General features: G+C 41.4%; 249 protein-coding genes, 1 other RNA gene, 1 pseudogene and 1 riboswitch (1 of these 252 cut by a window edge). Of the genes and pseudogenes, 202 read left to right on the top strand and 49 right to left on the bottom strand.

Features of this window, described 5'->3' with window-relative positions; all coding sequences use genetic code 11:
- Nucleotides 1-6: 6 nt before the first annotated feature.
- From accB to spo0A, 14 genes are all read left to right on the top strand, one after another.
- Nucleotides 7-516 (top strand): acetyl-CoA carboxylase biotin carboxyl carrier protein, encoded by a 510-nt coding sequence (gene accB, locus KHA99_RS25195; protein WP_213120234.1) that lies wholly within the window; start codon nucleotides 7-9, stop codon nucleotides 514-516.
- 13 nt (nucleotides 517-529) lie between these two features.
- Nucleotides 530-1885 (top strand): acetyl-CoA carboxylase biotin carboxylase subunit, encoded by a 1356-nt coding sequence (gene accC, locus KHA99_RS25200; RefSeq protein ID WP_213120235.1) that lies wholly within the window; start codon nucleotides 530-532, stop codon nucleotides 1883-1885.
- Between the two features lie 18 nt (nucleotides 1886-1903).
- Nucleotides 1904-2311 (top strand): Asp23/Gls24 family envelope stress response protein, encoded by a 408-nt coding sequence (locus KHA99_RS25205; RefSeq protein ID WP_213120236.1) that lies wholly within the window; start codon nucleotides 1904-1906, stop codon nucleotides 2309-2311.
- A 299-nt stretch (nucleotides 2312-2610) separates the two neighbouring features.
- Nucleotides 2611-3009, top strand: coding sequence for a transcription antitermination factor NusB (nusB, locus tag KHA99_RS25210; RefSeq protein WP_213120237.1), 399 nt, complete (start codon nucleotides 2611-2613; stop codon nucleotides 3007-3009).
- A 31-nt stretch (nucleotides 3010-3040) separates the two neighbouring features.
- Nucleotides 3041-3898 carry a bifunctional methylenetetrahydrofolate dehydrogenase/methenyltetrahydrofolate cyclohydrolase FolD gene (folD, locus tag KHA99_RS25215; RefSeq protein ID WP_213120238.1) on the top strand — a complete coding sequence of 286 codons (858 nt, stop codon included), beginning with the start codon at nucleotides 3041-3043 and terminating at the stop codon, nucleotides 3896-3898.
- Between the two features lie 122 nt (nucleotides 3899-4020).
- The gene (gene xseA, locus KHA99_RS25220) at nucleotides 4021-5376 is read left to right on the top strand and encodes an exodeoxyribonuclease VII large subunit (RefSeq protein ID WP_213120239.1); all 1356 of its coding nucleotides are present in this window, start codon (nucleotides 4021-4023) and stop codon (nucleotides 5374-5376) included.
- Nucleotides 5366-5599 carry an exodeoxyribonuclease VII small subunit gene (locus KHA99_RS25225; RefSeq protein WP_213120240.1) on the top strand — a complete coding sequence of 78 codons (234 nt, stop codon included), beginning with the start codon at nucleotides 5366-5368 and terminating at the stop codon, nucleotides 5597-5599. Before xseA ends, KHA99_RS25225 begins: the two co-directional genes overlap by 11 nt.
- 2 nt (nucleotides 5600-5601) lie before the next feature.
- On the top strand, nucleotides 5602-6495 hold the full coding sequence (locus tag KHA99_RS25230) for a polyprenyl synthetase family protein (RefSeq protein WP_307852175.1): 894 nt from the start codon (nucleotides 5602-5604) through the stop codon (nucleotides 6493-6495).
- Nucleotides 6496-6653: 158 nt separating this feature from the next.
- Complete coding sequence (dxs, locus tag KHA99_RS25235; RefSeq protein WP_213120241.1) at nucleotides 6654-8549, top strand: 1-deoxy-D-xylulose-5-phosphate synthase; 1896 nt, start codon at nucleotides 6654-6656, stop codon at nucleotides 8547-8549.
- Nucleotides 8550-8552: 3 nt separating this feature from the next.
- On the top strand, nucleotides 8553-9383 hold the full coding sequence (locus KHA99_RS25240; RefSeq protein ID WP_213120242.1) for a TlyA family RNA methyltransferase: 831 nt from the start codon (nucleotides 8553-8555) through the stop codon (nucleotides 9381-9383).
- 141 nt (nucleotides 9384-9524) lie between these two features.
- Nucleotides 9525-9974 carry a transcriptional regulator AhrC/ArgR gene (ahrC, locus tag KHA99_RS25245; protein WP_213120243.1) on the top strand — a complete coding sequence of 150 codons (450 nt, stop codon included), beginning with the start codon at nucleotides 9525-9527 and terminating at the stop codon, nucleotides 9972-9974.
- Nucleotides 9975-9990: 16 nt separating this feature from the next.
- Nucleotides 9991-11679 carry a DNA repair protein RecN gene (gene recN, locus KHA99_RS25250; protein ID WP_213120244.1) on the top strand — a complete coding sequence of 563 codons (1689 nt, stop codon included), beginning with the start codon at nucleotides 9991-9993 and terminating at the stop codon, nucleotides 11677-11679.
- 122 nt (nucleotides 11680-11801) lie between these two features.
- The gene (gene spoIVB / locus KHA99_RS25255; protein ID WP_213120245.1) at nucleotides 11802-13091 is read left to right on the top strand and encodes a SpoIVB peptidase; all 1290 of its coding nucleotides are present in this window, start codon (nucleotides 11802-11804) and stop codon (nucleotides 13089-13091) included.
- 271 nt (nucleotides 13092-13362) lie between these two features.
- Nucleotides 13363-14157 (top strand): sporulation transcription factor Spo0A, encoded by a 795-nt coding sequence (spo0A, locus tag KHA99_RS25260; RefSeq protein WP_213120246.1) that lies wholly within the window; start codon nucleotides 13363-13365, stop codon nucleotides 14155-14157.
- Nucleotides 14158-14289: 132 nt separating this feature from the next.
- Here the strand turns inward: spo0A and KHA99_RS25265 are convergent, their stop codons facing one another.
- Complete coding sequence (locus KHA99_RS25265) at nucleotides 14290-14430, bottom strand: YycC family protein (protein WP_213120247.1); 141 nt, start codon at nucleotides 14428-14430, stop codon at nucleotides 14290-14292.
- Nucleotides 14431-14466: 36 nt separating this feature from the next.
- Here KHA99_RS25265 and KHA99_RS25270 point away from each other — a divergent pair, with 36 nt between their 5' ends.
- The gene (locus KHA99_RS25270; RefSeq protein WP_213120248.1) at nucleotides 14467-15195 is read left to right on the top strand and encodes a glycerophosphodiester phosphodiesterase; all 729 of its coding nucleotides are present in this window, start codon (nucleotides 14467-14469) and stop codon (nucleotides 15193-15195) included.
- A 12-nt stretch (nucleotides 15196-15207) separates the two neighbouring features.
- Here the strand turns inward: KHA99_RS25270 and KHA99_RS25275 are convergent, their stop codons facing one another.
- A complete protein-coding gene (locus KHA99_RS25275; RefSeq protein ID WP_213120249.1) occupies nucleotides 15208-15456 on the bottom strand; it encodes a DUF2627 domain-containing protein in 249 nt (82 codons plus the stop codon).
- 169 nt (nucleotides 15457-15625) lie between these two features.
- On the opposite strand from KHA99_RS25275, the gene KHA99_RS25280 reads away from it, so the two are divergent.
- The 17 genes from KHA99_RS25280 (at nucleotide 15626) to KHA99_RS25360 (ending at nucleotide 36606) form a co-directional block, all read left to right on the top strand.
- Entirely contained in the window at nucleotides 15626-17701 is a 2076-nt protein-coding gene (locus KHA99_RS25280; protein ID WP_213120250.1) for a sigma-54 interaction domain-containing protein, read from the top strand.
- Between the two features lie 131 nt (nucleotides 17702-17832).
- The gene (gene yqiS / locus KHA99_RS25285) at nucleotides 17833-18732 is read left to right on the top strand and encodes a phosphate butyryltransferase (RefSeq protein ID WP_213120251.1); all 900 of its coding nucleotides are present in this window, start codon (nucleotides 17833-17835) and stop codon (nucleotides 18730-18732) included.
- Nucleotides 18733-18767: 35 nt separating this feature from the next.
- The gene (gene bcd / locus KHA99_RS25290) at nucleotides 18768-19871 is read left to right on the top strand and encodes a branched-chain amino acid dehydrogenase (protein WP_213120252.1); all 1104 of its coding nucleotides are present in this window, start codon (nucleotides 18768-18770) and stop codon (nucleotides 19869-19871) included.
- 105 nt (nucleotides 19872-19976) lie between these two features.
- Complete coding sequence (gene buk / locus KHA99_RS25295) at nucleotides 19977-21080, top strand: butyrate kinase (RefSeq protein ID WP_213120253.1); 1104 nt, start codon at nucleotides 19977-19979, stop codon at nucleotides 21078-21080.
- Nucleotides 21081-21101: 21 nt separating this feature from the next.
- Nucleotides 21102-22523 (top strand): dihydrolipoyl dehydrogenase, encoded by a 1422-nt coding sequence (lpdA, locus tag KHA99_RS25300; protein WP_213120254.1) that lies wholly within the window; start codon nucleotides 21102-21104, stop codon nucleotides 22521-22523.
- Nucleotides 22524-22565: 42 nt separating this feature from the next.
- Nucleotides 22566-23570, top strand: a complete 1005-nt coding sequence (locus tag KHA99_RS25305) for a thiamine pyrophosphate-dependent dehydrogenase E1 component subunit alpha (RefSeq protein ID WP_261363828.1) — start codon at nucleotides 22566-22568, stop codon at nucleotides 23568-23570.
- Nucleotides 23571-23581: 11 nt separating this feature from the next.
- Nucleotides 23582-24565 carry an alpha-ketoacid dehydrogenase subunit beta gene (locus KHA99_RS25310; protein WP_213120256.1) on the top strand — a complete coding sequence of 328 codons (984 nt, stop codon included), beginning with the start codon at nucleotides 23582-23584 and terminating at the stop codon, nucleotides 24563-24565.
- An 18-nt stretch (nucleotides 24566-24583) separates the two neighbouring features.
- Nucleotides 24584-25888, top strand: coding sequence for a dihydrolipoamide acetyltransferase family protein (locus KHA99_RS25315; RefSeq protein WP_213120257.1), 1305 nt, complete (start codon nucleotides 24584-24586; stop codon nucleotides 25886-25888).
- A gap of 559 nt (nucleotides 25889-26447) precedes the next feature.
- Entirely contained in the window at nucleotides 26448-28304 is a 1857-nt protein-coding gene (locus tag KHA99_RS25320) for a methylmalonyl-CoA mutase subunit beta (protein WP_213120258.1), read from the top strand.
- Nucleotides 28305-28341: 37 nt separating this feature from the next.
- On the top strand, nucleotides 28342-30483 hold the full coding sequence (gene scpA, locus KHA99_RS25325; RefSeq protein WP_372447639.1) for a methylmalonyl-CoA mutase: 2142 nt from the start codon (nucleotides 28342-28344) through the stop codon (nucleotides 30481-30483).
- Complete coding sequence (gene meaB, locus KHA99_RS25330) at nucleotides 30484-31608, top strand: methylmalonyl Co-A mutase-associated GTPase MeaB (RefSeq protein WP_213120260.1); 1125 nt, start codon at nucleotides 30484-30486, stop codon at nucleotides 31606-31608.
- A gap of 108 nt (nucleotides 31609-31716) precedes the next feature.
- A complete protein-coding gene (locus KHA99_RS25335; RefSeq protein WP_213120261.1) occupies nucleotides 31717-32154 on the top strand; it encodes a BrxA/BrxB family bacilliredoxin in 438 nt (145 codons plus the stop codon).
- A gap of 188 nt (nucleotides 32155-32342) precedes the next feature.
- On the top strand, nucleotides 32343-33128 hold the full coding sequence (locus tag KHA99_RS25340) for a transporter substrate-binding domain-containing protein (protein ID WP_213120262.1): 786 nt from the start codon (nucleotides 32343-32345) through the stop codon (nucleotides 33126-33128).
- Nucleotides 33129-33212: 84 nt separating this feature from the next.
- Entirely contained in the window at nucleotides 33213-33872 is a 660-nt protein-coding gene (locus KHA99_RS25345; RefSeq protein ID WP_213120263.1) for an amino acid ABC transporter permease, read from the top strand.
- Nucleotides 33865-34587 carry an amino acid ABC transporter ATP-binding protein gene (locus tag KHA99_RS25350; protein ID WP_213120264.1) on the top strand — a complete coding sequence of 241 codons (723 nt, stop codon included), beginning with the start codon at nucleotides 33865-33867 and terminating at the stop codon, nucleotides 34585-34587. Before KHA99_RS25345 ends, KHA99_RS25350 begins: the two co-directional genes overlap by 8 nt.
- Nucleotides 34588-34650: 63 nt before the next feature.
- Nucleotides 34651-35160, top strand: coding sequence for a L,D-transpeptidase (locus KHA99_RS25355; protein WP_372447640.1), 510 nt, complete (start codon nucleotides 34651-34653; stop codon nucleotides 35158-35160).
- Between the two features lie 183 nt (nucleotides 35161-35343).
- On the top strand, nucleotides 35344-36606 hold the full coding sequence (locus KHA99_RS25360; protein ID WP_213120266.1) for an RNA-guided endonuclease InsQ/TnpB family protein: 1263 nt from the start codon (nucleotides 35344-35346) through the stop codon (nucleotides 36604-36606).
- A gap of 139 nt (nucleotides 36607-36745) precedes the next feature.
- Here KHA99_RS25360 and prli42 read toward each other — a convergent pair whose 3' ends face one another.
- Nucleotides 36746-36844: a stressosome-associated protein Prli42 gene (gene prli42, locus KHA99_RS25365; RefSeq protein ID WP_213120267.1), complete on the bottom strand. Its 99-nt coding sequence runs from the start codon at nucleotides 36842-36844 to the stop codon at nucleotides 36746-36748.
- A 159-nt stretch (nucleotides 36845-37003) separates the two neighbouring features.
- On the opposite strand from prli42, the gene mce reads away from it, so the two are divergent.
- From mce to KHA99_RS25380, 3 genes are all read left to right on the top strand, one after another.
- The gene (gene mce / locus KHA99_RS25370; RefSeq protein WP_213120268.1) at nucleotides 37004-37417 is read left to right on the top strand and encodes a methylmalonyl-CoA epimerase; all 414 of its coding nucleotides are present in this window, start codon (nucleotides 37004-37006) and stop codon (nucleotides 37415-37417) included.
- Nucleotides 37418-37421: 4 nt separating this feature from the next.
- Nucleotides 37422-38969: an acyl-CoA carboxylase subunit beta gene (locus tag KHA99_RS25375; RefSeq protein WP_213120269.1), complete on the top strand. Its 1548-nt coding sequence runs from the start codon at nucleotides 37422-37424 to the stop codon at nucleotides 38967-38969.
- A 100-nt stretch (nucleotides 38970-39069) separates the two neighbouring features.
- Nucleotides 39070-40191, top strand: a complete 1122-nt coding sequence (locus KHA99_RS25380; RefSeq protein ID WP_213120270.1) for a tripeptidase T — start codon at nucleotides 39070-39072, stop codon at nucleotides 40189-40191.
- Nucleotides 40192-40578: 387 nt separating this feature from the next.
- Here the strand turns inward: KHA99_RS25380 and KHA99_RS25385 are convergent, their stop codons facing one another.
- Complete coding sequence (locus KHA99_RS25385; protein WP_213120271.1) at nucleotides 40579-40806, bottom strand: hypothetical protein; 228 nt, start codon at nucleotides 40804-40806, stop codon at nucleotides 40579-40581.
- A gap of 114 nt (nucleotides 40807-40920) precedes the next feature.
- On the opposite strand from KHA99_RS25385, the gene KHA99_RS25390 reads away from it, so the two are divergent.
- Nucleotides 40921-42189: a DNA polymerase IV gene (locus KHA99_RS25390; protein ID WP_213120272.1), complete on the top strand. Its 1269-nt coding sequence runs from the start codon at nucleotides 40921-40923 to the stop codon at nucleotides 42187-42189.
- A gap of 31 nt (nucleotides 42190-42220) precedes the next feature.
- Here KHA99_RS25390 and zwf read toward each other — a convergent pair whose 3' ends face one another.
- The gene (gene zwf, locus KHA99_RS25395) at nucleotides 42221-43714 is read right to left on the bottom strand and encodes a glucose-6-phosphate dehydrogenase (RefSeq protein WP_213120273.1); all 1494 of its coding nucleotides are present in this window, start codon (nucleotides 43712-43714) and stop codon (nucleotides 42221-42223) included.
- A gap of 168 nt (nucleotides 43715-43882) precedes the next feature.
- On the opposite strand from zwf, the gene rnz reads away from it, so the two are divergent.
- Nucleotides 43883-44824, top strand: a complete 942-nt coding sequence (gene rnz, locus KHA99_RS25400; protein ID WP_213120274.1) for a ribonuclease Z — start codon at nucleotides 43883-43885, stop codon at nucleotides 44822-44824.
- A 231-nt stretch (nucleotides 44825-45055) separates the two neighbouring features.
- On the opposite strand, the gene namA is transcribed toward rnz, so the two are convergent.
- The 3 genes from namA to proC all read right to left on the bottom strand — a co-directional run bounded on the left by namA (nucleotide 45056) and on the right by proC (nucleotide 48201).
- A complete protein-coding gene (namA, locus tag KHA99_RS25405) occupies nucleotides 45056-46075 on the bottom strand; it encodes an NADPH dehydrogenase NamA (RefSeq protein WP_213120275.1) in 1020 nt (339 codons plus the stop codon).
- A gap of 75 nt (nucleotides 46076-46150) precedes the next feature.
- Nucleotides 46151-47299, bottom strand: a complete 1149-nt coding sequence (locus tag KHA99_RS25410) for a glycosyltransferase family 2 protein (protein ID WP_213120276.1) — start codon at nucleotides 47297-47299, stop codon at nucleotides 46151-46153.
- A gap of 62 nt (nucleotides 47300-47361) precedes the next feature.
- Entirely contained in the window at nucleotides 47362-48201 is an 840-nt protein-coding gene (proC, locus tag KHA99_RS25415; RefSeq protein WP_213120277.1) for a pyrroline-5-carboxylate reductase, read from the bottom strand.
- Nucleotides 48202-48689: 488 nt separating this feature from the next.
- On the opposite strand from proC, the gene KHA99_RS25420 reads away from it, so the two are divergent.
- Both KHA99_RS25420 and KHA99_RS25425 read left to right on the top strand, forming a co-directional pair.
- Nucleotides 48690-49652 carry an MBL fold metallo-hydrolase gene (locus KHA99_RS25420; protein ID WP_213120278.1) on the top strand — a complete coding sequence of 321 codons (963 nt, stop codon included), beginning with the start codon at nucleotides 48690-48692 and terminating at the stop codon, nucleotides 49650-49652.
- Nucleotides 49653-49687: 35 nt separating this feature from the next.
- On the top strand, nucleotides 49688-50482 hold the full coding sequence (locus tag KHA99_RS25425) for an SDR family NAD(P)-dependent oxidoreductase (protein WP_213120279.1): 795 nt from the start codon (nucleotides 49688-49690) through the stop codon (nucleotides 50480-50482).
- A gap of 39 nt (nucleotides 50483-50521) precedes the next feature.
- On the opposite strand, the gene KHA99_RS25430 is transcribed toward KHA99_RS25425, so the two are convergent.
- A complete protein-coding gene (locus KHA99_RS25430) occupies nucleotides 50522-50713 on the bottom strand; it encodes a YqzH family protein (RefSeq protein WP_213120280.1) in 192 nt (63 codons plus the stop codon).
- Nucleotides 50714-50872: 159 nt separating this feature from the next.
- On the opposite strand from KHA99_RS25430, the gene KHA99_RS25435 reads away from it, so the two are divergent.
- Both KHA99_RS25435 and KHA99_RS25440 read left to right on the top strand, forming a co-directional pair.
- Nucleotides 50873-52132, top strand: a complete 1260-nt coding sequence (locus KHA99_RS25435) for a Y-family DNA polymerase (protein WP_213120281.1) — start codon at nucleotides 50873-50875, stop codon at nucleotides 52130-52132.
- Nucleotides 52133-52298: 166 nt separating this feature from the next.
- A complete protein-coding gene (locus KHA99_RS25440) occupies nucleotides 52299-52634 on the top strand; it encodes a YolD-like family protein (RefSeq protein ID WP_213120282.1) in 336 nt (111 codons plus the stop codon).
- A gap of 42 nt (nucleotides 52635-52676) precedes the next feature.
- On the opposite strand, the gene KHA99_RS25445 is transcribed toward KHA99_RS25440, so the two are convergent.
- On the bottom strand, nucleotides 52677-52883 hold the full coding sequence (locus KHA99_RS25445; protein ID WP_213120283.1) for a CDGSH iron-sulfur domain-containing protein: 207 nt from the start codon (nucleotides 52881-52883) through the stop codon (nucleotides 52677-52679).
- 274 nt (nucleotides 52884-53157) lie between these two features.
- On the opposite strand from KHA99_RS25445, the pseudogene KHA99_RS31445 reads away from it, so the two are divergent.
- Nucleotides 53158-53364, top strand: a pseudogene (locus KHA99_RS31445) (iron-sulfur cluster biosynthesis family protein); the annotation flags it as partial.
- Between the two features lie 21 nt (nucleotides 53365-53385).
- On the opposite strand, the gene KHA99_RS25455 reads toward KHA99_RS31445, so the two are convergent.
- The 3 genes from KHA99_RS25455 to KHA99_RS25465 form a co-directional block, all read right to left on the bottom strand.
- Nucleotides 53386-54306 carry an alpha/beta hydrolase gene (locus tag KHA99_RS25455; RefSeq protein ID WP_213120284.1) on the bottom strand — a complete coding sequence of 307 codons (921 nt, stop codon included), beginning with the start codon at nucleotides 54304-54306 and terminating at the stop codon, nucleotides 53386-53388.
- A gap of 88 nt (nucleotides 54307-54394) precedes the next feature.
- Entirely contained in the window at nucleotides 54395-54535 is a 141-nt protein-coding gene (locus KHA99_RS25460) for a hypothetical protein (RefSeq protein WP_213120285.1), read from the bottom strand.
- Nucleotides 54536-54596: 61 nt separating this feature from the next.
- Entirely contained in the window at nucleotides 54597-55502 is a 906-nt protein-coding gene (locus KHA99_RS25465) for a hydroxymethylglutaryl-CoA lyase (RefSeq protein WP_213120286.1), read from the bottom strand.
- A gap of 127 nt (nucleotides 55503-55629) precedes the next feature.
- On the opposite strand from KHA99_RS25465, the gene KHA99_RS25470 reads away from it, so the two are divergent.
- Together KHA99_RS25470 and KHA99_RS25475 are read left to right on the top strand one after the other, a co-directional pair.
- Nucleotides 55630-56811 carry an acetyl-CoA C-acetyltransferase gene (locus tag KHA99_RS25470; RefSeq protein WP_213120287.1) on the top strand — a complete coding sequence of 394 codons (1182 nt, stop codon included), beginning with the start codon at nucleotides 55630-55632 and terminating at the stop codon, nucleotides 56809-56811.
- Nucleotides 56812-56917: 106 nt separating this feature from the next.
- Nucleotides 56918-57169: a YqkE family protein gene (locus KHA99_RS25475; protein WP_213120288.1), complete on the top strand. Its 252-nt coding sequence runs from the start codon at nucleotides 56918-56920 to the stop codon at nucleotides 57167-57169.
- A gap of 26 nt (nucleotides 57170-57195) precedes the next feature.
- Here KHA99_RS25475 and KHA99_RS25480 read toward each other — a convergent pair whose 3' ends face one another.
- Together KHA99_RS25480 and mciZ are read right to left on the bottom strand one after the other, a co-directional pair.
- Nucleotides 57196-58107 carry an aldo/keto reductase gene (locus tag KHA99_RS25480; protein WP_213120289.1) on the bottom strand — a complete coding sequence of 304 codons (912 nt, stop codon included), beginning with the start codon at nucleotides 58105-58107 and terminating at the stop codon, nucleotides 57196-57198.
- 65 nt (nucleotides 58108-58172) lie between these two features.
- On the bottom strand, nucleotides 58173-58304 hold the full coding sequence (mciZ, locus tag KHA99_RS25485; protein WP_213120290.1) for a Z-ring formation inhibitor MciZ: 132 nt from the start codon (nucleotides 58302-58304) through the stop codon (nucleotides 58173-58175).
- 74 nt (nucleotides 58305-58378) lie between these two features.
- On the opposite strand from mciZ, the gene KHA99_RS25490 reads away from it, so the two are divergent.
- From KHA99_RS25490 to lysA, 18 genes are all read left to right on the top strand, one after another.
- A complete protein-coding gene (locus KHA99_RS25490; RefSeq protein WP_213120291.1) occupies nucleotides 58379-58930 on the top strand; it encodes an NUDIX hydrolase in 552 nt (183 codons plus the stop codon).
- On the top strand, nucleotides 58930-60096 hold the full coding sequence (locus KHA99_RS25495) for an endonuclease Q family protein (protein WP_213120292.1): 1167 nt from the start codon (nucleotides 58930-58932) through the stop codon (nucleotides 60094-60096). The genes KHA99_RS25490 and KHA99_RS25495 overlap by 1 nt, the downstream gene beginning before the upstream one ends.
- 124 nt (nucleotides 60097-60220) lie before the next feature.
- The gene (gene spoIIM, locus KHA99_RS25500) at nucleotides 60221-60862 is read left to right on the top strand and encodes a stage II sporulation protein M (protein ID WP_213120293.1); all 642 of its coding nucleotides are present in this window, start codon (nucleotides 60221-60223) and stop codon (nucleotides 60860-60862) included.
- Between the two features lie 111 nt (nucleotides 60863-60973).
- On the top strand, nucleotides 60974-61465 hold the full coding sequence (fur, locus tag KHA99_RS25505) for a ferric iron uptake transcriptional regulator (RefSeq protein WP_213120294.1): 492 nt from the start codon (nucleotides 60974-60976) through the stop codon (nucleotides 61463-61465).
- 223 nt (nucleotides 61466-61688) lie between these two features.
- Nucleotides 61689-61916 (top strand): YqzK family protein, encoded by a 228-nt coding sequence (locus tag KHA99_RS25510; RefSeq protein WP_213120295.1) that lies wholly within the window; start codon nucleotides 61689-61691, stop codon nucleotides 61914-61916.
- Nucleotides 61917-61920: 4 nt separating this feature from the next.
- A complete protein-coding gene (xerD, locus tag KHA99_RS25515; RefSeq protein WP_213120296.1) occupies nucleotides 61921-62814 on the top strand; it encodes a site-specific tyrosine recombinase XerD in 894 nt (297 codons plus the stop codon).
- Nucleotides 62815-63078: 264 nt separating this feature from the next.
- Complete coding sequence (gene deoB / locus KHA99_RS25520; protein WP_213120661.1) at nucleotides 63079-64263, top strand: phosphopentomutase; 1185 nt, start codon at nucleotides 63079-63081, stop codon at nucleotides 64261-64263.
- Between the two features lie 33 nt (nucleotides 64264-64296).
- Nucleotides 64297-65115: a purine-nucleoside phosphorylase gene (locus KHA99_RS25525; RefSeq protein WP_213120297.1), complete on the top strand. Its 819-nt coding sequence runs from the start codon at nucleotides 64297-64299 to the stop codon at nucleotides 65113-65115.
- 26 nt (nucleotides 65116-65141) lie between these two features.
- Nucleotides 65142-66446, top strand: coding sequence for a pyrimidine-nucleoside phosphorylase (locus KHA99_RS25530; protein WP_213120298.1), 1305 nt, complete (start codon nucleotides 65142-65144; stop codon nucleotides 66444-66446).
- Between the two features lie 122 nt (nucleotides 66447-66568).
- Nucleotides 66569-67759 (top strand): D-alanyl-D-alanine carboxypeptidase family protein, encoded by a 1191-nt coding sequence (locus tag KHA99_RS25535; protein ID WP_213120299.1) that lies wholly within the window; start codon nucleotides 66569-66571, stop codon nucleotides 67757-67759.
- A 130-nt stretch (nucleotides 67760-67889) separates the two neighbouring features.
- Nucleotides 67890-68240, top strand: a complete 351-nt coding sequence (gene spoIIAA, locus KHA99_RS25540; protein WP_213120300.1) for an anti-sigma F factor antagonist — start codon at nucleotides 67890-67892, stop codon at nucleotides 68238-68240.
- A 1-nt stretch (nucleotide 68241) separates the two neighbouring features.
- Complete coding sequence (gene spoIIAB / locus KHA99_RS25545) at nucleotides 68242-68682, top strand: anti-sigma F factor (RefSeq protein WP_213120301.1); 441 nt, start codon at nucleotides 68242-68244, stop codon at nucleotides 68680-68682.
- 12 nt (nucleotides 68683-68694) lie between these two features.
- Nucleotides 68695-69453 (top strand): RNA polymerase sporulation sigma factor SigF, encoded by a 759-nt coding sequence (gene sigF, locus KHA99_RS25550; protein ID WP_213120302.1) that lies wholly within the window; start codon nucleotides 68695-68697, stop codon nucleotides 69451-69453.
- 220 nt (nucleotides 69454-69673) lie between these two features.
- Nucleotides 69674-70294, top strand: a complete 621-nt coding sequence (locus KHA99_RS25555) for a stage V sporulation protein AA (RefSeq protein WP_213120303.1) — start codon at nucleotides 69674-69676, stop codon at nucleotides 70292-70294.
- The gene (locus KHA99_RS25560; protein WP_213120304.1) at nucleotides 70284-70706 is read left to right on the top strand and encodes a stage V sporulation protein AB; all 423 of its coding nucleotides are present in this window, start codon (nucleotides 70284-70286) and stop codon (nucleotides 70704-70706) included. The genes KHA99_RS25555 and KHA99_RS25560 overlap by 11 nt, the downstream gene beginning before the upstream one ends.
- Nucleotides 70707-70733: 27 nt before the next feature.
- Nucleotides 70734-71336: a stage V sporulation protein SpoVABEA gene (spoVAEA, locus tag KHA99_RS25565; protein WP_213120305.1), complete on the top strand. Its 603-nt coding sequence runs from the start codon at nucleotides 70734-70736 to the stop codon at nucleotides 71334-71336.
- A complete protein-coding gene (locus KHA99_RS25570; RefSeq protein WP_213120306.1) occupies nucleotides 71296-72780 on the top strand; it encodes a spore germination protein in 1485 nt (494 codons plus the stop codon). Before spoVAEA ends, KHA99_RS25570 begins: the two co-directional genes overlap by 41 nt.
- 174 nt (nucleotides 72781-72954) lie before the next feature.
- Nucleotides 72955-74259: a diaminopimelate decarboxylase gene (gene lysA / locus KHA99_RS25575; protein WP_213120307.1), complete on the top strand. Its 1305-nt coding sequence runs from the start codon at nucleotides 72955-72957 to the stop codon at nucleotides 74257-74259.
- Nucleotides 74260-74302: 43 nt separating this feature from the next.
- On the opposite strand, the gene KHA99_RS25580 is transcribed toward lysA, so the two are convergent.
- The gene (locus KHA99_RS25580) at nucleotides 74303-75169 is read right to left on the bottom strand and encodes a DUF1002 domain-containing protein (protein ID WP_213120662.1); all 867 of its coding nucleotides are present in this window, start codon (nucleotides 75167-75169) and stop codon (nucleotides 74303-74305) included.
- A 472-nt stretch (nucleotides 75170-75641) separates the two neighbouring features.
- On the opposite strand from KHA99_RS25580, the gene KHA99_RS25585 reads away from it, so the two are divergent.
- Nucleotides 75642-75992, top strand: a complete 351-nt coding sequence (locus tag KHA99_RS25585) for a GNAT family N-acetyltransferase (protein ID WP_213120308.1) — start codon at nucleotides 75642-75644, stop codon at nucleotides 75990-75992.
- A gap of 21 nt (nucleotides 75993-76013) precedes the next feature.
- Here KHA99_RS25585 and KHA99_RS25590 read toward each other — a convergent pair whose 3' ends face one another.
- Nucleotides 76014-76535, bottom strand: a complete 522-nt coding sequence (locus tag KHA99_RS25590; protein ID WP_213120309.1) for a DUF309 domain-containing protein — start codon at nucleotides 76533-76535, stop codon at nucleotides 76014-76016.
- 125 nt (nucleotides 76536-76660) lie between these two features.
- Nucleotides 76661-76762, bottom strand: a complete 102-nt coding sequence (locus KHA99_RS25595; protein ID WP_213120310.1) for a YjcZ family sporulation protein — start codon at nucleotides 76760-76762, stop codon at nucleotides 76661-76663.
- 196 nt (nucleotides 76763-76958) lie between these two features.
- Between KHA99_RS25595 and KHA99_RS25600 the strand changes: the two genes are divergently transcribed.
- The 18 genes from KHA99_RS25600 (at nucleotide 76959) to KHA99_RS25685 (ending at nucleotide 94346) form a co-directional block, all read left to right on the top strand.
- The gene (locus tag KHA99_RS25600; RefSeq protein WP_213120311.1) at nucleotides 76959-77732 is read left to right on the top strand and encodes a segregation/condensation protein A; all 774 of its coding nucleotides are present in this window, start codon (nucleotides 76959-76961) and stop codon (nucleotides 77730-77732) included.
- Nucleotides 77719-78306, top strand: coding sequence for an SMC-Scp complex subunit ScpB (scpB, locus tag KHA99_RS25605; RefSeq protein ID WP_307852180.1), 588 nt, complete (start codon nucleotides 77719-77721; stop codon nucleotides 78304-78306). The genes KHA99_RS25600 and scpB overlap by 14 nt, the downstream gene beginning before the upstream one ends.
- Nucleotides 78307-78399: 93 nt before the next feature.
- The gene (locus KHA99_RS25610) at nucleotides 78400-78819 is read left to right on the top strand and encodes a hypothetical protein (protein ID WP_213120313.1); all 420 of its coding nucleotides are present in this window, start codon (nucleotides 78400-78402) and stop codon (nucleotides 78817-78819) included.
- Nucleotides 78820-78836: 17 nt separating this feature from the next.
- Nucleotides 78837-79325, top strand: a complete 489-nt coding sequence (locus tag KHA99_RS25615) for a YpuI family protein (RefSeq protein ID WP_213120314.1) — start codon at nucleotides 78837-78839, stop codon at nucleotides 79323-79325.
- Nucleotides 79326-79436: 111 nt separating this feature from the next.
- On the top strand, nucleotides 79437-80333 hold the full coding sequence (locus KHA99_RS25620; protein ID WP_213120315.1) for a superoxide dismutase: 897 nt from the start codon (nucleotides 79437-79439) through the stop codon (nucleotides 80331-80333).
- A 218-nt stretch (nucleotides 80334-80551) separates the two neighbouring features.
- Nucleotides 80552-81697 (top strand): D-alanyl-D-alanine carboxypeptidase family protein, encoded by a 1146-nt coding sequence (locus tag KHA99_RS25625; RefSeq protein WP_213120316.1) that lies wholly within the window; start codon nucleotides 80552-80554, stop codon nucleotides 81695-81697.
- Nucleotides 81690-82277, top strand: a complete 588-nt coding sequence (locus KHA99_RS25630) for a nucleoside recognition domain-containing protein (RefSeq protein ID WP_213120317.1) — start codon at nucleotides 81690-81692, stop codon at nucleotides 82275-82277. The genes KHA99_RS25625 and KHA99_RS25630 overlap by 8 nt, the downstream gene beginning before the upstream one ends.
- 6 nt (nucleotides 82278-82283) lie before the next feature.
- Nucleotides 82284-82820 carry a spore maturation protein gene (locus KHA99_RS25635; RefSeq protein ID WP_213120318.1) on the top strand — a complete coding sequence of 179 codons (537 nt, stop codon included), beginning with the start codon at nucleotides 82284-82286 and terminating at the stop codon, nucleotides 82818-82820.
- Between the two features lie 850 nt (nucleotides 82821-83670).
- Complete coding sequence (rluB, locus tag KHA99_RS25640; protein ID WP_213120319.1) at nucleotides 83671-84414, top strand: 23S rRNA pseudouridine(2605) synthase RluB; 744 nt, start codon at nucleotides 83671-83673, stop codon at nucleotides 84412-84414.
- Between the two features lie 98 nt (nucleotides 84415-84512).
- The gene (gene resA / locus KHA99_RS25645) at nucleotides 84513-85037 is read left to right on the top strand and encodes a thiol-disulfide oxidoreductase ResA (RefSeq protein WP_213120320.1); all 525 of its coding nucleotides are present in this window, start codon (nucleotides 84513-84515) and stop codon (nucleotides 85035-85037) included.
- A gap of 22 nt (nucleotides 85038-85059) precedes the next feature.
- Entirely contained in the window at nucleotides 85060-86679 is a 1620-nt protein-coding gene (gene resB / locus KHA99_RS25650; RefSeq protein WP_213120321.1) for a cytochrome c biogenesis protein ResB, read from the top strand.
- Complete coding sequence (ccsB, locus tag KHA99_RS25655; protein ID WP_213120322.1) at nucleotides 86680-87867, top strand: c-type cytochrome biogenesis protein CcsB; 1188 nt, start codon at nucleotides 86680-86682, stop codon at nucleotides 87865-87867. It abuts the gene before it with no gap.
- A gap of 180 nt (nucleotides 87868-88047) precedes the next feature.
- Nucleotides 88048-88764: a response regulator transcription factor gene (locus KHA99_RS25660; protein WP_213120323.1), complete on the top strand. Its 717-nt coding sequence runs from the start codon at nucleotides 88048-88050 to the stop codon at nucleotides 88762-88764.
- Complete coding sequence (locus KHA99_RS25665; RefSeq protein WP_213120324.1) at nucleotides 88761-90542, top strand: ATP-binding protein; 1782 nt, start codon at nucleotides 88761-88763, stop codon at nucleotides 90540-90542. Before KHA99_RS25660 ends, KHA99_RS25665 begins: the two co-directional genes overlap by 4 nt.
- A gap of 191 nt (nucleotides 90543-90733) precedes the next feature.
- On the top strand, nucleotides 90734-91285 hold the full coding sequence (sigX, locus tag KHA99_RS25670; protein WP_213120325.1) for an RNA polymerase sigma factor SigX: 552 nt from the start codon (nucleotides 90734-90736) through the stop codon (nucleotides 91283-91285).
- Entirely contained in the window at nucleotides 91260-92438 is a 1179-nt protein-coding gene (locus KHA99_RS25675; RefSeq protein ID WP_213120326.1) for an RsiX family anti-sigma factor, read from the top strand. Before sigX ends, KHA99_RS25675 begins: the two co-directional genes overlap by 26 nt.
- A 169-nt stretch (nucleotides 92439-92607) precedes the next feature.
- Nucleotides 92608-93357 (top strand): peptidoglycan DD-metalloendopeptidase family protein, encoded by a 750-nt coding sequence (locus tag KHA99_RS25680; RefSeq protein ID WP_213120327.1) that lies wholly within the window; start codon nucleotides 92608-92610, stop codon nucleotides 93355-93357.
- 125 nt (nucleotides 93358-93482) lie between these two features.
- Nucleotides 93483-93615, top strand: a riboswitch (FMN riboswitch).
- Nucleotides 93616-93782: 167 nt separating this feature from the next.
- Complete coding sequence (locus KHA99_RS25685; protein ID WP_213120663.1) at nucleotides 93783-94346, top strand: ECF transporter S component; 564 nt, start codon at nucleotides 93783-93785, stop codon at nucleotides 94344-94346.
- Between the two features lie 109 nt (nucleotides 94347-94455).
- On the opposite strand, the gene KHA99_RS25690 is transcribed toward KHA99_RS25685, so the two are convergent.
- The gene (locus tag KHA99_RS25690; RefSeq protein ID WP_042355233.1) at nucleotides 94456-94704 is read right to left on the bottom strand and encodes a ferredoxin; all 249 of its coding nucleotides are present in this window, start codon (nucleotides 94702-94704) and stop codon (nucleotides 94456-94458) included.
- A gap of 247 nt (nucleotides 94705-94951) precedes the next feature.
- Here KHA99_RS25690 and KHA99_RS25695 point away from each other — a divergent pair, with 247 nt between their 5' ends.
- From KHA99_RS25695 to KHA99_RS25715, 5 genes are all read left to right on the top strand, one after another.
- Nucleotides 94952-95998 (top strand): YpbB family protein, encoded by a 1047-nt coding sequence (locus KHA99_RS25695; protein WP_213120328.1) that lies wholly within the window; start codon nucleotides 94952-94954, stop codon nucleotides 95996-95998.
- Nucleotides 95989-97497: a RecQ family ATP-dependent DNA helicase gene (locus KHA99_RS25700; RefSeq protein WP_213120329.1), complete on the top strand. Its 1509-nt coding sequence runs from the start codon at nucleotides 95989-95991 to the stop codon at nucleotides 97495-97497. The genes KHA99_RS25695 and KHA99_RS25700 overlap by 10 nt, the downstream gene beginning before the upstream one ends.
- Nucleotides 97494-98105: a CPBP family intramembrane glutamic endopeptidase gene (locus tag KHA99_RS25705; protein ID WP_213120330.1), complete on the top strand. Its 612-nt coding sequence runs from the start codon at nucleotides 97494-97496 to the stop codon at nucleotides 98103-98105. Before KHA99_RS25700 ends, KHA99_RS25705 begins: the two co-directional genes overlap by 4 nt.
- Nucleotides 98098-98823: a LysM peptidoglycan-binding domain-containing protein gene (locus tag KHA99_RS25710; protein ID WP_213120331.1), complete on the top strand. Its 726-nt coding sequence runs from the start codon at nucleotides 98098-98100 to the stop codon at nucleotides 98821-98823. Before KHA99_RS25705 ends, KHA99_RS25710 begins: the two co-directional genes overlap by 8 nt.
- An 89-nt stretch (nucleotides 98824-98912) precedes the next feature.
- Nucleotides 98913-99368 (top strand): DUF2663 family protein, encoded by a 456-nt coding sequence (locus KHA99_RS25715; RefSeq protein WP_213120332.1) that lies wholly within the window; start codon nucleotides 98913-98915, stop codon nucleotides 99366-99368.
- Between the two features lie 27 nt (nucleotides 99369-99395).
- Here the strand turns inward: KHA99_RS25715 and KHA99_RS25720 are convergent, their stop codons facing one another.
- From KHA99_RS25720 to KHA99_RS25730, 3 genes are all read right to left on the bottom strand, one after another.
- The gene (locus tag KHA99_RS25720; protein ID WP_213120333.1) at nucleotides 99396-99965 is read right to left on the bottom strand and encodes a manganese catalase family protein; all 570 of its coding nucleotides are present in this window, start codon (nucleotides 99963-99965) and stop codon (nucleotides 99396-99398) included.
- A 173-nt stretch (nucleotides 99966-100138) separates the two neighbouring features.
- Nucleotides 100139-100399: a spore coat protein CotJB gene (locus KHA99_RS25725; protein WP_213120334.1), complete on the bottom strand. Its 261-nt coding sequence runs from the start codon at nucleotides 100397-100399 to the stop codon at nucleotides 100139-100141.
- Nucleotides 100396-100626: a spore coat associated protein CotJA gene (locus tag KHA99_RS25730; RefSeq protein ID WP_213120335.1), complete on the bottom strand. Its 231-nt coding sequence runs from the start codon at nucleotides 100624-100626 to the stop codon at nucleotides 100396-100398. The genes KHA99_RS25725 and KHA99_RS25730 overlap by 4 nt, the downstream gene beginning before the upstream one ends.
- Nucleotides 100627-100772: 146 nt before the next feature.
- On the opposite strand from KHA99_RS25730, the gene KHA99_RS25735 reads away from it, so the two are divergent.
- The 16 genes from KHA99_RS25735 (at nucleotide 100773) to fni (ending at nucleotide 116563) form a co-directional block, all read left to right on the top strand.
- The gene (locus tag KHA99_RS25735; RefSeq protein WP_213120336.1) at nucleotides 100773-101405 is read left to right on the top strand and encodes a CBS domain-containing protein; all 633 of its coding nucleotides are present in this window, start codon (nucleotides 100773-100775) and stop codon (nucleotides 101403-101405) included.
- Between the two features lie 64 nt (nucleotides 101406-101469).
- The gene (locus KHA99_RS25740; RefSeq protein ID WP_213120337.1) at nucleotides 101470-101829 is read left to right on the top strand and encodes a hypothetical protein; all 360 of its coding nucleotides are present in this window, start codon (nucleotides 101470-101472) and stop codon (nucleotides 101827-101829) included.
- A 27-nt stretch (nucleotides 101830-101856) separates the two neighbouring features.
- Nucleotides 101857-102639 carry a metallophosphoesterase gene (locus KHA99_RS25745; protein WP_213120664.1) on the top strand — a complete coding sequence of 261 codons (783 nt, stop codon included), beginning with the start codon at nucleotides 101857-101859 and terminating at the stop codon, nucleotides 102637-102639.
- 152 nt (nucleotides 102640-102791) lie between these two features.
- A complete protein-coding gene (locus KHA99_RS25750) occupies nucleotides 102792-103373 on the top strand; it encodes an adaptor protein MecA (protein WP_213120338.1) in 582 nt (193 codons plus the stop codon).
- A 226-nt stretch (nucleotides 103374-103599) separates the two neighbouring features.
- Nucleotides 103600-104877 carry a Glu/Leu/Phe/Val family dehydrogenase gene (locus KHA99_RS25755; protein ID WP_213120339.1) on the top strand — a complete coding sequence of 426 codons (1278 nt, stop codon included), beginning with the start codon at nucleotides 103600-103602 and terminating at the stop codon, nucleotides 104875-104877.
- 104 nt (nucleotides 104878-104981) lie between these two features.
- Complete coding sequence (locus tag KHA99_RS25760; protein ID WP_213120340.1) at nucleotides 104982-105953, top strand: YpdA family putative bacillithiol disulfide reductase; 972 nt, start codon at nucleotides 104982-104984, stop codon at nucleotides 105951-105953.
- 7 nt (nucleotides 105954-105960) lie between these two features.
- The gene (locus tag KHA99_RS25765) at nucleotides 105961-106917 is read left to right on the top strand and encodes an asparaginase (protein ID WP_213120341.1); all 957 of its coding nucleotides are present in this window, start codon (nucleotides 105961-105963) and stop codon (nucleotides 106915-106917) included.
- Between the two features lie 82 nt (nucleotides 106918-106999).
- On the top strand, nucleotides 107000-107689 hold the full coding sequence (gene prsW / locus KHA99_RS25770) for a glutamic-type intramembrane protease PrsW (protein ID WP_213120342.1): 690 nt from the start codon (nucleotides 107000-107002) through the stop codon (nucleotides 107687-107689).
- A 204-nt stretch (nucleotides 107690-107893) separates the two neighbouring features.
- Entirely contained in the window at nucleotides 107894-108649 is a 756-nt protein-coding gene (gene sleB / locus KHA99_RS25775; RefSeq protein ID WP_213120343.1) for a spore cortex-lytic enzyme, read from the top strand.
- A gap of 12 nt (nucleotides 108650-108661) precedes the next feature.
- A complete protein-coding gene (gene ypeB / locus KHA99_RS25780) occupies nucleotides 108662-110011 on the top strand; it encodes a germination protein YpeB (protein WP_213120344.1) in 1350 nt (449 codons plus the stop codon).
- Between the two features lie 562 nt (nucleotides 110012-110573).
- Nucleotides 110574-111875: a group II intron reverse transcriptase/maturase gene (ltrA, locus tag KHA99_RS25785; RefSeq protein WP_213116059.1), complete on the top strand. Its 1302-nt coding sequence runs from the start codon at nucleotides 110574-110576 to the stop codon at nucleotides 111873-111875.
- 209 nt (nucleotides 111876-112084) lie between these two features.
- Nucleotides 112085-112264 (top strand): DUF5359 family protein, encoded by a 180-nt coding sequence (locus KHA99_RS25790; RefSeq protein WP_213120345.1) that lies wholly within the window; start codon nucleotides 112085-112087, stop codon nucleotides 112262-112264.
- A 715-nt stretch (nucleotides 112265-112979) separates the two neighbouring features.
- Nucleotides 112980-113654, top strand: coding sequence for a (d)CMP kinase (cmk, locus tag KHA99_RS25795; RefSeq protein WP_213120346.1), 675 nt, complete (start codon nucleotides 112980-112982; stop codon nucleotides 113652-113654).
- A 1-nt stretch (nucleotide 113655) separates the two neighbouring features.
- Nucleotides 113656-114237 carry a lysophospholipid acyltransferase family protein gene (locus KHA99_RS25800; protein ID WP_213120347.1) on the top strand — a complete coding sequence of 194 codons (582 nt, stop codon included), beginning with the start codon at nucleotides 113656-113658 and terminating at the stop codon, nucleotides 114235-114237.
- 121 nt (nucleotides 114238-114358) lie between these two features.
- The gene (gene rpsA / locus KHA99_RS25805; RefSeq protein WP_213120348.1) at nucleotides 114359-115498 is read left to right on the top strand and encodes a 30S ribosomal protein S1; all 1140 of its coding nucleotides are present in this window, start codon (nucleotides 114359-114361) and stop codon (nucleotides 115496-115498) included.
- 12 nt (nucleotides 115499-115510) lie between these two features.
- On the top strand, nucleotides 115511-116563 hold the full coding sequence (gene fni, locus KHA99_RS25810) for a type 2 isopentenyl-diphosphate Delta-isomerase (RefSeq protein WP_213120349.1): 1053 nt from the start codon (nucleotides 115511-115513) through the stop codon (nucleotides 116561-116563).
- 96 nt (nucleotides 116564-116659) lie between these two features.
- On the opposite strand, the gene KHA99_RS25815 is transcribed toward fni, so the two are convergent.
- A complete protein-coding gene (locus tag KHA99_RS25815; RefSeq protein WP_213120350.1) occupies nucleotides 116660-116806 on the bottom strand; it encodes a YpzI family protein in 147 nt (48 codons plus the stop codon).
- Between the two features lie 107 nt (nucleotides 116807-116913).
- Here KHA99_RS25815 and KHA99_RS25820 point away from each other — a divergent pair, with 107 nt between their 5' ends.
- From KHA99_RS25820 to KHA99_RS25960, 29 genes are all read left to right on the top strand, one after another.
- Entirely contained in the window at nucleotides 116914-117522 is a 609-nt protein-coding gene (locus KHA99_RS25820) for a YphA family membrane protein (RefSeq protein WP_213120351.1), read from the top strand.
- Nucleotides 117523-117683: 161 nt separating this feature from the next.
- Nucleotides 117684-118994, top strand: a complete 1311-nt coding sequence (gene der, locus KHA99_RS25825) for a ribosome biogenesis GTPase Der (protein WP_213120352.1) — start codon at nucleotides 117684-117686, stop codon at nucleotides 118992-118994.
- A 19-nt stretch (nucleotides 118995-119013) separates the two neighbouring features.
- A complete protein-coding gene (locus KHA99_RS25830; protein ID WP_213120353.1) occupies nucleotides 119014-120063 on the top strand; it encodes an NAD(P)H-dependent glycerol-3-phosphate dehydrogenase in 1050 nt (349 codons plus the stop codon).
- 211 nt (nucleotides 120064-120274) lie between these two features.
- Nucleotides 120275-120460 carry a DUF2768 domain-containing protein gene (locus tag KHA99_RS25835; RefSeq protein WP_213120354.1) on the top strand — a complete coding sequence of 62 codons (186 nt, stop codon included), beginning with the start codon at nucleotides 120275-120277 and terminating at the stop codon, nucleotides 120458-120460.
- Between the two features lie 28 nt (nucleotides 120461-120488).
- Nucleotides 120489-121196: a YphF family lipoprotein gene (locus KHA99_RS25840; RefSeq protein ID WP_213120355.1), complete on the top strand. Its 708-nt coding sequence runs from the start codon at nucleotides 120489-120491 to the stop codon at nucleotides 121194-121196.
- 307 nt (nucleotides 121197-121503) lie between these two features.
- On the top strand, nucleotides 121504-122982 hold the full coding sequence (gene spoIVA, locus KHA99_RS25845; protein WP_213120356.1) for a stage IV sporulation protein A: 1479 nt from the start codon (nucleotides 121504-121506) through the stop codon (nucleotides 122980-122982).
- Between the two features lie 343 nt (nucleotides 122983-123325).
- A complete protein-coding gene (gene hbs, locus KHA99_RS25850) occupies nucleotides 123326-123598 on the top strand; it encodes a non-specific DNA-binding protein Hbs (protein WP_213120357.1) in 273 nt (90 codons plus the stop codon).
- Nucleotides 123599-123751: 153 nt separating this feature from the next.
- Complete coding sequence (gene folE / locus KHA99_RS25855; RefSeq protein ID WP_213120358.1) at nucleotides 123752-124318, top strand: GTP cyclohydrolase I FolE; 567 nt, start codon at nucleotides 123752-123754, stop codon at nucleotides 124316-124318.
- Nucleotides 124319-124346: 28 nt separating this feature from the next.
- Nucleotides 124347-124583, top strand: a complete 237-nt coding sequence (gene mtrB / locus KHA99_RS25860; protein WP_213120359.1) for a trp RNA-binding attenuation protein MtrB — start codon at nucleotides 124347-124349, stop codon at nucleotides 124581-124583.
- Between the two features lie 224 nt (nucleotides 124584-124807).
- On the top strand, nucleotides 124808-125614 hold the full coding sequence (locus KHA99_RS25865) for a heptaprenyl diphosphate synthase component 1 (protein WP_213120360.1): 807 nt from the start codon (nucleotides 124808-124810) through the stop codon (nucleotides 125612-125614).
- Between the two features lie 3 nt (nucleotides 125615-125617).
- Nucleotides 125618-126322, top strand: coding sequence for a demethylmenaquinone methyltransferase (locus tag KHA99_RS25870; RefSeq protein ID WP_213120361.1), 705 nt, complete (start codon nucleotides 125618-125620; stop codon nucleotides 126320-126322).
- Nucleotides 126323-126361: 39 nt separating this feature from the next.
- Nucleotides 126362-127324: a heptaprenyl diphosphate synthase component II gene (gene hepT, locus KHA99_RS25875; RefSeq protein WP_213120362.1), complete on the top strand. Its 963-nt coding sequence runs from the start codon at nucleotides 126362-126364 to the stop codon at nucleotides 127322-127324.
- 98 nt (nucleotides 127325-127422) lie between these two features.
- Nucleotides 127423-127869, top strand: coding sequence for a nucleoside-diphosphate kinase (gene ndk, locus KHA99_RS25880; RefSeq protein ID WP_213120363.1), 447 nt, complete (start codon nucleotides 127423-127425; stop codon nucleotides 127867-127869).
- Between the two features lie 164 nt (nucleotides 127870-128033).
- Entirely contained in the window at nucleotides 128034-129206 is a 1173-nt protein-coding gene (gene aroC / locus KHA99_RS25885) for a chorismate synthase (protein ID WP_213120665.1), read from the top strand.
- Nucleotides 129206-130282: a 3-dehydroquinate synthase gene (aroB, locus tag KHA99_RS25890; RefSeq protein WP_213120364.1), complete on the top strand. Its 1077-nt coding sequence runs from the start codon at nucleotides 129206-129208 to the stop codon at nucleotides 130280-130282. Before aroC ends, aroB begins: the two co-directional genes overlap by 1 nt.
- Nucleotides 130283-130297: 15 nt before the next feature.
- Nucleotides 130298-130672, top strand: coding sequence for a chorismate mutase (gene aroH, locus KHA99_RS25895; RefSeq protein ID WP_213120365.1), 375 nt, complete (start codon nucleotides 130298-130300; stop codon nucleotides 130670-130672).
- A 44-nt stretch (nucleotides 130673-130716) separates the two neighbouring features.
- Entirely contained in the window at nucleotides 130717-131805 is a 1089-nt protein-coding gene (gene hisC / locus KHA99_RS25900) for a histidinol-phosphate transaminase (RefSeq protein WP_213120366.1), read from the top strand.
- A gap of 83 nt (nucleotides 131806-131888) precedes the next feature.
- Nucleotides 131889-132995: a prephenate dehydrogenase gene (locus KHA99_RS25905; RefSeq protein ID WP_213120367.1), complete on the top strand. Its 1107-nt coding sequence runs from the start codon at nucleotides 131889-131891 to the stop codon at nucleotides 132993-132995.
- Nucleotides 132996-133021: 26 nt separating this feature from the next.
- Complete coding sequence (aroA, locus tag KHA99_RS25910; RefSeq protein WP_213120368.1) at nucleotides 133022-134311, top strand: 3-phosphoshikimate 1-carboxyvinyltransferase; 1290 nt, start codon at nucleotides 133022-133024, stop codon at nucleotides 134309-134311.
- Nucleotides 134312-134415: 104 nt separating this feature from the next.
- Nucleotides 134416-135315: a hypothetical protein gene (locus tag KHA99_RS25915; protein ID WP_213120369.1), complete on the top strand. Its 900-nt coding sequence runs from the start codon at nucleotides 134416-134418 to the stop codon at nucleotides 135313-135315.
- 23 nt (nucleotides 135316-135338) lie between these two features.
- The gene (locus tag KHA99_RS25920) at nucleotides 135339-136604 is read left to right on the top strand and encodes a tetratricopeptide repeat protein (RefSeq protein WP_213120370.1); all 1266 of its coding nucleotides are present in this window, start codon (nucleotides 135339-135341) and stop codon (nucleotides 136602-136604) included.
- Between the two features lie 42 nt (nucleotides 136605-136646).
- The gene (locus KHA99_RS25925) at nucleotides 136647-137213 is read left to right on the top strand and encodes a ReoY family proteolytic degradation factor (protein WP_213120371.1); all 567 of its coding nucleotides are present in this window, start codon (nucleotides 136647-136649) and stop codon (nucleotides 137211-137213) included.
- 396 nt (nucleotides 137214-137609) lie between these two features.
- Entirely contained in the window at nucleotides 137610-138074 is a 465-nt protein-coding gene (locus KHA99_RS25930; RefSeq protein WP_213120372.1) for a YpiF family protein, read from the top strand.
- Between the two features lie 141 nt (nucleotides 138075-138215).
- Nucleotides 138216-138719 (top strand): QcrA and Rieske domain-containing protein, encoded by a 504-nt coding sequence (locus KHA99_RS25935; protein WP_213120373.1) that lies wholly within the window; start codon nucleotides 138216-138218, stop codon nucleotides 138717-138719.
- A gap of 3 nt (nucleotides 138720-138722) precedes the next feature.
- Nucleotides 138723-139397, top strand: coding sequence for a menaquinol-cytochrome c reductase cytochrome b subunit (gene qcrB / locus KHA99_RS25940; RefSeq protein ID WP_213120374.1), 675 nt, complete (start codon nucleotides 138723-138725; stop codon nucleotides 139395-139397).
- A gap of 60 nt (nucleotides 139398-139457) precedes the next feature.
- Nucleotides 139458-140234, top strand: coding sequence for a menaquinol-cytochrome c reductase cytochrome b/c subunit (locus tag KHA99_RS25945; RefSeq protein ID WP_213120375.1), 777 nt, complete (start codon nucleotides 139458-139460; stop codon nucleotides 140232-140234).
- An 88-nt stretch (nucleotides 140235-140322) separates the two neighbouring features.
- Nucleotides 140323-140916 carry a lipoprotein heptaprenylglyceryl N-acetyltransferase LhaT gene (gene lhaT, locus KHA99_RS25950; protein ID WP_213120376.1) on the top strand — a complete coding sequence of 198 codons (594 nt, stop codon included), beginning with the start codon at nucleotides 140323-140325 and terminating at the stop codon, nucleotides 140914-140916.
- Between the two features lie 78 nt (nucleotides 140917-140994).
- Entirely contained in the window at nucleotides 140995-141789 is a 795-nt protein-coding gene (ypjB, locus tag KHA99_RS25955; RefSeq protein WP_284035984.1) for a sporulation protein YpjB, read from the top strand.
- A gap of 61 nt (nucleotides 141790-141850) precedes the next feature.
- Nucleotides 141851-142528, top strand: coding sequence for a zinc metallopeptidase (locus KHA99_RS25960; RefSeq protein ID WP_213120377.1), 678 nt, complete (start codon nucleotides 141851-141853; stop codon nucleotides 142526-142528).
- Between the two features lie 34 nt (nucleotides 142529-142562).
- Here KHA99_RS25960 and KHA99_RS25965 read toward each other — a convergent pair whose 3' ends face one another.
- Nucleotides 142563-143435: a YitT family protein gene (locus KHA99_RS25965; RefSeq protein WP_213120378.1), complete on the bottom strand. Its 873-nt coding sequence runs from the start codon at nucleotides 143433-143435 to the stop codon at nucleotides 142563-142565.
- Between the two features lie 218 nt (nucleotides 143436-143653).
- On the opposite strand from KHA99_RS25965, the gene KHA99_RS25970 reads away from it, so the two are divergent.
- The 16 genes from KHA99_RS25970 (at nucleotide 143654) to KHA99_RS26045 (ending at nucleotide 159365) form a co-directional block, all read left to right on the top strand.
- Nucleotides 143654-143980 carry a nucleotide pyrophosphohydrolase gene (locus KHA99_RS25970; RefSeq protein ID WP_213120667.1) on the top strand — a complete coding sequence of 109 codons (327 nt, stop codon included), beginning with the start codon at nucleotides 143654-143656 and terminating at the stop codon, nucleotides 143978-143980.
- 5 nt (nucleotides 143981-143985) lie between these two features.
- Entirely contained in the window at nucleotides 143986-144789 is an 804-nt protein-coding gene (dapB, locus tag KHA99_RS25975) for a 4-hydroxy-tetrahydrodipicolinate reductase (RefSeq protein ID WP_213120379.1), read from the top strand.
- Nucleotides 144790-144813: 24 nt separating this feature from the next.
- Nucleotides 144814-145521 (top strand): bacillithiol biosynthesis deacetylase BshB1, encoded by a 708-nt coding sequence (gene bshB1 / locus KHA99_RS25980; RefSeq protein ID WP_213120380.1) that lies wholly within the window; start codon nucleotides 144814-144816, stop codon nucleotides 145519-145521.
- 3 nt (nucleotides 145522-145524) lie between these two features.
- The gene (gene bshA / locus KHA99_RS25985; protein WP_213120381.1) at nucleotides 145525-146652 is read left to right on the top strand and encodes an N-acetyl-alpha-D-glucosaminyl L-malate synthase BshA; all 1128 of its coding nucleotides are present in this window, start codon (nucleotides 145525-145527) and stop codon (nucleotides 146650-146652) included.
- 12 nt (nucleotides 146653-146664) lie between these two features.
- Entirely contained in the window at nucleotides 146665-147879 is a 1215-nt protein-coding gene (locus KHA99_RS25990) for a CCA tRNA nucleotidyltransferase (RefSeq protein WP_213120382.1), read from the top strand.
- Entirely contained in the window at nucleotides 147849-148826 is a 978-nt protein-coding gene (locus KHA99_RS25995) for a biotin--[acetyl-CoA-carboxylase] ligase (protein ID WP_213120383.1), read from the top strand. Before KHA99_RS25990 ends, KHA99_RS25995 begins: the two co-directional genes overlap by 31 nt.
- 250 nt (nucleotides 148827-149076) lie before the next feature.
- On the top strand, nucleotides 149077-149913 hold the full coding sequence (gene panB / locus KHA99_RS26000) for a 3-methyl-2-oxobutanoate hydroxymethyltransferase (RefSeq protein ID WP_213120384.1): 837 nt from the start codon (nucleotides 149077-149079) through the stop codon (nucleotides 149911-149913).
- A complete protein-coding gene (gene panC, locus KHA99_RS26005; RefSeq protein WP_213120385.1) occupies nucleotides 149910-150758 on the top strand; it encodes a pantoate--beta-alanine ligase in 849 nt (282 codons plus the stop codon). The genes panB and panC overlap by 4 nt, the downstream gene beginning before the upstream one ends.
- Nucleotides 150759-150787: 29 nt before the next feature.
- Nucleotides 150788-151171, top strand: a complete 384-nt coding sequence (panD, locus tag KHA99_RS26010) for an aspartate 1-decarboxylase (protein WP_213120386.1) — start codon at nucleotides 150788-150790, stop codon at nucleotides 151169-151171.
- A 764-nt stretch (nucleotides 151172-151935) separates the two neighbouring features.
- Nucleotides 151936-154734 carry an ATP-dependent DNA helicase DinG gene (dinG, locus tag KHA99_RS26015; protein ID WP_213120387.1) on the top strand — a complete coding sequence of 933 codons (2799 nt, stop codon included), beginning with the start codon at nucleotides 151936-151938 and terminating at the stop codon, nucleotides 154732-154734.
- Nucleotides 154735-154782: 48 nt separating this feature from the next.
- On the top strand, nucleotides 154783-155631 hold the full coding sequence (locus tag KHA99_RS26020) for a ComEC/Rec2 family competence protein (RefSeq protein ID WP_213120388.1): 849 nt from the start codon (nucleotides 154783-154785) through the stop codon (nucleotides 155629-155631).
- Between the two features lie 139 nt (nucleotides 155632-155770).
- The gene (locus tag KHA99_RS26025) at nucleotides 155771-156247 is read left to right on the top strand and encodes a cell wall elongation regulator TseB-like domain-containing protein (protein WP_213120389.1); all 477 of its coding nucleotides are present in this window, start codon (nucleotides 155771-155773) and stop codon (nucleotides 156245-156247) included.
- Between the two features lie 29 nt (nucleotides 156248-156276).
- Nucleotides 156277-157464 (top strand): pyridoxal phosphate-dependent aminotransferase, encoded by a 1188-nt coding sequence (locus tag KHA99_RS26030; protein ID WP_213120668.1) that lies wholly within the window; start codon nucleotides 156277-156279, stop codon nucleotides 157462-157464.
- A 123-nt stretch (nucleotides 157465-157587) separates the two neighbouring features.
- The gene (locus tag KHA99_RS26035) at nucleotides 157588-158286 is read left to right on the top strand and encodes a DnaD domain-containing protein (protein WP_213120390.1); all 699 of its coding nucleotides are present in this window, start codon (nucleotides 157588-157590) and stop codon (nucleotides 158284-158286) included.
- Between the two features lie 67 nt (nucleotides 158287-158353).
- Nucleotides 158354-159016, top strand: coding sequence for an endonuclease III (gene nth, locus KHA99_RS26040; protein ID WP_213120391.1), 663 nt, complete (start codon nucleotides 158354-158356; stop codon nucleotides 159014-159016).
- Nucleotides 159009-159365 carry a YpoC family protein gene (locus KHA99_RS26045; RefSeq protein WP_213120392.1) on the top strand — a complete coding sequence of 119 codons (357 nt, stop codon included), beginning with the start codon at nucleotides 159009-159011 and terminating at the stop codon, nucleotides 159363-159365. The genes nth and KHA99_RS26045 overlap by 8 nt, the downstream gene beginning before the upstream one ends.
- 93 nt (nucleotides 159366-159458) lie before the next feature.
- On the opposite strand, the gene KHA99_RS26050 is transcribed toward KHA99_RS26045, so the two are convergent.
- Nucleotides 159459-162029, bottom strand: coding sequence for a transglycosylase domain-containing protein (locus KHA99_RS26050; RefSeq protein WP_213120393.1), 2571 nt, complete (start codon nucleotides 162027-162029; stop codon nucleotides 159459-159461).
- Nucleotides 162030-162065: 36 nt separating this feature from the next.
- Complete coding sequence (gene recU, locus KHA99_RS26055) at nucleotides 162066-162680, bottom strand: Holliday junction resolvase RecU (RefSeq protein ID WP_213120394.1); 615 nt, start codon at nucleotides 162678-162680, stop codon at nucleotides 162066-162068.
- A 190-nt stretch (nucleotides 162681-162870) separates the two neighbouring features.
- On the opposite strand from recU, the gene KHA99_RS26060 reads away from it, so the two are divergent.
- The 3 genes from KHA99_RS26060 to KHA99_RS26070 all read left to right on the top strand — a co-directional run bounded on the left by KHA99_RS26060 (nucleotide 162871) and on the right by KHA99_RS26070 (nucleotide 165031).
- Nucleotides 162871-163848 carry a DUF2515 domain-containing protein gene (locus KHA99_RS26060; protein WP_213120395.1) on the top strand — a complete coding sequence of 326 codons (978 nt, stop codon included), beginning with the start codon at nucleotides 162871-162873 and terminating at the stop codon, nucleotides 163846-163848.
- A gap of 343 nt (nucleotides 163849-164191) precedes the next feature.
- Nucleotides 164192-164464, top strand: coding sequence for a hypothetical protein (locus tag KHA99_RS26065; protein WP_213120396.1), 273 nt, complete (start codon nucleotides 164192-164194; stop codon nucleotides 164462-164464).
- Nucleotides 164465-164656: 192 nt separating this feature from the next.
- On the top strand, nucleotides 164657-165031 hold the full coding sequence (locus KHA99_RS26070) for a DUF1798 family protein (protein ID WP_213120397.1): 375 nt from the start codon (nucleotides 164657-164659) through the stop codon (nucleotides 165029-165031).
- Between the two features lie 16 nt (nucleotides 165032-165047).
- Here KHA99_RS26070 and yppF read toward each other — a convergent pair whose 3' ends face one another.
- Nucleotides 165048-165260: a YppF family protein gene (gene yppF, locus KHA99_RS26075; RefSeq protein WP_213120398.1), complete on the bottom strand. Its 213-nt coding sequence runs from the start codon at nucleotides 165258-165260 to the stop codon at nucleotides 165048-165050.
- A 119-nt stretch (nucleotides 165261-165379) separates the two neighbouring features.
- Nucleotides 165380-165559, bottom strand: a complete 180-nt coding sequence (locus tag KHA99_RS26080) for a hypothetical protein (protein ID WP_213120678.1) — start codon at nucleotides 165557-165559, stop codon at nucleotides 165380-165382.
- Nucleotides 165560-165624: 65 nt separating this feature from the next.
- On the opposite strand from KHA99_RS26080, the gene KHA99_RS26085 reads away from it, so the two are divergent.
- Nucleotides 165625-165987, top strand: a complete 363-nt coding sequence (locus tag KHA99_RS26085) for a YppG family protein (RefSeq protein WP_249366895.1) — start codon at nucleotides 165625-165627, stop codon at nucleotides 165985-165987.
- 50 nt (nucleotides 165988-166037) lie between these two features.
- On the opposite strand, the gene KHA99_RS26090 is transcribed toward KHA99_RS26085, so the two are convergent.
- Together KHA99_RS26090 and KHA99_RS26095 are read right to left on the bottom strand one after the other, a co-directional pair.
- On the bottom strand, nucleotides 166038-166532 hold the full coding sequence (locus KHA99_RS26090; RefSeq protein ID WP_213120399.1) for an Hsp20/alpha crystallin family protein: 495 nt from the start codon (nucleotides 166530-166532) through the stop codon (nucleotides 166038-166040).
- A 223-nt stretch (nucleotides 166533-166755) separates the two neighbouring features.
- Entirely contained in the window at nucleotides 166756-167454 is a 699-nt protein-coding gene (locus KHA99_RS26095; protein WP_213120400.1) for a Crp/Fnr family transcriptional regulator, read from the bottom strand.
- Between the two features lie 140 nt (nucleotides 167455-167594).
- On the opposite strand from KHA99_RS26095, the gene KHA99_RS26100 reads away from it, so the two are divergent.
- From KHA99_RS26100 to KHA99_RS26135, 8 genes are all read left to right on the top strand, one after another.
- Nucleotides 167595-169874 (top strand): DEAD/DEAH box helicase, encoded by a 2280-nt coding sequence (locus KHA99_RS26100; protein ID WP_213120401.1) that lies wholly within the window; start codon nucleotides 167595-167597, stop codon nucleotides 169872-169874.
- Between the two features lie 14 nt (nucleotides 169875-169888).
- A complete protein-coding gene (locus KHA99_RS26105; protein ID WP_213120402.1) occupies nucleotides 169889-171157 on the top strand; it encodes a ribonuclease H-like domain-containing protein in 1269 nt (422 codons plus the stop codon).
- Between the two features lie 376 nt (nucleotides 171158-171533).
- Nucleotides 171534-171899 (top strand): CotD family spore coat protein, encoded by a 366-nt coding sequence (locus KHA99_RS26110; RefSeq protein WP_213120403.1) that lies wholly within the window; start codon nucleotides 171534-171536, stop codon nucleotides 171897-171899.
- 115 nt (nucleotides 171900-172014) lie between these two features.
- Entirely contained in the window at nucleotides 172015-172581 is a 567-nt protein-coding gene (locus KHA99_RS26115) for an SLOG family protein (protein WP_307852185.1), read from the top strand.
- A 137-nt stretch (nucleotides 172582-172718) separates the two neighbouring features.
- Nucleotides 172719-173021: a cell division regulator GpsB gene (gene gpsB / locus KHA99_RS26120; RefSeq protein ID WP_213120405.1), complete on the top strand. Its 303-nt coding sequence runs from the start codon at nucleotides 172719-172721 to the stop codon at nucleotides 173019-173021.
- 80 nt (nucleotides 173022-173101) lie between these two features.
- An RNA gene (gene rnpB / locus KHA99_RS26125) (RNase P RNA component class B) lies at nucleotides 173102-173494 on the top strand.
- Between the two features lie 157 nt (nucleotides 173495-173651).
- Entirely contained in the window at nucleotides 173652-174797 is a 1146-nt protein-coding gene (locus tag KHA99_RS26130; protein ID WP_213120406.1) for a THUMP domain-containing class I SAM-dependent RNA methyltransferase, read from the top strand.
- Between the two features lie 46 nt (nucleotides 174798-174843).
- Nucleotides 174844-176769, top strand: coding sequence for an ATP-dependent DNA helicase (locus KHA99_RS26135; RefSeq protein WP_213120407.1), 1926 nt, complete (start codon nucleotides 174844-174846; stop codon nucleotides 176767-176769).
- 44 nt (nucleotides 176770-176813) lie between these two features.
- Here KHA99_RS26135 and KHA99_RS26140 read toward each other — a convergent pair whose 3' ends face one another.
- From KHA99_RS26140 to KHA99_RS26160, 5 genes are all read right to left on the bottom strand, one after another.
- Nucleotides 176814-177113, bottom strand: a complete 300-nt coding sequence (locus tag KHA99_RS26140; protein WP_213120408.1) for a metal-sulfur cluster assembly factor — start codon at nucleotides 177111-177113, stop codon at nucleotides 176814-176816.
- 14 nt (nucleotides 177114-177127) lie between these two features.
- On the bottom strand, nucleotides 177128-178372 hold the full coding sequence (locus tag KHA99_RS26145) for a hypothetical protein (protein ID WP_213120409.1): 1245 nt from the start codon (nucleotides 178370-178372) through the stop codon (nucleotides 177128-177130).
- A 13-nt stretch (nucleotides 178373-178385) separates the two neighbouring features.
- Nucleotides 178386-178592, bottom strand: a complete 207-nt coding sequence (locus KHA99_RS26150; RefSeq protein WP_213120410.1) for a DUF2249 domain-containing protein — start codon at nucleotides 178590-178592, stop codon at nucleotides 178386-178388.
- 24 nt (nucleotides 178593-178616) lie between these two features.
- Entirely contained in the window at nucleotides 178617-178853 is a 237-nt protein-coding gene (locus tag KHA99_RS26155) for a DUF2249 domain-containing protein (RefSeq protein WP_213120411.1), read from the bottom strand.
- Between the two features lie 254 nt (nucleotides 178854-179107).
- The gene (locus tag KHA99_RS26160) at nucleotides 179108-179257 is read right to left on the bottom strand and encodes a hypothetical protein (protein WP_213120412.1); all 150 of its coding nucleotides are present in this window, start codon (nucleotides 179255-179257) and stop codon (nucleotides 179108-179110) included.
- 118 nt (nucleotides 179258-179375) lie between these two features.
- On the opposite strand from KHA99_RS26160, the gene KHA99_RS26165 reads away from it, so the two are divergent.
- The 3 genes from KHA99_RS26165 (at nucleotide 179376) to KHA99_RS26175 (ending at nucleotide 182199) form a co-directional block, all read left to right on the top strand.
- On the top strand, nucleotides 179376-179609 hold the full coding sequence (locus tag KHA99_RS26165) for a DUF2249 domain-containing protein (protein ID WP_213120413.1): 234 nt from the start codon (nucleotides 179376-179378) through the stop codon (nucleotides 179607-179609).
- Nucleotides 179610-179803: 194 nt separating this feature from the next.
- Nucleotides 179804-181306 (top strand): carboxypeptidase M32, encoded by a 1503-nt coding sequence (locus KHA99_RS26170; protein ID WP_213120414.1) that lies wholly within the window; start codon nucleotides 179804-179806, stop codon nucleotides 181304-181306.
- The gene (locus KHA99_RS26175) at nucleotides 181303-182199 is read left to right on the top strand and encodes a DMT family transporter (protein WP_249366898.1); all 897 of its coding nucleotides are present in this window, start codon (nucleotides 181303-181305) and stop codon (nucleotides 182197-182199) included. The genes KHA99_RS26170 and KHA99_RS26175 overlap by 4 nt, the downstream gene beginning before the upstream one ends.
- Before the next feature lie 197 nt (nucleotides 182200-182396).
- Here the strand turns inward: KHA99_RS26175 and KHA99_RS31045 are convergent, their stop codons facing one another.
- From KHA99_RS31045 to KHA99_RS26195, 4 genes are all read right to left on the bottom strand, one after another.
- A complete protein-coding gene (locus KHA99_RS31045) occupies nucleotides 182397-182657 on the bottom strand; it encodes a hypothetical protein (protein WP_249366982.1) in 261 nt (86 codons plus the stop codon).
- A 326-nt stretch (nucleotides 182658-182983) separates the two neighbouring features.
- Nucleotides 182984-184639: a b(o/a)3-type cytochrome-c oxidase subunit 1 gene (locus tag KHA99_RS26185; RefSeq protein ID WP_213120415.1), complete on the bottom strand. Its 1656-nt coding sequence runs from the start codon at nucleotides 184637-184639 to the stop codon at nucleotides 182984-182986.
- A complete protein-coding gene (locus KHA99_RS26190) occupies nucleotides 184639-185115 on the bottom strand; it encodes a cytochrome c oxidase subunit II (RefSeq protein WP_213120416.1) in 477 nt (158 codons plus the stop codon). Before KHA99_RS26190 ends, KHA99_RS26185 begins: the two co-directional genes overlap by 1 nt.
- A 22-nt stretch (nucleotides 185116-185137) precedes the next feature.
- Nucleotides 185138-185287: a cytochrome c oxidase subunit 2A gene (locus KHA99_RS26195; protein WP_213120417.1), complete on the bottom strand. Its 150-nt coding sequence runs from the start codon at nucleotides 185285-185287 to the stop codon at nucleotides 185138-185140.
- Nucleotides 185288-185943: 656 nt separating this feature from the next.
- On the opposite strand from KHA99_RS26195, the gene KHA99_RS26200 reads away from it, so the two are divergent.
- The 7 genes from KHA99_RS26200 to KHA99_RS26230 all read left to right on the top strand — a co-directional run bounded on the left by KHA99_RS26200 (nucleotide 185944) and on the right by KHA99_RS26230 (nucleotide 194275).
- On the top strand, nucleotides 185944-187035 hold the full coding sequence (locus KHA99_RS26200) for a type III polyketide synthase (protein WP_213120418.1): 1092 nt from the start codon (nucleotides 185944-185946) through the stop codon (nucleotides 187033-187035).
- Nucleotides 187032-187601: an isoprenylcysteine carboxyl methyltransferase family protein gene (locus tag KHA99_RS26205; RefSeq protein ID WP_213120419.1), complete on the top strand. Its 570-nt coding sequence runs from the start codon at nucleotides 187032-187034 to the stop codon at nucleotides 187599-187601. The genes KHA99_RS26200 and KHA99_RS26205 overlap by 4 nt, the downstream gene beginning before the upstream one ends.
- Before the next feature lie 325 nt (nucleotides 187602-187926).
- Nucleotides 187927-191604 (top strand): dynamin family protein, encoded by a 3678-nt coding sequence (locus tag KHA99_RS26210; RefSeq protein ID WP_213120420.1) that lies wholly within the window; start codon nucleotides 187927-187929, stop codon nucleotides 191602-191604.
- Nucleotides 191605-191625: 21 nt separating this feature from the next.
- Entirely contained in the window at nucleotides 191626-192453 is an 828-nt protein-coding gene (locus KHA99_RS26215) for a sulfurtransferase (RefSeq protein ID WP_213120421.1), read from the top strand.
- A 69-nt stretch (nucleotides 192454-192522) separates the two neighbouring features.
- Entirely contained in the window at nucleotides 192523-193416 is an 894-nt protein-coding gene (locus tag KHA99_RS26220) for a 5'-3' exonuclease (RefSeq protein WP_213120422.1), read from the top strand.
- On the top strand, nucleotides 193416-193706 hold the full coding sequence (locus KHA99_RS26225) for a hypothetical protein (protein WP_213120423.1): 291 nt from the start codon (nucleotides 193416-193418) through the stop codon (nucleotides 193704-193706). The genes KHA99_RS26220 and KHA99_RS26225 overlap by 1 nt, the downstream gene beginning before the upstream one ends.
- Nucleotides 193667-194275: a hypothetical protein gene (locus KHA99_RS26230; protein WP_213120424.1), complete on the top strand. Its 609-nt coding sequence runs from the start codon at nucleotides 193667-193669 to the stop codon at nucleotides 194273-194275. Before KHA99_RS26225 ends, KHA99_RS26230 begins: the two co-directional genes overlap by 40 nt.
- Nucleotides 194276-194318: 43 nt before the next feature.
- On the opposite strand, the gene sspL is transcribed toward KHA99_RS26230, so the two are convergent.
- Nucleotides 194319-194459 (bottom strand): small, acid-soluble spore protein L, encoded by a 141-nt coding sequence (gene sspL, locus KHA99_RS26235; RefSeq protein WP_213120425.1) that lies wholly within the window; start codon nucleotides 194457-194459, stop codon nucleotides 194319-194321.
- Between the two features lie 82 nt (nucleotides 194460-194541).
- On the opposite strand from sspL, the gene KHA99_RS26240 reads away from it, so the two are divergent.
- Both KHA99_RS26240 and KHA99_RS26245 read left to right on the top strand, forming a co-directional pair.
- A complete protein-coding gene (locus KHA99_RS26240) occupies nucleotides 194542-195033 on the top strand; it encodes a divergent PAP2 family protein (protein WP_213120426.1) in 492 nt (163 codons plus the stop codon).
- 41 nt (nucleotides 195034-195074) lie between these two features.
- Nucleotides 195075-195344 (top strand): DUF6123 family protein, encoded by a 270-nt coding sequence (locus tag KHA99_RS26245; RefSeq protein WP_213120427.1) that lies wholly within the window; start codon nucleotides 195075-195077, stop codon nucleotides 195342-195344.
- Nucleotides 195345-195455: 111 nt separating this feature from the next.
- Here the strand turns inward: KHA99_RS26245 and KHA99_RS26250 are convergent, their stop codons facing one another.
- Nucleotides 195456-196376, bottom strand: a complete 921-nt coding sequence (locus KHA99_RS26250; protein ID WP_213120428.1) for a DMT family transporter — start codon at nucleotides 196374-196376, stop codon at nucleotides 195456-195458.
- A 178-nt stretch (nucleotides 196377-196554) separates the two neighbouring features.
- Between KHA99_RS26250 and KHA99_RS26255 the strand changes: the two genes are divergently transcribed.
- Together KHA99_RS26255 and KHA99_RS31280 are read left to right on the top strand one after the other, a co-directional pair.
- Nucleotides 196555-197211 (top strand): reverse transcriptase-like protein, encoded by a 657-nt coding sequence (locus tag KHA99_RS26255; RefSeq protein ID WP_213120429.1) that lies wholly within the window; start codon nucleotides 196555-196557, stop codon nucleotides 197209-197211.
- Entirely contained in the window at nucleotides 197132-197419 is a 288-nt protein-coding gene (locus KHA99_RS31280; RefSeq protein ID WP_213120430.1) for a zinc-finger domain-containing protein, read from the top strand. The genes KHA99_RS26255 and KHA99_RS31280 overlap by 80 nt, the downstream gene beginning before the upstream one ends.
- 43 nt (nucleotides 197420-197462) lie before the next feature.
- Here the strand turns inward: KHA99_RS31280 and cspD are convergent, their stop codons facing one another.
- On the bottom strand, nucleotides 197463-197663 hold the full coding sequence (gene cspD / locus KHA99_RS26265; RefSeq protein WP_023627628.1) for a cold-shock protein CspD: 201 nt from the start codon (nucleotides 197661-197663) through the stop codon (nucleotides 197463-197465).
- Between the two features lie 288 nt (nucleotides 197664-197951).
- On the opposite strand from cspD, the gene KHA99_RS26270 reads away from it, so the two are divergent.
- A complete protein-coding gene (locus tag KHA99_RS26270) occupies nucleotides 197952-198239 on the top strand; it encodes a hypothetical protein (protein ID WP_213120431.1) in 288 nt (95 codons plus the stop codon).
- Between the two features lie 68 nt (nucleotides 198240-198307).
- On the opposite strand, the gene KHA99_RS26275 is transcribed toward KHA99_RS26270, so the two are convergent.
- Both KHA99_RS26275 and KHA99_RS26280 read right to left on the bottom strand, forming a co-directional pair.
- The gene (locus tag KHA99_RS26275; RefSeq protein ID WP_213120432.1) at nucleotides 198308-199357 is read right to left on the bottom strand and encodes a hypothetical protein; all 1050 of its coding nucleotides are present in this window, start codon (nucleotides 199355-199357) and stop codon (nucleotides 198308-198310) included.
- Between the two features lie 33 nt (nucleotides 199358-199390).
- Nucleotides 199391-201289 carry an HAD family hydrolase gene (locus KHA99_RS26280; RefSeq protein WP_213120433.1) on the bottom strand — a complete coding sequence of 633 codons (1899 nt, stop codon included), beginning with the start codon at nucleotides 201287-201289 and terminating at the stop codon, nucleotides 199391-199393.
- A gap of 387 nt (nucleotides 201290-201676) precedes the next feature.
- Between KHA99_RS26280 and KHA99_RS26285 the strand changes: the two genes are divergently transcribed.
- Both KHA99_RS26285 and mntR read left to right on the top strand, forming a co-directional pair.
- The gene (locus tag KHA99_RS26285) at nucleotides 201677-203848 is read left to right on the top strand and encodes a DNA topoisomerase III (RefSeq protein ID WP_213120434.1); all 2172 of its coding nucleotides are present in this window, start codon (nucleotides 201677-201679) and stop codon (nucleotides 203846-203848) included.
- A gap of 82 nt (nucleotides 203849-203930) precedes the next feature.
- Complete coding sequence (mntR, locus tag KHA99_RS26290; protein WP_213120435.1) at nucleotides 203931-204353, top strand: transcriptional regulator MntR; 423 nt, start codon at nucleotides 203931-203933, stop codon at nucleotides 204351-204353.
- Between the two features lie 108 nt (nucleotides 204354-204461).
- Here mntR and KHA99_RS26295 read toward each other — a convergent pair whose 3' ends face one another.
- Both KHA99_RS26295 and metA read right to left on the bottom strand, forming a co-directional pair.
- Complete coding sequence (locus KHA99_RS26295) at nucleotides 204462-204710, bottom strand: hypothetical protein (RefSeq protein ID WP_213120670.1); 249 nt, start codon at nucleotides 204708-204710, stop codon at nucleotides 204462-204464.
- Between the two features lie 37 nt (nucleotides 204711-204747).
- Nucleotides 204748-205656, bottom strand: coding sequence for a homoserine O-acetyltransferase MetA (metA, locus tag KHA99_RS26300; RefSeq protein WP_213120436.1), 909 nt, complete (start codon nucleotides 205654-205656; stop codon nucleotides 204748-204750).
- 228 nt (nucleotides 205657-205884) lie between these two features.
- Between metA and KHA99_RS26305 the strand changes: the two genes are divergently transcribed.
- From KHA99_RS26305 to KHA99_RS26380, 16 genes are all read left to right on the top strand, one after another.
- Nucleotides 205885-207567, top strand: a complete 1683-nt coding sequence (locus KHA99_RS26305) for a formate--tetrahydrofolate ligase (RefSeq protein ID WP_213120437.1) — start codon at nucleotides 205885-205887, stop codon at nucleotides 207565-207567.
- Between the two features lie 17 nt (nucleotides 207568-207584).
- Nucleotides 207585-208118 carry a hypothetical protein gene (locus tag KHA99_RS26310; RefSeq protein WP_213120438.1) on the top strand — a complete coding sequence of 178 codons (534 nt, stop codon included), beginning with the start codon at nucleotides 207585-207587 and terminating at the stop codon, nucleotides 208116-208118.
- A gap of 14 nt (nucleotides 208119-208132) precedes the next feature.
- Nucleotides 208133-208612: a glutathione peroxidase gene (locus tag KHA99_RS26315; RefSeq protein ID WP_213120439.1), complete on the top strand. Its 480-nt coding sequence runs from the start codon at nucleotides 208133-208135 to the stop codon at nucleotides 208610-208612.
- Between the two features lie 110 nt (nucleotides 208613-208722).
- Nucleotides 208723-209577, top strand: a complete 855-nt coding sequence (locus KHA99_RS26320) for a DegV family protein (protein ID WP_249366899.1) — start codon at nucleotides 208723-208725, stop codon at nucleotides 209575-209577.
- Between the two features lie 88 nt (nucleotides 209578-209665).
- A complete protein-coding gene (locus tag KHA99_RS26325) occupies nucleotides 209666-210316 on the top strand; it encodes an HD domain-containing protein (protein ID WP_213120441.1) in 651 nt (216 codons plus the stop codon).
- Nucleotides 210313-212205 carry an ABC-F family ATP-binding cassette domain-containing protein gene (locus tag KHA99_RS26330; protein ID WP_213120442.1) on the top strand — a complete coding sequence of 631 codons (1893 nt, stop codon included), beginning with the start codon at nucleotides 210313-210315 and terminating at the stop codon, nucleotides 212203-212205. Before KHA99_RS26325 ends, KHA99_RS26330 begins: the two co-directional genes overlap by 4 nt.
- A 268-nt stretch (nucleotides 212206-212473) precedes the next feature.
- The gene (locus tag KHA99_RS26335; RefSeq protein WP_213120443.1) at nucleotides 212474-213610 is read left to right on the top strand and encodes a conserved virulence factor C family protein; all 1137 of its coding nucleotides are present in this window, start codon (nucleotides 212474-212476) and stop codon (nucleotides 213608-213610) included.
- Nucleotides 213611-213646: 36 nt separating this feature from the next.
- Nucleotides 213647-214081 (top strand): BrxA/BrxB family bacilliredoxin, encoded by a 435-nt coding sequence (locus tag KHA99_RS26340; protein ID WP_213120444.1) that lies wholly within the window; start codon nucleotides 213647-213649, stop codon nucleotides 214079-214081.
- 67 nt (nucleotides 214082-214148) lie between these two features.
- Nucleotides 214149-214922: a class I SAM-dependent methyltransferase gene (locus tag KHA99_RS26345; protein WP_213120445.1), complete on the top strand. Its 774-nt coding sequence runs from the start codon at nucleotides 214149-214151 to the stop codon at nucleotides 214920-214922.
- Between the two features lie 83 nt (nucleotides 214923-215005).
- Nucleotides 215006-215593 (top strand): YpjP family protein, encoded by a 588-nt coding sequence (locus KHA99_RS26350; RefSeq protein ID WP_213120446.1) that lies wholly within the window; start codon nucleotides 215006-215008, stop codon nucleotides 215591-215593.
- 86 nt (nucleotides 215594-215679) lie between these two features.
- Nucleotides 215680-216261 (top strand): TerD family protein, encoded by a 582-nt coding sequence (locus tag KHA99_RS26355; RefSeq protein ID WP_213120447.1) that lies wholly within the window; start codon nucleotides 215680-215682, stop codon nucleotides 216259-216261.
- A gap of 80 nt (nucleotides 216262-216341) precedes the next feature.
- Nucleotides 216342-217115 carry a TerC family protein gene (locus KHA99_RS26360; RefSeq protein ID WP_213120448.1) on the top strand — a complete coding sequence of 258 codons (774 nt, stop codon included), beginning with the start codon at nucleotides 216342-216344 and terminating at the stop codon, nucleotides 217113-217115.
- A 77-nt stretch (nucleotides 217116-217192) separates the two neighbouring features.
- Nucleotides 217193-218389, top strand: coding sequence for an HpcH/HpaI aldolase/citrate lyase family protein (locus KHA99_RS26365; protein ID WP_213120449.1), 1197 nt, complete (start codon nucleotides 217193-217195; stop codon nucleotides 218387-218389).
- Nucleotides 218331-219695: a phosphoribosyltransferase family protein gene (locus KHA99_RS26370; protein ID WP_213120450.1), complete on the top strand. Its 1365-nt coding sequence runs from the start codon at nucleotides 218331-218333 to the stop codon at nucleotides 219693-219695. Before KHA99_RS26365 ends, KHA99_RS26370 begins: the two co-directional genes overlap by 59 nt.
- Nucleotides 219676-220797: a cysteine protease StiP family protein gene (locus KHA99_RS26375; protein ID WP_213120451.1), complete on the top strand. Its 1122-nt coding sequence runs from the start codon at nucleotides 219676-219678 to the stop codon at nucleotides 220795-220797. Before KHA99_RS26370 ends, KHA99_RS26375 begins: the two co-directional genes overlap by 20 nt.
- Nucleotides 220794-221588, top strand: coding sequence for an HAD family hydrolase (locus KHA99_RS26380; RefSeq protein ID WP_213120452.1), 795 nt, complete (start codon nucleotides 220794-220796; stop codon nucleotides 221586-221588). The genes KHA99_RS26375 and KHA99_RS26380 overlap by 4 nt, the downstream gene beginning before the upstream one ends.
- Here the strand turns inward: KHA99_RS26380 and KHA99_RS26385 are convergent.
- Nucleotides 221585-221833 carry a hypothetical protein gene (locus KHA99_RS26385; protein ID WP_213120453.1) on the bottom strand — a complete coding sequence of 83 codons (249 nt, stop codon included), beginning with the start codon at nucleotides 221831-221833 and terminating at the stop codon, nucleotides 221585-221587. The two genes, KHA99_RS26380 and KHA99_RS26385, sit on opposite strands and share 4 nt — an antisense overlap.
- Before the next feature lie 216 nt (nucleotides 221834-222049).
- Between KHA99_RS26385 and KHA99_RS26390 the strand changes: the two genes are divergently transcribed.
- The 7 genes from KHA99_RS26390 to KHA99_RS26420 all read left to right on the top strand — a co-directional run bounded on the left by KHA99_RS26390 (nucleotide 222050) and on the right by KHA99_RS26420 (nucleotide 228189).
- The gene (locus KHA99_RS26390) at nucleotides 222050-223687 is read left to right on the top strand and encodes a YceG family protein (protein ID WP_213120454.1); all 1638 of its coding nucleotides are present in this window, start codon (nucleotides 222050-222052) and stop codon (nucleotides 223685-223687) included.
- A gap of 3 nt (nucleotides 223688-223690) precedes the next feature.
- Nucleotides 223691-224797 carry a toxic anion resistance protein gene (locus tag KHA99_RS26395; protein ID WP_213120455.1) on the top strand — a complete coding sequence of 369 codons (1107 nt, stop codon included), beginning with the start codon at nucleotides 223691-223693 and terminating at the stop codon, nucleotides 224795-224797.
- Nucleotides 224798-224818: 21 nt separating this feature from the next.
- The gene (locus KHA99_RS26400; protein ID WP_213120456.1) at nucleotides 224819-225433 is read left to right on the top strand and encodes a TerD family protein; all 615 of its coding nucleotides are present in this window, start codon (nucleotides 224819-224821) and stop codon (nucleotides 225431-225433) included.
- 31 nt (nucleotides 225434-225464) lie between these two features.
- Nucleotides 225465-226043: a TerD family protein gene (locus KHA99_RS26405; RefSeq protein WP_213120457.1), complete on the top strand. Its 579-nt coding sequence runs from the start codon at nucleotides 225465-225467 to the stop codon at nucleotides 226041-226043.
- A gap of 123 nt (nucleotides 226044-226166) precedes the next feature.
- Entirely contained in the window at nucleotides 226167-226865 is a 699-nt protein-coding gene (locus KHA99_RS26410; RefSeq protein WP_213120458.1) for an anthrax toxin lethal factor-related metalloendopeptidase, read from the top strand.
- Nucleotides 226866-226906: 41 nt separating this feature from the next.
- Nucleotides 226907-227701, top strand: coding sequence for a thymidylate synthase (locus KHA99_RS26415; protein WP_213120459.1), 795 nt, complete (start codon nucleotides 226907-226909; stop codon nucleotides 227699-227701).
- Complete coding sequence (locus KHA99_RS26420; RefSeq protein ID WP_213120460.1) at nucleotides 227698-228189, top strand: dihydrofolate reductase; 492 nt, start codon at nucleotides 227698-227700, stop codon at nucleotides 228187-228189. The genes KHA99_RS26415 and KHA99_RS26420 overlap by 4 nt, the downstream gene beginning before the upstream one ends.
- A 33-nt stretch (nucleotides 228190-228222) precedes the next feature.
- Here the strand turns inward: KHA99_RS26420 and KHA99_RS26425 are convergent, their stop codons facing one another.
- On the bottom strand, nucleotides 228223-228456 hold the full coding sequence (locus KHA99_RS26425) for a hypothetical protein (protein ID WP_213120461.1): 234 nt from the start codon (nucleotides 228454-228456) through the stop codon (nucleotides 228223-228225).
- Nucleotides 228457-228775: 319 nt separating this feature from the next.
- Between KHA99_RS26425 and tatA the strand changes: the two genes are divergently transcribed.
- Together tatA and tatC are read left to right on the top strand one after the other, a co-directional pair.
- On the top strand, nucleotides 228776-228970 hold the full coding sequence (gene tatA / locus KHA99_RS26430; protein WP_213120462.1) for a twin-arginine translocase TatA/TatE family subunit: 195 nt from the start codon (nucleotides 228776-228778) through the stop codon (nucleotides 228968-228970).
- A gap of 109 nt (nucleotides 228971-229079) precedes the next feature.
- The gene (gene tatC, locus KHA99_RS26435; RefSeq protein ID WP_213120463.1) at nucleotides 229080-229814 is read left to right on the top strand and encodes a twin-arginine translocase subunit TatC; all 735 of its coding nucleotides are present in this window, start codon (nucleotides 229080-229082) and stop codon (nucleotides 229812-229814) included.
- A 48-nt stretch (nucleotides 229815-229862) separates the two neighbouring features.
- Here tatC and KHA99_RS26440 read toward each other — a convergent pair whose 3' ends face one another.
- A complete protein-coding gene (locus KHA99_RS26440; RefSeq protein ID WP_213120464.1) occupies nucleotides 229863-230207 on the bottom strand; it encodes a helix-turn-helix domain-containing protein in 345 nt (114 codons plus the stop codon).
- A gap of 243 nt (nucleotides 230208-230450) precedes the next feature.
- On the opposite strand from KHA99_RS26440, the gene tapA reads away from it, so the two are divergent.
- Nucleotides 230451-230686, top strand: the start of a protein-coding gene (gene tapA / locus KHA99_RS26445; protein WP_213120465.1) for an amyloid fiber anchoring/assembly protein TapA. The gene runs 562 nt beyond the window's last position; the window shows 236 of its 798 coding nt (coding positions 1-236); its start codon is at nucleotides 230451-230453; the stop codon falls past the right edge of the window.

Below are 230686 nucleotides of genomic sequence, written 5' to 3' on the forward strand. Positions count from 1 at the left end.
TATTCAATGTTAAAGGTTCAAGAAATTCGCGAATTGATTAAACTTGTTGACCAATCCAGTATTGAAGAATTTGTATATGAAAACGAAGGCTCTAAAATTCAAATGAAAAAGAATAATGGTGTAACTGTTGTTCAGCCTGCTGCACAACCGGCAGCTGTTGCAGCTCCTGTGGCCGTTCAAGCAGCCCCAGTGCCGGCCCCGGCCCCGCAGGCACCTGTTCAAGCAGTTAAACAGGAAGCACCAAAGGCTGCATCTGTTGAAACAGAGGATACGAATTTACATAAAATTACTTCACCAATGGTAGGAACATTCTATGCTTCCCCAAGTCCAGATGCGGAGGCTTATGTAAAAGCGGGTTCAAAAATAACGAAGGATTCCATCGTTTGTATTGTGGAAGCAATGAAGCTATTTAATGAAATTGAGGCAGAAGTAACCGGAGAAATTGTCGAAGTGCTAGTTAAAGATGGCCAATTAGTCGAGTACGGACAGCCGTTATTTTTAGTAAAGCCAGAATAAGGAGCGTAACGGAATGATAAAAAAACTGTTAATTGCAAACAGAGGAGAAATTGCAGTTCGGATAATCCGCGCCTGCCGCGAAATGGGGATTGAATCGGTTGCGGTATTTTCTGAAGCGGACCGTGAAGCATTGCATGTCCAGCTGGCTGATGAAGCTTACTGTATTGGACCAACGTCATCAAAAGACAGTTACTTAAATGTTACCAATATTATAAGTGTCGCAAAATTAACAGGCTGTGATGCGATTCATCCTGGTTATGGATTTTTGGCAGAAAATGCCGACTTTGCCGAGCTTTGTCGTGAATGTAATATTACCTTTGTAGGCCCAAGTCCTGAAGCGATTACAAAAATGGGAACCAAGGACATCGCAAGGGAAACCATGCGGGAAGCAGGGGTTCCAATTGTTCCTGGATCGAAGGGGATTATTAATGATATTGACGAAGCACTTGAGCTTGTCAAAAAAATCGAGTATCCGGTGATTATTAAAGCAACTGCCGGCGGTGGCGGTAAAGGAATCCGCGTAGCCAGAAACGAGCAGGAATTAATCAAAGGCATCAATATCACACAGCAGGAAGCGGCGACAGCCTTCGGAAATCCAGGCGTTTATATCGAAAAGTTCATTGAAGATTTCCGCCATGTCGAAATTCAGGTCCTTGGTGATAATTATGGGAATACCATTCATTTAGGTGAAAGGGATTGCTCGATTCAGCGCAGACTTCAAAAGCTTCTTGAGGAGACTCCTTCTCCTGCTCTTGATGGAGAGATTCGTGCAGAAATGGGAGATGCTGCTGTAAAAGCTGCAAAAGCGGTTGATTATTCAGGTGCTGGAACGGTAGAATTTATATATGACTACCGCAATCGGAAGTTTTATTTCATGGAGATGAACACAAGGATTCAGGTAGAGCATCCTGTAACTGAAATGGTCACTGGAATTGACCTTATTAAAGAAATGATTCACGTGGCAAATGGTGAAAAACTATCGTTAACCCAAGCGGATGTGACCTTCAATGGCTGGGCGATTGAGTGCCGTATCAATGCCGAAAATCCGGAGAAGAATTTTCTTCCTTCAGCTGGAAAAATTAATATGTACTTACCGCCTGGCGGGTTGGGAGTTCGGATTGATTCAGCTGCCTATCCGGGATACACCATTCCACCTTACTACGATTCCATGATTGCAAAGGTAATTGCATACGGCAGCACTAGGGAGGAAGCAATCGCAAGAATGAAACGTGCCTTAAGCGAATTTGTTGTGGAAGGAATTCACACAACCATTCCATTTCATTTAAAGCTTCTTGAGCACGAGAAATTCGTCGAAGGCCAGTTTAATACGAAATTCCTGGAGCTGTATGATGTGATGAAGTCAGTATAAATCTGGAGGGATCGCACGATGAGCGAATTTAGCATTTTGGAAATGGAACATGAGAACAATGGCCTGGGGAAAATTGAAATTGCTCCTGAAGTGATTGAAGTGATTGCTGGTATTGCCGCTTCTGAGGTTGAAGGTGTAGCCGGAATGCGCGGAAACTTTGCAACAGGTGTGGTGGAGCGTCTAGGCAAGAAAAATCACGGAAAAGGCGTAAAGGTAGAACTGACAGAGACAGGAATCAAAATTGATGTATACTGTTTAATGAAATTTGGAATTTCCATTCCTTCAGTGGCAGGGAAAATTCAAGAAAATATCCGCCAAGCACTACTTAACATGACCGCACTCGAAGCGGAAGAGGTAAACATCCACGTAGTCGGTGTCCAATTCGAAACCCAGAAAGTAGAACCAATTGTGGATGAAGAAGTATAAAAAACAAAAACCAAAGGATTCGCTCCTTTGGTTTTTTGTTTTCTGGGCTAATAAGAAAGAATAAAATTTTCCCAAATTTTATTCTTTCTTAACGCATAAGTGCAACTACGCCTCTGTCTTCGCCCTTACAGGCTCGCCAATCAGCGAGTTTTCTTTATGAAATCAATTTCAAAGTGCGAATCAATTTTAATTATGCTATTATCAATTTATGTCTAAGGTTTCGACATTATTTTAATACTATAATATGGATGAAAAATAGTCATAAATTACTTAAAATCCCTAAAGGAGTTAACGGTATAATGAAAAGAAGAACTGCAAGAGAAAAGGCTTTACAAGCACTCTTTCAAATTGATGTCTCACAGAGCGAGCCATCCACTGCAATTGAACACGTATTAGAGGGGGAGGCAGGCGACGATTATCTATCCAGGCTTGTTTTCGGAGTAGTCGAGCATAAAGAAGAAATTGACAAGCTAATCATCGAAAACTTAGAAAAATGGTCCATTGATCGTTTGGCAGCAGTTGACAGAAATATTTTAAGAGTAGCTACCTATGAATTGAAATTTATGCAGCCGGATGTCCCTAAAAATGTAATTTTAGATGAAGCAATTGAGATTGCCAAAATATTTGGAGATGACCAATCAAGCAAGTTTATTAATGCTATTCTTTCAAAAGTAAAACAAAAGCTTGTAATGGAATAACCACTGGATAAAGGGAAGGGAGAAAAGGGAAATGACAGCTGTTATTATCAATGGAAGAGATGTCGCAGACAAAAAAAAGCATGAAATTGCCCAAGAGGTTTCTAGTCTGAAAGGTCAGGGGGTAACCCCGGGCTTAGTGGTTATCCTTGTCGGCAATAATCATGCATCCCGTACCTACGTTACCAATAAAGAGAAAACGTGTAAAGAACTTGGCATGAATTCATTACTAATTGAAATGCCAGAAGAAACATCAGAGGCGGAACTTCTTGCAAAGATTGAAGAGCTGAATAATGATGCTGCGATCCATGGCATTTTAGTCCAGCTTCCACTGCCAAAGCATATTGATGAGACAAAGGTCATCGAAACGATTTCTCCTTTAAAAGATGTTGACGGCTTTCATCCCATTAACATAGGCCGAATGATGACTGGACAAAACACGTTTTTGCCATGTACACCATTTGGAATTATGGTATTGCTCGAAGAATATGGAATTTCTGTTGCCGGTAAACATGCAGTTGTCGTCGGCAGAAGCAACATAGTCGGGAAGCCGGTTGGCCAATTACTGCTTAATCAGCATGCTACTGTCACCTATTGCCATTCAAGAACGAAGGATTTAGCCGAGCAAACAAGACAGGCAGATATTCTGGTTGCAGCCGTTGGAATTCCAAACTTTATTACTGCTGAACATGTTAAAGAGGGGGCAGTGGTTATTGATGTTGGAATTAACCGAAATGAGGCAGGAAAGCTTTGCGGCGATGTGGCATTTGCTGAAGTTAGCGAAAAAGCTGGATACATAACTCCTGTTCCAAAGGGTGTGGGTCCGATGACAATTACAATGCTTATGTATAATACCTTACAGTCTGCGAAGGAAAGTATAAACCGCAAATAAGTCTAAGAAATTGTCCTTATCTATGATGATTAGCCCTTGTGTTCTTTTTGCGGACAAACTGGGGGCTTATTATATAATGGATAAGGACAGTTTTTATCTTGTGGACTTAAAAAGGAGAACTTATGCAGGAACAAAGATATTTATCTGTGAATGCTTTAACCAAATACATAAAAAGAAAATTTGATGCCGACCCGCATTTAAGGGATCTTCATGTGCGCGGGGAAATTTCGAATTTTAAGCAGCATTCAAGCGGACATATGTACTTTACGCTAAAGGACGAAAAGGCGCGAATTCTAGCTGTTATGTTCTCAAGCCACTCCAGGGCAATGAGATTTCAGCCGGAAAATGGGATGAAAGTCATTGTCAAAGGCGACATCACCGTTTATGAACCGAGTGGACAGTATCAAATTTATATTAAAGACATGCAGCCTGATGGAATTGGCGAATTATTTCTCGCTTATGAACAATTAAAACAAAGGCTTGAAGCAGAAGGCTTGTTTGCACCGGAGAGAAAAAAGCCACTGCCTCTGTTTCCGAAAACAGTGGGCGTCATAACCTCACCAACTGGTGCTGCGATCCGTGATATTATCACAACGATTAAAAGGCGATTTCCGATCGTCAATATTCTGGTGTTTCCTGCCCTTGTGCAGGGGGATAACGCAGCTCCTTCTATTGCAAAGGCCATTGAAAAAGCCAATAATAAAGACATTGATGTATTAATAGTCGGCCGCGGCGGCGGTTCGATTGAGGAGCTTTGGGCATTTAACGAGGAACTTGTGGCTAGGGCCATCTACCAATCAGCCATTCCGATAATCTCTGCTGTTGGACATGAAACGGATTTTACCATTGCCGATTTCGTTGCTGATTTAAGGGCACCTACTCCGACCGGTGCCGCAGAACTTGCTGTTCCTCATATAGAGGAATTGCTGGATCGAACCCTGCAGCGGCAAACACGACTTATTCGCGCTATGCAGGAAAAATTCCGCTATGAGAAAGAACGATTAAATCGCGTACAAAAATCTTATGCTTTTCGTTATCCGCAGCGCCTTTATGAACAAAAGCTTGAACAGGTTGATAAAGAGACAGAAAGACTTGTGCGCGGCATATCGCGATTATTTTCATTAAAAAATGAGCAGTTAACGAATTTGGATAAATCACTCGAGCGAAATCACCCAAGAGAGGCATTGCAGGAAGCAGGAAAACATTTCGAACGTACCCATAAAGAATTGAACCGGGCATTAAAGCAAATCCTGACAAAAAAACAAACTGATTTTGACCATATGCTTTCGACTTTGCAGGCGCTTAGCCCTCTGAAAATCATGGAGCGGGGCTACAGCTTGTCTTATACAGAGGATAACCGGCTTGTTAAAAGCGTCAATCAAGTGAGTGTGTCTGATCAGGTCCAAATTCAGCTGACTGATGGCAGTCTATTCTGTAAAGTGGAAGGGATAAAGGAGAGGGATAAAAGTGACAAATGAACAAAAGTTAACCTTTGAAGAGGCAATGAACAAGCTCGAACAGATTGTCGGGAAGCTTGAGGAAGGAGATGTCCCTTTAGAGGAAGCGATTATTTATTATAAAGAGGGCATGGAGTTATCTAAGCTTTGCCATGATAAATTGAAAAGTGTTGAGGAACAATTAACGCAAATTATTACGGAGGATGGACGTACGGAGAATTTCTCCGTAGTTGAGGAGGAATAGATTTGGAAACCGGACAGTTAGAGGCATTTGCAAAACAATATAAGCAGCTGCTTGAAAGCAATCTGCGTTCTCTGGTTGGAAAGCTGGATGCGCCGGCTATAATAAAAGAATCTATGATCTATTCCCTTGAAGCAGGCGGTAAGAGGATTCGACCTCTCTTAGTTTTTGCTACAATAGATGCATTTGGAATGGATCCGAAAAAGGGGCTTTCTGCAGCAGCAGCGATTGAAATGATCCACACTTATTCTTTAATTCATGATGATTTGCCAAGCATGGATAATGATGATCTTAGACGAGGAAAGCCGACAAACCATAAAGTTTTCGGTGATGCTGTTGCAACTCTGGCCGGGGATGCTCTGTTAACCTACAGCTTTGAGGTGCTTGGAAATATTCCAAATGACTCTATTACTGCTGAAACAAGACTAAAACTAATCGTAGAAATGGCTAAGGCAGCCGGCACGGAAGGAATGGTTGGCGGCCAGGTGGCGGATATGGAGGGAGAAGGAAAATCCCTTACCCTTCAGGAACTTGAATATATTCACATCCATAAAACTGGGAAGCTGTTAGGATTTAGTGTTTTAGCTGGTGCATTGATTGCCGGAGCGAATCAAAGTCAAATAGAGAGTCTGTCTGCATTTGCCCATCACTTGGGACTTGCCTTTCAAATTCAGGATGATATTTTGGATGTAGTTGGAAATGAGCAGGAAATCGGAAAACGGGTAGGAAGTGACACAACCAATTCAAAAAGCACCTATCCAAAATTGCTATCACTTGATGGCGCGAAGGCGGCCCTCCGTGAGCAGACTCATCGAGCCAAAGCAAATCTGGCGAAAACCGGTTTAAATACGACATTATTAATGGAAATTACCGATTTGGTCGCTTCCCGAAACCATTGAAAAACAGTGATTTGAGGCAATAGATTAAGTATGTTATAATTGTTTCCATGTGGAAAACGTTGTCATTCTGCCGTTATCACTATTGTGTTAGCGGCTATTTTATCATTATCTGTAAAGACACCTTAGAACGAAAAAGTATGAAAGTGAGTGGTCCATAAATGGATCTATTAACAATAAAAGACCCATCCTTTTTGAAAGGGATGTCCAATAAAGAACTGGAGGCTTTAAGTCAAGAAATTCGCCAATTCTTGATTGAGAAGCTGTCTGCCACTGGTGGGCATATCGGTCCAAATCTTGGGGTTGTTGAATTAACCATTGCTTTACATAAATGCTTTGACAGCCCAAAGGACAAAATTCTTTGGGATGTCGGTCACCAATCCTATGTCCACAAAATTCTAACTGGAAGAGCCTGTGAATTTGATACGTTAAGACAATTTAAGGGCTTATGCGGCTTTCCGAAACGGATTGAAAGCGAGCATGACGTGTGGGAGACGGGACATAGCTCTACATCTCTTTCGGCGGCTATGGGAATGGCAATTGCAAGGGACTTAAAAAAGGAAAAGAACTTTGTCTTACCGGTGATTGGCGATGGAGCCTTAACAGGAGGAATGGCGCTCGAGGCATTGAATCATATCGGCCATGAAAAAAAGGATATGATCGTTATTTTAAATGATAATGAGATGTCCATCGCCCCAAATGTCGGCGCGCTTCATAACATCCTTAGTCAATTGCGGACAGCAGGCAAATATCAATGGGTCAAGGATGAGCTTGAAGTCCTTTTGAAGAAGGTGCCTGCAGTCGGCGGAGTATTGGCTGCTACTGCGGAACGCATTAAGGACAGCCTAAAATATTTACTGGTTTCCGGTATGTTTTTTGAAGAGCTGGGCTTTACGTATCTTGGTCCGATTGATGGCCATAATTTCGAAGATTTATTTGAAAACTTCAGCTACGCCAAAAAGACCGAAGGACCTGTACTTCTTCACGTAATCACAAAGAAGGGGAAAGGCTTTAAACCGGCAGAGACCGATAAAACTGGGACATGGCATGGGACCGGCCCATATAAAATGGATACCGGCGATTTTGTTAAACCGAATAAAAAACAACCACCAGCCTGGAGCAGTCTCGTCAGTGAAACTGTGCGCAGGATGGCACGAAGCGATGAAAGGATTGTCGCGATTACTCCGGCCATGCCTGTTGGCTCAAAGCTTGAAGGTTTTGCAAAGGAATTTCCAGATCGAATGTATGATGTCGGAATTGCCGAACAGCATGCGGCAACTGTCGCTGCAGGCTTGGCAACCCAGAATATGAAGCCGTTCTTGGCGATTTACTCGACCTTCCTGCAGCGGGCTTATGACCAGGTGGTCCATGATATTGCACGGCAGAATTTAAATGTTTTTATCGGTATTGACCGGGCGGGACTAGTCGGTGCAGATGGCGAAACCCATCAAGGTGTGTTTGATATTGCCTTCCTAAGACATGTTCCAAACATAGTGTTAATGATGCCAAAGGACGAAAATGAAGGCCAGCACATGGTTTATACGGCATTGACCTATGATGACGGTCCGATTGCCATGAGGTTCCCACGCGGCAATGGTTTAGGGGTTCCGATGGACGAGGAATTGCGGAGCCTTCCGATCGGGTCCTGGGAGGTTTTAAAAGAGGGCGATGATGCTGCTATTTTGACTTTTGGCACGACTGTTCCAATGGCCATGGAAGCGGCTGAAATTCTTGGAAAGCAAGGAATTTCAGTTAAAGTAGTTAATGCTCGTTTCATTAAACCAATGGATGAAAAAATGCTAAGCGGCATCTTGCACGAAAATATCCCTATTCTCACCATTGAAGAGGCGATTTTACAGGGCGGGTTTGGCAGCGCGGTTCTTGAATATGCACACGATAAGGGATTTTATTATTCGCAAATTGACAGAATGGGCATCCCTGACCAATTTATTGAACATGGGGATGTCGGCTCCCTTCTTGAAGAAATTGGGTTAACAACTGAAGAAGCTGTGAAACGGGTTTCCATATTGGCCAGGAAAAAACAACAAAGGGCATAAACAATGAAAAATAAAGAGCGTTTAGATGTATTATTGGTGGAAAAAGGTTTATTTGAAACCCGTGAAAAAGCCAAACGGGCCATTATGGCAGGGCTCGTTTATGGAAATGAAGAGAGGCTTGATAAGCCGGGTGAAAAAGTAAAAATTGATATTTCACTAAGCGTAAAGGGAAATGTGCTCCCATATGTTAGCCGAGGCGGGCTGAAGCTTGAAAAAGCCCTCAAGGTTTTTGATGTAAGTGTCACGGATAAGGTTCTGATCGATATCGGTGCATCAACTGGGGGATTTACTGATTGTGCACTGCAAAATGGCGCCAAGAAGTCATATGCCTTGGATGTCGGTTATAATCAGTTGGCGTGGAAGCTGCGTCAAGATGAGCGGGTGGTAGTGATGGAAAGAACGAATTTCCGCTATGTCACACCTGCTGATTTAAGCGGGGAAATGCCCAATTTTGCCGTAATCGACGTATCTTTTATATCTCTAACCTTAATTTTGCCTGTACTGAAAACACTTTTAGTTCCGGACAGCGACATTATTGCGTTAATTAAACCTCAGTTTGAGGCGGGCCGTGAACAGGTAGGCAAAAAAGGAATCGTACGTGATGAAAAAGTCCATTTGCAAGTTATTGACAAAATTATTGATTTTTCGATAACTCAAGGCTATACGGCAGCCAATCTATCCTTCTCTCCGATTACTGGCGGGGATGGAAACATTGAATTTCTTCTTCACCTTAAATGGGAAGGCGAACGGGAGGCAGGCGTTTACTCCCTACCTGCAGAACCTGACACAATAGTCAAAGAAGCACATAAAGAATTTCATACAAAACAACAATAAAAGGATGGGCGAATGCCTATCCTTTTTCGTTTGATTTTTGTATATTAGTGTATTTTTATTAAGAAAAAATGTACAAGTTTTCAAAAATGGGCTAACATATGAGTAGAAGTGCTCATTTTGTATTTAAACAGGAGTGGAAGAATGAATAAAGGCCAACGTCACATTAAAATAAGAGAAATTATTGCGGGAAATGATATTGAAACTCAGGATGAGTTAGTCGAGGAACTAAGAAGTGCCGGTTATAACGTAACTCAGGCGACAGTATCTCGTGACATAAAAGAATTGCATTTGGTTAAAGTTCCGTTAAGCGACGGACGTTATAAATACAGCCTGCCTGCAGACCAAAGGTTTAATCCGCAGCAAAAATTGAAACGTGCTTTAATGGATGCCTTTGTCCGTATTGATTCGGCAGGCCATATGCTCGTGATGAAGTGTCTTCCCGGCAACGCAATGGCAATTGGCGCGCTGATTGATCACCTTGATTGGGATGAAATTCTTGGAACCATCTGCGGTGACGATACGATGCTGATTATTTGCCGGACACCGGAGGATACAGAAGTTATTACAAAGCGGTTCTTAGATATGCTTTAATTTGGGGGAGAGTCTCTTGTTGTCAGAACTATCGATAAAAAATTTCGCGATTATCGAAGCCTTAACGATTTCTTTTGAAAAAGGTTTAACTGTTTTAACGGGGGAAACGGGCGCGGGAAAATCGATTATTATTGATGCCATTCATTTGCTAGCAGGAGGTAGAGGGTCGGCTGAATTTGTCAGACATGGCGAAGATAAGGCAGAAATTGAAGGTTTGTTTCAAATTGACGAACCTCAGCACCCGGTCTACTTAAAGGCGCTTGAATTTGGTATTGATATAGAGGAAGGTATGGTCATATTGCGGCGGGATATTTCCCGCTCCGGCAAAAGCGTCTGCCGTGTAAACGGGAAGCTCGTAACCATTTCAACACTAAGGGAAATCGGTTCCGCTCTTGTTGATATCCATGGCCAGCATGAACATCAGGAACTGATGGATGAAACAAGGCATCTGCCGCTTCTCGACCAATTTGGCGCCGAAGAAATCGCAGCTTCTTTAGAAGAGTATCGGGAGGTTTTTGCACGCTTTGAGAAGACGCGCCAGAAACTTAAAGCGTTAAGTGAAAACGACCAGCAGATGGCCCATCGTCTAGATTTGATTCTTTTTCAGTTAAACGAAATTCAAAAAGCCGATTTAAAGCTCCATGAAGATGAAGAATTAGCTGAGGAAAAAAGGAAATTGGCGAATTTTGAGAAGGTCTATGAGGCTTTTCAATTAAGTTATTCCGCATTAAATGGCGAGCAAAAAGGACTGGACTGGATTGGCATGGCCATGGGCCATCTCGAGGATGCCGGTTCCCTTGATAGCAGCTATAAAGAATTATATGAACTAGTTTCCAATTGCTATTATCAGCTGGAAGATGCGGCCCGTTCCTTAAGAAATGAAATGGATGACATGGAATTTGATCCGCAAAGATTACATGAAATCGAAGACCGCCTGAATGAAATCAACCAATTAAAACGAAAATACGGCAGAAGCATTAAGGAAATATTAGAATATGCGGCAAAAATAGAAGAAGAAATTGAAACACTGCAAAATAAAGAAACGCATATCAGTGAATTGGAAAAAGAATTGGCCTCCATCAATAAGGATTTAATTCTTGAGGCAAGGGAATTATCTGCCCTTAGGCAAAAGTGGGCTAAGAACCTCACTGGTCTTATACATACAGAGCTAAAGGAATTGTATATGGAAAAAACTGTTTTTGAAATACGAATCGAAACAGAGCCCCAGCATTTTTCAAAAACAGGAATAGACCATGTTCAGTTTTATATTTCCACCAACCCTGGCGAACCGCTAAAGCCATTGTCAAAAGTGGCATCCGGCGGGGAACTATCACGTATCATGCTGGCGTTAAAAAGTATCTTTTCCAAACATCAGGGAGTTACTTCGATTATCTTTGATGAAGTTGATACGGGTGTAAGCGGAAGGGTTGCCCAAGCGATTGCTGAAAAGATTTATAAAGTATCAGTAAATTCACAGGTATTATGTATTTCTCACCTGCCGCAGGTTGCAGCGATGGCGGATACTCACCTATATATATCGAAACTGATAAAGGGTGGAAGAACGACGACCTCGGTTAAGCCACTAAATGAACAAGAAAAAATAAAAGAGGTTGGCCGCATGATTTCGGGGACCGAAATTACGGAGTTAACGAAGCAACATGCGAAAGAATTATTGCAAATGGCAGAAGAAAATAAAAAAATTTGAAATGCTATCCAACTTGGGTAGCTTTTTTATATAGAACAAAGTTATAAATGATTGTCAAGGAGGCAAAATTAAAGATGTAGCCATTTCAACAGCAGAAAAAGAAGCGAGGAGAGTGAAAAGATTTGAAATTAGAAATCGTTAGAAAAATAATTGGTGGAATTCTCCTTGTTTCATTATTCAGCCTTATTTTTTTTCAGCCTATGCGTGAGTATTTAAGTGTTCCGAAGGATATTACCCTTTTTGAGGGGCAGGATTTTAGCTTTAAAAAGGCTGCATTTGTTTCAGCTTCGGTCCAAACACCCAATTCTAATATCACACTTGATCAGGAAAGCCATTCAGTCGCTGTAAAAGCATCGGAAAACGGTAAGAACGAAATGTTATTAGAGTTTGCAGGTATCCCCATTAAAAAGGTCGATGTAAATGTCTTAAAGGATTTTCGAGTGATTCCTGGCGGACAGTCGATTGGTGTAAAATTAAATACAGTTGGCGTATTAGTGGTTGGTCACCACCAAGTCAATACTGAAAACGGAAAGAAATCTCCAGGCGAAATTGCAGGAATAAAAGTTGGCGATATCATTACAGAAATTAATGGAAATAAGATTGAAAAAATGGCTGATGTCGCGCCATTCGTTCAAAGTGCTGGGCAGGATGGAAAACCGCTTGAAATGGCAATCAGCCGTGAAAGCGGTAAATTTACAACAAAATTGACTCCTTTGAAGGATAAAGGAGAAAACAGCTATAAACTTGGTTTGTATATTAGGGATTCGGCAGCGGGCATCGGAACGATGACATTTATTCACCCGCAATCAAAGAAATATGGTGCGCTTGGTCATGTTATCTCGGATATGGATACAAAGCAGCCAATTGTCGTAGAAGATGGACAAATTGTCCGCTCTACGGTGACTTCCATTGAAAAGGGAAGCAACGGTGACCCCGGTGAAAAACTGGCCCGTTTCTCATCAGATCGTGAAATTGTAGGAAATATTAAAAAGAATAGTCCTTTTGGAATTTTTGGTGAATTGAACAAAGAATTAAAAAACGGAGTATTAGATAAACCACTGCCAATTGCCTTATCCCATCAAGTAAAAGAAGGCCCAGCTAAGATTTTGACAGTGGTCGATGATGACAAAGTAGAAGAATTTAACGTAGAAATTGTTAGTACAATTCCGCAAAAGTTTCCGGCGACAAAAGGCATGGTCATCAAAGTGACCGACCCGAAACTGCTTGAAAAAACAGGTGGAATCGTCCAAGGGATGAGCGGCAGCCCAATAATTCAAGATGGAAAATTAATCGGCGCTGTCACCCATGTGTTTGTGAATGATCCGACCTCCGGTTACGGGGTACACATTGAATGGATGTTAAATGAAGCCGGAATTAACATATACGAAATGCCGAAAAATAAAGCAAGTTAAATGATAAGCAAAATAGGATAATTTACCTATTTTGCTTTTTCTTTGGTATAGATTTTTCGACAAAATTTAGTTATAATTTGGAAAAATAGCGTTTTTCGTCGAATTAACGAGAAAAATTAAGAAAAGCTAAGATTTTATCACTATTTTAAGAAATATTAAAAAAATGAGAGGATTTTTTGTTGCATTGTCGAATTTCTAATTTAGAATAGAATTAGAGGATTTTTGACATTTACAAAATAGAGAATTGTGATAAGTTGAGGAGGAACCGGAGTTGAAGAAGATAAAAGTATGTGTCGTAGATGACAATAGAGAACTTGTAGGGTTATTGGAGGATTACATTTCTTCTCAAGATGACATGGAAGTGGCAGGAGTTGCCCATAATGGCCAGGAATGCCTGGATATGTTAAACACGATTGACCCAGATGTACTTGTTCTTGATATTATCATGCCTCATCTTGACGGGTTGGCAGTACTGGAGCGCCTTCGCGAGTTGAAAAAGGGAGTATTGCCAAATGTCATTATGTTAACAGCTTTTGGCCAGGAAGATGTTACGAAAAAAGCCGTGGAGCTTGGTGCCTCCTATTTTATCCTAAAGCCTTTTGATATGGAGAATTTAGGCAGCCACATTCGTCAGGTCAGCGGCAGCAGAAGCTCATTCTCCGCACGGAAGGTTTCCGCCTCCACCTATCGAACACAGTCAGATGCAAAACCCAAGAATCTCGATGCCAGCATTACAAGCATTATCCATGAAATTGGTGTACCTGCTCACATTAAAGGGTACTTATATTTGCGCGAAGCCATTGCGATGGTATTTAATGATATTGAACTGCTCGGCTCGATTACAAAAGTGTTATATCCTGATATTGCCAAAAAATATAATACAACCGCTAGCCGCGTGGAACGGGCCATCCGCCATGCCATTGAAGTAGCGTGGAGCCGCGGAAATATCGATTCCATTTCATCCCTATTTGGCTATACCGTCAGCATGTCTAAAGCAAAGCCGACCAATTCGGAATTCATCGCGATGGTGGCTGACAAGCTTCGTTTGGAGCATAAGGCCTCTTGAAAGGAATAATAATAAAAAAGCCTCATAGGTTTGAGGCTTTTTATTGTGCAATTTTTTAGCTAATAGGAAAGCATAAATTCAACTACGCCTCTTTCTTCGTCCTATCGGACTTGCCAATCGGCGAGTTTTCGTTTACTTTGTATTTTCTTTTTCCAATTCCATTAATTTTTGAATGAGAATATGCTGTGGCATATGCATAATCTGTTCTAGTGGAACTTTTAGTTTTTCGGCCAGTTTGACTGCAGTTTCAGGTGTTATTTGTAAAGGTTTCATACAAGACCCTCCAATCTAGTTTAAGGAAGTGAAAAAATGACACAAATATTTGCTCACCGCGGTTTTTCCTCATCTTATGCTGAAAATACGATGAGTTCTTTTATAGCAGCAGAAAAAGCGGGTGCCGACGGGTTAGAGCTTGATGTCCAATTAACAAATGATGGCGAAATCGTTGTCATTCATGATGAAAAAATTGATCGGACTACAAACGGGAATGGCTTTGTGAAAGACTTTTCATACAGAGAAATCAGGAAATTTAACGCCAATAACAAGGGGTTTAAAAAAGAACCAATTCCAGCTCTGGAAGAAGTTCTGGAATGGATGAAAACAAACAAGCTCTTATGCAATATTGAGTTTAAAAATGGTCTCATTCCATATGAAGGAATGGAACAAAAGGTGATAGAAATGGTAAGTAAATATAATCTGTCGGATCGGATTATCATTTCTTCTTTCAATCATTATAGCATTGTTAACAGTTATCGTTTAGCGCCGGAAATTGAAACAGCACCGCTTTTTATCGAAAGCATATACATGCCGTGGGTTTATTCGCAATCAATAAAGGCAAGTGGGATTCATCCAAAGCATTCCACGATACCAGACCAAATTGTCAAAACGACAATGGAAAATGGTATCGCTGTACGGCCGTATACGGTTAATCGCGAAGCGGATATGCATCGCCTGTTTAATGTGAATTGTACCGCAATTATCACAGATAACCCGGTTAAGGCCAGAAAGGTTCGAAAACAATATGAAAAGAGACCGTGACCACGGCCTCTTTTATTTTTTGGTCCTCGTTTCCTTAAATCGAGCCTGTACCTTATTTCTTTTACGGTCGCGATAAAGGATAAATCCGGCTACAAATCCTAAACCGCCTAAAAGTAAGAGTAATCCGACGATAAATTGAAGCCATAATTTCGGAAATGGTGCTTGCAGAACCCCAAAGGTCATATCACGCATTAATTTAATTCCAACCGCTGCCAAAAATCCAGGGATGACTAAAATGATGAGGGCAATAATCCGCTTCATAAAAATATCCTTCCGCTTTTTATTTAAGCATATCACATAAAAATAATAGTACATGGTTTTAATTTGTCAAGATGCGGGTTACGGTTTACAATTAATCTGAAAAAAATTGCATAATAAACAATCTAGAATAGAAAAATTTTGCGTACTTTTATACATAGGGGCGGATTTTATGCAAAATATCATGATAGTCGGGGCCGGAAAAGGCGGAAGTGCCATTTTAAAAATTTTAAAAGAATCGGAAGTGCTTAACGTCTCTGTCGTAATTGACCGGAACTTAGATGCCCCCGGTATCCTTTTAGCCCAAAAGGAAGGAATCAAAACCGGAACGGATTGGCAACCCTTTTTAACCGAAAACCTTGACATCATCATTGAAGTAACAGGCGATGAACATGTTTTTCAAAAATTACGAAACGAAAAAAATCAAAAAACGATTTTAATCCCAGGTAGTGTCGCCTTTCTTGTCTCTAAATTAATGGAAGAAAAAGAAGAGTTAATTGAAAAGCATCAATATGAATCCTATCTTCAGGAGCTTATTTTTAATTCGACCAATGATGGAATGGTGGTTATTGACCATCAAGGATATATCTTTCTTTTTAATCGAAGAGCCGAAGAAATGATGGGGGTAGACAAAGAGGAGACAATCGGTCAATATGTCACAGAGATCATTCCTCATAGCCGGCTGCCGATTATTTTGCAAACTAGAAGAATCGAAACAAATCAGGAAATGGTCTTGGGGAATGGCCGCAAGATTATCACAACTAGGATTCCTATTGTTGAGGAGAATGGAACTTTAATCGGTGCTCTTGCCGTTTTTAAGGATATAACCGAAGTGGTAAAGCTTGCTGAGGAAATCACCGATTTAAAAGAGATTCAGACAATGCTCCAAGCGATTATTCATTCTAGTGACGATGCCATTTCAGTCGTGGATGAAGAGGGCCGGGGAATCCTTATTAATCCCGCCTATACAAGATTAACAGGGCTCACGAAGGAGGAAGTAATCGGAAAACCTGCAACAGCTGATATTTCCGAAGGTGAAAGTATGCACATGAAGGTGCTGCAAACTAGAAGGGCTGTGAGAGGTGTACCAATGCGGGTAGGACCCCACAAACGGGAAGTCATCGTTAATGTGGCACCGATCATCGTAACCGGGAAATTGAAAGGCAGCGTTGGGGTCATTCATGATATGTCAGAAATGAAATCGCTAAGCAGGGAATTAAACAGGGCCAGACAGTTAATTCGTAAGCTTGAAGCAAAATATACATTTGAGGATATTATCGGAAAATCGGATGAAATGATGCTTGCCATTGAGCAGGCCAAATTGGGAGCAAAAACCCCGGCGACAGTTCTTCTGCGCGGTGAATCAGGTACAGGTAAAGAATTGTTTGCCCATGCGATCCATAATGCGAGCGACCGAAAATATAACAAGTTTATCCGAGTGAATTGTGCAGCTATATCCGAATCGCTGCTTGAAAGTGAACTGTTTGGCTATGAAGAGGGGGCGTTTTCAGGAGCGATAAGGGGAGGAAAGCGAGGTCTGTTTGAGGAAGCTAATAACGGAAGTATTTTTCTTGATGAAATAGGCGAGCTGTCCGCAAATACCCAGGCGAAGCTCCTTCGAGTTCTGCAGGAAAATGAAATTATCCGTGTAGGTGGAACTAAACCAATGACTATCAATGTACGAATCATTGCAGCTACTAATGTCAATTTAGAAAAGGGTATTGCGAAGGGAAGCTTTAGGGAAGACTTATACTATCGTTTGAATCGTATGCCTATCCACATTCCCCCATTGAGAAAACGGAAAGAGGAGATCCCCTCGTTATCAGAACGGCTGATTCAAAAAATTAACCGTGACTACGGCCGGAACGTAGAAGGGATTACGCAGGCTGCTTTACATTTTTTGATGGAATATGACTGGCCAGGGAATGTCAGAGAACTGGAGAATATACTTGGCAGAGCGATTATTTTTATGAACTATTCCGAAACGCTCATTGATGTCCCTCATTTGCCGCAACTAACAAGTAATAAGCTACATAATGATCATTCCGATGATCAGATACAGGATTCAATCTCTTTAGAGGGCACATTATCAGAAATGATAGAAAAGCATGAGGCAAAGATTATCCAGCAAACATTGGCCCGCCTCAACGGAAATAAAACACAAACCGCCAAAGCCCTTGGACTTTCGGTGAGAAACTTATATTATAAGCTGGAAAAATACAATCTTGAAAATAATAGCATGCAATAAACTTCAAGGTGTGAAATTTATTGCATGTTTGCAATCTGTAAAATAAAGCGTTTTCATAAAAGGAACTTTGGCATGATTATTGCAAGTTAAATATATGGAGTTGCAGGAAAGGTGAAAGGGTTGATGATAGCTTGCTGCTTGAAACATTGATTGACAAAGCAACCCAAAATGATGCTAAAACAGTTGCAGTCGCGGCTGCAGAAGACGAGGAAGTGATTGAAGCAGTCCTTGATGCGCTAAATCGTAACCTGGCTCATTTTTTACTATTTGGTGATCAAGAAAAAATCAAACCCATCCTTCAATTGAAAGGGATAGATGCAAATAGCGAGAATCGTCTTACGATTATCCATACTGCCTCATTAGCCGAAGCGGCAGATTTCGCTGTTAAAGCTGTCTCAAGCAAAGAGGCTCATGTGTTAATGAAGGGGAATCTTCCTACTAATATTATTTTAAAATCTGTTTTAAATAAGGAATTTGGCTTACGGACAGGGAATGTACTATCCCACACGGCAGTATTCGAAGTACCAGGATTTGAACGCTTTATTATCGTAACGGACGCAGCTATGAATATTGCTCCGGATTTACAGCAAAAGGTTCAAATCACCAACAATGCCGTCTCTTTGGCAAAGGCTATTGGGATTGAAACCCCAAAGATCGCGCCGATTGCGGCTGTCGAAGAAGTAAACCCTGCCATGCAGGCAACCCTGGATGCTGCTGCGTTAACCATGATGAACAGAAGGGGACAAATAAAAGGCTGCCTTATTGATGGCCCGCTTGCATTGGATAACGCCATCTCGGCGCTTGCTGCCGAGCACAAAGGGATTCAGAGCGAGGTTGCAGGGGAAGCTGACATTCTATTAGTACCTGCGATTGAAGTTGGAAATGCCTTATATAAATCATTAATTTATTTTGCAAATGCCAAAGTGGGTGCCGTCATCTCAGGAGCAAAAGCACCGATCGTCTTGACTTCAAGAGCCGATTCGGCTGAGAGCAAGCTATATTCGCTGGCATTGGCATTGTGTTCTGTATAGTACTAGTACGCTTATTTTTCAGAGGAGGAATTAACATGGAAATATTTAAGTACCTAGAGCAATATGATTATGAGCAGGTAGTGTTCTGCCAAGATAAACAATCCGGATTAAAAGCGATTATCGCCATTCATGATACAACCTTGGGACCGGCACTTGGCGGTACACGGATGTGGACATATGAATCAGAAGAAGCGGCAATCGAAGATGCGTTAAGACTGGCTAAAGGGATGACATACAAAAATGCGGCAGCAGGATTAAATCTTGGCGGCGGTAAAACGGTTATCATCGGCGATCCGCGCAAGGATAAAAACGAAGAAATGTTCCGTGCTTTCGGTCGATATGTTCAAGGCTTAAATGGACGCTATATTACAGCGGAAGACGTTGGAACAACTGTTGCGGACATGGACTTGATTCATGAAGAAACTGACTATGTTACTGGTATTTCTCCCGCATTCGGTTCATCAGGAAATCCTTCTCCGGTAACGGCATACGGTGTATACCGTGGAATGAAAGCCGCAGCGAAGGCGGCATTTGGTTCTGATTCCCTTGAAGGAAAGGTAGTCGCAATCCAAGGGGTTGGAAATGTAGCTTATAGTCTTTGCCGTCATTTACATGAAGAAGGTGCCCAGTTAATCGTTACAGATATAAATAGGGAAGCCGTTAACCGTGCAGTAGAAGAATTTGGCGCCCGTGCAGTGGACCCAAATGAAATCTATGGAGTAGAGTGTGAAATTTATGCTCCATGTGCTCTAGGTGCAACGGTTAATGACGATACGATCCCACAATTGAAAGCAAAAGTAATTGCTGGTTCTGCTAATAACCAATTAAAAGAAACCCGTCATGGTGACCTCATTCATGAAATGGGAATCGTATATGCACCTGATTACGTCATAAATGCGGGCGGAGTCATCAATGTTGCGGATGAATTATATGGCTATAACTATGAGCGCGCTATGAAAAAAGTAGAAACCATCTACAACAGCATTGAAAAAGTGATTGAAATTTCTAAGCGGGATGGCATTCCAACCTACGTGGCGGCAGACCGCATGGCAGAGGAACGGATTGAGAGAATGCGCAATTCCAGAAGCCAATTCCTGCAAAATGGCCACAATATTTTAAGCAGAAGAAGAACTAGATAGAAACAACTGAAATACTTTGGAAAAGCGCTGAATGGGAAAATTCAGCGTCTTTGCCTTTAATATTCGAAAGCCAAGTGTTTCAGAAGTAAATTGGAGGTTTATCCGTTGCCAAATAAAGAATATCGAATTCTCGTCATAAACCCCGGTTCCACCTCCACAAAAATTGGAATATTCGATAATGAAATTTCCATTTTTGAAAAAAACCTTCGACATGACATAGAGATTCTTAATACTTTTGCTAATATTATTGACCAGTATGAATTCAGAAAGAATATGATTTTGGAGACACTGGATCATGCAGGAATCAATCTTTCGAAATTAAACGCTGTCTGTGGGCGTGGCGGCTTGCTGCGTCCAATCGAGGGCGGAACATATGCAGTTAACAGCCAAATGCTAGAAGACCTTAAGAAAGGTTATTCAGGTCAGCATGCATCTAATCTCGGCGGTATCATTGCCTTTGAAATCGGTTTGGGACTTAATATTCCTTCATATATTGTAGACCCGGTTGTTGTCGATGAGCTTGACCCCATCGCCAGAATCTCAGGCTTTTCATTAATCGAAAGAAAAAGCATTTTTCATGCGTTAAATCAAAAAGCTGTCGCCAGACGGGCTGCCAAAGAGCTTGGAAAAAAATACAGCGAATTAAATTTGATTGTTACCCATATGGGGGGCGGAATTACCATCGGAGTACATAAACAGGGCAGGGTCGTCGATGTCAATAATGGCCTCAATGGCGATGGTCCCTTCAGTCCGGAGCGTGCCGGAACGGTTCCGGCTGGTGATTTAGTAGCTTTATGCTATTCAGGTGAATATTTCAGGGAAGAAATTATGAAAAAGCTGGTCGGCCAAGGCGGGCTTGTCGGGTACCTTGGTACAAATGATGCACTGCAGGTTGAGCAACGAATCGCGGTTGGAGATCAGGAGGCAAAGCTAATCTATGAGGCAATGGCGTACCAGGTGGCAAAAGAAATTGGCTCTGCCAGCGCTGTTCTGTCCGGAAAAGTAGATGCTATTTGTTTAACAGGCGGCTTGGCATATGGTAAAGAATTTGTTAAATCAATTATTGATCGGATAAACTGGATTGCAGACGTAATTGTCCACCCGGGTGAAAATGAGCTGCAGGCGTTAGCAGAAGGGGCACTTCGTGTCTTACTCGGAGAAGAAGAGGTTAAGGATTACCCAGGGAAATTTAAAACAGTGAAAATTTAGGGGAATTTGGGAGGGAACCAAATGGCACAAGAATATGATTTGGTCATACTTGGCGGAGGGACCGGCGGCTATGTAGCGGCGATCCGCGCCTCACAGCTTGGTTTGAAAACAGCAATTGTTGAAAAAGGCAAACTTGGAGGTACCTGTCTTCATAAAGGCTGTATTCCAAGTAAGGCACTGCTCAGAAGTGCGGAAGTGTTTGCAACGGCAAAGCGTAGCGATGAATTCGGTGTGATCACTGGAGATGTTTCGGTTAATTTTGGCAAGGTTCAAGAACGAAAAAACAAAATTATTGACCAGTTGCATAAAGGTGTCCAGCATCTAATGAAGCAGGGGAAAATCGATGTTTTTGAAGGAATTGGCCGGATATTGGGACCTTCGATTTTTTCGCCGATGCCAGGGACCATTTCCGTTGAAATGAACAATGGTTCTGAAAATGAAATGCTCATACCGAAGAATGTCATTATCGCGACCGGGTCAAGACCCCGGACATTGCCAGGTCTTGACATTGACGGCGAATACATCATGTCCTCTGATGAAGCCCTTCAGCTTGAAGCCCTTCCCAGCTCGATCATTATTGTAGGCGGTGGAGTAATTGGAATTGAGTGGGCCTCGATGCTTTCCGATTTTGGTGTAGAGGTGACGGTTCTTGAGTACGCGGACCGAATCATACCGACGGAGGATCACGAGATTTCGAAAGAAATGCAGCGTTTGATGAAGAAGCGGAAGATTAATATTATTACAAGCGCAAAAGTTCTTCCTGAAACATTGGTGAAAGATAATGGAGTGGCCATCTCGGCAGAAGTAAAGGGTTCAGTGAAAGAGTTCAAAGCGGAAAAGCTGCTTGTTTCGGTAGGGCGGCAGGCCAATACAGAGGGCATTGGACTTGATAATACAGAGATTCAAATTGAAAAAGGTTTTATTGTAACGAATGAGGTTTTCCAAACAAAAGAATCCCATATATATGCCATTGGTGATGTGATAGGCGGGCTGCAGCTTGCCCATGTTGCCTCGCATGAAGGGATTATTGCTGTCGAGCATATTGCTGCTGAAAAAACGTCACCGCTTAATTATGACCTAGTTTCCAGATGCATTTACAGCAGTCCGGAGGTTTCCAGTGTCGGCATTACCGAGAATCAAGCAAAGGAAAATGGGCATAAAGTAAAGGTGGGGAAATTTTCTTTCCGAGCAATTGGGAAAGCCCTTGTATTCGGTGAAGCAGATGGATTTGTTAAAATTATTGCCGATGAGGAGACCGATGATATTTTAGGGGTGCATATGATTGGTCCTCATGTTACTGATATGATTTCGGAAGCCGGCCTTGCGATGGTGCTAGATGCTGTACCATGGGAAATTGCCCACACCATCCATCCTCATCCAACCCTTTCGGAAGCAATTGGCGAGGCGGCATTGGCTGTTGATGGGAAGGCCATACATGGATAGGTTTTTGGAAGAGAAATGATTTAAAGCGAACAAACGGGAGGAATGAAGTTAATGGTGGAAAAGCGTCATGAAGCTTTAGGCTTAAGCGATGAAAAAGTGCTGGAAATGTTTGAAACGATGCTTTTGGCCCGCCGTATCGATGAGCGGATGTGGCTGTTGAACCGTGCAGGTAAAATACCATTTGTAATATCCTGCCAAGGGCAGGAGGCTGCACAGGTAGGTGCTGCCTTTGCCCTAGACCGGGAAAAAGACTATGTATTGCCCTATTACCGTGATATGGGTGTTGTATTAACGTTTGGGATGACGCCAAAAGAGTTGATGCTGTCAGGTTTCGCCAAAGCAGAGGACCCTAACTCCGGAGGACGGCAGATGCCGGGACATTTTGGGCAAAAGAAGAATCGGATCGTCACCGGTTCATCGCCGGTAACTACGCAAGTTCCTCATGCGGTGGGGATTTCTCTTGCTGGTAAAATGGAGAAGAAGGACTTTGTTTCCTTTGTTACGTTCGGGGAAGGATCCTCGAATCAGGGGGATTTCCATGAGGGTGCCAACTTTGCTGGTGTTCATAAACTCCCGGTTATTTTTATGTGTGAAAATAATAAATATGCGATATCTGTGCCAATTGAAAAACAATTGGGGTGTGAGAAGGTTTCTGACCGTGCCATCGGTTATGGCATGCCCGGCTATACAGTAGACGGCAATGACCCGTTAGAGGTTTATAAAGTTGTTAAGGAAGCGGCCGAGCGCGGGCGCCGCGGCGAGGGCCCGACTTTAGTTGAAACTGTTTCTTATCGTTTAACTCCGCATTCTTCTGACGATGATGACCGCTCATACCGGGCGCCTGACGAGGTAGCAAAGGCAAAATCGCAGGATCCAATCATCACCTTTGGTGCATATCTGAAGGAAACCGGCGTGTTGAATGATGTATTGGAGCAGGAAATCAATGACCGCGTCATGCAAATCGTCAATGAAGCCACTGACTATGCAGAAAATGCGCCTTATGCAGCGCCAGTGGATGCATTGAAATATGTATACGGGGATCGTTAGGGGGAGGAAATATGGCAGTTATTTCATATATTGATGCAGTTACTATGGCTATTCGCGAGGAAATGGAGAGAGACTCACGAGTTTTTGTTCTTGGTGAAGATGTGGGGCGAAAAGGCGGCGTTTTTAAGGCTACACAAGGACTGTATGAACAATTTGGTGAAGAGCGCGTAATTGATACGCCGCTGGCGGAATCAGCGATAGCTGGTGTCGGAATCGGGGCCGCCATGTACGGAATGCGGCCAATTGCGGAAATGCAGTTCGCTGATTTTATTATGCCCGCAGTAAACCAAATTATTTCCGAGGCGGCAAAGATCCGCTATCGTTCTAATAACGATTGGAGCTGTCCGATTGTGATCCGCGCCCCATATGGCGGCGGCGTTCATGGAGCTTTGTATCATTCACAATCAGTTGAGGCCGTATTTGCAAATCAGCCAGGCTTAAAAATTGTGATGCCATCCACCCCATATGATGTAAAGGGACTTTTAAAAGCTGCCATTCGCGATAATGACCCGGTGTTATTTTTCGAGCATAAACGGGCCTACCGCTTAATTAAAGGTGAAGTGCCTACCGAAGATTATACCCTGCCAATTGGTAAAGCAGATGTAAAGCGTGAAGGAGAGGACATCACCGTTATCACTTACGGGCTTTGCGTGCATTTTGCCCTGCAAGCGGCAGAGAAATTAGCCAAAGATGGCATATCTGCGCAAATTTTGGATTTGCGTACTGTTTATCCGCTAGATAAAGAAGCGATTATCGAAGCAGCATCGAAAACAGGCAAGGTACTGCTTGTCACAGAGGACAATAAAGAAGGCAGCATTATGAGTGAGGTTGCCGCCATTATTGCCGAGCATTGCCTGTTTGAACTGGACGCTCCGATAAAAAGGTTAGCTGGTCCGGATGTTCCAGCAATGCCATATGCGCCAACAATGGAAAAATTCTTTATGGTGAATCCTGATAAGGTCGAAAAAGCAATGCGCGAGCTTGCGGAGTTTTAGTTTTAGGAGGATGAAATAGTGGCAACTGAACAAATTAAAATGCCGCAGTTAGGCGAAAGTGTAACGGAAGGTACGATCAGCAAATGGTTAGTCTCTGTTGGAGATAAGGTAAATAAATACGACCCTCTGGCAGAGGTGATGACAGATAAGGTTAACGCGGAAGTTCCTTCTTCTTTTTCAGGTGTGATTAAGGAACTCATTGCTGTAGAAGGCGATACAATGGCTGTTGGGGAGATTATCTGTACGATTGAAACGGAAGGCGGCGCTCCTGCTCCGGAGGCAGCTGTTTCCGCACCTGAACAAAAACCGGTTGGAGGGAACGGAATTGCCACTCCTGTGGATCAGGGGAATCGGGCCAGGTATTCGCCTGCTGTTCTTAAGTTGTCTCAGGAGCATGGCATTGATTTAACGCAGGTTTTAGGTACCGGTGCTGGGGGCAGGATAACCCGTAAGGATTTATTGCAAATCATTGAGTCTGGTAATATTCCAGCAGCAGGACAAAAAGCGGAGGCACCAGTGCAAGCAGCTAGTAAACTGCCTGTTCAGGAGGCAGCGGCTCCAAGTCAGCCTGCTCCAGCAGCTATTGCGCCGGCACCTGCCGTATCGGTTCCGGTGTTAGCGGGAGATATCGAAATTCCAGTTACTGGCGTTCGCAAAGCGATTGCCACGAACATGCTGCGCAGCAAGCATGAAATACCGCATGCCTGGACAATGGTGGAAGTCGATGCCACCAACCTTGTTGACTACCGCAATTCCATAAAAGATGAATTCAAGAAAAAAGAAGGCTTCAATCTAACGTTCTTTGCTTTCTTTGTTAAAGCCGTTTCTCAAGCTCTAAAAGAATTCCCGCAGATTAATTCGATGTGGGCCGGCGACAAGATTATTCAAAAGAAGGATATCAATATTTCGATTGCAGTCGCCACAGATGACGCGTTATTCGTGCCTGTCATCAAAAATGCCGATGAGAAAACAATTAAAGGTATTGCCCGTGAAATCTCTGATCTTGCCGTGAAGGTGCGGTCCGGAAAGCTTCGTTCGGAGGATATGCAAGGTGGAACGATTACCGTCAACAATACGGGCTCATTCGGTTCTGTTCAATCTATGGGCATCATCAACTATCCGCAGGCCGCAATCCTACAGGTCGAATCGATTGTGAAACGCCCTGTTGTCATGAATAACGGGATGATTGCTGTTCGTGATATGGTTAATCTTTGTATGTCTTTAGATCACCGTGTTCTTGACGGGCTTGTTTGCGGCCGGTTCCTAGCTAGGGTGAAAGGGATTATTGAAAATATGTCTAAAGATAATACAACTATTTATTAATAATCATACTGATAATGCCGCCAATTTTTTAATTGGCGGCTTGATTAGTTCTTAAAGACAAAATTGTTCTTAAGAAGGGGAAAGTCCTTCATAAGGTGAATGAAGGACAAAATCCACTGAGGAAAGCATGAAAATGTCCTTCATAAGGCGGATGAAGGACAAAATCCACTGAGGAAAGCATGAAAATGTCCTTCATAAGGCGGATGAAGGACAAAATCCACTGAGGAAAGCATGAAAATGTCCTTCATAAGGTGGATGAAGGACAAAATCCACTGAGGAAAGCATGAAAATGTCCTTCATAAGGCGGATGAAGGACAAAATCCACTGAGGAAAGCATGAAAATGTCCTTCATAAGGTGAATGAAGGACAAAATCCACTGAGGAAAGCATGAAAATGTCCTTCATAACCAAATCAAGTACAAAACCCCTTAATATGCCAGGAAAATTCCCAATAAAAACGGAAACACCAAAATCCCCTCAATTATAACGGTTGCCTGAATCGAGGTTGTACCCTAAAATAGAATTAATTGAATATTAGTTCAATAAAATGCAGAAGGGGGATGAGGAGTTTGGAAAATATACGTAATCAGTCTTTCCCTGTAAAAACAATAGATGATTGGAAGGAACAGGCCGAGAAATCATTAAAAGGGAAAAAGGCTGAATTATTACAAAGTACCACCTATGAGGACATTGTTTTGAAACCGCTTTATACCGAGCAGGACGAACAACAGGTACCTGACTATCCTGGAGGATCTGATTTTAGAAGGGGAATTGCCCCATTAGGATATGTAACAGACGAATGGAAAGTTGCCCAGAAAATATCTTATCAAACACCCGAGGAACTTAAACAAAAGCTTCAAATGGCAATTGAAAAGGGACAAACTGCGCTTTCCTTTGAAGTTTCGAAAAACAATAGTTTTCCAGATTTATTGGCGGGTTTAGAGAAAAAATACCCATTTGCTATCAACGCCAGATGGGAACAGAATGACATTTTAAAAAATCTTGCCGGCCAGTATAGTGATGGAACAAACCTTACAGGCTACATAGGCAATGACCCTGTTTCCCTATTTGCAGAAGTTGGATCAATCCAAGAGGAATTACTTAAAGAACGGACAAGTCAAATCCTGCAAGCAGATGGAAAGTTTCCTGATTTACGTACTGTTCTTGTTGACACCACTTCGTACCATAATGGCGGAGCTAACGCTGTTCAAGAGCTCGGGATCGCTGCAGCCACAGGAGTCTATTACTTACAGGAGCTTCTTGATAATGGCATGAACATTGAAAAAGCTCTATCAAAAATGATTTTCCAATTTTCCATCGGCAGCAACTTTTTTATGGAACTCTCCAAGCTTAGAGCAGCCCGCGTACTCTGGATGCGGATTGCGGAACTTTACGGTGCCGAAGCGGAAGCAAGGGGTATGCAGATTGCTGCCACAACCTCATCTTTTACAAAAACTGTTTTTGACCATCATGTCAATATCCTTCGGTCCGCCAACGAGGCATTTGCCGCCGTTTTAGGGGGCGCCCAATATTTGCATGTGGATCCGTTTAATGAATTGACCGGGCCTACTTCTTTCTCTGAGAGGATTGCCCGCAATATCCAGCTAATTTTAAAAGAAGAAGCACACTTGCAGAAGGTGGTTGACCCCGCAGGCGGCTCTTGGTATGTGGAGACGCTGACCAATCAGTTAGCGGAAAGTGCATGGGAATTTTTCAAGGAAATTGAGGCTGAGGGAGGCATTTTGGAGACATTAAAGTCAAACTGGCTTCAGCAGCAAATTGCTACTGTTTATGAAAAAAAGAACCTCGATATTCAAACAAGAAAGCAAAGTATCGTCGGGACTAATGTTTATGCAAAATTGGATGAAGCGGTACCTAGCCAAAACCAGCCAATAAAAATTGCCGCAGCCACCAAAGACTTTGAGGCCATCCCTCAGCGCAGATTAGCAGGACCCTATGAGGAGCTTCGCTTCAAGGCAAACCTATTACAGGAAAAAACAGGTGCTGCACCTTCAGTCGGCATGCTATGTCTTGGCGAACTAAAGCAGTATAAACCAAGACTTGATTTCATGAAGGGCTTCCTTGCAGCTGGAGGAATCCATCCTGCAGAAAGCAAGCCGGTCCACACGATAGAGGATGCAAGACAATTTATCATAGACTTAAAAACTAACTTTGTCTGCATTTGCGGAACAAATGAACAGTACGAACAAACCGGACATGATATGCTGACAGCGTTAAAATCTGAGTTTCCAAACCTAATCTTCCTTCTAGCTGGACTTCCTGAAAAAGAACTGCAGGCCCAGTGGTACGAAGAGGGAGTAAAGCAGTTTATTCATGTAAAAAGCAATTGCTGTGAAACCATCGATGAAATCCTATCTGACATGGAGGTGAACTCTCTTGAACAAACAAAAGCCTGATTTTCAAAACGCAATACTGTTTGAGAACCAGAATTTTATCACGGAAGAAGCATGGCGGGAAAAAGTGGATAGAGAGATTGCATCCTCTCTTGATGATTTACTGTTCGAAACCAATGAACAAATAAAGCTAAAACCGATTTATACAAAGGAAGACCGAGAAGGGACAGAACAGCTCGGCAGCCTGCCGGGGCTTCCTCCATATACAAGGGGACCATATCCGACCATGTATGTGAACCGTCCTTGGACAGTCAGGCAGTATGCCGGCTTCTCCACTGCCGAAGAGAGTAACGCCTTTTACCGCCGCAATCTGGCGATGGGGCAAAAAGGCTTATCGGTGGCATTTGACCTGGCCACTCACCGCGGCTATGACTCTGACCATCCAAGGGTAGTTGGTGACGTTGGCAAAGCTGGGGTGGCAATTGATTCAGTGCTCGATATGAAAACCCTCTTTGACGGGATTCCGCTCGATCAAATGTCCGTTTCCATGACGATGAATGGCGCCGTTCTTCCGGTACTGGCTTTTTACATCGTAACGGCCGAAGAACAGGGAGTCAGCCAGGAAAAACTGTCCGGAACGATTCAAAATGATATTCTAAAAGAGTACATGGTCAGGAATACGTATATTTATCCGCCAGAAATGTCGATGAAGATCATTGCCGATATCTTCGAATATACGTCCAAATACATGCCTAAGTTTAATAGCATTAGTATTTCTGGCTATCATATGCAGGAGGCCGGAGCACCTGCCGATATCGAACTCGCTTATACGTTAGCGGACGGCTTGGAGTATGTAAGAACCGGACTTAAAGCCGGAATCGAAATTGATTCATTTGCCCCAAGACTGTCCTTTTTCTGGGCCATCGGTATGAACTACTTCATGGAAGTGGCCAAAATGCGGGCTGCAAGATATATCTGGGCAAAAATGATGAAATCCTTCCATCCGAAAAACGAAAAATCAATGGCACTCCGTACCCATTCGCAAACATCAGGCTGGAGTTTGACCGAGCAGGATCCGTTTAATAATGTAACCCGGACGCTGATTGAAGCGCATGCGGCGGCAATGGGCCACACACAATCTCTTCACACAAATGCGTTGGATGAAGCGATTGCCCTGCCGACAGACTTTTCAGCAAGGATTGCTCGTAATACGCAGTTATTTTTACAAGAAGAAACGGGCATAACCAAGGTTATCGACCCGTGGGCAGGCTCCTACTATGTGGAAAAACTGACCGATGAATTAATCAAGCGGGCTTGGACACATATCGAGGAGATTGAAAATCTCGGCGGAATGGCGAAGGCTATTGAAACCGGGCTGCCAAAGATGAAAATTGAAGAGGCGGCCGCAAGGAGACAGGCACAAATCGACTCTGCGAAAGAAACGATTATTGGGGTCAATCGCTACCGGCTTGAAAAAGAAGAGCCAATTGATATTTTGGACATTGACAATACAGCTGTCCGTTTAAAACAAATCGAAAAACTAAATTCCTTAAAAGCAAATCGGGATGCACAGAAAGTGCAAGAGGCTTTAATAACTTTAGCCAATGCGGCTGCTTCTGGCGAAGGAAATCTATTAGAACTTGCTGTCAAGGCGGCACGCGAAAGAGCGACGCTAGGCGAAATTTCCGATGCGATAGAAAAAGCGGCGGGGCGTCATAAAGCTATCATCCGTTCCATCAGCGGCGTCTACAGCACTTCTTTTACAAACGAGGAAGAAATTGCCGAAGTCCAAAGAATGACAGAGGAATTCCTAGAAAATGAAGGCAGACGTCCGCGGATTCTGATTGCGAAAATGGGGCAGGACGGCCATGATCGCGGGGCGAAGGTCATTTCCACGGCATTTGCCGATCTTGGATTTGATGTCGATATCGGCCCGCTCTTCCAAACACCGGAGGAAACAGCCCTGCAAGCTGTGGAAAATGACGTTCACGTGATCGGAATGAGTTCACTGGCTGCTGGTCATAAGACGCTCCTTCCACAGCTTATTGCTGAATTGAAAAAAATCGGCCGTGAGGATATTTTGGTTGTTGTCGGCGGCGTTATCCCCGCTCAGGATTATCAATTCTTATATGACAATGGTGCGGCTGCCATCTTTGGTCCTGGTACAATTATTCCAGTAGCTGCACAAAAGGTAATCAAGGAGATATATAGACAGCTTGGTTACGAGGAAGTGGCAAATTAGATGACGGGTGAACAAAGACCGGAATGGGCAAACCCGGATGAGCCGGATAAATTTTCTACTGTCATTAGGAAAGGGCAGGAGCAGATTACAGGTGAAGTCACTTTTCAAAAAAATGTCCGTTTTCAGAAACGCGGGTCGACTGAGCCCTCGCTAGACGAATTGTATGAAGGAGTCTTAAAAGGTGATCGAAGCCTGCTAGCCCGGGCGATTACCCTTGTGGAAAGCAATGCCGAACAGCATTTTCAAAAAGCGCAAGCGCTCCTGCAAAAACTGCTTGGGCACTCCGGAAAGTCGATTCGCATCGGCATTACCGGGGTGCCGGGGGCCGGAAAAAGCACATTTATAGAGGCGTTTGGAACCTATCTATGTGAACTCGGCTTAAAAGTTGCTGTGTTGGCAATTGACCCTAGCTCAAAGATTAGCGGTGGCAGTATCCTGGGTGATAAAACACGAATGGAAAAATTAGCCCGGAATCCAAAAGCATTTATTCGTCCATCGCCAACGGCGGGGAAGCTTGGCGGGGTTCACCGGAAAACAAGGGAAGCAATGCTGATTTGTGAAGCGGCTGGCTTTGATGTCATATTAATAGAAACGGTCGGTGTAGGCCAAAGTGAAGTTATCATTCGTGATATGGTCGACTTTTTCATGCTTCTTGTCCTGACCGGTGCTGGTGACGAATTGCAGGGAATGAAAAAAGGCATTATGGAACTGGCCGATTGCCTCATCGTCCACAAGGCGGACGGGGCAAATAAGCAAAATGCCGAGAAAACGAGAAAAGAATATAACCGTATCCTGCATTTTCTCCAGCCGGCCACAAAGGGATGGGGAACAAAAGCCTATACCTGTTCGTCTTTAACCGACGAGGGAATCGCAGATATCTGGAAGGTCATCCAAACCTTCGAAACGACTGTGAAAGCCTCAGGCGTTTTCGACGAAAGAAGAAAATTTCAATCCAGAGAATGGCTGTATTCGATGATCACTGATCAGCTTCACTATCATTTCTTTCATCACCCTGGTGTGAAGAATTTGCTTCCCAAGTATGAAAACGAAGTCATCACAGGGGACGTAACTGTGGCCACAGCCGTGGAAAAGCTTTATGAGACATTTATAAACTCTAATCAATAGCTGCCGATTCATCGGCAGCTTTTCTTTTTCAGATCAGGAATAATCATTTGAAAAAAACATATTTTAACTGTTATGATGTAGGTATGTAAGACATAAGGAGTGAATTCAATGAGCATGGATTTTAATATTTTTATGAATGATGTTGTCCGCCAGGCGCGTCAGGAAATCTCCACTGCCGGATACCAAGAGCTTAAGACAGCCGATGAGGTTGAAGAGGCTTTAAACCAAAAGGGTACAACTCTAGTCATGATTAATTCTGTTTGCGGCTGCGCCGGCGGTATTGCCCGTCCAGCGGCAGCTTACTCCGTTCATTATGATAAGCGCCCAGATCATCTAGTAACGGTTTTTGCCGGTCAGGATAAAGAAGCGACAGAAAAGGCAAGAAGCTATTTCACAGGCTATCCGCCATCCTCTCCTTCCTTCGCCTTATTAAAGGACGGAAAGATTTGTTCCATGATTGAAAGACATCAGATTGAAGGCTTTGACCCAGCAACAGTGGTTGCCAAGCTTCAGCAGGAATTTGATAAATATTGCGAAGAAATTTAATTCATGTAAGCCAATCTCTATAAATGAGGTTGGCTTTTTCTATGGAAAAAATTACTTTAGGAAAATATTTATTTATTTTTAAAAATATATTTGCATAATTATTTATATGTGTTAAAATTCATTACGTTGAATAATTATTAATTACACAAACTACTATTTTAATAAAATACTTCAGGGGGAGAGCAAACATGAAAAAAGCAATCATCTTAGCTTTATCATTGATGCTGACAGTTGGAATGCTGGCAGCATGCGGTACAGAGGAAAAGGCAAGCAAAGCGAGCGAAGGTAAAAAAGTTCTGGTAATGGGAACTTCTGCTGACTATGCTCCATTTGAATATGTTGATTCAAAGAAAAGCGATGACATTATCGGGTTTGATGTAGATTTAGCAAAAGCGATCACTAGCAAGCTTGGTTATAAATTGGAAGTTAAGGATATGGACTTCAACGGTTTAATCCAGGCTCTTAAATCAGGTCAAGCAGACTTTGTTTTAGCAGGCATGACACCAACTGAAAAAAGAAAGAAAAACGTAGATTTCAGTGATATTTATTATACTGCCGGTTTCATGATTGTTTCAAATAAAGACAGCGGGATTACTAAACTTGAGGATTTAAAAGGAAAAACAGTTGGGGTCCAATTGGGTTCCATTCAAGAAGGACAAGCTAAAGAGATTGCGAAGACAGTAGATATTAAAATTGAAAATCGCAATCGTGTTCCTGACTTAATTCAAGAAATTAAAGCAGGCCGATTTGATGCAGCGATTATCGAAGATACAGTAGCAAAAGGGTATTTTGCAAAGGAAAAGGATCTTAAAGGCTTTATTTACAATAATGATGAATCAGAAGACACAGGTTCTGCCATTGCATTTCCAAAGAATAGCGACTTAACAGAAAAGTTTAATAAAGAGTTAAAGAAAATGAAGGAAAGCGGCGAACTGGATAAACTTATTGTGAAATGGTTCGGCGGCGAGGAATAATTCCTCAAATTTAGGAGACGCTTTTGAAGAAGTATTTTCTTCTAAGCGTCTCTACTATTTTTACTAGGAAAGGAAAGTCACAGAATGAACTTAGATTTTACTCAATTCATTCCTTCCATGCCCTATATTTTAAAAGGAATAATTGTTACGTTAAAAATTGTTATTCTAGCAGGGATATTAGGGTTTATCTTCGGAATTATTCTCTCATTATTTAAAATCAGCAAATTTAAAGTACTCGGCTGGATTGCCGATGTTTATACATCCATCTTTCGCGGGACCCCGCTTGTTTTACAGTTAATGTTAATTTATTTTGGTTCGCCGCAGATATTTGGCTTTCAGATAGAGGCGTACACAGCGGCCGTGTTATCCTTTGCCCTAAATTCAGGAGCTTATATTTCCGAAATTATCCGTGCCGGCATTCTCGCAGTTGATAAGGGCCAGCAGGAAGCTGCAATGGCGTTAGGTGTACCTTACCGAAAAATGATGTGGGATATTATCTTGCCGCAGGCCCTTAAGAACATTCTGCCTGCATTAATGAACGAATTTATCACTCTGACGAAGGAGTCTGCGATTGTGACCACCATTGGGGTTCTGGACATTATGCGCCGTTCCTATCAAGTGGGTGCAGAATACTACTCATATTTTGAACCATTGTTAATCGCCGGCTTAATCTATTACTTAATGGTTATCACCTTGACCTTCCTAGGAAAAGCGGTTGAAAGGAGAATGAGACGCAGTGATTAAGGTAGAAGATTTGCATAAGAGCTATGGGAAATTAGAAGTGTTAAAGGGCATTACGACGACTATTCATTCCGGTGAAGTCGTGGCCATCATTGGCCCGTCAGGATCGGGAAAATCTACCTTTTTACGCTGCATGAACCTGCTCGAAGAACCGACTGGCGGTAGGGTCTGGGTAGGGGACCAAGATGTTACTGATAAAAAAAACAATATCATGAAGATTCGCCAAAATGTCGGAATGGTGTTTCAGCATTTTCACCTATTCCCACACAAAACGGTTTTACAAAATCTCACCTATGCCCCGATGAAAGTAAAAGGATTAGCAAAAGCGGAGGCGGAAAAAATCGCTTTTGAATTACTTGAAAAAGTAGGCTTATCGGAAAAAGCGAATGAATATCCAACCAGATTATCCGGCGGTCAAAAGCAGCGTGTGGCCATCGCAAGAGCGTTAGCGATGCAGCCTGAGGTAATGCTGTTTGATGAGCCAACCTCAGCACTTGATCCGGAAATGGTCAAGGAAGTGCTCGAGGTAATGAAATACCTAGCCCACACAGGAATGACAATGGCAATTGTTACCCATGAAATGGGCTTTGCCAGAGAAGTCGCGGACCGTGTTCTGTTTCTTGACGGCGGAGTACTTGTCGAGGATACCGCCCCAGACGAATTTTTCACGAATCCTAAGAGCAAAAGGGCACAGGAATTCTTAGAAAAAATGTTATAACGACGTGCATGAACGACAGAAAAATGTACAAACTAGGGGGAAAACGGCAGGAGGATGATTATGATCAAAATCTTTTCGTCAATCCTGATGGCACTTTCCCTATCCCCAATTTGGCCATTGGGGTCGAACCCATTGCCAGGTGACCCATTTGTAATTGTTAACAAGAGTAATAATGAACTTGCCTTTATTAGTGAGAATAGAGTCCAAACCGTGGTCAGTGTCGGCACGGGAAAGACAGAGGATTTAACACCGGAGGGCCTGTTTACGATTACGGTAAAAGCAGAGAATCCATACTATCGCCGCAGCGACATTCCAGGGGGTGACCCGAAGAATCCGCTGGGTTCTAGGTGGATTGGTTTTGACGCAAGGGAAACGGATGGCAGAATCTACGGCATTCATGGCACCAATCAGCCGGCATCTGTTGGAAAATATGTATCTCAAGGATGCATCCGGGCGCAAAATGAGGTGATTACCTCATTATTTCCATTGATTCCGCTTGGGACAAAAATTTTAGTAACATCATCCAAAAAATCATTTGAAGCACTGGCGGAGGAAGCTGGTGCTATCAAATAAGTGAAAGGGACTGTTCGGATTCGAACAGTCCCTTAATTATTTATCAAAATGAGGCGTAAAACCCTATATTTTTACGAGGATATAAGCCTCATTTTTGTGGGATTTTGCGAATGGTTGCTCACTGTTTTCGATTGCAAACATATGTTCTGTATGGTAAAATTTAACATAGGGTAGGTGAAGAAAATGAGTCTGAAAAAGCAGAAGAAAAAAGAGGCGTCTGGAGACATTCTAATTAGAAAATTTCCATTGCGTTTAACTGAATGTGAAAGAGAATTGGTTGACAGATTAAGAATAGAATCTGCCAGACTTTGGAATGACATTTTGGATCTTCATTGGTGGCTCTATGATGTTTACAAACTTTGGACGAATGCATCAGATAAGAAAAAATGGTTTAATGCTAAATCTCACACTCTTCATTCTCAAACCATCCAAGCTATCATCGAATTACATGAAGAAACTTGTGAACGTACAAAAAAACAACGGGACGATGGAAATAAAAATTGGAAGTATCCATGGAAGTACAAGCGTTTCTTCTCTGTAAAATACAAAAAATCAGCCATAAGTTTAGAATCAAATGGGTACTTAAAATTTAGTAATGGCGGAAAAGAAAAACCGCTGTATGTTAAAAAACCGAAGCATATTGATTTCGGTTCGATTAAGAATGCAGAGATCGTTTGGCACCGAAATGAATATTGGCTTCACTTGGGCGTGGAATTGACAAAAAGAGATAAAGTGGCAGGTGAAAACAATGCTGGCGGAGATTTAGGTATCATTCACGCCATTACGCTTTCTAATGGTAAAAATCACTTCATCATTTCTGGAAAAGAGCTTCGTTCTTTGCACCGATTAAGAAATAAAACTTTAGCAAAACTCCAAAAGAAAATTAGTAAAAAACAAAAAGGTTCCAATGCTCGTTATAAATTGATTCTTCGCAAACGCCGTTTTTTAGAAAAAATGGAACGAAAAATCGAATACATCGAACATTGTATCTCTAAGCAAGTAGTGAATTGGTGCGAAGAGAACCAAATTAAGACGCTTTTCATAGGTACACCTGAGGGTGTTCAAAGAGGAACGAAGAAAAAGAGAAAAACCAGAAATGAACAAAGGCAACAACTATCCAATTGGAGTTTCGGAAGGCTGACAAGATTAATCACCTATAAACTGAAATTGATCGGGACTGAGGTTATAATGCAAGAAGAGAGTTACACTTCAGGGACCTGCCCGAAATGTGGAACGTACTCTAAACAGAGTAGTCGTAATTTTAACTGTCCGTGTGGAGAAATAGGCCATCGTGATGTAGTGGGTGCTATAAACATATTGGACAAAGGGTTGAATAGGGGAATAACCAAAGGAAGAACCCTTCCTAAAATCGAAAATACAAAGTATCGTCGAGTGAATCTTGTACCGATTGTCAAAAGCAAGAAGTACAAGCTAACAGTGGCGTAGTGCCTATGATTGGGCTGCGGTATGTGGTTTTAACCACATGTCGTAATGAACTGGAGAGGCCGTAAGACCCGGAGGCTCCGGCCGAAAGGCAACCTTGATGAAGGTTTGAAAAAGAATCCCCTGCATTTATGAGGAGAAGTCAAGATAAGAACTGGGCAATTCCAATTAGAAGAGTGGAAGCCAGCATAGCAAAGAGCATTAAATAAACAATAATTTTTCTGGATTTTTTATTTTTCAAAAGAAATGCCTCCCTTAATTAAAGGTTTTATCTATATTGTACTTGTAAAAGCCCAAATGGACAACGGAACAACTCAGCAATTCAGGAAGGATTTATGAACTTTTTCACGAATAATGTTATTGTCGAATTTATGTTAAAATTGAAAAAAGGGGATTAGTAATGATTAAAAAAATCGATCATATTGGAATTGCTGTAAAGTCTCTGGAGGCGACCCTTCCCTTTTATACGGAAGTGTTAAAGCTCCCGCTGTTAAAGATTGAAGAAGTGGCCAGCCAAAAGGTAAAGGTGGCATTTTTGCAGGCCGGCGAGACTAAGCTTGAGCTTCTCGAGCCAACTTCAGAGGAGAGTACGATTGCCAGCTTTATTGAAAAACGCGGCGAGGGCATTCACCATGTGGCTCTAGGGGTGGAATCGATTGAAGCAAGAATTGCCGAAATGAAAGAGCAAGGCATTCGAATGATTGATGAGGTGCCGAGGCCCGGAGCAGGCGGGGCAGATATTGCCTTCATGCATCCAAAGTCGGCATCGGGCGTTTTATTTGAGCTTTGTGAAAAGAAACAGACAAAGGGGTAACAAAATGGATATCTATGAAGTGTTAAACGAGCTGTATGACAAGCGCAGGGAGGTAGAACTCGGCGGCGGTGATGAACGGATTGAAAAGCAGCATGAAAAAGGGAAGCTAACAGCCCGCGAGCGAATTGACCTGTTAGTGGATAAGGGGACGTTTGTGGAACTAAATCCATTTATTGAGCACCGCACAAACGATTTTGGGATGGAAGACCAAAAGGGGCCTGGAGATGGCGTTGTTACTGGCTATGGAAAAGTGAATGGACGCCCGATCTATTTGTTTTCACAGGATTTTACTGTTTTTGGCGGCGCTTTGGGGGAAATGCATGCCAAAAAGATTGCTAATGTAATGGATTTGGCTGCCAAAAATGGCACCCCGTTTGTCGGCCTGAATGATTCCGGCGGCGCCCGCATTCAAGAAGGGGTTGTTTCCTTAGACGGGTATGGCCATATTTTTTATCGTAACTCCATTTATTCCGGAGTCATTCCGCAAATTTCTGTGATCATGGGTCCTTGTGCCGGCGGTGCCGTTTACTCACCGGCGATTACCGATTTTGTGTTCATGGTGGAAAAAACGAGCCAAATGTTCATTACCGGGCCGAAGGTTATTGAAACCGTTACCGGGGAGAAAATTTCGGCAGAAGACTTGGGCGGTGCCGGTGTACATAATACCATCAGCGGGAATGCTCATTTCCGCGGTGCAACCGAGGAAGAGGTATTGGCCAATGTGCGTAAGCTTCTAAGCTACTTGCCGCAGAATAATGAAGAAAAACCGCCAAGAGTGGAAGTGGCAGAAAAGGAAGATTACCGTCCTGATTTGACAGATGTGATTCCCTTTGATGCTGTCCGCCCATATGACGTACGAAATGTTATTGAACAGGTTGTTGACGCGGATTCCTTCATGGAAATTCACAAGGATTTTGCCAAAAATATTGTTGTTGGGTTTGCAAGAATTAAAGGGGAAACAGTCGGACTTGTTTGTAACCAGCCAAAAGTAATGGCCGGCGGTCTTGATATCGATTCTTCTGACAAAGCAGCACGATTCATTCGCACCTGCGATTCTTTTAATATCCCGATTATCACCTTTGAAGATGTAACTGGCTTCTTTCCGGGCGTTAAGCAGGAGCATGGCGGCATCATCCGCCACGGGGCAAAAATTTTATTTGCTTATTCAGAAGCGACCGTTCCGAAGTTGACGGTAATTCTGCGTAAAGCCTACGGCGGCGCGTATGTGGCGCTTAACAGTAAGTCGATTGGGGCGGATCTTGTGTTTGCCTGGCCGAATGCGGAGATTGCCGTCATGGGTCCGCAGGGAGCAGCTAATATTATTTTCGCAAAGGAAATCCAAAACAGTGATAACCCCGAACAGACTAGGCAGCAAAAAATTGAGGAATACCGTGAGAAATTTGCGAACCCTTATGTAGCGGCATCCAGGGGTATGGTAGATGACGTCATTGACCCGCGCGAAACTAGAATCAAATTAATCCAAGCTTTAGAAATGCTAAGGTCGAAGAAAGAATCGAGACCATATAAAAAGCACGGAAATATTCCGCTGTAGATTTTTTCAGGACCATTTTTAATGGTCCTTTCATTTGTAGACTCATTTGAAAAAAAGGTATACTGAAAAAGTAAAGTACATATATTGGAGGCTTCGGCAAATGATTAACCAAGAACGTCTTTTAAATGAATTTTTAGAACTGGTTCAAATTGATTCGGAAACTAAACATGAGGCCGAAATTGCTAAAGTGTTGAAGAAAAAGTTCAGTGACCTGGGACTAGACGTATATGAGGATGATACAACAGGCGTTACCGGACATGGCGCCGGCAACTTAGTCTGCACCCTTGCGGCAACGAAAGAAGGAGTAGACCCAATTTATTTTACTTCTCATATGGATACGGTTGTGCCTGCTAAAGGAGTTAAGCCTTCGATTAAAGACGGTTATGTTGTGACCGATGGAACGACTATTCTTGGAGCAGATGACAAAACAGGTTTGTCCGTTATGTTAGAAGTGATTCGAATCTTGAAGGAACAAAACATTGAACATGGACAAATTCAATTCGTGATTACCGCTGGGGAAGAATCCGGCCTTGTCGGGGCAAAAGCTTTGGATCCGTCATTGGTTAAGGCCAAATATGGCTACGCGCTTGACAGCGACGGGTTAGTCGGAAACGTGGTTGTGGCCGCACCGACCCAGGCGAAGATTAAAACGGTTATCTATGGAAAAACAGCCCATGCGGGGGTTGCACCGGAAAAAGGTGTTTCTGCCATTACGATTGCGGCAAAGTCTATCGCGAGAATGCCATTAGGGCGAATTGACCACGAGACAACTGCTAATATTGGACGCTTTGAGGGCGGCCAAGCGACAAACATTGTCTGCGACAGGGTTGACATTTTGGCTGAAGCCCGTTCATTGATTCCCGAAAAAATGGAAGCACAGGCTGCGAAAATGAAGGAAGCCTTTGAAACGGTTGCTTCGGAAATGGGCGGCCGCGCTGAGGTGAATGTAGAAGTGATGTATCCGGGCTTCAAATTTGGCGAAGGTGACCAGGTAGTGGAAATCGCCCGTAAAGCAGCTGCTAAAATTGGCCGCAGCTGCGAGTTGCAGCACAGCGGCGGCGGCAGCGACGCCAACGTCATCGCAGGCTTCGGCATTCCAACAGTGAACCTTGCTGTCGGGTACGAAGAAATCCACACTACCAATGAGCGCATGCCGATTGAAGAGCTTTACAAGCTTGGGGAAATGGTACTGGCGATCATTGATGAAGTGACAAATCAATAAGTTAATTTGAGGGGAGAGCCTTGGTTTTTAGGGTTCTCCTTTTCTTTAAAAGGTTATACTGTCAAAATTGGTTCAAATTTATCCAAAGGGTGTTACAAGCGTAGCAGGTGGTAAAAATAGCGGCCCTATTTTGCCCGAAGAGGAGTTGCAAGAGGGCTGGCGGTAAAAATAGCGGCCTTATTTTGCCCGAAGAGGAGTTATAGGAGGGCTGGCGGTAAAAATAGCGCGCGCCTTATTTTGTCCGAAGAGGAGTTGCAAGAGGACCGGCGGTAAAATAGCGGCCTTATTTTGCCCGAAGAGGAGTTGCAAGAGGGCTGGTGGTAAAAATAGCGGCCCTATTTTGCCCGAAGAGGAGTTGCAAGAGGGCCGGCGGTAAAAATAGCGGCCTTATTTTGCCCGAAGAGGAGTTATAGGAGGGCTGGCGGTAAAAATAGCGGCCCTATTTTGCCCGAAGAGGAGTTGCAAGAGGGTCGGCGGTAAAATAGCGGCCTTATTTTGCCCGAAGAGGAGTTGCAAGAGGGTCGGCGGTAAAATAGCGGCCTTATTTTGCCCGAAGAGGAGTTGCAAGCGAGCCAGCGGTAAAAATAGTGCCCCTATTTTGCCCAAAAAGGTCATCCAGAAAAGCCTCCGGTAAAATTTGAAAAGAATCCATCCATTCCCAAGCACCCAGCTCAGTGGTGTATAATAAAGGAAAACGAGAACCCAAAACTTATAAGGGATGTGCCTTTCATGAAGGAAATGTACCCAAAAAACGGGCGGGTCATTTTACATGTGGATATGAATAGCTTTTATGCCTCCGTGGAGATGGCGTACGATCCTTCGCTAAAAGGAAAGCCGCTTGCCATCGCCGGAAACGTTGAGGAGCGCAGAGGAATTATCGTCACATGCAGCTATGAAGCGCGAAAATTTGGCGTGAAAACAACGATGCCCCTTTGGGAAGCGAAAAAGCTATGCCCGCAGCTGATTGTCAAATCACCTAATTTTGACCGCTACCGGGCGGCCTCGATGGGCATGTTTGTTATCCTCAGACAGTACACAGACCTAGTTGAGCCAGTATCCATTGACGAGGGCTATATGGATATTACCGAAAGCTTTGAGTTCGGCAGTCCTATCGAAATCGCCCAAACCATTCAAAAAAGAATCCTTGAGCAGCTAGATTTACCCTGCAGCATCGGGATTGCCCCTAATAAATTTTTGGCTAAGACGGCTTCTGATATGAAAAAACCGATGGGAATCACGATTCTTCGCAAGCGTGATATTCCCTCCAAACTCTGGCCTTTAAATACAAACGAAATGCACGGTGTGGGTAAAAAGACAGCCGAAAAACTAAAAACCATCGGCATTCAAACCATTGGCGAACTGGCAAAAGCCAATGATATTCAGCTAAAAACACTGCTTGGCATCAATGGTATTCGTTTAAAAGAGCGGGCAAATGGAAATGACCACCGGCCTGTCGACCCGGAGTCGATTGATGAATTTAAAAGCATCGGCAATTCCACCACCCTGCCACGAGACGTCAGTAACCAGCAGGAGCTATTTCATGTCTTGGAATCGCTCGCGGAAACTGTTTCAGTTAGGCTGAAACGAAAAAATGTCCTGGCAACTACCATTGGTATAACCATTCGTTACAAAGATCGAAAGACCATCACCCGAAGTAAGAAACTAGCTAATCCAATCGCCCAAAAAGAGGAACTTGCTTCATTAGCCAAGCAGCTTCTATTAAAACATTGGAGCGGGGACCCGGTTAGATTGTTAGGAATCACTGGAACTGACCTAGTGGAACATGACAACGCTTATAAACAGCTGGATTTGTTTTCCTATGAAAAGGACGCCAAAAAAGAGCCGCTTCTTAAAACCCTTTCCAGCCTTCGTGACAAATATGGAAAAAATATTATCGAAACCGCGGGCACTCACCATTCCGATTCTGACGAAAACCGAGGTACTGCGACTAGCTTTAATAAAGATTTTTTACAAAAAAACAAAGAAAGCTCCCCTTAGCCTTATAAGAAGCCAAGCGGAGCTTTTGTTTTTATTTACAAATATCAACATACATATCGGACACTGGCCACCAGAAAAATCCATCCTTTTCCAACAGCTCGTCTGCCGCTTTAGGTCCCATTGATCCGGATTCATAATTTGGATATTCTGCTTTCTGGTTTTCCCAAACTTTAGAGATTTTATCGACAAACGCCCAAGAGTAGGCCACTTCATCCCAATGAGTGAAGTTTGTGGCATCACCGCGCATGCAATCATATAGCAGCTTTTCGTAGCCTTCAGGTGTGTTCATGGCATGGATACCGGTATTGGCAAAGCTCAGTTTTACTTCCTGAGCTTCCAAGTGGCCGCCCGCTTTTTTGGCATTGAGATGCAGGGTAATTCCTTCTTCCGGCTGAACGTGAATGACCAATAGGTTTGGATTCAGCATTTTTTCCGTCTGATAATACAAATTCATCGGGATGTCTTTAAATTGGACAACAATTTTAGTTGTTTTGGAAGTCATTCTTTTTCCTGTTCGAATGTAAAAAGGAACACCGGCCCAGCGGAAATTGTCAATCATGATTTTCCCGGCTACGAAGGTTTCGGTATTGGATCCCTGATCCACATTCGGTTCATCACGGTACCTTGGAACCGACTTTTCGGAAATTGTTCCCTCACCATACTGCCCGCGGACAAAATATTCTTTTACCTGCTCACCTTCTACAGAACGTAATGCCCGGAAAACACGAACTTTTTCAGACCGAATCTCATCCGTTGTCAGTTTGATTGGCGGCTCCATCGCCAGCAAGGCGACCATTTGCATCATATGGTTTTGCACCATATCCCTTAGTGCGCCGCTTGATTCATAATAGCGGCCCCGTTCTTCGACACCGAGCGTTTCGCTGGAGGTCACTTGAATATTGGATATATAGCGGTTATTCCAAAGCGGTTCAAAGATAGCATTAGCAAAACGAATTACCTCAATATTGCGGACCATTTCTTTGCCTAAATAGTGGTCAATCCGGTAAATTTCATTTTCAGAGAAAGCAGTCCTGATTTGCTTGTTTAATTCCATTGCCGATTCGAGGTCATGTCCAAACGGTTTTTCAATGACAAGCCGCTTGTAGCCTTTTACATCGGTAAGGCCGTCTGATTTTAAATGAAGGGCAATCGGTCCGAAGAACTCAGGAGCCATAGCCAGATAGAAAATGCGGTTGCCTTCAAGGCCGTAGTGACCGTCTATTTCATCCGCCAGTTTTTTTAATGCGGCATAGGAATTGGAATCCGCCACATCGTGACTTTGATAGTAGAAGTGGGACACAAACTCATCAAGGTTTGGCTTTTCTCCTAATGACGCAGTGACAGAATCCTTAACGGACTGCTTGAATTTTTCATGCGATTGCTGGGTTCTGGCAATCCCAATCACGGCAAATTTGTCTAAACGGCCGCGTTCATATAATCGATAAAGGGATGGAAACAGCTTTCGTTTGGATAAATCCCCGGTTGCTCCAAAAATCATGATTAATGATGACAGATTTTGATCCATTATGTATAAACCTCTTTCCTAGCGATAATAGCTTTTATATATCTTAGATTTCGCTAATATCTAAAATAGCATGTATCATTTTTGGAGGAAACAAATAAGCATTGGTTTATACTTTATGATATAGTAACGATAATGAAAAGTGGTACGGAGAAGAGAGGAGTTTTTACTGTGGATGTCTTTTTCTTAGGAACAGGGGCAGGTATGCCGGCCAAGCTTCGCAATGTGACATCAATTGCCCTCAAGCTCTTGGAGGAGCGCGGTTCTGTCTGGTTGTTCGATGCCGGCGAAGCAACCCAGCACCAAATCTTACATACATCCATCAAACCGCGGCGAATTGAAAAGATATTCGTTACCCATTTGCACGGTGATCATATTTACGGATTGCCCGGACTGTTATCGAGCCGGTCTTTTCAGGGTGGAGAAACGGAGGTTACAGTCTACGGACCGAAAGGGATTCGAGATTTCCTTCAAATAAGTCTTTCTATCAGCCAAACCTATTTAAAGTACCCGTTGAAAGTGGTCGATATTGAAGAAGGAATTGTTTTTGAAGATGAGCAATTTTCCGTGGAAGCCCGCCTGCTCGACCATGGAATTATGTCTTACGGATATCGGGTGGCTGAAAAAGACAGACCGGGAACCTTGCTGGCAGATAAACTGAAGGAAGCAGGCGTACAGCCAGGACCAATTTTTAAAAAAATTAAAGATGGGGAAACCGTTACGCTAGAAGATGGGCGGGTGATTGAACCTAATGAGTTTCTCGGACCCGCTCAGAAGGGCCGGGTTGTGACAATCCTTGGTGACACAAGATTCTGCGAAAATGCGATTTTCTTGGCTAAAGGGGCAGATCTGCTGGTTCATGAAGCAACATTTGCAAAGGGGGAAGACCAACTGGCATTTGACTACTTTCATTCCACAACCCATCAGGCTGCCGAAGTGGCGAAACGGGCAGAAGTAAAGCAGCTTTGCCTGACCCATATCAGTTCCCGTTATGACAAGCATGCCTGGCGGGAATTAGTCAAAGAGGCAGCCGAAGTCTTTTCAAATACCGATATTGCTGAGGATTTTAAGGAAATTAACATTCCATTAAAAGGTGAAAAGCACTTACCATAATCGGTGAGTGCTTTTCTAGCGGTGGTCTAGGAAATTTTAGATTAAGTCATTGTAGGTAACTTGTTACCAGGATAGACACGTCCAGCTCCAGCGCCCTAACGGCTAGTGTCCTTCGCTCTCCGCCCTATGATAAGTCAACATCAAATCGCTTGCGCTCTTCGTGTTTCCTTTATCTCAGTTGGAGAGCTCCAGGCCATACGCCGCTGACCAGGGCGCTTGCGCTTTTGTTACTTAAATCCAGCCACGCTCATATTGTTTTGGACCCTCGATGGAAACGCCGAGCTCCTTCGCTGCTTTGCGCGGCCAGTAGGGATCACGAAGCAATTCGCGTGCTAAAAAGATCAGGTCAGCCCGTTCGTTTTGCAAAATTTCCTCGGCATGGAGCGGAGAAGTGATTAGTCCGACCGCGCCTGTTTGGATGTCGGCACCATTTTTGATAGTTTCCGAATATTTAACTTGATAGCCCGGGTAAACATTAATCCGCGCCGGAACAATCGCACCGGAGCTGACGTCGATTAAATCAACATCCTGCTCCTTCATCCACTGGGCAAATGTAATGTAATCTTCCGGTGTTAATCCGTCTTCATGATAATCATTGGCAGAAACGCGGACAAACAGCGGGCCGTCCCAAACGGATTTAACAGCATCAATAACCTCGCGCAAGAAACGGTAGCGGTTTTCGGCGGATCCGCCGTATTCATCCGTTCGATTATTGGAAAGCGGGGATAAGAATTCATTAATCAAATACCCGTGGGCCCCGTGAATTTCAATCACATCAAAGCCCGCTTTTTTAATCCGTTCGGCCCCTTTTTTAAAAGCTTCGACGGTTGCTGTGATATCGTCCTTTGTCATTTCCTTCGGCGTTTTTGATTTTTCATTAAAAGCGATAACAGAAGGAGCTAATATTTCGCCTTCTAAAACAGCTTTTCTGCCGGCATGGGCAAGCTGGATGCCAATTTTGGCGCCATGTTCTTTAACAAGTCCGGCAAGCTCCTGGAAGCCTGCGATATGCTCATCGCTCCAGATTCCTAAATCCTGCGGTGAAATCCGTCCCTCCGGACTGACTGCCGTTGCCTCGACAATGATGAGGCCGACCTGCCCGACGGCTCTTGATGTATAGTGGGTGCGATGCCAGTTTTGCAGATGACCATCTTCATTATGGCTGGAGTACATACACATCGGCGCCATGACTATCCGATTTTTAAAGGTAATCCCCTTAACGGTGTAAGGAGAAAATAATTTTGCTGCCATTTGCGAACCTCCTAATTTTCAAAAATAAGCCACTAATAGTATAGCAAATGCTGTTATTTCATGAAAAAATCCTGCTTACTCATGGTCTCTCAGCTTGCTTAACGGATAAGTCGTTCCCCTCCATACAATCCCGCCCCGTTTAAAGGTCAGCCAGCTTGCCCTGATGATGGAATAAATAAACAATAAGGCGGTAAGTGGCAAAACGAAAAACAGGGCAGGAGAGAATACCGTCATTCTTCTGATAATCATGAAGTAATGAATGCCGCTTAGAAGGATATTTCCTAAACTAAGCAGGGCAATGGTTTTATTTCCGGAAAAAATCGTAATAAAAGGGAGAACATTAGTGGTGAATACTCCGAAAATAGCGAAAAACACCATGCTGATTCGATAGTTTAATCCGGCGAAGGTGTTTTTTTCGAGACCAACGAAAGCCTCGTGAAGGCTGCCGTACCACTCCACTTCAATTAGTTGGAGTGCTGTAACAATTCTTTGCCGAAAACCCTCTTTTTTTAAAAGCATTCCCAGCTGCAGGTCATCGTCGGGCCGCATCTTGATCCGTTCATGCGTGCCGAATGTTTCGTAAGCTTCTTTGCAAATTAGGTTAAAGGCGCCAATGCCTGTTCCTGTTTTCGATTTTGGATTATTCGCGAGCCACGGGCGTTTAAAATAGGAAAACCCAAACAGGAAAAAGGCGACGAAGGTTTTCAGCCAGAAGCTTTTTGCGGATAAATTCGGCGCGGCGGTTAAATGGTCAAGCTGGTGCTTTTCTGCATAATGGAGTGCCTTCGCGAATGCTTCTTTTTCGTATTTGATATCAGCATCGGTGAACAACAGCCATTTACCCTGTGCATTTTGTGCACCAGCGAATAAGGCGTGATTTTTGCCAAGCCAGCCATCGGGAAGGTCGTGAACATGGATGACTTTAACCCTTGAATCCTGGTGTGCCAATTGCTCCATTGATTTTCCGGTTTCATCAGTGGAGCGATCATTCACCAGGATCCACTCGACATTTTTATAGGTCTGATCAAGCTGGCTTAAAATACTTGCTTTAATATGTTTCTCTTCATTCCGAGCCGCAACAACGACCGATAATAATGGCCCGCAATCAAGAGGCTCCTCCCGCTCTAACGAATCTAATTTTCTTAAGCCGATCATTGCATCTAAGAGAAATACAAGCCAAACGAAGAGGCCTAATGAAAACAATAGAATAAGTATGTTTTCCATTTCCACAATCCTTTGTTTTGCGTCTTACTCTTAGTTTACCAAAATTTTAAAAAAGTCTCTTCCTAACGTTTCCCAACTTGCAGCTGGCTGCATAAGGCATCTCCCATTCTTTTAGATTGGGCTGCCGCAGCTTTAATACAGGAAATGAACGCTTTCTGCACGCCGTTTTCCTCAAGGACGCGAATACCCGCCTCAGTGGTTCCGCCCGGGCTTGTCACTTCCCGGCGTAATTGCTCCGGTGATTTGGAAGAGTTCTTGACCATTTCAGCGGCGCCGATTAACGTCTGCACAATCAGCTGTTTCGCCATTTCCTTTTCCAAGCCAATCTCGACCGCGCTTTTTTCCATTGTTTCAATCAAGTAATAAATATAGGCTGGGCCACTCCCGGATAGACCTGTTACCGCATCAAGCTGGACTTCCTCTACAAACTCCGCCAATCCGACTGTCCCGAAAAGCTGTCGAGCTGTTTCAAGCTGTTCTTCTGAAACACGACCATTCACGGCAATCGCCGTTGCGGATTTTCCGACTGCTGCCGATGTATTTGGCATTGCCCTTGCAATGGATAGTGGCTTTCCGGCGAGAGCTTCAATTGATTCCGTCGAAACACCTGCAAGAACGGATACAATCAGCATATCACCACGCAGATGGTCGCAAATATAATCGATCGCACTCGCTGCATCCTTCGGTTTCATCGCCAGCATGACAATGTCCGCCCCTGAAAAAAGAGCATTTAAATCGTACGTTCCAACAACACCATACCGATTCTCCAAGTCATTTAATCTTTCTTGGTTAGAGTTGTTGGTCACCCATACATTTTTCCGGTCTATTAAACCATTTTCAAGAATTCCTGAAATAAGGGCTTCCGCCATCGAACCCGCACCGATAATCGCCATCTTTTTCATGAAAAAATTCCCCCTTTTCACCGTGAATAAAATAAAAAAGACCCCTCATCCGTAAAGGACGAAAGGTCTTAGCTTCCGTGGTACCACCTTCATTTGCCCGGCTGCTATTTTCGCAGTTGGGCTTACTCAACACCGTTAACGCCGGGATACGTTAGGTTTGCCTAAATGCTCATAAGGTAGGTTCGATGTTCAAGAGGGCGGTGAAGTCTTTCAGCCTCCGGACTTCACTCTCTTTCGCCTTTTTCCATCTACTGGCCTTACTCATTGCATGTGAACGAATCAAATTTTAATAGTGATTATGCAGGAAAAATGGCTTGTCTGTCAAGAGATAAATTTGCCAATTTTTTGTTTTTTCGAAAAAGTTATGTAAAAATAATGACAATGGTGAATAAAATATGTACACTTTATTTTATTATTGGACGATACATAACTATCATGCTCTATGCATAATTATTCTTTATTCAAAAATAACGTTAGGAGTTTTTTAGATGACAGAATGGAACGACGGCGTTGCCAAAATTACACTGCCGACCCCATTTCCAGTCGGGGATGTCAATGTATATTTAATAAGAGGGGAACGGCTGACCTTAGTAGATGTAGGGCCGAAAACCGAAAAAGCGTGGAACTCCCTTACCCAGCAGCTGGCTGATTTAGATTTGCAGCCGCAAGATATTGAACAGGTAATCCTTACCCATCACCATCCGGACCATTGCGGTCTGCTTGATTTTTTTCCAGACGAACTTGATGTGTACGGCCATCCGTTGAATGAGCGCTGGATTCAGCCAACGGAAACATTTTTACAGGAACAAGAGGCTTTTTTCAAAGAACTGTTTGAAGAGTTTGGGCTGCCAAATGAGTATTTTCCGTTGACATCTTTTTTCAGGGAAGGCCATAGATACATATGCAATCGTCCGTTAACTGGCCAGCTTGTAGAAGGGATGAGACCGCTGGGCCTGTCGGAATGGCAGGTCATTGAAACACCAGGGCACGCCCAGAGCCAGATTGCCCTTTATCGGGAAAAGGATGGCGTTCTGATTGGCGGCGATTTGATCATCGCTCATATATCCCCAAATCCATTGCTCGAACCGCCGGCACCAGGGGAAATGGAGCGGCCAAAGCCGCAGCTGCAGCATAATCATTCGATGCAAAAATTACTGTCGTATCCGATTCAGGTGGTAAAATCCGGGCATGGCGAAGATGTCTACGAATTAGCAGAGCTTGTTGAGAAACGGCTTATCCGCCAGCACGAACGGGCGATGACAGTTAACAGCTGGCTGAAGGAAGAACAGCTGACTGTTTTTGACATCTGCAAACGGCTATTCCCGAGTGTTTATAAACGCGAATTGATGCTGACGATATCGGAAACCGTCGCCCAGCTTGACTATTTGGCATCCATCGGAGAAATTAGTAGTAAAGATACTCATCCCGTTCTTTATTACGCCAAGCTTTAAGGCGGGTGGGATGACCCTGATGAGGTGTTTTATTGATGAACGGACGATTGAAGGATAAAAATATTGTCATAACTGGGGCTTCCGGTGGAATCGGAGCAGAAATTGCCCGGCTTTGTGCCGCAAGCGGCGCCAATCTCGTATTGCTGGCCCGGAGCATCGATAAGCTTAAGCAGCTTGAAGTGGAGCTTGAAAAAAGGTATTCCGTTAAGGTCGAAGTGTTTCAGCTGGATGTAGCGGATACCGACCAAGTCGAGAAGGTCTTTGGGGATATTTTTGCGGTTATCAGCCATGTTGACATTATTGTCAATAACGCCGGCTTTGGGATTTTCCGCGAAGCCCATGAGGCATCGATTGATGAAGTTAAGGGCATGTTTGAGGTGAATGTTGTCGGGCTGATGGCGTGCACGAGCATGGTCTTGCCTAGGATGCGCGAGAGACGCTTTGGTCATATTATCAACATTGCCTCCCAGGCCGGAAAAATTGCCACTCCGAAATCGAGTGTCTATTCAGCGACCAAGCATGCGGTACTTGGCTACACGAACGCATTAAGGATGGAGCTTGATGACTACAACATTCAGGTAACCTCGGTGAATCCGGGCCCGATTGCCACGAACTTTTTTAACATCGCCGATGAACAGGGCACTTATGTAAAAAACGTCCAAAAATTCATGCTCCAGCCTGAATACGTTGCTCAGAAAGTTGTCGGCAGCATGCTGTCGAAAACGCGGGAAATCAACCTGCCGCGCTGGATGAATATGGGAAGTGTTGTTTATGTTCTGTTTCCAAGACTGTTTGAGCGGATTGGGAAGAGGATGTTAAATAAAAAGTAGATTTGTTTGGCCTCTATTGAATCAGAGGCTTTTTTTATTTTAGCCTGTTAAAAACTCATACACCATATCATTCACAACCTCATATAAATCCGCATCCGGATCTTCGTCCTTCGTTTGCAGAATCCGAGTAACCAGCTCCTCCAACTCTCTATCGCCAATCGGTGTAGAATCTGCCTCATAATACTGTTTAAAACAATTCTTAATCATTTTTACAATCAGCTTTTTATCCATTCACATGCACCTCACCTTCATTATATCGCTTTTTTGTACCTTAGCCAGATTTGGTAAGCCTTAAAAAATTTCCATTGAATACGAACGCATATTCGCTTAAGATAATAGATATAATACCAAGGAACAAACGTTCGAATTTTGAAACTGTGAGGGATAATCATGGTTGATTACAACACGCTACCACACAATAAAATTTTATGTGTCGACATGAAGAGCTTTTATGCCAGTTGCTCTGCCGTGATGCTGGGGCTTGATCCGCTCGACTGCTATATCGCGATTGTCGGCGACAGAGAACGGCAGGGGAGCGTTGTGCTTGCCGCTTCCCCAAGATTGAAAAAAGAATTTGGCATCAAGACGGGCTCACGGCTGTTTGAAATTCCAAACGATCCGCGGATTCGGCTGGTCGAACCAAAAATGGCCACCTATTTACGTATTTCAACAGAAATCTCCCGTGTGTTTAACCGCTATGTTCCAAAGGAAGCCATCCACACCTACAGCGTCGATGAAAGCTTTATTAAAGTGGACGGCGCTCTGCATTTGTGGGGCGATGCCCAGACGATTGCGAAAAAAATAAAGGACGATATTGAGCGGGAATTCCAGCTTCCATGCGCGGTCGGGATTGGGCCCAATATGTTGCTGGCAAAGCTCTGCCTTGATTTAGAGGCTAAGAAACACGGGGTTGCCGAGTGGACCTATGATGATGTGCAGACAAAACTTTGGAAGGTGTCGCCGCTTCGGGAAATGTGGGGAATCGGCAGGCGGGTTGAAAAAACGCTCAACGGCATGGGCATTTTTACGGTTGGCCAGCTCGCGCGCTATGACTTAGAACAACTGGAGAAGAAATTCGGTATCATGGGCAACCAGCTATATCATCATGCCTGGGGAGTCGACCTTTCCGATTTGGGTGCGCCGATTATCGAAGGGCAAATTAGCTTTGGAAAAAGCCAAATCCTGCTGCGGGATTATAAAGACGAAGAGGAAATTAAGCATGTCATTTTGGAGATGTGCGAGGAGGTTGCCAAGCGAGCGAGAACACGGCGGAAGGCGGGGCGGACGGTCAGCCTTGGCGTCAGCTACAGCCAGGATGAATTCGGCGGCGGCTTTAACCGCTCGAGAACCGTCCAGCAGCCGACCAATGTCACGATGGACCTTTACCGTGTCTGCCTGGAGCTATTTCACGAGCACTATAACGGCAAAACCGTCCGGCAGATTTCCATTGCGCTTAGCAATATTGAGGACGACTGCGAGCTTCAGATTGATCTGTTTGACATGCGGGCTTACAAAAGGCGAGAGCTTGGCTATGTAGTAGATGCGGTCCGCAGACGCTTTGGTCCGGGTTCGCTGCTGCGCGCTGTTTCCTATACCGCCGGTGGAACCGCCAAGCATCGGGCCACGCTTGTGGGCGGGCATAAGATGTAAAATAACTGGTTTGCGCAAGTAAAAGCGGATTATCCGCGAGTAAAGTCAGGCTATCCGCAAATAAGAGCAGGCTATCCGCAAGTAAGACCAGGTTATCCGCAAGTAAAGCTAGACTATCCGCGAGTAAAGTTCACTGAACAGTAATAAGAGAAAGAAGGCGAGGCAAATGATTCGCGACCGTGGCAGAATTAAATGGACGTCGATGATGCTGCCTGAGCATGTAAAAATGCTCAGGGATTGGGTGAAGGAAGATCAGTATGAACAGCAGAAAGAAATGGATGAGCAGCAGCTTGAGCTCATGAACGAAATCTTGGCAGAGGCCATCGAATTTGACCAGTACGTGACAATTACCCATTATCGGAACCGAAATTATGAAATCGTCATTGGTAAAATCCATTATTGGGACGAAATCGTGCACAGGCTGCATGTGATTGATCGATTTCAAGAAGTGCACCGCATTCCCATCGATACTATTGCTGACGTTCGAATGACGAACATATAAAAGAGCGACTCCAACTAGAAAGCCGCTCTTTCTTCACCTTATTTATTCTTCCTTAGGCACCCGAACTTGAGACTCAAAATTCCCTTTATGCGAACCATCGCAGAAAGGTTTGTTTTTACTCATTCCGCACCGGCAAAGAGAAAAGGATGGTTTCGTCGTATACACATTCCCTTCTCCATCCAACAATTCCACATCGCCTGTAATTCTAAGTGACCCATTATCGTTAACTTTAATAGTAACCTTTGACATCCGAAGCACTCCTTTAAAAATATTCTTATTATCCATGAGAATAACTGGTTTAATAGGGAAATGCAACCAAATGGCACCGAGCAAAATAAAAACAGCCCGAACCAACATATGCTACAATCATCATATGCCTAAATGAGGGGAGTGTGTTAGCATGGAAATCATCATAACCGAAGAGGCTGCCAAAAAAATAAATGAGCGGGTAGCGGGACGTGAAGGCTATTTACAGCTTAAATACGATACGGATGGTTGCGGCTGAGCAGTCAGTGGTGTTGCCGCTCTGTGGTTCACAGGCGAATTAGACGATACTGAAGTTGAAATTGAAACGAATGACAGGCCAGTGTATATCGAAAAACACAAAATGGTGTTCTTCGACGAGCAAATGAAAATTGATTTCTCGACAACCAGTAATTGCTTTCAGTTAAAAAGTCCGCAGCAAATCCTGAACGGACGAATGAGCCTCGTCCTAAAAGAAACAGACTGATCCATTATGGACAGTCTGTTTTTAGCTTGGGTAAGCGTAGTGGACATATTTTTCCAAAAATTCATCCACGACCCGCTTATAGTCATCCGGGTTTTCGTTAAAGGATTGGGCGTGAACGCCTTCCTCTGCAATATAGAGCATTTTCGGGCCTTGTTTGTGTTCGAATAAATCATGGGTCATCGATGGCAGAATATAATCATCCTTCTGGCTATGGATAAATAAAACCGGATGCTTGATGTTTTCGATAGCCGAAATCGGCGAAACATGGCGGATGGAATACTTATCGCGCAGGCGAAGGAAAGCATCCCCAATCGGAAGCAGCAGCCCTGGAAAAATTTTAAAATCCCTTTTAATGAGATGGGCAACCTGCTCTTTAAAGTCAGAAAATGGACAATCAGCGATGTAAAAATTGGCCCCGTCTTCAAGAAGTCCAGCATATAGCAGCATCGTTGCTGCCCCCATCGATTCCCCGTGAATCCCAAGGAGCAAGTCCGGTCCCTTTTCTTGTTTAAGCCAGTCGACCACTGCTTTTAAATCAAATTTCTCGTAATGGCCATAGCTGGTGGTTTTGCCGCCGGATTCCCCGTGGCGGCGATGGTCGTAAATCAAGGTATTAAAACCGCGCTCGAGGAACAGGTTCATGTATTTCACAGAATTCATTTTGTTTTCCGTTACGCCGTGCGAAATAATCACATAGCGGTTGGTCTGATGCGGTTCCACAAGCAAGGCTTTGATTGTATAGCCGAACGGAGAAGGGATATCCACATCCCGTTTAGGCAGGGACTCAAATTCATCGGGATTGAACCTGCCCGCCTCCTTTTCCCGCTTTAAAATGAAATCCTCATCTTTCTTCTTCATATACATGATTCGGTTGGTAAAAAACAAACCGATAGCGAGCCAAAAAAATAACAAAATAAACAGGGTTCGAAAGGCCTTCTTCAAACTTGGCACCTCCAGAAGGTTGGTAATCCATATTTTAACATAAGAAAAGCCGCGGCATCTAATGGGCGGCTTTGAATGAAAGGCATGATTATGATTCTGCGTTTTGGCGCTTCGTCGGATGAAGGGCTTTTTCCATTTCTTCTGCAGCAATCATCCGTTTGCCGCCCCCGCTTGAGTCCGCGTAGTTTTTTCCTTGCATGCTGTTCCCTTTATCGCGCTTTTGGCTCATGAATAAATCTCCCTTCGATGGTCTTATCATCTATAAGATGCTTAAACACAGGGGCATTTATTCACGAGACGGTTTGGCTATGAAGACTGAAATAGCCGCTTGTGATTTCCCTGGAGATATGGGGACGGACGATTTCAATGGCATCGACAAGCTTTTGGAGATCAATTCCTGTATCTATTCCCATCCGCTCGAGCATGTAAACGACATCTTCTGTTGCAGTATTTCCGCTCGCGCCCGGGGCAAATGGGCATCCGCCTAGCCCGCCGGCAGATGTATCAAAGCGGTTTACGCCTGCTTGGAGGGAAGCAAGGATGTTAGCCAGCCCAAGTTTTCTGGTGTCATGGAAGTGGGCAGTAATAAGGGTTTCTTTAAACTCCTCTTTAATTTTTGAAAATAACGAGTAGGCTTCGTGTGGCGCAGCCATTCCAATCGTATCGGCAACGCTTAGTTCATCGGCTCCGGTCTCGACAAATTCCCGGCATAGCTTCAATGCTTCTTCCTCTTCGATTTTACCCTCATATGGGCAATAAAAAGCGGTCGAAATGCAGGCACGGACAAAATAATTTTTTTCCTTAAGCTCTTTAATAATCGGTTTTAATTCAGTCATGCTGTCAACAGTTGATTTGTTGATATTTTTTTGATTAAACGTATTGCTAACGCCGACAAACACAGCGACGGCTTGACAATTGGTGGAGTATACCCGGTCAATTCCTTTGCGGTTTGGAGCTAGGACAATGTTTCTTGTTTCCTCATCAAGGCTGTCGGCCACAATTTCCGCTGCATCGCCCATTTGCGGCACCCACTTCGGCGATACAAAGGAGGTGAGTTCCATTTCTTTAAGTCCCGCGTTTCTCAAAGCAGAAATAAATTGTTTCTTAATTTCTGTCGGCACAAACAATTTTTCATTTTGCAGGCCGTCGCGCGGCCCAACCTCAATTATGGTTACTTTTTTCGGTAAAGTCAGCATTTCGTTCCCCCTCGTCCTGTCATAATTTCATTGTAAAGGGGTCGATTTTTTAAAAGCAAGAATTTTAACAAAAATGGTAATTTTCTGTGTTAAAATAAGATGAGTAATTTGATTAGGGGGAGAGTTAATGACTGAAGTTGTAATTGTTAGCGCTGTCAGAACCGCGCTTGGCAGTTTTAATGGTGGATTAAAAAGTGTAAGTGCACCTGAGTTAGGAGGAGTTGTCATCAAGGAGGCACTTCAGAAGGCAGGCGTGAAACCGGAGCAGGTCGATGAAGTGATTATGGGTAATGTCCTTCAGGCTGGCCTTGGGCAAAATCCTGCTAGGCAGGCGGCATTTAAAGCAGGAATCCCAGAAACTGTTTCCTCGATGACTATAAACAAAGTGTGCGGATCAGGTTTAAAAGCTGTGCACTTAGCGGCACAGGCTATTTTGGCAGGAGATGCTGAAATTGTGGTCGCCGGCGGAATGGAGAATATGAGTCAGGCACCGTACATATTAAAAAATGCCCGCGAAGGCTTTAAAATGGGTGACCAAAAGCTGATTGACACCATGACATCAGACGGACTTACTTGTGTATTCAATGACTATCATATGGGGCTCACAGCGGAAAACCTAGCGGAAAAATATTCGATTACAAGAGAAGCGCAGGATGAATTTTCCGCATGGAGTCAGGAAAAGGCAGTGAAGGCGATAGAAGAAGGACGGTTTAAAGAGGAAATCGTTCCGGTTGTGATTCCGCAACGAAAGGGCGAGCCGGTTGTATTTGCCGTGGATGAATATCCGAAAAAGGGTACCACTGTGGAAAAATTGGCTGGGCTGCGTCCTGCTTTTAAAAAGGACGGTACGGTAACAGCGGGAAATGCATCTGGCATTAATGATGGTGCTGCAGCCTTAGTGGTGATGAGCAGGCAAAAGGCGGATGAACTTGGGTTAAAGCCGCTAGTAACTATTAAGGCAAATGCCAGCGCTGGAGTGGATCCAAGCATCATGGGCATTGGCCCGGTTCCGGCTGTGAAAAAAGCATTAGAGAAGGCTGATGTTTCCTTGGAAAAGCTTGAGTTAATCGAAGCAAACGAAGCTTTTGCGGCGCAATCGCTGGCTGTAGACCGTGAACTTCAGTTTAACAAGGAAATCTTGAATGTAAACGGTGGTGCGATCGCGCTTGGACATCCAATCGGTGCCAGCGGGGCACGGATCCTAGTTACCCTGATTCACGAGATGAAGAGGAGAAATGCCCAGTTGGGTCTAGCAACATTGTGTATAGGCGGCGGCCAGGGGGTCGCGACGGTTGTGGAATTGGCATAATATAATTAAGCAGGCTGACCTTAGAGGGAGCCTGCTTTTTGCATGATTTAAGTGAGTGCAGGTTGTATAATAAAGAAAAAGCAGTTTTTGAAGGAGCATCAAACCTATGAAGAAAAAACAACAACAACCTAAACGTCAGCCGAAAAAAGACGATGCTGCAGTAACGCTTAAAGACATGATGAATCCCGATTTAATAAAAAAGTTAAAAGAACAGCAGGAGCAGCTAAAAGCGGAAGAAGATAGAAAACGCGAGGAAGAAGAGCAGAGAAAACGGGAAGAAAGAAGATTAAAAGAAAAGAACAAATCCTTTGAAGAGCTGTTAAATGAGAGCGGCATGAATTGGAAGGAATTTAAATAAAAGGAGAGCAGTGCTCTCCTTATTTATTACCGATGCTCCAAATAAACACTACCCTTAGTCAGTTCTTTAATTACCGAAACCTCCTCATCGGTCAGCGGCTGACTTCTAACCACAGCAGCATTGCTTCGAATCTGTTCCACGCTGCTCGCACCCGCCACAACAGAGGCAACCGCAGGATTAGCAAGATTATATTGTAACGCTACCTCTGTAAATGAACGGCCTATGCCCACTTTTTCCTTCAATCGAGGCAAAACCTCACTCAATTCATCTAAACTATAATCGAGATACCCTTTCCCAGAAGCTTTGTCCAAAAGTTTATCACTTAACAGCCCTTTGGCCAGCGGTCCGCGTGTGACAACGCCCACGCTATGTTCAGCCAATAGCGGCAATGCCTCTTCCTCCGGACGGCGGTCAAGGATACTGTACTGCATCATCACCGAAACAATATGTGATTTCTCTACATATTCACGGATGACATTCGGACGGATTGAGGAAATTCCGTAATAGCGGATCACTCCTTCAGAAACTAGTTCCTCAAACGCTTCTATTGTTTCATCGATTGGGTCATCAATCGTGCCACCATGTAATTGATAGAGATCAATATAATCTGTTCCGAGCCGTTTCAGACTGTTTTTTACCGCTTCTTTGATATAGACCTTTGAAGGATCCCACGTCCAGCTAGAATGATCCGGCTTCCAGCGGTTCCCGACCTTCGTAGCGATAATCACCTTTTCGCGGACACTTTTTAACGTTTTCCCGACAATTTCTTCGTTAACCCCAAAATCATATAAGTCCGCGGTATCGAAATAATTGATCCCTTCCTCAAGAGCGGCTTCAATAATTTCGTGGGCCGCTTTTTCATCAGTTCCAATTGACATACAGCCAAGTCCAAGTTCCGTCACATACAAGTCAGATCTACCCAACCTTCGCTTCTTCAAATAAATCCCCCCGTTCTTTTTCTATAATTTTAATCAAGAACGGGGGAGACTACAAACAACAGGATTCATTTTTGCTTGACGTTTTGCACCCAGTCGGAAACATTCTCAAACTCTTTCCGATATTCCTTTAGCTTTTGCAGTACTTCCCAGCCTTTGCCGACAAGGATAATCCCCTTTTCATGCACATACACCTTCATCCCATACGCCTCCCAATCAAGTATGGTAAAATGTATGACGTGAATGAACCGGACTAGAACAGGAGTTGACGATAATGAGCAAGCTTGAGGAAAAAACACTTAAAAGCGAAGAAATTTTTTCAGGGAAAATCATCAGCCTTCACTTACAGGAAGTGGAACTGCCAAATGGAAAAACATCGAAGAGGGAAATTATCAAGCATCCAGGGGCGGTAGCTATTTTAGCCGTTACCCCTGAAAATAAAATCATCATGGTCGAGCAATATCGTAAAGCAATAGAACGAACGATCGTGGAAATTCCTGCTGGCAAGCTTGAAAAAGGCGAAGAACCGGATGCTTGCGCCCGCCGGGAATTGGAGGAAGAGACCGGCTACGTGTGCGAAAGCCTTGAGTTGCTTACATCTTTTTTTACCTCGCCGGGCTTTGCCGATGAAATTGTCCATGTTTACCTCGCAAAAGGCTTAACGAAAAAAGAAGATTCCGCAGCCCTTGATGAGGATGAGTTTGTCAATTTGGAAGAATTGACGCTGGAAGAAGCCCTTCAATATGTGAAAGAACAAAAGATTTATGACGCAAAAACGATTTACGCAGTCCAATACTTACAACTACAAGAGGCGTTGAAGAAATAATGAACCGCTATTATGTGGATTTACATATTCATATTGGCCGGACCTGGACGGGCAAGCCTGTTAAAATAACCGGCGCCAAATCTCTTACATTTACAAATATTATTGAACATGCACGCCATGTAAAAGGGCTAAACATGGTTGGAATCATTGACAGCCATTCTCCGGAAGTCATTTTGGAAATGGAGAGCTTAATTCAAAGTGGAGAGGTTTATGAGCATAAGGATGGGGGCTTGATATTTGGCGATTTGACCGTCATTCCGGGCTCGGAATTGGAAATTTATGATGAAAACTGCCACGGCCCGATTCATCTTCTTTGCTACTTCCCAACACTCGCTGTCATGCGGGACTTTTCTAATTGGCTGTCGGGCCATTTGAAAAATATTCAGCTCAGCTCGCAAAGGATTTATATCACCGGTATGGAGCTGCAGAAAAAGGTCAAAGAAATGGGCGGTATATTTATTCCGGCGCATGTGTTTACACCATTTAAAAGCCTTTACGGTAAAGGGGTTAAAAAGTCTCTCTCAGAGGTCCTTGACCCGAACTTGATAGACGGAGTTGAGCTTGGTTTAAGCTCTGACACACAAATGGCTGACCAGTTAGGCGAACTGCACAATTATACGTTTGTGACTAACTCGGATGCCCATTCCTTGGCAAAAATTGCCCGTGAGTATCAGGTGGTGGAAATGGAGGAGCCAACCTTTAAGGAACTATTTAAGGCCTTAAAGGGTGAGGATGGGCGCAAAATAATTGCTAACTTCGGATTGGATCCACTGCTCGGCAAATACCATAAAACCGTTTGCGCCGAGTGTTTGAATCCGCTTCAGGAAGATGACCAAATTTGTGATTTGTGTGGTCATAGCAAAATCATTAAAGGAGTGGCCGACCGAATCCTTGAATTAAAAACTGCTGAAACGAGCCCGCCCGGACGTCCGCCTTATGTTCATCAGGTGCCGCTCGAATTTATCCCCGGCCTGGGCCCGCGCATGCTGGAAAAACTCGTCAACCACTTTGGCAGCGAAATGGCAATTTTACACGAGGTTCCTTTTGAAGCATTAAATGAGGTCGTTCCTGAGAAAATTACGGACCTCATCATGAAAGCGAGAGAAGGAAAAGTAAATCTCGCTGCTGGGGGCGGCGGGAAATACGGAAAAATTGCGGATCAATAAAGAAAAAACTCGACAGTCTTGAAAGCTGTCGTGTTTTTTTATGGAATCTATCAATTTTAATCATAGAAAAACTAGACTGGCATAGAATGTATTAATCATTAGCAAATGCCAGGAGGAACCGCAAATGAAAAAACGTTTGTACCCATCCAATGTAGTAAGTTTCCGTGAGCATTCCTCAATTTTCTTATTTATTGTTGTGTTGTTTTTTATGGGTGTTATTTTTGGCGCAATTGTCGTCAATAGTATGAGCTTTACACAAAAGGAAGACTTATTCTATTATTTATCGCAGTTCTTTGGACAAGTCTCCACAGAAAACGCAGGCGAGAACAGCGATTTGTTCTTGCAAAGCTTCCTTCATAATAGTAAATTCATAGGATTAATTTGGATTTTGGGAATTTCCATTATCGGGCTTCCTGTTATTCTCATTCTTCTGTTTGTCAAAGGAATGGTGGTAGGCTTTACAGTTGGGTTCCTGGTCAGCCAAATGGGCTGGAAAGGGTTTCTGCTGGCGGTCTCCTCGATTCTGCCGCAAAACCTGATTATCATCCCAGTCTTTATTATCATGGCGGCCTTGTCAGTTATTTTTTCATTGAGAATGATTAAGAAACAATTTATGAAGCAGTATGCAAAGCCTTTAGCACCTTTACTGAAGGGATATATTTTCGCCCTCATCGCGGCGGTCGTGTTTATTTCAGCAGCGTCAGTCGTTGAAGCGTATTTATCACCATGGCTGATGAAAACCATGATTACATCAATCAGTATATAATAATTATTAAATAATAATATATATAAACTCCACTTTATAATAATTTTATTTTGAATCTCCTTTCTCATCTGTTATAATGTGAAATAACAGTGGCGTGGGAGGGGCTTCAGGATGGAAACTAGAATTGAGAGAATAAAGAAGCAGTTGCATTCAGCAAGTTATAAGCTAACACCTCAGCGTGAAGCAACCGTCAGAGTTTTATTGGAAAATGAAGAGGATCATTTAAGCGCGGAAGATGTGTACCTCCTCGTTAAAGAAAAATCGCCTGAAATAGGCTTGGCAACTGTTTACCGGACTTTAGAATTATTAACGGAGTTAAAAATTGTCGATAAAATAAATTTTGGTGACGGAGTCTCCCGTTACGACCTCCGCCAGGAAGGTGCAGCCCATTTTCACCACCACCTTGTTTGTATCGAATGTGGTGCTGTTAGTGAAATTCAGGAGGACTTACTGGAAGATGTCGAAGCAGTGGTAGAAAAGAGATGGAATTTTAAAATAAAAGACCATCGACTTACCTTTCATGGTATCTGCCATCGCTGCCAGGATAAAGACAAAGACGAAGAACCAACCAAACAGAATAAGATCAAACAGTCCTTTGAATGAAAAGGGCTTTTTCTTTTTTAGCTAATAAGAAAGTGTAAAATATTTAAAATTTTACACTTTCTTAACGCATAAATTCAACTACGCCTCATGAACCGTCCTAACGGACTCGCCAATAGACGAACTTTCATTTAAATGAGCATGCGAAAACCCGATGCAGCAAGGTATAAAACCTGTCCAATTTGGCATACCTTGTAATAGAAAACTATTTTTGGGGGAACGTAAAATGCTCTCTTTTATGAAAATCATTCTGCAAACCGTAAAGGTATTTATCATATTCACAGGGTGCACGATTCTTTTTTATTATGGTATCATGTGGGTATCTGAAGAATATCAAAATTATCACCGCTACGACGAACCGGAAGGAACGGCGCTTAAGGTCTCAAATACAATGAGCGAAAGCGATTCTTCTCTAGTAGACCGGCTGATCTTTTTTTATTTAAATGGGGAGTAAGGCAATGGAACAGCATTTACAGGAATTCAAGCAATATATGGGTGTTGAAAAAAGACTTGCCCAAAATACATTGCTGTCATACGAGCGCGATTTAAAAAGCTACTTGGACTATTTACACAAGGTAGAACTGATTCCTTCATTAAATGATGTCCAGCGGGTACATATCATTCATTTTTTGGAATATTTAAAGGAGCAGGGGAAGTCTGCTAAGACATTGGCAAGACATATTGCTTCCATTCGCGCATTTCATCAGTTTTTATTAAGAAGTAAAGTGGTTGAGGATGACCCTACCGTGCAGATTGAAACACCGCGGATGGAACGGTCGCTTCCGAAGGTGTTAACCCTTAAGGAAGTGGAACAGCTGTTAGATACTCCTAAAACCAATGACCATTATGGTTTAAGAGACAAGGCTATGCTTGAGCTTCTTTATGCGACAGGAATTCGCGTCAGCGAGCTGATTGACTTGGATATCGAGCATGTCCAATTGACGATGGGGTTTATCCGCTGCAGGGGCAAAGCGGATAAAGAGAGGATCATCCCCATTGGCAAAACGGCTGCCGACGCCATCAAACACTATCTTGAACAGGGTAGACCCCATTTTGTCTCCCTAAAACATGCTGATAATGCCCTATTTTTAAATCATCAAGGAAAGCGCCTCTCTCGTCAGGGCTTTTGGAAAATTTTAAAGAAATTGGCGCTTGAAGCAGGTATTGATAAAGAGCTAACACCGCACACATTGCGTCATTCCTTTGCAGCACACTTGGTTGAAAATGGCGCTGATTTGCGTGCCGTCCAGGAAATGCTCGGCCATGCAGATATCTCGACAACACAAATTTATACTCAGGTTACGAAGCCTCGTTTGACTGATGTTTATCGGAAATTTCATCCGAGAGCTTAATAGATTGATAGATTCATAAAAATGTCATAAGCTGCCGAAAAAATGGGCAGCTTTTTCCTTGTAATTTTCCCTGCATTTAGTAAAATAAAAGAGGTCAGACTTCTGACGAATGCTCGGCTGCTTTTTTAGAGTAATAGAGCCTAAATTGGACAACATATAGTTGTGAATTGCTTCTTTTTTAGAAGGTGTGAAAACGTTATCAATGCTGTGTGGCCGGTTAACAGGTGGCCATAGCCGGTGAACATTAAGGAGGAAAAGAGTAAAATGGCGGCTAATACATATAAACGTATTTTTATTGTCGTGATGGACTCCGTAGGTATTGGTGAAGCCCCTGATGCCGAAAAATTCGGCGACAAGGGTGCCGATACGCTTGGACATATCGCGGAAAAAATGAACGGGCTCGACATGCCCAACATGGGGAAGCTAGGTCTGAGTAATATTCGTGAGCTAAAAGGAATTCAAAAGGCGGGAAAACCTCTTGCCTTTTATACGAAAATGAAGGAAGCTTCCAACGGGAAAGATACCATGACGGGACATTGGGAAATCATGGGTTTAAATATCAAGACACCATTCCGCGTCTTCCCAGATGGATTTCCAGAGGAGCTTGTTTCAGAACTCGAACAGCGGACAGGAAGAAAAGTAATCGGCAATAAACCGGCAAGCGGAACGGCAATCATCGATGAACTCGGCGAAGAGCATATGAAAACAGGCTCATTAATCGTCTATACGTCGGCCGATTCCGTCCTGCAAATTGCGGCCCATGAAGAAATTATTCCGATTGAAGAGCAATATCGTATTTGTAAAATAGCCCGCGAATTAACCCTGGATGAAAAATATATGGTTGGAAGAGTCATTGCCAGGCCGTTTGTAGGAGAACCGGGCAGTTTTAAACGGACGCCGAACCGCCATGACTATGCCTTAAAGCCTTTTGACAGAACTGTCATGAGTGAATTAAAGGATGCGGGCTTTGATGTGATAGCAATTGGAAAAATATCCGACATTTTTGATGGTGAAGGTGTAACCAAATCATTAAGAACGGTTTCGAATATGGATGGGATGGATAAGTTGGTTGAAACCTTTGATATGGACTTCACGGGCATCAGCTTTTTAAATCTTGTTGACTTTGATGCCCTGTATGGCCACCGCCGCGATTCGGAGGGGTATGGCCGTGCCCTGGAGGAATATGATGCCCGTCTTCCTGAGGTATTTGCCAAAATGAAGGAAGATGACCTGTTAATAATTACGGCGGACCATGGAAATGATCCTGTCGCCCCCGGAACAGACCATACCCGTGAATATGTGCCACTCCTTGTCTACTCGACAGGTAAACAAGCGGGCCGTGAGCTTCCTTTACGGGAAACCTTTGCCGATATAGGTGCAACCGTTGCTGAGAACTTTAACGTGAAAATGCCGAACTATGGGAAAAGCTTCTTAAACGAATTGAAATAATGAAATGAATGTTTCTAAAAAGGGTGAATGAGGATGAATTACGAAAATATTCAAAAGGCAGTCAGCTTTTTAAGAGAAAAATATGTGAGTGCCCCGAAAATAGGTCTTATTCTAGGATCAGGTCTCGGCGTACTGGCTGAGGAAATCGAGCAGCCGGTCAAAATACCATATCGTGAAATTCCTGACTTTCCAGTTTCAACTGTCGAAGGCCATGCCGGCCAGCTTGTGTTTGGTCTGCTTAATGGTGTTGAGGCTGTCGCGATGCAGGGCCGGTTTCACTTCTACGAAGGTTATAGCATGGATAAAGTAACCTTTCCAGTAAGAGTGATGAAGGAACTGGGGGTCGAGATTTTAATTGTCACGAATGCCGCCGGTGGGGTAAATGAAAGCTTTACGCCGGGCGACTTAATGATTATTACCGACCATATTAATAATATGGGCACAAACCCGCTGATTGGCCCAAATGACAGTCATTTCGGTGTCCGCTTCCCGGATATGTCGGAAGCCTATACAAAGGAATTGAGGACAATGGCTAAGGAGATTGCTTCAAGGTTAAACATTGAGGTGAGGGAAGGTGTTTATTTCGGAAATCCCGGACCTGTTTATGAAACACCTGCTGAAATTCGAATGGTTCGCACTCTTGGCGGGGATGCGGTTGGAATGTCAACTGTGCCGGAGGTCATCGTTGCTCGTCACAGCGGCATGAAGGTGCTTGGCATTTCCTGCATTTCCAATATGGCAGCGGGGATTCTTGACCAGCCTTTGACCCATGACGAGGTTATCGAAACAACGGAAAAAGTAAAAGCAAATTTCCTTCTGTATATTAAAGAAATTGTAAAGAGTCTTGCATAATTTTGATGGTAAAGTGGTGAATAAAAATGAGAATGGTTGATTTGATTGAGAAGAAACGTGACGGACATGAACTGTCTACTGAAGAGATTAATTTTATCATTCAAGGCTATACCGAGGGATCCATCCCTGATTATCAAGTAAGTGCTTTTACCATGGCGGTTGTTTTTCAAGGTATGACGGAAAGGGAACGGGCTGATTTAACGATGGCGATGGTGAAATCAGGTGATCAGATTGACTTATCGCAAATCGAGGGAATCAAAGTCGATAAGCATTCAACTGGAGGAGTGGGCGATACAACGACACTAGTTCTCGGCCCACTTGTGGCATCAGTCGGTGTTCCGGTTGCGAAAATGTCCGGACGCGGGTTGGGGCATACTGGGGGAACCATTGATAAACTAGAATCAGTGGCAGGCTTCCATGTGGAAATTGACAGTTCAGAATTTACCGAGCTGGTGAATAAAAATAAAATTGCTGTCATTGGTCAAAGCGGGAATTTGACGCCTGCGGATAAGAAACTGTATGCGCTGAGAGATGTAACGGGAACTGTTGAAAGCATTCCGCTGATTGCTAGCTCGATTATGAGCAAAAAAATTGCCGCTGGTGCGGACGCGATTGTTCTTGATGTGAAAACAGGAGCAGGCGCATTTATGAAGACCCTTGAGGATTCAAGGGAATTAGCTCGTGCGATGGTCGGAATCGGCAACAAGGTTGGCCGGCGAACCATGGCGGTGATTTCCGATATGAGCCAGCCGCTCGGATTTGCCATCGGGAATGCTTTGGAAGTGAAGGAAGCGATTGACACCTTAAGGGGCGAAGGTCCTGAGGATTTAACCGAGCTGTGCCTAACCTTAGGAAGCCATATGGTGTACTTAGGAGGAAAGGCACATTCACTAAAAGAAGCGCGCTCCTTATTGGAGGAGGCAATCCAAAACGGGTCGGCTCTTGAAAAATTAAAGATATTCTTAAGCTCCCAAGGCGGAGATGCAACTGTAGTCGATAATCCGGAAAAGCTGCCACAGGCAAAATATACGTTTGAACTGGAAGCCAAAGAGGACGGCTATGTTTCCGAAATTATTGCTGATGAAGTAGGTACGGCAGCCATGCTTCTCGGGGCAGGCCGGGCAACAAAGGAATCTGTGATTGACCTCGCAGTTGGCCTCGTCCTTAGAAAGAAAATCGGCGACCAGGTAAACAAAGGTGAATCCCTAGTCACCATTTACAGCAACTTCGAAGACATCAAAGAAGTATCAGAAAAGCTTTATGAAAATATTAAAATCGCTTCGTCCAAAGTAGAAGCACCGACCCTCATATACGAAGAAATAACGGAATAAATAAAGCCTTAGGCGGGTGTCAGGCACCATGTGAAATTTTCACGTGGTGCCTGACACCTTTTTATGTATAAAGTTGGTAATTTTGGAAAAAATGTTGGCTATAAAGATTGGAGGGTTTTGCGATGAAGCGTCGTTTAGTCTATTTAATAGTTATGCTATTTATGTTTACAAGTTTAGGGGGGCCTCATGCCTTTGCGGCGGAGGAGAAAAAAGCGGAGGAAAAGCAAGGGACTGAGATTGTCACTGGTGTCCGTTCTGCTATTTTAATGGAAAGAGATACCGGAAAGATTCTTTATGATCAAAATGGCAACGAGAAGTTACCTCCTGCTAGCATGACAAAAATCATGACCATGTTATTAATCATGGATGAGATTGACAAAGGAAAACTGAAGTGGGATGAGAAAATCCGCACAAGTGAGTATGCCGCTTCAATGGGAGGCTCGCAAATTTTTCTTGAACCGGGCGAAGAAATGACCACCAAGCAAATGCTGCTAGGGATTGCCATCGGTTCAGGCAACGATGCTTCTGTTGCGATGGCCGAAAGAATTGGCGGTTCCGAAGAAGCATTTGTTGACATGATGAATGCAAAGGCGAAGGAACTGGGCTTAAAGCAAACTTTCTTTAAAAATACGACTGGCCTGCCAGAAAGCGGTCATTACAGCTCCGCACATGACATGGCCGTAATGGCAAAAGAATTATTGAAATATGAAGACATTACGAAATTCACGGGAATGTATGAAGCTTATCTCCGTGAAAATACGGATAAAAAATTCTGGCTGGTTAATACAAATAAATTAGTTCGTTTCTATCCGGGAGTGGATGGTTTAAAAACTGGATTTACGGCTGAAGCAAAATACTGCTTAACAGCAACTGCACAAAAGGATGGAATGCGAGTCATTGCTGTAGTATTTGGGGCTCCGACATCCAAGGACCGCAATGCCCAAGTCACAAAAATGCTTGACTATGCGTTCAGCCAATATCAAACACATCCAGTCTACAAACGGAATCAAACCATTGGTGAAGCAAAAGTAAGTAAAGGCCAGGACAAAACAGTCAAGGCTGTAACAAGCGAACCGCTTTCTCTTCTAACGAAAAAGGGAGAAAAGACCAAGGACGTGAAGCAAAAGATAACTCTTGAAAAGAAAATAAAGGCTCCCGTTCAAAAAGGTGATCGAGTAGGAACCATTAAGCTAATTAAAGATGGCAAGGTGGTTTTGGAAAGCCCTCTGGTCGCCAAAAGCACTGTCCAAGAAGCAGGTTGGTGGACCCTTTATAAACGTTCCTTCGGCATGTTTACAAAGGCTGGAAAATAAGGGGAATGTCGAATCCCAAAACGAAATCACTACTTTTAGCGAAAATCGACTATTTTTGTATGTTGAGAAGGAAATGAATGGACAAAAGGCGAATTGACTCACTATACCTGAATAAGGAGGACGAAGGATAGTGAGTCTTAACATTGATCTTGAAACAAAACACGATGTTTTACTGATTCGTTTAAGCGGAGAATTGGACCACCATACAGCTGATGAGCTTCGCGAAAAAGCCTCAAGCGAAATTGAAAACAATGGAATCCGCCACATTGTCTTGAATCTGGCACAACTAACCTTTATGGATAGCTCTGGGCTTGGTGTTATATTAGGCAGATATAAGCAAATTAAACAGGTGCACGGTGAAATGGTCGTTTGCGCAATTTCCCCTGCAATCCAAAGATTATTCGATATGTCGGGAATGTTTAAGATTATCAAAATGGAACCGACTGAAGAATTTGCATTGCAGAGATTGGGGGTGGCCTAACGTGAAGAACGAAATGACTCTTCAGTTTAGCGCTTTAAGCCAGAATGAATCCTTTGCCCGTGTAACGGTTGCTGCTTTTATTGCCCAGCTTGACCCGACTATGGATGAGCTGACTGAGCTAAAAACGGTTGTTTCAGAGGCAGTTACAAATGCAATTATTCATGGGTATGAAAATGACCCGAATGGAATTGTCTATATTTATGTTTCAATAGAGGATAGTTTCATTGAATTGTCCATTAAAGATAATGGATTAGGTATAGCAGATGTGGAAGAAGCTCGTCAGCCATTATTTACAACGAAGCCGGAACTTGAAAGATCCGGCATGGGCTTTACCATCATGGAAAATTTTATGGATGAGGTAGAGGTCTTCACACAGCCTGGCAGCGGGACCGAGGTTAGACTACGAAAGCATTTAAAATCCAGCAAAATGCTTTGCAATTAAGGAGACTTGCCGATGGATGTGGAGGTCAAAAACGACAAAAATCAAACGTATTTAAAGGATCATGAAGTCAAGGAGCTCATTCAAAGAAGCCAGGACGGGGATCAGGAAGCGCGCGATTTAATCGTTGAAAAAAATATGCGGCTTGTTTGGTCTGTTGTCCAAAGGTTCCTGAATAGAGGCTATGACCCGGATGACCTATTTCAAATCGGCTGTATCGGTCTATTAAAATCAGTTGATAAGTTTGACCTATCTTATGATGTCAAGTTTTCTACGTATGCTGTCCCGATGATCATTGGAGAAATCCAGCGGTTTATCCGCGATGATGGGACTGTTAAGGTCAGCCGATCGCTGAAGGAGATGGGGAACAAAATCCGCAAGGCCAAGGATGAGCTGTCGAAAACACTTGGTAGAATTCCAACCGTTAATGAAATATCAGAATACCTTGAGATATCACCTGAGGACGTCATACTTGCCCAGGAAGCAGGCAGGACACCTTCATCTATTCATGAAACAGTCTATGAAAATGACGGGGATCCGATTACCCTGCTTGATCAAATTGATGATGGGAACGACGGCAAATGGTTTGATAAAATCGCTTTAAAAGAAGCCATCCGCGAGCTTGATGAGAGGGAGCGGCTAATTGTCTATTTGCGCTATTATAAGGACCAAACCCAATCAGAAGTGGCAGTAAGACTGGGAATTTCCCAGGTTCAAGTTTCAAGACTAGAAAAAAAGATACTTCTGCAAATGAAGGACCGAATGGATCTCTAATCCATTTGGTCTTTTTATTTGGCTAATAGGAAAGTATAAATTTTTTCAAATTTATACTTTCCTAACGCATAAATTCAACTACGCCTCTGTCTTCGTCCTATCGGACTCGCCAATCGGCGAGTTTTCATTTAAAAAAAGCAATTCCATTTTTTGTTTTCATAAAAAGGCAGTTTTTACCCATACTACATATACGAGAAATCTTTGTGTGGGAAGTGATGTTTTGGAAAAAACAATCTACATTCGCATGCGGAATCGTGTTCATGTCCCTCCGGAGGGAAAGGTTTTATTAAAAGATGCTGCCCAGATGATTGCCACTGAAGAGGTCCTTCGTGATTTACAATCGATGGAGATTTACCAATTAAAAAAAGAGGACGGAAATATTGTTGTGATCGATATCATGAAAGTCATTCGGTTAATAACGGCCAGGTTTGAGGATGTTGAGGTCCAAACAATCGGACCGGCGCAGACAATTATTGAAGTAGTAGCCATGAAAAAAGGAGTTTCGATTCCTTTTTTTCTTTTAATATGGTTTCTTTTATTTTTCGGTTCGGCCATGACACTGATGAATTTTCATGATGATGTCAGTATGAAAAGTGTGCAGGAGAAAATCTACACAATCATTACAGGTAAGAAGGAAGCAAAACCGCTGCTTTTTCAAATTCCCTATTCAATTGGCTTAGGACTTGGCATGATTCTCTTTTTCAATCATGTCTTTAAGAAGAGAATTAATGATGAACCAAGTCCGCTCGAGGTTGAGATGTTTAATTATCAGATGGATTTAGATAATTATGTGATTCTCCATGAAAATAAAGAAAGTATGAAACGGGTTCATGACGATTAAAATTATTGCTGTTATGTTTCTGGGAATTGCTAGTGGGTTGGCCGTTGGCTCGGGATTTGTTGCATTTCTTACCGTTCTGGGGGTTATCCCCAGATTAACGCAGCTTACCAAAACGATGAAAATGATTTATCAGTATGAATGGGGAGTCGTTATCGGGGCCTTAACGGGAGTTTTTGCCAGCTTAAGGGACCCCGTATTGGATATATCCGCTTATTTCTTAATCCCCTTGGGGCTTTTTGGCGGTGTCTTTGTTGGGATGCTGGCTGCAGGTCTTACAGAGGCTTTAAACGTTTTCCCAATCCTTGCTAAGCGAATTCATTTAGATGGTAAGATTGTCATTTTAATAATGGCAATTGTTTTGGGGAAAATATTTGGTTCCATCTTTCAATGGCTTTACTTTGTCCATCATTAAAATCTTTAAAAGGAAGGACATCAAAGTATGAGCACCAAAAGGAATGTTATTTTAGTAACAGATGGCGATGAACACACCAGGAGGTCTTTAGAGCAGGTTGCCAAGACGGTCGGCGGACGCTGTATTACACAGTCCAAGGGAAATCCATCCAAATTATCGGGGCCGGAGATTGTCAAACTTATTAAGAAAGCACCCCACGACCCGGTTCTTGTTATGTTTGATGACAGCGGCATTGTTGGAGAAGGCGCCGGGGAGAAGGCCTTGAAATATGTGGCGGAACACGAGGACATCAATGTTCTCGGCGTCGTTGCTGTTGCAGCCAAATCTAGGCACGAAGAATGGACAAGGGTAGATGTAAGTATTGATCGGGACGGGGAATTAACACCATATGGAGTAGATAAATATGGTATACCTGAACTGGAAATAGGGAGACTAAATGGAGATACCGTTTATTGCCTGGATCAATTAAATGTACCGCTTATTGTAGGAATAGGGGATATCGGCAAAATGGCGAGACACGATTCCTACAAGCTTGGTGCGCCGATAACAGAAAAAGCTGTTGAACTTATCCTTGAAAGGAGTGGATTTTATGACGACACAATCCAAAGTGGAACATTGGCCGATTCCTGAATCAGTGAATGAAGTGGAAAACTACATGAAGCATAGTGTCGGCTTAGGGATAAGCTTTGATTTGGGCGTCAGGAAATTAACAATCTTAAAGAAAGAAATCCAAATCTACTATGTAAATGGTTTATGCGATACGATGTACATTATTCAATTGATCAAAGAGCTGGTCGGCATCAATAATCGTGAAAAGCTTTCTACTGACCTTTTTAAGCTAATTGAAAATAGATTAGTAAACCAATCGGTAGAGCAAATTACCCAGCTTGATCAATTGGTGGATAAGGTTTTATCCGGTTTAATTGCGGTTGTCATTGACGGTGAAAGCACAGGGTTTGCGATTGATGTCAGGAGCTATCCTGGACGGTCGCCTCAGGAGCCTGATACGGAAAAGGTAGTGAGAGGCGCCCGTGATGGATTTGTTGAAAATATTATTTTAAATACAGCATTAACAAGACGGAGAATTCGTGACGAACGGCTCCGCTTTGAAATGATTAAGGTAGGCAGGCGCTCAAAAGCAGACATTGCTTTAGGTTATCTGGAGGATGTGGCCGACCCTGATTTACTAAATATTCTAAGACAAGAATTAAATGCGATTGATATTGACGGAATTCCTATGGCGGATAAAACTTTAGAGGAATTTATCGTAAAACAAGGATTTAATCCATTTCCAATTGTCAGATATACGGAGCGGGCAGATGTTGCTGCTGCACATATATTAGAGGGACATGTAATTATTTATTGTGACACTTCACCAAGTGTTATTATTACACCTACTACATATTTTCATCATGTCCAGCATGCCGAAGAATTTCGTGAATCACCTGCAATGGGAACCTTCGTCCGTTGGATGCGGTTTTTAGGAGTTTCATCATCCATTTTTTTACTGCCGTTTTGGCTATTAGTGGTCCTAGAACCATCCTTGTTGCCGGAAAAAATCGCCTTTATTGGCCCAAATGAGCAGACTAATATTCCGTTAATTGTTCAGCTGTTCTTGGCGGATTTTGGGTTAGAATTTTTGAAGCTTGCTGCCATTCATACACCAACACCGCTGTCAACAGCAATGGGCTTAATTGCAGCAGTATTAATCGGACAAATTGCCATTGATGTCGGTCTTTTTGTACCTGAAGTCATTCTTTATGTTGCGGTGGCAGGTATCGGGACCTTCACTACCCCAAGCTATGAATTAAGTGTGGCCAATAAAATCGCCAGAATGCTCTTGATGTTAGCGGTAGCATTTTTCCATGCACCAGGTTTCATTATAGGCTCAACCATTTTTATTATCTTTCTAATTCATATGCGGGCGCTCAACACCCCTTATTTATGGCCGTTTCTTCCTTTCGAACCCAAGGGATTCTTACAGATTGTTTTCCGTCGTGCCATCCCGGGTGCTGCGCTTAGACCAAGTATTGTCCATCCGAGAAACCGTTACCGTCAGCCTCCAAATGGGTAAGTTTTTTCAAAACAAATTGCAGAATGTGCATAATTATGCTAAAGTGTTTAATTAAATAAAGGATTAAAGAAATAAAAATAGGCAGTTTCTAATGCGGATTCTGTCTATTTGTTTATTATTTTTACACGTTGTCTACATAGACTGTAGTGAGTCGTTACGGAGAGAGGGAAGGGAATGTATTTTTACGGTACAACAGGTGTAAATAAGGATGGGCATCTGGAAATTGGCGGTGTCGACGCAGTCGAGCTCGCGAAAAACTTTGGAACTCCCTTGTATGTTTATGATGTTGCTTTAATCAGGGAAAGAGCAAGGGGATTTAAACAAACCTTTGAACAACAAAATGTAAGGGCTCAGGTTGCATATGCCAGCAAGGCATTTTCGACTGTGGCAATGGTGCAGCTCGCGGAGGAAGAAGGTCTATCATTGGACGTTGTTTCCGGCGGTGAATTATATACAGCCATAACAGCTGGTTTCCCTCCAGAGAAGATTCACTTTCATGGAAATAATAAGAGCAGGGAAGAATTAGAAATGGCAGTGGACCAAAAAATCGGCTGCATTGTCGTTGATAATTTTTATGAAATGGAACTGTTAAAAGCAATCTGTTTGGAGAAACAGGTGAAGACAAATATTTTGCTGAGGGTCACTCCTGGCATCGAGGCTCATACCCACGATTATATTTTGACCGGTCAGGAAGATTCAAAATTTGGGTTTGACTTGCAAAACGGCCAAGCGGAAAATGCATTAACCGCCGCTCTTCCGTTTGAACATTTTAATGTGCTTGGCATCCATTGTCATATTGGTTCGCAAATCTTTGAAACAACCGGATTCATATTAGCAGCACAAAAAATAGTTGAAAAGCTGGCAGAATGGAAGGAACGTATTGGCTTTGAGTCAGAAGTTTTAAATCTTGGCGGCGGTTTTGGAATCCGCTATACAAAAGAGGACGAGCCGATTCCACCATCTCAATATGTCAGTGAAATCATTAAAGAGGTTAAAAAGCTGGCTGGCGAATATTTACTTAAAATGCCAGAAATTTGGATTGAACCAGGCCGCTCTCTTGTAGGAGATGCCGGGATTACTCTTTATCAGGTCGGAGCTTCCAAAGATGTTCCGGGTGTCCGGAAATATTTGGCGGTTGATGGCGGGATGAGCGATAATATCCGTCCGGCACTCTACCAGGCAAAATACGAGGCGGTCTTTGCCAACAGGCCGCTGGCACAAGCATCAGAAACTGTCTCGATTGCCGGAAAATGCTGTGAATCAGGAGATATGCTGATTTGGGATTTGCCATTGCCGGAGCAAGAGGATGAGGATATTTTAGCCGTATTCTGCACTGGTGCTTACGGCTATTCCATGGCCAACAACTATAACCGGATTCCACGTCCGGCAGTAGTTTTTGTCGAAAATGGAAAAGCCACCCTCGTCGTGAAAAGAGAAACATATGAAGATCTTGTAAGATATGATTTACCATTAAAATAATAAAACTGCCGCTCACGAGCGGCAGTTTTTGTTATAGAGTAAACTATGAGAATAGGGCCTTAATGGTGTCAATAAGCCAAATGAAGAATTGTTTGACCTTCTCCAGGAATCCCTGCCCTTCTTCGGATTGCAGGAATTTGGAAATACGGTCTTTTGCTTTGTTGAGTTGGTCACTAACCTGATTCCAGTCAATGTTCAAGCTTTTCAATTTATTAAATAAGTCAATCAGCCTTTGAATCTGGTCCTCGGTAAGAGTTACATTCAGTTCTTTCGCAGCTTGCTCGATAATGGCCCGCAATTCCTGATCGTTTTTCGGCTGGTTCTTGGCAACTTCCTCTTTTATTTTTGCGATTAAGGCGGCAGCATTTTCTGCACCGATGGCATCACCAAGCTTTGCTGTTTCTACCATTTCCTGATTGGCCGCCTGCTTTACTTCCTCAGGGATAGTTTTATCGGCGGAAATCTCATACGCCTTAATAATCCCTGTAAGTGCTGCGGTGCCCGAAACAGAGATGGGAGCAGTTATATAGATGTCAGCATCCTTCACGCCAGCCGTAATCAGAGCATTGACATACATTTCATCTGTAACCCAGTTAATGTTTTTGGTTTTAACTTTTATACCAGAACCGCTTGGTGCAATTGTAATCGCCGATGAAGAGATTGCCTTCGTTCCAATCAATGATTTTGAGACATATTTCCCTAAATATTGATGCTCTTCTTGATTGGAAACGGTCACAATTTGAACATCCTTCGGCGCGCCCATTTCCTCCAACAATTGGTTTTTTTGCGTTTCTGTTAAATTCTCACCTAATGTTACAATCATATCTCCTTCAGCCATGTCTGCAAAACTGCGGACAGGAATGAGAAATAAGCAGACTGCCGTGAGGAGTATCAATAATTTTTTCATAATAGCCTCCTTTATTTTTAAAGCGCTTTTGACAATTAATGAAGATGCTTCTTTAATAATATAACCGATTCCATTATTATATAACGATAAAAACAAATTAGAAGTTTCATAGGTTCAAATTATTCGCGAAAATTTGACTGATTTAGGAGAAATGGATTATTTTTGTATTTTGGTGTAGAATGTAGGACAGGTAAGTAAGTTAATGGGGGATTTGTATGAATAGAAACAACTGGGCCTTATTTGGCATTCTTATTGCGATATCAATTATTTGGGGAATTATCTATTGGATGTTCATTGCGCCGGGCAAGTAGAGATTTTCCATTGAAGAATGATGACGAATTCGGTATGATTGTGGTTAGTGAACATAAGGATTTTCAAATACATATACTGCATAAAGAAAATCATTAAACCAGTTTGAAAAATACACTATTGTTAAACCAAACCATTGGTTTATTGAAAATAATGAGGGATACGTATGTTAATTCGCTATAAGAAAACATTCGAAAAAATTGCGATGGGGTTAATGTCTTTTATGCCAACTGAAAAAGATCTCAAGAAACTCCAGCAAACCATGAAGGAATACGAAACAGAAGAGAATCACAAGCTGTTCCTTTGGAAGGAAGAAGATATTATTGGACTGATTGGGGCGATTTATCATCAGGATACCAATACTTTAGAAATTCAACATGTTTCTGTTAATCCCTCACACCGCTTCCAAGGAGTAGGCAAAAGAATGGTTAAAGCTTTAAAGGAAATGTATCCGGATAAAAATATTACTTCGAATGCGAACACAGCTTCTTTTATTGAGAAATGTGATGTTTGCTAAATATAGGAAAAGGCAGCGGCCTCATGCCCCGCTGCCTTTTTTTAATATCGCGTTGTTTCTTTCTGCAATGACACTTGACCGGTCCCGCAATTTGTGGCGATGGACGATCTCTAGATCCGACAAATCACTTTCCCTTTGCCAGTCAAACCCTTTTTCATCACACAATTTCATACACGCTTGAAGCAATTCAGGATCGCTTATGGGCAGATTCATACTTTTATATTCTTCGCGATTTTGCAAACGTATTAATTGTTCTTTTATGGTCTGAAGGAAAAGTCGGTCATCTAAACCCAGATCCGGTAGTAAGGAAGATTGGTCAGATATGATTGTAATCGCCTTTTCCAATGTTCTCTGTGCACCGTTAAAATTCTCGCGGCGATGGTGGTAAGCCGATACCGCCAATAATATAAACCCTACCCAAATAGACTCTTTGTTGCCGGGGTCAGACCCTTTCCAAAAGTCTTCGAGGATTTCATGGCACTCAAAATAATCCCTGTCGCCATGAAAATGACTTAAAAATTCGATATATTCTTTTGGGTACAAGCATTTCCCCTCCAGTTTCTTTATATATGTACAGTTTAACATATTCGGCAATTGAAGGTCATGACCTGGCTGCAAAACAATAGACCCGTTAAAAACGGGTCCTTTAGTTAGTAAAATCATTTTAATTACCAAACCCAGGAAGCACCGATGATAATTAATAAAATGAACAGTACGACGATTAACGCAAAGCCGCCGCCGAATCCGAAGCCTGCTGCTCCATCAGCCATAATTATTACCTCCCGTCAATTTTTCTCTTTCCATGTCATCATATGTGAGGAATTTGTCCATTGTTATGGGCGGGTTACCAGTATTTACGGAAGGGCAGAGGATTCGGTTGATTTTTCTATTGGATAACCATCCTGAATCCTCTATACTATTAATAGTCGATTGTATAATATGATTTTTAGAATTTTGGTGAGATGAATGCCTTATCAGGTGAAAATTGATGCATTTGAAGGGCCGCTTGATTTGCTGCTCCATTTAATAAACAGGCTTGAAATTGATATTTATGATATTCCCGTGGCACAGATAACGGAACAATATCTAATCTATATTCATACCATGAAGGAATTAAAATTGGATGTTGCCAGTGAATATTTGGTAATGGCGGCAACACTGCTGGCGATTAAAAGCAAAATGCTTCTTCCTAAGCATGAGGAAGAGTTTGAAGATGTTGATCCCCTCGAGACAGCCTACGAGGAAGACCCGAGGGACGAACTGGTTGAGCGATTGATAGAATACCGAAAGTACAAGGAGGCTGCTCACGATTTAAAAACGATGGAAGAAGAGCGAGCCCTTATGTACACCAAACCGCCAAGTGATTTATCCGACTTTACGAAGGAAGTACAGCCTGGGAAAAAAGATATGAATGTTTCCCTTTACGATATGCTAGCTGCGTTCCAAAAACTAATGAGAAGAAAGAAACTGCAGCGGCCAATGGCGACGAAAATTACCCGGCAGGAAATTTCTATTGAGACAAGAATGACACAGATCATGGAAGAATTAAAGCATCTTAAGGGCAGGAGAAATTTTACTGAATTATTTCCTTTTCCCGCAAAGGACCATATCGTTGTTACTTTTCTAGCTATTTTAGAACTGATGAAAAGAAAGGAAGTTAACGTCCATCAACAAGAAAACTTTGGGGACATTTTAATTGAAGCAGTAATAGAAGGAGCAGATGTTGGTGGATATCATTAATTGGACAAGTATATTGGAAAGCCTGTTGTTCGCCGCAGGAGACGAAGGGCTTTCCCTTAAACAAATCGCCGAGGTCCTAGAAGTGGATGAACTTCTTGCAAATGAGATAATTGAGAATTTAAAACAAGAGTATGAATCTAATGAAAATCGCGGAATTATGATGGTTCAACTGGCCGGGACGTTTCAGCTTGCCACAAAGAAAGACAACGCCGACTACTTAAAAAAGCTTGTTGATTCTCCACATACCTCGACATTGTCACAGGCTGCTTTGGAGACTTTGGCAATTATTGCGTATAAACAGCCAATCACCCGGGCTGAAATTGAGGAAATCCGTGGTGTCAAAACGGAACGGCCGTTAAACACGCTTATGGCAAAGGCCTTGATCAAAGAAGTCGGTCGTGCCGAGGGGACAGGACGCGCTATTTTGTATGGTACTACCAAAGAGTTTCTTGATTATTTTGGCTTGAAGAACTTGAATGAACTACCGCCTCTTCCTGAAAAAGTGGAGGATGAATTTGTTCAGGAGGAAGCCGATTTATTTTTTGAAAAATTTCAAGAAACATTGAACTCTTAATATCCGCGCAGAGAATATGTGATAAAATAAAAATATCCATATTTTTTTTACGCAACAATGGTTTAAGCATATTTACAAGGAGCGGGATTTAAGTTGCTGATTAAAGAATGTAAAGGGTATGAATTAGAAAAAGAAAAATCCAATACTTCAGAGGATTTCTTTAACAGAAGTGAGATAACATTTATGGAAGATGGGACTGAAAAAACATTGCATGTTTTGTATGTCCGTTATTTTGATACTACTTTTCAAGAATTTACTCCATTTAAGCAAGATCCCATTTTTGCCCAAGATGGACTTGAGGTGAGCTTGAAAGATATTGTTGCCCTTGTTTGTTTGTTGAAAAATCCAGGCTTACGCGGTCGCAAACGGCTTTATATTAATTCCAAGCAAGAATTTGCTTCTTATTTTCAAGGTATCAATTTTGAAAAATTGCCGGAAATCTTTTCAAGCCTAAAGCAACAAAACGGCTATCAGTTGCGTTCACCGCTAGAGTTTATCTTGCAACCTAATTAAACACAGGAGGGGTTAAGATGGGGAATTCCTTAGTTCATTCACAATTATACGATGTCAAAAATTTCCTTGCAAAGACCATTACAGCGATTGGGGATTTTTTAAATGAAACAACAATTTCACAATTGCAATTAGAAAATGATGAAGACGTTAACTATCATAAATTAATCTTTTCAACGTTAAGAAAGCTTGCTGTGTACAGCGAGGAGGGTTTCGAAGCATGTACGGTTATTTTGCAGGGAGATCCGTTTCAAAAAGCTGCAGCCGAGAAAACCTTGTATAAGATTTATCATCAATGCATCGAGGAATTCTTCTCACCAAAAAATGATGCCTGGTTTGAAAACAGCCGTTCTGCTTATACCGGGAAAAATTCCATCAAATTTTACCGGACTACGGCTGAGCAAATCCAGCAATTGATTAAAAGCTTGGAAGGTGAGTTTCAGCGCATAAGAGAAGAACTGGAATATTATGAAACAGATTATCGCACGAAGATGATTCAATCCAAATAATTATTATTTTAAGGCTGTCCTTGCAAAGGTCAGCCTTTTCTCTTGTTCTTACCAACCTTTTTTCCTCATACCTTTTAGGGAGACTCGTGCAGCGGAAAGGAAGGCGAGAAAATGAGCCGGTTTAGCGGTTATGTAAATGAATTATTTAAATGGAATGAGCAGATGCGGCAGTTCCTGCAGTCTGAACGGGTCAGCCAAAACTCTGAATTATGGGATGAACTTGATGAATTTACGTATATGATTGAAGGTTCAAGGAAAGAGCTTTCCAATGAAGAACTGATCGGTCTTCAGGCAAGAGCTGAACAAATCCATGGTAAATTGGAAAATTATTTTAGCCAAAAACGTGACCAGGAGATAGGGACCATTTGGGCAATTGAAAAACAAATCCCGCCGGGTGGCCATAAACTACCCGAGCTGCCCTATCCTTATAACGCGTTAGAGCCATATATCTCTGAGGAAATCTTGCGGCTTCACCATGATAAGCACCACCGTGCATATGTTGAGGGCTTAAACAAGGCAGAGTTAAACCTAAAATCAGCAAGAGAAAGAAACGATTTTTCCCTCGTCAAGCATTGGTCAAGGGAGCTGGCATTCCACGGGTCCGGTCATTATCTTCATTCGATATTTTGGAAAAACATGAGTCCAAATGGCGGAGGAAACCCGTACGGATTAGTGCAAAAGGAAATCACCAATTATTTCGGAACCATCACGGCCTTTAAGAATCATTTCACCGAGGCCGCCAAACAGGTCGAAGGGTCAGGCTGGGCGTTATTGGTTTGGTCGCCAAGAGCACACCATTTGGAAATTTTACAAACGGAACGGCACATGCTGCTGACACAGTGGGATACCATCCCACTGCTCGTCCTCGACGTATGGGAGCATGCCTATTATCTTCAATATCAAAACAACCGGACTGAGTACATTAGTAACTGGTGGAATGTCGTAAACTGGCACGATGTAGAAATGAGATTTGAAAAAACAGTGGACACGAAATGGTCTCCCCTATGACAAGGAAGCGGCGCGCCGCTTTCTTTTTTGTCTAGCTCCAGCGCCTAGGGGCTCGCAGGTCTACAGCCAATCCGTCAAGAAGGCCAAAAAGCAGCCTTCTCGCCGGCTTGTCTTATGCCTGTCGCCCCTGTTCAAGGCGCTTCCGCTTTTCTTTTTGTCATATCACACTTTGTCCTGCATAAAATTTACTAAATAACGAGGAGGACGAGGTATATCTAATGAGAATTATTTTAAAAATAGCCTGTTTTTGCCTCATAGTCTCACTATTTGCCGCTAATCATCCTCAGAGAGCCGAGGCTTCCTTTGATGTTAGTGCTGCTAGTGCAGTTCTAATTGAGCAAAATTCCGGCCGCATTCTTTATGAAAAGGATGCTTTTACGAAAAGACGAATCGCCAGCATTACGAAAATTATGACGGCGATTCTAGCAATCGAATCTGGAAAACTAGATCAATATGTAAAGGTAAGTGAACAAGCAGTCCGTGCAGAGGGCTCATCTGTATACTTAAAGCCGGGTGAAAAAATAAAACTTGAGGATTTAGTCTATGGATTAATGCTGCGGTCCGGAAATGATACAGCTGTTGCAATCGCCGAATATGTCGGTGGAAGTGTCGATGGCTTTGCTTTTTTAATGAACCAAAAGGCAAAGGAAATCGGCATGTTAAACACACATTTTGCAAATCCCCATGGCTTGGATGACCATGAAAACCATTATTCAACCGCCTATGATATGGCCATTTTGACACGTTACGCGATGCATAACAAAATCTATCAAAAAATTTCCGGTACAAAGGTGCATCGGGCTCCTAATCCAACCGAAAGCTGGGACAGGGTATGGAAGAACAAAAATCGGTTATTAACAAAATATAAATATACAACCGGAGGTAAGACAGGCTATACAAAACGGGCTAAGCGGACGCTGGTAACGACAGCAGCAAAAGGTGATATGAGTTTAATCGCGGTCACCTTGAACGACCCAAATGATTGGGATGATCATATTTCCATGTATGAATACGGATTTAAAGATTACGATATGGCAGAAGTTTTAACAAAAGGAAAAATTGATATCAAAAGTCCGAAATATTTTCAAAACCATTTGTTCTTAAAGAAATCAATTGTTTACCCGGCAACCAGCCAAGAGATGGACTTATTCAGCATTAAGTATAAGTTAAACAAGCCTGATAAAAAATGGGATGATGAAAATAAACAAGAGAGAGTAGTCGGAAAAGCTATTGTTTATTTGGATGGAAGGGCCGTAAAGGAATCACCTATTTACTATCAAAGCTTGCCGAAAAAAGAGAAGGGTCTGTTTGAAAGTGTTAAAAAAATATTTTTTTCACTAATAGGTGTGAACGCGCATGGTTAATTATATCTGGGTTGGAATGACTGTCATTGGGATTGTGTTTGCTCTGTTTAATGGGACCATTGAGGATGTAAACAGGGCGGTATTTGATGGGGCGAAAGAAGCGGTTACGTTATGTATCGGCCTGATCAGCGTGCTTGTCTTTTGGCTTGGAATGATGCGGATTGCGGAGGAATCAGGGCTTCTTGAAAAACTGGCTAAATTATTTCGCCCGCTTGTAAAGATATTGTTTCCAGAAGTACCCGTCCAACATCCAGCGATGGGATATATGCTGTCGAATATGATTTCCAACATGTTTGGCCTTGGGAATGCCGCGACTCCGCTTGGCATCAAAGCAATGGAGGAGCTAAAAAAGTTAAACGGCGGAAAAAACTCGGCTTCAAGGTCCATGGTCACATTTTTGGCGATTAATACGGCTAGCATTACCATTATCCCGACAACCGTCATAGCTATCAGAATGACATATCATTCAACATCCCCTACCGAAATTGTTGTTCCAACCATTATTGCCACCATCCTTTCGGCGATAGGGGCCGTTCTCATCGACCGTTACTTCTATTATCGCAGAAGCCGAAAAGGATGATCATTTATGGAATTTATTTCATTAATATCTTTGACATTTATACCGTTATTAATAGGCTTTATCCTGATTTATGGCACCATTAAACAGGTGCCGACTTACGAAAGCTTTGTCGAGGGCGGTAAGGAAGGGATAAAAATCGCTGTTTCGATTATCCCATTTTTAGTCGGAATGCTGGTGGCTATCTCCATTTTTCGGGCATCAGGTGCACTAGATGCCATCATGGATTGGTTTCGTCCATTTATGAAGATGATTGGAGTTCCAGCAGAAATCGTTCCGTTATTATTGATTCGTCCCATTTCCGGTACAGCAGCCTTGGGTATGACCAGTGACTTAATCGCTGTGTACGGACCGGATTCCTTCATTGGCAGACTAGCGTCCGTATTGCAGGGGAGCACCGACACGACCTTCTATGTTTTAACTGTTTATTTCGGTGCAGTCGGCATCAAAAAAATGGGCGATGCCTTAAAAGTAGGGCTCTTGGCAGACGTAGTCGGTATCATCGTATCCATCATCGTCGTCGCCTTCATTTTCGGAACAAAATAACAAAAAGCAGGTCTTGTATAACGTTTCTTAGGCTGTTGAAAAACTTTCGATAGCCTTTTTATTTTTTTTCATTAATCAACGCTTTATAAATATAAAGGCAAAACAATAGGTCTGTTGATTGGCGCTCCAGGCGCTTCGCTTTCCGCGGGCGTGCCGGGGAGCCTCCTCGGCGCTGAAGCGCCTGCGGGGTCTCCCCAGCCCCGTACTCCCGCAGGAGTCTTCGCGCCTTCCACGCCAATCAACAGGTGTATTCAATATAGAACTTACACTCACAATAAATAATAAAAATAAGTTGTAATTTCAATGTTTAAGCCAAAAGAGTTTAGCCAAAGAAATATGAATTTATTATAGACAACCACTTTTCTCAACTTGATTAATATATACACGTGCTTTTCTTACTGCAGTCTGTCAAAATATGAAAAAGATTGCTTCACACTTTTCAAGGATGGAAAATGTGTGTTGCAATACTTAGATTGATTTGCCACCCTGTTGATTGGAGCGGAGGGCACTCGACTCCTGCGGGATATAGAGGTCACTGGAGACCCCGCAGGCGCCCTAGCGCCGAGGAGGCTCCAGGACCTCCCCGCGGAAAGCGAGTGCCCGGAGCGGAAATCAACAGGCCCAATAGCATGGACAATCAAAAAAATAACCCAGAAAAAACAAAAAGCAGGTTCTTTACAGAGCCTGTTTTTTTGTATTTAATGAGCACTGCCGCTTAGACTTTGAAAAGTGGAGAATTTGTGTCATAATTCAGTAGGATAGAACAAATGCATTTTTAAAATAAGAATTATTACTATAGCAAAATTATATTTGTTCCCTATACTATGGATTGATTTTTTGAGGTGAAAGAATGGAAAGATTGCAGAAAGTAATTGCCCGCGCCGGAATTGCATCTAGAAGGAAAGCGGAAGATTTGATCAAAGAGGGCAGGGTAAAAGTAAACGGAAAAGTCGTCACCGAGCTTGGTGTAAAGGTTTCCCCCTCCGATAAAGTAGAGGTAAATGAAATACCGCTTGAGAAAGAGGTGCCTGTTTACTTCCTATTATATAAACCAAGAGGGGTTATTTCGAGTGTCAGCGATGAAAAAGGCCGAAAGGTAGTAACGGATTTCTTTCCGGCTATAAAAGAAAGAATCTTCCCTGTGGGGCGCCTGGATTACGATACTTCTGGGTTATTACTGCTTACTAACGATGGCGAATTTGCCAATTTACTAATGCATCCAAAGAACGAAATCGAAAAGGTTTATGTCGCTAAAGTAAAAGGCATTCCTTTAAGGGAAAATCTTAAAAAGCTTGAAAAGGGAATCCGTTTAGAGGATGGAAAAACAGCGCCGGCGAAAGTGAAGCTGCTGTCAACTGATAAGAAAAAACAAACCTCTATCGTTGAGATTATTATTCACGAAGGCAAAAACCGTCAGGTAAGGAGAATGTTCGAAGCAATCGGCCATGAAGTTTTGAAGTTAAAGAGGGAACGTTATGGATTTTTAACCTTAACAGGGTTAAAGGCTGGAGAAGCTAGGGAACTAACTACCCATGAGATGAAGCAGATAAGGGCACTTGCTTTGGATGTATCGAAGCGGCGAAAAAATTCATAGAATCGTCACAATTAGATTCTGTGGTAAACACTGTGGGGACATTGATAAATGATATAATTTAGACTAACTGTGCTCTGTAGCAAATGGAGGAGATTCAAATGAAAAAACGGCGATTGGTGATGAGAACGATTATTCTGCTGATTCTCGGTGCTGCCGTTGCTTATAGCCTATATGCCAATTTGACAAAGGACACGAAACAAAAGGTAGCCGTAGGGGAAAAAGCTCCTGATTTTGTGTTAACGGATATGGACGGGAATAAACATCGTTTGTCCGATTACCGCGGTCAGGGAGTTTTCTTAAACTTTTGGGGAACATGGTGTCCTCCTTGCAAGAAAGAGATGCCTTATATCAATAACCAATACCAACAATATAAAGACAAAGGGGTTCAGGTTTTATCAGTTGATATCCAGGAATCTGAGTTGCAAGTAAGGCAATTTGCTGAGCATTATAAGCTGGATTTTCCGATTATGATCGATACCGATAAAGAAGTCATGACGGCCTATGGTATTAACCCGCTGCCAGCAACATTTTTAATCGATAAAAACGGGGAAGTTGTGAAATATCATACCGGCGAAATGACGGAAAAAATGGTAAGGGAGTTTATGGAGAAAATTAAACCTTAAGGGTTGTTGGGAGTTTTTTTTAATGAACGATGTAAAATGTGAATGCGGGCATGTGAATCCGCACGGCACGGTGTTATGTGAGGCCTGCGGAAAGGTGCTGGATGAAACAGACAACAGGAAAGAACTTCTTGATATGCGCTATGAAGGCAGTGCTCGCCGCTCGCAAACCTATAACAAAACTATCATTGATAAAATATGGAACTTCTTTTCCTCTGTAAAGGTCGGCGTCTGGCTGATTATTATCACGCTGATAGCTTCTATTCTGGGCACGATTTTGCCACAGGAAATGTACATTAATCTGCCGCCGGATGTGTATTACGAGCAGGAATACGGCTGGTTTGGAAAGTTGTACTACCAGCTGGGCTTCCATGATTTGTATGGGTCATGGTGGTATTTATTATTAATCGCCATGATTGGCATTTCCCTTGTTATTTGCAGCCTTGACAGGGTAGTTCCTTTGTATAAGGCATTAAAAGCACAAAGGGTCACAAGACATGAGGGATTTCTCAAGCGCCAGCGGGTGTTTGGTGCCAACTCCGAGGCTGAGCAAACCGACCTTGAAACGGTGAAAAAACATTTACAGGCAAAACGCTACCATGTCCGTGAAGAAAATGGTGATATTCTTGCAGAGAAAAATCGTTTTTCCCGTTGGGGTCCATATGTAAACCATATCGGTCTAATAATTTTCTTATTTGGCGGAATGCTGCGCTTTATCCCTGGTTTTTATGTAAATGAGGACCTTTGGGTACGTGAAGGGGAAACAGCATTAGTTCCGGAAACGAATGAACAATATTATATTAAAAATAATCAATTTATATTAGAACATTACGATAAAAACAATAAGACTTTCGAAAAGGCACTTAACCGGGCAGGCGAGGTTGTGAAGAACTATCAATCAAACGTCGTTCTGTATCAGCGGGAGGGAGAGAAAATCCCAGGGGAAAAGCCAAAGTTAAAGAAGTTAGAGGAATATAAGATTAGAGTAAATCAGCCACTATCCTTCAATGGTTACTCTGTCTTTCAATCTTCCTTTAAAACTGAGTTTAAAGCGATGACATTTGCTCTCACTAATAAGAGCACAAATCAAGCCTTTGGCGAGGTGAAGGTTGACTTAACTAACCCGCAGGAGAAGTACGATTTAGGTAATGGGTATTCAGTGGAACTTCTAAACTATTTCCCAGATTTCGAATTTGACGATAACGGGGAACCATCAACAAAATCTCGGGTACCAAATAACCCGGCCTTCATTTTCCGGATGAATACACCGGACAAGCCAAAAGGGGAAACAAGCTTTGTAGCCATCAGACAGACTATTGAACCGTTTGGTAATAATACCTATAAACTGGCCTTCAAGGGAATTGAAACAAAAAATGTTTCCGGATTTATTGTTAGAAAGGATTCCTCTTTATGGGTGTTCATTATTGGTGGAATCATTTTCATGATTGGGGTTATTCAAGGTGCCTACTGGAACCACCGTCGTATTTGGGTACAGCGCAAAAACGGTCAGGTCTGGATTGCCGCCCATACAAACAAGAATTGGTACGGCTTGAAACGGGAGCTTGAAGCTATTTTAGCAGGCACCAAATTGACGATGCCGGATGATCAGCTTCAAAGGGACAAAGAGGTTAAGGAGGTAGTATAGTTGGCAGCATTAAGCAGTAATCTATTGTTTGTCGCTTTTATCCTATATTTAATAGCGACGCTGTTTTTCGGCGGTTCGATTAAAGAGAAAAAAGGTTTATCTGAAAAGAAAGAAACGAATAAGTGGGGGAAAATTGCTGTATTTCTAACCATCGTGGGCTTCGTCTCCCAGCTTGGCTATTTTATTACCAGATGGATTGCGGCCGGACATGCACCGGTCAGTAATATGTTTGAGTTTACGACATTCTTTGGAATGGCCCTTGTCGGCGCGTTTATCGTGATTTATTTTATATACCGCACGACGCTGCTTGGTCTGTTTACAATGCCTGTAGCCATCCTGGTCATCGCGTATGCTAGTATGTTCCCAAGGGATATTACTCCATTAATACCGGCCCTGCAAAGCTATTGGCTGCATATTCACGTTACCACTGCTGCAATCGGGGAAGCCATTTTGGCAATAAGCTTTGCGGCAGGTCTTATCTATTTAGTAAAAGCCATTGATCAAACCAAATCCAGTAAACGAACCTTTTGGCTCGAAGCGGTTATGTTTTCTTTAGTTACAGTTTTGGGCTTTGTGGCCGTTTCTTCAATCTTCTCCGGTATGGGGTACCACGAGAAATTTAATTGGGTTGATAAGCATGATAACGAGGCAGTTGTCGAATATACGATGCCTGCCATTGCAGGACCTCACGAAGGGGAACTGTTGACAAAGGATGGCTTTAAACCATTCGTTGAGATGCCAGCTATTGTTAATGCCAAAAAACTAAATACGGTCATTTGGTCATTGATCGGTGGAATTATCCTTTATGGACTTATTAGGCTGATTATTAGAAAGCGAATTTCTGCCGCTCTTAAACCGCTGGTTAAAAATATAAATCTTGATTTTGTTGATGAGATTAGCTATCGTTCCGTATTAATTGGATTCCCTGTTTTTACACTGGGAGCACTGATCTTTGCGATGATTTGGGCACAAATGGCTTGGTCCCGTTTCTGGGGTTGGGACCCTAAGGAAGTATGGGCATTAATAACCTGGTTATTTTATGCCGCCTTCATGCATCTTCGTCTGTCAAAGGGCTGGCATGGAGAGAAGTCCGCTTGGCTTGCCGTAATCGGCTTTGTTATCATCATGTTTAACCTTGTCGCCGTCAACCTCATCATAGCTGGACTCCATTCTTACGCAGGATCTTAACGGCCAAAATTTAGCCTTCACTTCATTAAGTGAGGGCCTTTTTCAAATAATAGTAATAGAATTCATTGTCCTTTATTTACATTGTCAAATTATTGACACTTTTTATCGGATTTATTAGCTTTCAACATATAGCAAAAATGGAGACCATTTTGTAAAATAAACAACATGGGGGGATTAATAATGGATCAGGACGTTAAAATCTTAGTTGTAGATGATGAAGAAAGAATTCGCAGATTATTAAAAATGTATTTAGAGCGCGAAGATTTTATAATTGATGAAGCAGAGGATGGTAATCAAGCATTAGCGAAAGCATTGGCTAACGATTATGATGTCATTCTTTTGGATTTAATGATGCCTGGCAAGGATGGCATTGAGGTTTGCCGCGAATTAAGGGAGAAAAAGGCGACTCCTGTTATCATGTTAACGGCAAAGGGTGAAGAGGTGAACCGGGTTCAGGGCTTTGAAGTCGGTACGGATGACTATATCGTTAAACCATTCAGCCCGCGTGAGGTTGTACTAAGGGTAAAAGCACTGTTAAGACGATCATCACAAACTACCTTCCTGCAAACGGAGACAACAACCAAGGATGTCATTGTATTTCCTCATTTAACAATAGATAATGATGCCCACCGGGTATCTGCTGATGGTAAAGAGGTTAGCTTAACGCCTAAAGAATATGAGCTGTTATATTTTCTTGCCAAAGCACCGGACAAAGTATTTGACCGTGAGCAGCTGTTAAAGGAAGTATGGCATTATGAGTTTTTCGGAGACCTAAGGACAGTTGATACGCATGTAAAACGTCTTCGAGAAAAACTAAATAAAGTGTCGGAACAAGCTGCTAGAATGATTGTTACCGTTTGGGGAGTAGGTTACAAATTTGAGGTAGTAAATGAATGACCTTCTTAAGAAGTGTAGTCGGTAAGCTTTGGTTTACCATCATTTTATTAGTTTCATTTGTCCTGTTTATTTTAACAGTGATGCTTCTTGAGTTTTTTCAAAACTATAATATTAATGAAACAAAGAATGATTTAACCCATACAGCCGAAAAAATTGCCACTGTGTTGGAGGAGCATCCAGCAGATAAATGGCCGCTCGGTTTGGAAATCTCGTGGGAAATCATTGATGATGTCACCAAAGTAGTCATTATAAAAGGGGATGAAGTTTATTATTCTCCAAACACAAAGGGAGGAAATAAATTAACGATTGATGATATTCGGAACGATCCCGAGTTATCAAATGTTTTACACAAAAATAAACGGGTCGAGAAAATCTCCGATCTTTCATCCGAAAAAAATAGAGCTGGCACTGCCGCCAATTATTCAATCATCGGAGTGCCGCTTAAACTCTCTGGAAATCAAAATGGGGCAGTGTTCATTTACCAATCTTTAAGGGTCATGCAGGAAACATCCCGGTCAGCAACCAAATTTATTTTGCTTGTGGCTGGTGTTGCCATTATTCTTACAACCATTTTCGCATTCTTTTTGTCCACAAGAATAACCGCCCCGTTAAGGAAAATGCGGGAAGCTGCATTTGAGGTGGCAAGAGGGAAATTTGACACAAAGGTCCCTATTTTGACCCATGATGAAATAGGTGAACTGGCTACTGCTTTTAATCAAATGGGCCGGCAATTAAAGTTTAACATGAACGCGCTCAATCAGGAAAAAGAGCAGTTGGCAAGCATTCTCAGCAGTATGGCTGATGGGGTTATTACCTTCAACCGGGATGGAACGATTTTAATTACGAATCCACCGGCAGACCGCTTTCTTCAATATTGGTATTATGAAAAAGGGTTTATTTCCGGATTGGAGGCCATTCCCTCCCAAGTCATGAATCTTTTTCAAAAAGCAGTTGATACAGAAAAAGAGCAGATTGGGGAAATCTCCCTGCAAGGCCGCCATTGGGTCATATTGGTCAGTCCGCTTTACAGTAATCGCTTTATTCGCGGGGCAGTTGCGGTCTTAAGGGATATGACTGAGGAACGGCAATTGGAGAAAATGAGAAGAGACTTCATTGCCAATGTTTCACATGAACTAAGGACGCCAATTTCTATGCTTCAGGGCTACAGCGAAGCGATTGTTGACGATATTGCCGAAACCCAGGAAGAGAAAAAAGAAATGGCAAAGGTCATTTATGATGAATCGCTAAGAATGGGCCGTCTTGTCAATGAATTGCTGGATTTGGCAAGAATGGAAGCAGGTCATATTCAATTAACAATGGAAGAGGTCAATCTCTCTGCCTTTATCAAACGGATTATTCATAAATTCCAAGGGTTAGCCAAAGATAATGGAATTCAATTGCTGGTTGAAATCGACAACGACATACCAACCTTTACAATGGACCCTGATCGAATTGAACAGGTTCTAACGAATTTGATTGATAATGCGATCAGACATACGCCGAAAGATGGTTCTGTGACCTTAAAAGTTACTTCCGAGGACAAAGGAATCAGAATGGATGTTGTGGACTTAGGAACAGGGATTCCTGAGGAAGATTTACCGTTTGTTTTTGAACGGTTTTATAAAGCTGATAAGGCACGAACCCGCGGCAGGTCAGGAACAGGTCTTGGACTGGCTATTGCCAAAAATATTATTGATGCCCATCGTGGACATATTTCCGTTCAAAGTAAAGTTGGGCAGGGAACGACATTTTCCTTCATACTCCCACGAAAATCGTAAAATGACCATGGATTTTGCCGATTTCTATTGATTCACAAGGAACAATTTCGGAGGCTGTCAATTTGCGGCAGCCTCTTTTATTATTTCCACTAAATACCTTCCTTTTCATCCCAAAAAAGTCTATATTTAAGAAAGTGTAACCTTTTATACATAAACATCGACTAATATTTTGAACGGGGAGGGGAAAAAAGTTGGACTCCGTTTTCGATGAACTTTATCAAAAATATCACCATGATGTATTTCAATTTCTTTTTTATATGGTTAGAAACAGAGAGCAGGCGGAGGATCTTGTTCAAGAGGTTTATATTAGAGTGTTTAAGTCTTATAATCGCTTTGAGGGAAAAAGCAGCGAAAAAACCTGGCTTTTTTCGATTGCGAGAAATGTTGCGATTGATTATTTCCGAAAGCAAAAGGGCTGGAAGGAAAGAATCCTTGAGAAATTTGATTGGTCCTCAAATCAGGTAAAGGACGACCATCCTATCCCTGAGGAAATGGCTGTTCAAAGAGAAGAAATTAAATGGGTATATAAATGCTTGGAATATTGTACCGTGGACCAAAAGGCCGTCGTTATATTACGATTTATTCACGATTTGTCAATAGTGGAGACAGCAGAGGCTCTAGGGTGGACAGAAAGTAAAGTCAAAACGACCCAGCATCGCTCGTTGAAAGTTTTGAAGAAGCACATGGAAACATTTTACCGAAGGGAGGAGGGAAATATTGAGAAAGTCAGAGTGGAGCGATGAAGAGCTCGTAGAATTGTTAAAACAAATGCCTAAAATAAAAGACTATCGCCATCCTCGTGACATTTACCAAAACCTTTCACGTAAAAAACGGAAAACTGTTTCCTGGATCCTGCCGGGTATTGCCGCTGCAGCGGCACTATTTTTATTTTTTATTTTGGCTCCTAAGTTTATGGATACGAATCACTATTCAATCAACAATGCCAAACAAGAGTCAACAAAAGAAGCGAAAATTGCCAAAGATAATAGCGATGCGAGCGGTATGGCCAATCAGGAATCACAGGCGGATAAATACTCAACATTAAAGAAAGCCGAAGGGCAAAACGATTATGCTGGGAAAACAGCTGTTTATGATGATGAAATAAAAGGCGGCGTCGTGTTGACCTATTGGGTGCCCGATAATCAAGCTCAAAATCTGGTACCAGTATCAACTATAGTCAAAAATACCGAAGGAAAAGACTGGCTTACCTTATATAATGAACATATGGCAAACCTAAACGAATCGGAATGGGGCCTAAGTGAATTTTATCCTCTCCAGGCAACATTGCATTATGATAATGCTAATGAAACTGTTATTGTCGATGTACCTTCAGACCATCCATACCGCCAAGGGACTGCAACGGAACAAATTTTTCTCGGTGCATTAAAAAATGATATTTCTTCCAATAGCAGCGTCAAAACGATTAAGTTCACCACAAATGGCGAACCTGGAATCGAACTAAGCAATGACTTTTATGAAAAATTGACCATCACTGATGTGAAAAAACATGCTTACCTCTTTTACTATCCTAATGGCAGTGATGTTCCGTTCTTGGTGCCAACACTCGAATCATATAAGGATATTAAGGCTGCAATCGATGCGATGAAGTCAGGGATAGAGGAATATCAATTACAAAGATCTTTGTTGCCGAATTTGGCAATTCAGGATGTATCAGCAAATGATAACACGTTAACTATCACTTTTGCGAAAGATGCCAGTTTAGAAGATGAACGGTTGGCCGTCTGGTCGATGGAGGCCATCCTTTTAACAGCAAAAGAATTCGGATTTGAAAAAGTGGTTGTGAGCAATCCTCCAGCAGCAAATATTGGCCCGTTTGATTTAACAAAAGAAATCAAGGTGCCAGCTGCCCCAAATCTTCGGACAATCGAGAAATGATAAAAAAATCAACCAAAAAACGGTTGATTTTTTTATGCATAAAATAGCAATAGACTCCAAATTATAACAAATATGGTCAGGCCGTCCGATGTCACACCATATGTTCTAAACGCGAGTATAAGAACATATGGTGTGGTATGGACAAGATGTAAGGAGGATTAATAGTGAAATGCGTGACTATATAAAGAGGTTTTTTATTGCCATTATAATGGCGATTTGTGTAGGTTTGTTGTTTCTTGGAGGGAGACACTCGGAAGCTGCCGGATTGCCAGAGGCAAAAACGGAGAAGGAGAGATGGATTTGGCCGGCAGATGGCGTTATTTCTGATACATATGGGACAAGACAGGGCAAGCATAAAGGAATCGATATCGCCGGAACATATGGCACCCCGGTCTTGGCAGTTGAAGATGGGGCTGTGATTAAGTCTTATTATTCCAATACATATGGTCAGGTTGTATTTATCAAGCACCCAAGCAATTTCGTTACGGTTTATGCCCACTTAAGCAAACGGGCCGTTGTGCCTGGTCAAATGGTTAAGCGGGGGGAGACCATCGGAACAATGGGAAGGACCGGTCAGGCTACCGGCACCCATCTTCATTTTGAATCACACCAATTAGAATGGAGATATGACAAAAAATTTGCCATTAATCCGGAACTGCTATTAGGAGATGCTGATGTTGGCGAAGCGGTTCAGGGCGGAATTGCAGCCAGTGGCAAGGATGTTTTGGAGGTAAGTAGCCGTCCGCAAAATATTCCTGAACCCAGTGGGCCGCCGCTTGTAAACCAATATATTGTAATAAATGGTGACAACTTGTCCTCCATTGCCCAAAAGTTTAATTTGACAGTGGCCAGATTAAAAGAAATCAACAACCTTAACACAGATGTAATTAAGCCTAAGCAAATCTTGATTGTCCAGTAAATAAAAACTTTTTACCCCGCAGCCTATTGCTGCGGGTATTTTTTTAAATATTTAAAGACCGGAAAAAATCTTTAACTTAACAAAGTGACTGATTTTCAGTATAATAAACTTATAATTTTATAACGATCTATCTTCGGGGCAGGGTGAAATTCCCGATCGGCGGTATTAGAGTATAACTCTTCAGCCCGCGAGCCTTATTAGGCAGGATTTGGTGTGATTCCAAAGCCGACAGTATAGTCTGGATGGGAGAAGATGGAGGTTCTGCAGGCATTCGAAAAATTTCCACGGATCGAATGTTTATTAAGCATACCTAAATTTACTCCCTCAAGCATCAATCTTGAGGGAGTTTTATTTTGAGTGCCTATAAAAGCTGAATCTCTCTTCCTAACGTGATGGATCAAAAAGGAGAGAGGAAGATGAAGAAAATGAAGAACACAAAGGTAAGAGCAATGGTTTCAATCGGGATGCTGAGCAGCATCGCATATTTATTAATGTTTTTAAACTTTCCGCTGCCGATGTTCCCTAATTTTTTGTTTGTGGACTTTAGTGATATTCCTGCTTTGATTGCTGCGCTGATTTTCGGACCAGTGGCAGGAATTTTAGTTGAATTGTTTAAGAATATGCTAAATTATTTTGCAACAGGGAGCCCGACAGGCATTCCTGTTGGCCACCTTGCCAATTTCGCAGCAGGGATTGTGTTTATTCTGCCGACTTACTATGTGTATAATAAATTGAAATCAAAAAAGGGAATGACACTTGCCCTAGTAGCTGGAACTATTATCATGGCTGTTGTGATGAGCATCGCCAACTACTTTATCATTTTACCTGCCTATACGGCTTTAATGGGTTTCCCGGATATGCGGAACCTCGTCGTACCTGCGATTTTTCCTTTTAATATCTTAAAGGGCGTAATGATGTCAATCATTTTCATGCTTCTATTTATTCGGATGCAAGCATGGCTAAATAAATTTTCAGTAAAAAATGCTTAAAACGAACAGAGGCCGCAAAACTAGGGCCTCTGTTTTTTAATCGAAAAAAATAACCCCCCGGCTTATAGTAGGCGGGGGGTAGCAGCTTAAGAATATCTTCAGTCAAAGATTATTCAAATTTAGTTGGGTTACCGTCGAATGGCTCATCAGCAACTTTAATAGAATCAGTTGGGCAGCCTTCGAAAGCGTCCATCATGTCATCAATTAAAACATCTGGAATTTCAACGATACCTTCGTTATCGTCAAGTGTTACGAATGCGATACCTTCATCATCGTAATCATAGATATCTGGTGCAGCAGCGCCGCATGCGCCACACGCGATGCAAGTTTCCTTGTCAACAATTGTGTACTTTGCCATGAAAAAAACCTCCCAGTAAAATAACAAGTAATATTCTTACTTATTTTCCGTTTGTGATGGAAAATACAATTCACATATCTATTGTAAAGCTGTATGAATAACTTTTCAATAGAAATTTGATTTTGGTACCTTTAGTCCCATTATTTCTTAAACTTCCACATTTTTGGACAACACAATACCTGTTTCATGTTAAAATATAATAAAATTTAACTGTTTTTGTCGAATTAGGATAAGTGGTGAGTCTAAAATGGAATGGGTAGAATCAGTTATTCTTTATTGTTTGAAAAAAATTAATAACGAAAGAACTATTTATTCTGTTTACCACATTTTAAAAGGAAAGAAATCGTCGCAAACCATTCAGGATATTCATTTATATTCGTTAAAAAGATTATTTGGAGTACTTGAACCGCTGGCAAGAGACTCCTTTGAAGAGATCATTCATTGTATGAGGGACAACGGGTGGATCATTGAGCAAGGTGAGCAAAAATACCTGCTCAGTTCTTCAGGTGAGCAGCGCTTGAAAAATATCGGTATTCCAATCTTTCTCAATGGCTGGCGTTATCACCATGTGACCACCATATTTTGGGAACGGTTCTCTTTATTAGTGCAGGTAGTATCTAACCTCATTAATCAGGAATCAAGCTATATACCGATTCAAAAAAATAAGAAGGTTCTGTTCTGGGTTAAAGCTGTTCTAAAAGAAAGCCATCTCTCAAGAAGCGAAATTGGCGAAAAATTATATGAAGAATTGAATGAATGCTTCGAAGATGGGAAGGGAATTGATCCGTCTATGATTGTCTTCCGTTTAACTGGATTCCGGCAAATAGGATTAACCGCTCAGCAAGCATCCAAAAAAATGAATGTTAATGTTTACGAATATCATCTTACATTTACTAATACCCTACATTATTTGATTGAAAAAATAGAAACTAGGGGAGCTAATTTTCCGATATTAACCCATCTACTAAAGGGCTTGGAGCTTGGCGATGAATTAACCATTACGGCGAGAAAAACATGGAAATTGCTATCGCAGGGGTATTCGATAGAGATGATAGCCAAAAACAGAAATTTAAAAACAAGCACAATAGAAGATCATTTAGTGGAATTTGCGTTGCAAATAGACCGGTTTTCAATTGATGCTTTTGTTGATAAAGAATTACAGCTGGAAATTTTGCAAATTGCCAATCAAGCCGCCACAAAGCAATTAAAATTAATAAAGGAAAAAGTCAGCCGTGCCAGTTATTTTCAAATTAGGTTAGTGCTGGCGAAGTATGGTGACCGGCAATGGAATTAGAAAATCTTTTAAAAAAACATTTTGGCTATTTATCGTTTAAAACAGGGCAAAAGGAAGCTATTTCGGCTATTTTAAATGGACAACATACCCTGGCCATGCTCCCGACTGGAACGGGCAAATCCCTATGCTACCAGCTTCCTGGTTATGTTTTTGATGGATCGATATTAATCGTTTCCCCGCTTCTATCCCTTATGCAAGATCAAGTGGAACAATTAGGCCGTTTGGGTGAGAAAAGGGTTGTTGCTTTAAACTCCTTTCTTTCCTTGGAGGAAAAAAATTATGTTCTAGACCGGCTGCAGGACTATAAGTTTATCTTTATATCACCGGAGATGCTTCAGTCCTCTTTCATCCTACAAAAGCTTCGGAACCTTGCCATCTCCTTATTTGTAGTGGATGAAGCGCATTGCATTTCTCAATGGGGGTATGATTTTCGGCCGGATTACTCCAAATTGGGTGAAATAAGGAAAAGCTTAGGGTGCCCCCTTACACTAGCTCTTACCGCAACAGCTACAAGAAAGGTCCGGAAGGATATTATCCAATCATTAGGCATAGAGGATGCTGTAAAAGTGGAATCGACAATTGACAGGCCTAATATAGCCATATGGATCGAGGAAATAGAAGGTTATCAGAAAAAGACAGACCGGGTTTTGGAACTTGCTGCAAAGCTTGAAAAACCTGGTATCATTTACTTTTCAAGCAAAAAAATGGCCGAACAAATGGCTTTATTGCTAGAGGAAAAGAATAATTGCAACGCAAGTGCTTACCACGGGGGATTGGATCAGGATACAAGAATATTAATCCAGCAACAATTTATTCATAACCAGCTAGATGTTATATGTGCCACAAGTGCATTCGGGATGGGAGTGAATAAGGAAAATATCAGATTTATTATTCATTTTCATATGCCGATGCAAATCGAGTCCTATCTTCAGGAGATTGGCCGGGCAGGACGTGATGGTCTGGCGAGTATCGCCTATCTTTTATATTCACCTGGAGATGAACAGCTGCCTTTTCAGCTTGCCGAAAGCGAACTCCCGTCGGAACAGCAAATTGACTGGCTGTTTCATGAATTGGAAATTGGACACGGAATAAAAGGCGATGCACTTCAATTCAATCAGGGCACCCAGGAAAGAGGAGGTTTTTCTGAGGTTCAGTGGAGATTAGTGGAGAATCTTCTTCGGAAAGAAGCCAAAGAAAAAAGTTCTCTTCTTGACTGCAAAGAAAGCATTAAAGAATTTGTTAATGAACGCATAACAATGAAGAAAAAAAATATTTACCAAATGTTACAATGGATTCTGTCAAATCGATGCCGTCGCGAATTCCTTTTGAATTATTTTGAGGAACAGGTGACAAGCAGAATTGAGCAATGCTGTGATATTTGCGGAATTGACGAAAAAAACTATTCAGCCTCCCATAAATTGAGGAAGAATCATTTAGGGAAAATTGAATGGAAAGAATACCTGGCCGGATTATTACTTAATAGCGAGTTGAGGGAATGAAAAAGAAATATAATGAACTAATTAGCAGCTTAACTGATAAAGATTTACTTTTTCACTTATATATGACACAGGTCATATTGCTTGTGATCTCACTCATTTTAGGATTGCTCCTATTTGACCATTTCTCTTTTTTGAAAACAATCGATGCAAGAGATATTAAGATTATTTCCATAGGCGTGCCATTGGGGATAGCTGTTGTCATCATTGACTTAATTCTAATGAAGTGGCTGCCTGCATCTTTTTATGATGATGGCGGCTTAAATGAACGGATCTTCCGGAAAAGAAATATATTCCATATTTTTATTATTGCCGCGTTTGTTTCCTTTAGCGAGGAATTATTATTTAGAGGGATCATCCAAACGAAGGTCGGGCTTATTCTGGCTAGCCTTATCTTTGCGGTAATCCATTACCGCTACCTGTTTAATGTGTTTTTATTTATCAACATTATCACGCTTAGTTTTGTTATTGGGGCAGTCTATGAATCGACAAATAATCTGGCTGTCACCATTATGATGCACTTTATTATCGATTTCTTATTAGGTATTTTTATAAAGTATAAACATTCTTCGGCAGATGATCAGCAAGGAGGGGGAGGGCTTCATGAATAGAGAAGAGCCTTATAGAGAGCAAGCCGAAAGATTAAAACAACGAATACAAAAGGTGAATGAAAATATTGACGTGAAGGATGAATTGCCGCCAAGGGAACTGGTCCATCGGGAAAAAAAGAAAAAGGTAAAATGGAAAATAAAATATCCGGTTATTCGGATCCTGGTATTATTCTTTATTCTTCTTCCTGTGATTATTTTCAGTGTTATTTCTTATCTTGATGGAAAACAAATAAATGGCTCTAAAAAAGCCTCAACCGATCCTGTTGGCTATGAAACTATTAATCTAAAAAAATCAACTTCAGAAGAGGCTGATAAAGTGGAGGAGGAACAATCCGTAAATGCCGATGGAGTTGAGGCGACGAATAATCCGGAAAGTGTAGAAGCGGGCACCTCTATAACTCCACCTGCCGAAGAACAGCCGACTGCCAATACGGAAAAAAATGTGTCCACGGAAAGTCCTGTTTCACCTCAAGGGGCTGCCAGCAATAATGCACCAGTGCAGACTCAGAATCAACCATCACAAACGGATACAAGTAAAAGCGAACCAGTACAACAGAAGATCATTCGTCATAAGGTTCAGCAGAAAGAAACATTATTTAGTATTTCGATGAAGTATTATAAATCGCAAAAAGGGATGGATATCATAAAAAAAGCAAACAACATGTCCAACGACGAAATCTATGTTGGTCAGGTATTAAAAATCCCGATTAGCAACTAACCGATCGTTTTTAGGTCGGTTTTTTGTTTTTTAAATCATAAGTTTGCGGACAAGTTCATATTTATTAATGGAGAAATGGAGGGATGGATATGGATTCTCCAATAAGGGAGCTTGAGCATACGGATGAAGCGACCAAGCAGGTTCTAGAAAATGTCCGGAAAAAGAAGGGAAAATTTGATAAAGCAGAAAAGTTACATTATCTTTCTATCTATTCGACTCTTTTAATGGCTGCCGTCTTTTTTTGTTATTTTTATTTTGCCATTGCGAAATATTATTCTTATTCCTTTTTTGCCATGTTTTCTGCTTCGTTAAATGATTCGGTTATCATATTTTTAATGGCGATTACGATCATTGGGTACGGTTCAATGAATATTTTGAAGCAGCAAAAGGATAAGAAGGAGAAGGAATACCAGGAATTGAGGGCTGAGATTGCTGACCGTAGTAAAGATTTTTGGAAGAAGGAAGAAGAGTGGAAAAACCGCCATATCGTTTTTGCAATGATGAAAAAAAATTACGATATCAATCTATATCATGAAAAAAAATAAAGAAGCAGAATCTCTGCCTCTTCCTTATTAAAAAATCTTCTTCTTTCCTTTTTCTTCTTTTAAAATTTCGACCGCTTCGCGGAAGCGTTGGGAGTGGATGATTTCTCTTTCCCGTAGGAAACGAAGACCGTCATTTATGTCGGGGTCATCGCTCATATTGATAATCCATTGGTAAGTTGCCCGTGCTTTCTCTTCTGCAGCAATGTCTTCATAAAGGTCGGCGATTGGGTCACCTTTAGCTTGGATATACTGAGTGGTAAAAGGAATTCCTGCGGCATTATGGTAAAATAGGGCTTTATCATGATCGGCATAGTGCCCGTCAAGCCCTGCTGCCTTCATTTGTTCAACAGTAGCGTCTTTTGTAAGCTTGTAGACCATAGTGGCAATCATTTCCAAGTGAGCAAACTCTTCTGTTCCGATATCTGTCAAAAGTCCGATGACTTTGTCTGGAATCGTATATCGTTGGTTCAAATATCGGAGCGCTGCAGCAAGCTCTCCATCTGCACCGCCATATTGTTCTATCAAAAATTTGGCTAACATCGGGTTGCAGGTGCTGACACGGACAGGATATTGCAGTTTCTTTTCATATATCCACATTTTCCTTTATCCCTCCCTTTGAACATCTAACACTATCAAGCTCCAGCGCCCAACGGCTAGTGTCCTTCGCTCTTCTCCCTACGATAAGTCAAGCACGAATGCGCTATCGCTCTTCGTGTTTATCTCAGTCGAAGCGCTCCAGGCCATACGCCGCTAAACGGGCGCTTCCGCTTTTAAATCTGCCAAGGCCAAGGTGAATCGTCCCAATTCCAAGGATGGCCCGAGTAGCTGTTGCCAAACTGCTGAAGGGGACCAAATTGGCTTTCAAAGGCTTTTTTTATTCTCTTTCTTTCCTTTACATAATGGTTAAATTGGTTTATCGCTTCAAGATCATCATTGTGGGTATCTAAATACAAAGTGAGCTCGACTAGGACAAAGTCGACGGCTTGGAGCTGTTCCATCAATTGATAATACTCGGCAGGAACTTGCTTCATGAAGGGATACCCCCTTCTGCTATTTCATTGGGGCCGTACCAGGGATCATAGAAATCTTTCCAAAGCGTACCTGCTTTAAGAGCCTCAAATGGAGAAAATTGTGGGAGATTTGGCGGTTGAAAACCCATATATAAATGAGGCGGTGTGGAATATTTTTTTTCAAGCATCGGCTTACAGGGGTCGAAAGGACTTACATACGGATGATAGGTCTTGAGATGAGTGTTCATGGAAACCCTCCCTTTATTTCAGCATCAGTTAATCATATGATAATATTCTTATGACATGACATAAAAGTTTAATAAATGAAAGGTTTTTGAACGCTGACATAGAATTATAATGTAGTTGAAGTATTAACCTTAGAGGTGATAGGAAAATGTTCGTAAAAAATATGATGATTCCAAAGCATGACTGTATTACAGCACAGGAAAACGAAACACTTAAAGCAGCCTTGGATCGATTAGAAGCTCAGCAAATTGATGGCCTTCCTGTTTTGCAAGGTAATAAATATGTCGGTGTAGTGACCAGATATGGGATTTATGAAAATTATTTTCTTTCCAATAAAACAAAGGAAGAATATTTAACAACGACGAGTGTGAAAGACATTGCTACCCACCAAGAAATGTTTTTAGAAGGTGCGGAACTATTCGAAAGGACGATGCTTGATTTAAAAGATTTTCCTCTGCTTGCAGTAGTAGATGAGAATCGTAATTTTCTAGGGGTGATAACTCGCTCAGATGTTCTGAGCTTCTTTGAGAGTGCTTTTGGAGTCAATCGCCCCGGGGTGAGGATTGCGTTTACATCAGTTGAGACTGAAGGACGGATCGCCCGCTTATCGGAAATCGCCCATCATTTTCACGAGCATATCATTTCGCTGGTCACCTTTGACGAAACAGATAAGCTGGTCCGAAGAATTGTCATGAAAATTGAAAAGAAAGATAACATTGATAAATTTACGAGAAAGCTTGAAGAACATGGCTTCCGTATTTTAAGCATTGAAGAAGTGTAAAAATATTGAACCGTGGAAATAATACCAATCCCTCTCATACATTGTTATGGGGGGGATTTTTTGAATGATTGAAGTAGGGAGGATTCTGTTTATATATTTGTTCGGCTATTTATTCAGTAATTGGATTTGGATACCGCAACCATTTGTATTGGCTGATTTTTTTATCGGTCTGATTACACATCCTTTTGAGTTTTTGGCTGCCTCCTTAGCCCTGTTTTTTGGTGTGCTTCTTTCGGGTGGTCTAATAAAGGAATTCATACATATGTTAAGAGATGCACGAAAGAAACATCTTCTCCTCTTGAAGATGTTTGAATTGGTGATTCTAGTAATGGTATTTTTGATTCTTTTTCAATTTGGCTGGGAGCAGGCACTTGTCTTTTTTTGTTTAAGTATCGTTTATGGTACCATTTCATTAGAATCTTAAAGTTTTAAAGGGGTATGTCAAATGGGTATCATCCCTATTATCTTGCTTATTATTCTCATCATTGGATTATGTCTCCTTTTATATATGCTACGAGAGGCCTTTTTAAATGATGTGGTCCGTCATGAATTGCTTTTTCCGGATTTTCCTGATTCCTTTGGAAGGATCTCCATCTTTTTTATCTCCGATATTCATAAACGGACAATTTCTGAAAAAGTCATTCAAATAGCTATTGGAAATGCTGATTTTGTTGTGGTAGGAGGAGATTTAACAGAAAGAAATGTGCCTTTAAAAAAAGTTAGGAGCAATTTAATGAAGTTAAGACAAATCGGTCCCGTTTATTTTGTATGGGGAAATAACGATTATGAGGCCGATTTGCATCAGTTACATACGGTGTTTCAGGAAACTGACATAAATGTCTTGGATAACTCAGCCGTCAGCCTGCATTCAAACCATGGCGAAAAGATTTTTTTACTTGGAGTTGACGATGTCACTTTAGGAAGGGACCGGCTTGAGTTGGCCTTAGACAGAACAGAGGCCAATCACTTTAAAATCTTGGTCAGCCATTCCCCGGATATTATCAAGAAAGTTGGGCCAAAGCAGAATATCCGGCTGATTTTAAGTGGGCATACACACGGTGGTCAAATCCGTCTTTTTGGATTCAGTCCCGGGGAAAAAGGGGGAATAAAAAGGGTTCAGAAAACACTGCTTTTCATTAGCAACGGTTATGGAACAACTGCCATCCCCCTTAGATTGGGAGCCCCGACACAGTGCCATTTGATTACTGTCAGAAAAGGAACCGATACCCCTTAGTTAGCTAATATGAAAGGATAAATTCTACTACGCCTCATGAACCGTCCTATCGAACTCGCCAATCGGCGAGTTTTCATTTAAGGGAGACAATTCACAACCGCCTCTCTGCTTTCATAATCTAACATAAGAGATGTCTAGCAGGGGGCAAAAACATGCGCTTAGAACGCTTAGCAGCAAACAAAATAAAAATTATTTTAACGTCCGATGATTTGTTTGAAAGAGGACTTTCCAAGGAGGATATTTGGAAAGAATCCGGCAAATGGAATCAGCTCTTTCACGATATGCTTGAAGAGGCAAGTGAAGAATTCGATGTTGATATAAGGGGTTCGGTAGCGGTTGAAATTTTCTCCCTTCATGCTCAAGGAATTATCATGATTATTACCGTCGACCATACCCGGGAAGATGAGGAAGCATTGGATGAGGGTTTAATTGAAATGCAGGTAAGAGTAGGGGGCTGTGAGGACTTTTTATATGAATTTGAAGAATTTGAAGATATAATCGGTCTTGCGAAACGGCTTTCCTTATTAGGTATTTATGGTGGGAGTCTATATGTATATCGAAGCCGCTACTTTCTTTTGCTGACAAAAATAGAAACCGAACAAAGCTCTATTACCGCCTCATTGATGTCGGAGTTTGGCAATGCATCCATATTAAGTCCGTATGTCTTAAAGGAATACGGAAAACTCATCGTCGGTCACGCAGCGATCGAAACCCTTCTCCACTATTTCAAATGAATAATACACATATCTAATAAGGAGGGGGTTAAACCGCTCCTTAAGTTTTTTTACAATGCTATTTGTTATTTTAAAATAGCAAATAAATGCGAATGACCGCCTTTGCATAATCACATTATATAAAAGGAAAGGTGGATTTTTGTTCTTGCATTAATTGCCTAAAGGTGTATACTTGTGACTGATAGCGGACATTAATCGTTTTAGTATTTTCTTAGGAGGTTTATAAATGTCTACCGAAAAAGGTAATGAAAAGACTAATCATGAGGGTAAGCACGATGTGTTAAAATCAACACAGACCGTTATACATAAAGCCCTTGAAAAATTAGGTTACCCTGAAGAGGTATACGAGCTCTTAAAAGAGCCGCTAAGAATGATGACAGTCAAGATTCCAGTTAGAATGGATGATGGATCTGTAAAAATATTTACTGGATACCGTGCCCAGCATAATGATGCAGTAGGCCCGACAAAGGGAGGAATTCGCTTCCATCCGGGTGTAACAGAGACAGAAGTGAAAGCCCTTTCAATTTGGATGAGCTTAAAATGCGGAATCGTTGATCTTCCATATGGCGGCGGTAAAGGCGGGATTATCTGTGACCCGCGCGATATGTCATTCCGTGAACTTGAAAGATTAAGCCGCGGATATGTAAGGGCAATCAGCCAAATTGTCGGCCCAACAAAAGATATTCCTGCTCCTGACGTATTTACAAACTCGCAAATAATGGCCTGGATGATGGACGAGTACAGCCGGATTGATGAATTTAACAATCCTGGTTTTATCACTGGCAAACCGCTTGTACTTGGCGGTTCCCATGGTCGTGAGTCGGCAACAGCAAAAGGGGTCACTATTTGTATCCGCGAGGCAGCGAAAAAGAGAGGCATCAATATTGAGGGAGCTAGAGTCGTTGTCCAAGGTTTCGGCAACGCTGGCAGCTACTTGTCAAAATTCATGCATGATGCAGGTGCCAAAGTAGTAGGGATTTCAGATGCCTACGGTGCACTTTATGATCCGAATGGACTAGATATCGATTACCTGCTCGACCGAAGGGACAGTTTTGGAACAGTAACAAAGCTTTTCAATAACACAATTACCAATAAGGAACTGCTTGAATTGGAATGTGACATTCTCGTTCCGGCAGCAATTGAGAACCAAATTACCGAAGAGAATGCCCACAATATTCGTGCCGGCATCGTAGTTGAGGCCGCAAACGGACCTACTACATTAGAAGCTACGGAAATTCTAACCGAGCGCGGAATTCTTCTTGTACCTGACGTATTAGCCTCTGCAGGTGGAGTAACTGTTTCGTATTTTGAATGGGTGCAAAATAACCAAGGTTACTATTGGTCTGAGGAAGAAGTAGAAGAAAAGCTTGAAAAAGTGATGGTCAAATCCTTTAACAATATATATGATACAGCCCAAACTCGTCGTGTCGATATGCGTCTTGCTGCTTACATGGTTGGTGTAAGAAAAATGGCTGAAGCAAGCCGCTTCAGGGGTTGGATTTAAGTTGTTACCATTGAAATATATAGAAAAAACTCCTATCATTAACAGGTAGGAGTTTTTTCTATATATTAAAACAGATGCATGAATGTTTTAAGGAGTGTTCCATTGTGCAAATAGAAGACGTAATTATTATTGGCGGGGGACCGTGCGGAATGGCGGCTGGGATCGCCTTACAGGAAATAGGGAAAAGCCCGCTTATCATCGAAAAGGGCAACATCGTAAACTCTTTATATAACTATCCAACACATCAAACCTTTTTTAGTACCAGTGAAAAATTGGAAATTGGTGATGTCGCTTTTCTAACCGAAAATTATAAACCAAAAAGAAATCAAGCTCTAGTCTATTATAGAGAGGTTGCAAAAAGAAAAAAGCTTCGTATTAATCCCTTTGAAAAAGTGACGCAAGTGACAAAAGACAATCAATTGTTTACAGTTGTAACAGAAAAGAATACTTATCGTGCCAAATATGTTGTCATAGCCACCGGCTACTATGATAACCCCAATTTTATGAAGGTACATGGTGAGGATCTGCCTAAAGTGTTTCATTATTTTAAAGAAGCGCATCCCTATTTTGACCAGGATGTCTGTGTTATAGGCGGAAAAAATTCCAGTGTAGATGCGTCCATAGAGCTTGTAAAGGCGGGTGCGAGAGTAACTGTTTTATATCGTGGAAATGAATATTCTCCAAGTATCAAGCCGTGGATTCTTCCGGAATTTGAATCCTTGGTCCGGAATGGAGTCATCCACATGGAGTTTAATGCAAATGTCAAAGAAATAACTGAAAATGAGGTCATCTATGTAAAAGAAGGCCAAGGAAAGACCATAAAAAATGACTTTGTGTTTGCTATGACTGGCTACCACCCAGACCATCAATTCATAAAAAATATGGGAGTGATAATCGACCAAGAATCAGGAAGGCCGATTTTTAACCCTGAAACGATGGAAACAAACGTAGAGGGGATTTATATCGCAGGGGTATTAGCGGCCGGCAACAATGCAAATGAAATCTTTATCGAAAATGGAAGATTTCATGGCGGACAAATTGCGAGTTCCATCTTAGAGAAAGAATCAAAAGGGTGATATTACTATGAAAAAGGTTGTTTTGTTAACTACAGGCGGTACAATTGCAAGCAAGCCAAATAAAGATTCTGGAAAACTTGCATCTGGTGCTTTAACGGGTGAAGAACTGGCCGCTATGTGCCAATTGCCGAATGATATTGAAGTCATTGTTGAATCTGTCTTTCAAAAAGCTAGTATTCATATCACTTTTGACGATTTACTTTTATTAAAATCAAAAATTGAGGGCTATTTTAAAGATGATACTGTTTGTGGAGTGGTCGTCACACACGGGACAGATACAATGGAAGAAACAGCCTACTTCCTTGATTTGACAATTGCTGATTCCCGTCCAGTTGTAGTAACCGGATCACAGCGTTCCCCAGAAGATTTGGGGAGTGATGTCTACATTAACCTTAGGCATGCCATCTATTCAGCTTGTTCTAAAGATTTGCATGATGCCGGGGCAGTTGTCGTTTTTAATGAGCGGATTTTTGCAGCAAGATACGTCAAGAAGGAACACGCATCCAATATTCAGGGGTTTAACTCCTTTGGATTTGGCTATCTAGGAATCATTGATAACGACCAGGTTCATATTTATCAAAAGCCTATAAAACGGGAATTTTATAAGGTTCTTACAGCTATCCCCCAGGTTGAGATCATTAAATGCTATATTGGTGCCGATGGAAAATTTATTAAGGCTGCTAGAGAAGCGGGAGTAAAAGGAATCATCCTCGAGGGGGTGGGGCGCGGCCAGGTTGCCCCTAAAATGATGGAAGAAATAGAACTGTCAATAAAAGCTGGAATTAAGATGGTCGTTACCACCAGTGCTGAAGAGGGTTCAGTTTACACAACCTATGATTACGAGGGCAGTGCCTATGATCTTTATAAAAAGGGAGTCATCCTTGGCAGCGATAATGACTCCAAAAAGGCAAGAATTAAACTTGCTGTTTCGCTAGCAAGCGGCCTGGAAAATATTCAATATTAATGGAAGCTGGAATAAATCTTTCATTTTCCTTACGTCATTTCCATGTTAGACTTAAGAAAATGGAGTTGAAAAGAGGTTCATCATGCTGGGAATCTTATCTGCCGGGATCGCTCCCGGCTTGGCCTTGCTAAGTTATTTTTATTTAAAAGATGAATATGAATCTGAGCCTATTCCCCTTGTTCTTAGAACATTTTTGTATGGTGCGCTGTTGGTATTTCCGATTATGTTTATCCAGCATGTCCTAAAGACAGAGCAATTACTTGATTCAAGCATGATTAACGCATTTATCAGTACCGGTTTTCTTGAGGAATTTTTTAAATGGTTTATTGTTTTTTATGCCATTTATCAACATGTTGAATTTGATGAACCATTTGATGGAATTGTCTATGGTGCGGCAGTTTCCCTTGGTTTTGCTACCGTTGAGAATATTTTTTACCTGATTGCTAACGGCATTGAACATGCCGTAACCCGGGCGCTGCTTCCGGTCTCCAGTCATGCACTTTTTGGGGTTATAATGGGATTTTATTTTGGCAAGGCAAAGTTTACCGAAGGCAATAAAGCGAAATGGCTTGCTTTGTCGTTGTTACTCCCATTTGTTCTGCACGGCTTTTACGATTTAATCCTGCTATCTTTAGAAAATTGGCTGCTTATCATATTTCCTTTCATGATCTTTCTATGGTGGTTTGGACTTAGAAAAGTGAAAAAAGCGAAATTGTTAAGTGCTAACCATTTTAAAAAACAATATTCACTTAAAAAGACCCTTCATCATTGATGTTGGGTTTTTTCAGCTAATAAGAAAGTATAAAATTTTTCCAAATTTTATACTTTCTTAACGCATAAGTGCAACTACGCCTCTGTCTTCGCCCTTACAGGCTCGCCAATCGACGAGTTTTCTTTATTTAATTGGAATAAAAACACCATTTAAACAAAAAATAGGATTAATGCAAAAAGATTTACAAATGGGGGTTAATGTTCCATGTTGAAGAAACCGATTTTAATAAATCTGCTAATCTTATCCCTTTTAATAACGCCGATACCATTCGTGAAAACCAATCAGGTTCAAGCTTTTTCGGGACAGGTAATCCAGCATGGTGCGGTTGGCACCGATGTCATTGAATTACAAGAAAGGCTCAAACATTTAGGGTTTTTTACAGGGACGGTGGATGGCGTTTTCGGCTGGAGGACCTATTGGGCATTACGGAATTTCCAGTATGAATTTGGGCTGCCGATTGATGGGATGGCAGGACCAAATACAAAAGCGAAACTCGTGAAGGCGAGCAAAAACTATAAGGCGGGCAATAATTCTGCGGCAAAACCAAATGCAAAACCGCAAGCACCTGCCAAAAAGCCCACCGCTGCGAACACTCCGGCCGGTTTTTCACAAAATGATATCCGCTTGATGGCCAATGCCGTTCATGGGGAGTCGAGAGGTGAACCATATATCGGCCAGGTAGCAGTTGCTGCAGTTATTCTAAACAGGGTACAAAGTGCTTCATTTCCAAATACGGTTTCAGGAGTTATCTTTGAACCGGGAGCATTTACGGCAGTTGCTGATGGACAGATTTGGCTGACCCCGAATGAAACTTCCAAGAAAGCAGTGATCGATGCGATAAATGGCTGGGACCCTACCGGCGAAGCCTTGTATTATTTTAATCCGGCAACGGCAACGAGCGGATGGATCTGGGGAAGACCGCAAATTAAAAAAATTGGCCAACATATTTTTTGCAAGTAGAGGTGAAGACAGTTGATTAGAGGAATATTGATTGGCGTTCTCGCGATAGCTATTGCGGGTACTGCCTACTGGGGTTACCAGGAACATCAAGAGAAAAACGCGGTGCTTTTAAATGCAGAAAACAATTATCAACGGGCGTTCCATAATCTTACTTATCGAATGGACCTTTTAAATGACAAAATTGGCACAACACTTGCTATGAACTCAAGAAGTTCGTTATCGCCGTCGCTAATTGAAGTTTGGAGACTCACGTCACAGGCGCACAGCGATGTTGGGCAGCTTCCATTGACGCTGCTGCCATTTAATAAAACAGAGGAATTTCTTGCGAATATCGGAAACTTCAGCTATCGGACTGCCGCCAGGGATTTGGATAAGGAGCCCCTTTCTGAGCAGGAGTACGAAACGTTGAAGTCCCTTTATAAGCAATCCGGTCAAATCCAGTCCGAGCTTAGAAAAGTCCAGCATATGGTACTAAAGAATAATTTGCGCTGGATGGATGTTGAGCTTGCCCTGGCCTCAGGTAAGGAAAATACAGATAACACGATTATTGACGGTTTCAAAACGGTTGAGAAAACCGTCAGCGGCTATGAAGAAACTGCCCAGGGGCTTACCTTAACAAATTTGCAAAAAAAGGATGAAAACTATAAAAAAATTAAAGGGAAATCCATTACAAAGCAAGAGGCAGCTGACATTGCGAAAAAATATATGAAAATTGACGACAATGCCGATGTGAAGGTCACCAAAAATGGCAAAGGGTCTGACTATGGCTTTTACAGTGTTTCCGTAAGGAATAACCAAACTGGTCAGGAAGCTAGTATGGACATTACCAAAAAGGCCGGCCATCCCATTTGGTTTATGAACAACCGCCCGATCGATAAGCAGGCCATCAGTTTGAATGATGCCAATAATAAAGCACTTGCTTTTTTAAAAGAAACCGGCTTTAAAGACTTAGAGACTTTTGAAAGTTTTCAATATGATAATGTTGGTGTCTTTAATTTTGTCACCACAACTAATGGGGTCAGAATCTATCCGGAATCGGTAAAGGTTAAGGTTGCACTAGATAATGGCGATATTGTCGGGGTTTCTGCGGAGGATTACTTAAAGTCCTTTCAAACAAGAAATTTAGATAAACCAACCATTACACTTGAAGATGCTAGAAAGAAAGTGAACCCAAATTTAAAGGTGATGGAGGACCGTCTTGCTGTTGTCATCAATGATTTAAATGAGGAAGTATTATGTTACGAATTTCTTGGGACAATGGGAGAAGATACTTACCGCATTTTTATTAATGCAAAAACAGGTATGGAAGAAAAAGTGGATAAACTCAAAAATGCGGAAAATATGTATGAAGGTGTTTTATAAGGAAAAGCGCTTGCTTTTCCTTTCTATATTGCGTGCCCAGCAAGCCGTTAATTGCTAATTGGTGAAAGTCCAATCTGAGTAAGTACTAAGACGCTCAGTAGCTGACAGGCAACTGGTGAAGAAACTCTAAGGTTGAAGCCCTGTGACAAAGTAACTCTCTAGCAGAGTGCGAGCAAACTAACAGGTTGTAACATTAAGTGAATCCTGCCGTCTCGTCAAAGGAACCCACCGTCGGTGGCTAAAGAGAAGTCGAGCCTTGAGTATATGGGCGAAGACCATGGAAGGTGTGAAGAACTTGGGAAAGCAGCACCAAGGAATCTCTCGGGGTAAGGGGAGCGACATGTTAGGAAAGTAATTAACGGAACTGGGGATACCCTCCTCGTCACTTTCATACGAAAGTAAAGCAGAAACCTATAAGTGTAAACGAAGTGGTGAATGGATGAGAGGGAGTCGGAGGGGGTCATAGTACCAATGATGACAATGACAACATAACATTGTCTAGGGAAGGACGGCAAAAGCCAATACCCTACTTCGTTCATATGTTGGAAGGAGGTAAGAGTCAGTGAATGCCAAGAAAATGGCTAACTACACCAATAAAGTAAAAGCTCAAGAACTCTGGAAGACGTTATATCTTTGTGCCAAGGAAAACACTAGCCGTAGATTTCATGCTTTATATGACAAAATTTATCGTCCTGATATCCTATGGGAAGCCTGGCAACGTGTGAAACGAAAGAAAGGCAGTGGGGGCGTAGATGGACAATCGATTGTAAATATCGTCGAGGAATACGGAGAGAAGAAGTTCTTGAACGAACTCTACCTAGAGTTGAAAGAGAACAGATATCATCCCAATCCAGTCCTAAGAACCTACATACCAAAGGATGACGGGAAGAAACGTCCATTAGGAATCCCAACCATTAAAGATAGAGTTGCACAAATGGCTACTAAGATGGTTATTGAACCTATTTTTGAGGCTGACTTTCATGATTGCTCATTTGGTTTTCGTCCTAAACGTAATGCTCATCAAGCCATGGCAAAGATACGAAAAGCGAGTAAGAAATGTTTTTGGGTAGTAGACGTCGATATCCAAGGATATTTTGATAACATCAACCAAGATAAATTGATGAAATTGGTCGAACAACGTATCAGTGACCGCAGAGTTCTAAAGCTAATTCGTAAGTGGCTGAAGGCGGGCATCATGGAAGAAGGTAAGATTAGAAATCCGATTTCTGGAACACCGCAAGGTGGTGTTATCTCCCCGCTGTTAGCGAATATCTATTTAAACACAATGGATAAAATTTGGGAGAAGCGATTTAATCATTTAGGTGAACTGGTCAGGTATGCGGATGACTTCGTCATCATGTGCAACACTAAACAACATGCACTTAAAAGCATTAAAGTTATTCAAGCAATAATGGGAAAACTGGACCTTTCAATTAATCGAGATAAATCAAGATTGGTTCATCTTTGGGATGATATAGAGGGTTTTGACTTCTTAGGATTTCATAATAGGAAGTTTCCAATCCGTCGGAAAGGCGGTTACACATTATTTGTGATGTCACACATCCCGAAAAAGAACGCAATGAAGAAAATGCGTGCAAAAATTAAGGCATACACTGAGCCAAGGGCAAAATTGTACATGGATATTCATGACTTGGTGATCGGATTAAACAAGAAACTACAAGGTTTCAAAAATTACTATCTCATATCACTTAATGCAAAGAAATGGCTTAATCGGATTGATTGGTATGTGTTAGAACGCCTAACATTATTCTATAACAAGAAAAGAAATAGTCGTATGAAACATGGGAATTTAATAGACGTACGAAAAGAAATTGGTCATTTATTAGTGAAATTGGCTAGTTAGTCTCCGTAAAGCCAAAGAAAGAAGAACGTCGGAAAGCCGTATGAGGGAAAACTTCACGTACGGTTTGATGAGGAGGAACTGAAAGTAAAAGAGATAGCCGAAAGGCTATCCCTCTGAAATCAGTTTCTTACTCTACTGGTGCGCTATTGAGAATAAAATATCGAATCAGCCCCCATAATAGGAATAACTTGGTTTTGGGGTGAATGGATTTGGAGAAAATCGAAAAAATTTTAATGAAGATAATCATCATACAATTTCTGTTTTTACTTCTAACGCAATTTTTTTTGCATCAACTTGATACGCTGCCGGAATTGCAGCAGCTAACCAAATACGAAGGCGTCAACGAAAATTCCATCACCGAAATACTCCAGACCTTTCAAGGAAACTAAAGATTTATTAATTGATTGTCTCTGCTAAAGGGCCTGTTGATTTCCGCTCCAGGCACTCGCTTTCCGCGGGGAGGTCCTGGAGCCTCCTCGGCGCTATGCGCCAGTGGGGTCTCCAGTGACCTCTCGATACCGCAAGAGTCGAGTGCCCTCTGCTCCAATCAACAGGGATGCAAACCAACCTTAGGATTGCAACACAATTTTTCCAAAATTGCTGTGTGTTGCAATTCTTTTTTTTAGCAGGCAGTTAGAAATGCCTGCTATTGGACATTTTAACACCTAACACGATCCTTTTTGTCTATTAGAAGCGTTCTGTTAGACATTTTTACATTAATAACCACCCGTTTTGACCAATAGAAGTATTCTATTGGACATTTTAACACCTAACACGATCTGTTTTGTCCATTAGATGCCTCCTATTGGACATTTTCACTCAAAGCCGCGACTGTTTTGTCTTTAAGAAACCTTCTATTGGACATTTTCCATTCGGATTCCTTCCCATTTGTCCTGAAAAGCTTATATATTAATAAATATATAAACAAAAATTAATGCCATGAATTTTTAAATAAAGTAAAAAATTAGAAGCTATCGTTAGTTTCTCTACAATCTGAGCAGGCTTGCCTGCTTTTTTTGATTTAATGGATTAAATTAAGGAAGGATTCCATTCTCTTATGGTAAAATAGAAATAGACAACTTTAGATATTCATTAGGAGGACTTATGAATAGAAAAATATCCATCGCAATTGACGGGCCAGCTGCTGCCGGTAAAAGCACTGTAGCAAAAATTGTCGCAGAAAACTTATCGTATATTTACATTGATACAGGTGCCATGTATCGGGCGTTGACATATAAAGCAATTGCGAACAATCTTGATCTTGAAGATGAAGACTCCCTAGTGGAAATGCTGCTCAAAACAGAAATAGGACTCCTGCCTTCTGATAACGGGCAAATCGTTTTACTTGATAATCTGGATGTTACTAACGAAATCCGCACATCTGAAGTAACCAATTTGGTATCCATTCCTTCCAAACATCTGCGGGTAAGGGAAGAAATGGTGAGAAGACAGCAATCGTTTGCGAAAAGCGGCGGTGTTGTCATGGATGGGCGTGACATTGGGACCCATGTTTTACCGAATGCAGAGGTAAAAGTCTTTTTACTCGCCAGTGTGGACGAAAGAGCTGAGCGGCGCCATTATGAAAATCTTCAAAAGGGTTTCCCATCAGACTTGGAAAAACTAAAAGAAGAAATTGCGCGTAGAGATAAAATCGACTCTGAAAGAGAAGTAGCTCCTTTGAAAAAGGCGGAAGATGCCACCGAAATTGATACCACCTCTTTGACTATTCTGGAAGTAGTCGATAAAATTATGGCTCTTGTGCACGAAAGGATTGGATGAGTTGACGTTTTATACCTTTGCCAGATCAGTAGTAAACGCAATCTTTAAACCGTGGTATCGAGTTGAAACGATTGGAGCGGAGAATATTCCAAAAGAAGGCGGCGTGCTCCTTTGTTCCAATCATATTCATAATTTTGACCCTATTATTGTCGGGATTACCGGGAAAAGACCTGTCTATTTTATGGCCAAAGAGGAAATCTTCCAAGTCCCTGTCTTAGGGAACATCGTGCGGAAATGTAACGCTTTTCCTGTAAAAAGAGGAATGAGTGATCGCGAAGCACTAAGAAAAGGAATCAACATCTTAAAGGATGGGCATGTGCTTGGACTTTTTCCAGAAGGAACGAGAAGTAAAACTGGGGAATTAGGGAAAGGTCTTGCCGGTGCTGGGTTCTTTGCCTTGAAAACGAATTGTACTGTTGTTCCGTGTGCGATTCTTGGCCCTTACAAAAACCTGCAAAAGTTAAAGGTAGTTTATGGGAAACCTATTCAAATGGACGAACTTAGAACTTCGAAGGCATCTGCGGAAGTAGCCACTGAATTAATTATGGCTGAAATTCATAAACTTATTAAAGAGGATCGATAGGTTTCCGCTTGACAAAATACATGATTTATAAGAAGTTAAATAATGAGATTCAATTTTGGGCAAATCAGAATTTATAGATAATTATAGATTTTGCTAGTCAATGGATTAAGGAGGATTACATATGTCTGAAGAATTAAATCAGGTAGAAGTGAAAAGCTTTGAAGTTGGCGACAAGGTAACCGGACAAGTTACTAAAGTAGAAGAAAAGCAGGTGCTTGTAGATATCCAAGGCAGCAAACTTGATGGGATTATTCCAATCAGCGAATTATCAAGCCTGCATATTGAAAAAGCCTCTGATGCCGTTAAAGAAGGCGATGAACTAGAGCTTGAAGTAATGAAGGTTGAAGAAGAAGCATTAATTCTTTCAAAAAGAAAAGTGGATGCCGGCAAAGCTTGGGAAAGCCTTGAGCAGAAATTCCAAAGCGGCGAGGTTATTGAAACTGAAGTAAAAGATGTAGTGAAAGGCGGCCTAGTTGTCGACCTTGGAGTTCGCGGCTTTGTCCCTGCTTCCCTTGTTGAGACATATTTTGTCGAGGATTTTAGCGACTACAAGGGCAGAACGATTACTTTTAAAATTGTCGAGCTTGATAAAGAAAAAAATCGCTTAATCCTTTCCCACCGTGCTGTTGTTGAACAGGAAAAGGCGAAGCAAAAACTATCCCGTCTTGATGCAATTCAGCCGGGTGATATCATTGAAGGTACAGTTCAAAGATTAACTGATTTTGGTGCTTTTGTTGATATTGGCGGAATTGACGGACTTGTCCATATTTCCCAATTATCACACGAACATGTCAATAAACCAACAGATGTTGTACATGAAGGCCAAAACGTTAATGTAAAAGTCTTAAGCGTGGATCGTGACAGCGAAAGAATCTCATTATCCATTAAAGAGACACTTCCTGGACCTTGGTCAAACATCTCAGAAAAGGCTCCAAAGGGCAGTGTGTTAACCGGAACCGTTAAACGATTGGTTTCTTATGGCGCTTTCGTTGAGGTATTCCCAGGTGTTGAAGGGCTTGTTCATATCTCCCAGATTGCCCATAAACACATTGGTACCCCTCATGAGGTGTTAAAGGAAGGACAAGAGGTATCCGTTAAAGTTTTAGATGCAAATGAAGCAGAGCAGCGCTTATCTTTGAGCATCAAGGAGCTTCTTGAAAAAGAGGTTGAGGAAACCTACGATTATGAACTTCCGGAAGAATCAAAAGGATTCCAGCTTGGTGAAATGATTGGAGATAAGTTAAAGAATCTGAGAAAATAATGGTGATAAAACGTGTCTAGATTGGAACGTAAATGGGATCACATCCGCCTAGCTATTGAAAATGGGCAAACGCGTTCTTCAGCATTTGATGATATCAAATTTATTCACCAAAGCTTACCGAATATTGGTATTAGTGATGTTCGATTAAATCAAACAATAGGCGAACTTTATTTAAGTTCGCCTATTTTTATCAATGCGATGACGGGCGGCGGCGGTGAAAAAACCTATTCGATTAATAAGGAACTGGCCATTGCTGCAAGTGAGCTTGGATTGGCGATGGCTGTCGGTTCACAAATGTCGGCTGTTAAGGACCGTACTCAAAGCTATACCTATGAAGTGGCCCGTAAAGAGAATCCGAATGGAGTTTTGATTGCCAATCTTGGCAGTGAAGCAAAGTTGGACGATGCAAAATATGCAATTGAAATGATTGAAGCAAATGCGCTGCAAATTCATTTAAATGTGATCCAAGAGCTGACCATGCCGGAGGGGGATCGTGACTTTTCAGGAGCCTTAAAAAGAATTGAATCCATCGTAAACGGTGTAGAAGTCCCGGTGATCGTAAAAGAGGTGGGCTTTGGGATGTCCCGTGAAACGGTTCAAATGCTTTTCTCGATAGGGGTGCAAATTGCCGATTGTGGGGGAGCCGGAGGAACCAACTTTGCGGAGATCGAAAATAAACGCAGAGAGAAATCCCTCCCTTTTTTCACTGATTGGGGCATACCTACTCCTGTTTCTATTGCTGAAGCTTCATCCATTTCCAACATTTCCATCTTTGGCTCTGGCGGTTTTATGAACGGTTTGGATATCGTCAAAGGAATAGCCTTGGGAGCGGATGCGATCGGGATTGCCGGCCATTTCCTGAGGATTCTTGTAGAAAAAGGGACAGAAGCATTAGTAGATGAAATGCAGGAACTGCTTATGGAGATTACTCTTATTATGACAGCCTTAGGGGCAAAATCCATTTCGGAATTAAAACATGTTCCCTTGATTATTTCTGGGGAGACTTATCACTGGTTAACCCAAAGAGGAATTGATACTAAACAATACAGCCAGCGACAATTTTAAAGCTCCTGCAAAAAGCAGGAGCTTTTCTTCATTGGCTGGCTGCAGCCCTAGGGCTCGGGGCCAGAAGCCCCTGGTCAAGGCGCTTCCGCTTTTCTATTAGTAGTCGTCCTTCCCATCATTTAAACCTCTTGCCTCATCAGGACCTGACAGTTTCGTGGCCCCCTTATAGTGCAAGGCATGATCACGGTCTGACTCCACTCTTCTGCTTGCTTTCAGCTTTTTCTCTTGGCGGTCTTTTCCCATTTTTTCTACACCTCCTCTTTATAAGATGAATCACACAGGAAATATTATTCAGTGAGTATAAAAGTTCATCAAGAATATCAATAATGATAATAATAGGAGGTGTATGTATGGAAGGTGCGGCATTTTATTTGATTTTTTGGATGTTTTGGGTTTACCTTACGTTTATTTTACCTAAGGATAACCCGTATCGGCTAAGGCTTGCGGCTGCGGTATTAATCTTGATTATTTTTTCAAACCATCATTTTAGTTTCGGCATGGTTGACGTTTATGCAAACGCGGTTGTCATCTTAAGTTATTCATATTTATTTATAAGCAAAGAAAAGCAGCGGGTAATCATATACCTTCTCATTTGTTCTTTAATAATCACAATCGCATACGTAACCTTCCATTTGTTCGAAATATTTGACCCGGTTTGGTTAATATTTAAGAAGGAATGGATGATGGGAATCGGTATCGGCTATTTGGCCATAATCCTGCTAAACACGTTAAAGGGGAGACTGCTGATTATATTTAGTGGAACCATGCAGGGAGAGATATTGTATACGTATATTTTAAATAAATTTCAATTTCCGCATTCGATCGGAGATTTTGCGTATTTAGATGTATGTGCGTTGATTTCCGCAGTAACGGTTGGCTGGAGCCTTTTGGAAAATGCAGGAGCAGTACTGCAAAATCATTTTCATTTTTTGGAAAAAGCAAAACAAAAATCTTCATAACAAGATTTATTCCCCCTATCCATTGCAGGAGGAGATTAACATTTGCTAAGATAGGATAGTTAGACCCTTCTGGGGGTACCCCGAAGGGTTCTTTCATCATTTTTAGTAACTTTACATACTAAAAAAGTTTGATTAACGGATAAGAAAGGATGGCGATTAGAATGGTTAAACCTGTTATTGCCATTGTGGGAAGACCGAATGTCGGAAAATCCACTATTTTTAATAGAATTGTTGGTGAACGAATTTCCATTGTTGAAGATATCCCAGGTGTGACGAGAGACCGAATTTATAGCTCAGGCGAATGGCTGAACCATGATTTTAATATCATCGATACAGGCGGGATTGATATTGGTGATGAGCCGTTTCTGGAGCAAATCCGGCAGCAGGCGGAAGTGGCGATTGATGAAGCTGACGTCATTATCTTTTTAACGAATGGAAGAGAAGGGGTTACGGCTGCCGATGAAGAAGTGGCGAAAATTCTTTATAAAACAAAAAAACCAATTATCCTAGGGGTTAATAAGATCGATAATCCTGAAATGCGGGATATGATTTATGATTTTTACGCACTTGGGTTTGGTGAGCCGATTCCGATTTCGGGGTCTCATGGACTTGGCCTGGGGGATTTATTGGACGCGGCGGCAAACCATTTTCCAAAAGGCGGAGAAGAAGAGTATGGTGAAGATGTTATTAAGTTTTCTTTAATTGGCCGTCCGAATGTCGGAAAATCTTCTATGGTTAATGCCATTTTAGGAGAAGACCGAGTGATTGTCAGTAATATCGCCGGGACAACCCGTGATGCCATCGACTCTCCTTATACGTACGAAGGACAAGAATATGTTATCATCGATACAGCAGGAATTAGAAAAAAAGGAAAAGTATACGAAAGCACCGAAAAATATAGTGTTCTGCGTGCGCTTAGGGCCATTGAACGGTCAGACGTGGTTTTGGTGGTCATTAATGCGGAAGAAGGAATCATTGAACAGGATAAGAAAATCGCCGGCTATGCCCATGAAGCCGGAAGAGCGGTCGTCATTGTCGTTAATAAGTGGGATGCTATTGAAAAAGATGAAAAAACGATGAAAGAGTTTGAGCAGAAGATCAGAGATCATTTTCTGTTTCTTAATTACGCCCCGATCGTTTTCTTATCTGCAAAAACGAAAAAAAGAATCCATACCTTGCTGCCAATGATTAATTTGGCTAGTGAGAACCATGCTATGCGTGTCGAAACAAGCGTCTTAAACGATATTATCATGGATGCGGTTGCCATGAACCCGACGCCAACGGATAAAGGCAGACGATTAAAAATTTATTATGCAACACAGGTTGCCGTGAAGCCACCAACCTTTGTCATTTTTGTCAACGAACCAGAATTACTGCATTTCTCTTATGAACGTTTTCTTGAAAACAGGATAAGGGATGCATTTGGCTTTGAAGGCACCCCTATTAAAATCTTTGCAAGAGAAAGAAAATAGCCTTGAGGCGGTGATCTTAATGGAAGAGAAACAAAAGGCTTCTGCCGTCGTCGGTGCTGGGTCCTGGGGGACAGCCCTGGCGATGGTGCTGGCGGATAATGGACTCGAGGTCCGGTTGTGGAGCCATAATGAGGAACAAGTTAAAGAAATTAATCAGTTTCACACAAACAAAAAATATTTGCCTGGAATAGAACTTCCTGAATTAATCGTTGGCTATGCTTCCTTAAGCGATGCCTTGGCAAATATTAAGCATGTTATTTTAGCGGTTCCCACAAAGGCCATTCGCGAGGTCATTCGGAAAATTCAGGCTGTCGTAACTTCTCCGATTACGATAACGCATGTAAGTAAGGGGATTGAGCCCGATACTTTGATGAGAATTTCGGAAATCATTAAGGAAGAAATGCCTAAAGAGCTGTTAGATGCTGTCGTTGTTCTTTCTGGTCCAAGCCATGCCGAGGAAGTTAGTCTCAGACACCCGACAACGGTTGCGGTTACTTCGGAAAATATGGAGGCAGCTGAAGAAATTCAGGATTTATTTATCAACCACAATTTCCGTGTCTATACGAATTCCGATGTAATTGGGGTTGAGATTGGCGGTGCCTTGAAAAATATTATTGCTTTGGCTGTAGGAATTACCGATGGTTTGGGCTATGGTGATAATGCCAAAGCTGCCCTTATGACAAGAGGATTGGCAGAAATCGCGCGGCTTGGCACAAAAATGGGAGCTAACCCGTTAACTTTCTCCGGCTTGGCTGGAATAGGTGATTTAATTGTCACATGCACCAGTGTTCACTCAAGAAACTGGAGAGCAGGAAATTTATTAGGGAAAGGAAAAACCCTAGAGGAAGTACTTGATAGCATGGGCATGGTCGTGGAAGGTGTCAGAACCACGAAAGCTGCTTACCAGCTGGCCGAAAAATATGAAGTGAAAATGCCTATTACCCGTGTGCTTTATGATGTTTTGTTTAATGGCAAAAATGCAAAAGACGGGGTAGAGGTATTAATGGGCCGCAGCAAAACGCATGAGATGGAAGATTTGGTTAATATTTTAGATGAAAGACATATATAACGAAAAAATGTGTCTTTTCCCTCAAAAAATAGGCATTCTTCTGATACGCTTTAACATGAAAATGCATACAATGCATCGAAGCAACTTGGTAGTATGACGCTGGAGTATGGGTTATTTAGTCTTTGACCTGGCTGAAGTAAAGAACTCGCCCCTCTTTACTTCAGTTTTTTATTTTTATGTTATAATAACATTCGGACAAGGGGGGATTACGTTGTCACCAGGTATGTTAAAAATGTGGATATCCGTTGGCGGAATGGCTTTAATGTTTCTCGCCATTATAACCATTTATTTGAGCAGGTATAAATTAACAGGAGTACTCCGTTTTGTTACAGCTATTTTTGCCTATCTATTTATGATTGCAGCAGGGCTGACACTGCTTCTCGTTTTCCTGACATGATGAAAAATATACATATAAAGGTGATTATATGAAGTGGAAGATGCTGGGCTTGTGTGCAGCTTTGGCTTTCCTGTTAACGGGATGTATGTATCCAAAGGAGGAATTGGCAAAGAATCAGATTCCCTACAAGGATCAAATACAAGCAGTTCAAACGGCTGTGGACGATTTTAGAAATGATAATGGTGGCATACTGCCAATCAAAACGAAAGAGGCGGGTACCCCCATTTATCAAAAGTATCCAATTGATTTTAAAAAGATTGCCCCAAAATATATAGCTGAACCACCCGGTAATGCATTTGAAAACGGGGGGATATTCCAATACGTTTTGGTTGATGTGGAAACCAGTCCAACTGTGAAACTTATTGACTTAAGAATGGCTGAAACGATCCGGGATATGAAATTAAGATTAAAGGCAATGGGGTATCCGCCCTATAAAAAACAAATTGCCAAAAATGTGTTTACTTTAGACTATAAAAAATTGGGATATAAGGAGTCTCCGTATGCTGTCAGCCCGTATTCCAATCAAAATTTATCCTTTGTCATCACTGGGAATGCCGAAGTATATATAGATTACAGCCCTGACCTCTATCAGGCAATAAAGAAATCAGAACAGAAGTTGAATCCCGGCGAGGATATCCGGTCTATTCTAGTCAATAACTCTATGTTCGTTCCGGCTTTTTCCCTTCCCTACACCGTAGACTCAAAAACAAATGAACCGGTATTTCTAGAAGAATAAGATTTAAAAGTCATAACCCTTTTCCTGCGAAATATATTGTAGGAGAAGGGTTTTTTTTCAATAAATAAACGCGGTACGGCGAATTCCTAATTCCATCGTATCGATGAACATAAATAGAAACCCTCCATCCATTTTGACCTTACAGGTACTGTAAATACCAGCATTACATGAAATTTTTTTTGAAGGAGGTAGAAAATTTTAGAAAAGTGTCATAACTGGGTAGGACAACATCATAAACATATACTGTCCAAAAATACCTATATGGATGGAACTATCCCACTTTACTCTATGATCAGGAGGGGATCACTTGGAAAAGGTAGATATTTTTAAAGATATTGCCGAAAGAACGGGCGGCGATATTTATTTAGGAGTAGTCGGAGCAGTACGAACAGGAAAATCAACATTCATTAAAAAATTTATGGAGCTTGTTGTCTTACCGAATATAAACAGCGAAGCAGATAGATCGCGAGCACAGGATGAGCTTCCGCAAAGTGCAGCAGGAAAAACAATCATGACAACTGAGCCTAAATTTGTCCCAAATCAGGCCGCAACTGTTCATGTTGATGAAGGCTTGGATGTCAACATAAGACTTGTGGATTGTGTTGGCTATACAGTACCTGGAGCTAAAGGATATGAAGATGAAAATGGCCCTAGAATGATTAATACGCCATGGTATGAAGAGCCTATTCCATTCCATGAGGCCGCTGAAATTGGCACTAGAAAGGTCATTCAGGAGCATTCCACAATAGGTGTGTTAGTTACAACAGATGGAACCATTGGAGAGATTCCAAGAAGTAATTATATCGAGGCTGAGGAAAGGGTTATTGAAGAGCTCAAAGAAGTCGGCAAACCGTTTATTATGGTAGTGAACAGTGCCCAACCATACCATCCAAGTACAGAGACTCTAAGGTCCAACCTGGCTGAAAAATATGACATTCCTGTCATTGCCATGAGTGTTGAGAGCATGCGGGAAAATGACTGCCTAAATGTACTCCGCGAAGCACTTTATGAATTCCCTGTTCTTGAAGTCAATGTCAATCTACCAAGCTGGGTAATGGTTCTAAAGGAAAACCATTGGCTGAGAGAAAGCTATCAGGATGCTGTTAAGGAAACGGTAAAAGATATCAAGAGATTGAGAGATGTCGACCGGGTTGTACAGCATTTCAGTGAGTTTGAGTTTATTGACAAGGCGGGACTCGCTGGAGTAGAAATGGGTTCAGGTGTGGCTGAAATCGATTTATTTGCTCCGGATGAATTATATGATGATATTTTAAAAGAAATAGTCGGGGTAGAAATCAGAGGAAAAGACCATTTGCTGGAGCTTATGCAGGATTTTGCCCATGCAAAAGCGGAATATGATCATATTTCAGACGCCCTGAAAATGGTGAAACAGACGGGATATGGAATTGCTAGTCCAACACTTTCAGATATGAGCCTCGAAGAGCCGGAAATAATCCGTCAGGGTTCCCGTTTCGGTGTTAGATTAAAAGCAGTTGCACCATCCATTCACATGATTAAAGTAGATGTCGAATCAGAATTTGCGCCGATTATTGGAACAGAAAAACAAAGTGAAGAGCTAGTCCGTTACCTAATGCAGGATTTTGAAGATGACCCGCTGTCTATTTGGAATTCTGATATATTTGGCCGCAGTTTGAGTTCCATCGTCCGTGAAGGCATTCAGGCTAAGATTTCATTAATGCCGGAAAATGCTAGATACAAATTAAAAGAAACACTTGAAAGAATTATTAACGAAGGCTCGGGTGGCTTGATTGCCATTATTTTATAAAATTGGACTCCTCTGGAGTCTTTTTTTATGCGTTTCTACCCAATTATGACCAATAAAGTAGAATTTTGTAGAAGAAAAGAAAAGATTCCCATAATTTCTTGAAATCTTCTTGATATGCTGAATTGATTATGATAATCTTTTAACAGAATTACGTTAGTAGTGCATCAGTCCTTTATTTTAAAAGGTTTTTTCAAAGATTTAGAAATTGCTGCAAAAGCGGTAATTTTTATAACTTTTACAATAAAACTGCGCTGTTGAACGTATAGAAATCAGAAAAAGTGTTTAGAAATGTAGATAAGTAATCTTATTTATCTCGATAAACCTTTGGGAGGAGGTGAAAGGCATGAACAAGACAGAACTTATTAATGCAGTAGCAGAAGCTAGCGAACTTTCTAAAAAGGACGCAACTAAGGCGGTTGATGCTGTTTTTGATTCGATTTTAGATGCTTTAAAGAATGGTGATAAGGTTCAACTTATCGGTTTTGGTAACTTTGAAGTACGCGAGCGTGCAGCACGTAAGGGGCGTAACCCTCAAACGGGTGATGAAATCGAAATCGCGGCAAGCAAGGTTCCTGCTTTCAAACCAGGTAAAGCGCTTAAAGACGCAGTAAAATAATTACATAAATTATTGCTTTAAGCGAATGCTTAAGAGCAAAGGCCATGGCAAACACCATGGCCTTTTTCTTTGTGCGCTGTTAAATTGCCTGCTTAGAAAACAATATGCTAATATGTATTTGTCATCTATTAGAGGCAAATAGGAGGAGTTAACATGTCAGAGGTAAATCGTGCCCAAATTGAAGAGGCGGTACGTTTAATATTAGAAGCAGTCGGGGAAGATCCAAATCGGGAAGGACTTCTTGACACCCCTAAGCGTGTGGCAAAAATGTATGAGGAAGTTTTTAGCGGGTTAAAGGAAGATCCTAAAAAGCATTTTGAAACGATATTCAGTGAAGACCATGAAGAACTGGTATTGGTGAAGGATATTCCGTTTTATTCGATGTGTGAGCACCATCTTGTCCCATTTTTCGGGCATGCGCATGTGGCCTATATCCCGCGAAATGGTCGTGTAACGGGCTTAAGCAAGCTGGCAAGGGCCGTCGAAGCTGTTGCCAAAAGACCGCAGCTGCAGGAAAGAATCACTTCCACCATTGCTGATAGCATTATGGAAAAATTAGAGCCGCATGGTGTAATGATTGTGGTAGAAGCAGAACATATGTGTATGACGATGCGTGGAGTGAAAAAACCGGGAGCAAAAACCGTAACAACTGCTGTTCGTGGAACACTTGCCGAGGATGTCAACGCCCGCTCCGAAGTGCTATCCTTAATAAAAAATTAACTTTTTCTAAAACTTTAGAGGTGATGAGATGGAAAACCGGCAGCCACAAAGTAGTGATTATATTGTCATTAAAGCAAATGATGATGGAGTTAGTGTCATTGGTCTGACAAGAGGTACTGATACAAGATTCCACCATTCTGAAAAGCTTGATAAAGGTGAGGTATTAATTGCTCAATTTACAGAGCATACTTCTGCTATTAAAATTAGAGGGAATGCCAAAATTCTTACTCAATACGGGGAAATTGAAAGTGAAATAAAAAAATAGAGGACTTCTTGGTCCTTCTGTTTTTTATAAGAGTATTCTTAGTTGATGAGAAATATAATTATTTTGTGAATTCCTGCTCATGGATGTTTATATGTGTTATAATGGTGACTGCCTTGTTTATTGGCAGAGTTTTTCTTACTTAATTATTTAACATGCATTTTCCTTTTGGATTAGGAAATAAGAATACATAATGATACTACTTCGGGGAACAAGGGTGATTAAAAATGCAGGATATTCGACAAAAGTTAATAAGCATTAAGGAAAAAGTCGAAAACCGTGTTTTTGATCCTTACTTGCTAGAATTTATTGAGAGCCCAATAGTTGACGAGGATAAACTCCTAATTTTAGTTTCCATTATGGACCAGATGGGTTTGTCTTATCACGAAATGGAAAACTATGCACTCTCGACTATGCTGGTGCAAATCGCCCTCGATACCCATGAACATATTACATCAACAAATGAGGAAAAAAACCGGCAGCTAACTGTGTTGGCCGGGGATTATTTTAGCGGATTGTATTATAAGCTCCTGGCCGATTCAGATGACATTTTCATGATAAAAGCACTGTCAGAAGGAATTAAGCAAGTAAATGAACATAAGATTTCAGTATATTTTCCTGAGTCAGAGGATATCGAACAGCTGATGAAAAGCATAATGGTCATTGAAAGCTCGCTGCTTTCGAAGCTTGCCGAATATTTTAATATCGACCTTTGGAATGATGTTCTAGCCAATTACTTGCTATTCAAACGGTTATTAAACGAAAAGGCTTTATTCCTTCAAACAGGCAGCTCCATTTTATTTGCTGCATTGAAAAAAATAATGGTACCACTCCACGACCATAACAAAGACTTGCCGGATATTCAGAACGATCAGCTTTTAAAGGTATGTGACCGGTATCTTGAACTTTCAAAGCAAATAATTAAAAAAGGGATTCCAAAGCTTCCATATCTAAATCATTTGCTTGAAGGCAGGATTTCCAATTTATTAAATCAATATAAGCCATATGCCAAAACATTTGTGGAAGAAGGGTGAAACATGCAGCAATCGAAAGAACAACGTGTTCATCAAGTGTTCGAAAAAATTTCTGATAGCTACGACAAAATGAACTCTGTTATCAGCTTTCAGCAGCATATTAGATGGCGTAAGGACACGATGAAAAGAATGAATGTACAGCCTGGCTCCAAAGCCCTGGATGTCTGCTGCGGGACAGCTGATTGGACAATTGCTTTGGCAGAGGCTGTCGGTCCATCCGGAAAAGTGATTGGCTTAGATTTTAGTCAAAATATGCTGAAGGTGGGAAAGGAAAAAGTTCGCGAGCTTGGGTTGAATCAAGTTGAACTCATCCATGGCAATGCAATGGAACTGCCTTTTCCTGATAATAGCTTTGATTACGTCACCATTGGCTTTGGTTTAAGGAATGTGCCGGATTACCTGCAGGTACTAAAAGAAATGCAACGGGTTGTAAAACCGGGCGGAATCGGGGTTTGCCTTGAAACATCCCAGCCAACCCTTATTGGTTACAGACAGCTGTTTTTCTTTTACTTCCGCTTTATAATGCCTTTATTCGGAAAGATGTTTGCGAAAAGCTACCAGGAATACTCTTGGCTTCAAGAGTCTGCACGCGATTTTCCAGGGATGAGAGAGCTGGCTAGAATGTTTGAGCAGGCTGGCTTTCGAAATGTAAAATATAAGCCATACAGCGGCGGTGCGGCTGCTGTTCATATCGGACATAAGAAATAACATGAAACAAAGACAGGATGAAAAGCCAGGTGGATACAAATGAAATTAAAAATGATGTATTCATTTTTGAATTCGGATATTAGTTTAATCGAGAAAAAACTGGAGGAGACGATCAAATCAGAGTCTATCCTCCTGCAGCAGGCTTCATTGCATACATTACAAGCCGGAGGAAAAAGAATTCGTCCTGTTTTTGTTTTGCTTGCAGGAAAATTCGGCAGCTATGATATAAACGTCATGAAGAATGTTGCGGTCGCATTGGAACTAATTCATATGGCCTCGCTTGTTCATGACGACGTCATCGATGATGCTGACTTAAGAAGGGGACAGCCTACTGTCAAAGCAAAATGGGATAACAAGACAGCGATGTATACGGGTGACTTCGTGTTTGCCCTTGCGCTCGAATTGATGACTAATATCAAGCATCCGTTAGCCCATAAAATTTTGGCCAATGCCATAGTCGAAGTAAGCGTAGGGGAAATCCAGCAAATTAAGGATAAATATCGTTTTAATCAGAACCTTCGAGACTATCTGCGCAGAATTAAAAGAAAAACAGCTTTGTTAATTGCTGTCAGCTGCCAACTTGGGGCGGTTGCGGCAGATGTTGAAGAAGCCATTCATAAAAAGCTTTATCGGTTTGGGTATTATGTAGGAATGTCCTATCAGATAATTGACGATATTTTGGACTTTACGGGAACGGAAAAAGAATTAGGCAAGCCTGCTGGCGGCGACCTTCTGCAAGGAAATATTACGGCTCCTGCCCTGTTTGCAATGGAAAATGAGGCAGCCCGAAAAGAAATAGAAAAAGTCCATGCAAAAAGCTCAAAAGCCGACATAGAAAGAATTATTTCCTTGGTCAAGCAAACCGGTGCAATTGACAAATCGCTTGCTTTAAGTGACCTTTATTTAGAAAAGGCCCTGTCGATTCTAGAAGAACTGCCTGCCAACAAAGCAGGTAAAGCGCTTCGGGATATTGCCAAGAACATTGGCAGAAGAAAATTCTAGTTTGATTACAGTCTTGCCATTTATACCAAACAATGTTAATATTTTCGTGGATTGTTTTCGTTAGCAATCATATACATAATTATTTAGGAGTGGAATAGATGGAAAGAACTTTTTTAATGGTTAAACCAGATGGTGTACAACGCAATTTAATTGGTGAAATTGTTGCCCGTTTTGAGAAAAAGGGCTTCCAATTAGTTGGAGCAAAATTAATGAACATCTCTACAGAACTTGCATCTGAGCATTATGGCGAGCATAAAGAGCGCCCATTCTTCGGGGAATTAGTTGATTTCATTACCTCCGGACCAGTATTTGCAATGGTATGGCAAGGTGAAAACGTGATTGCGACTGCCCGCCAAATGATGGGTTCTACCAATCCAAAGGATGCTGCACCTGGAACAATCCGCGGTGACTTTGGCTTAACGGTTGGCAAAAATGTTATTCACGGCTCTGATTCACCTGCAAGTGCACAACGTGAAATCGGCATTTTCTTTAATGAGGCTGAATTAGCAGAATACACAAAAATAGTAAACGAATGGATCTATTAATCCAAATAATGAAAGCACTTGTATGACAAATACAAGTGCTTTTTTGTATACGCATTCATAAAGAAAATTTCTTTTTTCTGAATTGTCCTACTATGTTTATTCGGCTGTATATGTTATATTGATACATAATTCTTTAATGAGTTGAAGGGGGAAAGAATATGGGAATGAGGTACTTAACTGCGGGAGAATCCCATGGTCCGCAGTTAACGACAATATTAGAAGGTTTTCCAGCAGGTATGCCTTTAGAGGCAGATGATATAAATAATGATCTTTCAAGAAGGCAAAAGGGCTACGGCCGCGGCAGAAGAATGCAAATTGAAAAGGATACGGCAGAAATTATGTCAGGTGTCCGCCATGGATTGACACTCGGCTCACCGATTGCTTTAGTCGTTAAAAATAACGATTGGAAGCATTGGACAAAAATCATGGGGGCTGAACCACTTGAAGAAGGCCAGGAGGACGAAGTAAAAAGAAAAGTTAGCCGGCCAAGGCCAGGCCATGCCGACTTAAATGGTGCGATAAAATATGGACATCGTGACATGAGAAATGTCCTTGAACGTTCGTCCGCACGTGAAACAACGGTTCGGGTAGCAGCGGGGGCAGCTGCCAAAAAGCTGTTGTCGTTAGTTGGTGTGGACCTTGTATCACATGTTGTTGAAATTGCCGGGATTAAGGCGAATGTTGACAGTTCAATTACACTGAAGGAATTAAAAGAGCGGACAGAAAATTCACCAGTGCGGACCGGAGACCCAAATGTGGAGCAGGAAATGATGAATGCTATTGATGAGGCCAAGAAAAATGGTGATTCCATTGGTGGCGTAGTGGAGGTCATTGCGACCGGGATGCCAGCTGGCGTGGGCAGCTATGTTCATTATGATCGTAAATTAGATGCAAAATTGGCGGCGGCGATTGTCAGCATTAACGCATTTAAAGGTGTGGAAATCGGCATTGGTTTTGAAGCAGCCTCTAAACCAGGCAGTCAAGTCCATGATGAAATAGCTTGGAATAAAGAGCAAGGATACCACCGTTTAACAAACCGGCTAGGCGGTTTTGAAGGCGGAATGACAACAGGTATGCCAATTGTTGTCCGCGGTGTAATGAAGCCGATTCCGACCCTTTATAAACCATTAATGAGCGTTGATATTGAAACAAAAGAACCGTTTTCAGCCGGCGTTGAACGTTCCGACAGCTGTGCCGTTCCAGCGGCTGCTGTAGTGGCGGAAAGTGTCGTAGCTTGGGAGCTTGCAAATGCGTTAGTGGAGCAATTTTACAGCGACCGTTTCGACACCTTTGCTGCAGAAATCGATAAGCAGCGTGCCTATGCGAGGGAATTTTAATGGACACAATTCAAATCCATACAAAGTCAAAAAACTATCCTGTCTTTGTTGGAGAAGGTACCCTTCAAGACATAGGCCCGTTTTTAACGCATCACTTTCCTAAATTGACGAAACTATTCATTATCACGGATGAAACAGTTGCCGGGCTTCATCTAGAGAAGCTTCTGGCCGTCTTAGAACCATTCAAAACGACTGTTTTTACTGCTCCGAAGGGTGAGAGGGCTAAAACCTTTGAGGTCTATTATAATGCCTTATCAACCGCACTTGAGTACCGTCTCGACCGGAAATCCATTGTATTAGCCTTGGGCGGGGGGGCTGTTGGTGACCTGTCTGGATTTGTTGCGGCTTCTTTTATGAGAGGAATTCCATTTATTCAGATACCAACCACAATCCTGGCACACGACAGTGCCGTAGGCGGTAAGGTAGCCATTAATCACCCGCTTGGCAAAAATATGATCGGCGCTTTTTATCAGCCAGAGGCTGTTTTTTATGACTTGGAATTGCTTAAGACTCTCCCAATCCAGGAGATTCGCTCGGGATTCGCGGAAGTGATTAAGCATGCCCTTATCAATGATGATTATTTTTATCAATGGCTTTCCTCCAATATAGATGACTTAAATTCCCTAACATTGGAGGAATTATCGAAGTCATTAACAAAAGGGATTCGGATTAAAAATGAATTTGTCAGTCAGGATGAAAGGGAAACAGGCGTCCGAGCCTTTTTGAATTTTGGGCACACATTGGGCCATGCCATTGAAGCGGAAATGGGCTATGGGAATTTCACTCACGGTGAATCGGTCATGATTGGGATGGTGTTTGCCTTAAAGCTCAGTATCGAGTATAGAGGGCTCTCTTTTCCATTGCAGGAATTCATCCAATGGGTTGAAAGGCTGGGTTATCAAACCAAGATACCTAATCATTTATCTCTTGAGAAATTAGTAACCAAAATGAAACAGGACAAAAAGTCCGTTGGGGAAACGATTCATTTTGTATTCCTCGAAGAAATAGGGAAACCGGTACTTCAAGAAGTAAATGATGCTGATATTCTTGAAAGACTCAGGAAGTTTTTAAAGTGAAGGGGGAGTTTAGCCATGATTAGAGGGGTGAGAGGAGCGACAACGGTTGACGCTAACACGGAAGAAGCGATTGTATCTGCAACCGAAGAGCTTTTGGCAAAATTGATTGAGGTCAATCATATCGAGCCGGACTCCGTCGCATCCGTTTTTATTTCTACAACTGAGGATGTCAATGCCGTTTTTCCTGCAAAGGCATTGCGTAATTTCGCTGGCTGGACATATGTTCCGGTCGTATGCATGAGAGAGATTCCTGTTCCAGGTTCTTTAAAAATGTGCGTAAGAATCATGATGCACGTCAACACCTCTATATCCCAAGAAGACATCATTCATGTCTATTTAAAGGATGCAGTGGCACTTAGACCAGACTTAGGCAGCAGCTTGTCATTATAGGGCTCTGTCCATTTTAGAAAAATATAGAAAGGATGTATATGATCATGAGATGGAAAGAACAATTATTAACTCTTACACCATATCAACCAGGGAAATCCATTGAATCAGTAAAAAGACAATATAATTTAGAGCAAATTATTAAGCTGGCTTCGAATGAAAATCCGTTTGGATGTTCACAAGCGGCTCTTTCTGCACTAAAAGAAAATTCGACAAGCCTTGCTATTTATCCTGATGGGTATGCCACAATTTTAAGAGAAAAGCTTGCTTCCTTCCTACAAGTGGGCGAGGATGAAATCATCCTTGGAAACGGTTCAGATAACCTTATCCAGATGATTTCAAGGGCGCTCCTGCATCCAGGTGCCAGCACGATCATGTCGACCCATACATTTTCCCAATATAAGCACAATGCTGTAATTGAAGGGGCTGTCATTAAAGAGGTGCCAGACATTGATGGGGAGCATGATTTAGAGGGATTTTTGACGGCCATTGATGATCAAACCAATGTTATTTGGGTGTGCAGTCCGAACAATCCAACTGGTACATATATACCGGAAAGTAAACTGATTCCATTCCTAGATCAAGTTCCCGAACATATTCTTGTAGTACTTGATGAAGCCTACTATGAATATGTGGTGGCGGAAGATTACTATGATTCCATTAGTCTCGCACGGAAGTATCCGAACTTGATTGTACTCAGGACATTTTCAAAAGTTTATGGCTTAGCGGCGGTCCGTGTCGGTTATGGTATTGCCAATAGCAGCATTATCAAAGCGCTTGAGCCAGCCAGAGAACCATTTAACTTAAACTCATTAGGGCAGCTTGCCGCAGCTGAAGCTCTTTCCGACCAAGAGTTTGTCGAACAATGCAAACAGAAAAATAGACAGGGTCTTGCTCAATATTACGAATTTTGCGAGAACAACAGCCTGAAATTTTATCCGTCCCAAACGAATTTCGTTTTAATCGATTTTCAAGTAGAGGCGAATGAAGTATTTCAGTATTTGTTAGAACGAGGCTATATTGTCCGCTCCGGTAAAGCACTTGGTTTTCCAACAGCGGTAAGAATTACAGTAGGATCTCCTGAACAAAATGAAGGATTAATTAAGGTTCTAGAGCAATTCCTTTCAGAAAAATAAACAGCAGTGCCTAAGAAAATTGTCCAGCATATGGCGCCGATAGATAGGCGCCTTACGCTTTTTGTTTTAGGGGGAGTGATCCATTGAAAGGCCGGGTTTTTGTTATTGGATTAGGGTTAATCGGGGGCTCGCTGGCGCTTTGTATAAAAAAAGAGCATCCGGAATCGACCATTATAGGATTTGATATTAATAGAGAACAGGTCAGACTTGCCAAAATGCTGGGTGTCATTGATGAAACAGCGGAGAATATTCCCGATGGCTCACAGTATGCTGATTTAATCATCGTTTCCGCACCTGTAAATGATTCGAAAACGATACTTAAGGCTCTCTCCACATTACCATTAAAACCGGATGTCATTATTACTGATACGGGCAGCACAAAAAAGATAATCGTCGAAAATGCTGCTGATTTAAGGGACAAGGGAATCACCTTCATTGGTGGTCATCCGATGGCGGGGTCGCATAAAAGTGGTGTTTCAGCTGCGAAGGATATCTTGTTTGAAAATGCTTTTTATCTTTTAACCCCTGTAGAAGTGGCCGACACAGGTAAGGTAGATGAGCTTAAGGACTGGTTAAAAGGAACAAAAGCGAAGTTTTTGACGATAACACCTGATAACCATGATTATCTGACAGGCATTGTCAGTCACTTTCCGCATATCATTGCCGCATCCATTGTCCGCCAGACAGAGAAATTGTCTGAATCGGAATCCTTAATCCCCCGTCTTGCGGCAGGAGGTTTTAGAGACATTACCAGGATTGCCTCCAGCAGTCCAAATATGTGGAAGGATATTTTGCTTCACAATCGGGAAAATTTAATTGCTCTATTAAATCAGTGGCAGGAAGAAATGGAAGGGGTAAAGGAATTACTCCAAACAGGTAACGAAAAGGATATCTATCAATATTTCTATCAGGCTAAACAATATCGGGACAGCCTTCCGGCCAAAGAAAAGGGTGCAATCCCAGCCTTTTATGATTTATATGTTGATATTCCGGACGTTCCCGGGATTGTTTCTGAAGTGACCGGTTATTTGGCGAAGGAAAATATCAGTATCACAAATATTCGCATTCTCGAAACACGTGAGGATATTATCGGTGTCCTTGTCATTAGTTTTCAAACAGAAGGAGACAGGCAAAGAGCCGAGAAGTGCATTCTTACTTATACAAACTACTCCACCTCGAATGGGAGTTAAAAAGATTTAAATTAAAAGGTGATGACATGACTTCATTAAAGCTAGCAACAAATAATAAAAGTTTAACTGGAGAAATAACGATTCCAGGGGATAAATCAATCTCCCATCGTTCTGTCATGTTTGGCTCGATTGCCCACGGAGAAACGCGGGTCACGAATTTCTTACCAGGTGATGATTGCCTAAGCACCATTTCCTGTTTTCGTAATCTCGGGGTAACCATTGAAGAAAATGGCGGAGAACTCCGCATTTTAGGCAAAGGTTTCGAAGGCTTAACCGAACCTGACGAAGTTTTAGATGTCGGCAATTCCGGCACAACCATACGATTACTAATGGGAATATTAGCGGGCAGACCATTTTTCTCTACACTCGTGGGTGATGAGTCAATAGCGAAAAGACCTATGACCAGAGTAACAGGTCCATTATCGAAAATGGGTACGGCCATCGACGGTCGGAAAAATGGGGCATTTACTCCCATCTCCATAAGAGGTGGCAAATTAAATGCTATTCATTACGAACTTCCAGTTGCAAGTGCGCAGGTAAAATCAGCACTGATTCTCGCCGGTCTTCAGGCCGAAGGCGAAACGACGATTTTAGAACCTGCCAATACTCGTGATCATACCGAGAGAATGATTCGTAAGTTTGGCGGTAAGATTTCTAAAGAAGGTCAAACCATTAGGGTAGAAGGGGGACAAAGGCTGTCTGCAGCAAGTGTAAATGTGCCGGGAGATATATCTTCCGCTGCTTTTTTCCTAGTTGCTGGCGCTGTTGTGCCAAATAGTGAAATCGTTCTGAAAAACGTAGGTTTAAATCCGACCCGGACAGGGATCATTGAGGTTCTGAAAAACATGGGCGCTGAACTAGAGATTATCCAGACGGAGGATGATTCTTTCGAGCCAGCGGGTGATCTTGTAATCAGAACATCAAGCTTGAACGGTACGGTAATCGAAGGCGAGTTAATTCCTAAATTAATCGACGAAATTCCCGTCATTGCTCTTCTTGCCACGCAGGCCGAAGGTAAAACAGTCATAAAGGATGCAGAGGAGTTAAAGGTAAAGGAAACGAACAGGATTGATACAGTTGTTCAGGAGCTTAAGAAACTTGGTGCTGACATCGAAGCAACAGAGGATGGGATGATTATTCACGGCAGAACCAAACTACATGGCGGAGTGGTGTCCAGTCATGGGGACCATCGAATCGGCATGATGCTTGCCATCGCTTCTCTCCTTTGTGAAGGTGAGGTCACCTTGGAAAACCCAGAAGCAATAGCCGTTTCCTACCCTAATTTCTTTACACATTTAGAAAGTCTAATTCACTAAAAAGCTGCCTTCCGGGGCAGTTTTTCCTTTTTAATCCTCATGCCCTATCATACTTTTTCAAAAATCCGCATAGCTTGTCATAAACAGATGAAAAGGGTGAGAGGATGGCGTATATCATTGAAAATGCCAATATCCTAAAAAGGAAAGAGCTGAAAACTTGCTCGTTATTCATACAAGACAACCGGATTGCTTCCATCCAATCAAATTTTAAGTACTACCGTCATATTAAAATGGACCTAGAGCCATATATCATGACCCCTTCATTTGTCCTGTTGAATACAAACATTCCACTGAAAAACTCGTTTCAAGACATGAAAAAATGGATGATTGATTCCTTTCTTACGAAGGGCTCCACTACCTTATTCACTTATGTACAGGCTTCCTTTGCAGAGGAAATACCCGATAAAATCAATGAACTGAAAGTTGCCCTTAGCAGCAGCCCAATTGATTATCTAATCGGGGTAAAAATACCAATGCGACTGATTACCCCCTCAATGATCCGCAAATGTAAAAAAGAAAAAGTGCCTGCTATTTTTGTTGATTTGGATAACCCTGATGAATTAGCGTCCGTACCATGGGGATGGATTAGAGAAGCGTTATTTCCCTACAATTGCCCGTTAATTCCAATTATTTCTTCAACAGAAAAGAAGGAAGCAAAGGCCGTTCTGTCGAAATGGTTAACTATAATGGAAAAGGAAAAAATACCGGCCCTATTAGATGAATTAGAAGAAAACATACCGCTCTCAGCAACTGTTTTAAATAAGATTGGTTTATTTCCGCATAAAGGCAGCCTGATGAACGGGACAGAACTAAGCTATAATCTATATGAAAAGTCCAGGGAAATCATCAATGTTGATGAAGCTGCTTTATTTCATTATTATGGTGATAGACTAGCAATCACAGTACACAAGGGAAAAATCGTCCGTTCCGGGAAAGAGGTATTATTTAAACCAGGATATGGAGAATATGTAAACGTGCGAACACCATCGTTTTTTTCCTTGTAAGTAAACGGGAGAGGTATATGTCAATGGAGCGAATCAAGAAAATTATTACGATGTTAGAAAACGGCCAACATAAAGAGGCCTTAAATGAATATAATGTTGTACTACAAAGCGGCATGCCAGAAGAGAAATTTCTTCTTGGTGAAGAGTTATTCCAATATGGTTTTCTCGACGAAGCAAGGGCCTTGGTAGAGAATTTGTTAAACAGCTATCCTGAAGAAGGAGAACTGCTGATTCTTCTTGGTGAAATTCTGATTGAAGCAGGTGAAGAGGAAGAAGCCATTCTTGTTTTGGAAAGAGTTTCCGAACTTGATGTTCATTATGCGCAAAGCTTGCTGCTCATGGCCGACCTTTATCAGCTGCAAGGATTATATGAAGTTTGTGAAAACAAACTCTTAAAAGCAAAGGAAATCTTACCAAATGAAATCATCATTGATTTTGCACTAGGCGAGCTTTACAGTGAACAAGGGGAAGTAACAGCAGCATTAAATGCCTATGAAAAGGTTCTTAAGGAGACAACTGAAGTTGCCAGTGTTAACATTCATGCCCGAATGGCAGACCTGTTAAGTGCGTCCGGCGTTTTTGAAGAAGCATTAGTTTATTACGACAAAGCGCTTGAAGAGAAATTAGAAATAAACACACTTTTTGGTTACGCTTTCACAGCCCTACAGGCAGGCTACAACCGGACAGCTATCGAAAAGTTTACAGAATTAAAAGAACTAGATCCGGAATATCATTCGCTTTACTTACTTCTTGGAAAGGCTTATGAGCGGGAGGAAGAGCTTGAAAATAGCTTCCGGATTGTTCAAGAGGGCATTAAACTTGACGAGTTTAATAAAGATTTATTTTTCTATGGTGGTCAAATTGCCGCCAAGCTAGGGAAACTTCCCGAGGCTGAACAATATTTGCGGGAAGCACTTGTTTTGGACCCCGGATTCACTCAGGCTGTAGTGGTGCTGAATAAGCTATTTTTACAGGAAGAGCGCTATGAGGATGTTTTACTTCTTCTGTCAGATCTTGGATTGACCGATGACGAAGAGCCTCAGCTTCTATGGGACTCAGCCCTTGCTTATCAAAAGTTGGAGTCATATTCAAAAGCATTAGACAAATATGAAAGTGCATATACTTTTTTTAAGAATAACGAAACTTTTTTACAGGATTATGGATATTTTCTAATGGAAGAAGGAAAAACCACCCCTGCCGCCGAAATTTTTAAACAACTGCTCGCATTTGATCCAACCAACAGCGAGTATCTGGATGTGCTTGAACGTCTTGACCAATTTGAAGATTAAATAAAACAAAAAAGATGAATATGCAGAGGAGGGAATACGACTATGGCAACCCCTGTTTCTGTCAACGAGAAGAAGGATTTTATACGCTGGTTTTTAAATCATTATCAATTAAAAAGAAGAGAATGTGTATGGATTCTAAATTATTTAATGAGTCACGATCAGCTTATGGAAAAAGTTCATTTTGTGGAGCAGGCCCAATATTGTCCGCGCGGCCTGATCATGTCGACTCATTGTGTGGATAAAGTGCCATTCCGCTTTTATAAAGAAAATGTGATGACCACAGATGCCGAAAAGTCCTTCCATGATATTCGCTTGAATCGCGATGAGGACATTTATATTCAATTAAATTTTCATGCTTCTAATCAAGCACACCAGTATGCAGCCGTTTTGGAGGAGAATCCATACGTTCCGAAACACCTCCAGGTAAATGAGAAGGATGGAATCGTAGCAGAGCAATTTTTGCAAAACAGTATCGAACGCTTTCAGCGGGAAAAACTCCTCCAATTAATAGATGAGGCCTTAGATAAACAAGACCGCCCCGCTTTTGAACGATTAACCAAACAACTAAATAAATTAAAATCATCCGAACCAAAAGGAAGCCTGCGCTAAGCAGACGTCAGAGGCTGTCGAGTTATTCTCGATGGCCATTTTATTTATCTAAATTACCATACTTAGATTGATTGACTCTCTGTTGATTGGAGCGGAGGGCATTGGGACTCCAGCGGGATATAGAGGTCACTGGAGACCCCGCAGGCGCTTTCAGCGCCGAGGAGGCTTCAGGACCTCCTCGCGGAAAGAGAGTGCCCGGAGCGGAAATCGACAGGCCCATTTGCAGAAGTTTGCTATAAGCAGACTTTTTTTTATCTAGCTGCAGGCCCTGGTCAAGGCGCTTCCGCTTTTTTTGTTATTTTAAACAAATTTTTTTATAAGTTTTATTTTCTTTTAAAGTTTTAGGAGATAATGATAATATAGGGGTAGCGATGAATAAAGGTTGGTGTAACATAGATGAAATGGATATCCCAAGAGGTTGAGACCTACTTAAATGCGAAGGAGTACGTCGATACCGCTGTTGTACCGTTATATTCGGTAGCCATTGGCGGGGAGATGAAAGAATCAGCAGAAGCAGCCGAATTTATTGGCCTGTTGACCACTCATCTTGAAAGACAATTTACAGGAAGAATTTTGTTGTTCCCGCCATTTACATATTTAAAAAATGATTCAGGCGAAAAAGTTTTAGGCGAATTAAAGAATTGGGAGGTGAACATACTAGAGGCTGAATTTAAACATGTATTTTATATTACCTCGGATATCGAATGGAGAACACGTGAAAACGAACTTGATGGTGCTGTTATCTGGGTTCCCTCGATACCTCTCGAACAAATGAATGATTCGCAGAAATTAAAAATGATGGACAGCCAAGTAAAGCAGCTTTTAGCACTTTTCACACAAAAGTGGCATCAAAAAGCGTAAAAACAATGCATAATCCTTATTTTAAAACAGTATTGATATTGACCTTACTCAGAAGTTGATATATCATTGTTATGTCCTAGTTTTATATGTGTTTAATTAAATGTCCGCTGGACTTACTTCGTGAATAGAGGGGGGATAATCATGAGTAAAGAGCGCGTTTCTAGACGTCAATTCTTAAGCTACACATTAACAGGTGTAGGCGGTTTCATGGCTGCCGGCATGTTAATGCCAATGGTAAGATTTGCAGTTGACCCAGTGTTAAAGGCCGAAGCTGGCGGTGATTTCATCGCAACTCCGAAAAAAGTGTCAGAACTTACTGACGAACCGGTTCGTGTAGACTTCACGTTCAAGCAGAAGGATGCCTGGTATGAGTCAGATGTAACCGAATCTGCGTGGGTTTACAAAGACGGAGATAAGATTATTGCACTGTCGCCAGTATGTAAACATTTGGGCTGTACCGTTAACTGGAATTCTGACAAGGAACATCCGGAACAATTCTTCTGTCCGTGCCATTACGGCCGTTATACGAAGGATGGTACCAACATTCCTGGTACACCACCACTTCACCCGCTAGATGTATATCCATACAAGGAAAAAGACGGTTTCCTATACTTAGGAAAAGCAAAACCACGGAAGGAGGCGTAATCATTGTTAAACAAAATTTACGATTGGGTAGATGAACGTTTAGATATTACGCCTATGTGGCGCGATATCGCAGACCATGAAGTGCCTGAGCATGTTAACCCTGCCCATCATTTTTCTGCGTTTGTCTATTGCTTTGGCGGTCTGACATTTTTCGTTACTGTAATTCAAATTCTTTCCGGTATGTTTTTAACCATGTATTATGTGCCGGACATCAAAAACGCATGGGAATCTGTTTTTTATCTGCAAAACCAAGTTGCATTCGGACAAATTGTCCGTGGAATGCACCACTGGGGAGCAAGCTTAGTATTAGTTATGATGTTTTTACATACGCTTCGAGTCTTTTTCCAAGGAGCCTATAAAAAACCTCGTGAATTAAACTGGATTGTCGGAGTACTGATTTTCTTTGTCATGCTTGGCTTAGGTTTTACAGGCTACCTTTTACCTTGGGATATGAAAGCACTGTTTGCAACGAAGGTAGGTTTGCAAATTGCTGAAGCGACGCCGTTTATCGGTTCCTATGTTAAAATTCTGTTATCCGGACATGAAACTATTGTCGGTGCGCAGACATTAACCCGTTTCTTTGCGATTCATGTATTCTTCCTGCCTGGAGTATTGTTTGGATTAATGGCAGCACACTTTGTCATGATTCGCAGACAAGGTATTTCTGGACCACTTTGATTCGTTTTGATCTAAACTAGAAAGTTTTATATAACTGCAGAAAAAGGAGGGGATTGCTCAATGCATAAAGGTAAAGGTATGAAGTTTGTCGGTGATTCGCGCGTGGTAGCGCCCGAAGCACGTAAACCGATGCTTCCAAAGGATTACTCGGAATACCCTGGCAAAACTGAAGCGTTCTGGCCTAACTTCCTTTTAAAAGAATGGATGGTAGGTGCAGTATTTCTTGTTGGCTTTTTATGTTTAACCGTTGCTCATCCGGCTCCGCTAGAAAGGATTGCCGATCCGACTGATACGGGCTATATTCCATTACCAGACTGGTATTTCTTATTCTTGTATCAATTATTAAAATATACTTACGCCTCTGGGCCGTACACTGTTATTGGTGCAATGATTATCCCGGGACTTGCTTTTGGAGGATTATTATTGGCTCCATTCCTTGATAATGGACCTGAACGCCGTGCGAGTAAGCGTCCAATTGCAACAGGAGCTATGTTATTGGCATTGGCTGCGACTGTATTTTTAACTTGGCAATCTGTAGCTACACATGACTGGGCAGCTGCTGAGCGTCAAGGGAAAATCGTTGAAAAAGTCGATATTGATAAGACTGCAGAAGGATATCAAATCGCTAAAGATAACACATGTTTAACATGTCATGGTGAAAATCTTCAAGGCGGTGCCGGTGCACCAACCTTGATCGGTACAGGTTTAAAACCTGAAGAAATCGCCAAGATTGCAAAAGAGGGTAAAGGCGGCAAAATGCCTCCAGGTATCTTTAAAGGTGATGACGAACAGCTGAAAAAGCTATCTGAATTTATCTCTGGACTTGGCGCAAAATAATGCTGCACTATAAAAGCTGACGGGATTACGTCAGCTTTTTTGTATATTCTGCAACAAACTAAAAACGAATAATGGAAGGGGAGTCATTGTGCGCTGGATTTACCCTCTTATGGCCAATCGGTCGATTCTTAAATTGCTATTAATTGTTAATATAGCTGGGACAATCTATGGGTATTATTGGTATGGATGGCAGTTGGAGAATACCCCGGCTATATTTTTAATTTTTGTACCGGACAGTCCCACTGCAAGCCTCTTTTTTGTTTTTGTCCTTATTGCCTTTTTATTAAGAAAAAATTGGCCGCTGATGGAAGCACTGGCGATTGTCACACTTTTTAAATATGGAATTTGGGCTGTCATGATGAATATCCTTGTTTTTGTTGTTCAAGGGGAATTGGATCCAGTCGGTTATATGTTGATTTTCTCTCATTTTGCCATGGCAGTCCAAGGGCTCTTATTCGCACCGTTTTATCGTCTCAAACTATGGCATTTAGTAGTGACTGCAATTTGGACACTGCATAATGATATCATCGATTATGTTTTCTTTATGCTGCCAAGCTATCAAATGCTTGACCGTTATATCCCGCAAATCGGCTACTTTACGTTTTGGCTGTCTATTCTTTCCATTGGAATTGCCTATTATCTTTGTATCCGCCAAAAAAGTTTTAAACTTGAAATTAAATAATTCTCAGCTATAAATTATGGTCTAACCTTGTCCACCCTTTCATACATTTTATTAGTAACGAAAAGGGGGACAAGGTTAGTGAATATAAAGAAGTTCCTGTTATTAGCAATTATATGTTTACTAATGCCGATATCAGTATATGCGGAAGGACAATCCCCAATGGAGCGGCTTGATGACATTTCCGATGAAGCTCTTCAAATGGTCAAGTTTCATAGATATGATGACGCCAGGAAGTTGCTTGATTATTTTTCTGATCAGTTTAAAGGTGTTACAGTCACCGGACAGCCATTAACAATGGATGAGGTTCGAATCATTAACACTTCACATGACGAAGCAATGGAAGCAGCAGTAAGTCCAGATATGAAACATGAGGAGCGTATTAATAAGTTGACGAAATTCAGGCTGGTTATGGATGCGATTGCCACAAGTCATCAGCCCTTATGGACGGAGATGGAAGGTCCAATCATGACAGCGTTCCACCAAGCCAAGGAAGCAGCTGTGACCGGTAATTCTGCGAATTTCCATGCGAGTTTTAATACGTTTTTATCTCTCTATAACGTCATTTATCCAAGTATGAAAATTGATGTTCCTGTGGAAAATATACAAAGATTAGATGCACGTATCAAATTTATTGATGAATATCGCTCTCAAGTTTTAACTGATTCACAAGGCCGGGTAGAGCTAGATAAACTTGATACAGATCTGCAGAATTTATTTGCCAATATCGAGGATGATGAGGCCGATCCTTCCCTTTGGTGGGTGATCATTTCAACAGGGAGTATTATCATTGCGACATTATCTTATGTCGGCTGGAGGAAGTACCAAGGGGAAAAGGATGTTAGAAAAGACCGGTCCAGAGAGCATAAAGATTGACGCCTCTAATCCCTTTTACTAAAATGTAAATCATCAAAGAGCTCTCTTAGGAGGTTTCATCATGTATTTGCTATATTTTGCTTTCATCATTCTGATTCCTTTGTGGGCACAGTGGAAAGTAAAAAGTACATTTACAAAATATTCTAGAATTTCTGCCGCAACATATCATAGAGGTGCAGAAGTGGCCCGAGAAATATTGAATGCCAACGGTTTGTATAATGTTGCCGTAGAAGAAGGCCGGGGATTTTTAAGCGATCATTATGACCCAAGCAGCAAAACTGTTCGTTTGTCACCAGAAAATTACCACGGACATTCCATTGCAGCGGCAGCAGTTGCGGCTCACGAATGCGGACATGCCATCCAAGATGCTCAAGGATATGCATTTTTGCGGTTTCGCCATGCCTTAGTTCCAGTTGCAAACCTTGGTTCAAATGCCTCGTGGATTCTTATCATGATCGGCATATTTGCCCATCTGTCAGGAATGCTGCTGTTAGGAATTATTTGTATGGCAGCGGCTGTACTTTTTCAAATTGTAACTCTTCCTGTTGAATTTAACGCCTCAAGCCGGGCCATGGACCAAATTGCCTCACTTAGATTGGTCGGCAGCGGAGAGGAAAGGGAGGCCCGCAAGGTTTTAAACGCGGCAGCCCTTACTTATGTAGCAGCGGCAGCAGTAGCCGTTCTGGAATTACTTAGATTAGTATTAATTTTTACTGGGATGAATCGAAGTGAAGATTAACCAGAAAAGACTGACTCGTTCCCGAGTCAGTCTTTTAGTCTGTTATCGGCATTTTATTCTCATCCAGCGTAAAGCCTTCCCCGTGGACATCATGGACGATAGAAATGGAGATAAATGCATACGGGTCGACTGAAGTAATCAGATTTTTTAAACGCATAATTTCATTCTTAGCGACCACACAATATAGGACGTCCCGTTCGTTTTTTGTATAGGAACCGAAACCTTTCAGAGCTGTAACACCGCGTTCCATCTCCTCCATAATTTTAGCGGAGATTTCTTCGTTTTTCTCGGAAATAATCATCGCGCCTCTTGCTGAGTAGGCACCTTCTTGAATAAAGTCTATTACCCTGGCCCCAACAAAAACGGCAACCAAGGTATACATCGCCTGTTTGTAATTCAAATAGGTGATTAAGGAGAGAGTGATGACACAGGCATCAAACAGAAACATCGTTTTGCCCATGTTCCAGCCAAAGTATTTTTGGACGAGCCGGGCAATAATATCAACGCCACCAGTTGTGCCGCCATACCTGAAGATGATCCCTAATCCGATACCGGCAAAAACTCCAGCAAACAGGGCAGCAAGCGTTAAATCATGATTTAATGGCATGTTAATCGCGTTGCGCTGAATAATCCATAAAAAGACGGACACACTGACTGTTCCAATTAGGGTGTAAAAAAAGGCATTACGACCAAGCATCTTCCATCCTATAAAAAATAGCGGGATATTTAAAATCAAGTTGGTATACGACGGATCCCATTTCCAAAGGAAAAATAACAAAAGAGTGATCCCCGTAAACCCGCCTTCCGCCAGTTTGTTCTGCATATTAAAATGGACCAGTCCAAATGAAAATATCGCTGCGCCAAGCAGGATAAATAGTATATTTTTTATTTTAAGGCTAAATATCATATCCTTCCTCCTCATCCATATTTTTCTTCCTTATGGCGGATTTAATTATATCGAATAATTTATTGTTGGGCAATCTGGCCAGCGAATTCCAATCATTCCAGTGAAAACATTTGTAAATCAGCCATAATTTAGCTAACATAAAATAGTGAGCAGGAGCATGCCTGCCTGACAAATAACAGCATCGTTTGGAGTGATAAGGTTTGGCTGATGGTAAGACAATGAAAGAACTTCAAGAAGAAGTTGATACATATATAAGTCAATTTAAAGAAGGATATTTTAGTCCTTTGGCAATGCTCGCAAGACTGACAGAGGAGCTAGGTGAACTGGCACGGGAAATCAACCATTATTACGGCGAAAAACCGAAGAAATCAACAGAAAGCGAGAAAGCTGTTGATGAGGAGCTTGGCGACCTTTTGTTTGTGTTAATTTGTCTTGCCAATTCCTTAAACATTGATTTGGAAAAAGCGCATGATTATGTGATGAACAAGTTTAATACACGGGATAAGGATCGTTGGACGAGAAAAAATCAGGAAAATATGGAGTGAGAAAAATGGAGCAGATTAATATAATGATTGCAGGTCCTAGAGGTCGAATGGGCAGTGAAGCAGTAAAGCTAGCGGCAGGAACCGAACACTTTAACCTAGTGGCTGTCCTTGACCATAAACATGACGGAATGATGCTTAGCGACATTGAAGGCTTTCAATCGATACATAACGTTCCCATTTATACCGATATTGAAAAGTGTTTACAAAATGTTCAGGCAGATGTACTAATTGACTTAACAACGCCAGAGTTTGGCATGTTGCACGCCAAAACGGCACTTAGCTATAATGTACGGCCTGTGGTAGGTACAACTGGTTTTTCAAAAGAAAATCTGGAAGAATTAGAGCGCCTTTGCAAGGAAAAGGAGCTAGGCTGTATTATCGCTCCAAATTTTGCAATAGGAGCGGTGTTAATGATGAAATTTTCGCAGCTTGCTGCAAAATATTTTCGTGATGTTGAAATTATTGAATTGCATCATGATAAAAAGCTAGATGCCCCGTCCGGTACAGCAGTTAAAACGGCTGAAATGATTTCGGCTGTCAGGGAAGCGAAAAAACAAGGTCATGCAAATGAAAAAGAAACTATAACAGGAGCACGCGGTGCTGAATTTGACGGGATGCATATCCATTCTGTCCGCTTGCCTGGGCTGATTGCCCATCAGCAGGTATTATTCGGTTCAGATGGACAAACCTTAACCATCCGCCATGATTCCTATAACCGTGAATCATTTATGTCCGGTGTAAAGGTCGCTGTTGAAACAGTTATGAAACATAACAGCTTTGTGTACGGGCTGGAAAATATTTTGGACTAAAAATAATCAAAGTTGGTGAAGGACATGCAAGGTAAATCACTGGATATTCTTGCATTTGGGGCCCATGCCGATGACGTCGAAATCGGCATGGCAGGTACAATTGCAAAATTAACAGCAGAAGGGTATCAGATCGGAATATGTGATTTAACGGATGCGAATCTTTCCTCTAACGGAAATGTGACACTAAGGAAAGCGGAAGCGGCTAAGGCTGCAGAGGTTTTAGGGGTTTCATACCGGATATCACTCGGGTTTCCTGATAGAGGGTTATATTTAAAGGATGAATACATAAGAAAGATAGCGGATATCATTCGTCAACATAAGCCGAAACTCGTGTTTGCTCCTTTTTTGGAAGATCGTCATCCGGATCATGGGAATTGTGCCCGTCTCGTTGAAGAGGCGGTTTTTTCGGCGGGAATAAAAAAATTTGAAACAGAATCTAGCGAGCCCCATCGGGTAAATAGATTGTATTTTTATATGATAAATGGCTTTCACAAGCCGGACTTTACTGTCGACATTTCCATGTCTATGGACAAAAAAATAGCGGCATTACAATCCTATAAAAGCCAGTTCGACCGGACAGATACAAGCTACGACACACCTCTTGTCAATGGTTATATTGAAACCGTTGAGGCAAGAGAAAGAATGTTTGGGAAACTGGTCAATGTTACATATGCGGAAGGCTTTAAAACAAAGGTTCCTATTCTATTGAACCGTGATTTGCTGGGAGATTAACGTATGAAAAAATTAAAAATTGGCATTACCTGTTATCCGACTGTCGGAGGTTCCGGGGTTGTCGCGACAGAATTGGGAAAACTCCTGGCGGAGAAGGGGCATGAGATTCATTTCATAACATCAAGCATCCCATTTCGGCTGAACAAAATCTATCACAACATCTATTATCATCAGGTAGAAGTAAATCAATATTCGGTTTTTCAATTTCCACCCTATGATATCGCTCTCGCCAGTAAGATGGCTGAAGTGGCCAATCGAGAGAAACTCGACCTGCTTCATGTCCATTATGCTATTCCGCATGCGGTGTGCGCTATTTTGGCAAAGCAAATGGCAGGAAGGGATATAAAAATAGTCACCACCCTGCACGGTACTGACATCACCGTGCTTGGGTATGATCCGTCCCTCACAGATGCAATAAAATTTGGCATTGAAAAGTCGGATGCGGTGACGGCTGTTTCAAATGCATTGGTCCAGCAGACATATGAGGTCATCAATCCTGACAAGCAAATTGAAACAGTATATAACTTTATTGATGACCGAGTTTATCAAAAAACAGATTCCAATCATTTAAGAGCTGAATTTGGGATAAGGGAAGATGAAAAGGTCATTATCCATGTATCCAATTTTCGCGGCGTCAAACGCGTCCAGGATGTGGTTAAAACATTTGCCAATATCTCCGCTGTGATGCCGGCGAAATTGTTGCTAGTCGGGGATGGACCCGAAATGACCATCGTTTGTAAACTGGTCAGACAGCTTGGGTTAGAGGATCAAGTCATTTTCCTAGGAAAACAAGAAAACCTAGAAGAGTTATATTCCATCAGCGATTTGATGCTCCTATTGTCGGAAAAGGAAAGCTTCGGTCTTGTTGCCCTAGAGGCAATGGCCTGCGGAGTACCGGTGATTGGAACCAATGTAGGAGGCATCCCTGAGGTTATTGAGAACGGCAAAACGGGCTATACTTGTAACGTCGGTGATATTGGGGATATTTCTGATAAAGCAATTCGTCTATTGAATGATGGAGCTCTTCATCAGCAATTTTCACAGCAGTCAGAAGTAACAGTTAAAACGAAATTTAAAGCAGAGCAAATTGTCGAGCAATACGAAATGCTTTATTTTAAGCTGCTGAAATAAGGTGAGAAAAATATGAAAGAACCCTTTTTATCGGCTGTTCCAGTCATCAAAAGGCTTGAGTCCGCTGGATATGAAGCCTACTTTGTGGGCGGATCGGTTAGGGATTATTTACTTGGAAATAAAATTAGCGATGTCGACATTGCGACGTCAGCCAAACCTGAAGAAGTGAAAGCGATTTTTCCTAAAACTGTTGATATCGGTATTCAACATGGAACGGTTCTTGTCCTGTTTAAAAACAATTCTTATGAAATTACCACCTTTCGGACCGAAGGAGAGTATCAGGATTTTCGGAGGCCTAAGGAGGTATCATTTATTCGCAATCTTAACGAAGATCTGATGCGAAGGGATTTTACCATGAATGCCATCGCTATGGATGCAAATGGCAGCATTATTGACCCTTTTGACGGCCAAACAGCCATTAAGGAAAGGGTTATTCGAACGGTGGGAAGCCCGGAGGAACGGTTTCGCGAAGACGCCCTAAGAATGATGAGAGCGGTCCGCTTTGTCAGCCAGCTCTCTTTTCATATTGCAGGTGAAACATTACTAGCTTTAAAATTGGATGCGCACCTGCTCGATAAAATTGCTGTCGAGAGGAAGAGAGCCGAGTTTGAAAAGCTGCTCTCTGGCGACAATCGAAAAAATGCTTTCAGGATTTTGCTTGAAACGCAGGTTTTTGAATATTTACCTGGGCTCAAGAAACGGGAATTGAAAATTGAAAAATTACTTTCTTATCCATTTGATTTCTTAAATAAGAAAGAAATGTGGGCATTGCTCCTTTATTGTTTAGAACTTGATCAACAAAATAGCGACGCTTTTCTTCGGAATTGGCGACTTCCTGTAAAGGAAATGAAAGAAATTCAGGACATCTTGCTATATGCCAAACAAAGACTCATAAAAGATTGGTCCCGTTACGATCTATATACGGCTGGCAGCGAGACAATTCAATCCGCAGAAAAGCTTTATCTTGTTTTAAAAGGCATAAATGATTATGACTCTGTAAAGTATTGGTTAAACACTTACGACAATCTGCCAATCAAGCAGCGATCTGAACTGGCTGTGACCGGAAGCGACATAATGGCTTGGCGGAAACAGGCAGGTGGCCCATGGCTGAAAGAGCTGCTTACTAGAATAGAACATGCAGTTTTGCAAAATGAAGTTGTAAACGAAAAAGAAAAGATAAAGGAGTGGCTGAAAGCGTGCAGTCAGAAATCAGAAAAAAACTGCTAGATTCCTTTACCAGCGCTGGTGAATCCTATTTATCAGGTCAATTCCTTGCTGAATTAATTGGCTGCTCGCGAACGGCAGTCTGGAAGCATATTGAGGAATTAAGAAAAGAAGGCTTTGAACTTGAGGCGGTTAGAAAAAAAGGCTATCGAATTATCAAAACACCCGAAAAAATTACTGCCGATGAAATTAGACTTGGCTTAACTACGGAGTTTATCGGAAAAAATATCCATTACGAAGAAACCGTGGAATCGACCCAAAAGATTGCCCACAGATTAGCTTCTGAAAATGTGCCTGAGGGAACAGTTGTAATAGCGGAGGAACAAATTTCCGGCAGGGGAAGAATGAATCGCCCGTGGCATTCACCAAAATATACAGGGATTTGGATGAGCCTCATCCTCCGTCCCAATGTTCCATTGACAAAGGCGCCGCAGTTAACGCTTTTAACAGCCGTTGCTATTGTTCAGGCAATCGAAGAAGTGACTGGCCTTAATCCGGAAATAAAATGGCCAAATGATATTTTACTGAATGGGAAAAAAATAACCGGCATTCTGACTGAAATGCAGGCGGAGGCTGATCAGATTCATTCCATCATCATTGGGATGGGCTTGAACGTCAATCAGACGAAGGATGACTTTCCACCTGAATTGCAAAATATTGCAAGCTCTTTGTTGATTGAAAAAGGAGATGCGCTTTCACGGGCCAGCATCATAAGAAGTATTTTTACCCATTTTGAAAAATTATATTTGCTCTTCCTCGAAAAAGGTTTTTACCCAATTAAATTGCTATGGGAAGGCTATGCCATAAGTATTGGGAAAATGCTCAAAGCTAGAACCTTGACCGGTGTCATTGAAGGAAAAGCCCTCGGGATAACCGATGAAGGCGTTTTAAAGATTGAAGATGCATCCGGTGTGATTCACCATGTTTATTCCGCTGATATAGAACTATAGTCCTGTCATTTCATTCTGTACGGAATGGATGATATTTGCTATAATTTTTTTATGGGCAGTATCCTGAAGGAACTGCACCTTGGAAGTCTATAAAACTAAAAGGTATCTGCCTAGATCCGTCAAACGGACCGGGACAGAGGGATGGAACAAGAAGTAAGTAACCAAAATCCTTCTGCCTTCAGAAGGATTTTTTTTATTTAGCTTCTCATTTGTTTTATCACCTCTCCCCTAATTTAAGGAGGGAATAAGGATGAAGCAAACGACAGATTTTCTGAAGATGAAAGAAAAAAACGAAAAAATTGTGATGTTAACGGCTTATGATTATCCTTCAGCAAAGCAGGCGGAACAGGGGGGCGTAGATATGATTCTCGTCGGTGATTCTCTTGGAATGGTGGTTCTTGGTTATGATTCTACTATTCCTGTCACATTGAATGACATGATCCATCATGCAAAGGCTGTCAAGCGCGGGGCTAAAGAAACATTCATAGTTGTGGACATGCCATTTTTAACCTACCATTTATCGGTCAGGGATACATTAGTTAACGCAGGCAGATTGATTCAGGAAACCGGAGCACATGCTGTTAAGCTTGAAGGGGCAGATGAAGTCACCGAACATATTGCTGCCCTGACGCGAGCGGGAATTCCAGTGTGTGCCCATCTTGGCTTAACACCGCAGTCAGTCGGTGTATTAGGCGGCTACAAGGTTCAAGGCAAAGATGCAGATGCAGCAAAACAGTTAATCGAAGACGCTAAAAAATGCGAAGAAGCAGGAGCATTCGCGCTTGTCTTGGAATGTGTTCCTAAGCAGTTGGCGGAGCAAGTAACAAAATCCTTGTCTATTCCGGTAATTGGCATCGGTGCAGGAATTGATGTCGATGGCCAGGTGCTTGTCTATCATGATATTCTTGGCTACGGTGTTGAACGGGTTCCTAAATTCGTCAAACAGTACCATTCTGTAAGTCCATTTATGATTGAATCAATCCAAGCGTATGCCCAGGATGTGAAAAACAAACAGTTCCCTGAAGATAAGCACAGCTACACCATGAAGGAAGAGCAACTGCTCGTTTTATACGGAGGTAAAGAATGAAGGTTATTACAACCATAAAAGAGATGCAGACTGAAATTAAACAACAAAAAAGTGAGGGTAAATCGATCGGCTTTGTCCCAACGATGGGATATCTTCACGAAGGGCATCTCACTCTTATAAAGCAGGCTCGACAGGAAAATGATATTGTGGTCTTAAGTATCTTTGTCAATCCATTGCAATTTGGACCAACAGAGGACTTTTCAACATATCCTCGCGATTTTGAGCGAGACCGGGCGCTGGCAGAATGTGAACATGTCGACTACATTTTCTACCCAACAGTCAACGAAATGTATCCAACTGAACCTTCGGTGAAAGTCATTGTCCAGGCTCGGACCGATGTGTTATGCGGGAAATCGCGCCCTGGTCATTTTGATGGCGTTGCTACAGTTGTGTCTAAGCTTTTCCATATTGTCATGCCGACAAGGGCTTATTTTGGCAAAAAAGACGCGCAACAGGTGGCGGTCATTGAAGGATTGGTTTCTGACCTCAATTTTCCACTAGACGTGGTGGCGGTGGAAATTGTCCGCGAAGAAGACGGGCTGGCCAAAAGCTCTCGCAATGTCAATTTGCTGCCCGAAGAAAGAGAGCAGGCAGTTGTTTTGTATAAAAGCCTGCAGGAAGCAAAAAAAGCAATTGATCAAGGCGAACAGAACCCTCACAGTTTAATCATTTTAATGAAAGAAATGATTACGAGCAATTCGTCTGGGGTAGTCGACTATGCGGAGATTTATTCCTATCCACAGTTAAAACCACTGGAAAAATTAGAGGGTAGGATAATCATTGCGCTTGCTGTAAAATTTACAAAGGTTCGTTTAATTGATAATCTCATTCTGGATATAGAGTAGACACTTGAATAGAGGAGGAACCACATTTTATGTTTCGCCACATGATGAACGGAAAAATACATCGTGCAACAGTCACAGAAGCGAATTTAAACTATGTTGGCAGTATTACAATAGATGAAGATTTATTAGATGCAGTTGGCATGGTGCCGAACGAAAAGGTGCAAATTGTCAATAACAATAACGGAGCTCGTCTTGAAACCTATATCATTCCTGGTGAAAGAGGGTCTGGTGTGGTCTGCTTAAATGGGGCAGCTGCCCGTCTTGTACAGCCTGGAGATATTGTGATCATCATCTCCTATGCTCTTGTACCAGAAGAAAAAGTCCCTTACCATAAACCAAAAGTAGCGATTATGGACGAATTTAACCAAATAAAAGAACTTATTCATGCCGAACCAGCCCATACAATTATGTAAAAAACGTCCCCCTTTATTTGGGGGATCAGATTGTCGAGAAAGAGTACCTTTCTCGGCTATTTTTTTATCATTCTAATTACATCTTTTTTTGAGTTGACTCTGCTAAAGGGCCTGTTGATTTCCGCTCCGGGCACTCGCTTTCCGCGGGGAGGTCCTGGAGCCTCCTCGGCGCTTTAGCGCCTGCGGGGTCTCCAGTGACCTCTATATCCCGCAGAAGTCGAGTGCCCTCCGCTCCAATCAACAGGGAGGCAAAAAAATCTAAAGTATTGTAACACACATTATCGAACCTAGATAAGTGTGTTACAATTTTTTTGATATTTTGGGAGGTTGTAGTAAGGAGAGAAGCTGTACTCTTACATTATTCAATCCCCGTAACCGGTACTTATTTTTATTTGAGATGAAGGTCTTTATTGATTACACCTGTTGATTGGCGCGGAAGGCGCGGAGACTCCTGCGGGAGTACGGGGCAGGGGAGACCCCGCAGGAGCGATAGCTCAGAGGAGGCTCCCCGGCACGCCCGCGGAAAGCGAAGCGCCTGGAGCGCCAATCAACAGACTTGTTGAAAAGCCTATATATTAATTATTAAATAAAAGAGCAAAATAAATGGCTATCGAAAGTTTTTCGACAGCCTGGTCCCCCTTTCAATGGGGGATTTTTCTTTTGACGGGGACTTTATTATAATAAATGGCGAATATATTAATTGTTTTCATTTTTTATTTTTTTATGTTACCGTTTAAGGAATGAAGCTTTGGGGTGTTATGTAAATGTCTAATAAATTTGTTGTAATCGATTTAGAAACTACCGGAAATCTTCCGAAGAAGGGCGACAAAATTATTCAATTTGCCGCTGTTGTAATTGAAGATGGACAAATAACGGAGAAATTTTCGTCACTGATTAATCCCCAAAAATCCATTCCGATATTTATAGAAGAGTTAACTGGAATCAATGATGAAATGGTGAAGAATGCCCCTGTTTTTTCAGAGATTGCTGCGAAGGTTTTTTCCTTACTGGACGGTGCTTATTTTGTAGCCCATAATGTTTTATTTGATTTATCCTTTCTTCAAGAGGAATTAATCCATGCCGGATTTGAAGGATTTTACGGATCTGTCTTGGATACCGTGGAAATGTCGCGGATTCTATATCCGACAGCGGACGGATATAAACTTACCGATTTGGCTGAAATGCTAAACCTCAAGCACGATCGGCCTCACCAAGCCGACAGTGATGCGGAGGTGACCGCGGAAATTTTTCTGCTGTTGGTCCAGCGTTTACAGCAGCTGCCCTTTATTACGCTTAAGCGGCTTCTTCCGTTATCCGGCGGATTAAAAAGCGACCTTGAGCAGCTACTTGAAGAAATGATTGACAGCATGGCTGAAAAGTCTGCACATAATGAGGATTTTGAGGTGTTTAGGGACCTCGCCATAAAAAAAGTGCTGCCTCAGCCGGGAACATCGTTAGAATTCCAGGCATACCACTATCCTCAAGCTGAAGAGGAGAAATTAAGGCTGATGAAAAGCGGCCTTAAATCCTTTGAGAACCGGACAGGGCAATTTAAGATGATGGATGTGGTCTACAAAGCCTTTGTATCCGAGCGTCATACGTTAATTGAAGCAGGAACGGGGGTAGGAAAATCGTTAGGGTATCTGCTGCCAGCAGTCTTCTTCGCTAAACAGCGGAACCGGCCGATTATCGTCAGTACACATACTACTCAGCTGCAGGAGCAAATATTAAGAAAAGAAATGCCACTTCTGGAAAAAATGATTCCTTTTCCGGTAAAGGCTGTACTCTTAAAAGGCAGGAGCCATTATATCTGTTTGGAAAAATTCCATCAGTCGCTGCTTGATGAAAACGATAACTATGATACCACCTTAACAAAGATGCAGATTCTTGTTTGGTTAACCGAGACAGAAACCGGTGATAAGGATGAACTGAATCTTTCGAGCGGCGGATTCCTTTTTTGGAATAAAATTAAAAATGAGCAAACCGCTTTTTCAAAACATCCTGATTGGCAAGAACGGGATTTTTATTTGCGAGCAAAAAAAGAGGCTAAAGTCTCGGATATTGTTATTACCAATCATTCTTTATTATTAAGTGATATTAAAGGGAACGGCGCTGTTTTGCCGGAATATGATTTTGCCGTTATTGACGAAGGGCATCATTTGGAAAAAGCGGCAGTTCAATTCTTTGGTACCTCCTTGGATTACCTATCTGCAAGAATGCTGGCTGGCCAATTTGGTTTATACGAACAAGAACAGCTTTTTTATGAATTAGAAAAGATTCTTGCTATTTATCCTTTCACGAAGGAACCGCTTATCCATACATTTGAGCTTAATCAAATGATGATTGACTTTTCGTACGAAATGGATGAATTTTTTAAATTAATTGCTCTATTTGCCAAAAAGAGGATTAATAACAAAAATGGATATTACCGCACAAAAATCCATTTTAGTAAAGCTGATAGTTCTAAAGAAAGAATGGCTTTAGTGCATAGTGCGGAAAGGCTGTCATTTTTAATAAAGGATTTGCATACCGCAATTAGTAAAAGGGTGGAATGGATTATTGCCCAAAAGGATGGGTTAACCAGAAAGCAGGAGGGGAAAATCGAGGAAGTCCATGTGTTTCTTATGGAATTAGAGGAATTAAGGGGCAGGGTAATAAACAGCTTTTTAAGAGACACCAATGATGTTAAATGGATTGAAATCGATGTACGTGCACCGCAGAATATAACAACCTTTATCGCACAGCCGGCCAGTGTAGCGGCAGCTTTAGAAAAATATTTTTTCGCAAAGAAAAAGGCAGCAGTCATCACTTCTGCAACGTTAACCGTTAATAATACCTTTGACTATTATCTCAAGGAAATCGGCCTTGATTCCAGTAATCCGGAAAAGGTAATCATCCCCTCTCCTTTTAATTACAAGGAACAAGTACAGCTGATTATTCCTGATGATTTGCCCGAAATCAATTCGGTTTCCTTAGATGAATTTGTGATTGCCATAACCGAGCACATCATTACGATTGCTGAGGCGACGAAAGGAAGGATGCTGCTTCTTTTTACTGCTTACGACATGCTAAAGAAAACGTACGAATTGATAAAAGAAAGCGGCTTTCTCGATGACTATGTTTTAATTGCCCAAGGGATTACAAGCGGGAGCAGAACAAGGTTGACGAGAAATTTCCAGCGCTATGAAAAGGCCATTCTGTTAGGAACGAGCAGTTTTTGGGAGGGTGTGGATATTCCAGGGGAGGATTTATCATGCCTGTGTTTAGTACGGCTTCCCTTCAACTCACCGGATGAGCCGTTAACAATGGCGAAATGCCAAATAATTGAGGAAAGTGGCGGCAATGCCTTTTTTGAATATTCTCTGCCTGAAGCAGTCCTACGGTTTAAACAAGGCTTTGGCCGGTTGATACGAACTGAAACAGATAGGGGGATTGTGATTGTTTTTGACAAGCGGATTATCACAACGAAATATGGAAAGGCCTTCTTAAATTCCATCCCGCCAGTCACCATAAAAAAAGAATCGGCCAAAGAAATAGTCAAAATAATTCAATCCTGGTTATGATAAAATTTGGAAAAAATACACATCCTAGAGATGACAGGAGGAATGTGTATGCGAATTTTATTCATTCTATTGGCCTTATTTTTTCCGGCTGTTTCAGCAGTTCATGCGGAAACGGCTATTTCAGGTAAGGTTGAAAATATAGATTTAAATATAAAGGAACACGAAATGGCCATTACTTTTATTGGTCTTTCCACTGGGGAAGCTACTTTAATCCAAGGGCCGAACAACGAGAATATTTTGGTCAATGTCGGGGGGCAAGACACTGAAGCGGAATTGGAAAAGTGGCTCAAACTTTATGATGTAAAAAGCATTCAAACCTTAATCATTACTACGGATGAAAATAGCCTGTCGTTTAAAAAAGTAAATAAGCTAATTGACAAATATAACATTGAAAAACTGATTACCACTCCAAAAATCTCAGCCCAGGCAGCCTTTGGGCTTGATGATCAAAAGCAGGCCGCGGTATCAACATGGAAAGAAGGGACAACAGAATCACTTTTTCCTGACCTGACGGCCGAAGTCCAATTTGTCGGAAATGAAAAAAACGAAGGGATGGATTTTATCCTTAAGTTTTTCAATCACCGTCTCTTTTTAATGTCGTCCTGCAGCGAAAGGGCGGAGCAGGCATTACTGACAAAAAATCTTGAAGATGTCCATGTTTTAAAAATTCCGGATTACGCTAAGGCTTCTTTTTTCTCAAATAATTTTATCCACTATTTAAATCCGGAGATTTCTGTATTGTTTACACCGGAGGAATATCATCCGGATCGTGATATTCTTCAAGGCCTGCACGAAACTTGGTCTGAAGTTTATTTTACAAAAAAACATGGATCGGTGACGCTTAAGTTCACGGATTCAAAATATGAGGTTTTTACCATCCCAACTGAAGAAGAATAAAAACTTAAAGAAAAATTACGATTCCTTGGTTTCAAGATAGGGCATTTTTCCTTTTACCTGTTATAATGATATTTGGTAGGAAACAAGTAACAAGAATTAATTGGAGGAAAAATATCGTACATAAAAGAGTGATTTGAAATTGAAAAAGTGGATTATAATTGGAGCATGTTTATTACTTGCTGTGGTGATCGGGGTTTCGATAAAAGTATATCATAGTGCAATGGAACCATTAATTACCGCTGAAGAACGTGCTGTTCAGGATGCTAAAAAAAAGGTTCCATTAAAAAGCGTTGAAGATTTTCATGTTTATAATGGTCAAGAAACCGTTAATGTCATTGAAGGGAAAAATAACAAGGGCGAAAAGATTATTGTCTGGGTTCCCGAAAAGAGCAAAAAGGTTATTGTCCGAAAGGCCAAGAACGGCCTTACAAAAGAGGAAGCAATTCAAACATTGAATAAAGAAAAAAATCCCAAAAAAATCATTTCGGTCCGGCTCGGAATGGAGCAGAACATCCCTTTATGGGAAATTTATTATCGTTCTGAAAATAATTTAATAAATTATTATTATCTCCATTTCGAAACTGGCGAGTGGCTGAAGGAAATTGAAAATCTTTAGGGTAGAGACAGGAGGAAAACATAATGAAAGTGGAATTGGCAAGCCGGGTGTTGTCCTTAACACCTTCAACAACATTGGCCATTACTGCGAAAGCAAAAGAATTGAAGGAACAAGGTGAAGACGTAATTGGACTCGGTGCAGGTGAACCCGATTTTAATACCCCTCAGCACATTTTGGATGCTGCAGTAAAATCTATGAATGAGGGACAAACCAAGTACACTCCTTCGGCCGGTCTTCCTGCCTTAAAAAAGGCGATTATTAAAAAATTCGAAACAGATCAAGGTTTAACCTATAAGCCAAATGAAGTTATTGTCGGGAATGGTGCAAAACATGTCCTCTATACGCTGTTTCAGGTTCTTTTAAATGAGGGGGATGAGGTTATTATTCCTACTCCTTATTGGGTAAGCTATCCGGAGCAGGTTAAGTTAGCGGGCGGAGTTCCTGTTTATATCGATGGATTGGAAGAAAACCATTTTAAAATAACACCGGAACAACTGAAAAAGGCGATTACCAATAGAACAAAAGCTGTCATCATTAACTCTCCGAGCAATCCAACAGGGGTCTTATATACAGAAGAGGAACTTTTGGAAATTGGTAAGGTATGCTTGGCAGAAAACATCTTGATTGTTTCTGATGAGATTTATGAAAAGCTCGTTTACGGCGGTGTAAAGCATGTTTCGATTGCGGAAATTTCGCCGGAGCTTAAAGAACAAACAATTATTATTAATGGTGTTTCCAAGTCCCATTCGATGACAGGGTGGAGGATTGGCTATGCTGCTGGTAATGCTGAACTTATTAAAGCAATGACTAATCTCGCTAGCCATAGCACATCTAACCCGACCACTACCGCTCAATATGCGGCCATCGCGGCTTACAACGGGCCGCAGGAGCCTGTTGAAGAAATGCGGAAGGCATTCGAAGAAAGATTGGAAATTATCTATGATCAGCTGGTTGCCATTCCAGGGTTCACTTGTGTCAAGCCGCAGGGTGCTTTCTATCTGTACCCAAATGTGAAAAAGGCTGCTGAAATGGCTGGCTACAGCAATGTCGACGACTTTGCATCTGCCCTTTTGGTGGAAGCAAAAGTAGCTGTAATTCCCGGTTCAGGATTCGGAACACCTGACAACATCCGTTTATCCTATGCAACATCACTAGACTTATTAGAAAAAGCCGTATCCCGCATGCAGCAATTCGTAGAATCAAAAGTTAGGGTATAACCTTTAGTAAAATCAAAAAGTCTGCGACCTGCAGGCTTTTTGATTTCTTTACCAAAACAGGATGCCTAATTCTCTTACTCGAAATCACCTGTTCGTGATATACTTTTTAGGAGGTGTCCTAACATGAAAGATAATATAGTAGCTTGGCTAGAAGAAGGTACCATTACCGTACCCTCTTTACTATTTTCCGAATATCGCAATTTGCATTTAAACGAAGCAGAATTAGTTCTGTTACTAAATATCATGACGTTTGTAGAGAAAGGGAATGATTTTCCAACCCCCGAAGAGCTTTCCTCAAGAATGACCATTTCGATATCAGAATGCAGTGACATGCTTAGAAAGCTGATTCAAAGAGGCTTACTTGCCATCATTGATGAATATTCGCAAGACGGCATTCGTTTCGAGAAGTACACAATTAAACCGTTATGGGAAAGACTCGTGTCACAATTTTTAACAAGCACGCAGAATGTACAAGAGAATCAAAAGAAAACGGAGGAAACCGATTTATATACGTGTTTTGAAAATGAATTTGGCCGTCCTTTGTCTCCTTTTGAATGTGAGTCTCTAGCGATGTGGATGGATGATGACCATCATGATCCTGTCATTATCAAAGCCGCACTTCGTGAAGCAGTCATGTCAGGTAAATTAAATTTTCGCTATATTGATAGAATTCTTTTTGAGTGGAAGAAGAACGGCATTAAGACACTTGAGCAGGCCAAAAATCAGGGCCGCAAATTCCGGCAGAAACAAGTTCAAAAAGGCAATCCAAGAGAGGATGCCCCGCCATCATCCATTCCATTCTATAACTGGTTAGAGCAATAATTTTAAAGCGACGAGTGACAATTCACTCGTTTATTTTCTGTAATAAACATTTAGAGGGGTGAAGACCTTGCTTAATAATACACAAATTCGGCATTGTTTAGATACAATGGGTGAAATGTTTCCAGATGCCCATTGCGAATTAAATCATTCAAATCCTTTTGAACTCGTGATCGCTGTCGCTTTATCTGCCCAATGCACCGATGCCCTCGTTAATAAGGTAACTGTTGGTCTATTTAAAAAATACAAGACCCCTGATGACTACTTAAAAGTCCCTTTGGAGGAATTGCAAAATGATATCCGCTCGATCGGTCTTTATCGGAACAAAGGGAAAAACATTCAAAGCCTTTGCCGAATTTTATTAGAGGAATATAATGGCGAAGTGCCAATGGATAGGGATGAATTAACAAAGCTGCCGGGAGTGGGCCGGAAAACAGCCAATGTTGTTGTTTCGGTTGCTTATGGCATTCCCGCCATCGCTGTTGATACCCATGTTGAACGTGTCAGTAAGAGGCTCGGCATTTGCCGTTGGAAGGACTCTGTATTGGAAGTTGAAAAGACGCTGATGAAGAAGGTACCGAAAGAGGAGTGGTCAGCCACACATCACCGCTTAATCTTTTTTGGCAGGTATCATTGCAAGGCGCAAAACCCGCAGTGTCCAAGCTGCCCGCTTTTGGACGTATGCAGGGAAGGGAAGAAACGAATGAAAGGAAAGGCTGCTGTAAATGAGTAAGCCTTCAGAGTCTGTAACCGATATTCTTAAAGAATGGGCCAGTATACAGGAGCAACTTGAGAAAGTATTTCGAAACAGGGACCAAATAGGGGCTAAAGAATGGATGAATAAAGGAATTCAATTATACCTTCGGTTTTTGTTTCTGACGAATGGATTGCCACTTAGCTACAATGATGCTATTCCATTTGAAAGTATCGAATACAAGCCTGTCAATCTTGAGGAGCGATTTGCTTTTATTAAGTACCGACCATCACTCTACCATTCTTATCGACAGTTATCAGAACTCATGGTAGAACAAGAAAAACAATATGCGCGGAAAACTATCCAAAAAAACAAGAGGCCGACCTAAGTCAGCCTCTTGTTTTTTAGCTAATAGGAAAGTATAAATTCAACTACCCCTCTGTCTTCGTCCTATCGGACTCGCCAATCGGCGAGTTTTCATTTAATGTCCGGTGGAAGGAGTTCCAGGGGGTATGACAGGCGGGATCACGACTCCGCCGGTATTATTGCCGGTGCCATTGCCACTGCTAGTACCTGTTCCGGTGCCATTTCCGTTCCCATTGTTAGCGCCGTTTCCATTTCCGTTTCCATTTCCATTTCCGTCCCCAGTGCCATTATTTCCATTTCCTTGTTCAGTATCGTTTTCTGCCTGTGGAACCTCAATGGTGGTTGTTGCAGGATCGCTCTTCCGATCTCCGATAATAGCCAGAACGGTAATAGTGTATTTTTCACCCGGCTTAACTGGGAATAGGAATCCTTTTTCTGCCTGCACCACATGATTTGGAGTAGTGCCGTTATCAACGGTAATATCAAACTGAACATTTTGTTGTGCTGTATTTGGATAATCCCAAGTTACAGCGATTTTTTGTGTATCTTGATCATATTTTGCCGCCAAGCCGCTAGGTGCATCAAGCTTGTTATATTTCTCGGATACTGTTTTCGGGGCATGGCCCTTTACAGCATATTCCGTGAGTACTTCGCTGTCAGGAGTGAATTCACTCGCAAGCACAGCCGGCATGGAGCCTTTTTCGATTCTGACCTTCTCCACACTATTTGGCATAGTAAAGTCAGCTGTTTGGGTGCCTTTTGAGACATGGGCCAGTAAATTTTTAAAGATTAATTGGGCAATTCTTTGGTTATTTCCCTTTGCCTCAATCGGCGTTTTATAGTCACCGTAACCAGTCCAAATGGATGCAGTATAATTGGTCGTATACCCTGTAAACCAAGAATCTGGTACCGCACTTTTACTAATATTCCATGCATTTCTTTGTTCTTCCGAATAGTTTGTAGTCCCTGTCTTACCTGCCATTGGAAGGCCTGGGACTTTTGCGTTTGTCCCCGTACCCGGAGAAACTAGAACACTTTTTAACATGTCGGTAACCATAAATGCTGTGGAATCCTTCATGACCACCTTAGGTTCCGGTGCGGTGTCAATAATGGTACCATCGCGCAGCTTAATTTTCGTGACAGCATGCGGCTTATTGTAAATGCCTTTGTTGCCAAATGCAGCATAGGCTCCGGCCATTTCTAGCGGTGATACTCCGACGGTTTTTCCTCCAAATCCGCCAATCGCATAGGACTCAGATATTTCTTTTAATGGAATGCCAAGATTTAGAGCGAACTTCATCGCATTATCCAGACCTACCTGTTGAATGGCCTGAACCGCCGGAGTGTTCCGTGATAACTGAAGGGCTGTCCTCATCGTCATCGGACCCTTATATTGACCGTCCCAGTTTCCGAATTTCTTACCAGACGAATACGTAATTGGCTTATCCTCAATCATTTGGTAGGTGCCCCAATTCAGGTATTCGATGGCAGGGCCGTAATCCAACACAGGTTTAATGGTAGATCCGGGCTGGCGCTGTATATCAATGGCATAGTTGTAGCCGCGCTGCACCTGTTGGTTTCTGCCGCCGCCAATTGCCCTGATTTCTCCAGTCTTTGTGTCGAGAAGTGCGACGCCTGCCTGGAATTGATCATCAGGATATGGAATAACGTCTTTTGAGTTTAAAAGCTCGTTAACATAGTCCTGCGCGTTTTTGTCCAGTGTTGTATAAATCGTCAAACCGTCTGAAAAAATATCAAAATCGGTCTTCTCTTTTACTTCATCGATTACTGCATCAACGAAGGCATCATATGGCTTGTCATTTATTTTCCGCTGTTCCTCTTTAAGGACCGTATCTTTTACGGCAACCTTTTTAGCTTCCTCCATTTGTGCCTTTGAAATAAAACCATGCTGATACATTAAACTTAATACGATATTTCTTCTTTTTTCGGCTAAATCCGGATGGTTAAAAGGATTGTAATTGTTCGGGCTTTGCGGCATCCCTGCCAATTGGGCTGCTTCCGCAAGTGTCAACTGATCAAGTGTTTTCCCGTAATATATTTTTGCAGCAGTGGCAATACCCCAGCTATTTTCCGAGATATAGACCTTATTGACATACATTTCAAAAATTTGATGTTTTGTATATTTTTGTTCCAACTGATAGGAAAGCCATGCTTCCTGAACTTTTCGTTTCAAGGTTTTATCACGTGATAAAAAGGCGTTTTTGACAACCTGCTGGGTAATAGTGCTGCCGCCTTCCGAACCAAAGCCATCACGGAAATTCGCGAGTACCGCACCGCCAAGGCGAATCGGGTCGATGCCATGATGTTTATAAAAACGATAATCCTCCGTTGCCAAAATGGCATTTTCAACCTGCTTCGGTATATCTTTATAAGTAACATATTCCCGGTTCACTGAACCGGCTTCGGAAATAAGCTCTCCATCTTTATCTAGAATCTTTGAAGGGATAGGATCTTTTAATAATTTTGGATCAAGCTTGGGAGTGTCCTTTACTAAATAGGCGAAAGTGCCGACACCAGCCAATAAGCCGACAAAACAAAGCACGATTAGGGAAAGGAAAATTTTCTTTGCCATTCCCCCTTTCTTAGCCTTTGCTTTAGGTCTGGCCTTATCGTTTGACTGCTGTTTCTTTCGGCGCTCCTCTCTTGATTGGTATTGCTCAGCCATTTTGAAATTCCTTCCTTTCTGCTCTTTATTTGTTTTTTAATAAAGAGGTAAAAGATTATCTAATATTTTAATATAATCAATTCTTGGATGAAATCCAAGCGGTATGAGATAACCGTTCTGTTTAATTTCTTCCTTTGTAATCGATTTTCTTCCTCCACTCATCATTCTGTCCCAAAAACCCAACATATGCTTTGCCTCTAGCAAATATACCTCATCAAATCGCGAAAAACGGATGATAACAAAGCAAATCCCACCCTGATTCATCACTTCTTCCATATGAGTAATCTGGTGCGGATGGAAATTTTTTAACGGAAATGAAGTAGGATTTTCTGTTTCCTTTGCTTCAAAATCGATATATTTTCCTTTATAAACGCCATTATAGTCAGTGGTGGAGGCAAGTTTAAAATAGGCTTCTTTAATAACTGCCGCACTTCGCTTTGGGTAATCCACTTGGACGATTTGGATTGGTGTCGGTTTCTTATGGATAACGGCCATCTTCCTGGAGCGGTAATATTCATTACTCTCGTTTAAGTCTTCTTCAAGTGTCATTCCGCGATTGCCATATGCATCATTTTTCTTGATTTTTACAGGTGCTTTTTTCTCTTGATCTAAGCGAACATACTTTTTTCCATTTGGATAATTAAAGCTCATTTCCTTCACCTCTTAAGACACTCACTATCATATCAAATCTCAGAAAAAAGTGGGTGAATAAAATAGCCCTTCAGGTAAACGCTAATATTAATTGTACCGTTTTTGTTATAAAAATAAATGATTCATTCTTATTAAGGGATTAGCCTGCGGCTAATAATCTATTAAAAACTGAAGGAAAGATGCACAAAATATGAGTCTCCTTACAATACACGAACAAAATATCATTCGTCAAATTGAAACCGAAACAAGCAAAAAAAATATCGATAATATTTCAAGGACTAATGCATATTTTTCCTACTTTAAAGAAAATCCGGATATTCAATGGTCCTTTCTGGCAAGCATGGTATCCCGAAATGGCGGCTGGAATATGTGCGATCTTGAAGGATCTATGTTTCGGCAGCTGCTTGCCCCCCAGGTCAGAAAACAGCTTTTTTTTACATATGAAAGGGCAAATTGGCTAATATTTCATGATGTTTTCCCCCAATTATTGGTCTATCAATATTCGACGAAATTAGGCCGGCCTCTGTTTCATTTACTTCCCTATTTTCATGTTTCATCCTTTATTCAAAATGAGTGGCACCGCTTTTGGCGTAATGAAGATAGTAAAAGGCTCATGACCGCCCTAATCATTAATGAACAAAATGTGATTCAAAATCCGGTCATTGAACACCCTGTTTACAAGAAAAAGGTATTTCAATCACTTATATTCAATTTTCAAGATTGGCTGCATTTTAGCTGCGTGTTGTTCCCAACCTGCGGCGGGGAGGTATATGGAGCAAGCGTGAATGGCTTTAGGTCTCTATCCAAAAGGATTAATCTTGGAAAAAGGCTGGCGAGCATTCTTTTTCAGCCAAGGTTATTTCCCCATTTTTTTGAGTTTGCTGAAAAAACAACACATACAGGCTCAAGAAATGATTATGAACAGTTTTTCAAAATAAAAACGGAAGGAACTACTCCTATCTTAAGAATGACCTACCCGGTAATCAAGCACCATCGGCAGGATTATCAGGATTGGAGTAAAGTTCGAAAAGTTTCTTCCGCGTGGCTGCATTTTCCAGTCCATCATCGCCACCCGATTCACCTAACCGATTGGTACGTGGCTAAATCCCACCAGCTGCAGCTGCTTGTTTCCTTGAAAAAGGCACTGGATTTAAAGAAATGGAAATAAGAAAAAAGCAAGGAGGGTGTTCTCCTTGCTTTTCTCTTACTCAGCCGGTCGGTTTGGTCCTTCTAACTTTTTATCGCCGTAACCTGTTCTTTTTTCTGTATCAGATTGCCGCGGTTGGCTTTTGTTTTGTTTATTGTTGTTAGACAAAATAAACACCTCCACTAATATCATGTGCTGAATTTTGGTTTTCATACGATTCTAGATTCTGTCGAACGAAAAATAGAGAATATGCCAGAATGGCACTTTCTTTGCCGAAATGCTTCTAGTTTTGTCAAGGGGGAAGGAACCATAGATTGGAAAGCGAATATTATCTTTAGGAAAAACGTGGGGGAGGTTTTAGAAAATGAATAGTTCATTTAGTGATAAGGATAGGCTCCTGTCTAAGCTGGCGGGGATATATGATCAATTGGAAGAATTAGACGAGGCACTAAAAGCATCCTTTTCTGAACTTCGCATCGAGCTTGATCAAAGGGAACAAGAAAAACTGCTTGATTCGGCTGAAAAAATTACAAAATTGGAAAGAATTTCAGACCAAATGCTTTTGAATGGAGAGATGGTCCAAAATCCGCTTTCCCACCATTCCGCAAAATCATTAAAGCTTGAAATGGGTTTTTAATATTCGGTATCATAGTCTTAATTTTGAAAGTGGCATTTAATAGTGCTGCTTTTTTTGCTAATAAGAAATTATAAATTTTCACAAATTTATAATTTCCTAACGCATAAATTCAACTACGCCTCTGTCTTCGTCCTATCGGACTCGCCAGTCGGCGAGTTTTCATTTATTTTGACGGGAAGGGAGTGTGCATTCTTGGACAGGGAAATAGAGCATTTAACTACGGAATTATTATCATTCAATCAAGAATTTTTGAGGCATTTTCAGGAAGCAAGAGAAACGGGGAGTGAACAAAATTTTGATGAGGTGATAAAGCCATTTGCCAATAAGGTTAACTCAATAAACGGAGAGTGGAAAGAGGAGATGAAAAAATGGCTTATAAACTTTCCATTAAAACATATCCGCATTCAGCAAGTCGAATCCGTTTCAGAACATATCGAACAGCTCTCCATCCAGGCTTTCTTTCCGAAAACAAGCAAATCAAGATTTCTAAATGCCCAGCGGACAGTCGAATTTTTTCTGACGGAAGTTTTAAAAGAAGTGAATAAAGAAAAAAGAGATGCAACGTAAGCATCTCTTTTTTAGTCTATCCATTATGTTCGATGAGGGAGTTTTCCTGCGCTGCCTCTGGGGGCACCGCACCTTGATTTTCAAGTTCACGGACAAGATTGCGATATTCTTTAATGCTAATTTCATTGAAGATATAGGCCTTTTTAACAAAATCCATTAGTGCATTAACATCATCAGTGGTGTAATCACGGCTTTGACTAAATCTCACTTTTATTTCGCGTATGTCCATTTCTACTCCTCCTTCATCATTTTTACTATCGTAACATGAAATTAAGAGATTATTATTTTTTCAAAAATTTAAACTTTAGACAAAATCTTTGAAATTTTGACATTTCCTTGAATCACCAATTAGGCTTTTTTTTCATAATGTGAAGCAGAGATAAATACGGAGGAGATGTTTGCCCGTGTTTGGAAAAATGAGACCAAATACCATCTTTCATAATGGATATTCGGGACAAATGATGCAATATGGTCCAGTTGGCCAACAATGGAACCGGCATTTAGTAATGCGAAATCAAGCTTTTCCATATCAGCCTCCTGTCCAGAATCAGACCTGGAACACTTTCCAGTCGCAAGGAGGCTATCATCCAAGCATGTTCCAGCCAATGGGGCCGGCCTATCAGCAAGGTTATAATGCACAGAATATGAACCATCAAAACTCCCAGTATCCGCAAAAAGATTCGCAATTCCTATTTCAGAATCCCCTGCAGCCAAAGGAGGATATGTATCCCGCTCCATATGTGCCAATGAATGGATATCCGGTTATGAATCCTTATCCTAAACAAAGCTTTATACCAAAACAGCCAAGCGGTATGCAGTCCTTAATGAATTCCTTTAAATCACAGGATGGCTCAGTTGATTTTAATAAAATGATGAATACAGCGGGCCAGATGGTGAATGCGGTAACGCAGGTTTCTTCCTTAGTAAAAAACTTTAGCGGTATTTTTAAAGCGTAATAAAAAAGACGGCAAGCCTTGCCGTCTTTTTTATATAATATGGAAAATTATTATTCTTGCTCGTCAATTTCAATAATTTTTCCTTTTTCGCGTGGAATGCGGATTTGTAGTAATCCGTCCCGGTAGGAGGCTTTAATTTTTCTGTCATTAATCATATGAGGCAGGGAGATGGTTCTTGCGGTTTGCTGTCTGACAAAACGGCGCTGATAAATTTGATTTCGCTCATCCTCTGAGGTTTCTAACTCTTTATTCTCAACAGATATGGTTAAGTAGTTTCCGGTGATATTAAGATGGATTTGGTCTCTTTTGACACCGGGGAGTTCGGCAGACACTATATATTCATTTTCTCTTTCAACAGTTTCTACATGGAAGCCTCCGCCGCCATCAAACGGAAAAGGTGTTTTGAAAAAATCATCGACGGACTGTAAGAATCCTCTAATAGGTTTCTCCATGAAAAAATCATTCATGGATTTCATTAAATGACTGAACGGTTCCGAAACAGGCTTTTTCTCATGATTTTTATCACTCGGAAGATTAGAAGACATCATAAAACCCTCTCTTTCCAATTTTTCACACGATATCATATGCGTTTAGTCCCGACCTGGTGCCCATTTTCTGCAAAAAAATCACCGCAGATAGCCTGCGGTGGTGGTTAGTCTTAGCTAATAGGAAAGTATGAATTTTTCCAAATTTACACTTTCCTAACGCATAAATTCGACTACGCCTCATGAACCATCCTAACGGACTTGCCAATCGGTGAGTTTTCAATTAAATTAAATGAATTTCTTCCATAAGGATTTCGATATCGAGGATCATGTCGCCCTCTTCATCGACTTCGATTAATTCGTCTTTTTTCATTTTTGTTAACGTTCTGCTGATGGTTTCGCGCGTTGTTCCAATCATGTTGGCTAGGTCTTTATTGGTAAATTCCGATTTTAACAATATAGTACCATCCTCTTGTTCTTTACCGTGCTTTTGGGCGAGGCGGATTAACAGCTTGACAATCTGTTCATAGGTATTATTGAGAATTTGCTCTTCCAGCCGGTTTTGCAGGTCGACGATCTTTTCACCAAGTACTTTAAATACCTTAATGCATAGCTCCGGATTTTCAATCAGAACATTTTCAAACTTGGAAATCGGCACGGCAATCAGGGTTGAAGACTCTAGAACCTCAGCGTAGGCCGGATAGTCTCCTTTTCGGAAAAAGCCCACATGGGGAAACATTTCCCCTTTTTTCATAATGGCCACGATTTGTTCTTTCCCGTTTACATCGCTTTTATAAATTTTAAGCTTTCCATCATAAATGAAATAAACATTTTCAAGCGGATCACCTTGATGAAAAACATGGCTATTTTTCTTCCATTCTCTTGCAATCGCAATGTCGGTAACTTTGGATAATTCCGTGTCGTTTAAAGAGCGAAAGAGAGTAAATTCGGAAAGCACCCTTTTAATTTCATCGATCTTCATTACATCACCTTCAGTTTCGTTCGATATATCTCTATTGTAACAAAATGTTGCCGAATAAAAATAAGGTAATTGTAAAATATTAATTTCCTCTTTTTCTCCGAACGTTTATTCGGTAAAATAGAAATAATGAGGTGAGCTAGATGAAGTTGAAAAAAGATTTGCAGGCCATCCTTTCAGATATTAAAGTAAATGAGGATTTTAAAGATAATATCGCTGCGTGGCATACACTCCCCAAGAAAGAAGCCCAAACGGTAACATGTCCTAGGGATTTACATCCGCTATTGCATGAAGCACTTAATCAAAAAGGGATAGACGAGCTCTATACCCATCAGAGATCAGCATACGAAGCGACGATGGCAGGAAGAAGTATTGTGGCAGTTACACCCACGGCATCAGGAAAAACGCTTTGCTACAATCTGCCAGTTCTTCAATCTATATTAAATGACCCGAGCACACGAGCGCTGTATATGTTTCCGACCAAGGCACTCGCCCAGGATCAAAAAAGTGAAATAAACGAAATTATCCAAGCGGCCGGCATGGATATTAACAGCTATACGTATGATGGAGATACGCCGGCAAATATCCGCCAGCGGGTCAGAAAAGCAGGCCATGTTGTCATCACAAATCCTGATATGCTGCATTCGGGCATCCTTCCCCACCATACAAAATGGGTGTCTTTGTTCGAAAATCTCAAATTTGTCGTGATTGATGAGCTTCATACGTACCGTGGCGTTTTTGGCAGTCATGTGGCAAATGTGATTAGGAGGCTAAAACGGATTTGCCATTACTATGGAAGCAATCCTGTATTTATTTGTACATCTGCGACGATCGCTAATCCTCTCGAACTGGCGGAAAACCTTACCGAGGAAAACATGGTGCTGATTGACAACAACGGGGCACCAAGCGGAACAAAGCATTTTGTTTTTTATAATCCGCCAATTGTCAACAAACCATTAAACATTAGAAGAAGTGCCACTCTTGAGGTTCGGAAAATTGCTGGGGAACTGTTGAAAAACAAAATCCAAACGATTGTTTTCGCCAGAAGCAGGGTACGAGTTGAAATTATCTTAACGTATCTCCAGGAACTGGTGAAACACGAATTGGGCAGCAAATCGATTATGGGGTATCGCGGCGGTTATCTCCCCACAGAACGGCGGAAAATTGAAAGAGGCTTGCGTTCCGGGGAAATTTACGGTGTTGTCAGTACGAATGCACTTGAACTTGGTGTCGATATTGGACAACTTCAGGTTTGTATTATGACAGGTTATCCCGGAACTATCTCTAGTGCCTGGCAGCAGGCCGGACGAGCAGGGAGACGGCATGGAGAGGCTCTTGTCATCATGGTGGCAAGCTCGAGTCCGTTGGATCAATATATCATTCAAAATCCTGATTATTTCTTCAATAAAAGCCCGGAAACAGCACGGATTAATCCGGACAACTTGATCATATTGATTGACCATATGAAATGTGCCGCCTACGAGCTACCATTTAAGGCTGACGAAAAGTTCAGTAATGTGGGAACTGAGGAGCTTTTGGAATACTTAACTGATGAGCGTGTTCTATATCGGAACGGCGATAAATGGTACTGGATGAACGACTCTTTTCCGGCCCACAATATCAGCCTGAGGTCCGCTTCACAAGAAAATGTCATCATTGTCGACCAAACCGATATTGCTAGTGTAAAGGTCATCGGGGAAATGGACCGTTTTTCGGCAATGACTCTGCTTCACGATGAGGCCATTTATTTGCACCAAGGCACTCAATTTCAAGTGGAAAAACTGGATTGGGACGAAAAAAAGGCATTTGTCCGTGAGGTGGATGTTGATTATTTTACAGATGCCAATTTAGCGGTTCAATTAAAGGTACTTGAGGTTGATAAACTGCAGCCGGTCAATGAAGCGGAAATTGGTTATGGAGATGTCAGCGTCAGGGCTATGGCGACCATTTTTAAAAAAATTAAATTCGAAACTCATGAGAATATCGGTTCCGGTCCGATCCACCTACCGGAAGAGGAACTTCATACGAATGCTACGTGGATTTCGCTTAATAGGGCGCTTTCAGAATTGGGGGCTGTTCGGCTCGAGCAAGGACTTGTTGGGACGGCCCATGCACTTAGGTCAATAGCGCCTTTGTTTGTCATGGCCGATCCGCAGGATATTCATGTCATTCCGCAGGTTAAGGCCGACCATAATGAAAAGCCAACCATCTTTTTTTATGACCGCTATCCTGGCGGAATTGGCCTAAGTGAAAAAATATATTCAGGGATGACAGAGGTTTTGCTGGAAAGTAAAAAAATGATTGAACGCTGTCAATGTGAATCAGGGTGTCCATCATGCATTGGCACGGATGCAGTTGGCGATGAAGCGAAACATGATTCATTAATGATTCTAGATGCGTTCTTAGAATCATCATCGCGGTAAGGGGGAGTGCGAGGATGTCTTTAAAAAATAAATTGAATCGCTTAAAGCCCCACTTGTCGACGGGGAATTCTTCAGAAAAAAAGGCTGTTCCCTCTTCAGTAGAAACGTCCGTTGAGATACCTTACAAAGAGCAATGGGAGCTAGAACATGTTTCTCCTTATTATCTAGACAAAAACTTCTGTTTAATAAGAGAGGTAAAATATCCTCTTGATCAAAGGCACGGCCATTATCGGTTTCGTGATTTTCTGACGGCAATGGAAACCTGGAACCAGCAATCAGCCGCTCATCCATTATCTGCTAAAGGATTTCAGGCGGAAGAATTATTCTTTTTCGATACAGAAACGACGGGGCTTGGCGGCGGGACGGGCAATACCATTTTCTTATTGGGGTATGCCAGCATTGAGGGAGAAGAGTTGATTTTAAGACAGCATATCCTCCCAAATCCCGGGGCCGAGGTCCCGCTATACCAAAGCTTTCTAGAAAAGATTAATTATCGGACACTTGTCACTTATAATGGGAAAGCCTTTGACTGGCCGCAGGTAAAAACGAGACATACGCTTGTAAGAGAGCATGTTCCAAGGCTTCCGTCTTTTGGTCATTTCGACTTGTTTCACGCTGCCAAAAGACTCTGGAAGCACAAGTTAGAACGGTTGAAATTAGCAGTAGTGGAAAAAGAGGTTCTCGGGGTAGAAAGGGTTGACGATATTCCGGGATTTTTAGCTCCGATGATTTATTTTGACTTCGTTGAAAACAAAAAGCCCGATGGCATGATTGGCATACTCAAGCATAATGAAATTGATATATTGTCGCTTGTCACTCTGTATACACATCTGACCTTTCAATTATGCGGATTAGACCACGACTCCACCAGAATGGAAACCTTTGAAGTAGGCCGCTGGTTTGCGGCTATCGGTGAAAAAGATGAAGCAGAGAAAGTGCTCGGCAAACTTACAGACGGGCAGGATGTTACAGCTTGCCAAGCAAAGCTTACTCTTGCGTTTCAGCATAAAAAAGAACGGGAATGGGACAAAGCAAGAAATTTGTTTGTTGAGGTTGTCCAATTTGGAGAGGGGCGTCTTGCTCTTGATGCATGTATTGAATTGGCTAAAATCTATGAGCATAGATTAAAAGATTTAGAATCAGCTCTTCAATACTGTAGCCAAGCTATCATTATAAGTGAGCGAACCCCTAGTTTCCATAATCTTTCAGGGGATGCTTCAATGGAACAGCTACAAGCACGAAAAGAGCGTTTGAATCGAAAAATAGCTAAAAGCCCACGTTAAATTTCTTTATTTAAGGGTTATTAAAAATATGTAACAAAAAGTTCACAATTTGATTAAAAAATTTGAAATTCCATATTGTTTACTGTCGTCTTAATAGGTAAAATTATAAATTGTGTGCTGTGTAAAAAAAGCGCAAAAACTTTATGGAGTGGGTAGGATGTATAAAGCAATTTTGTTTTTATTTTTCGTTGTTGTTTGTTTAACTGCTGTTGTTTTTACAAGCATGAAAGATAGCTTTTATACTATGTTATAAGGATATAAACCCAAGGAAGCCGGTATTATTATAAAAAATAGGTGTTTTCCTTAGTACAAGAGTAACCCTTTTTTCATAGGCTGTTAATGTAAACAGAATAAAGAAAAGAAGGGAGAGCTTAATATGTTTCTTGGAACTAATTTTGCCCCGCCGGTGGTTCATCCGACGACGAACATTGTGAACCATACTTTTTCTGCAACGGTGGTGCCCCATATTCATCCGGTTCACACAACTACTGTGAATCACCATATGTTTGAGCATAAACATTATTGCCCGCAATCATCTTCATGCTGTGAGGATGTATGTCACCAGCACATCAACTGCTGCAACCCTTGTGCACCGCAAGCAGTAATGCCTGTTTCAAACGTATTGCCAAATGCGATGCCAAATGTAATGCCGAATATGCCGGGTTATGGTATGGCAGGCCCTGGCTTTGGCGCACCTGGACCTGGTTTTGGACCTGGACCTTATATGGGACCTAGACCTTAAAAGTTTGACTAATCTTACAAGGGCTTTTAGCCCTTGTTTTTTATTTTGTTACTTTATAATATGCTGATGGTAATAAAATGTTTGTCCCTTTTTAAAAATTTTTTCATTGAGGAGAATGTTTTTGCTTAAGGTATTAGCCATTTCTGGATATAAACCATTTGAATTAGGGATTTTTAAAAAAGATCATCCATCGGCAAATTTTATTAAAGCGGCTATCAAAAAATCGCTGTTGCCTATGCTTGAAGATGGACTGGAATGGGTACTGATCAGCGGACAGTTAGGAGTGGAGCTTTGGGCAGCTGAAACTGTTTTTAACCTGCAGGAGGAATTTCCGGATTTGAAGTTAGCCGTTATCACTCCTTTTTTTAATCAAGAAGCATCTTGGAATGAAAACAATAAGGAATGGTACGAATCTGTTCTCATGCAAGCGGATTTTATTGATTCAGTTACGAAAAAAGGCTATGAAAAACCGTGGCAATTCCGATTGAAAAATCAATTTTTTATTGAAAAGAGTGATGGCCTTCTACTCTTGTATGACCAGGAAAAGGAAGGAAGTCCAAAATATTTATACGAACTAGCTGTCGATTATCAAAAAAATCATTCCTATTCGATTGAGCTGATTACCTTTTATGATTTGCAGGTGATTGTCGAAGAAGAACAGCTTAAACAGTCTGATTTTTAATCCTGCTCGAATATTTTAGAATATACTAAATAGAATATAATGTCTGCTGAATTACTTTACTGTAAATGAAAATTGACAAAACCGCTTATATTTGAAAAAATAATAGGTAATGATTGGCTAAACTTGAGGTGATTGGAATGCTGTCAGATAAAGTGAAACTAACTGCAAAGGATATTTTGGAAAAAGAGTTCAAAACTGGCGTACGTGGTTATAGACAAGAAGATGTTGATAAGTTTTTAGATTTGATTATTAAAGATTATGGTACTTTCCATCAGGAAATAGAAGATCTTCAGCAAGAAAATCTAAGGCTTCGCAAACAGCTGGAAGATACAGCAAAAAGGCAACCTGCAGCACAGCCTGCTGGGACAACCAATTTTGATATTTTAAAGCGCCTGTCTAATCTTGAAAAGCATGTATTCGGCAGCAAGCTTTATGAATAACAAATAATACCCTCATTTCCTTTGAATAACCATTGATAATGCTGAACGATATACATATAATAGACAATGTAACGTTAATGACGTTCGGGTAATCGCTGCAAGTCTTCTTGCAGAGGAAAGTCCATGCTCGCACGAGCTGAGATGCTCGTAGTGTTCGTGCCTAGCGAATTCATAAGCTAGGGCAGCCGGGTAGCTCATTCGGTTGACGGCTGGGAAAATACCTAAGTCCTTAGGATATGGTAGGTGTACCTTTAAAAGTGCCACAGTGACGATTACCTCCTTAGAAATGAGGAGGGTGGAACGGGTAAACCCCACGAGCGAGAAACCCAAATTATGGTAGGGGCACTTTCTCTATCGGAAATCAACGAGGAGAAGGACAGGTTCCACGTGAATCTGTAGATAGATGATTACCGCCTCAGTACGAGACTTGTAAGTCGTTTGCAGTACGGAGGTACAGAACATGGCTTATAGAACGTTATTAATGGATAGTTTTGATGGAAATGAACAGCTCTCCTTAAACGGGAGGGCTTTTTATTTGTTAACTGAATCCGGAGGTTGTTTTTAGTCCATAATGATATTGGGAAATCAAACTTTACAATTATTGATACATAAACGATTAAGGGTGAAAGAATGGGAAAATATCAAATTATAGCAACCGCAGCCATGGGGTTGGAGGCGCTTGTCGCTCAGGAGGTCAGGGCGCTTGGCTACGACTGTCAGGTGGATAATGGAAAGGTAATCTTCAGCGGGGATGAATATGCCATCGCTAGGAGTAATTTATGGCTCCGCACAGCAGACAGGATTAAGATTATAGTCGGCGAATTCAAGGCGTATACTTTCGATGAATTATTTGAAAAAACAAAGGCGCTTCCATGGGAGCAGTTTTTACCAGAGGATGCTGAATTTCCGGTGCTTGGAAAATCTGTGAAATCGAAGCTATTTAGTATATCTGATTGTCAGGCCATCGTTAAAAAAGCCATTGTGGAACGATTGAAACAGAAGTATAAAAAAACCTGGTTTGACGAGAATGGGGCTTTATACCGGATCGAAGTCGCATTGTTAAAAGATACCGCCACTATTACGATTGATGCGAGCGGCACCGGCCTTCATAAACGGGGCTATCGTGCTGACCAAGGGGCTGCCCCGTTAAAGGAAACAATGGCGGCGGCGCTTATTTTGCTGACCAATTGGCGGCCAGACCGTCCCTTTATCGATCCTTTTTGCGGGTCGGGAACGATTCCAATCGAAGCGGCCCTGATTGGCCAAAATATCGCACCTGGTTTTAATCGGGATTTTGTTTCCGAGAGCTGGAACTGGATGCCTTCAAGGGTTTGGGATGAAGTTAGGACAGAGGCAGAGGACCTGGCAAAATACGATACACCGCTTGATATAAGCGGCTCGGATATTGATCATCGGATGGTCAAAATGGCACAGGAAAACGCCTTCGAAGCAGGTTTTGGCGACCTGATTCAGTTTAAACAAATGCAGGTAAAAGATATTTCAACGAAAAAGGAATACGGTGTGATTATTGGCAATCCGCCATATGGAGAAAGATTGGGAGAAAAGGCCGAAGTGGAGCAAATGTATCGGGAAATGGGCAAAGCCTTTAGCCCGCTTGATACCTGGTCGATTTACATCTTGACCTCAAACGAGGATTTCGAACAACTATATGGCAAGCCGGCCACAAAGAAACGAAAGCTGTTCAACGGATTTATCAAAACAGATTATTACCAATACTGGGGAAAAAGGCAGCCAAGGCAAAATAACAATAATTGAGAAATAATTTAGCGTCTTTTGACGCTTTTCTTTTTGGAGGGATAGGATGCAAAGCCGCATGCCATTTACAGTTTCGAAAACAGAAACATTTTATGATAAGTTAGGCGAATGGATTGGTGACGTCTTCTATGACATTTTGCCGGAATCCGGGTTTGAAATCCGCGATGAACAAATCTACATGGCCTTTCAGCTTGAAAAAGCATTTAAAGAGAAAAAGGTCATGTTTGCTGAAGCCGGAGTAGGGACAGGCAAAACAATCGTTTATTTGCTCTATGCCATTATGTATGCCCGTTATACAAACCGGCCGGCTGTGATTGCCTGTGCTGATGAGACATTAATTGAGCAGCTGGTAAAGAAGGAAGGAGATATCGCCAAGCTTGAGCAAGCTCTTAATTTGCAAATCGATGTCCGTCTGGCCAAATCGCAGGATCAATACTTATGCTTAAAAAAGCTCGAGAATGGCAGGAATAGTCATTATTCGGATGACGTTCTTGATATTTATGAGAATCTTCCTGATTTTGTCCATATGGAAGGTTCCATGCTGCAATTTGAAAAGTATGGCGACAGAAGAGACTATCCGGCTCTTTCCGATGAAGTATGGCAAACTGTCAGCTGGGATAAGCTCCAGGACTGTTTCTCATGTGAAAAGCGCCATCGTTGTGGTCTCACCTTACACCGTGAATTCTATCGGCACGCAAAGGATATAATTATTTGTTCCCATGATTTTTATATGGAGCATGTTTGGACAAAAGAGGCCCGAAAACGGGAGGGCCAGCTGCCGCTATTGCCGGAACATTCATCAGTGGTATTTGATGAAGGGCATTTGCTTGAATATGCGGCACAAAAGGCGCTAAGCTACCGGTTTACAGATTACACACTTGATACACTCTTAACCAGACTGATGGAAAATGAAGTCCGCGAAAAAACACTTTATACGATAGAACAAGCGCTTGTGGATAATGATGAATTCTTCGATTGCCTTGCACAGTTTTCACAACCCGCAATGGGATCTGATAAAGAGATCATTCATAGGCACCCTTTGGTTATGAAAAATTGCCGCAAACTTCTTTCGACATTGCAGTCATTGGAAGAGGAACTTGTCTTTGAAAGTGAAATGTTTGTTATCAACGAATATGATTTAAAAATTGTTGAGGAATACTTGGAGCAAATCACGTATTCCTTATCACTCTTCCTTCAAGAGATAAATGGAATTACTTGGCTGGAAGAAAGCAGTGGTGAGCGTACCCTTGTCATCATGCCGAAAATGGTGGAGGAGGTTTTGCGGGAAGAGGTATTTTCACAGAAAAAGCCTTATATCTTCTCATCCGCCACCATGTCCAATCAGAAATCTTTTGATTATATCGCGTCCAGTTTAGGGATTGATGATTACCTTTCCTGTTCGGTTGCTTCCCCATTTGATTATGACGAGAAAATGAAGGTATTCCTGCCATCTTTTAAACAAGATGCCATCAATAAAAAAATCGATTATGTGATCGAGAAAGTCAGATTGACAGAAGGGCGGGCTCTTATTCTTTTAAATAATCGTGATGAAATGAGGAATTTAAAGGAACAGCTTAAAGATGAGCAGCAGTTTCCAATCTACTTTGAAGGTGATGAGGAGATTAGCACACTAGTCTCCAAGTTTCAAAATGAGGAAAATTCGGTGCTTTGCTCCATCCATCTATGGGAGGGTCTTGACATCCCCGGCCGCTCACTGGAAAATGTCCTGATTTTTTCACTGCCCTTCCCGCCGAATGACCCCGTTTTTTCGGCCAAAAAGGAAGGAATGGCTGACCCATTTAATGAGGTGGACCTTCCTTACATGTTGCTTAGATTACGGCAAGGAGTGGGCCGGCTGATAAGAAGTGAACAGGATCAAGGCACTGTCCATATCCTGTTGGAAGAACCTCTAGAACCAGATGTACTGCAAAAGATAAAAGAAGTATTGCCGACTAAAGCAATTGAAGGGTAAGGAAGGAAAAAAGAGGCTGACAATGAATTGCCAGCCTCTTTTTGCTATCTGCCAAGGGCGCGGCGGCCGTCTTCGGTCATTTTATCCGGTGACCAGGCAGGCTGCCAAACAAGGTTAACGTCAACCTTGTTTACTTCCTCGATTCCTTCGACACAATAACGGACTCCGCTTGTGATACTATTGTGAAGCGGACAGCCAGGAGTGGTCAGTGTCATCGTAATCGAAACATCATTTTCTTCTGTAATCCCCACACTATAAATTAACCCTAAATCTACAACATTGATGCCTAACTCCGGGTCATATACACTTTTTAATTCTTCAAAAATTTTCTCCTCTAGATTCATCGTAACTCACCTCATTATTTTTTTAGAACACTGAATATACTGCTTGCAATAATAAGCATCGCTACAGACAGGACAAATTGGCCCAAATTAAAGAGAATCGTTGTTTTTAATACAAGTGCCAAAAAGACAACTAGTACTGAGCCAATGAATACCGATAAGACTGGCACAATCAATTTTTCATTCATCATTTCCTTCAACGAAGGAACTTTAGCCTTTCCGATTTCCTTGCTGTATTTATAGGTCCACCACAGGAATGGAACGATTTTATATAAATATCCGACAATACTTAGGACAATCCACAACAGTATATAGCAATATAGTAGCGGCCCGATAAGACTGGCAAACTTGCTGCTGAGCAAGACCATAAAGGCGGCTGCATGAATCACATTCCCAAGGCCAATCGCCGAAAGGGCGAAGGAAAATGGTTTATCGAGCTTTTTCTTTAACCTCTTTTTAACGATAATCCTGATATGCCAACTGAAAATGGAAAAGCCGGCAAATAGCAGGAAGAATCCATTTTTTAATAAAATACTGCTATCGCTATAGAAAGAAATGATTGTCAAGACAAGCCCGGATACATAAATTCCATATACATATCTTGATTGCACCATTGGAAAACCATGGGCCAAAGAAAACATCGGCACCATCTTATAAGAAAAGCCAAAGATTAATAGAGTAAACCAGCCGGTTAACCCCAATAAAAGATGGCTTTTAAAAATGGCTTGGTAATGTTCGCCGAGAAAGCCTGTTTTCATACTGTAAATCATTGTAATTCCCAAGAAGATGGTCAAAAACAAGCAAACTAAAGCCGTACCCACAAAAGCAGTGAGAATGTTAGGGTTTGCTTGTGTTCTTAGCGTCATTAGCATCTGGAATAAGAACATGAAGATTCCGATAAGCGTAATGACACCAGGAATGACGGCATTTTGCGGCGCGAAGTAGAGCATCGCCGAAAAAGAGGTAATCCCTGCCGCGGTGATGAAAAATTGGACAAATCCAAATTTCTCATTCCAAATTTTCGTCAAAAACGCAACCGGAACAAGCTGGTACATTGCACCCATCGCCACCATTAAGGCCCAGCCTAGGATTAGAAGATGGGCTGCCGACCAAATTTCAGGTATGCGAAAAGTTCCATCCGTCATCATATGCCCATTTGCTAACAGCAGAATCTGTGAGGCAACAAGGGCAATTAAACTAAAAAGAATAAATGAAAAAGGGAGCTTAATATTTGTTTCAGTTCCTAAATTCTGAGGAAGCATTCGACTCACCTTCCTAGCGGAAGATTTCTATTTTAAAACTTCCGTCTGGTTGTTGTTCTGTTCTTTGTTGATATCCTAATTCTTCAAGCTGTTCATATAGAAACATCGGTCTTCTATCATTAATTATCGTTAAAACTTCCCCTTCGCCTAAACCTTCTAAAGCGGCTAAGGTTCGCATCATCGGCTGCGGTGGTTCGAGGCAGCGATTATCTAAGATCATTGCAGATCACACTCCAAATCACTTTTAGCTTTTCTTTGTAAAAACTACTTTCCAATGCTTTTTCTCTAATTCTTCTTCTTCATGGGTAAAGCCCTTTGCTTTTAAGACAGTAAATAGTGGCATCGGCTTAAACGGTGCATGAAGTATGAACACATCTCCATCATTATTTAATTCCTTTACTGCCTCCATAATCTTTTGAAATGGTTCGAGTTTATTCTTTATATCCTCACGGACATCTAGTTCAATTATTCTTTGTTCCATACAATCAACACCTCTTTTATCGTTTGTTTAATAACATTGTAGCAGTGTAATCCCATAAGATATGTGATGAGCGTCATAGCTCGTTGGATTTTAATGAAAATAATTCTCAATGTGACAAATTTGTGAAAAAGTATACAAAAAGTGATATGAGTGATAAAAGTCACTATTGTGCCATTTTTTTTAGGACTTAATACAACTCGGCTTGAAAAACGGAAAGGAATCGATGAAGATTAATAGCAAAAATCCGCAAGGCTTTAGCTTTGCGGATTTTTCTCTTCTTTCACTTCTTCGTAGCAGTCGAAGCAATATGACTGTTTATCCTCGGTAATCACTCCATTAAAGAATCCATCCAAACAATAAATCTCTTTCCCACAGCATTTACATAAACCAACTAATTCTTTCATTTAGACTTGCCTCCCTTATGAACAAAATCATATTTCAGCTGTGATGGTACTCACTAAGTCCTAACCTAAGTTTTTCTATAATAAAAGAGAAGTTAACCCAATTAAAGGAGTGATAATGATGCAAACCTACGCAAAAGTTATCAATGTACCAGATTATCCACCAAGAGAAAAGCATCCAACCATCTTTAGGGCATTTGATGAATTGGCATCAGGTGAAACCATGCAGATTGTCAACGACCATGATCCAAGACCGCTGCTTTACCAATTTATGATGGAAAGACCAGAGCAATTTTCTTGGGAATACCTTGAAGAAGGCCCTGAAGTTTGGAAGGTCGCCGTTAACAAGAGGTAATTTTTTGAGGCTCCGTTCTTACTTGACTTTGTGTCTTCGCCCAATCTAAAATTTGTTTCTATTTATTTTTTCAGTTAAAACCTCTTTTTTCCTATAAACCTATTTTACATCAGAAATTCGTTTCTGTTGTTTTTTTTATCCGCATGATTTGTCAGAAATATGTTAAAATTTATAGCGAGAAAGGGGGAAAGACAATGAATACAGTGCAATTTGAAAAGGAATTCTTAGAGTATGTCAAGAAAATGACCGCATATCACGAAGCCCTTGGTTTAATTTACTGGGACTTACGGACAGGCGCTCCTAAACAGGGAGTGGGGCAGAGGTCAGAAGTGATCGGCGTGCTGTCCTCCGAGGTATTTAAAATGTCGACATCAGAGGAAATGGCAGCCTACATAGCAGGACTTTCAAAAGCTGAATTGTCCGATAGAACAAAAAAAATTCTTGAAGAATGCAAAAAGAACTATGAGTTAAACAAAAAAATTCCTGCAGAGGAATACAGAGAATTTGTCATTCTCCAATCAAATGCCGAGAGTGTTTGGGAAGAGGCTAAAGAAAAAGCTGACTTTAATATGTTCAAGCCATACTTAGAGAAGCTGGTTTCAATGACAAAGCGATTTATCGGCTACTGGGGTTATGAAGGGAATAAATATAACGTTTTATTAGATATGTACGAACCGGGCTTGACCGTTGAGGTTTTAGATCAAGTTTTTGGAGAACTGAAGGACAAAATTGTTCCGTTAGTAAAACAGATTTCGGAATCCAGCCACAAACCTAAAACTGATTTTTTGTTCCATCGATTCCCTAAGGAAAAGCAGCGGGAATTCAGCTTGGAAATCTTAGCGCAAATGGGATACGACTTTAATGCTGGCAGGCTTGATGAAACCGTCCACCCTTTTGCGACTGGTTTAAATCCTGGCGATGTCCGCGTTACTACAAAGTATGATGAACATGATTTTCGGACCGCTGTTTTTGGCACCATCCATGAAGGCGGGCATGCCTTATACGAACAGAATATTTCCAAAGAGTTAATTGGTACACCATTATGCACAGGAACCTCTATGGGGATTCATGAATCGCAATCGCTTTTCTATGAAAATATTCTTGGCCGGAGCCTGCCTTTTTGGAAAAAGAATTTTGATCTGCTGAAAAAATACGCAAATGGTCAATTCGATCAAGTGAATATTAAGGGTTTTTATCGGGCCATCAATGAGTCAAAGCCTTCTTTTATAAGGATTGAAGCAGACGAACTTACCTATCCGCTTCATATAATTATCCGTTACGAAATTGAAAAGGGATTGTTTAATGATGAAATAGAGGTTTCAGACCTTCCGAAAGTTTGGAATGACATGTATCTGAAGTACCTAGGAATCCGCCCTGGACACGATGGCGAGGGTGTTCTTCAGGACGTTCATTGGGCAGGTGGAAGCTTTGGCTACTTTCCTTCGTATGCTTTAGGCTATATGTATGCAGCCCAATTTAAGCATAAAATGCTTGAGGACCTTCCGAATTACGACCAGCTTCTTGAAGAAGGGAATCTGCTTCCGATCAAAGAATGGCTAACGAATCACATCCATCAGCACGGCAAACTAAAAAAACCGCTTGAAATCCTGCAGGAGGTAACAGGTGAAGGTTTAGATGCCAAGTATTTGATTGATTATCTCTATGAGAAATATGGAAAGGTTTATCAGTTAAATTGAGCAGACCATCGTCGATATTCTTCATTGCAATCAGTGCCTCTTTATGGGGAATCATCGCCATCTTTGTACGGAAGCTCGCCAGCCTAGGGTTTACTTCGATGGAAATCGTCACCATCAGGGTCGTCACGGCTGCCATTTTGCTTGGAGTAATAGGAATTTGTAAATACAGGCCCAACCTTAGGGTTAACCTTAGTGATATTAAGCTATTTACTGGGACGGGAATCTTTAGTATTGTGCTATTTAATTGGTGCTATTTCACTTCTGTCAATGAAATGAATCTTTCGATTGCGGTAATTCTTTTATATACTGCACCTGCATTTGTCACAGTATTATCGTTTATGTTTTTAAAAGAGAAATTAACTGGGCTGAAGATCATGTCAGTGGCGGGTACTCTTGTTGGGTGTATCTTTATAGCCGGTATGAATTCGGGTGCGGCATCATCCATCACTTTAATTGGTATTGTAACTGGCCTCGGCGCCGGCTTTGGTTATGCTTTATACAGCATTTTCGGGAAATTTGCGTTAGAAAAATATTCTTCATTTACGGTTACCTTTTATACTTTTTTAGTGGCGTCTATGGGCTTAATTCCATTTACGGCGCTATGGAAAAAGGGGAGCCTGTTGCTTAGCAATGAGGTCCTGTTTTATGGAATTGGCTTAGGCCTGTTTCCAACTGTCATTGCCTATTTGTTATATACAAAGGGGCTAGAGAAAACAGACGCGAGTATTGCGGCAATTATCGCAACAGTTGAACCGATGGTCGCCACCATATTGAGCGTTTTTCTTTATAAGGAAAGCTTTGGTATGTTCCAAGCAATTGGTGTGATTATTATTTTGTTATCAGTAACCATCATCAATATACCCGCAAGAAAACAAAGGGCTTCAATCGTTTAGATTGAAAGCCTCAGATTGTCGAGAAAGGGTCTTTTTCTCGACAATTTTTTATTTTGTCCAAACCTAAATTACCAAACTTTTATTGTTTATCCCTGCAAACTGGCCTGTTGATTTCCGCTCCGGGCACTCGCTTTCCGCGGGGAGCTCCTGGAGCCTCCTCGGCGCTGAAAGCGCCTGCGGGGTCTCCAGTGACCTCTCTATCCCGCAGGAGTCGAGTGCCCTCCGCTCCAATCAACAGGGAGGCAAATCAACCTAAGTATTGAAACACACATTTTCCATTCTTGATAAGTGTGTTTCAATCTTTTCATATTTTGGCAGTCTGGAGTAAGAAGAGCCTGTTCTCTTACATTAATCAATCCCCGCAACTGGCAATAGCGAAGCCCATGATCATCTGGAACCAATTTTTTAATAGAAACAAATTCATATTCACTTTGGCTATACTCTTTTGGCTTAAACATTAAATTCAACACTTATATTATTGGAGTTGAAGGACTAAATTGAATACACCTGTTGATTGGCGCGGAAGGCACGAAGACTCCTGCGGGAGTACGGGGCAGGGGAGACCCCGCAGGAGCGAAGCGATGAGGAGGCTCCCCGGCACGCCCGCGGAAAGCGAAGTGCCTGGAGCGGCAATCAACAGACTTGTTGAGAATCATTTATATTAGTAATATTATAAAAAAATTAACGTGGTGAATTATAAAAGAAAATAAGCAAAAATAAAAGGCTGTCGATAGTTTCTCGACAGCCTGAGGGCTTCAATCGTTTGGATTGAAGCCTTTTGTCATTACCACGTCTTAAATCCTTTGGATCCAGGTGGTGCATTTTGAATGATATCAATGAATGGTATTGTGTAAGCGAACAGGATTAAGGCAGCAGTTATGCCAAGCCATAATTTCCAGTTTTCAAATACCATTGGTGCTTTTTCCTGCAGATTTTCTGCTTCGCCGACAGGGAATTCTTCTTCACCTTTTGGTGCAAAGAAGGCAAGATTAATGAAAATAACTAATACTAATATTATGCCAAGGAATAAAATCGTTCCGCCAACTGCCTGGGCAATTTGGTAAGGAATCCACTCAAGCGCCTGCTTGGAGTCACCATACGTGGAGAATGCAGAACGTCTTGGTCCGCCAAGCAGTCCTTGGAAGTGCATTGCACCGGACATGAATGCCATCCCGATAAACCATACCCATGCTTGGATAATACCTAATTTGTTCATCGCTTTAGTCAGCTTGCGGCCTGTTAAGTGCGGCACGAGCCAATATGAAATTCCGAAGAATGTCAGTACGACGGAAGTTGCTGCTGTCAAATGGAAGTGTCCTGTTACCCAGATGGTATTATGGACAACCTGGTCCATTTGGTTGGAAGCATTGATGATACCTCCGGCACCGGCAGGAATAAATGAAGCCATACCGATGAATGGAACTGTGAAACGGGCATCATTCCAAGGAAGCACTTTAAACCAGCCAAATAAACCAGTAGCTCCTTTAGAACGGCCATATCTCTCAAACGTTGCGAACAGAGAGAAGGCTGTCATTAAGGACGGGATAATAACCATGAATGTTAAGATAACCTGAATAAATTTCCAAGCCGGATCAATACCCGGTTCTGTCAACTGGTGGTGGAAACCAACCGGAATTGAGAAAAGCAAGAATAAGATAAAAGATAAACGAGCCAAAGAATCTGAGAAAATTTTTCCGCCGATAATTTTTGGGATAATTGCATACCAGCACATATATGCAGGCAATAGCCAGAAATACACTAGCGGGTGACCGAAATACCAGAATAACGTACGGCTGATTAGAACATCAACAGTATCTACTAAACCTAAAGACCAAGGTAGCAATTGGAATAGAACAGTTGCAGCAACCCCTAATGTAGCCACAATCCACATCACCGTATTGATAACAGCCATAAAGCTTAACAACGGGCTTGGCTTGCCAGGGTTATTTTTCCGCCATTTTGCATAGGTCATAATTTGTGCGGCGCCATCAACCCAGCTGCCGACAACCACAAAGGTTAATCCTAAATAAAAGATCCAGTGTGCTTTAAGTGGTGCATAGAATGTATAAAGTACAGATGCTTCATTTAATAGAATCATCGTTCCGGACATAAGGGTACCGGCAGTCATTAACCAGAAACCAATCCAGCCGGTGCGTCGGGCTGCCGGAGAATGTGTTCCCGCAGTTCTGGATACAGCCGCATATTGAAATCCCATGATAAAGAATGTTGTTAAAACTAGCCCCATTAAAACACCATGCGCTGTTAAAATTTGATAGTAGCCAATTCCCCAAGGCAGTTCAAATTTTCCGGAACGGACAAGGGTTTGTAGTAATCCCATCAGACCACCGAGAGCGAGTGCTCCGAAAGCCACAAAGAAATGCGCCATGGATAGCTTCGCGTCACGTGGGTCAACCTTTACTTTAGCTGCTGTGTTAACCATTATTTAACCACCTCAATCTTCGAGAACATTAAATGGTGCCCTGTACCACAATATTCGTTACAAACAACTAGAAATTCGCCGGCCTTGTCAAAGGTTGTTGTATACTCGCTGACATAGCCCGGTTCAAGCATCATATTGATATTGGTACCGGCCATTTCAAAACCATGGACAACGTCCTTGGTGGTAGCGATTACTTTCACCTTTGCTCCAAGCGGAACCTCAACCTTTGCTGGGTTATAAGAGAAAGCAGATGCGACAAATACGAGTTCATAATCCCACTCTTTGCCTTCAACCTTATGAAGTCCCGGCTTATCGAAAGGTTTTGTGGTATCAACTTTTTCCGGATTTATTGTAGTTAAACAGCTTGCTGGTTTGTTGCCAAGGTAAAAGGCACTGACACCGACTACTGTTAAAAAGACAACGAGACAGCCAATTCCAAACGTCAGCCAGATTTTTTCAAATTTATGCATATGCATATGTAATTCCCCCCTTTATTTCCTAAAAACGGTCTACGAACAGATAGTAAACTGAAACCCATGAAACAATGATAAATAGCCCCAGAATGAATACAGACGCCAGTGTCCCCTTTAAAGAAGAACTGTCTTCAATCTCTGTTTGGTGCTTTGTCTTTAGTTCCGCCTTTGCCATCCCCCTACACTCCCTTCAGAAAATGAAAAGTAAATAAATGATTTCTCTTTCATAATACAAAACAATTGTGAAAGGAAAATATCAAATTCAAGAATTCACAAATTGTTCATTCCTTAGTTATCTACTATGGTAATGTTAATAAGTTGGTATAACAGTGATTAAAGTCACAATTACCCACCTGTAATTGTGACTAAAGTGTGAAACATCACACCAAGCATGTGATTTAGATAATTGATAATTTGATTACGGAATGATAATCGGCAGTTCATTTTTTGTCACAATTCTCTGTAGGAAAAATATGATAATAATAAAAATCTTTTTCTTTGGAAGTGGTTGGTTTGGAGAAATATTATTGTGACCATTGCTGTCTTTTGTATAATAAGATTGAAATATGTAAGGTTTGCGGGACGTTGGCGGGAAATAAAATAAAAATTGAGGTTCAAAAGCAACCGGAAAAATAAGAGTCAGGTTAAGTTAGAGAATTGGAAAAGTTTATATAATGAAGGAATAACTATTACAAGATATAATAAACATGCACAACAACAACAACCTTCAAAACGTTTACTTCTCCGAATGGGGAAGTTTTTTTTGTGTCTGGAATAATTTTCTCCAATTTGGCAAAAAATACCCTTACCTTTGGATAAGGAGAATGATGTATGCCTACAATTCTTTCCGTTGCAGAAGTTATTCCTCCATATGAAATTAAACAGACTCAGGCGACAGAGTTCGCCAGGGAATTGTTTTCTGGTTCATTTAAAGAAATTGGGCGGTTATTAAAGGCTTTTGAAAATGGACTTATTGAGAAAAGACATTTTGTAAATCCCGTAGGCTGGTTTCAGGAGAATCATTCCTTTGAGGAAAAGAACAATGTCTACATCGAATCGGCCGTTACCCTCGGGAGGGAGGCAGTTGTAAAATGTCTAGACAACAATCAATTTCTTAAGAAAAAAATTCCTTACGAAGACATTGATGCCATTTTTTATATTTCCACCACAGGGATTGCAACTCCAAGTATTGAAGCACGAATAATGAACCTGTTGCCTTTTCATCTCCACACGAAACGAATCCCAATCTGGGGATTGGGCTGTGCAGGCGGTGCTGCAGGTCTTGCCCGTGCCTTTGAATATTGCATGGCCTTTCCAAAAGCTAAAGTCCTTGTTCTTTCTGTTGAACTTTGCAGTATAACCTTTCAGCAAAATGACCTATCGAAGAGCAATTTAATCGGGACATCTCTTTTTGCAGACGGGGTTGCCTGTGCGTTAATATGCGGTGATTCCTGCGATATCGGGGATTTTCGTTTGAAAAACACATACCCGTCCATTTTAGCGGTTCAATCCGCATTGCTCCCCGATTCTTTGGATGTGATGGGCTGGGATATAAAAAATGAAGGATTGTTTGTCCGGTTTTCTCGTGATATACCAACAATCGTACATAATTGGCTAAAGCCAGTGGCAGAAGAATTTTTACATGTGCATCGGCTTCAAATAGATAAAATAGACTATTTCATTGCCCATCCAGGCGGTAAAAAGGTGTTGGATGCCTATGTTGAATCGCTTGGCATACCTGCGTCGATGACAGACGTTTCGCTCGAAGTGTTAAAAAACTTTGGAAATATGTCTTCTGCTACTATTCTTTATGTGTTGAAACAATATATGGAAATGGATATTCCACGTGGATCAAATGGGCTTTGTGCCGCTCTTGGACCGGGTTTCAGTTCGGAAATGCTTCTATTGAGGTGGTTTGAATGAAGGACTTGCTGCCATTTATTAGCTTTATGGGTTTCATCATTTTTCAGCGTGCAACAGAGGTTTTCTTCGCAAAAAGAAATGAAAAATGGATGAAGAGTAAGGGAGCACTTGAATTTGGCATTGTCCACTACCGCTGGATTGTCCTTATGCATGTATTATTTTTGCTTAGCTTTAGTATGGAAAAGTTCATTTTTAATCACGGGTTATCATCTCAATGGCTGATTATTTTTATTGCTTTTATCTTCTCCCAGGCCTTGAGGATATGGGCACTTGCCTCACTGGGCAGGTATTGGAACACGAAAATACTCGTGCTTCCAAATGCAGACGTTATACGTAAAGGTCCGTACCGTTTTATGAAGCACCCGAATTATTTCGTTGTTTGTGTTGAAATCCTTGTCATTCCTTTGCTGTTTCAGGCGTATTATACTGCCTGTTTGTTTACAGTACTGAATATCATGGTGCTTGCCGTCCGGATTCCCGAGGAAGAAAGGGCGCTTGGATGCTACAGCGAATATGACGGAGTTTTTCATGACTGCCGCCGTTTCTTGCCAAAGTTTGTTAAATAACTGTGACAATAATCTGCAAAGTATTGAAAATGATTATCACCTGTGCTAGAATTTGATTAACAATGAAAGTCATTCTCAACTAAGAGTCTGATTAAGGGAAGGTGTTACATATGACCTATGCTTTCGTCGGCGGAACCATTATAATCTACGCATTTGTCATGAAGCACGTCTTAAAAAATGTCACCCAATAAATATATTTAGCATTAAATGAAGCCAGGGAATATTCCTTGGCTTTTTTACTTTTTAAGTATGTCAAGATAGGAAAAGTTCGAATTATCGTATAAAATAAACATATTATCATGTTGTTTAAGGGGAATTAGTTTAAATGGTCAAAATAGCCGATCAAAATGAAACGATACAAACATTAAAACAAAAAATAATCGCCATATATGAATATTTAATGGAGCAAAACGATGTTCAAAATGCGCAAAAAATTAAGCAGCTTGCTCGAAAATTAGAAAACCGCGAATTCGCGATAGCGTTTTGCGGCCATTTTTCCGCAGGCAAATCAACCATGATCAACCGGGTCGTAGGGGAAAAACTGCTTCCCTCAAGCCCAATTCCGACAAGCGCAAACCTTGTAAAGGTAAAGTCCGGAGAGGATTATGCCAAGGTCTTTTTTAAAAACGAGAAACCAAGGCTTTATTTAGCCCCATATGATTATGAAATGGTCAAAAGGTATGCTAAGGATGGCGATAAAATCGAGGAGATCGAGATCAGCCATAGCGACTCAAACCTGCCTGCCAATACCGTAATAATGGACACACCAGGAATTGATTCAGCAGATGATGCCCACCGCATTGCCACTGAGTCTGCCATCCATCTAGCTGATTTGATCTTTTATGTGATGGACTATAACCATGTCCAGGCAGAGTTGAATTTCCTCTTCACAAAGGAATTGGCGGAAGCAGGTAAAGAGGTTTATTTAGTTATTAACCAAATTGATAAGCACAAGGATGAAGAGTTAAGTTTTGCCGATTTTCAAAAAAGTGTTGTTGATGCCTTCGCCTCATGGGGAGTTAGACCAGCACGGATTTTTTATACTTCACTAAAGGATGAAAAGAACCCTCGCAATGAATTTCAGGCATTACAGAAATTTATTGCGGATAAATTGGCAGCAAAGGATCAATTGCTTGTACCGTCCGTTTTTCATTCGTTGAAAAAAATAACCCAGGACCATATCAGCCAGGCTGCAAAGCAGGAGGAAGAAAAGCTTCTTCCATACCATGAGCTATTAAATGAATTAACGGAGGAGGAAAAAGAGGGTCTGTTGAATTCCTTCCACCAGATTAAAGACAGCTTGAATAGGCTTGCCGGAGGGACGGATGTTAAGGAAAAGTCATTTGATGAAGAAATAGCGCAAATATTAAAGAATGCTTATCTAATGCCTTTCCAGACAAGGGAAATGGCAGAGAAGTATTTAGAAGCATGCCAACCGGATTTTAAAGTAGGCTTTCTTTTTTCAAAGCAAAAAACGCAAGATGAAAAAAATGCGCGACTGGAGAGTTTTTATCAGGATATTCTTGAAAAAACAAAATCCCAGCTTGAATGGCATTTACGTGAATTCCTGCTTCGTACATTAAAGGAAACAGAACTGGACCAGGGCGACCTGCTGGGTATTGCTCAGGGCTATGCCCTTACCGTTCCTAAAGATGTCCTGATCAACACGATAAAGCCTGGTGCCCGCCTATCCGGCGAATACCTGCTTCACTACACAGAAGATGTGGCGAATGAAATAAAACGGATTGCCCGAAACCGACTTGCCGAGTTCAAAGAAAAATATCTAAATGCACTAAAAGATCAGGAGTCAAAATTAAACGAACAATTTGCCAAGGAATTCAGTAAACAGGAACGCTATGTAAATGCCTTAACAGAGCTTGATAAATACGAAGAGGCTATTGTTGCAAAAGAAAACAACCTTATGAACCTATTGAACAATCCGCAAGGACTTGAAGATGGCCATTACCAATTTTTCGACCTGCAGGAAGAGGAATTTGAACTAATTAAATCTGAAGTAGAACCGGATTCCCATAAGCCTGGCACGAAGAAGGAAAGCAAGCAAGTACCTGTACAGATCAGTCTTGCAGAAACAACAAATAAAGGCTCTAAGGGTGAAGGAAACTACGAGGCGGAGGACCGTCTGCAACGCACGATTGACAAGCTTCTCAACGCTTCCAAGCTAATTAACGGTCTGCCGGGCTTTCAAAAGCTGGCAGGTGAATTGGCGGAAAAAGCTGGCCGGCTTGAAACACAAGGCTTTACCGTAGCCTTATTCGGTGCGTTTAGTGCAGGGAAATCGTCCTTTGCCAACGCGCTGATGGGGGAAAAAGTTTTGCCGGTTTCACCAAACCCCACTACAGCAGCAATTAATAAAATAAAACCAGTCACGGCTGAATATACGCATGGGACTGTCCTTGTAAAGTTTAAAGAACGAGACGTAATGCTAGATGACGTCAACCGCTCGCTTAAGGTCTTTGAATTACATGCGGCCGATTTCAAGGATGCCGCTAAAATCATTGAAGGAATCATCTACGAGCAAAGTCAGGAAGGGATCGTTGAGAAGACTCATTATGCCTTCTTACAGGCGTTCCTTAAAGGTTATGCCTCTTTTGTTGAACTGCTCGGAACGGTTAAGGTTACAAGTTTAGACGAATTTCACGATTTTGTCGCCATAGAAGAAAAATCCTGTTACGTTGAATGGATCGAACTCTATTATGACTGCGAACTGACGCGAAAAGGGATTACGCTCGTTGATACGCCGGGGGCGGACTCCATCAATGCCCGCCATACAGGAGTAGCCTTTGACTATATCAAAAATTCAGATGCCATTTTATTTGTCACTTATTATAACCATGCTTTTTCAAAAGCTGACCGGGAATTTTTAATCCAATTGGGACGGGTAAAGGAATCGTTCCAAATGGACAAAATGTTCTTTATTATAAATGCGATTGACCTCGCCGAAGATGAAGAGGAAAAGGAAGCAGTTGTTGACTATGTTTCAGAGCAGCTGGTGAAGTATGGAATCCGGAATCCGCATCTATATCCTTTATCAAGCCTTGAAGCCTTAAAGGAAAAAATAGACTCAGTAGCGGTTTCCAGGTCAGGGATGAGCCAGTTTGAAAATAGTTTTTATCACTTTATTTCAAATGATTTAATGGAAATGGCGATTTCAGCGGCACAGAATGAATTGAACCGTGTCCATGAATTAGTAGAGCGGCTTATCAAGAGCTCGCTGGAGGACAAGACCGTTAAAGAACAAAAACGCCGTGATATTGAAGGACAGAAGAATATGATTCAAGAGCTGTTTGCAAAACAAACGGTCGAATCAATGGAAAACCGCCTGTTCCAAGAGGCTGAGGAATTAATTTATTATATTAAGCAACGGGTTTTCTTACGGTTTAGCGATTTCTTTAAAGAGGCCTTCAATCCTTCAACCTTAAGGGACGATGGCCGCAACTTAAAGAAGGCGCTGCAAATGGCACTTGATGAATTTTTGGAAAGCTTAGGTTTTGATTTTGCTCAGGAAATGAGAGCTACAACGGTTCGAATCGAGCGGTTTATGGAAAAACTGCTTCGGGATTATCAGGCGGCACAAATTCGGATACTTCTTGACGTCAATCAAGACCTGTCCTTTTCACCATATGAAAAAGGAACAGCAGAAGAAATAGACTTTCCAATAGCGTTTGAAACCATGGAACAGCAAGCTTTTGCAAAAGCAAAATCTTATTTTAAAAATCCAAGGTCCTTCTTTGAGAAAAATGAAAAGAAATGGATGAGCGATGAACTTAATCAGGTATTAAGTGGGCCAGCGGATGACTATTTGCAAATTCAAGGCAGTCGCTTAAAAGACCATTATGCAAGGAATCTAAACAATGAATTCAAGCTTCTTTTAGCGCAAATGAAGGATCAGACCGATGATTTTTATTTAAGTTTATTGGCAGCATTAGAAGGCGGAGTTTCAACCGAAATTTTAACAGATATACTAAAGCGGCTTGAAAATTAGGAGAAGCGGGGGAGAATCCCAATGAAAAATATTGTTGCGAAGGAATGGTTGGAACAAAATTTAGACATCGACACAGTCAGAATTGTGGATTGCCGATTTTCCTTGGCTGACCCACAGAAGGGAAAACAGGAATATTTAGAAGGACATTTGCCGGGTGCTGTTTTTTTCGATCTGGAAAAGGATTTATCAAGCCCTGTTCAAATTCATGGCGGACGCCACCCATTGCCTGACTTGCAGGAATTAGTAAGCAAGCTTGAGGAGGCAGGGATTGATGAGACGACAACAGTCGTGGCCTATGATCAGGGAGAAGGCGCATTCGCCGGACGTTTTTGGTGGCTCTTGAAGTACCTTGGACACGAAAAAGCATATGTTCTAAATGGCGGATTTAGGCAGTGGGCAGAGGCTGGACTGCCAATCTCAGCAAGTATTCCAACATTCACTAAAGCTCAATTTCAGCACCAATTAAAACCAGAATTATTGGCATCCGTCGACGAAGTGAAAGAGGCTGCAGCAGGAAAAAAGGAAAACATAGTTCTGATTGATTCCCGTGAAGAAAAACGCTATTTAGGTATTGTCGAGCCGATTGATAAGAAGGCAGGGCATATTCCGGGGGCCATCAATAAGCCATATACGGAAGGATTTGCAGGAGGCGAATACAAATCCGTCGAGGAACAGAAGCAGCGGTTTTCTGACGTGAATCCTGAACAGGAAATTATTGTTTATTGCGGTTCCGGAATAACAGCAACCCCCAACTTCCTGGCCTTAAAGGAAGCAGGATTTCATAAGGTCAAGCTCTATGCCGGCAGTTTCAGCGACTGGATTTCCTATCAGGAAAATAAAGTCGATTAAAATTTGACCCATACCTATGTTATAATGGAAAACGTGTTGTAAAAAAACATCCATAGGAGGTTCAATTTTATGACGAATCAAAAGCCTTCGCTTATGCTTGTCGATGGAATGGCCCTGTTGTTCCGCGCTTTTTACGCAACGGCCGTATCAGGGCAATTTATGATAAATTCAAAAGGGATCCCGACAAATGGGATTCATGGTTTTGTGAAGCATATGTTCACAGCCGTTTCGGCCTTTAAGCCAACCCATCTTGCCGTGTGCTGGGATATGGGCAGCAAAACCTTCCGAACAGAACTTTTTCCTGACTATAAAGGAAATCGCGGCGAAGCACCGGTTGAATTAATTCCGCAGTTTGACCTTGTTAAAGAAGTGGTCGAGTCATTCGATATCCCCAATATTGGTTTGGCAGGGTTTGAGGCGGATGATTGTATCGGTACTATTGCTAATCATGCGAAGGAAGAAGCCCATGTATCCATCTTGACCGGCGATCAGGACATTCTTCAGTTGCTTGATGACAGAATTTCGGTCATTTTAATGAAAAAAGGTTATGGAAATTACTTGGTCCATACACCCCAGACCTTTAAGGAAGAGAAAGGTATTACACCTAGACAAATGATCGACCTAAAGGCATTAATGGGTGATACTAGCGACAATTACCCTGGTGTCAAAGGAATCGGTGAAAAAACAGCTCTGAAACTATTACAAGAGTTTGAACATGTTGAAGGAATTATCTCCAATTTGGACAAACTGTCAAAATCGCAAAAAATAAAAATTGAGCAGGATTTTGACATGCTTCACTTGTCCAGAAAACTGGCGGAAATCAAATGTGATGTTCCGGTAAATTGCAGTCTGGAAAGTGCCAGCCTTAAAATCGAGAAAGAAAAGGCGGAAAATAAATTAATGGAATTGGAGCTTCGCGGCCTTGGCAGGCTTTTCCCTCAGGAGGAAGCGCATATTTCCTAATGACTCTGGTTGTCTCTGTTGAGGCAGCCTTTTTTATGTCGATTGAAAAAGTCGTAAAGGACGCCGCTTCTTGGGACCCAATAAAATACGAAGAGCTCGTCAGTTGGCCAATCGAACTTTCTAGTGAACTTTTAGAATCCTCTGTTGATCCGGAAATGAAACGAGAAAAGCTAATCAGCTTGCCTGAAGGCGATGAAGCCGAACATCGAAGTGAGGAATTACGCCTTCATGAAGGAACCTTAAGACCTATATGGGTAAAACTTTTTTTCAAGATTCTGAGCCAGTGTTGAAGTTCCCTTCATCCATTGCAGCTTTGTTAAAAAAACTGCCGGAGGCTATGAAATACGGTGTAAGGGAGGAAGTGTGCAGGTCATTCCTTTTTGAGGAGGATTCAGGAGCCTTAGATAAAAATTTTTACCATCAGCCCCATGAGTTATTCATTTCTAATTCATTGGCAGAAACATTACGGATTCCTGCAGATCTTATTTTTCAAATCCAAGTTGTGCAGGAGAAAGTCTTTTTGGGACCTACCGTTGGATTGCTTTTAGGAGAAAAAAACCATCTATATAACCTTAGTTACATGAAAAAATTCAAGAATCGCCTCGGTGCATATAAACGGTTCGGAGGGGTCGTGATCGCTTTTTCTACTCGTTCCATTGATTGGGTTATAAAAGTGGCCTACGGAATGATGTATGATCCAATTGGTAATTGCTGGAGGTATGATTCAACAACAATCCCTGCTGCCATTTACAGAAGGAATTTCCGTCATGCCAAATTGCTTGATATTTGGAAATCAACCTATAGAACACCAATCGAATATGGGAAATTTCTGTTGGAGAACCGAAAGCCAATTTCATAAAGCAAAGAAAGGCTGCCTGATGGACAGCCTTTTTTCTGCCACCTTATATTTTTGTATTTGATTTCTTTGCTCTATTTTCCAGTTTGCTTTTTGGCTCTTCAGCAAACTCGGCATCCTGGCCATATCCTTGTGGATTTACCCCAGGTGCTTTAGCGCCGCGGTTATTGCTTACCTTTTTGGTCATACAAGTCACCTCCACTTTTTTAGTATCTCCATCCGGAATAATTAAACTCATCTTTCTTCACAATAAAGGTAGAGGTGATCAAATGAACAAGGCTGTTTATTTAGCACTTTTAAGCATTGGACTCGCCCAGGGGATGAAAATTCCGATTCATTATTTCAAAAAGAAGGAATGGCGGCCGGATGTCTTTTTTGGAACAGGTGGAATGCCAAGCTCCCATTCTGCAGGAGTCGCTACTTTAACCACCTATATCGGATTAAAAAGGGGATTGCCGACTATTGATTTTGCTTTGTCCCTTATCTACGGCTTAATCGTTATGTATGATGCCCAAGGAGTCCGAAGGCAAACGGGTGAACTGACGTTAAGAGTAAATTCCATGAATGAATTAATTGACAAAATCAATGAAAAAGAAAGTGTAGAGTTTAAAGAAAAGCCGCCAACAAAGCTGAAGGAAGTCCTGGGCCATCAGCCCGAGGAAGTGCTGGGCGGCGCGCTTTTAGGAGTATTGGTCGGGATAATTGGTCATAAATACACAGAAAAAGATAGAAAAATGTCGAAATTTAAGCTAAGATTTTAAAGGGGATATTTCTAGATTTATGGGAGAGGGTTGGATCATCAGTGCGGACGGTTGAGGAATATTTGCATTACTTGAAGGGAAAAGGCTTCCAATTTCAAGAGGATGCAGTCGGCTTTATTTACTTCGGGAAACACTATACAAATGCTTCCGATGAGATAATTAATACAGCAATTGAACTGACCTTAAAAGCACAGAAAAGCTTTGATGGCAGCTTTTATGTTTCCTTACTGGAAACCTTTATCCAAAATCAAATAAACAACAGAAAAGACGCCATCAGTTTTGTGAAAAATCACGAATTGTTGGCAATCTAAAAAAGGAGGCTGACCATTAAAGTCAGCCCCTTTTTTCGCTAATAGGAAAGTATAAATTCAACTACGCCTCATGAACCGTCCTATCGGACTCGCCAATCGGCGAGTTTTCATTTAGCTTCCGATACTCTTGTTTTTTCTCAATATGAAGATTTTCTTGGCCGGCAGTTCAGCGAAAATCATTCCCATAAAAATAAGGATGCAACCAATAAAAGCGCTGGAGGATAAACGTTCCTGAGCCCAAAAATAGCCCGTTATGGCTGCAAAAACCGGCTCCAAGGCAAATATAAGGGCAACCCTTGTTGCAGACGTATACTTTTGAAAGTTTGTTTGAATAAAGAAAGCAATTGCTGTTGCAAAAATACTGGTAATTACTAAAGCGATTAAAACATCTTGTGATAATAAAATGTCAGCCCGAAATGACTTCCGCCAATCTTCAAAAATGAAAGAAGAAATAGTGGAAAGAATAGCAACAGTTGAGATTTGGATAACGGTCAAAAGTAAAGTCGGATATCTGCTTGAGAATTTTCCTGTTAAAATAATATGCATCGCAAAGCTGATGGCACAAACAAAAACAAATCCATCCCCAATATTTAATGCCGATATATCCGTCATGGTCAGCAGAAACAAACCAACAGTCGCTGTAAGAACACCAAAAATCGCGTTTTTACCTGGAATTTGTTTCATTAAAAACATCGAAAATAAAGGGACCAGAACAACACTAAGTCCTGTGATAAAACCGGCTTTCGAAGATGTTGTATACAAAAGGCCGATTGTTTGCGTAACATAACCCAAATAGAGCCAAAATCCAATAAAAACTCCGGAAATAATTAATTTTATATTTATTTGTTTAAGCTGCTTTCTTTCAAATAGGATTAAAGCGAAAATGAGCAAAACTGCGGCAATAAAGAAGCGTATTCCATTAAACGCAAATGGTTCCAAAAAATCTATCGCATTTTGCACTAAAACAAATGTCATTCCCCAAATCATTGTCACTAAAATTAGGCTTAAATCTGCGAACAGTGGTTTTTTCATGGTGCTAGTGCCTCCGTTTTCAAAATTCCCCCATCATAACCTAACTGAAAGTTTATCATATATTACCTATACGTTGCAGGAAAATATTTTCTATGACGCTTCTGGGTATGATATAAATGAATTTATATAGATGGATACATTATTCACCATAATAATCAATTAGAAAGGTTGAATATCAGTGAAATATAAGCTTGAATGGGTGCATAAATTAAAAAGTAATGAAAAAGTGAAATGTAATTCCGAATGGGCTTCCGCTGAAACAGCTGTCCAGCTTGGGGAAGAGCTCGAGCGATCGGGGAAAGCGATCGACCTGTATTTTTATGATGAAAAAGGGACATCTTGGATTCTAAAGGAAATGAAAAAGCTGTTGACAGAAATAGAAGAGGAACCTCAAGAAATAACCGTTTATTTTGATGGCGGATTTCACAAGGAAACCAATCAGGCTGGTCTTGGCGCAGTTATCTTTTTTCAGCAGGGAAAAAAGAAATACCGTATTCGCGCCAATGAACTTTTTGATGAAATGGATACAAACAACGAGGCAGAATATGCCGCTTTTTATTTTGCCCTCAATATTTTGGAAGATCTCGGTGTGCAGCATCAATCATGCGAATTTAAAGGTGACTCCCAGGTCGTTTTAAAACAGCTGGAGGGTGAATGGCCTTGTTATGAAGAAAACTTGAACCGTTGGCTGGACCGGATTGAGGAAAAAATTAAACAACTTGGCATTTATCCAAAATACACAGCTATCCCACGAAATGACAATAAAGAAGCTGATAAGCTTGCAACCCAGGCGTTGGAAGGGAAAAATATCTTTGCGAAAACGATTATTCTTTAATGGAGCGGGGTGTCTTATCTTTGTGAAAGAATCAGCCAGAAAAGCGCTTTTTACTCAAGTGGAACATTTGCTGAATGAATACTGTGAAGGTTGTTTTGTACATCGGCAATTAAAAAGGGAAGGGGGCCGGAGAACTGCCCACCGGTTTTGTATTTCACAATGTACCGTCGGGCAAAAAATTCAGGAATATGGAAAAAAGCTGACGTAAAAAAGGCTGACAATACTGTCAGCCTTTCAACATTTATGATTGATTATAATTTAACAACGTTAGCAGCTTGAGGTCCGCGGTTTCCTTCAACGATTTCGAAAGAAACTTCTTGGCCTTCTTCTAAAGATTTATAGCCGTCGCCTTGGATAGCGCTGAAGTGTACGAATACATCGTCGCCGCCTTCAACTTCGATAAATCCGAAGCCCTTTTCGTTGTTGAACCATTTTACTTTACCATTTTGCATGTACTTCTTCCTCCTAAGCCTTTCAGGACACCCTCATACATGGTGCCAAAGAATAAATATTATCATGGAACAAAAACATGCCATAAGCAAATGTATTCGATTTCATGATGCTTTAAATATACAATAACAAATATGGACAGTCAAGAAAGGGCGGAAGGTTTTTCCTCAAAAATCTAAACGTTTTTTAACGAAAGAAAACCTGCCAAATTTTTTGGCTAATGGACATAAAAACATCCTTTCCTCAATATGTTAAACTAATAACTTTTCCATGCTGGGGTGGGGATGTGAGTGTTTCGATTTTCAATTGAGGGCGAGGAATGGATATTACGGTTCTCTCCGACGGTTGCGATAGAAGACGCTGAAAAACAGGTGATCATGATGTCTCTCCTGCATATTGGGGAAGAGTTGGGCAAATTTTCACATGGCACTGCCTTTATTATGTTTACGAAGATAATAGGCGCCATTGTTTTTGACGTTGAACGAATTCCTTCACTTATTTTAACTGTATCGAATATTATTCCTGAAGAGAATTGGTACACCGAGGAATCTTCAATAAAACCATTTAAGAAAATATAGCCAGGGGCTTTAGACAGCCCCCTTTTATAATGATGAGACGAAGAATACTGGTAATCAGGCTTTTCCTTTCATTCTGTCATTCTTATATTCAACTTTTTTCTAAGTTCCGATTCCAACTTGATATAATGCTCCAGCCTTTTTTCAGTCGCCTCTAAAATGCCTTCTAAAATTTTTATTCTTAACTGTTCCTCTGACATTGCCTTTACTTTTATGATTTCTTTTGAACTTTTTAGTGTTTTTTCAAATGATTGGTCCTTTATCATTTTCCTTTGATCCTTCCTTTTTGTACAAACAAAAATTGTTTTTGCCTCGAGGTCAGTTTCATCAACAGTGCTGAATCGCAGTATTTCAACCGGGATTAAATACTCTAAAATTTCTTTGTCAGGGTAATCATAGAACAGATATTCCTTATTCGAATTTAGAAAAATTATGATAGATTCCTTATCTGTTGATTTAAAAAAATTTACGATTTCTTTAGCATTGGGCAATATTTCATTATTAAAATCATCAATTAGAACAACACTTTTAGCAGGAATTTGACTTAAATTCTTGCAGCTCTTAACGATGCTGCCTAATTGATTTCCGGAAATGTTTAATAAATTTTCCAGCAGCAGTTTATCTGTATTCATTTCAAAAAGTTCATAATTTTTGAACAATTCGTTAATTATTTTTAGTGCACAGTAATATTGATGTGTAATCGTAAAATTATTAACATAATCGGTGGAAAACAGTAAGCAATTTTCAAAAAATCCAGTTAAGTTCCAGATTTTAGTGGGTGTTAAAGTTATTATTGTTTTTGGTTTTCTGCTAAAAACAAAGGGGAGTAACTCGGATGGAATTTTCTTTTTTATAACAGTTGCTTGAGGAAATAGATAATCATAGTACATAAGATCATCGGGATGCGGTGTTATTACCAGACTTGATTCCGGTACGAAATAATCAACAACTAGTTGCAATATTTTTTTGTGTTCTTCAAAAGCCATAATCTTTAAATTTGAAAAATCTGATGTTAAAAGGAGTGTGGAATTTTCGTTGATTTGAATCTTTTGATCAGCGCCAAAAAATCCAAGCCGATTTTCATCGCAACTACTATCCAGTTCTGAACTTGATATAATCATGCACCTACCTCTATAAACTCCTATATTTGTCTTCTATTGTCCTGCCTGATCCATTAGCTCAGTTAGTGTTTCAAAGGTTTGATTTTCAGTATCTGCAATCACACCTCTAGAAAAACTCAATTCACCAAAGTATTTCCTTATAAAACGAAGATCTTTTATTATCATTCTAAATGGCATATACGCATCGTAACCAGAAATATTAAATAGATACTCATAATTTGCGAATGTTTTTATATACAATTTAACAAAATCAAATATCCCATTATGAATTTGCTTTATAATTTTATAGTTTTCTACTTCCGGTACGTCAAATGTTAATTTATACCCATCTTCGGTTTTCTTAAAGCCCGAAAATGAAGGATAGCAAGCCTGAGTAAATAACTCAAAATAGATGTTAAGATGTTTAGTGCTTGAGTGGATATCGTATAAATTTCTGTTATACATTCTAGAAAAAATGTAAACTTCTATTTCTTTTTTCATTATTTGACTTAGATTACCCGTGTAGTTAGAGTGTCGACAACCTGCTACTAAGCTGTGGACTTCACAATTCAATTTCCATTTATCTTCAATTAAATATTTTATTCCTGCACCACCGGACCCAATCCAGCCAACATCCACTACTGCAACCTTTTTACATCCCTGAATGAGGTTTTGAAAATACTCTTTCACTATTTCATCGTCTTCAGATAATTTTTTCACAACAAACTGCCAATTTTCCACAAAAAATGATTGAATGATTTTAACATTGTCTTTATGAATCAGGTCATCTTCTTTTAGTTGATAATAAGATAACAAACCTGCCATTTCCCCTAAATCCAAAGATTCTAATAGGCATTTTATTGTAATTTTTAAAATACCACTTGCCTTATGTTTTACCATTCGATTCAAAAAGTCATAGCGATTTTTTTCAATCGTATATTTCATATTGGCAATTCGAGACCAGTAAACATATTCATTATCTATATTTGAATTTAGAAAATTAAATACTTTATGATAAATATCCCCATCTCTTGAAAGGAACAAAATTTTATCAATATTATTCTGTTTTGCATAATCACGAATCCATTTACAGTAGCCCAATATATACAAACCACCGTAAATAAAACCATATTCATAATATGGTGTGTACTGCTTACTTCCATTATGCAAATGCATATTCACAATCCCGCCGTAGGTGGAACCAATCAACTCAGACATACCGTCTGCACGATATTGATTTCCTGTTTCATGAACATTATGGTAATATCTTGCTGCTAATCCTAGTTCCTGAGCACTTTTTATATCTGACTCGATATTTTCCCCGACATGTACCATCCGGATATCCTTGCCTAATTTTTGCAGTGCTATATTGAATAATTGATGATCTTGTTTACTGCCATTGTTTTCACAGGAAACAAAAACATCAAAAAATCCGCTAAATCCCGCCTTTTCCAATATCTGTACAATCATCGCCTTTGTTAAATAGCTATCTGAAATTGCAATTATTTTCTTGTTTTGTGATTTAAGTATTTCATAAACATCTTTCATATAGGGATTGGCGATACAAAACTCTAATTCTGTTTGCCATTCTGCCTGAACTCCATACTGTCGCTCTATACCTGTTTTTTGCTCAATAAATTCATATATATCGTATATTGATACTTCCCTGTTTCCCTTCTTAACCTCCGCACGATCACGCGCTTCCTTTTCCGCTTTCATCCGTATAGACATAAAATTCACACTGTTAAGCTTGTCTCCCACTACCATAAATAAATAATGAGGCTCTGCAAACGGTCTCAATAACAAAGTGTCAAAAACATCAAATGAAATGACATCGTAATCTAATAAATCTCTCGCAAAATCAAGTGCTGAAGGTCGGTTTAATATCGTCGACTCCGATCCATCCAAATATGGGAGCTTAACCGACCCTGTTGAATTCAAAGAGTCAACCATGTAATAGATATTCCTCCTTTTTTATAAAAATTTACAATTTCCGGTAATTTACATTTATAATATTCACTTGTCCAATTGAGGTGAGGGCAGGAGAATACTGGAGACATTAAATTTTAGCCTTTTAATATCTAATTTTGTAATGAGCAGAAACCGCGAGGAAACGAGCTCCCGGGACCATAAAAGCATTCCGCAATAGTTCCTAAGGTTTTTGTAGTGGGAGCGAAATATATTGTAAATTAATCCAAAATTCCGCCTCCTTTATGCTTCAGAAAAATTGAAATTGCGTTTTATAAGGGAATTATTTGATTGCTTCCATAGCCGCTATACGAAAATAATTTTAAAAGGTAAAATGAGAGAGGAGATGTTATTAAAAAGGGAGTAATTATGATGAAACTAATCATTGCCGAAAAACCTGATCAAGGCTCTACCCTGGCATCCATCTTTAAACATAAAAGACAAAATGGTTTTATTGAAATTTTTCCAAACGAGCTTTTTCCTGATGGAGGCTATGTTACATGGGCCATTGGGCATATTTGTCAACTGGTTCAGCCGGAGAAATATCAACCGGAATGGAAGAAGTGGTCCTTAACGAATCTGCCGATTATGCCAGAGCAATTTAATTATGAAGTAACGAAGGATAAAGCGAAGCAATTTGCTGTGATAAAAAAATTAGTATCCGACCCGCAAGTGACCGAAATTATCCATGCCGGTGACGCAGGAAGGGAAGGGGAACTAATTATCCGCAATATTTTAAGACTGACAAATTGCCGTAAGCCAATGAAAAGGCTGTGGATTTCTTCGCTAACCCCTAATTCTATTCGGGAAGGCTTTAAAAAGCTGCTGGAAGAAACAGACACCCGAAATCTTTATTTTGAAGCCTATACCCGGGCCTGTGCAGACTGGGTAGTGGGAATGAATGCTTCAAGGCTGTACAGCCTCCTCCTTCAGAAACAGGGCTTTTCAGATGTTTTTTCAGTCGGCAGAGTACAAACTCCTACGCTAGCATTGATTGTAAAGCGGGAGTTAGAGATTGAAAATTTTAAATCTGAACCGTTTTGGGAAGTCATGGCACAATTTTTAATTAATGATAAAAAGTACATGGGCAAATGGCAAAACGATGGTGAAACTCGTGTTAACACCAAGGAGATGGCAGAAAAGGTAGCAGCATTTTGCCGTGGGAAGAACGCGGAAGTCGACGATGTTCAATGTGAGCGGAAAGAATTTTTACCGCCGCTTCTCTATAACTTATCCGCATTGCAAGCTGATGCCAATAAACGTTATAAATTTTCACCGAAAAAGACTTTGGATGTTCTGCAGCAGCTTTACCAAAAAGGATACGTATCTTACCCTCGTTCTGATTCTCGTTATGTGACGAAAGAGGAAGCAGCCAATTTCCCCGATATTCTAAATAAAATAAGCCATCTAAAAGACTATCAAGGTTTTTTCCCATTGCCTGTTGATTCAATAGCGGAGAATAAAAGATATGTAAACGAGAAAAAAGTGACCGACCACTATGCAATCATCCCGACAGAACAAATACCGAATATTGAAAAGCTTAGCGCCGATGAACAAAAACTATATGATTTGGTGGTTAGGAGTTTAATTGCCGCCCATTATCACAAGGCCGTTTTTGAATATACGACCGTGATTACTATGGTAGATGGACGGGCAAAGTTTGTCTCGAAGGGAAAAGTGCAAATTGAAGAGGGCTTTAGGAAGGTCATCAATCATAAGGATCAGGATGACGAGCCGTCACTGCCGCTTCTGGCAAAAGGAGAGCAGGGCAAAACAGTCAAGGTGGACGTGAAAGAAAGCCAGACACAGCCTCCAAAGCGATATACCGAAGGTCAGCTAATAACGCTAATGAAGTCAGCCGGAAAGCATATTGAAGATAAAGAACTGGAGAAAATCCTGACCAAGACGGAAGGGCTTGGAACAGAAGCAACGAGAGCAGGCATTATCACCATGCTAAAAGATCGGGCTTATATCGAAGTTAGAAAAAATATGGTTTATGCAACTGCCAAGGCTAAAATCCTTATTGAGGCGATTGGCAAGGAAATTCTTGCTTCGCCGGAAATGACAGCAAAATGGGAGCAAAAGCTAAAGGAAATTTCTGAGGGAGCAGCCTCCCCAAAACAATTTATGGAGCACACAAAAAAGATGGTTCACCATTTAATTACAACTGGAGTCGGTCAAGCGGCCAATTGGACGTTTTCTGAGGAACTAACCGAAAATTTCACTCCAGGTAAGCGAGCGTCCAAAAAAGCCCCTACAAAGCTTGGAACCTGTAAGAAATGTGATGGTTCGATTGTCGACAAGGGAAGTTTTTATGGCTGTTCAAACTATCAAAAAAATAAATGTAACTTTACGATTTCAAAAAAAATTCTAGGGAAAAATATAACGCAGAAAAATATTAAGCTGCTTTTGACAGAAGGAAAAACCGAGGTCATTGAAGGCTTTAGCAGTAACGAGAAAACCTTTAATGCCAGGCTGTATTTAGATGAGCAGGAAAATAGGGTGAAGTTTTTATTTGAAACGCAACCATCTAAAGTTCGCTGAACGTTAATGTGATAATCAACCTTGTCACCCTTATTTTTCTATAGTAAACTTTAAGTTGATTCTGTTTAATGGAGGGTATCGGATGCCAACACCCAGTATGGAAGATTATATTGAACAAATTTATAATTTGATAGAAGAAAAAGGATATGCCAGGGTATCCGATATTGCCGAAGCATTGTCCGTCCATCCCTCCTCAGTTACAAAGATGGTTCAAAAACTCGATAAAGATGACTATTTGGTATATGAAAAATATAGAGGCTTCAGCTTAACAGTAAAAGGGAATAAAATAGGCAAGCGGCTTGTTTTCCGACATGATTTGCTAGAGCAGTTCCTTAAAATCATAGGCGTAAAAGAAGAGAACATCTACAAGGATGTAGAGGGAATTGAGCATCATTTGAGCTGGGATTCCATTGACCGGATCGGTGATTTGGTCCAGTTTTTTGAAGAAGACGAAAAACGGATAGACGCCTTAAGAGAAATTCAGAAAATAAATGAGAATGAATAATGAAAGAAGAGGCGGTCAACTGACTGCCTCTTTTAGCTAATAGGAAATATAAATTCAACTACGTCTCATGAACCGTCCTATCGGACTCGCCAATCGACGAGTTTTCATTTAAAATAGGTTCGGATAATGGTCAAAGCTTTCTTCCTCAGCAGGGCTTAAATAGGCATTTCCGTTTCCATCCTCCTGCATTTGTATGCCTGCTAGTAATCCGCTCTCTGCTTCGAGTAATGCTTTCCGATATGATATTACACGCCCCTCAGAGGTAATAAAACTAATAATTTCCCCAAAATGATTGCGGTGAAGTCCGACAATGGATTCTATTCTATATCCCTCCTTTTCCACCTCTATTTTGGTCATAACAATCAAAAAAAAAACATCGGGAAATCCCGATGCTTTATCCCCAAAAATATGGGGTTTCCTGATACACATAATAATTGAGCCAGTTGGAAAAGAACAAATGGCCATGAGAGCGCCAGCGATTGATTGGCGGCTGGGTCGGGTCGTTATTTGGAAAATAGTTTTCCGGCATGTGAATTTCGAGGCCCCTAGATAAGTCTCTGTCATATTCCTGTGCTAATGTATCAGATTCATATTCTAAATGACCAGTTATCATGACATGCTTTCGGTCTGTTGAGGCGATTAGTAATGCGCCGGCATCCTCGGAAGCAGCTAATAATTTTAACTGAGGGTTGCTTTTGATGGCTTCAATTGAAACATCCGTATAGCGTGAGTGCGGCGCATAGAATTGATCATCAAAGCCCCGTAATAAAATATCATTTTGTTCAAAAATTCGATGGGAATAAATGCCGGAGCATTTCCGTGTAAGCTCGAATTTTCCAATTCCATAATGATGGAAAAGTGCGGCTTGTGCTCCCCAGCAAATATGTAGTGTCGAGGTAATATTAGTTTTGGTCCAATCCATGATTTCGGTTAATTCCGACCAATATTTAACCTGTTCGAATTCTAATAACTCGACAGGCGCACCGGTAATAATCATCCCATCAAACTTTTGATTCTTGACTTCAGAGAAGGTTGTGTAAAACATCTCTAAATGCTGCTTGCTCGTATGGGTGGATTCATACGAGGATGTTTTTAAAAATTTCACATTAACCTGCAGCGGAGAGTTTCCCAATAGCCTTAACAGCTGCGTTTCCGCTTTTTCTTTTTCTGGCATTAAATTTAAGATTAAAATTTTTAATGGCCGGATATCTTGGCTCGTCGCCCGCTCATCGTCCATGATAAAAATGTTTTCCTGGTCTAAAACTTCCCGGGCTGGAAGAAGTTTCGGAATGTTAATAGGCAAGTGACCATCCCCTTTATAATTAAAAAAGTTATATTCATTAATACAATGGTTAGTAAAAGAAATCAATGAATATTTTTAAAATTTGATAATTCTATTATAAACATTATTCTAAATTCAGAAAAGATAATAATTTGTTCATAATTATCTGTCGGAATGAAAACTTCTTTTTGATACAATTTAAAGGTAGTTACTCATTAAATATAAAGAATGCGGGGGATTGAATTGGCAATGGAGATTCGTGTAAAATCGGACATTGAAATTGCTCAAGGCTCAAAAATGCTGCCGATTGTAGATGTTGCAAATAGGCTTGGGCTTGAAGAAGATGATCTTGAACTGTTTGGCAAATATAAAGCAAAGCTTTCCACCGATGCACTGGCCAAATTAAAAACAAAAGAAAGCGGGAAAATTATTCTCGTAACTGCGATTAGTCCAACCCCTGCCGGAGAAGGGAAATCGACGGTCACTGTTGGATTGGGAGATGCTTTTAACCGCATTGGCAAAAAAGCAATGATTGCGATACGGGAACCGTCCTTGGGTCCGACGATGGGCATAAAGGGAGGGGCTGCCGGAGGAGGCTATGCACAAGTTCTCCCAATGGAGGATATAAACTTGCATTTTACCGGCGACCTTCATGCAATAACGACGGCAAACAACGCCCTTGCTGCGTTTATTGATAACCACCTTCAGCAAGGGAATGAGCTCAATATCGATCCGCGCAGAATTGTTTGGAAACGGGCGGTAGATTTAAATGACCGTGCCCTCCGGAAGGTTGTTGTAGGACTTGGCGGACCGCTTCAGGGGATGCCAAGGGAGGATGGCTTTGACATCACTGTTGCGTCTGAAATCATGGCAGTATTATGTTTAGCAACAGATATAAAAGACTTGAAATCACGGTTAGCGAGAATTGCAGTCGCCTACAATTACAATAAGGAACCGGTAACGGTGGGTGATTTAGGGGTTTCAGGGGCATTGACTTTATTATTAAAAGATGCGGTAAAACCAAACCTTGTCCAAACGATTGAACATACGCCGGCCCTGGTCCATGGCGGTCCTTTTGCGAATATCGCACATGGCTGTAACAGTGTGATTGCGACACTGACTGCATCAAAATTAGCAGATTACGTGGTCACGGAAGCGGGTTTTGGGGCCGATTTGGGAGCGGAAAAGTTTTTACATATCAAATCGAGAATAGCCGGGATTAAACCTGAGGCTGTTGTCATTGTCGCTACCATTCGGGCTTTAAAAATGCATGGCGGTGTGGCGAAGCAGGATTTAGCAGAGGAAAATATCCCGGCGCTAACACTTGGCTTTGCCAATTTGCAAAAACATATAGAAACGATTAAAGGCTTTGGGCTGCCAGTTGTTGTCGCCGTAAATAAATTTATCACAGATACTGACCTTGAAATTCAGACACTATTGGAATGGTGCAAACGGGAAAACGTCTCCGCCGCTTTGACAGAGGTTTGGGAAAAGGGAGGCGAAGGCGGAATCGAACTGGCTGAGACCCTTTTATCTGTTATCAGTAAGGAAAAGAACAATTTCCACCCTTTATATGACATGGCAGACCCGATTGATACGAAGATAAGAACCATTGTCCAAAAGGTTTACGGCGGCAAAGATGTCGAGTTTTCGCCAAAAGCAAAAAAACAAATGCAGGATTTTGAAAAAAATGGCTGGTCCTACTTAGCTGTTTGTATGGCGAAAACGCAGTATTCCCTATCGGACGATCCGTCAAAGCTTGGTAGACCATCAGATTTTACCGTTACGGTAAGGGAATTCAAACCATCAATAGGTGCAGGATTTATCGTTGCTTTAACAGGTGAGGTTATGACGATGCCAGGCCTGCCGAAAAAACCGTCGGCCTTGAATATGGATGTAGATGAAAATGGGAATGCGGTAGGCCTATTCTAAAGGAGTCGAAGCGTAGTATGTTTGATCCAACAGCCTTTGATAACATGAAGGTCGTTATCGAAGGCGCCCTTTATGATTTGGATATGAGCGGGGAAATCCTTGTAACCGATCGCAATGATTGGCTTAATCTGGCGAAAATGTCCCGATTGTTTACGATCAGCTTTGTTTTAAGGGAAAGCAGGCTTCCGATTCATGCGAAAATGGAATTAGAAGCAAAGCTAAACAACTTAGCAGCGGAACTCCTCCAAGAGTCACTTTCAGAGCAGAATGCCGGGTGCTATGTGAAGCTGCAATTTTCACTTGAACTCCCTGAAAACCAAAGGGATTTTTATGGATTATATAAAATTTTCCAAAATATTTGGGGGGAAACAAGGAAAATCTCCCAGTCTGTTGAATATAACCCTTTAGAAAAGTCAAAAAATATCAGCCTTATCATTTCCATTGACTTTGAGAGAATTGTCAAAGAGGAGCAAATGGAGGACTTTGCTGAGATGATGGAATTTATGATTGCTACATTGCAACAACTTGAGGAATACGGAAGTGGCAGCTAAAGGGGGAGACTTGGATGTCGATTTATCAGTTTAAGGCAAAAGCCATAGATGGAGAGGAAATATCACTGAAGCAATTTGATGGGAAGGTTCTGCTCATTGTCAACACTGCCAGCAACTGCGGTTTTACACCTCAGTATCGGGAGCTTCAAGGACTTTATGAAGCGTATAAAGAAAAAGGTTTTTCGGTTCTGGGTTTTCCTTGCAATCAGTTTATGAGTCAGGAGCCTGGGACGGAAGCGGATATTAAATCCTTTTGCGAATTAAATTACGGCGTCACCTTTCCGATGTTTGCAAAGGTCGATGTAAATGGCGTATACGCTAACCCGCTGTTCGTCTATATTAGAAAGCAGACACCGGGAATCTTGGGATTTAATACAGTCAAGTGGAACTTCACGAAATTTCTTGTTGACCAAAAGGGAAACGTTGTAAAACGGTTTGCACCGACTGTAAAGCCAAGTGAAATTGCCAAAGATATCGAAGCACTACTTAGCTAATGACAAGCCGGCATTTTGCCGGTTTGTTTGTTTTAGGCGTTATAAATATTTACAATATTCGGAATTACAGTTACTATTAGTAGTAGGTACTAAAATTCCAGCAAGGGGAGATGACCGTGGTTAAAACGGCATGGGTGACTGATAGCACTGCTTATTTAGATGAAGAATTAAAAAAACATCCTGATATATATAGTGTTCCATTGTCCGTTATTCTTGACGGAGAGGTATTTGCAGATGGGATTGACTTGACTTCACATGAATTGTTTGAGAGGTTAAAGCACCTTAAAAGCCCTCCAAAGACATCCCAGCCTTCAGTGGGGGCTTTTCAGGAAGTGTTCGAAAGGCTTTCTAAAGATTATGATCAAATTGTCGCTGTCCATCTTTCCGGGAAGCTGAGCGGTACAGTTTCTTCCAGTGAGCAGGCCGCAAAGCTGGTGGATATCTCAGTAACAATTTTTGATTCAAACATTCTTACTCTGCCAATGTCGGCATTGATGAAAAAAGGAATGGAATTATTGGCGGAAGGTCATAATCTGGAACACGTCATCAAACAAATGGAAGAGATTAGAGATACAAACGAGACATACGTATTGGTTGGAAGTCTCGAGCAGCTTCATCGCGGCGGCAGAATGTCGGGCGTGCAATTCTTTTTAGGGAGCATGTTAAATGTAAAGCCTGTGATTTCATTCGATAACGGAGCTTTATATGTGAAGGAAAAAGTCCGCAGCGAAAAAAAGGCCAAGGATAAAATTCTCGAATATTTTAAACAGGCTTATGAAAAGCATCGCTTTAAAGAAGTGTATTTATTGTATGGTCTGCATAAAGACCATACAATTGATTGGCGGCAGGAAATTCAAACACGGTATCCGGAACTGAATGTGCTTGATGCACCATTAGGGGCCGTCATCGGTGTCCATGCAGGGGAAAATACACTCGGCATCAGCTGGTTTAATGGATTAAAATAAAAAAGATAACCTCGCTTTTTCGGGGTTATTTTTTCTTGTTTGGCTGATATTCGTGTTAAAATAGCAAGGATAAAGGCAGGTGCTAAATTTGATAGACAAAATTATAGAGCAGACGGAAGAATTTGTCCGCAATCAATTAGGTGAGGATTCAACCGGTCATGACTGGTTCCATGTGGACCGTGTCAGACGGAATGCCATACATATTAGCAAAGCAGAACAGCAGGGCGACCCATTTATCATAGAAATGGCTGCCCTGCTTCATGATATTCCTGATGAAAAGCTGAATTACAGCGCAGAAGCAGGGAGACAGAAACTTGAGAGCTTTATGGAGACGATCCCCTTAAAAGAAGCTGAAAAAAATCACATTAGGGAGATTATTTTTTCTATTTCTTATAAAGGCGGTCATGGCAGCAAGCTTTCATCGGTGGAAGCAGAAATTGTTCAGGATGCAGATCGGCTGGATGCCATCGGCGCGATAGGCATTGCAAGAGCATTTGCTTACGGCGGCAAAAAAGGGCAGTCCATCTATGACCCCACTATCATGGTGAGGGAAACAATGAGCCAGGAAGAATATCGAAAAGGAAAATCAACGAGCATCCATCATTTCTATGAAAAATTATTAAAATTAAAAGATTTATTGAATACCGCGACGGCAATACAAATGGCGGAGCCAAGGCAGCTAATGATGCAATCGTTTTTAGAACAATTTTACCGTGAATGGAATGGTCAACAATCATGAAAATGCTGACAGTCGAAAATGTTTCAAAAACATACGGAGAAAAGCAATTATTTTCTAATATTTCGTTTACCATCGGCGAAAAAGAACGTGTCGGGCTGATTGGGGTAAATGGAACCGGAAAATCTTCATTGTTAAAAATCGTGGCAGGTTTGGATGTGCCTGATGAAGGAAAAATCATTTCCGGTAAAGATTATTCCATTGCTTACCTATCGCAGCAGCCTGATTTTGAGATGGACCGGACAATACTAGAACAAGTTTTTCACGGGGATGCGCCAATCCTTAAGCTGATGCGGGAATATGAAAATATACTTATGGAGCTAAATGCTGCACCAGATGATGTGAAACTTCAGGATGAACTTTTCCGTCTGCAGAAGCAGATGGATGCTTTGGACGCCTGGGATGCAAGCACAAATGCCAAGTCGGTCTTAACAAAATTGGGCATTGAAGATTTTACCCAAAGAGTTGGCAGTTTGTCCGGGGGCCAGAAGAAACGGGTTGCGTTAGCACAGGTATTAATCGCTGAACCCGATTTGCTTATTTTGGATGAACCGACAAACCACCTTGATTTTGATAGCGTTAAGTGGCTTGAGGATTACTTGAGCCGATATAGGGGCTCCATCCTCCTCGTCACCCATGACCGCTACTTTTTGGATCGGGTTACCAATAGGATGTTTGAGCTTGATGGCGGCAATTTATACAGCTATAAAGGCAATTATGCCGCTTTTCTGGAGGCAAAAGCGATCCGCGAGGAAAATGAGGCGGCCACATTTGAAAAAAGAAAGAACCTGTTCAGAAGAGAACTGGAATGGATCCGGCGCGGGGCAAAAGCGAGGACGACGAAACAAAAGGCGCGGATTCAGCGTTTTGAAGAGCTTGACGAAAAGCTCTCAAGCGGAAAGTCGTCAGGTGAAAAGCTTGATATTTCTTTGAATGGCAGCCGCTTAGGTAAGCAGGTATTTGAACTAAAAGATGCATCCAAGCGGTATGGTGCAAAGGCAATCCTTAACCACTTTGATTTGCTTGTCAAACCGGGGGATAGAATTGGCATAATCGGTAGGAACGGAACTGGTAAATCGACATTATTAAATATCCTTGCTAAGCGCATCCCTCTTGATGAGGGAGAGTTCAATATGGGTGCTACTGTGAAAATCGCCTACTATACCCAGGAAAGCGAGGATATGGACGAAAATAAGCGGATGATTGAATATATCAAGGAAACAGCGCAAATCGTTGAGACATCAGACGGGAAGACGATTTCTGCGGCACAAATGCTCGAGCGCTTTTTATTTCCTCCATATACGCATGGGACGCCAATTCGCAAGCTATCGGGCGGGGAGAAACGCCGTTTGTATTTATTGAAAATCCTGATGACAGCACCGAATGTTTTGCTGCTTGATGAGCCGACCAACGATCTTGATACTCAGACATTGACGGTTTTGGAAGACTACCTTGAGGAGTTTCCAGGTGTGGTGATTACTGTTTCCCACGACCGTTATTTTCTTGATAAAGTTGCCGAACAGCTTTTAGTTTTACAAGGCGAAGGGCAGATTGATTTCTTTTTCGGGAATTATACGGAGTATTTGGAAAAGGAAACGGTTGCTAAGGAAGTTATGAAACCGGCATCCACTTCCACTCCAGCTTCAAAAGCCCCTGAAAAGGAAAAAAAGAAGAGAATGACCTTTAAAGAGAAAAAAGAGTGGGAAGAAATTGATGAAATTATTTCCAAAACTGAAGCGAGGCTTGAAGAAGTTGCGACCGAAATGGCGGGAGCGGGCAGCGATTTTTCAAAATTGCAGGATTTAATGAAAAAGGAAACTGAGCTAAACGAAAAATTGGAGTATTTAATCGAAAGATGGTCATATTTGGCCGAGTTAGCTGAAAATGAGTGAGGGTGCGCCGCGGGGCGTGCTCTTTTTTTGCTGCTCGGAAATATATCTACAAAAATTAATTGGATATCTACAATTTTTTAAATAAAATCTACAATTTTGGAAATATATTTACAAAATTTAAGAAGGTATCTACAAATTTTTAATGGATATCTACAATTACCTTGAAAATGGAAAATTAGAACTAACCATTTATTAGGCATCTTACATGAATATACTCCTCTCATTATGTTAAACTTGTTAAAGAAAACATATGAATAAGGTGAGTATGTTGAAAATTAAGTCAATTGAACCGACGCCAAGTCCGAATACGATGAAAATCCTTCTTGACCATGAGCTTCCAATGGGCAAGAGCCATAATTATAAAAAGGAAACAGCGCTGGATGCACCACCTGTTATTCAAGCCGTCCTGCAAATAGACGGCATTAAGGGCGTATATCATGTGGCCGATTTTCTTGCTGTTGAACGCAACGCTAAATATGACTGGAAGGAACTTCTACCAAAGGTCCGCCACGCATTCGGTGAAGATACTGACCAAATCGCAAACACCGCAAAAGCAATTAACGACCATTTTGGTGAAATCAAAGTGGAAGTGCAAATGTTCAAAGGGATTCCGCTTCAGGTTAAGCTGACAGATGGCATTTCTGAAAAAAGGTTCGGAATGCCGGACTACTTTTTAAAAGCGCGGGAAAATGCCCAGCTTCCGGAGGATAATTATATATTGCTGAGGAAATGGGATAATCAAGGGGTTAGGTATGGTGAAATGGACCAGGTTGGGCCCGAGGTTGTCGAGGAATTAATAGCGGCTTATCCCGTGCAGCGCCTTGAAGAACTCGTCCAAAAAGCGCAAGCTGCCGAAACTCAATCGGAGCAAAAAACAAAGCTGAAACGCCGTAAAGTGACTGCTGACGACATGAGTAACCCTGATTGGCGGGTCCGCTACCAGCTGCTTGAGCAAATGGATGATCCGGATTTGGAGGATTTGCCAATGCTTGAAAAGGCACTCTCTGATGAAAAGCCGTCTGTCCGCAGACTTGCCACTGTTTATCTTGGAATGATTAAGGACCAAGCGGTATTGCCGCTGTTATACCGCGCTTTAAAGGATAAAACCGTAACCGTCCGAAGAACAGCAGGCGATTGCTTATCGGACCTCGGCTTCCCCAAAGCGCAGGACGAAATGCTTGAAGCCTTGAAAGACCCGAGCAAATTGATCCGCTGGCGTGCAGCGATGTTCCTTTACGAGGTTGGGGATGAAAAGGCGCTTTCAGCTCTAAAGGCTGCTGAGAATGACCCTGAATTCGAGGTAAGCATGCAAATCAAGATGGCAATTGAGCGAATCGAGGGTGGGGTAGAAGCAAAAGGCTCCGTTTGGAAGCAAATGACGGAAGCAAGGAAAACAGAAGAGTAAATGGGTTCATACTAAAATTTATGGAGGTTGTAAACTATGTCAAATGCTTATGAAGAATATATGAGACAAATGGTCATGCCAATGCGTCAGGAGTTAACAAACGCTGGTTTTGCGGAACTGACAACGGCAGAGGACGTTGAAAAATTTATGGAAAACTTATCAGGCACGAAACTTGTTGTCGTGAACTCCGTTTGCGGCTGCGCAGCCGGTTTAGCCCGCCCGGCGGTTACCCAGGCTGTTTTAAACAGCGAGAAAAAACCGGATCATCTCGTCACCGTTTTTGCAGGCCAAGATAAAGAAGCAACAGCAAAAATGCGCGAGTATTTCGAAGGAATTGAACCGTCATCACCATCGATGGCGTTATTAAAGGATAATAAAGTAGTCCATTTTATCCCGCGCCATGATATCGAAGGAATGCCGATGGAAACCGTAATGCAAAATATATTAGGAGCATTAGAAGCTCATTGCTAATAATTTTAAGAGGACGTGCGAAAGCCGTCCTTTTTTACTACTAAATACACAAATAGGATGGAATACCATGTTTATTACCACTTCAGGCAGAACGAATCAGCTTAAGAAAGAAGAAGCAATTCAGATTTCAAAGCTCTTGGATGCACCCTATATCCCCCGCAGGAAAAAATCCATTAGCCAATTACAAAAGGAAACAAACAGCGATTGTCTTGTAGTAGGCAAAGAACGCCTGGAATTACATAAGGCAGAATTTGCTGAGCCTTTTTTCTTTCACCCAAACTCCGCGATGTTCCGCATCAAACGTCTCCTTAGAGGAGAGCATGACCCTTTTGCTGTTGCTGCCAAACTGGAAAAAGGGATGAACGTTTTAGATTGCACTCTTGGATTGGCCGGAGATGCAATAGTCGCAGGCCTTCTCGTCGGAAGTGAGGGAAAAGTCACAGGACTAGAAGGGCAGAAATTTTTGGCCTACGTTGTAAAGGCGGGTCTCCAATCGTGGGATTCCGGCATCCTTGAAATGAACCAAGCAATGAAAAGAATCACAGTCATCAATTCTACTGCCTATGATTATTTAAAGCTGCAGGCAGAAGCCTCCGTCGATTGTGTCTATTTTGACCCAATGTTTGAAGAAAGCATTAAAGAGTCTGAGGGAATTAAGGCTTTAGGGCAATTTGCCATTTATGAAGAGCTGGGAATGGAAACAATTAATGAGGCGGTACGAGTGGCTAAACATCGCGTTGTCTTAAAGGACCATTACAAAAGCTCGAGATTTGAAAAATACGGATTTCAGGTAATTAAAAGACAAACAGCAAAATTTCATTATGGTTTTATTGAAAAATAATTCTGCTTTTCTATTTCTGGAAAAAAGCAGTATACTTATTTATAGAGATTACATATTTTTTACAGGATAAAGGTGAACCGAGGATGAATAAATGGATTCGTAAATCACTTTTTGTTTTCATATCGATTTTAACTTTCGGGCTCGTCACACCTGCGCAGTTAATGAACGCTGTCAATGCCGAGTCGCCAAAAGATCAGGATGTTTTCGAAATACCAGCGGGAGAGGATGGGTATTCTCAAGGATATTTCGAAGAAACAAAGTTTAATAGAGAGCGCTTTATACGAGAAATGATACTTCAGGCAGAAACCCAATCCTATCAAAAATTCGGGCAAAAAATTAAGCCGGTCATCGAAAATGAATTCCGCGACCTAATTTTGCCGAACATGGAAGCGGCGATTGAACAAACAGCTCTGCAATTTCCAGAGGAAGACCTAAAGAATCTTGTAATAACTGAGGAACCTGGTGCAGGATACTCCGAAAAGATTTTTCATATAAAAAACAGCCAAACAGGGAAAGATATTTTACGATTCCATGTAAGAAGGGATATGCCGCCGCAGTCCGGGTACTGGTTCAATTTTCACTATCATACTTTCAAGGATAATTTCCAAACCCATCATAACCTTGGAGCTATCTATTGGGCTAAAAACACACCCCCAAAATGGATGAATTAATATGTGAAAAATTTTTATTGTAAAATTGAAACCTTTTTAAAGGAACACTCGTAAATAAACTATCACCCAATTAGGAGGAAAGAAAAATGGCAATCAGTTTATCAAAAGGTCAAAAAGTTGATTTAACAAAAACAAATCCCGGTTTATCAAAAGTTGTTGTTGGACTTGGATGGGACACCAATAAATATGATGGCGGTAATGACTTTGATTTGGATTCTTCTGTGTTTCTATTAGGCGAAAACGGAAAAGTCACAACCGAATCAGATTTTGTTTTTTACAATAATCCGCAAGGTGCGGGTGGTGCAGTCGTACATACTGGGGATAACCGGACCGGTGCAGGTGATGGCGATGATGAACAAGTAAACATTAATTTATCGGCTATTCCAGCCAACATCCAACGGATTGCCTTTACGATTACAATCCATGATGCAGGAAGCCGTAACCAGAACTTTGGACAGGTTTCAAATTCATATGCACGGATTTTCAACGAAGAAACCGGCCAAGAATTAATCCGCTATGATTTGGGCGAAGATTTCTCTATCGAAACAGCGATTGTTGTTGGAGAATTGTATCGTCATAACGGCGAGTGGAAATTCAGTGCTATCGGCAGCGGCTACCAAGGCGGGTTAGCAGCACTGGCAACTGATTTTGGCCTGCAGGTTGGTTAATTCATTAGAGAAAACAGAGACCCGGCGCTCGCTGGGTCTTTTTAACAAAAAATAGCGAACATCCAGGGGGAATTTTTTTAATGGCAGTATTGCAAGGAATTATAGACACGTATGCCCAATTCTTTAATTGGGAAATGTGGGGAGAAGTTTTAACAGACCCGGTAGCATGGGGACTTATTGGTACATTAGTGATTCTTGAAGGTCTGCTTTCAGCAGATAATGCTCTCGTTTTAGCTGTAATGGTAAAGCATCTTCCGCCTGAAAAGCGCAAAAAGGCCCTTTTCTATGGATTGCTGGGTGCTTATGCGTTCCGCTTTATTGCGATTGGAATTGGCGTGTACTTAATCAAATTCTGGTGGGTAAAAGTGTTAGGTGCAGGGTATCTTGCCTGGCTGTCGATAAAATACTTCATGGATAAGAGAAGAGCTGCTGAAGCAGAGGATGAAGAGGCACATGGCATGAACCAAAGCGGCCTGCTCATTCGTCTTTTCGGAACCTTCTGGGGAACCGTTGTTGCAGTTGAGTTAATGGACATTGCCTTCTCTGTTGACAGTGTTCTTGCCGCTTTTGGTGTCAGCGGTGAAGTATGGGTTCTTTTATTGGGCGGAATACTAGGGGTGTTAATGATGCGAGGCGTTGCCGGAGTATTCTTATCATTAATTGACCGGATTCCTGAGCTTGAAACTACCGCTTATATTCTAATCCTTCTAATATCTATAAAAATGCTTCTATCAGTCTTCCATATTGATGTAGGGCATGTCACCTTCTTTATCATCTTGCTAATAACGTTTGCCGCTACATTTGTGGTTCATTTTATGAACAAAAAGAAGGAAAATAGCACAGAAAATCATTAATAATAAATTTCGCATGAAAGAAAGGGAGCTGACGTGAGTTGTCTCCCTTATTTTTTACGATAAAGAGGAGTAAAAAAATGCGTTTTTTTACATATTTTTACGAAGGTGAATTGATGCGGTATTTCTACAAAAGGCCTGAGGAATTTAATAAATATTCGGGTCGTGAGCTATTGTCCTATGGTCTGGGAGCAACCTTATACATGCCGGCGGACCGCTCGAATTTTCATCAGGAAATCCTGTCAAAAAAGCTTTCCGGTTTAACATCTGTGGTTATTGATCTCGAAGATGCTGTCGGTGATAGCAGGGTTTTTGGGGCAGAGAGTCTGCTGGTTGATGAACTGCAAAAATTATTCCGGGCACTGAAGGAAGGGTTTATAAGCATCGAGGAGCTGCCATTGATGTTTGTGCGAGTTCGAAATCTAAAACAGCTGCAAACGGTTAAAGAGCGGCTGGAAGATGCTGTACATCTATTAACTGGTGTTGTTCTTCCGAAATTTTCTTCGGAGAATGGGGCAGAGCTGTTACATGCAGTCTCGAAAATCCATACCAATGAACATCCTTTTTATGCGATGCCGATTCTCGAAACGGGCAGGGTTATACATAAGGAAACAAGAATGGAAGAGTTGGTAAGAATTAAACAAATAGTTGATCGATACAAGGAAATAGTTTTAAATATCCGTATCGGTGCAACTGACTTCTGCGGGCTGTACGGGATTCGCCGCAGTCCGGATACAACGGTTTACGATATTGCGATTTTAAGAGATTGCATATCAGATATCATGAATATTTTCGGGCGCATTGACGGTCCATATGTTGTTTCCGGTCCAGTTTGGGAGTATTTTTCCGCTAAAAACAGAATGCTAAAACCGCAGCTAAGGCAAACTCCATTCCGTGAGCGTTATGGGGATGAGGGGCTTCATTGGCGAAGGCGGTTAATCGAAGAAAATCTCGATGGACTGATGAGAGAAACCCTAATGGACATTGCCAACGGAATATCCGGAAAAACGGTGATTCATCCGTCTCACATAAAAATTGTCCAATCTCTAAATGTTGTCCCATATGAGGAATATGTTGATGCATCAAATATAATCAAAGCGGCTACAGGTGAAATAGGTGTCATGAAAAGCGATTTTGCCAATAAAATGAATGAAATAAAGCCCCACCACTACTGGGCAGAAAAAATAATGTTAAAATCACGGCTTTACGGGGTGTTACATGAAGAATTCACAAACATTGACCTTATCAAAAAAGAGGTATACATTTCCAATTCTTAATGCAATCGAGGTTACTATTAACATTACGGAAAATCCCTATGAGCTGCCGCCCGAAGAGCTCTTTACAATGGCAGCACGAATAAATAAGAAGCGGTCGTTTTTGTTTGTCAGCAAGGTGCTTGGCAAGCATATTCCTGTTAAACCAAAAAGAAGTCTATTAACAGCAGCCTTGTTAGGCACCCGGTTTCTGGAGGTCGTGAAAGGATTAGACTGTGTGGAAAAGGATCAAATGCTAAGAGCTTTTCTTCAGAATGAGGATTATATTCCCGCTCCATTTATCTCTGAAGCTATCAATCCTGTAATAATTGGTTTTGCCGAAACAGCGACCGCCCTTGGGCACGCTTTCTTTGATTGCTTTAAGGAAGCGGATTTCTTTCATACCACCAGGGAGGAAATCGATGGTCTGAATCCGGACATTACTTTTGAAGAAGAGCATTCCCATGCCACCTCGCATCGATGCTATGTTCCTCTAGAAATGATGGAAAATGACCGGGAAATTATCTTGGTCGATGATGAAATAACAACAGGGAAAACGGCACTTAATATTATTCGCTCAATTCATGCCCGGTTTCCAAGGAAATTATATACCGTTGTATCATTTTTGGATTGGCGTTCGCCTGAAAACCAGCGGGAATTTGCCCGCCTAGAAAAAGATCTAGGTATTACTATCCATGTCATCAGCCTGTTAACGGGTGAGGTATCTGTAAAGAAATCCAAGGAAATTGAACAAAGGGCGGAAGAGGGCCTTGAAACAAAATTTGATGGGATGTCTGTTGAAAAATTAACACTGTCTGCTAATTTTAGCAAAACATCTTATTTAGCAAATAACGCTTTTTATCTTAAGGAAACGGGCCGTTTTGGCTTAGCGGCGGAAGAAAATCGCTTGCTCCAGCAAAAAGCAAAAGAAGCTGCGGTAATTTTAAAGGAATTAAGAACCGGAGAGAAAACCCTTTGCCTTGGAACAGGGGAATTCATGTATGTGCCGATGCGAATTTCCGCTTTCATGGGGAGCGGTATTTCCTATCAGTCAACAACTAGAAGCCCCGTACATATTGAAAATCAGGATGGTTACGGAGCAACATTCGGATTGACTTTTCCTAATCCGGAAGATCATGATATTCCTTATTTTGTCTATAATATCCCACCTGGCTATTACGATGAATTATTTGTTTTTTTTGAAAGAGAAATAGACTCTGAGAGTCTTCTTCCATTTCTAAAGGAATTGCAAAGGACGCAAATTCCTTCGCTAAAGCTTGTTTTTTTCTCTGATGCTGGAGGTGATGGTCATGTTTCAAGCAAAAAATAAACCTGCCGAGATTGGTACTTATAGTCCGGATGATTGTTTATTTCTGTTAAAGGATTTAAGCAAGATTAAGCTTGAGGACTCTACAGTAAACAGGGAGTTGAAAATTCAAACAGGGGGCCATTACAGTGAATCTCTGCCGATTGAGTATCAGCCGCCTAAAGACTATATAGAGCTGTTTTGGAATACATTACACGAATATAAACATAAGGTAGCCTTATGCATCGGTGTTGCCGCTGAGCAAATTTTTTCTTTAAAAGGAAAAAATACAGTGCTGGTTTCTTTGGCCAGGGCGGGAACGCCTGTCGGCATATTAATAAAAAGATATATCCAAAAACGCTATAATGTGTCACTGCCACATTACAGTATTTCTATCATTCGCGACCGGGGCATTGATGAAAATGCAATTGCCTATATTTTGGGTGAACATCCCGAAGGAAGGATTCAATTTGTCGACGGCTGGACAGGAAAGGGAGCTATTTCGTTGGAGTTGACGCAGGCATGCCGTCGATATGAGGGAAAATTTGGAATTCATCTTGATGATACGCTTGCCGTCCTTGCTGATCCCGGCCATTGCACGAGCGTTTTTGGGACTAGAGAAGATTTTCTTATTCCCAGTGCTTGTTTAAATTCAACCGTATCGGGGCTGGTAAGTCGGACGGTGTTAAATAATACCTATATCGGAAAAAATGATTTTCATGGTGCCAAATTTTACAAAGAGTTGATGGATGCTGACGTGTCCAACACCTTTATTGACATTATTGCCGGTGAGTTTGCCGGAATTTTGGAGCAAGCAAGCGGTATTGCAGTACAACGGTTAAATGAGAATATTACGGCTGAATTTCTCGGGATGCAGGCTGTCCAAAAAATTCAAGCTGAATTTGGGATTGAAAATACCCATCATATTAAACCCGGTGTAGGAGAAACCACCAGGGTGCTGTTAAGAAGAGTTCCTTGGAAAATATTAATGCGCGACAAAACAAGTCCATTTGTTAAGCATATCCTTATGCTCGCTAAAGAAAAGGGAGTCGAGGTTATCGAGTATCCGGATATTCATTATCTTTGCTGCGGCATCATTAAATCTGTTAAGGGGAACAAGCCATGATATTTGCATCTGACCTGGACCGGACGATTATCTACTCCACAAGGGCGGTTGAAGAACTAGGCGGTCCAAACATAACAGAATTAATGCCGGTTGAACGAAGGGACGGGATGTGGATGGCCTACATGACGGAACCTTCGTATCAGGCACTTACTGAACTTTCGCGTTCAAGCCTTTTTGTACCCGTGACAACTAGGACAACAGAACAATTTAAGCGTTTTGTTATTTTTGATGAAAACATTCACCTTCCTTATGTAATTACGACAAATGGTGCTGTTATCATGTATAAGGGTAAGCCACTTCCAGAATGGTCCGACCATATTTCTAAGGCGGTAGATGAAGAGTCTACCGCGCCAGAGGAATTACGTTCTATTATAAGAAGAGAAGGGATTGAGCTAAACGGGCGGTTAAAGCAGGTGGGAAACCTATTTTTCTACTATATTCTAGATTGTTTCCCAACCATCGATGAAATAGCAAAGTTAAGGGCATTGGCCGCCCAGCTTGGATGGAGAATTTCCCTGCAGGGGAGAAAGCTTTATTGTTTACCAAGTGCGATTAGAAAAGGTGCGGCCCTGGAATTTATTTGCCACCGAGAACAGAAGAAAGCGATTGCAGGAGCAGGCGACTCCATCCTTGATTTGGATTTCCTTGATATCTGCCAGCACCGCCTTGTTCCAGGGCATGGTGAACTGGCGAAAATGTCCGATACCAAGGGTCTTACCTTTACAAATCAAACAGGGGTTCAAGCCGGTGAGGAAATTTTGCAGATATTTTTAAAACTACTTAAAGGTTAGTTTTTATCCCCATCCGAAAGCCTGCTGATTATGAAATAAACACTGGAAAATAATCCGTAGGATCCAGCCAAGAACAAAATGGAGATGACAAGGGATTGGAACACCGGTCCTAGGAGGAGCGTAAAAATTAAACTGAATACAAATAAATCAAGATATATAAAAAGGTCTGAGGCCATGACCTCCATTACAGTTTCCAGTTCCTCCTGCAGCATGTTTATATGCGGCCGTTTAAATAAAGATCTCATGAAGTCACCTACTTTAGTGTGAGTATTCAAATATATGTAGGGACAAGGATAAAGGTGAAAACGCAAGATTTGGTCCAATTATGAAACATTTATTGACTTCATTCGTATAAACAAATGAACCATTTTGCTAACTGTGTTATGATGATAATGATGAGGGAATCTTACATAATTTGCTAACGAAGAATAAAAGCTTTTGCTTCAAAGGAAGGGACTACGATGCATCCACCTTTAAATCATTTAAATCCCCGGCCTTTAGCCCTTTCATATGAAAATTGGTTCGGCATGCTCCAAAAGATTCTGCCCGAGCGGCCCAATTTTTCAATCGGGAATGGGACCATTCAAATCGGCCAAGTTGTCGGGATTTTCCTTGGAATACCATTTGACACAGATGAATATTATAATCAGCTTTTCGAATACGTCCATACGCCAGATTTAAATCTACACTTATTAAGTGACGATTCTCTCGATAAATCCATTAACAATGCCCACTTCCAATCCATCCAAAAGGTGATTAACATTAATCAGGAACAAAAGCTGTCGATTAACCGTTTCACCGCTTTTTTGGAGGGGGAACAGCTGTTATTAAAATCAAAAGACCCGGTCATTCATCGGAAATTGCGGGAAGCAATGATTTCCACCCTTGAATTATTTGACTCCCTTGAAAGGGAAGGAATCAAAAATCCGGACCTGAGGCGTGTTCTCGTTGATATCGTAAAATGGACCATCAATCATCTTCAGCCGGCACTCAAAGCAGCAGACCCGCAAAGGGAAATGCCGAGGTTTTTATGGTATGGCGATTTCAAAAAGAGTCATCAGTATTTTCTATTTTATTTAATCCAGCTTGGCTGTGACATTATCTTTTTCCATCCGGAAGGCAAGAATGCTTTAGAAGGGCTGCTTAAGGAGTCCGTTTTTACTCATCAATTTGAGCAAAACCTTCCGGCCGAGCCCTTTCCTACTGAAAAGCGGACCCGTAAAGCAACCGTTGCTTACCGGGCCTCCAAAGAAATTGAAAACATTCTTAATCAGGAAGGGTCAGGTCTTTACAAGCCTTGGCAGCTAAGGGACTATACACCTTCTTCAATCACGCTTCGCACTACTTATGATGAGCTATTTATTCTCAGTAAAGAAGCGGCGATGATTCGCCCTGATTTTGAAGTCAGGGATGGAAAAGTTCAGATTCCGTCACTCTTTGCCAAAATACAAGGTGTCAGCAAAAACAGAAAAGAATATTGGGACCGCCTTCATTCGTTAAGTCAATTGGAAAATACGCTGCTTATCCGCAGGCTCCCAATGACCATCCCTAGCTCCAGTGATTTTCGGTTCCATTATCGAAACGCGCTCGGCAATGATGGTCAGGTCGTTCCGGAAAAAATGATGCAGGCTCACTACTGGCCTTATTCCTTTTTGCCGGCAGGGCTGCAAAAAGGAATTGCGGCAGCGGTTAGAAAATTGTGCGAAAAGCCGGATCTAAAGCCTTTGGCAATGGAAGGCATCGAGGAAGTGAAAGTATTTCTCTTCACCCAGGCGATGTTTATGCCCAAGAACATTATTCAGCTAATCGAGAAATTTGATTACTCGCAGGAGGTCCCAAAATTAATCATTTTTAATAATGAAACAACAGGGATGCTGTCGCGTTCCGATGCGGTTTTGCTGCTGCTCTTGAATCAATTTGGGATTGATATCATCCTTTACAATCCAACTGGACATAATGACATTGAAAATTACCTTGATTCGATAAATTTCGATATCCACTGGCTTGATGATATGGAATTTGACTTGGAATATAAAGAACCGTCTTTATTTAAAAAAGGCCTTTTTCATGGTATTTTAAAAAATTTAAGGGGAGATTAAAGCATGAATTTAACACCAAATCCATCCAGTGATTTAACCCCTCAGCCTGCTGAGGAAATGCTGACGGAAAAAAAGGTCTCAGACATTAAGCTTGCCCTCCGCAAGGAACCGGAAATCCAAAACCTTGCTCGTTCGATTGATGAGCGTGACCAAATTCAGGTACTTGAATTTGGAAAAGAACCCGCCGTGCAAATTTCCAGGTTTTCTGACCAAATTTTAAGCAACATGCGGACAACTAAAGTTGAGGATTCCGGCGAACTGTTAAAACAGCTTGGACGCATTATGGATAAATTCGATCCGAAGGATTTTCAAAAGTCCTCCGGCGGCTTATTCTCTAAGCTTTTTAAAAAGGGCGAAAAAATGGTCGAAAAGCTGTTTGGCAAATATCAGACGATGGGCTCGGAAATTGACAAGGTGTATGTGGAAATATCCAAGTACCGTTCGGAAATGGTCGATTCCACCAACATGCTTGAATCCATGTACGAGCAAAACTACCAATATTATTTGACGCTTGAGAAATATGTGGTTGCCGGTGAATTAAAGGTGGAGGATTTGAAAAATAATCAGCTGCCACAGCTCGAGGCCCGTGCTGCTTCCGGTGATCAGCTCGCTTCCATGCAGCTGGATTCAATGAGAAATGCCATCGAATTATTGGAGCAGCGGATTTACGATTTGGAAATGGCGAAAATGGTTGCCCTGCAAACGGCGCCGCAAATCCGTATGCTCCAACGTGGGAATACGAAATTGATTGGAAAAATCAATTCTGCTTTTGTAACCACCATTCCGATTTTTAAAAATGGCTTAATCCAGGCAGTGGCCGCCAAAAGGCAAAAGCTAGTTGCTGATTCGATGAGCGAGCTTGATCGACGTACCAATGAGATGCTGCTTAGAAACGCCCAGAATATTTCGCAGCAAAGTGCCGATATTGCAAGACTTGCAGGCGGCCCAAGCATTAAAATCGAAACGATTGAAGAATCTTGGAATATCATTCTCAAAGGACTGCAGGAAACAAAGGCTATTGAAGAGGAAAATAAACGTTTGCGCCAGGAAGGCACAAGACGATTGGAGCAGCTGCAGGATAATTTTAAGAAAATAAAACAGCAATACTAAAATTTTGATGAGGTGAAAGACATGGCAATTAATTTACAAAAAGGACAAAGAGTTGACTTAACAAAAGGCAACCCTGGTTTGACTAGAATTTTGGTTGGCTTGGGCTGGGATCCAGTTCAAAGCAGCGGCGGAGGAGGCGGCTTCTTCGGTTCTTTGTTTGGGGGCGGGGGTGCACCGAATGTTGATTGTGACGCTTCCGTTATCATGCTAGGTGCAAATGATCGCCTGCAAAATAACAAAGATGTTATTTATTTTGGAAATTTAAAGAGTGCAGACGGGTCCGTCCAACATTCCGGCGACAATTTGACCGGCGATGGAGACGGCGACGACGAGCAAATCATGATTGATTTAAGCAGAGTGCCGTCCAATATCGAGAAGCTTGTTTTCGTGGTAAATATTTATGATTGTGTGAAGCGGAAGCAGCACTTTGGGATGATTCGCAATGCCTTTATTAGAGTGGTGAATCCAGGCAATCAGCAAGAATTAATTCATTATAATTTGACTGATGACTACAGCGGCAGAACTTGCCTCGTTACAGGTGAAATCTACCGTCATGGAAACGAGTGGAAATTTGCCGCCATCGGCAACGCCACCAACGCTGCTTCTTTAAGTGAAGTTGTTCGTTCCTATAGCTAATTTATTTTTATTTGGTTGATGAGGTGATAATATGGGAATTAATTTGGCAAAAGGTCAAAGAATCGATTTAACGAAAACGAATCCTGGTTTAACGAAGGCTATTGTCGGCCTCGGCTGGGACACGAACCGCTACTCTGGCGGCCATGATTTTGACTTGGATGCATCGGCATTCTTAACGGATGCAAATAGCCGGGTCACAAATGATATGGATTTTGTCTTTTATAATAATTTAACCGATCCTTCAGGGGCAGTTGAGCACACAGGCGACAACCGAACCGGTGAAGGCGATGGCGATGATGAGCAAATTAAGATTGATTTCAGCAAGGTACCTGCCCACGTCCATCGCATTGCGATTACTGTAACGATTCATGATGCTGAAGTGCGAAATCAAAATTTTGGTCAAGTAACCAACGCCTTTGCCCGTGTTGTCGATGAAGATACAGGCCGTGAAATCCTAAGATTCGATCTTGGTGAAGACTTTTCCGTTGAAACCGCAGTCGTCATCTGCGAGCTGTATCGCCATAATGGCGATTGGAAATTCAATGCCGTAGGCAGCGGCTTTGCAGGCGGACTCGCTTCACTTTGCCGTAATTTCGGGCTGCAGGTATAGTATGAAAGGAAGCCGCCAGGGAATGTCCTGGCGGCTATTTTTTTCCTTCTTGAAATGTACAAATTTTTAAACCTATTTCCATGCTATAATCTTATTAAAATACTTGCTAGATGAGGGATGAACATGCGTAAATGGGTTATGTTTTTTTTGATTGTCACCTTGTCCCTAGTTTCTGTAACGACATCAAAAGCATCGATTAATGGCATGCGGATCAGTGATTTTCCAAAAAACTCTCAGCTCTATGAATCTATTAAAATATCTCCTAATAATGTTAACCAAATTATTATTTTACCGCCGCAGCCTTTTGACGAAAAAGAGGCTGCTAAAATAATAAACCGGGTGAGCTTATTACCTAAACCCTTATTAAATAAAATATATCAAAATGATATTACCTTAAAACTTTTTACCGGAAAGCTTACCGATAATCCAACTGCAAGACAGTTGAAAGGGAAAATCCCACGGGGCTATCCGGCGAATACCACTTGGGATGATGTACCTGGCAGCGGCGGCGGGAAGGTCGTTTTAGTCAAAATAGGTGCCAGCGATAAAGGCATAGGACATGGCTCCATCAACCTGGAATTGCACGAAATGGCACACTCCATTGACCATATCGTTCTAAATAATGTAAGCCAAACAAAGGAATTTAAAACACTAATGGAAAACGAGCACGAGAAATTGTTCCCGGGCAAAAGCTATTTTGAATACCCAGAAGAATATTTTGCTGAAGCCTTTGCAATGTATTTTTACAATTCAGAATCAAAAGCAAAATTAAAACAAAAAGCACCCAAAACTTATAAATTTTACGAAAACCTTGCTTATTGATAAAATGTTAGAATATGAACAGCGATTAAGGAGTGTCCAATTTGAAACAATATTTAGACCTATGTAAGCACGTGCTGGAGACCGGAACCTTTAAAGGCGACCGTACTGGAACCGGAACCATCAGCACATTCGGCTATCAAATGAGATTTAATTTAGAGGATGGCTTTCCTCTGATGACAACCAAAAAACTTCATTTGAAATCCATTATTTATGAGCTTTTATGGTTTTTAAACGGTGATACAAATGTTAAATACCTTCAGGACCAGGGAGTTAGAATTTGGAATGAGTGGGCCGATGAAAATGGCGAGCTCGGCCCGGTATACGGCCATCAATGGCGCTCCTGGACGGGTGCCGAAGGCCAAACGGTTGACCAAATCAGCGAGTTAATCGAGCAAATCAAAACGAATCCCAATTCCCGAAGATTGCTTGTCAATGCCTGGAACGTGGCGGAAATTGACAAAATGGCGCTGCCGCCTTGCCACTGCATGTTCCAATTTTATGTGGCGGATGGAAAATTGTCCTGCCAGCTTTATCAGCGCTCTGCAGACGTGTTCCTAGGCGTGCCATTTAATATTGCTTCCTATGCCATGCTGACAATGATGATTGCCCAGGTTTGCGGCTTAAAGCCGGGTGAGTTTGTCCATACTTTCGGGGATGTTCATATCTACCAAAACCATCTGGAACAAGTAAAACTGCAATTAGAAAGAGACCCGCGGCCATTGCCGCAATTAAAAATCAATCCTGACGTTAAGGACATTTTTTCTTACCAATATGAGGACTTTACGTTAGAAAACTATGACCCGCATCCGCATATCAAAGGAGTCGTTAGCGTATGATTTCCTTTATCGTCGCAATGGACAAAAACCGGGTCATCGGCAAAAATAATCAGCTGCCCTGGCACCTGCCGGAGGATTTAAAATTCTTCAAACGGGTAACTATGGGGCATCCGATTGCAATGGGGCGTAAGACACATGAATCAATCGGCCGCGTCCTTCCAGGAAGGGAGAACATCATTATAACCAGGCAAAAGGAATATCGATCTGAGGAATGTACCGTCTTTACCTCCGTTGATGAATTCGTAGGCTACAGCAGGGAGCAAAACGACGAAATTTTTGTCATCGGCGGGGCAGAAATTTTTAAAGAGACGTTTCCTTTTGCCAATCGTCTCTACATTACCTTTATTAACGAAGAATTTGCCGGGGACACGTTTTTTCCGGAATTTAACCACAATGACTGGGTACTTGTTTCCTCCGAAAAAGGTATAAAGGACGAAAAAAATCCCTACGATTATGAATTTAGAATTTATGACCGAAGAGTGGTTTAAAAAACAAAAAAGCATCAGCTGCGCCTGATGCTTTTAATATCCGTTTAATTCATACTCTGAAAGTTTTGCTAACATTCCCCGGAATTCGTGTGGATGGCAGAATTCTTCCTCATGGAAATGTGCCTTAATCCAAGCAATTAATTCTTTTGGAGTGTTAAAATATTCACCGCTCCGATCACTTTTCCGAATGGTATACCTTCCATTGTCATCGTCAATAGTTACCTCGACAGGAAGGGCTCCGTCAAAACTGAAAAGAGAAAATTCCATCCCACTCACATCCTTTTTGAGAAGATAAATTTTCTAAAATATTTATTCTAATGTTCCAATTATATGCAAAAAACAATAAATTGTCAAAATATTTTAAAAATTAAATCTAAAAAAAGAACATTGACTTCAACTGTGGTTATTGTTAAATTTTTTATAGAGTTGATATGCCTAGAAAATATAATGCTAAAAATCACAGAAATGTAATTTTTATTGGATATTGTGAATTTACTATGAATTATTGTAAATAATTATCTCAAAATGATTAAACAATACTATAATCATCTTAAGAAGTTACTTTAAATCAAAGGGGCTGTTAAATATGTTTTCAAATATTGGAGTACCTGGCTTAATTCTAATTTTAGTTCTTGCACTCATTATTTTTGGACCGAAAAAGCTACCTGAAATTGGTCGTGCATTTGGGCAAACATTAAAAGAATTTAAGAAATCCACACGAGAGCTTACTGAAGATGTAATGGAAGACATTAAGGAAGAAAAGGAAAAATTGAGCAAATAAGGTGTAAGATTTTGTGTCTTGCACCTTTTTCTTCTCAGTTTTAAAACTATTTTAACGAGAGAAAACTGGTTAATTAAGAACTACCATTGAAAATTGGCAGGGGAAACACATGGAAGATAAAGAACTACAGTTAGTCGATCATTTAGAAGAATTACGAAAACGGATTATCATTTCAGCACTAGCTTTTGTGGTCTTTTTTATTATCGGCTTTATTTACGTGGAAGATATTTATAAATGGTTTGTTGGCAGCACAAAGCTCCTGGTACTCGGACCAAGTGATATTATGTGGATTTATTTTATGCTCGCCGGAGTAGTAGCGATTGCAGGGACCATTCCGGTTTTGGCGCTGCAAATATGGCTGTTTGTCAAGCCTGCGTTGAAACCGATTGAAAGAAAAATTACGTTGTCATATGTTCCGGCTTTGTTTATTTTATTTGTTGCCGGTCTTGCTTTTGGATACTTTGCTATCTTTCCTATGGTTCTTCAGTTTTTAGTCAATATCGGTCAGGAAATGTTTGTTACCAATTTTACTGCTGATCGTTATTTCAGCTTTATTTTGAATATGACTTTGCCGTTCGGAGTGCTTTTTGAACTGCCGGTCGTGGTCATGTTTTTAACCTCGCTTGGTATTATTAATCCTTTTGTGCTGGCAAAGGTCCGCAAATATGCTTATTTTGTATTAATCATTATTGCGGTTGTCATCACACCACCGGATTTTATGTCTGATTTCGTCGTCACATTGCCGCTGTTACTTCTGTATGAAGTCAGCATTAATTTATCAAAATTTGTATATCGCAAAAAGCTAAAGAAAGAACAGCAAGAAGAATTGGTGGAAGTGAATTAATCAAGAAAAAATGCCTGTACTCCTGAGATAAGGAGTCCGGGCATTTTTTTACTTATTTTGTTCTCTCATCCATTCTTGAAACTTCAAGAAATTTAAATACTCCTTGAAATCCTGCTTTTCAAGGCCATTCTCAATTGCTTGCTGAATCAATGATTTCCATTCTTTATCTAATTTAAATTCTATGTATTCTAACTCTTGTTGATAACCTAATAAATATTCTATGCTTGTTTCTAGTGGAAGCGCTATCTTTTGTATTAACTGGAGAGAGGGATTAGTTTGCATACCGCGTTCCAACAAGCTTAAATATGATTTTGATACATCAGCAAGTCTAGACAGCTCAGTTAGCGAATACCCTTTCTCCTCCCGTAACTGTTTAATTTTTTCCCCAATCATTATCCTCAACTCCTAATTAATTGCGTAAACAACTCCTGATATTCTTCATTATAAAGAACATAATGTTTTTTAGAAAATAGTAAAAAAGTACGAAAACGGGAGAAAGCGTGAGAAAATTAGCTGAAAGTGTTCGTTATTAAGAAAAAACAGCTTTTTTTAGCAATTTTCACGTTCGTTATTTTGGGGTATACTCAATTTAGAAATTCGTTAATGAGAACAAATTAAAAAGGGAAGTTGATGAAAATGAGAAATAAAGTCACCAACTTCGTTCTGAAAATACTACAAAAGAAGCAAAATTCATTATATAGAACGAACGAGGGAGGGAGAATTATTCGATCTTTAAGAATTAGGAAATTTAAAAAGAGGGGCAAAGGACTACTAACCGCAACTAAGATTGTAGCTATCTGGTACCTCTTGATTTTAACCGGTTCGTATATGACAAATGATACTGGAGCTTACTTTAATGATGTGAAAGTAAT

The organism is Neobacillus rhizophilus, assembly GCF_018343535.1.
Taxonomy (GTDB): Bacteria; Bacillota; Bacilli; order Bacillales; family Cytobacillaceae; genus Neobacillus; species Neobacillus rhizophilus.

Coding starts and splice junctions, on each gene's coding strand:
- accB (WP_213120234.1), top strand. CDS start 7: ATGTTAAAGGTTCAAGAAATTCGCGAATTGATTAAACTTGTTGACCAA.
- accC (WP_213120235.1), top strand. CDS start 530: ATGATAAAAAAACTGTTAATTGCAAACAGAGGAGAAATTGCAGTTCGG.
- KHA99_RS25205 (WP_213120236.1), top strand. CDS start 1,904: ATGAGCGAATTTAGCATTTTGGAAATGGAACATGAGAACAATGGCCTG.
- nusB (WP_213120237.1), top strand. CDS start 2,611: ATGAAAAGAAGAACTGCAAGAGAAAAGGCTTTACAAGCACTCTTTCAA.
- folD (WP_213120238.1), top strand. CDS start 3,041: ATGACAGCTGTTATTATCAATGGAAGAGATGTCGCAGACAAAAAAAAG.
- xseA (WP_213120239.1), top strand. CDS start 4,021: ATGCAGGAACAAAGATATTTATCTGTGAATGCTTTAACCAAATACATA.
- dxs (WP_213120241.1), top strand. CDS start 6,654: ATGGATCTATTAACAATAAAAGACCCATCCTTTTTGAAAGGGATGTCC.
- KHA99_RS25240 (WP_213120242.1), top strand. CDS start 8,553: ATGAAAAATAAAGAGCGTTTAGATGTATTATTGGTGGAAAAAGGTTTA.
- ahrC (WP_213120243.1), top strand. CDS start 9,525: ATGAATAAAGGCCAACGTCACATTAAAATAAGAGAAATTATTGCGGGA.
- KHA99_RS25265 (WP_213120247.1), bottom strand. CDS start 14,430: ATGAAACCTTTACAAATAACACCTGAAACTGCAGTCAAACTGGCCGAA.
- KHA99_RS25270 (WP_213120248.1), top strand. CDS start 14,467: ATGACACAAATATTTGCTCACCGCGGTTTTTCCTCATCTTATGCTGAA.
- KHA99_RS25275 (WP_213120249.1), bottom strand. CDS start 15,456: ATGAAGCGGATTATTGCCCTCATCATTTTAGTCATCCCTGGATTTTTG.
- KHA99_RS25280 (WP_213120250.1), top strand. CDS start 15,626: ATGCAAAATATCATGATAGTCGGGGCCGGAAAAGGCGGAAGTGCCATT.
- bcd (WP_213120252.1), top strand. CDS start 18,768: ATGGAAATATTTAAGTACCTAGAGCAATATGATTATGAGCAGGTAGTG.
- lpdA (WP_213120254.1), top strand. CDS start 21,102: ATGGCACAAGAATATGATTTGGTCATACTTGGCGGAGGGACCGGCGGC.
- KHA99_RS25305 (WP_261363828.1), top strand. CDS start 22,566: ATGAAGTTAATGGTGGAAAAGCGTCATGAAGCTTTAGGCTTAAGCGAT.
- KHA99_RS25310 (WP_213120256.1), top strand. CDS start 23,582: ATGGCAGTTATTTCATATATTGATGCAGTTACTATGGCTATTCGCGAG.
- KHA99_RS25320 (WP_213120258.1), top strand. CDS start 26,448: ATGAGGAGTTTGGAAAATATACGTAATCAGTCTTTCCCTGTAAAAACA.
- meaB (WP_213120260.1), top strand. CDS start 30,484: ATGACGGGTGAACAAAGACCGGAATGGGCAAACCCGGATGAGCCGGAT.
- KHA99_RS25335 (WP_213120261.1), top strand. CDS start 31,717: ATGAGCATGGATTTTAATATTTTTATGAATGATGTTGTCCGCCAGGCG.
- KHA99_RS25340 (WP_213120262.1), top strand. CDS start 32,343: ATGAAAAAAGCAATCATCTTAGCTTTATCATTGATGCTGACAGTTGGA.
- KHA99_RS25345 (WP_213120263.1), top strand. CDS start 33,213: ATGAACTTAGATTTTACTCAATTCATTCCTTCCATGCCCTATATTTTA.
- KHA99_RS25360 (WP_213120266.1), top strand. CDS start 35,344: ATGAGTCTGAAAAAGCAGAAGAAAAAAGAGGCGTCTGGAGACATTCTA.
- mce (WP_213120268.1), top strand. CDS start 37,004: ATGATTAAAAAAATCGATCATATTGGAATTGCTGTAAAGTCTCTGGAG.
- KHA99_RS25375 (WP_213120269.1), top strand. CDS start 37,422: ATGGATATCTATGAAGTGTTAAACGAGCTGTATGACAAGCGCAGGGAG.
- KHA99_RS25380 (WP_213120270.1), top strand. CDS start 39,070: ATGATTAACCAAGAACGTCTTTTAAATGAATTTTTAGAACTGGTTCAA.
- KHA99_RS25385 (WP_213120271.1), bottom strand. CDS start 40,806: ATGACCTTTTTGGGCAAAATAGGGGCACTATTTTTACCGCTGGCTCGC.
- KHA99_RS25390 (WP_213120272.1), top strand. CDS start 40,921: ATGAAGGAAATGTACCCAAAAAACGGGCGGGTCATTTTACATGTGGAT.
- zwf (WP_213120273.1), bottom strand. CDS start 43,714: ATGGATCAAAATCTGTCATCATTAATCATGATTTTTGGAGCAACCGGG.
- namA (WP_213120275.1), bottom strand. CDS start 46,075: ATGGCAGCAAAATTATTTTCTCCTTACACCGTTAAGGGGATTACCTTT.
- KHA99_RS25410 (WP_213120276.1), bottom strand. CDS start 47,299: ATGGAAAACATACTTATTCTATTGTTTTCATTAGGCCTCTTCGTTTGG.
- proC (WP_213120277.1), bottom strand. CDS start 48,201: ATGAAAAAGATGGCGATTATCGGTGCGGGTTCGATGGCGGAAGCCCTT.
- KHA99_RS25420 (WP_213120278.1), top strand. CDS start 48,690: ATGACAGAATGGAACGACGGCGTTGCCAAAATTACACTGCCGACCCCA.
- KHA99_RS25425 (WP_213120279.1), top strand. CDS start 49,688: ATGAACGGACGATTGAAGGATAAAAATATTGTCATAACTGGGGCTTCC.
- KHA99_RS25430 (WP_213120280.1), bottom strand. CDS start 50,713: ATGGATAAAAAGCTGATTGTAAAAATGATTAAGAATTGTTTTAAACAG.
- KHA99_RS25435 (WP_213120281.1), top strand. CDS start 50,873: ATGGTTGATTACAACACGCTACCACACAATAAAATTTTATGTGTCGAC.
- KHA99_RS25440 (WP_213120282.1), top strand. CDS start 52,299: ATGATTCGCGACCGTGGCAGAATTAAATGGACGTCGATGATGCTGCCT.
- KHA99_RS25445 (WP_213120283.1), bottom strand. CDS start 52,883: ATGTCAAAGGTTACTATTAAAGTTAACGATAATGGGTCACTTAGAATT.
- KHA99_RS25460 (WP_213120285.1), bottom strand. CDS start 54,535: ATGAGCCAAAAGCGCGATAAAGGGAACAGCATGCAAGGAAAAAACTAC.
- KHA99_RS25465 (WP_213120286.1), bottom strand. CDS start 55,502: ATGCTGACTTTACCGAAAAAAGTAACCATAATTGAGGTTGGGCCGCGC.
- KHA99_RS25470 (WP_213120287.1), top strand. CDS start 55,630: ATGACTGAAGTTGTAATTGTTAGCGCTGTCAGAACCGCGCTTGGCAGT.
- KHA99_RS25475 (WP_213120288.1), top strand. CDS start 56,918: ATGAAGAAAAAACAACAACAACCTAAACGTCAGCCGAAAAAAGACGAT.
- mciZ (WP_213120290.1), bottom strand. CDS start 58,304: ATGAAGGTGTATGTGCATGAAAAGGGGATTATCCTTGTCGGCAAAGGC.
- KHA99_RS25490 (WP_213120291.1), top strand. CDS start 58,379: ATGAGCAAGCTTGAGGAAAAAACACTTAAAAGCGAAGAAATTTTTTCA.
- KHA99_RS25495 (WP_213120292.1), top strand. CDS start 58,930: ATGAACCGCTATTATGTGGATTTACATATTCATATTGGCCGGACCTGG.
- spoIIM (WP_213120293.1), top strand. CDS start 60,221: ATGAAAAAACGTTTGTACCCATCCAATGTAGTAAGTTTCCGTGAGCAT.
- fur (WP_213120294.1), top strand. CDS start 60,974: ATGGAAACTAGAATTGAGAGAATAAAGAAGCAGTTGCATTCAGCAAGT.
- KHA99_RS25510 (WP_213120295.1), top strand. CDS start 61,689: ATGCTCTCTTTTATGAAAATCATTCTGCAAACCGTAAAGGTATTTATC.
- xerD (WP_213120296.1), top strand. CDS start 61,921: ATGGAACAGCATTTACAGGAATTCAAGCAATATATGGGTGTTGAAAAA.
- deoB (WP_213120661.1), top strand. CDS start 63,079: ATGGCGGCTAATACATATAAACGTATTTTTATTGTCGTGATGGACTCC.
- KHA99_RS25525 (WP_213120297.1), top strand. CDS start 64,297: ATGAATTACGAAAATATTCAAAAGGCAGTCAGCTTTTTAAGAGAAAAA.
- KHA99_RS25530 (WP_213120298.1), top strand. CDS start 65,142: ATGAGAATGGTTGATTTGATTGAGAAGAAACGTGACGGACATGAACTG.
- KHA99_RS25535 (WP_213120299.1), top strand. CDS start 66,569: ATGAAGCGTCGTTTAGTCTATTTAATAGTTATGCTATTTATGTTTACA.
- sigF (WP_213120302.1), top strand. CDS start 68,695: ATGGATGTGGAGGTCAAAAACGACAAAAATCAAACGTATTTAAAGGAT.
- KHA99_RS25560 (WP_213120304.1), top strand. CDS start 70,284: ATGACGATTAAAATTATTGCTGTTATGTTTCTGGGAATTGCTAGTGGG.
- spoVAEA (WP_213120305.1), top strand. CDS start 70,734: ATGAGCACCAAAAGGAATGTTATTTTAGTAACAGATGGCGATGAACAC.
- KHA99_RS25570 (WP_213120306.1), top strand. CDS start 71,296: ATGACGACACAATCCAAAGTGGAACATTGGCCGATTCCTGAATCAGTG.
- lysA (WP_213120307.1), top strand. CDS start 72,955: ATGTATTTTTACGGTACAACAGGTGTAAATAAGGATGGGCATCTGGAA.
- KHA99_RS25585 (WP_213120308.1), top strand. CDS start 75,642: ATGTTAATTCGCTATAAGAAAACATTCGAAAAAATTGCGATGGGGTTA.
- KHA99_RS25595 (WP_213120310.1), bottom strand. CDS start 76,762: ATGGCTGATGGAGCAGCAGGCTTCGGATTCGGCGGCGGCTTTGCGTTA.
- KHA99_RS25600 (WP_213120311.1), top strand. CDS start 76,959: ATGCCTTATCAGGTGAAAATTGATGCATTTGAAGGGCCGCTTGATTTG.
- KHA99_RS25615 (WP_213120314.1), top strand. CDS start 78,837: ATGGGGAATTCCTTAGTTCATTCACAATTATACGATGTCAAAAATTTC.
- KHA99_RS25620 (WP_213120315.1), top strand. CDS start 79,437: ATGAGCCGGTTTAGCGGTTATGTAAATGAATTATTTAAATGGAATGAG.
- KHA99_RS25625 (WP_213120316.1), top strand. CDS start 80,552: ATGAGAATTATTTTAAAAATAGCCTGTTTTTGCCTCATAGTCTCACTA.
- KHA99_RS25630 (WP_213120317.1), top strand. CDS start 81,690: ATGGTTAATTATATCTGGGTTGGAATGACTGTCATTGGGATTGTGTTT.
- KHA99_RS25635 (WP_213120318.1), top strand. CDS start 82,284: ATGGAATTTATTTCATTAATATCTTTGACATTTATACCGTTATTAATA.
- rluB (WP_213120319.1), top strand. CDS start 83,671: ATGGAAAGATTGCAGAAAGTAATTGCCCGCGCCGGAATTGCATCTAGA.
- resA (WP_213120320.1), top strand. CDS start 84,513: ATGAAAAAACGGCGATTGGTGATGAGAACGATTATTCTGCTGATTCTC.
- resB (WP_213120321.1), top strand. CDS start 85,060: ATGAACGATGTAAAATGTGAATGCGGGCATGTGAATCCGCACGGCACG.
- KHA99_RS25660 (WP_213120323.1), top strand. CDS start 88,048: ATGGATCAGGACGTTAAAATCTTAGTTGTAGATGATGAAGAAAGAATT.
- KHA99_RS25665 (WP_213120324.1), top strand. CDS start 88,761: ATGACCTTCTTAAGAAGTGTAGTCGGTAAGCTTTGGTTTACCATCATT.
- KHA99_RS25680 (WP_213120327.1), top strand. CDS start 92,608: ATGCGTGACTATATAAAGAGGTTTTTTATTGCCATTATAATGGCGATT.
- KHA99_RS25685 (WP_213120663.1), top strand. CDS start 93,783: ATGAAGAACACAAAGGTAAGAGCAATGGTTTCAATCGGGATGCTGAGC.
- KHA99_RS25690 (WP_042355233.1), bottom strand. CDS start 94,704: ATGGCAAAGTACACAATTGTTGACAAGGAAACTTGCATCGCGTGTGGC.
- KHA99_RS25695 (WP_213120328.1), top strand. CDS start 94,952: ATGGAATGGGTAGAATCAGTTATTCTTTATTGTTTGAAAAAAATTAAT.
- KHA99_RS25700 (WP_213120329.1), top strand. CDS start 95,989: ATGGAATTAGAAAATCTTTTAAAAAAACATTTTGGCTATTTATCGTTT.
- KHA99_RS25705 (WP_213120330.1), top strand. CDS start 97,494: ATGAAAAAGAAATATAATGAACTAATTAGCAGCTTAACTGATAAAGAT.
- KHA99_RS25710 (WP_213120331.1), top strand. CDS start 98,098: ATGAATAGAGAAGAGCCTTATAGAGAGCAAGCCGAAAGATTAAAACAA.
- KHA99_RS25715 (WP_213120332.1), top strand. CDS start 98,913: ATGGATTCTCCAATAAGGGAGCTTGAGCATACGGATGAAGCGACCAAG.
- KHA99_RS25720 (WP_213120333.1), bottom strand. CDS start 99,965: ATGTGGATATATGAAAAGAAACTGCAATATCCTGTCCGTGTCAGCACC.
- KHA99_RS25725 (WP_213120334.1), bottom strand. CDS start 100,399: ATGAAGCAAGTTCCTGCCGAGTATTATCAATTGATGGAACAGCTCCAA.
- KHA99_RS25730 (WP_213120335.1), bottom strand. CDS start 100,626: ATGAACACTCATCTCAAGACCTATCATCCGTATGTAAGTCCTTTCGAC.
- KHA99_RS25735 (WP_213120336.1), top strand. CDS start 100,773: ATGTTCGTAAAAAATATGATGATTCCAAAGCATGACTGTATTACAGCA.
- KHA99_RS25740 (WP_213120337.1), top strand. CDS start 101,470: ATGATTGAAGTAGGGAGGATTCTGTTTATATATTTGTTCGGCTATTTA.
- KHA99_RS25750 (WP_213120338.1), top strand. CDS start 102,792: ATGCGCTTAGAACGCTTAGCAGCAAACAAAATAAAAATTATTTTAACG.
- KHA99_RS25755 (WP_213120339.1), top strand. CDS start 103,600: ATGTCTACCGAAAAAGGTAATGAAAAGACTAATCATGAGGGTAAGCAC.
- KHA99_RS25765 (WP_213120341.1), top strand. CDS start 105,961: ATGAAAAAGGTTGTTTTGTTAACTACAGGCGGTACAATTGCAAGCAAG.
- prsW (WP_213120342.1), top strand. CDS start 107,000: ATGCTGGGAATCTTATCTGCCGGGATCGCTCCCGGCTTGGCCTTGCTA.
- sleB (WP_213120343.1), top strand. CDS start 107,894: ATGTTGAAGAAACCGATTTTAATAAATCTGCTAATCTTATCCCTTTTA.
- cmk (WP_213120346.1), top strand. CDS start 112,980: ATGAATAGAAAAATATCCATCGCAATTGACGGGCCAGCTGCTGCCGGT.
- rpsA (WP_213120348.1), top strand. CDS start 114,359: ATGTCTGAAGAATTAAATCAGGTAGAAGTGAAAAGCTTTGAAGTTGGC.
- KHA99_RS25815 (WP_213120350.1), bottom strand. CDS start 116,806: ATGGGAAAAGACCGCCAAGAGAAAAAGCTGAAAGCAAGCAGAAGAGTG.
- KHA99_RS25820 (WP_213120351.1), top strand. CDS start 116,914: ATGGAAGGTGCGGCATTTTATTTGATTTTTTGGATGTTTTGGGTTTAC.
- der (WP_213120352.1), top strand. CDS start 117,684: ATGGTTAAACCTGTTATTGCCATTGTGGGAAGACCGAATGTCGGAAAA.
- KHA99_RS25830 (WP_213120353.1), top strand. CDS start 119,014: ATGGAAGAGAAACAAAAGGCTTCTGCCGTCGTCGGTGCTGGGTCCTGG.
- KHA99_RS25840 (WP_213120355.1), top strand. CDS start 120,489: ATGAAGTGGAAGATGCTGGGCTTGTGTGCAGCTTTGGCTTTCCTGTTA.
- hbs (WP_213120357.1), top strand. CDS start 123,326: ATGAACAAGACAGAACTTATTAATGCAGTAGCAGAAGCTAGCGAACTT.
- folE (WP_213120358.1), top strand. CDS start 123,752: ATGTCAGAGGTAAATCGTGCCCAAATTGAAGAGGCGGTACGTTTAATA.
- mtrB (WP_213120359.1), top strand. CDS start 124,347: ATGGAAAACCGGCAGCCACAAAGTAGTGATTATATTGTCATTAAAGCA.
- KHA99_RS25865 (WP_213120360.1), top strand. CDS start 124,808: ATGCAGGATATTCGACAAAAGTTAATAAGCATTAAGGAAAAAGTCGAA.
- KHA99_RS25870 (WP_213120361.1), top strand. CDS start 125,618: ATGCAGCAATCGAAAGAACAACGTGTTCATCAAGTGTTCGAAAAAATT.
- hepT (WP_213120362.1), top strand. CDS start 126,362: ATGAAATTAAAAATGATGTATTCATTTTTGAATTCGGATATTAGTTTA.
- ndk (WP_213120363.1), top strand. CDS start 127,423: ATGGAAAGAACTTTTTTAATGGTTAAACCAGATGGTGTACAACGCAAT.
- aroC (WP_213120665.1), top strand. CDS start 128,034: ATGAGGTACTTAACTGCGGGAGAATCCCATGGTCCGCAGTTAACGACA.
- aroB (WP_213120364.1), top strand. CDS start 129,206: ATGGACACAATTCAAATCCATACAAAGTCAAAAAACTATCCTGTCTTT.
- aroH (WP_213120365.1), top strand. CDS start 130,298: ATGATTAGAGGGGTGAGAGGAGCGACAACGGTTGACGCTAACACGGAA.
- hisC (WP_213120366.1), top strand. CDS start 130,717: ATGAGATGGAAAGAACAATTATTAACTCTTACACCATATCAACCAGGG.
- aroA (WP_213120368.1), top strand. CDS start 133,022: ATGACTTCATTAAAGCTAGCAACAAATAATAAAAGTTTAACTGGAGAA.
- KHA99_RS25915 (WP_213120369.1), top strand. CDS start 134,416: ATGGCGTATATCATTGAAAATGCCAATATCCTAAAAAGGAAAGAGCTG.
- KHA99_RS25920 (WP_213120370.1), top strand. CDS start 135,339: ATGGAGCGAATCAAGAAAATTATTACGATGTTAGAAAACGGCCAACAT.
- KHA99_RS25925 (WP_213120371.1), top strand. CDS start 136,647: ATGGCAACCCCTGTTTCTGTCAACGAGAAGAAGGATTTTATACGCTGG.
- KHA99_RS25930 (WP_213120372.1), top strand. CDS start 137,610: ATGAAATGGATATCCCAAGAGGTTGAGACCTACTTAAATGCGAAGGAG.
- KHA99_RS25935 (WP_213120373.1), top strand. CDS start 138,216: ATGAGTAAAGAGCGCGTTTCTAGACGTCAATTCTTAAGCTACACATTA.
- KHA99_RS25945 (WP_213120375.1), top strand. CDS start 139,458: ATGCATAAAGGTAAAGGTATGAAGTTTGTCGGTGATTCGCGCGTGGTA.
- KHA99_RS25960 (WP_213120377.1), top strand. CDS start 141,851: ATGTATTTGCTATATTTTGCTTTCATCATTCTGATTCCTTTGTGGGCA.
- KHA99_RS25965 (WP_213120378.1), bottom strand. CDS start 143,435: ATGATATTTAGCCTTAAAATAAAAAATATACTATTTATCCTGCTTGGC.
- KHA99_RS25970 (WP_213120667.1), top strand. CDS start 143,654: ATGAAAGAACTTCAAGAAGAAGTTGATACATATATAAGTCAATTTAAA.
- dapB (WP_213120379.1), top strand. CDS start 143,986: ATGGAGCAGATTAATATAATGATTGCAGGTCCTAGAGGTCGAATGGGC.
- bshB1 (WP_213120380.1), top strand. CDS start 144,814: ATGCAAGGTAAATCACTGGATATTCTTGCATTTGGGGCCCATGCCGAT.
- bshA (WP_213120381.1), top strand. CDS start 145,525: ATGAAAAAATTAAAAATTGGCATTACCTGTTATCCGACTGTCGGAGGT.
- KHA99_RS25990 (WP_213120382.1), top strand. CDS start 146,665: ATGAAAGAACCCTTTTTATCGGCTGTTCCAGTCATCAAAAGGCTTGAG.
- panB (WP_213120384.1), top strand. CDS start 149,077: ATGAAGCAAACGACAGATTTTCTGAAGATGAAAGAAAAAAACGAAAAA.
- panC (WP_213120385.1), top strand. CDS start 149,910: ATGAAGGTTATTACAACCATAAAAGAGATGCAGACTGAAATTAAACAA.
- panD (WP_213120386.1), top strand. CDS start 150,788: ATGTTTCGCCACATGATGAACGGAAAAATACATCGTGCAACAGTCACA.
- dinG (WP_213120387.1), top strand. CDS start 151,936: ATGTCTAATAAATTTGTTGTAATCGATTTAGAAACTACCGGAAATCTT.
- KHA99_RS26020 (WP_213120388.1), top strand. CDS start 154,783: ATGCGAATTTTATTCATTCTATTGGCCTTATTTTTTCCGGCTGTTTCA.
- KHA99_RS26035 (WP_213120390.1), top strand. CDS start 157,588: ATGAAAGATAATATAGTAGCTTGGCTAGAAGAAGGTACCATTACCGTA.
- KHA99_RS26045 (WP_213120392.1), top strand. CDS start 159,009: ATGAGTAAGCCTTCAGAGTCTGTAACCGATATTCTTAAAGAATGGGCC.
- KHA99_RS26050 (WP_213120393.1), bottom strand. CDS start 162,029: ATGGCTGAGCAATACCAATCAAGAGAGGAGCGCCGAAAGAAACAGCAG.
- recU (WP_213120394.1), bottom strand. CDS start 162,680: ATGAGCTTTAATTATCCAAATGGAAAAAAGTATGTTCGCTTAGATCAA.
- KHA99_RS26060 (WP_213120395.1), top strand. CDS start 162,871: ATGAGTCTCCTTACAATACACGAACAAAATATCATTCGTCAAATTGAA.
- KHA99_RS26065 (WP_213120396.1), top strand. CDS start 164,192: ATGAATAGTTCATTTAGTGATAAGGATAGGCTCCTGTCTAAGCTGGCG.
- yppF (WP_213120398.1), bottom strand. CDS start 165,260: ATGGACATACGCGAAATAAAAGTGAGATTTAGTCAAAGCCGTGATTAC.
- KHA99_RS26080 (WP_213120678.1), bottom strand. CDS start 165,559: ATGGAAAAGCTTGATTTCGCATTACTAAATGCCGGTTCCATTGTTGGC.
- KHA99_RS26085 (WP_249366895.1), top strand. CDS start 165,625: ATGTTCCAGCCAATGGGGCCGGCCTATCAGCAAGGTTATAATGCACAG.
- KHA99_RS26090 (WP_213120399.1), bottom strand. CDS start 166,532: ATGTCTTCTAATCTTCCGAGTGATAAAAATCATGAGAAAAAGCCTGTT.
- KHA99_RS26095 (WP_213120400.1), bottom strand. CDS start 167,454: ATGAAGATCGATGAAATTAAAAGGGTGCTTTCCGAATTTACTCTCTTT.
- KHA99_RS26100 (WP_213120401.1), top strand. CDS start 167,595: ATGAAGTTGAAAAAAGATTTGCAGGCCATCCTTTCAGATATTAAAGTA.
- KHA99_RS26105 (WP_213120402.1), top strand. CDS start 169,889: ATGTCTTTAAAAAATAAATTGAATCGCTTAAAGCCCCACTTGTCGACG.
- KHA99_RS26110 (WP_213120403.1), top strand. CDS start 171,534: ATGTTTCTTGGAACTAATTTTGCCCCGCCGGTGGTTCATCCGACGACG.
- KHA99_RS26115 (WP_307852185.1), top strand. CDS start 172,015: ATGTTTTTGCTTAAGGTATTAGCCATTTCTGGATATAAACCATTTGAA.
- gpsB (WP_213120405.1), top strand. CDS start 172,719: ATGCTGTCAGATAAAGTGAAACTAACTGCAAAGGATATTTTGGAAAAA.
- KHA99_RS26130 (WP_213120406.1), top strand. CDS start 173,652: ATGGGAAAATATCAAATTATAGCAACCGCAGCCATGGGGTTGGAGGCG.
- KHA99_RS26135 (WP_213120407.1), top strand. CDS start 174,844: ATGCAAAGCCGCATGCCATTTACAGTTTCGAAAACAGAAACATTTTAT.
- KHA99_RS26140 (WP_213120408.1), bottom strand. CDS start 177,113: ATGAATCTAGAGGAGAAAATTTTTGAAGAATTAAAAAGTGTATATGAC.
- KHA99_RS26145 (WP_213120409.1), bottom strand. CDS start 178,372: ATGCTTCCTCAGAATTTAGGAACTGAAACAAATATTAAGCTCCCTTTT.
- KHA99_RS26150 (WP_213120410.1), bottom strand. CDS start 178,592: ATGATCTTAGATAATCGCTGCCTCGAACCACCGCAGCCGATGATGCGA.
- KHA99_RS26155 (WP_213120411.1), bottom strand. CDS start 178,853: ATGGAACAAAGAATAATTGAACTAGATGTCCGTGAGGATATAAAGAAT.
- KHA99_RS26160 (WP_213120412.1), bottom strand. CDS start 179,257: ATGAAAGAATTAGTTGGTTTATGTAAATGCTGTGGGAAAGAGATTTAT.
- KHA99_RS26165 (WP_213120413.1), top strand. CDS start 179,376: ATGCAAACCTACGCAAAAGTTATCAATGTACCAGATTATCCACCAAGA.
- KHA99_RS26170 (WP_213120414.1), top strand. CDS start 179,804: ATGAATACAGTGCAATTTGAAAAGGAATTCTTAGAGTATGTCAAGAAA.
- KHA99_RS31045 (WP_249366982.1), bottom strand. CDS start 182,657: ATGTTTAAGCCAAAAGAGTATAGCCAAAGTGAATATGAATTTGTTTCT.
- KHA99_RS26185 (WP_213120415.1), bottom strand. CDS start 184,639: ATGGTTAACACAGCAGCTAAAGTAAAGGTTGACCCACGTGACGCGAAG.
- KHA99_RS26190 (WP_213120416.1), bottom strand. CDS start 185,115: ATGCATATGCATAAATTTGAAAAAATCTGGCTGACGTTTGGAATTGGC.
- KHA99_RS26195 (WP_213120417.1), bottom strand. CDS start 185,287: ATGGCAAAGGCGGAACTAAAGACAAAGCACCAAACAGAGATTGAAGAC.
- KHA99_RS26200 (WP_213120418.1), top strand. CDS start 185,944: ATGCCTACAATTCTTTCCGTTGCAGAAGTTATTCCTCCATATGAAATT.
- KHA99_RS26205 (WP_213120419.1), top strand. CDS start 187,032: ATGAAGGACTTGCTGCCATTTATTAGCTTTATGGGTTTCATCATTTTT.
- KHA99_RS26210 (WP_213120420.1), top strand. CDS start 187,927: ATGGTCAAAATAGCCGATCAAAATGAAACGATACAAACATTAAAACAA.
- KHA99_RS26215 (WP_213120421.1), top strand. CDS start 191,626: ATGAAAAATATTGTTGCGAAGGAATGGTTGGAACAAAATTTAGACATC.
- KHA99_RS26220 (WP_213120422.1), top strand. CDS start 192,523: ATGACGAATCAAAAGCCTTCGCTTATGCTTGTCGATGGAATGGCCCTG.
- KHA99_RS26225 (WP_213120423.1), top strand. CDS start 193,416: ATGACTCTGGTTGTCTCTGTTGAGGCAGCCTTTTTTATGTCGATTGAA.
- KHA99_RS26230 (WP_213120424.1), top strand. CDS start 193,667: ATGGGTAAAACTTTTTTTCAAGATTCTGAGCCAGTGTTGAAGTTCCCT.
- sspL (WP_213120425.1), bottom strand. CDS start 194,459: ATGACCAAAAAGGTAAGCAATAACCGCGGCGCTAAAGCACCTGGGGTA.
- KHA99_RS26240 (WP_213120426.1), top strand. CDS start 194,542: ATGAACAAGGCTGTTTATTTAGCACTTTTAAGCATTGGACTCGCCCAG.
- KHA99_RS26250 (WP_213120428.1), bottom strand. CDS start 196,376: ATGAAAAAACCACTGTTCGCAGATTTAAGCCTAATTTTAGTGACAATG.
- KHA99_RS31280 (WP_213120430.1), top strand. CDS start 197,132: ATGACAATAAAGAAGCTGATAAGCTTGCAACCCAGGCGTTGGAAGGGA.
- cspD (WP_023627628.1), bottom strand. CDS start 197,663: ATGCAAAATGGTAAAGTAAAATGGTTCAACAACGAAAAGGGCTTCGGA.
- KHA99_RS26275 (WP_213120432.1), bottom strand. CDS start 199,357: ATGATTATATCAAGTTCAGAACTGGATAGTAGTTGCGATGAAAATCGG.
- KHA99_RS26280 (WP_213120433.1), bottom strand. CDS start 201,289: ATGGTTGACTCTTTGAATTCAACAGGGTCGGTTAAGCTCCCATATTTG.
- KHA99_RS26285 (WP_213120434.1), top strand. CDS start 201,677: ATGAAACTAATCATTGCCGAAAAACCTGATCAAGGCTCTACCCTGGCA.
- mntR (WP_213120435.1), top strand. CDS start 203,931: ATGCCAACACCCAGTATGGAAGATTATATTGAACAAATTTATAATTTG.
- KHA99_RS26295 (WP_213120670.1), bottom strand. CDS start 204,710: ATGACCAAAATAGAGGTGGAAAAGGAGGGATATAGAATAGAATCCATT.
- KHA99_RS26305 (WP_213120437.1), top strand. CDS start 205,885: ATGGAGATTCGTGTAAAATCGGACATTGAAATTGCTCAAGGCTCAAAA.
- KHA99_RS26310 (WP_213120438.1), top strand. CDS start 207,585: ATGTTTGATCCAACAGCCTTTGATAACATGAAGGTCGTTATCGAAGGC.
- KHA99_RS26315 (WP_213120439.1), top strand. CDS start 208,133: ATGTCGATTTATCAGTTTAAGGCAAAAGCCATAGATGGAGAGGAAATA.
- KHA99_RS26320 (WP_249366899.1), top strand. CDS start 208,723: ATGACCGTGGTTAAAACGGCATGGGTGACTGATAGCACTGCTTATTTA.
- KHA99_RS26330 (WP_213120442.1), top strand. CDS start 210,313: ATGAAAATGCTGACAGTCGAAAATGTTTCAAAAACATACGGAGAAAAG.
- KHA99_RS26340 (WP_213120444.1), top strand. CDS start 213,647: ATGTCAAATGCTTATGAAGAATATATGAGACAAATGGTCATGCCAATG.
- KHA99_RS26345 (WP_213120445.1), top strand. CDS start 214,149: ATGTTTATTACCACTTCAGGCAGAACGAATCAGCTTAAGAAAGAAGAA.
- KHA99_RS26350 (WP_213120446.1), top strand. CDS start 215,006: ATGAATAAATGGATTCGTAAATCACTTTTTGTTTTCATATCGATTTTA.
- KHA99_RS26355 (WP_213120447.1), top strand. CDS start 215,680: ATGGCAATCAGTTTATCAAAAGGTCAAAAAGTTGATTTAACAAAAACA.
- KHA99_RS26360 (WP_213120448.1), top strand. CDS start 216,342: ATGGCAGTATTGCAAGGAATTATAGACACGTATGCCCAATTCTTTAAT.
- KHA99_RS26365 (WP_213120449.1), top strand. CDS start 217,193: ATGCGTTTTTTTACATATTTTTACGAAGGTGAATTGATGCGGTATTTC.
- KHA99_RS26370 (WP_213120450.1), top strand. CDS start 218,331: ATGAAGAATTCACAAACATTGACCTTATCAAAAAAGAGGTATACATTT.
- KHA99_RS26375 (WP_213120451.1), top strand. CDS start 219,676: ATGTTTCAAGCAAAAAATAAACCTGCCGAGATTGGTACTTATAGTCCG.
- KHA99_RS26380 (WP_213120452.1), top strand. CDS start 220,794: ATGATATTTGCATCTGACCTGGACCGGACGATTATCTACTCCACAAGG.
- KHA99_RS26385 (WP_213120453.1), bottom strand. CDS start 221,833: ATGAGATCTTTATTTAAACGGCCGCATATAAACATGCTGCAGGAGGAA.
- KHA99_RS26390 (WP_213120454.1), top strand. CDS start 222,050: ATGCATCCACCTTTAAATCATTTAAATCCCCGGCCTTTAGCCCTTTCA.
- KHA99_RS26395 (WP_213120455.1), top strand. CDS start 223,691: ATGAATTTAACACCAAATCCATCCAGTGATTTAACCCCTCAGCCTGCT.
- KHA99_RS26400 (WP_213120456.1), top strand. CDS start 224,819: ATGGCAATTAATTTACAAAAAGGACAAAGAGTTGACTTAACAAAAGGC.
- KHA99_RS26405 (WP_213120457.1), top strand. CDS start 225,465: ATGGGAATTAATTTGGCAAAAGGTCAAAGAATCGATTTAACGAAAACG.
- KHA99_RS26410 (WP_213120458.1), top strand. CDS start 226,167: ATGCGTAAATGGGTTATGTTTTTTTTGATTGTCACCTTGTCCCTAGTT.
- KHA99_RS26420 (WP_213120460.1), top strand. CDS start 227,698: ATGATTTCCTTTATCGTCGCAATGGACAAAAACCGGGTCATCGGCAAA.
- KHA99_RS26425 (WP_213120461.1), bottom strand. CDS start 228,456: ATGGAATTTTCTCTTTTCAGTTTTGACGGAGCCCTTCCTGTCGAGGTA.
- tatA (WP_213120462.1), top strand. CDS start 228,776: ATGTTTTCAAATATTGGAGTACCTGGCTTAATTCTAATTTTAGTTCTT.
- tatC (WP_213120463.1), top strand. CDS start 229,080: ATGGAAGATAAAGAACTACAGTTAGTCGATCATTTAGAAGAATTACGA.
- KHA99_RS26440 (WP_213120464.1), bottom strand. CDS start 230,207: ATGATTGGGGAAAAAATTAAACAGTTACGGGAGGAGAAAGGGTATTCG.